This window comes from Siminovitchia acidinfaciens, assembly GCF_003605385.1.
Lineage (GTDB): Bacteria > Bacillota > Bacilli > Bacillales > Bacillaceae_C > Siminovitchia > Siminovitchia acidinfaciens.
In genome coordinates this window covers 115,344-346,029 of sequence record NZ_QYTV02000002.1, presented here as the reverse complement: position 1 = coordinate 346,029, position 230,686 = coordinate 115,344, and the positions used below count along the sequence as shown (strand labels likewise).

Annotated in this window: 203 protein-coding genes, 2 tRNA genes, 7 pseudogenes, 1 riboswitch and 2 other annotated features (1 of these 215 running past the window's edge); of the genes and pseudogenes, 159 read left to right on the top strand and 53 right to left on the bottom strand. The window is 38.6% G+C overall.

Annotated features, from left to right (window positions below):
• The 10 genes from D4T97_RS05895 to D4T97_RS05850 all read left to right on the top strand — a co-directional run.
• Positions 1-1,643, top strand: partial view of an endonuclease MutS2 gene (locus D4T97_RS05895; RefSeq protein WP_126048671.1) — the 3' portion only. 718 nt of this gene lie to the left of the window's left edge; the window shows 1,643 of its 2,361 coding nt (coding positions 719-2,361); the start codon falls outside the window, past its left edge; it ends in the stop codon at positions 1,641-1,643.
• Positions 1,644-1,680: 37 nt separating this feature from the next.
• Positions 1,681-2,088, top strand: coding sequence for a DUF350 domain-containing protein (locus tag D4T97_RS05890; protein WP_126048669.1), 408 nt, complete (start codon positions 1,681-1,683; stop codon positions 2,086-2,088).
• A gap of 680 nt (positions 2,089-2,768) precedes the next feature.
• Complete coding sequence (locus D4T97_RS05885) at positions 2,769-4,460, top strand: long-chain-fatty-acid--CoA ligase (protein WP_126048667.1); 1,692 nt, start codon at positions 2,769-2,771, stop codon at positions 4,458-4,460.
• A 223-nt stretch (positions 4,461-4,683) separates the two neighbouring features.
• Positions 4,684-5,265: a TetR/AcrR family transcriptional regulator gene (locus D4T97_RS05880; protein ID WP_126048664.1), complete on the top strand. Its 582-nt coding sequence runs from the start codon at positions 4,684-4,686 to the stop codon at positions 5,263-5,265.
• Positions 5,266-5,313: 48 nt separating this feature from the next.
• Positions 5,314-6,087 (top strand): enoyl-CoA hydratase, encoded by a 774-nt coding sequence (locus D4T97_RS05875; protein ID WP_126048662.1) that lies wholly within the window; start codon positions 5,314-5,316, stop codon positions 6,085-6,087.
• A 313-nt stretch (positions 6,088-6,400) separates the two neighbouring features.
• Positions 6,401-7,165, top strand: coding sequence for an electron transfer flavoprotein subunit beta/FixA family protein (locus D4T97_RS05870; protein WP_126048660.1), 765 nt, complete (start codon positions 6,401-6,403; stop codon positions 7,163-7,165).
• Between the two features lie 276 nt (positions 7,166-7,441).
• On the top strand, positions 7,442-8,419 hold the full coding sequence (locus tag D4T97_RS05865) for an electron transfer flavoprotein subunit alpha/FixB family protein (RefSeq protein WP_126048657.1): 978 nt from the start codon (positions 7,442-7,444) through the stop codon (positions 8,417-8,419).
• A 262-nt stretch (positions 8,420-8,681) separates the two neighbouring features.
• Complete coding sequence (gene trxA / locus D4T97_RS05860; protein ID WP_126048655.1) at positions 8,682-8,996, top strand: thioredoxin; 315 nt, start codon at positions 8,682-8,684, stop codon at positions 8,994-8,996.
• A 364-nt stretch (positions 8,997-9,360) separates the two neighbouring features.
• Positions 9,361-11,133 carry an excinuclease ABC subunit UvrC gene (gene uvrC / locus D4T97_RS05855; RefSeq protein ID WP_126048653.1) on the top strand — a complete coding sequence of 591 codons (1,773 nt, stop codon included), beginning with the start codon at positions 9,361-9,363 and terminating at the stop codon, positions 11,131-11,133.
• 43 nt (positions 11,134-11,176) lie between these two features.
• A riboswitch (Lysine riboswitch) is annotated at positions 11,177-11,367 on the top strand.
• Between the two features lie 322 nt (positions 11,368-11,689).
• Positions 11,690-12,925: an aspartate kinase gene (locus D4T97_RS05850; protein ID WP_126048651.1), complete on the top strand. Its 1,236-nt coding sequence runs from the start codon at positions 11,690-11,692 to the stop codon at positions 12,923-12,925.
• 81 nt (positions 12,926-13,006) lie between these two features.
• Here D4T97_RS05850 and D4T97_RS05845 read toward each other — a convergent pair whose 3' ends face one another.
• Positions 13,007-13,468: a YslB family protein gene (locus D4T97_RS05845; protein ID WP_126048649.1), complete on the bottom strand. Its 462-nt coding sequence runs from the start codon at positions 13,466-13,468 to the stop codon at positions 13,007-13,009.
• Positions 13,469-13,722: 254 nt separating this feature from the next.
• On the opposite strand from D4T97_RS05845, the gene D4T97_RS05840 reads away from it, so the two are divergent.
• From D4T97_RS05840 to D4T97_RS20750, 13 genes are all read left to right on the top strand, one after another.
• Positions 13,723-14,349 carry a succinate dehydrogenase cytochrome b558 subunit gene (locus tag D4T97_RS05840; RefSeq protein WP_126048646.1) on the top strand — a complete coding sequence of 209 codons (627 nt, stop codon included), beginning with the start codon at positions 13,723-13,725 and terminating at the stop codon, positions 14,347-14,349.
• 69 nt (positions 14,350-14,418) lie between these two features.
• The gene (sdhA, locus tag D4T97_RS05835; protein ID WP_126048644.1) at positions 14,419-16,179 is read left to right on the top strand and encodes a succinate dehydrogenase flavoprotein subunit; all 1,761 of its coding nucleotides are present in this window, start codon (positions 14,419-14,421) and stop codon (positions 16,177-16,179) included.
• A 2-nt stretch (positions 16,180-16,181) separates the two neighbouring features.
• The gene (gene sdhB / locus D4T97_RS05830) at positions 16,182-16,949 is read left to right on the top strand and encodes a succinate dehydrogenase iron-sulfur subunit (RefSeq protein WP_126048642.1); all 768 of its coding nucleotides are present in this window, start codon (positions 16,182-16,184) and stop codon (positions 16,947-16,949) included.
• Positions 16,950-17,320: 371 nt separating this feature from the next.
• Positions 17,321-17,773: an acyl-CoA thioesterase gene (locus D4T97_RS05825; RefSeq protein WP_126048640.1), complete on the top strand. Its 453-nt coding sequence runs from the start codon at positions 17,321-17,323 to the stop codon at positions 17,771-17,773.
• A 37-nt stretch (positions 17,774-17,810) separates the two neighbouring features.
• Complete coding sequence (locus tag D4T97_RS05820; RefSeq protein ID WP_126048638.1) at positions 17,811-18,023, top strand: hypothetical protein; 213 nt, start codon at positions 17,811-17,813, stop codon at positions 18,021-18,023.
• A 137-nt stretch (positions 18,024-18,160) separates the two neighbouring features.
• The gene (locus tag D4T97_RS05815; protein WP_120075451.1) at positions 18,161-18,385 is read left to right on the top strand and encodes a helix-turn-helix domain-containing protein; all 225 of its coding nucleotides are present in this window, start codon (positions 18,161-18,163) and stop codon (positions 18,383-18,385) included.
• Between the two features lie 547 nt (positions 18,386-18,932).
• Positions 18,933-19,079 (top strand): hypothetical protein, encoded by a 147-nt coding sequence (locus D4T97_RS05810; protein ID WP_235872170.1) that lies wholly within the window; start codon positions 18,933-18,935, stop codon positions 19,077-19,079.
• 198 nt (positions 19,080-19,277) lie between these two features.
• Positions 19,278-19,709 carry a GNAT family N-acetyltransferase gene (locus D4T97_RS05805; protein ID WP_126048636.1) on the top strand — a complete coding sequence of 144 codons (432 nt, stop codon included), beginning with the start codon at positions 19,278-19,280 and terminating at the stop codon, positions 19,707-19,709.
• Positions 19,710-20,656: 947 nt separating this feature from the next.
• Complete coding sequence (locus D4T97_RS05795; protein WP_126048634.1) at positions 20,657-20,839, top strand: hypothetical protein; 183 nt, start codon at positions 20,657-20,659, stop codon at positions 20,837-20,839.
• Between the two features lie 38 nt (positions 20,840-20,877).
• The gene (locus tag D4T97_RS20755; RefSeq protein ID WP_235872169.1) at positions 20,878-21,006 is read left to right on the top strand and encodes a DUF6254 family protein; all 129 of its coding nucleotides are present in this window, start codon (positions 20,878-20,880) and stop codon (positions 21,004-21,006) included.
• A 23-nt stretch (positions 21,007-21,029) separates the two neighbouring features.
• Positions 21,030-21,344 carry a DUF3892 domain-containing protein gene (locus tag D4T97_RS05790; RefSeq protein WP_126048632.1) on the top strand — a complete coding sequence of 105 codons (315 nt, stop codon included), beginning with the start codon at positions 21,030-21,032 and terminating at the stop codon, positions 21,342-21,344.
• 529 nt (positions 21,345-21,873) lie between these two features.
• Complete coding sequence (locus D4T97_RS05785; protein ID WP_126048630.1) at positions 21,874-22,797, top strand: S66 peptidase family protein; 924 nt, start codon at positions 21,874-21,876, stop codon at positions 22,795-22,797.
• Between the two features lie 222 nt (positions 22,798-23,019).
• Complete coding sequence (locus D4T97_RS20750) at positions 23,020-23,232, top strand: recombinase family protein (RefSeq protein ID WP_235872168.1); 213 nt, start codon at positions 23,020-23,022, stop codon at positions 23,230-23,232.
• Between the two features lie 171 nt (positions 23,233-23,403).
• Here the strand turns inward: D4T97_RS20750 and D4T97_RS05775 are convergent, their stop codons facing one another.
• A complete protein-coding gene (locus D4T97_RS05775) occupies positions 23,404-24,381 on the bottom strand; it encodes a DMT family transporter (protein WP_126048628.1) in 978 nt (325 codons plus the stop codon).
• 137 nt (positions 24,382-24,518) lie between these two features.
• Between D4T97_RS05775 and D4T97_RS05770 the strand changes: the two genes are divergently transcribed.
• A complete protein-coding gene (locus D4T97_RS05770) occupies positions 24,519-25,397 on the top strand; it encodes a LysR family transcriptional regulator (protein WP_126048627.1) in 879 nt (292 codons plus the stop codon).
• Positions 25,398-25,704: 307 nt separating this feature from the next.
• Positions 25,705-25,854: a hypothetical protein gene (locus D4T97_RS20445; protein ID WP_164525482.1), complete on the top strand. Its 150-nt coding sequence runs from the start codon at positions 25,705-25,707 to the stop codon at positions 25,852-25,854.
• A gap of 75 nt (positions 25,855-25,929) precedes the next feature.
• Here D4T97_RS20445 and D4T97_RS05765 read toward each other — a convergent pair whose 3' ends face one another.
• From D4T97_RS05765 to D4T97_RS05755, 3 genes are read right to left on the bottom strand one after another with little or no spacing between them, the layout of a single operon-like run.
• Positions 25,930-26,397, bottom strand: a complete 468-nt coding sequence (locus D4T97_RS05765; protein WP_126048625.1) for a tripartite tricarboxylate transporter TctB family protein — start codon at positions 26,395-26,397, stop codon at positions 25,930-25,932.
• Positions 26,394-27,932: a tripartite tricarboxylate transporter permease gene (locus tag D4T97_RS05760; protein ID WP_126048623.1), complete on the bottom strand. Its 1,539-nt coding sequence runs from the start codon at positions 27,930-27,932 to the stop codon at positions 26,394-26,396. The genes D4T97_RS05765 and D4T97_RS05760 overlap by 4 nt, the downstream gene beginning before the upstream one ends.
• 55 nt (positions 27,933-27,987) lie before the next feature.
• The gene (locus tag D4T97_RS05755; RefSeq protein ID WP_235872167.1) at positions 27,988-28,956 is read right to left on the bottom strand and encodes a tripartite tricarboxylate transporter substrate binding protein; all 969 of its coding nucleotides are present in this window, start codon (positions 28,954-28,956) and stop codon (positions 27,988-27,990) included.
• A gap of 829 nt (positions 28,957-29,785) precedes the next feature.
• Here D4T97_RS05755 and D4T97_RS05750 point away from each other — a divergent pair.
• From D4T97_RS05750 to D4T97_RS05735, 4 genes are all read left to right on the top strand, one after another.
• Positions 29,786-30,949: an alpha-hydroxy-acid oxidizing protein gene (locus D4T97_RS05750; RefSeq protein ID WP_235872166.1), complete on the top strand. Its 1,164-nt coding sequence runs from the start codon at positions 29,786-29,788 to the stop codon at positions 30,947-30,949.
• Between the two features lie 231 nt (positions 30,950-31,180).
• Positions 31,181-32,050: an endonuclease I family protein gene (locus D4T97_RS05745; RefSeq protein ID WP_126048621.1), complete on the top strand. Its 870-nt coding sequence runs from the start codon at positions 31,181-31,183 to the stop codon at positions 32,048-32,050.
• 506 nt (positions 32,051-32,556) lie between these two features.
• Entirely contained in the window at positions 32,557-33,774 is a 1,218-nt protein-coding gene (locus D4T97_RS05740) for a pyridoxal phosphate-dependent aminotransferase (RefSeq protein ID WP_126048619.1), read from the top strand.
• On the top strand, positions 33,771-34,205 hold the full coding sequence (locus D4T97_RS05735) for a RidA family protein (protein ID WP_126048617.1): 435 nt from the start codon (positions 33,771-33,773) through the stop codon (positions 34,203-34,205). Before D4T97_RS05740 ends, D4T97_RS05735 begins: the two co-directional genes overlap by 4 nt.
• Before the next feature lie 190 nt (positions 34,206-34,395).
• On the opposite strand, the gene D4T97_RS05730 is transcribed toward D4T97_RS05735, so the two are convergent.
• Together D4T97_RS05730 and D4T97_RS20740 are read right to left on the bottom strand one after the other, a co-directional pair.
• Positions 34,396-34,908, bottom strand: a complete 513-nt coding sequence (locus tag D4T97_RS05730) for a DUF3231 family protein (protein WP_126048615.1) — start codon at positions 34,906-34,908, stop codon at positions 34,396-34,398.
• Positions 34,909-35,138: 230 nt separating this feature from the next.
• A pseudogene (locus D4T97_RS20740) lies at positions 35,139-35,403 on the bottom strand (IS3 family transposase); the annotation flags it as partial.
• A gap of 339 nt (positions 35,404-35,742) precedes the next feature.
• On the opposite strand from D4T97_RS20740, the gene D4T97_RS05715 reads away from it, so the two are divergent.
• From D4T97_RS05715 to D4T97_RS05690, 6 genes are all read left to right on the top strand, one after another.
• Positions 35,743-37,191, top strand: a complete 1,449-nt coding sequence (locus D4T97_RS05715) for an alkaline phosphatase PhoX (RefSeq protein ID WP_235872165.1) — start codon at positions 35,743-35,745, stop codon at positions 37,189-37,191.
• A 547-nt stretch (positions 37,192-37,738) separates the two neighbouring features.
• On the top strand, positions 37,739-37,969 hold the full coding sequence (locus D4T97_RS05710; RefSeq protein WP_126048611.1) for a twin-arginine translocase TatA/TatE family subunit: 231 nt from the start codon (positions 37,739-37,741) through the stop codon (positions 37,967-37,969).
• Between the two features lie 65 nt (positions 37,970-38,034).
• On the top strand, positions 38,035-38,766 hold the full coding sequence (gene tatC / locus D4T97_RS05705; RefSeq protein ID WP_126048609.1) for a twin-arginine translocase subunit TatC: 732 nt from the start codon (positions 38,035-38,037) through the stop codon (positions 38,764-38,766).
• A 408-nt stretch (positions 38,767-39,174) separates the two neighbouring features.
• The gene (locus tag D4T97_RS05700) at positions 39,175-41,301 is read left to right on the top strand and encodes a type IA DNA topoisomerase (RefSeq protein WP_126048607.1); all 2,127 of its coding nucleotides are present in this window, start codon (positions 39,175-39,177) and stop codon (positions 41,299-41,301) included.
• A gap of 340 nt (positions 41,302-41,641) precedes the next feature.
• Positions 41,642-42,301: a DedA family protein gene (locus D4T97_RS05695; protein ID WP_126048605.1), complete on the top strand. Its 660-nt coding sequence runs from the start codon at positions 41,642-41,644 to the stop codon at positions 42,299-42,301.
• A gap of 383 nt (positions 42,302-42,684) precedes the next feature.
• Positions 42,685-43,395 (top strand): DUF421 domain-containing protein, encoded by a 711-nt coding sequence (locus D4T97_RS05690; RefSeq protein WP_126048603.1) that lies wholly within the window; start codon positions 42,685-42,687, stop codon positions 43,393-43,395.
• Positions 43,396-43,844: 449 nt separating this feature from the next.
• On the opposite strand, the gene D4T97_RS05685 is transcribed toward D4T97_RS05690, so the two are convergent.
• Positions 43,845-44,957 carry an MGDG synthase family glycosyltransferase gene (locus tag D4T97_RS05685; RefSeq protein WP_126048601.1) on the bottom strand — a complete coding sequence of 371 codons (1,113 nt, stop codon included), beginning with the start codon at positions 44,955-44,957 and terminating at the stop codon, positions 43,845-43,847.
• A gap of 137 nt (positions 44,958-45,094) precedes the next feature.
• Between D4T97_RS05685 and D4T97_RS05680 the strand changes: the two genes are divergently transcribed.
• Both D4T97_RS05680 and D4T97_RS05675 read left to right on the top strand, forming a co-directional pair.
• Positions 45,095-45,664 (top strand): YkoP family protein, encoded by a 570-nt coding sequence (locus D4T97_RS05680; protein ID WP_126048599.1) that lies wholly within the window; start codon positions 45,095-45,097, stop codon positions 45,662-45,664.
• A gap of 435 nt (positions 45,665-46,099) precedes the next feature.
• A complete protein-coding gene (locus D4T97_RS05675; RefSeq protein WP_408021594.1) occupies positions 46,100-46,951 on the top strand; it encodes a metallophosphoesterase in 852 nt (283 codons plus the stop codon).
• A 258-nt stretch (positions 46,952-47,209) separates the two neighbouring features.
• Here D4T97_RS05675 and D4T97_RS05670 read toward each other — a convergent pair whose 3' ends face one another.
• Entirely contained in the window at positions 47,210-47,911 is a 702-nt protein-coding gene (locus tag D4T97_RS05670; RefSeq protein ID WP_126048595.1) for a DUF421 domain-containing protein, read from the bottom strand.
• A 624-nt stretch (positions 47,912-48,535) separates the two neighbouring features.
• Here D4T97_RS05670 and D4T97_RS05665 point away from each other — a divergent pair.
• From D4T97_RS05665 to D4T97_RS05655, 3 genes are all read left to right on the top strand, one after another.
• Entirely contained in the window at positions 48,536-49,795 is a 1,260-nt protein-coding gene (locus D4T97_RS05665; protein ID WP_126048593.1) for a cytochrome P450, read from the top strand.
• Positions 49,796-49,895: 100 nt separating this feature from the next.
• Positions 49,896-50,420, top strand: a complete 525-nt coding sequence (locus D4T97_RS05660; RefSeq protein ID WP_126048591.1) for an STM3941 family protein — start codon at positions 49,896-49,898, stop codon at positions 50,418-50,420.
• A 125-nt stretch (positions 50,421-50,545) separates the two neighbouring features.
• Positions 50,546-51,424: a DUF6612 family protein gene (locus D4T97_RS05655; protein ID WP_126048589.1), complete on the top strand. Its 879-nt coding sequence runs from the start codon at positions 50,546-50,548 to the stop codon at positions 51,422-51,424.
• Between the two features lie 64 nt (positions 51,425-51,488).
• Here D4T97_RS05655 and D4T97_RS05650 read toward each other — a convergent pair whose 3' ends face one another.
• From D4T97_RS05650 to D4T97_RS05640, 3 genes are all read right to left on the bottom strand, one after another.
• Positions 51,489-52,478 carry a S8 family peptidase gene (locus tag D4T97_RS05650; RefSeq protein ID WP_126048587.1) on the bottom strand — a complete coding sequence of 330 codons (990 nt, stop codon included), beginning with the start codon at positions 52,476-52,478 and terminating at the stop codon, positions 51,489-51,491.
• Between the two features lie 628 nt (positions 52,479-53,106).
• Positions 53,107-53,376 (bottom strand): hypothetical protein, encoded by a 270-nt coding sequence (locus tag D4T97_RS05645; protein ID WP_126048585.1) that lies wholly within the window; start codon positions 53,374-53,376, stop codon positions 53,107-53,109.
• 671 nt (positions 53,377-54,047) lie between these two features.
• The gene (locus tag D4T97_RS05640; RefSeq protein ID WP_126049165.1) at positions 54,048-55,220 is read right to left on the bottom strand and encodes an MFS transporter; all 1,173 of its coding nucleotides are present in this window, start codon (positions 55,218-55,220) and stop codon (positions 54,048-54,050) included.
• Between the two features lie 203 nt (positions 55,221-55,423).
• On the opposite strand from D4T97_RS05640, the gene D4T97_RS05635 reads away from it, so the two are divergent.
• From D4T97_RS05635 to D4T97_RS05585, 11 genes are all read left to right on the top strand, one after another.
• The gene (locus D4T97_RS05635; RefSeq protein ID WP_126048583.1) at positions 55,424-55,936 is read left to right on the top strand and encodes a type 1 glutamine amidotransferase domain-containing protein; all 513 of its coding nucleotides are present in this window, start codon (positions 55,424-55,426) and stop codon (positions 55,934-55,936) included.
• A 99-nt stretch (positions 55,937-56,035) separates the two neighbouring features.
• Positions 56,036-56,491: a MarR family winged helix-turn-helix transcriptional regulator gene (locus tag D4T97_RS05630; RefSeq protein ID WP_126048581.1), complete on the top strand. Its 456-nt coding sequence runs from the start codon at positions 56,036-56,038 to the stop codon at positions 56,489-56,491.
• A 10-nt stretch (positions 56,492-56,501) separates the two neighbouring features.
• Complete coding sequence (gene racE, locus D4T97_RS05625) at positions 56,502-57,320, top strand: glutamate racemase (RefSeq protein WP_126048579.1); 819 nt, start codon at positions 56,502-56,504, stop codon at positions 57,318-57,320.
• 906 nt (positions 57,321-58,226) lie between these two features.
• On the top strand, positions 58,227-59,300 hold the full coding sequence (locus D4T97_RS05620) for a GerMN domain-containing protein (RefSeq protein WP_126048577.1): 1,074 nt from the start codon (positions 58,227-58,229) through the stop codon (positions 59,298-59,300).
• Between the two features lie 289 nt (positions 59,301-59,589).
• Positions 59,590-60,363: a ribonuclease PH gene (gene rph / locus D4T97_RS05615; protein ID WP_126048575.1), complete on the top strand. Its 774-nt coding sequence runs from the start codon at positions 59,590-59,592 to the stop codon at positions 60,361-60,363.
• Complete coding sequence (locus D4T97_RS05610) at positions 60,363-60,956, top strand: XTP/dITP diphosphatase (RefSeq protein WP_126048573.1); 594 nt, start codon at positions 60,363-60,365, stop codon at positions 60,954-60,956. The genes rph and D4T97_RS05610 overlap by 1 nt, the downstream gene beginning before the upstream one ends.
• A gap of 458 nt (positions 60,957-61,414) precedes the next feature.
• Positions 61,415-62,857 carry an MDR family MFS transporter gene (locus D4T97_RS05605; RefSeq protein WP_126048570.1) on the top strand — a complete coding sequence of 481 codons (1,443 nt, stop codon included), beginning with the start codon at positions 61,415-61,417 and terminating at the stop codon, positions 62,855-62,857.
• Between the two features lie 78 nt (positions 62,858-62,935).
• Positions 62,936-63,009 (top strand) — tRNA-Arg (locus D4T97_RS05600).
• Positions 63,010-63,201: 192 nt separating this feature from the next.
• Positions 63,202-63,423, top strand: a complete 222-nt coding sequence (locus D4T97_RS05595) for a hypothetical protein (RefSeq protein ID WP_164525481.1) — start codon at positions 63,202-63,204, stop codon at positions 63,421-63,423.
• 208 nt (positions 63,424-63,631) lie between these two features.
• Positions 63,632-64,210, top strand: a complete 579-nt coding sequence (locus tag D4T97_RS20735; RefSeq protein WP_235872164.1) for an excalibur calcium-binding domain-containing protein — start codon at positions 63,632-63,634, stop codon at positions 64,208-64,210.
• A gap of 32 nt (positions 64,211-64,242) precedes the next feature.
• Positions 64,243-64,449 carry a hypothetical protein gene (locus tag D4T97_RS05585; protein ID WP_164525480.1) on the top strand — a complete coding sequence of 69 codons (207 nt, stop codon included), beginning with the start codon at positions 64,243-64,245 and terminating at the stop codon, positions 64,447-64,449.
• Between the two features lie 256 nt (positions 64,450-64,705).
• Here the strand turns inward: D4T97_RS05585 and D4T97_RS20895 are convergent, their stop codons facing one another.
• Both D4T97_RS20895 and D4T97_RS05575 read right to left on the bottom strand, forming a co-directional pair.
• Entirely contained in the window at positions 64,706-64,927 is a 222-nt protein-coding gene (locus D4T97_RS20895) for a YjcZ family sporulation protein (protein ID WP_408021591.1), read from the bottom strand.
• A gap of 113 nt (positions 64,928-65,040) precedes the next feature.
• A complete protein-coding gene (locus tag D4T97_RS05575; RefSeq protein ID WP_126048565.1) occupies positions 65,041-65,871 on the bottom strand; it encodes a protein-glutamine gamma-glutamyltransferase in 831 nt (276 codons plus the stop codon).
• 397 nt (positions 65,872-66,268) lie between these two features.
• Between D4T97_RS05575 and D4T97_RS20440 the strand changes: the two genes are divergently transcribed.
• Positions 66,269-66,393, top strand: a tRNA-Arg gene (locus tag D4T97_RS20440).
• A 153-nt stretch (positions 66,394-66,546) separates the two neighbouring features.
• Here the strand turns inward: D4T97_RS20440 and D4T97_RS05570 are convergent.
• Entirely contained in the window at positions 66,547-66,810 is a 264-nt protein-coding gene (locus tag D4T97_RS05570; protein ID WP_126048563.1) for an excalibur calcium-binding domain-containing protein, read from the bottom strand.
• Between the two features lie 364 nt (positions 66,811-67,174).
• On the opposite strand from D4T97_RS05570, the gene D4T97_RS05565 reads away from it, so the two are divergent.
• Positions 67,175-67,822 (top strand): FusB/FusC family EF-G-binding protein, encoded by a 648-nt coding sequence (locus D4T97_RS05565; protein ID WP_126048561.1) that lies wholly within the window; start codon positions 67,175-67,177, stop codon positions 67,820-67,822.
• A gap of 362 nt (positions 67,823-68,184) precedes the next feature.
• Here D4T97_RS05565 and D4T97_RS05560 read toward each other — a convergent pair whose 3' ends face one another.
• Entirely contained in the window at positions 68,185-69,117 is a 933-nt protein-coding gene (locus D4T97_RS05560) for a thermonuclease family protein (RefSeq protein ID WP_126048559.1), read from the bottom strand.
• Positions 69,118-69,317: 200 nt separating this feature from the next.
• Here D4T97_RS05560 and D4T97_RS05555 point away from each other — a divergent pair, with 200 nt between their 5' ends.
• A complete protein-coding gene (locus D4T97_RS05555; protein WP_126048557.1) occupies positions 69,318-70,466 on the top strand; it encodes a saccharopine dehydrogenase family protein in 1,149 nt (382 codons plus the stop codon).
• Between the two features lie 90 nt (positions 70,467-70,556).
• On the opposite strand, the gene D4T97_RS05550 is transcribed toward D4T97_RS05555, so the two are convergent.
• Positions 70,557-71,750 carry an acyl-CoA dehydrogenase family protein gene (locus D4T97_RS05550; RefSeq protein ID WP_126048555.1) on the bottom strand — a complete coding sequence of 398 codons (1,194 nt, stop codon included), beginning with the start codon at positions 71,748-71,750 and terminating at the stop codon, positions 70,557-70,559.
• Between the two features lie 15 nt (positions 71,751-71,765).
• Complete coding sequence (locus tag D4T97_RS05545) at positions 71,766-72,953, bottom strand: CaiB/BaiF CoA transferase family protein (protein ID WP_126048553.1); 1,188 nt, start codon at positions 72,951-72,953, stop codon at positions 71,766-71,768.
• 277 nt (positions 72,954-73,230) lie between these two features.
• Between D4T97_RS05545 and D4T97_RS05540 the strand changes: the two genes are divergently transcribed.
• The 6 genes from D4T97_RS05540 to yihA all read left to right on the top strand — a co-directional run bounded on the left by D4T97_RS05540 (position 73,231) and on the right by yihA (position 82,652).
• Positions 73,231-74,220: a tetratricopeptide repeat protein gene (locus D4T97_RS05540; RefSeq protein ID WP_126048551.1), complete on the top strand. Its 990-nt coding sequence runs from the start codon at positions 73,231-73,233 to the stop codon at positions 74,218-74,220.
• A gap of 616 nt (positions 74,221-74,836) precedes the next feature.
• A complete protein-coding gene (gene tig, locus D4T97_RS05535; RefSeq protein WP_126048549.1) occupies positions 74,837-76,126 on the top strand; it encodes a trigger factor in 1,290 nt (429 codons plus the stop codon).
• Between the two features lie 263 nt (positions 76,127-76,389).
• Positions 76,390-77,640 carry an ATP-dependent protease ATP-binding subunit ClpX gene (gene clpX / locus D4T97_RS05530; protein ID WP_126048547.1) on the top strand — a complete coding sequence of 417 codons (1,251 nt, stop codon included), beginning with the start codon at positions 76,390-76,392 and terminating at the stop codon, positions 77,638-77,640.
• A gap of 310 nt (positions 77,641-77,950) precedes the next feature.
• Entirely contained in the window at positions 77,951-79,618 is a 1,668-nt protein-coding gene (lonB, locus tag D4T97_RS05525) for an ATP-dependent protease LonB (RefSeq protein WP_126048545.1), read from the top strand.
• 128 nt (positions 79,619-79,746) lie between these two features.
• On the top strand, positions 79,747-82,071 hold the full coding sequence (gene lon / locus D4T97_RS05520) for an endopeptidase La (RefSeq protein WP_126048543.1): 2,325 nt from the start codon (positions 79,747-79,749) through the stop codon (positions 82,069-82,071).
• Positions 82,068-82,652, top strand: a complete 585-nt coding sequence (gene yihA, locus D4T97_RS05515; RefSeq protein ID WP_126048541.1) for a ribosome biogenesis GTP-binding protein YihA/YsxC — start codon at positions 82,068-82,070, stop codon at positions 82,650-82,652. Before lon ends, yihA begins: the two co-directional genes overlap by 4 nt.
• A gap of 587 nt (positions 82,653-83,239) precedes the next feature.
• Here yihA and D4T97_RS05510 read toward each other — a convergent pair.
• Positions 83,240-83,713: a LiaI-LiaF-like domain-containing protein gene (locus tag D4T97_RS05510; protein ID WP_235872163.1), complete on the bottom strand. Its 474-nt coding sequence runs from the start codon at positions 83,711-83,713 to the stop codon at positions 83,240-83,242.
• A 406-nt stretch (positions 83,714-84,119) separates the two neighbouring features.
• Here D4T97_RS05510 and hemA point away from each other — a divergent pair, with 406 nt between their 5' ends.
• From hemA to ysxE, 8 genes are all read left to right on the top strand, one after another.
• Entirely contained in the window at positions 84,120-85,472 is a 1,353-nt protein-coding gene (gene hemA / locus D4T97_RS05505; protein WP_126048539.1) for a glutamyl-tRNA reductase, read from the top strand.
• Positions 85,473-85,485: 13 nt separating this feature from the next.
• A complete protein-coding gene (locus D4T97_RS05500) occupies positions 85,486-86,316 on the top strand; it encodes a cytochrome C assembly family protein (protein ID WP_126048537.1) in 831 nt (276 codons plus the stop codon).
• A 47-nt stretch (positions 86,317-86,363) separates the two neighbouring features.
• On the top strand, positions 86,364-87,296 hold the full coding sequence (hemC, locus tag D4T97_RS05495) for a hydroxymethylbilane synthase (protein WP_126048535.1): 933 nt from the start codon (positions 86,364-86,366) through the stop codon (positions 87,294-87,296).
• Positions 87,293-88,096, top strand: coding sequence for a uroporphyrinogen-III synthase (locus D4T97_RS05490; RefSeq protein ID WP_126048533.1), 804 nt, complete (start codon positions 87,293-87,295; stop codon positions 88,094-88,096). Before hemC ends, D4T97_RS05490 begins: the two co-directional genes overlap by 4 nt.
• A 2-nt stretch (positions 88,097-88,098) precedes the next feature.
• Complete coding sequence (gene hemB, locus D4T97_RS05485) at positions 88,099-89,079, top strand: porphobilinogen synthase (protein WP_126048531.1); 981 nt, start codon at positions 88,099-88,101, stop codon at positions 89,077-89,079.
• A gap of 33 nt (positions 89,080-89,112) precedes the next feature.
• Positions 89,113-90,405 (top strand): glutamate-1-semialdehyde 2,1-aminomutase, encoded by a 1,293-nt coding sequence (hemL, locus tag D4T97_RS05480; RefSeq protein WP_126048529.1) that lies wholly within the window; start codon positions 89,113-89,115, stop codon positions 90,403-90,405.
• Positions 90,406-91,221: 816 nt separating this feature from the next.
• A complete protein-coding gene (gene spoVID / locus D4T97_RS05475; RefSeq protein WP_164525479.1) occupies positions 91,222-92,349 on the top strand; it encodes a stage VI sporulation protein D in 1,128 nt (375 codons plus the stop codon).
• Between the two features lie 142 nt (positions 92,350-92,491).
• Positions 92,492-93,523, top strand: coding sequence for a spore coat protein YsxE (gene ysxE / locus D4T97_RS05470; protein ID WP_126048525.1), 1,032 nt, complete (start codon positions 92,492-92,494; stop codon positions 93,521-93,523).
• A gap of 14 nt (positions 93,524-93,537) precedes the next feature.
• On the opposite strand, the gene D4T97_RS05465 is transcribed toward ysxE, so the two are convergent.
• On the bottom strand, positions 93,538-93,729 hold the full coding sequence (locus D4T97_RS05465) for a hypothetical protein (RefSeq protein WP_126048523.1): 192 nt from the start codon (positions 93,727-93,729) through the stop codon (positions 93,538-93,540).
• A gap of 195 nt (positions 93,730-93,924) precedes the next feature.
• Positions 93,925-94,155: a binding site (T-box leader), on the top strand.
• 58 nt (positions 94,156-94,213) lie between these two features.
• On the opposite strand from D4T97_RS05465, the gene D4T97_RS05460 reads away from it, so the two are divergent.
• From D4T97_RS05460 to radC, 7 genes are all read left to right on the top strand, one after another.
• On the top strand, positions 94,214-96,862 hold the full coding sequence (locus tag D4T97_RS05460; protein ID WP_126048521.1) for a valine--tRNA ligase: 2,649 nt from the start codon (positions 94,214-94,216) through the stop codon (positions 96,860-96,862).
• A gap of 162 nt (positions 96,863-97,024) precedes the next feature.
• The gene (locus tag D4T97_RS05455) at positions 97,025-98,332 is read left to right on the top strand and encodes a bifunctional folylpolyglutamate synthase/dihydrofolate synthase (RefSeq protein ID WP_126048518.1); all 1,308 of its coding nucleotides are present in this window, start codon (positions 97,025-97,027) and stop codon (positions 98,330-98,332) included.
• Positions 98,333-98,429: 97 nt separating this feature from the next.
• Positions 98,430-100,136 (top strand): sensor domain-containing diguanylate cyclase, encoded by a 1,707-nt coding sequence (locus D4T97_RS05450; RefSeq protein WP_126048516.1) that lies wholly within the window; start codon positions 98,430-98,432, stop codon positions 100,134-100,136.
• A 186-nt stretch (positions 100,137-100,322) separates the two neighbouring features.
• The gene (locus D4T97_RS05445; protein ID WP_126048514.1) at positions 100,323-101,063 is read left to right on the top strand and encodes a prepilin peptidase; all 741 of its coding nucleotides are present in this window, start codon (positions 100,323-100,325) and stop codon (positions 101,061-101,063) included.
• Positions 101,064-101,424: 361 nt separating this feature from the next.
• Positions 101,425-102,453 carry a hypothetical protein gene (locus D4T97_RS05440; RefSeq protein ID WP_126048512.1) on the top strand — a complete coding sequence of 343 codons (1,029 nt, stop codon included), beginning with the start codon at positions 101,425-101,427 and terminating at the stop codon, positions 102,451-102,453.
• A gap of 171 nt (positions 102,454-102,624) precedes the next feature.
• Positions 102,625-103,191: a Maf family protein gene (locus D4T97_RS05435; RefSeq protein WP_126048510.1), complete on the top strand. Its 567-nt coding sequence runs from the start codon at positions 102,625-102,627 to the stop codon at positions 103,189-103,191.
• Between the two features lie 26 nt (positions 103,192-103,217).
• On the top strand, positions 103,218-103,802 hold the full coding sequence (gene radC, locus D4T97_RS05430) for a RadC family protein (RefSeq protein WP_328588761.1): 585 nt from the start codon (positions 103,218-103,220) through the stop codon (positions 103,800-103,802).
• 346 nt (positions 103,803-104,148) lie between these two features.
• Here radC and D4T97_RS05425 read toward each other — a convergent pair whose 3' ends face one another.
• Together D4T97_RS05425 and D4T97_RS05420 are read right to left on the bottom strand one after the other, a co-directional pair.
• Complete coding sequence (locus tag D4T97_RS05425) at positions 104,149-104,451, bottom strand: HNH endonuclease (RefSeq protein ID WP_126048508.1); 303 nt, start codon at positions 104,449-104,451, stop codon at positions 104,149-104,151.
• Positions 104,444-105,037: a hypothetical protein gene (locus D4T97_RS05420; RefSeq protein ID WP_126048506.1), complete on the bottom strand. Its 594-nt coding sequence runs from the start codon at positions 105,035-105,037 to the stop codon at positions 104,444-104,446. Before D4T97_RS05420 ends, D4T97_RS05425 begins: the two co-directional genes overlap by 8 nt.
• Positions 105,038-105,147: 110 nt before the next feature.
• Between D4T97_RS05420 and D4T97_RS05415 the strand changes: the two genes are divergently transcribed.
• Positions 105,148-105,507, top strand: coding sequence for a helix-turn-helix domain-containing protein (locus D4T97_RS05415; protein ID WP_126048503.1), 360 nt, complete (start codon positions 105,148-105,150; stop codon positions 105,505-105,507).
• 156 nt (positions 105,508-105,663) lie between these two features.
• Here D4T97_RS05415 and D4T97_RS05410 read toward each other — a convergent pair whose 3' ends face one another.
• Complete coding sequence (locus D4T97_RS05410) at positions 105,664-106,077, bottom strand: hypothetical protein (protein WP_126048501.1); 414 nt, start codon at positions 106,075-106,077, stop codon at positions 105,664-105,666.
• A 628-nt stretch (positions 106,078-106,705) separates the two neighbouring features.
• On the opposite strand from D4T97_RS05410, the gene D4T97_RS05405 reads away from it, so the two are divergent.
• On the top strand, positions 106,706-111,388 hold the full coding sequence (locus tag D4T97_RS05405; protein WP_126048499.1) for an ATP-binding protein: 4,683 nt from the start codon (positions 106,706-106,708) through the stop codon (positions 111,386-111,388).
• Between the two features lie 519 nt (positions 111,389-111,907).
• Here the strand turns inward: D4T97_RS05405 and D4T97_RS05400 are convergent.
• Positions 111,908-112,294 carry a hypothetical protein gene (locus D4T97_RS05400; protein WP_126048497.1) on the bottom strand — a complete coding sequence of 129 codons (387 nt, stop codon included), beginning with the start codon at positions 112,292-112,294 and terminating at the stop codon, positions 111,908-111,910.
• Positions 112,295-112,742: 448 nt separating this feature from the next.
• Here D4T97_RS05400 and D4T97_RS05395 point away from each other — a divergent pair, with 448 nt between their 5' ends.
• The 3 genes from D4T97_RS05395 (at position 112,743) to D4T97_RS05385 (ending at position 119,665) form a co-directional block, all read left to right on the top strand.
• On the top strand, positions 112,743-112,973 hold the full coding sequence (locus tag D4T97_RS05395) for a tyrosine-type recombinase/integrase (protein ID WP_126048495.1): 231 nt from the start codon (positions 112,743-112,745) through the stop codon (positions 112,971-112,973).
• A gap of 55 nt (positions 112,974-113,028) precedes the next feature.
• The gene (locus D4T97_RS05390; protein ID WP_126048493.1) at positions 113,029-117,579 is read left to right on the top strand and encodes a sacsin N-terminal ATP-binding-like domain-containing protein; all 4,551 of its coding nucleotides are present in this window, start codon (positions 113,029-113,031) and stop codon (positions 117,577-117,579) included.
• Between the two features lie 661 nt (positions 117,580-118,240).
• Positions 118,241-119,665 carry an ApeA N-terminal domain 1-containing protein gene (locus D4T97_RS05385; protein ID WP_126048491.1) on the top strand — a complete coding sequence of 475 codons (1,425 nt, stop codon included), beginning with the start codon at positions 118,241-118,243 and terminating at the stop codon, positions 119,663-119,665.
• A 566-nt stretch (positions 119,666-120,231) separates the two neighbouring features.
• Here the strand turns inward: D4T97_RS05385 and D4T97_RS05380 are convergent.
• The 4 genes from D4T97_RS05380 to D4T97_RS05365 are packed head-to-tail and all read right to left on the bottom strand — an operon-like array spanning position 120,232 to position 127,052.
• Positions 120,232-120,876, bottom strand: coding sequence for a hypothetical protein (locus tag D4T97_RS05380; protein WP_126048489.1), 645 nt, complete (start codon positions 120,874-120,876; stop codon positions 120,232-120,234).
• A 4-nt stretch (positions 120,877-120,880) separates the two neighbouring features.
• Positions 120,881-122,536 (bottom strand): site-specific integrase, encoded by a 1,656-nt coding sequence (locus tag D4T97_RS05375; RefSeq protein ID WP_126048487.1) that lies wholly within the window; start codon positions 122,534-122,536, stop codon positions 120,881-120,883.
• Positions 122,537-122,538: 2 nt separating this feature from the next.
• On the bottom strand, positions 122,539-125,769 hold the full coding sequence (locus D4T97_RS05370) for a hypothetical protein (RefSeq protein ID WP_126048485.1): 3,231 nt from the start codon (positions 125,767-125,769) through the stop codon (positions 122,539-122,541).
• 38 nt (positions 125,770-125,807) lie between these two features.
• Positions 125,808-127,052: a site-specific integrase gene (locus D4T97_RS05365; RefSeq protein WP_126048483.1), complete on the bottom strand. Its 1,245-nt coding sequence runs from the start codon at positions 127,050-127,052 to the stop codon at positions 125,808-125,810.
• 170 nt (positions 127,053-127,222) lie between these two features.
• Between D4T97_RS05365 and D4T97_RS05360 the strand changes: the two are divergent.
• From D4T97_RS05360 to D4T97_RS05295, 15 genes and pseudogenes are all read left to right on the top strand, one after another.
• Positions 127,223-127,390: pseudogene (locus D4T97_RS05360) on the top strand (JAB domain-containing protein); the annotation flags it as partial.
• 148 nt (positions 127,391-127,538) lie between these two features.
• Positions 127,539-128,549: a rod shape-determining protein gene (locus D4T97_RS05355; RefSeq protein ID WP_126048481.1), complete on the top strand. Its 1,011-nt coding sequence runs from the start codon at positions 127,539-127,541 to the stop codon at positions 128,547-128,549.
• A 251-nt stretch (positions 128,550-128,800) separates the two neighbouring features.
• Positions 128,801-129,670 (top strand): rod shape-determining protein MreC, encoded by an 870-nt coding sequence (mreC, locus tag D4T97_RS05350; protein WP_126048479.1) that lies wholly within the window; start codon positions 128,801-128,803, stop codon positions 129,668-129,670.
• Complete coding sequence (gene mreD, locus D4T97_RS05345; protein ID WP_126048477.1) at positions 129,670-130,188, top strand: rod shape-determining protein MreD; 519 nt, start codon at positions 129,670-129,672, stop codon at positions 130,186-130,188. The genes mreC and mreD overlap by 1 nt, the downstream gene beginning before the upstream one ends.
• A 515-nt stretch (positions 130,189-130,703) precedes the next feature.
• The gene (gene minC / locus D4T97_RS05340) at positions 130,704-131,387 is read left to right on the top strand and encodes a septum site-determining protein MinC (protein WP_126048475.1); all 684 of its coding nucleotides are present in this window, start codon (positions 130,704-130,706) and stop codon (positions 131,385-131,387) included.
• On the top strand, positions 131,380-132,186 hold the full coding sequence (minD, locus tag D4T97_RS05335; RefSeq protein ID WP_126048473.1) for a septum site-determining protein MinD: 807 nt from the start codon (positions 131,380-131,382) through the stop codon (positions 132,184-132,186). The genes minC and minD overlap by 8 nt, the downstream gene beginning before the upstream one ends.
• An 8-nt stretch (positions 132,187-132,194) precedes the next feature.
• Positions 132,195-132,371 carry a hypothetical protein gene (locus D4T97_RS20435; protein WP_164525478.1) on the top strand — a complete coding sequence of 59 codons (177 nt, stop codon included), beginning with the start codon at positions 132,195-132,197 and terminating at the stop codon, positions 132,369-132,371.
• Between the two features lie 555 nt (positions 132,372-132,926).
• Positions 132,927-133,691 carry a M23 family metallopeptidase gene (locus D4T97_RS05330; RefSeq protein ID WP_126048471.1) on the top strand — a complete coding sequence of 255 codons (765 nt, stop codon included), beginning with the start codon at positions 132,927-132,929 and terminating at the stop codon, positions 133,689-133,691.
• Entirely contained in the window at positions 133,684-134,535 is an 852-nt protein-coding gene (locus tag D4T97_RS05325; RefSeq protein WP_126048470.1) for a site-2 protease family protein, read from the top strand. Before D4T97_RS05330 ends, D4T97_RS05325 begins: the two co-directional genes overlap by 8 nt.
• 91 nt (positions 134,536-134,626) lie before the next feature.
• Positions 134,627-134,707, top strand: a sequence feature (ribosomal protein L21 leader region).
• Between the two features lie 14 nt (positions 134,708-134,721).
• Positions 134,722-135,030: a 50S ribosomal protein L21 gene (gene rplU / locus D4T97_RS05320; protein WP_126048468.1), complete on the top strand. Its 309-nt coding sequence runs from the start codon at positions 134,722-134,724 to the stop codon at positions 135,028-135,030.
• Between the two features lie 12 nt (positions 135,031-135,042).
• Positions 135,043-135,381 carry a ribosomal-processing cysteine protease Prp gene (locus tag D4T97_RS05315; RefSeq protein ID WP_126048466.1) on the top strand — a complete coding sequence of 113 codons (339 nt, stop codon included), beginning with the start codon at positions 135,043-135,045 and terminating at the stop codon, positions 135,379-135,381.
• 6 nt (positions 135,382-135,387) lie between these two features.
• Complete coding sequence (gene rpmA / locus D4T97_RS05310) at positions 135,388-135,678, top strand: 50S ribosomal protein L27 (protein WP_126048464.1); 291 nt, start codon at positions 135,388-135,390, stop codon at positions 135,676-135,678.
• Between the two features lie 134 nt (positions 135,679-135,812).
• Positions 135,813-136,355 carry a Spo0B C-terminal domain-containing protein gene (locus D4T97_RS05305; protein ID WP_126048462.1) on the top strand — a complete coding sequence of 181 codons (543 nt, stop codon included), beginning with the start codon at positions 135,813-135,815 and terminating at the stop codon, positions 136,353-136,355.
• Positions 136,356-136,376: 21 nt separating this feature from the next.
• On the top strand, positions 136,377-137,669 hold the full coding sequence (obgE, locus tag D4T97_RS05300; RefSeq protein ID WP_126048460.1) for a GTPase ObgE: 1,293 nt from the start codon (positions 136,377-136,379) through the stop codon (positions 137,667-137,669).
• Between the two features lie 26 nt (positions 137,670-137,695).
• Positions 137,696-138,151 carry an ACT domain-containing protein gene (locus D4T97_RS05295; RefSeq protein ID WP_126048458.1) on the top strand — a complete coding sequence of 152 codons (456 nt, stop codon included), beginning with the start codon at positions 137,696-137,698 and terminating at the stop codon, positions 138,149-138,151.
• A gap of 482 nt (positions 138,152-138,633) precedes the next feature.
• On the opposite strand, the gene D4T97_RS05290 is transcribed toward D4T97_RS05295, so the two are convergent.
• Entirely contained in the window at positions 138,634-139,179 is a 546-nt protein-coding gene (locus D4T97_RS05290) for a transcription repressor NadR (protein ID WP_126048456.1), read from the bottom strand.
• 158 nt (positions 139,180-139,337) lie between these two features.
• On the opposite strand from D4T97_RS05290, the pseudogene safA reads away from it, so the two are divergent.
• The 3 genes and pseudogenes from safA to D4T97_RS05270 form a co-directional block, all read left to right on the top strand.
• Positions 139,338-139,488: pseudogene (gene safA / locus D4T97_RS21065) on the top strand (SafA/ExsA family spore coat assembly protein); the annotation flags it as partial.
• A gap of 1,014 nt (positions 139,489-140,502) precedes the next feature.
• Entirely contained in the window at positions 140,503-141,507 is a 1,005-nt protein-coding gene (locus D4T97_RS05275) for a phosphotransferase (protein ID WP_126048454.1), read from the top strand.
• Positions 141,508-141,593: 86 nt separating this feature from the next.
• A complete protein-coding gene (locus D4T97_RS05270; protein ID WP_126048452.1) occupies positions 141,594-142,310 on the top strand; it encodes a YebC/PmpR family DNA-binding transcriptional regulator in 717 nt (238 codons plus the stop codon).
• Between the two features lie 170 nt (positions 142,311-142,480).
• On the opposite strand, the gene D4T97_RS05265 is transcribed toward D4T97_RS05270, so the two are convergent.
• On the bottom strand, positions 142,481-143,425 hold the full coding sequence (locus D4T97_RS05265) for an LCP family protein (RefSeq protein ID WP_235872177.1): 945 nt from the start codon (positions 143,423-143,425) through the stop codon (positions 142,481-142,483).
• A gap of 495 nt (positions 143,426-143,920) precedes the next feature.
• Between D4T97_RS05265 and D4T97_RS05260 the strand changes: the two genes are divergently transcribed.
• Complete coding sequence (locus D4T97_RS05260) at positions 143,921-144,466, top strand: BofC C-terminal domain-containing protein (RefSeq protein ID WP_126048450.1); 546 nt, start codon at positions 143,921-143,923, stop codon at positions 144,464-144,466.
• A 113-nt stretch (positions 144,467-144,579) separates the two neighbouring features.
• Positions 144,580-145,335: an exodeoxyribonuclease III gene (locus tag D4T97_RS05255; RefSeq protein WP_126048448.1), complete on the top strand. Its 756-nt coding sequence runs from the start codon at positions 144,580-144,582 to the stop codon at positions 145,333-145,335.
• A 262-nt stretch (positions 145,336-145,597) separates the two neighbouring features.
• Here the strand turns inward: D4T97_RS05255 and D4T97_RS05250 are convergent, their stop codons facing one another.
• Positions 145,598-145,819 carry a DUF5342 family protein gene (locus D4T97_RS05250; protein WP_126048446.1) on the bottom strand — a complete coding sequence of 74 codons (222 nt, stop codon included), beginning with the start codon at positions 145,817-145,819 and terminating at the stop codon, positions 145,598-145,600.
• Positions 145,820-146,713: 894 nt separating this feature from the next.
• Between D4T97_RS05250 and D4T97_RS05245 the strand changes: the two genes are divergently transcribed.
• The 3 genes from D4T97_RS05245 to D4T97_RS05235 all read left to right on the top strand — a co-directional run bounded on the left by D4T97_RS05245 (position 146,714) and on the right by D4T97_RS05235 (position 148,225).
• Positions 146,714-146,842: an FbpB family small basic protein gene (locus D4T97_RS05245; RefSeq protein WP_126048444.1), complete on the top strand. Its 129-nt coding sequence runs from the start codon at positions 146,714-146,716 to the stop codon at positions 146,840-146,842.
• Positions 146,843-146,858: 16 nt separating this feature from the next.
• Complete coding sequence (locus D4T97_RS05240) at positions 146,859-147,245, top strand: sporulation protein (RefSeq protein WP_126048442.1); 387 nt, start codon at positions 146,859-146,861, stop codon at positions 147,243-147,245.
• 299 nt (positions 147,246-147,544) lie between these two features.
• Positions 147,545-148,225, top strand: a complete 681-nt coding sequence (locus D4T97_RS05235) for a zinc metallopeptidase (protein WP_126048440.1) — start codon at positions 147,545-147,547, stop codon at positions 148,223-148,225.
• Between the two features lie 296 nt (positions 148,226-148,521).
• On the opposite strand, the gene D4T97_RS05230 is transcribed toward D4T97_RS05235, so the two are convergent.
• Entirely contained in the window at positions 148,522-149,424 is a 903-nt protein-coding gene (locus tag D4T97_RS05230) for a DMT family transporter (protein ID WP_126048438.1), read from the bottom strand.
• Between the two features lie 533 nt (positions 149,425-149,957).
• Between D4T97_RS05230 and glmS the strand changes: the two genes are divergently transcribed.
• The gene (glmS, locus tag D4T97_RS05225; RefSeq protein ID WP_126049155.1) at positions 149,958-151,757 is read left to right on the top strand and encodes a glutamine--fructose-6-phosphate transaminase (isomerizing); all 1,800 of its coding nucleotides are present in this window, start codon (positions 149,958-149,960) and stop codon (positions 151,755-151,757) included.
• A gap of 344 nt (positions 151,758-152,101) precedes the next feature.
• Positions 152,102-152,596 (top strand): hypothetical protein, encoded by a 495-nt coding sequence (locus D4T97_RS05220; protein ID WP_126048436.1) that lies wholly within the window; start codon positions 152,102-152,104, stop codon positions 152,594-152,596.
• A 426-nt stretch (positions 152,597-153,022) separates the two neighbouring features.
• Here the strand turns inward: D4T97_RS05220 and D4T97_RS05215 are convergent, their stop codons facing one another.
• The 3 genes from D4T97_RS05215 to D4T97_RS05205 form a co-directional block, all read right to left on the bottom strand.
• Complete coding sequence (locus D4T97_RS05215; protein WP_126048434.1) at positions 153,023-153,493, bottom strand: hypothetical protein; 471 nt, start codon at positions 153,491-153,493, stop codon at positions 153,023-153,025.
• An 84-nt stretch (positions 153,494-153,577) separates the two neighbouring features.
• A complete protein-coding gene (locus D4T97_RS05210; RefSeq protein WP_126048432.1) occupies positions 153,578-153,823 on the bottom strand; it encodes a hypothetical protein in 246 nt (81 codons plus the stop codon).
• A 2-nt stretch (positions 153,824-153,825) separates the two neighbouring features.
• Positions 153,826-154,044: a hypothetical protein gene (locus D4T97_RS05205; protein ID WP_126048430.1), complete on the bottom strand. Its 219-nt coding sequence runs from the start codon at positions 154,042-154,044 to the stop codon at positions 153,826-153,828.
• 966 nt (positions 154,045-155,010) lie between these two features.
• Here D4T97_RS05205 and D4T97_RS20430 point away from each other — a divergent pair.
• The 10 genes and pseudogenes from D4T97_RS20430 to D4T97_RS05165 all read left to right on the top strand — a co-directional run bounded on the left by D4T97_RS20430 (position 155,011) and on the right by D4T97_RS05165 (position 164,379).
• Complete coding sequence (locus tag D4T97_RS20430; RefSeq protein WP_164525477.1) at positions 155,011-155,193, top strand: hypothetical protein; 183 nt, start codon at positions 155,011-155,013, stop codon at positions 155,191-155,193.
• A 306-nt stretch (positions 155,194-155,499) separates the two neighbouring features.
• Complete coding sequence (locus D4T97_RS05200; protein ID WP_126048428.1) at positions 155,500-156,462, top strand: endonuclease NucS domain-containing protein; 963 nt, start codon at positions 155,500-155,502, stop codon at positions 156,460-156,462.
• Positions 156,463-156,700: 238 nt separating this feature from the next.
• Positions 156,701-157,112 (top strand): annotated as a pseudogene (locus tag D4T97_RS20720) (hypothetical protein).
• 198 nt (positions 157,113-157,310) lie between these two features.
• A complete protein-coding gene (locus tag D4T97_RS05190; protein ID WP_126048424.1) occupies positions 157,311-158,009 on the top strand; it encodes a hypothetical protein in 699 nt (232 codons plus the stop codon).
• A 159-nt stretch (positions 158,010-158,168) separates the two neighbouring features.
• Positions 158,169-158,615: a GIY-YIG nuclease family protein gene (locus tag D4T97_RS05185; RefSeq protein ID WP_126048421.1), complete on the top strand. Its 447-nt coding sequence runs from the start codon at positions 158,169-158,171 to the stop codon at positions 158,613-158,615.
• 282 nt (positions 158,616-158,897) lie between these two features.
• Positions 158,898-159,059 carry a hypothetical protein gene (locus D4T97_RS20425; protein WP_164525476.1) on the top strand — a complete coding sequence of 54 codons (162 nt, stop codon included), beginning with the start codon at positions 158,898-158,900 and terminating at the stop codon, positions 159,057-159,059.
• Positions 159,060-159,711: 652 nt separating this feature from the next.
• Positions 159,712-160,923, top strand: coding sequence for a protein kinase domain-containing protein (locus D4T97_RS05180; protein WP_126048418.1), 1,212 nt, complete (start codon positions 159,712-159,714; stop codon positions 160,921-160,923).
• 156 nt (positions 160,924-161,079) lie between these two features.
• The gene (locus D4T97_RS05175) at positions 161,080-161,367 is read left to right on the top strand and encodes a YjcQ family protein (protein WP_126048416.1); all 288 of its coding nucleotides are present in this window, start codon (positions 161,080-161,082) and stop codon (positions 161,365-161,367) included.
• A 114-nt stretch (positions 161,368-161,481) separates the two neighbouring features.
• On the top strand, positions 161,482-162,477 hold the full coding sequence (locus D4T97_RS05170; protein ID WP_126048414.1) for a DUF4365 domain-containing protein: 996 nt from the start codon (positions 161,482-161,484) through the stop codon (positions 162,475-162,477).
• Between the two features lie 966 nt (positions 162,478-163,443).
• Positions 163,444-164,379: an HIRAN domain-containing protein gene (locus tag D4T97_RS05165; protein WP_126048411.1), complete on the top strand. Its 936-nt coding sequence runs from the start codon at positions 163,444-163,446 to the stop codon at positions 164,377-164,379.
• Between the two features lie 231 nt (positions 164,380-164,610).
• On the opposite strand, the gene D4T97_RS05160 is transcribed toward D4T97_RS05165, so the two are convergent.
• Complete coding sequence (locus D4T97_RS05160; RefSeq protein ID WP_126048409.1) at positions 164,611-165,054, bottom strand: hypothetical protein; 444 nt, start codon at positions 165,052-165,054, stop codon at positions 164,611-164,613.
• Between the two features lie 273 nt (positions 165,055-165,327).
• Between D4T97_RS05160 and D4T97_RS05155 the strand changes: the two genes are divergently transcribed.
• From D4T97_RS05155 to D4T97_RS05140, 4 genes are all read left to right on the top strand, one after another.
• The gene (locus tag D4T97_RS05155; RefSeq protein WP_126048407.1) at positions 165,328-165,705 is read left to right on the top strand and encodes a hypothetical protein; all 378 of its coding nucleotides are present in this window, start codon (positions 165,328-165,330) and stop codon (positions 165,703-165,705) included.
• A 395-nt stretch (positions 165,706-166,100) separates the two neighbouring features.
• The gene (locus D4T97_RS05150) at positions 166,101-166,916 is read left to right on the top strand and encodes a lipid II flippase Amj family protein (protein WP_126048404.1); all 816 of its coding nucleotides are present in this window, start codon (positions 166,101-166,103) and stop codon (positions 166,914-166,916) included.
• A gap of 240 nt (positions 166,917-167,156) precedes the next feature.
• Entirely contained in the window at positions 167,157-168,476 is a 1,320-nt protein-coding gene (locus tag D4T97_RS05145) for a hypothetical protein (RefSeq protein ID WP_235872162.1), read from the top strand.
• A complete protein-coding gene (locus D4T97_RS05140) occupies positions 168,439-168,846 on the top strand; it encodes a hypothetical protein (protein WP_164525475.1) in 408 nt (135 codons plus the stop codon). Before D4T97_RS05145 ends, D4T97_RS05140 begins: the two co-directional genes overlap by 38 nt.
• A gap of 289 nt (positions 168,847-169,135) precedes the next feature.
• Here the strand turns inward: D4T97_RS05140 and D4T97_RS05135 are convergent, their stop codons facing one another.
• Positions 169,136-169,900 carry a hypothetical protein gene (locus D4T97_RS05135; protein WP_126048399.1) on the bottom strand — a complete coding sequence of 255 codons (765 nt, stop codon included), beginning with the start codon at positions 169,898-169,900 and terminating at the stop codon, positions 169,136-169,138.
• A 478-nt stretch (positions 169,901-170,378) separates the two neighbouring features.
• Between D4T97_RS05135 and D4T97_RS05130 the strand changes: the two genes are divergently transcribed.
• From D4T97_RS05130 to gerQ, 14 genes and pseudogenes are all read left to right on the top strand, one after another.
• Positions 170,379-170,705, top strand: a complete 327-nt coding sequence (locus D4T97_RS05130) for a hypothetical protein (protein ID WP_126048397.1) — start codon at positions 170,379-170,381, stop codon at positions 170,703-170,705.
• Positions 170,706-171,021: 316 nt separating this feature from the next.
• Complete coding sequence (locus tag D4T97_RS05125) at positions 171,022-171,648, top strand: JAB domain-containing protein (protein WP_126048394.1); 627 nt, start codon at positions 171,022-171,024, stop codon at positions 171,646-171,648.
• A 400-nt stretch (positions 171,649-172,048) separates the two neighbouring features.
• A complete protein-coding gene (locus D4T97_RS05120) occupies positions 172,049-172,708 on the top strand; it encodes a hypothetical protein (RefSeq protein WP_126048392.1) in 660 nt (219 codons plus the stop codon).
• Between the two features lie 135 nt (positions 172,709-172,843).
• Positions 172,844-174,703: a TnsD family Tn7-like transposition protein gene (locus D4T97_RS05115; RefSeq protein ID WP_164525474.1), complete on the top strand. Its 1,860-nt coding sequence runs from the start codon at positions 172,844-172,846 to the stop codon at positions 174,701-174,703.
• 316 nt (positions 174,704-175,019) lie between these two features.
• Entirely contained in the window at positions 175,020-175,871 is an 852-nt protein-coding gene (locus D4T97_RS05110) for a TnsA endonuclease N-terminal domain-containing protein (RefSeq protein ID WP_126048388.1), read from the top strand.
• Complete coding sequence (locus D4T97_RS05105; RefSeq protein WP_126048386.1) at positions 175,868-178,027, top strand: integrase catalytic domain-containing protein; 2,160 nt, start codon at positions 175,868-175,870, stop codon at positions 178,025-178,027. The genes D4T97_RS05110 and D4T97_RS05105 overlap by 4 nt, the downstream gene beginning before the upstream one ends.
• A complete protein-coding gene (locus D4T97_RS05100) occupies positions 178,020-179,663 on the top strand; it encodes an ATP-binding protein (RefSeq protein WP_126048384.1) in 1,644 nt (547 codons plus the stop codon). Before D4T97_RS05105 ends, D4T97_RS05100 begins: the two co-directional genes overlap by 8 nt.
• Position 179,664: 1 nt before the next feature.
• Positions 179,665-181,521, top strand: a complete 1,857-nt coding sequence (locus D4T97_RS05095; protein WP_126048382.1) for a TnsD family Tn7-like transposition protein — start codon at positions 179,665-179,667, stop codon at positions 181,519-181,521.
• A 241-nt stretch (positions 181,522-181,762) separates the two neighbouring features.
• Positions 181,763-182,860, top strand: coding sequence for a stage II sporulation protein P (gene spoIIP / locus D4T97_RS05090; protein WP_235872161.1), 1,098 nt, complete (start codon positions 181,763-181,765; stop codon positions 182,858-182,860).
• A gap of 964 nt (positions 182,861-183,824) precedes the next feature.
• Positions 183,825-184,532: a nucleotidyltransferase domain-containing protein gene (locus D4T97_RS05085; RefSeq protein WP_126048380.1), complete on the top strand. Its 708-nt coding sequence runs from the start codon at positions 183,825-183,827 to the stop codon at positions 184,530-184,532.
• Positions 184,533-184,634, top strand: a pseudogene (locus D4T97_RS21060) (tRNA-dihydrouridine synthase); the annotation flags it as partial.
• Between the two features lie 552 nt (positions 184,635-185,186).
• Positions 185,187-186,089, top strand: coding sequence for an endonuclease/exonuclease/phosphatase family protein (locus D4T97_RS05080; RefSeq protein ID WP_126048378.1), 903 nt, complete (start codon positions 185,187-185,189; stop codon positions 186,087-186,089).
• A 243-nt stretch (positions 186,090-186,332) separates the two neighbouring features.
• Entirely contained in the window at positions 186,333-186,809 is a 477-nt protein-coding gene (locus D4T97_RS05075; protein WP_126048376.1) for a cell wall hydrolase, read from the top strand.
• Between the two features lie 23 nt (positions 186,810-186,832).
• Positions 186,833-187,294 carry a spore coat protein GerQ gene (gerQ, locus tag D4T97_RS05070; RefSeq protein ID WP_126048374.1) on the top strand — a complete coding sequence of 154 codons (462 nt, stop codon included), beginning with the start codon at positions 186,833-186,835 and terminating at the stop codon, positions 187,292-187,294.
• 50 nt (positions 187,295-187,344) lie between these two features.
• On the opposite strand, the gene D4T97_RS05065 is transcribed toward gerQ, so the two are convergent.
• Together D4T97_RS05065 and D4T97_RS05060 are read right to left on the bottom strand one after the other, a co-directional pair.
• Positions 187,345-187,524, bottom strand: coding sequence for a hypothetical protein (locus D4T97_RS05065; protein ID WP_126048372.1), 180 nt, complete (start codon positions 187,522-187,524; stop codon positions 187,345-187,347).
• A 141-nt stretch (positions 187,525-187,665) separates the two neighbouring features.
• Positions 187,666-187,818: pseudogene (locus D4T97_RS05060) on the bottom strand (universal stress protein); the annotation flags it as partial.
• Positions 187,819-188,251: 433 nt separating this feature from the next.
• Here D4T97_RS05060 and D4T97_RS05055 point away from each other — a divergent pair.
• A complete protein-coding gene (locus D4T97_RS05055; protein ID WP_126048370.1) occupies positions 188,252-188,704 on the top strand; it encodes a hypothetical protein in 453 nt (150 codons plus the stop codon).
• A 406-nt stretch (positions 188,705-189,110) separates the two neighbouring features.
• Here D4T97_RS05055 and D4T97_RS20420 read toward each other — a convergent pair whose 3' ends face one another.
• The 4 genes from D4T97_RS20420 to D4T97_RS05040 form a co-directional block, all read right to left on the bottom strand.
• Positions 189,111-189,269 (bottom strand): hypothetical protein, encoded by a 159-nt coding sequence (locus tag D4T97_RS20420; RefSeq protein ID WP_164525473.1) that lies wholly within the window; start codon positions 189,267-189,269, stop codon positions 189,111-189,113.
• 323 nt (positions 189,270-189,592) lie between these two features.
• Complete coding sequence (locus D4T97_RS05050) at positions 189,593-190,003, bottom strand: carboxymuconolactone decarboxylase family protein (protein WP_126048368.1); 411 nt, start codon at positions 190,001-190,003, stop codon at positions 189,593-189,595.
• 444 nt (positions 190,004-190,447) lie between these two features.
• Positions 190,448-190,645 carry a hypothetical protein gene (locus D4T97_RS05045; protein WP_206435536.1) on the bottom strand — a complete coding sequence of 66 codons (198 nt, stop codon included), beginning with the start codon at positions 190,643-190,645 and terminating at the stop codon, positions 190,448-190,450.
• Between the two features lie 3 nt (positions 190,646-190,648).
• Positions 190,649-191,227 (bottom strand): DUF4256 domain-containing protein, encoded by a 579-nt coding sequence (locus tag D4T97_RS05040; protein ID WP_126048366.1) that lies wholly within the window; start codon positions 191,225-191,227, stop codon positions 190,649-190,651.
• Positions 191,228-191,486: 259 nt separating this feature from the next.
• On the opposite strand from D4T97_RS05040, the gene argH reads away from it, so the two are divergent.
• Positions 191,487-192,974, top strand: coding sequence for an argininosuccinate lyase (gene argH, locus D4T97_RS05035; RefSeq protein ID WP_126048364.1), 1,488 nt, complete (start codon positions 191,487-191,489; stop codon positions 192,972-192,974).
• Between the two features lie 373 nt (positions 192,975-193,347).
• On the opposite strand, the gene D4T97_RS05030 is transcribed toward argH, so the two are convergent.
• Positions 193,348-194,037, bottom strand: coding sequence for a transaldolase family protein (locus tag D4T97_RS05030; protein WP_126048362.1), 690 nt, complete (start codon positions 194,035-194,037; stop codon positions 193,348-193,350).
• A gap of 517 nt (positions 194,038-194,554) precedes the next feature.
• Between D4T97_RS05030 and D4T97_RS05025 the strand changes: the two genes are divergently transcribed.
• Positions 194,555-194,944 carry a VOC family protein gene (locus D4T97_RS05025; RefSeq protein ID WP_126048360.1) on the top strand — a complete coding sequence of 130 codons (390 nt, stop codon included), beginning with the start codon at positions 194,555-194,557 and terminating at the stop codon, positions 194,942-194,944.
• Positions 194,945-195,346: 402 nt separating this feature from the next.
• Complete coding sequence (locus tag D4T97_RS05020; RefSeq protein ID WP_126048358.1) at positions 195,347-195,679, top strand: cupin domain-containing protein; 333 nt, start codon at positions 195,347-195,349, stop codon at positions 195,677-195,679.
• Positions 195,680-195,751: 72 nt separating this feature from the next.
• Here the strand turns inward: D4T97_RS05020 and D4T97_RS05015 are convergent, their stop codons facing one another.
• Entirely contained in the window at positions 195,752-196,339 is a 588-nt protein-coding gene (locus tag D4T97_RS05015; RefSeq protein ID WP_126048356.1) for a YdeI/OmpD-associated family protein, read from the bottom strand.
• Between the two features lie 571 nt (positions 196,340-196,910).
• On the opposite strand from D4T97_RS05015, the gene D4T97_RS05010 reads away from it, so the two are divergent.
• The 3 genes from D4T97_RS05010 (at position 196,911) to D4T97_RS05000 (ending at position 199,382) form a co-directional block, all read left to right on the top strand.
• A complete protein-coding gene (locus tag D4T97_RS05010; RefSeq protein ID WP_126048354.1) occupies positions 196,911-198,305 on the top strand; it encodes an L-cystine transporter in 1,395 nt (464 codons plus the stop codon).
• A 397-nt stretch (positions 198,306-198,702) separates the two neighbouring features.
• A complete protein-coding gene (locus D4T97_RS05005; protein ID WP_126048352.1) occupies positions 198,703-199,047 on the top strand; it encodes a PadR family transcriptional regulator in 345 nt (114 codons plus the stop codon).
• A complete protein-coding gene (locus tag D4T97_RS05000) occupies positions 199,044-199,382 on the top strand; it encodes a DUF1048 domain-containing protein (RefSeq protein WP_126048350.1) in 339 nt (112 codons plus the stop codon). Before D4T97_RS05005 ends, D4T97_RS05000 begins: the two co-directional genes overlap by 4 nt.
• Positions 199,383-200,240: 858 nt before the next feature.
• Here D4T97_RS05000 and D4T97_RS04995 read toward each other — a convergent pair.
• On the bottom strand, positions 200,241-201,086 hold the full coding sequence (locus tag D4T97_RS04995; protein WP_126048348.1) for a DUF2935 domain-containing protein: 846 nt from the start codon (positions 201,084-201,086) through the stop codon (positions 200,241-200,243).
• 534 nt (positions 201,087-201,620) lie between these two features.
• Between D4T97_RS04995 and D4T97_RS04990 the strand changes: the two genes are divergently transcribed.
• The 3 genes from D4T97_RS04990 to D4T97_RS04980 all read left to right on the top strand — a co-directional run bounded on the left by D4T97_RS04990 (position 201,621) and on the right by D4T97_RS04980 (position 205,071).
• On the top strand, positions 201,621-202,490 hold the full coding sequence (locus D4T97_RS04990) for a protein-glutamine gamma-glutamyltransferase (protein ID WP_126048346.1): 870 nt from the start codon (positions 201,621-201,623) through the stop codon (positions 202,488-202,490).
• 413 nt (positions 202,491-202,903) lie between these two features.
• A complete protein-coding gene (locus tag D4T97_RS04985; protein ID WP_126048344.1) occupies positions 202,904-204,202 on the top strand; it encodes a phytoene desaturase family protein in 1,299 nt (432 codons plus the stop codon).
• A gap of 5 nt (positions 204,203-204,207) precedes the next feature.
• The gene (locus D4T97_RS04980) at positions 204,208-205,071 is read left to right on the top strand and encodes an RNA polymerase sigma-70 factor (protein ID WP_126048342.1); all 864 of its coding nucleotides are present in this window, start codon (positions 204,208-204,210) and stop codon (positions 205,069-205,071) included.
• Between the two features lie 898 nt (positions 205,072-205,969).
• On the opposite strand, the gene map is transcribed toward D4T97_RS04980, so the two are convergent.
• Complete coding sequence (map, locus tag D4T97_RS04975) at positions 205,970-206,722, bottom strand: type I methionyl aminopeptidase (RefSeq protein WP_126048340.1); 753 nt, start codon at positions 206,720-206,722, stop codon at positions 205,970-205,972.
• 556 nt (positions 206,723-207,278) lie between these two features.
• On the opposite strand from map, the gene D4T97_RS04970 reads away from it, so the two are divergent.
• From D4T97_RS04970 to D4T97_RS04945, 5 genes are all read left to right on the top strand, one after another.
• Positions 207,279-207,752 carry a DinB family protein gene (locus D4T97_RS04970; RefSeq protein ID WP_164525472.1) on the top strand — a complete coding sequence of 158 codons (474 nt, stop codon included), beginning with the start codon at positions 207,279-207,281 and terminating at the stop codon, positions 207,750-207,752.
• Between the two features lie 132 nt (positions 207,753-207,884).
• The gene (locus D4T97_RS04965; RefSeq protein WP_126048336.1) at positions 207,885-208,466 is read left to right on the top strand and encodes a DUF3995 domain-containing protein; all 582 of its coding nucleotides are present in this window, start codon (positions 207,885-207,887) and stop codon (positions 208,464-208,466) included.
• Between the two features lie 367 nt (positions 208,467-208,833).
• Positions 208,834-209,484, top strand: a complete 651-nt coding sequence (locus D4T97_RS04960) for a pyridoxine/pyridoxamine 5'-phosphate oxidase (protein ID WP_126048334.1) — start codon at positions 208,834-208,836, stop codon at positions 209,482-209,484.
• 207 nt (positions 209,485-209,691) lie between these two features.
• Positions 209,692-210,144, top strand: coding sequence for a GNAT family N-acetyltransferase (locus tag D4T97_RS04955; RefSeq protein ID WP_126048332.1), 453 nt, complete (start codon positions 209,692-209,694; stop codon positions 210,142-210,144).
• A 411-nt stretch (positions 210,145-210,555) separates the two neighbouring features.
• The gene (locus D4T97_RS04945; RefSeq protein WP_126048330.1) at positions 210,556-210,996 is read left to right on the top strand and encodes an NUDIX domain-containing protein; all 441 of its coding nucleotides are present in this window, start codon (positions 210,556-210,558) and stop codon (positions 210,994-210,996) included.
• Between the two features lie 761 nt (positions 210,997-211,757).
• Here the strand turns inward: D4T97_RS04945 and D4T97_RS04935 are convergent.
• On the bottom strand, positions 211,758-212,555 hold the full coding sequence (locus D4T97_RS04935; protein WP_126048328.1) for an HAD family hydrolase: 798 nt from the start codon (positions 212,553-212,555) through the stop codon (positions 211,758-211,760).
• 291 nt (positions 212,556-212,846) lie between these two features.
• Here D4T97_RS04935 and D4T97_RS04930 point away from each other — a divergent pair, with 291 nt between their 5' ends.
• Entirely contained in the window at positions 212,847-213,407 is a 561-nt protein-coding gene (locus tag D4T97_RS04930) for a cysteine hydrolase family protein (protein WP_126049149.1), read from the top strand.
• A 188-nt stretch (positions 213,408-213,595) separates the two neighbouring features.
• Here the strand turns inward: D4T97_RS04930 and D4T97_RS04925 are convergent, their stop codons facing one another.
• The gene (locus tag D4T97_RS04925; RefSeq protein ID WP_126048326.1) at positions 213,596-214,012 is read right to left on the bottom strand and encodes a DUF1284 domain-containing protein; all 417 of its coding nucleotides are present in this window, start codon (positions 214,010-214,012) and stop codon (positions 213,596-213,598) included.
• 524 nt (positions 214,013-214,536) lie between these two features.
• On the opposite strand from D4T97_RS04925, the gene D4T97_RS04920 reads away from it, so the two are divergent.
• The 7 genes from D4T97_RS04920 (at position 214,537) to queE (ending at position 222,509) form a co-directional block, all read left to right on the top strand.
• A complete protein-coding gene (locus tag D4T97_RS04920) occupies positions 214,537-215,943 on the top strand; it encodes a cytochrome ubiquinol oxidase subunit I (RefSeq protein WP_126048324.1) in 1,407 nt (468 codons plus the stop codon).
• On the top strand, positions 215,927-216,943 hold the full coding sequence (cydB, locus tag D4T97_RS04915; RefSeq protein ID WP_126048322.1) for a cytochrome d ubiquinol oxidase subunit II: 1,017 nt from the start codon (positions 215,927-215,929) through the stop codon (positions 216,941-216,943). The genes D4T97_RS04920 and cydB overlap by 17 nt, the downstream gene beginning before the upstream one ends.
• The gene (gene cydD, locus D4T97_RS04910) at positions 216,940-218,634 is read left to right on the top strand and encodes a thiol reductant ABC exporter subunit CydD (protein ID WP_126048320.1); all 1,695 of its coding nucleotides are present in this window, start codon (positions 216,940-216,942) and stop codon (positions 218,632-218,634) included. The genes cydB and cydD overlap by 4 nt, the downstream gene beginning before the upstream one ends.
• Positions 218,635-218,664: 30 nt before the next feature.
• Positions 218,665-220,380 carry a thiol reductant ABC exporter subunit CydC gene (gene cydC / locus D4T97_RS04905; RefSeq protein ID WP_126048318.1) on the top strand — a complete coding sequence of 572 codons (1,716 nt, stop codon included), beginning with the start codon at positions 218,665-218,667 and terminating at the stop codon, positions 220,378-220,380.
• A gap of 251 nt (positions 220,381-220,631) precedes the next feature.
• On the top strand, positions 220,632-221,300 hold the full coding sequence (queC, locus tag D4T97_RS04900) for a 7-cyano-7-deazaguanine synthase QueC (RefSeq protein ID WP_126048316.1): 669 nt from the start codon (positions 220,632-220,634) through the stop codon (positions 221,298-221,300).
• A complete protein-coding gene (gene queD, locus D4T97_RS04895) occupies positions 221,300-221,788 on the top strand; it encodes a 6-carboxytetrahydropterin synthase QueD (protein WP_126048314.1) in 489 nt (162 codons plus the stop codon). The genes queC and queD overlap by 1 nt, the downstream gene beginning before the upstream one ends.
• On the top strand, positions 221,781-222,509 hold the full coding sequence (gene queE, locus D4T97_RS04890; protein ID WP_126048312.1) for a 7-carboxy-7-deazaguanine synthase QueE: 729 nt from the start codon (positions 221,781-221,783) through the stop codon (positions 222,507-222,509). The genes queD and queE overlap by 8 nt, the downstream gene beginning before the upstream one ends.
• A 427-nt stretch (positions 222,510-222,936) precedes the next feature.
• On the opposite strand, the gene arr is transcribed toward queE, so the two are convergent.
• Complete coding sequence (gene arr / locus D4T97_RS04885) at positions 222,937-223,353, bottom strand: NAD(+)--rifampin ADP-ribosyltransferase (RefSeq protein ID WP_126048310.1); 417 nt, start codon at positions 223,351-223,353, stop codon at positions 222,937-222,939.
• A gap of 1,503 nt (positions 223,354-224,856) precedes the next feature.
• On the opposite strand from arr, the gene D4T97_RS04880 reads away from it, so the two are divergent.
• Positions 224,857-225,783, top strand: a complete 927-nt coding sequence (locus D4T97_RS04880; protein ID WP_126049147.1) for a DUF1259 domain-containing protein — start codon at positions 224,857-224,859, stop codon at positions 225,781-225,783.
• A 752-nt stretch (positions 225,784-226,535) separates the two neighbouring features.
• Here the strand turns inward: D4T97_RS04880 and D4T97_RS04875 are convergent.
• Together D4T97_RS04875 and D4T97_RS04870 are read right to left on the bottom strand one after the other, a co-directional pair.
• On the bottom strand, positions 226,536-227,114 hold the full coding sequence (locus tag D4T97_RS04875; protein ID WP_126048308.1) for a hypothetical protein: 579 nt from the start codon (positions 227,112-227,114) through the stop codon (positions 226,536-226,538).
• A 317-nt stretch (positions 227,115-227,431) separates the two neighbouring features.
• Positions 227,432-228,868, bottom strand: a complete 1,437-nt coding sequence (locus D4T97_RS04870; protein WP_126048306.1) for a PQQ-dependent sugar dehydrogenase — start codon at positions 228,866-228,868, stop codon at positions 227,432-227,434.
• A 252-nt stretch (positions 228,869-229,120) separates the two neighbouring features.
• Here D4T97_RS04870 and D4T97_RS04865 point away from each other — a divergent pair, with 252 nt between their 5' ends.
• Positions 229,121-229,471 (top strand): DUF2200 domain-containing protein, encoded by a 351-nt coding sequence (locus tag D4T97_RS04865; protein ID WP_126048304.1) that lies wholly within the window; start codon positions 229,121-229,123, stop codon positions 229,469-229,471.
• 201 nt (positions 229,472-229,672) lie between these two features.
• Here the strand turns inward: D4T97_RS04865 and D4T97_RS04860 are convergent, their stop codons facing one another.
• On the bottom strand, positions 229,673-230,206 hold the full coding sequence (locus tag D4T97_RS04860; protein WP_126048302.1) for a GNAT family N-acetyltransferase: 534 nt from the start codon (positions 230,204-230,206) through the stop codon (positions 229,673-229,675).
• A 184-nt stretch (positions 230,207-230,390) separates the two neighbouring features.
• On the opposite strand from D4T97_RS04860, the pseudogene D4T97_RS04855 reads away from it, so the two are divergent.
• Positions 230,391-230,627 (top strand): annotated as a pseudogene (locus D4T97_RS04855) (DnaB-like helicase C-terminal domain-containing protein); the annotation flags it as partial.
• Between the last annotated feature and the right edge of the window lie 59 nt (positions 230,628-230,686).

Below are 230,686 nucleotides of genomic sequence, written 5' to 3'. Positions count from 1 at the left end.
AGCTGCATGTGAAGGAAAATCGGGAAATTGAACGGATCCTTATTGAGCTGTCGGCAAAAGTGGCTGAATCCGCGGATGATTTGTTTGTTCTTGTGAAAGTCTTGGAGTCGCTTGATTTTATTTTTGCAAAGGCCCGCTTTGGAAAAGCGATGAAGGCTACCAGGCCCCGCATCAATAATGAAGGCCGGATCGAATTATTCAAAGCTCGGCATCCGCTGATTCCTCCTGAAGAGGTTGTGGCCAATGATATTACCCTTGGAACGGATTATTCCACTATCGTCATTACAGGTCCGAATACCGGAGGAAAGACCATTACGTTAAAAACTGTCGGGCTTCTTACCTTAATGGGGCAGGCCGGACTGCATATCCCTGCGTCCGAGGGGTCGGAGCTTGCGGTTTTCCAGGAAGTTTTTGCGGATATCGGCGATGAACAGTCTATTGAGCAGAGCTTAAGTACATTCTCCTCACATATGGTGAATATTGTTGATATTCTAAAACATGTAGACCATGAGAGTCTTGTACTTTTCGATGAGCTTGGCGCCGGTACGGATCCACAGGAGGGCTCGGCCCTAGCAATTTCTATTTTGGATAATGTATACAGCCGCGGAGCCCGTGTTATTGCGACCACACATTACCCGGAATTAAAAGCCTATGCCTATAACCGTGAAGGGGTCATCAACGCAAGCGTGGAGTTCAATGTAGAGACACTGCGTCCGACATACAGGCTGTTGATCGGTGTTCCAGGGCGAAGCAATGCATTCGAAATATCTAAACGACTCGGTCTTACGGAGGAAGTTATCACCGAGGCAAAGTCGCTTATCGATACGGAGAGCAACGAAGTCGAGAACATGATTGCATCATTGGAAAAGAGCCGCCGCGAGGCAGAGAAGGATTACGAAGATGCGCATTTTTATTTGAAAAATGCTGAAAAGCTTCATCAGGAATTGCAGAAGCAGATGGTTGAATTTTACGAGCGGAAGCAGGAGATGTATGAAAAGGCTGAACAGAAAGCAGCCGAAGTAGTTGAAAAAGCAAGGGCTGAATCCGAAGAAGTAATAAGTTCACTGCGGAAAATGAGACTGGAAAGCGGAGCGCAAGTAAAGGAACACGAACTAATCGAAGCCCGCCGAAGGCTCGATACCGCTGTACCCGAACTGGGTAAAGCTCCTGGAAAGCTTAAAAGCTCTAAACAGAAACGCAAGCTTGAGGCCGGCGATGAAGTCATGATCACTACGTTTGGACGAAAAGGCACTTTGCTTGAAAAAACGGGTGAGAACGAATGGCAGGTGCAGGCAGGCATTTTAAAAATGAAGGTGGCCGAAAAGGATATGGAGTTTATCAAATCCGAACCGAAACCAGAGCCAAAGCCGCTTGCCACCGTCAAAGGAAGGGACTATCATGTGGGCATCGAATTGGATATTCGCGGTGCGCGGTACGAAGATGCCTTGCGTGAGGTAGAGAAATATATTGATGATGCTCTCCTGGCCAATTATCCGCGAGTTTCCATCATCCATGGGAAAGGAACCGGTGCACTAAGAACGGGAGTTACGAAATATTTGAAACATCATAGGGCCGTGAAACGTATAAGATTAGGAGAAGCAGGAGAAGGCGGGAGCGGTGTGACAGTTGTTGAATTCAAGTAAGCGCCTGGACTTTCCTGTATAAAAGGGGATGTTTTTAATGGACTCTTTTTGGGAAAACTCTTTTGTTCAAACAGCCGGCTATTATAGCGTTACTGTGCTTTGTATCATTTTGTTCCTGTTTATCTTTGAGTTGGTAACCAAATACAATAATTGGGAAGAAATAAAAAAAGGAAATGTGGCAGTTGCAATGGCAACGGGAGGAAAGATCTTTGGTATTGCAAATATTTTCAGGCATTCCATCCTTCATCATGATACGTTATTTGTGATGATTGGATGGGGAATGTTTGGCTTTTTCCTTTTGTTGACAGGATACTTTATCTTTGAATTTCTGACCCCAAAGTTTAAAATTGATCAAGAGATAGAACAAGACAACCGCGCTGTTGGCTTTTTATCAATGGTCATATCCATTGGTCTGTCATATGTCATCGGCGCCGGTATCCATTAAGGAGGAAACGGTGGAGAAACTGGCAAAAGTGCTGTTCGTTGTTTGCAGCATCTTTATCATAGTTGGTATCATTTTTTTAATCCGCATTTAATAAAATTAGAATAAAACAGGCGAAGAAAATATTTTCATTTTCTTCGCCTGTTTCTTTGTGAGGGGGTATTCTTCAGAGAATGGCTCGCAAAGGAATTTGCGTTTTTCATGGTGATCGTGTAAGCCTGATTTCTTTATCTTTTGGGCTATTCAACAAGAGTCGTTCCCGTTAATGCGGTTCGGGCTCTCCTTCGGGAGGGAAAGAGCAGGAATCGTTCCCGTTAATGCGGTTCGGGCTCTCCTTCGGGAGGGAATCAGCAGGAATCGTTACCGTTTATGCAGTTAGGGTCCCGCTTCGGGAGGGAACCAGTCAGATACGTTACGTTTATTATGAAGTTGGTAATCATGCCTGCGGTAGGATACCCCAACCCGGAACACGGCAGGTAGCCGAACTTATTCTTTAAAGATTGTCCCAACCAAAAAGCCATGTTGGCTGCCCTAGCAACGTCGCCTGGGAGCGGTATAGTATTAATGATAAACACAATTCGGATAAATCACTCAATTAGTTGTACTGCTGCCTACCTATGTAATATAATATTTATAAGTTTAAATATTCTAATTTGTCCTTTAAAAAGGAGGAATGTAAATTTATGAAGCCATGGTTGGATCTTTATCCGGTTACAATCCCCAAAACATTGGAGTACGACCGAAAGCCGGTACAGCAATATTTGACGGATGCAGCCAAAAAATACCCCAACAAGACAGCCATTCATTTCATGGGCAAGGAATTGACTTATCAAGAGCTTTTTGAAAGTTCTCTCAAGATGGCCAATTATTTGCGCAGCCTGGACATCAAAAAAGGAGACCGGGTTGCTATCATGCTTCCGAATACACCTCAAGCGGTCATCAGCTATTATGGCATTCTTTATGCCGGAGCAATCGTTGTTCAGACTAATCCTCTTTACACAGAGAGGGAACTAGAATACCAAATGAAGGATTCCGGTGCAAAAGCCATTATCGGACTCGATTTATTATATCCCCGGATTACGAAAGTGATGGCAAATACTGACCTGGAACACATAATTGTAACCGCTATCAAAGATTACTTGCCATTTCCTAAAAATGTTATTTATCCATTCATCCAGAAACGGGATACCGGTATCGTTGTCAAGGTGAATCATGAAGGAAACCGGCACCTGTTTAAACACATCATGAATGTCTCTTCCCCTGATGAAGTGCCGACAGAGTTTAATTTCGATTCTGACTTGGCACTTTTACAATATACAGGAGGGACGACAGGAAATCCGAAAGGCGTCATGCTTACGCACAAAAACTTGATTGCCAATGCAACAGCTTGCGACGCCTGGCTTTATAAAATGAAAAAAGGTGAGGAAAGTATCCTCGGCCTGCTGCCGCTTTTTCATGTCTATGGAATGACCACCGTGCTTATTTTAGGGGTCATGGAAGGATATGAGATGATTCTACTACCTAAATTTGATGTAGAGACCACATTAAAAACAATCCATAAGCAACGGCCAACCCTTTTTCCGGGGGCACCGACGATCTATATCGGGTTGTTGAACCATCCTGATATTAAAAAGTATGATTTGTCTTCCATCGAATCATGCATCAGTGGTTCTGCACCTCTCCCAATTGAAGTCCAGGAAAAATTCGAGGAGGCAACAGGTGGAAAGCTTGTGGAGGGCTATGGATTGACAGAAACCTCTCCGGTGACACATGCCAACTTCCTATGGGACCAGGAGAGGATAAAAGGCAGCATTGGAGTTCCGTGGCCTGATACGGAGGCAAAGATTGTTTCCATGGAAAATGGAGAAGCACTGCCACCTGGAGAAGTCGGTGAAATTGCTGTCAAAGGACCTCAGGTGATGCAAGGATATTGGAACATGCCTGAGGAAACGGAAAACACATTGAAGGACGGCTGGTTATTGACAGGCGATTTAGGATATATGGATGAAAAAGGATATTTCTATGTTGTTGATCGAAAAAAGGATATGATTATAGCAGGGGGCTTTAATATATATCCTCGCGAAATCGAAGAAGTACTATATGAGCATCCTGCGGTCCAGGAAGTTGTTGCTGCCGGAGTGCCCGATGTTTACAGGGGCGAGACGGTCAAAGCCTATATCGTTTTAAAAGAAGGAAAAAACGTTACGGAAAAAGAGCTCGATGAGTTTGCCCGCAAGCATTTGGCTGCTTATAAAGTGCCAAAAATCTATGAGTTCAGAGATGAACTTCCAAAAACAGCTGTCGGTAAGGTTCTACGCCGTCATCTGGTTGACGAAGAGAGAAAGAAAATGGAGCAGGAAGAAAAGCTCGGATAGTCGAAAACTAGTGATATGTGATTTTTAGCGCCTATCGGCCAACAAATTTCTATCAAACTCACCATCTACTTACTTATATCATACGTCGATGATCAAGGCGCTTGTTTTTTCTTTTTTGACTGGCCTTGTGCGACGCCGGTATGCTTGACAGAATATTGGTGTAGATTTATGATATTTTTATGAATGAATAATCATTCATTTTATTTTACAGAAGGTGAAGGCAATGAGAAGAAATAAACCCAAGTATAAACAGATTATTGAAGCGGCAGTTGTTGTAATTGCTGAAAATGGCTATCATCAGGCACAAATTTCAAAAATAGCACGCCAGGCCGGCGTGGCGGACGGTACAATCTATCTTTACTTTAAAAACAAAGAAGATGTTCTTATTTCAGTTTTTCAAGAAAAGATGGCCATGTTTGTTGAAAAGATTAATGAAGTTATTGCAGGAAAAAAAACAGCGGCAGAGAAATTATTAGTGATGATTGAAGAACATTTCAAGATTTTATCCACAGACACGAAGTTAGCGATTGTCACTCAATTGGAGCTCAGACAGTCAAACAAAGATTTACGTTTTAAAATTAATGAGGTTTTAAAAGAATACTTGAGTGTCCTGGAGACCATTTTGGATTATGGCAAAGAACGTGGTGAATTCTCGGCTGATCTTGATGTCAGACTCGCAAGACAAATGATTTTCGGGACAATGGATGAAACAGCCACAACATGGGTTCTTAATGAACACAAGTATGATCTGGTCACACTCGCTCCGAAAGTGCACGAGTTGATATTAAATGGCTTTAAGTCTTAAGTTAAGGGTATCAATCAATAAGCGTCTAACATAAGGAGGCTTGATGGTGTGGGAGTTCTGTCGGTAACAAAGGAAGGAAATGCGGCTTTAATTAAAATGGAAAGGCCGCCTGCTAATGCCCTATCAACAGAGGTGATTAAAGAGCTTGAACAACTTTTTGATGAGCTGTCGAACGACAAGGATGTAAGGGCTATCCTATTATATGGCGAAGGTCGTTTTTTTTCCGCCGGAGCCGATATTAAAGAATTCACAGAGGTCCAAAGCGGTGAGGAGTTCTCAGAACTCGCTTCCAATGGACAACGGGTATTTGAGAAGATTGAAAGCTTTTCGAAACCTGTAGTCGCTGCGATTCATGGAGCGGCGCTCGGTGGTGGCCTTGAACTGGCCATGGCCTGTCATATCAGGCTTGTCAGCGAGAATGCCAAACTGGGTCTCCCGGAACTGCAGCTTGGATTGATTCCCGGCTTTGCAGGTACACAGCGTCTTCCCCGTTATGTGGGAGTAGCGAAGGCAGCGGAAATGCTTTTTACAAGCAAACCGATTACAGGAAAAGAAGCGGTTCAATGGGGATTGGCTAATCAATATTATTCTGAGGAAGAACTACTGGATAAAGCAAAAGAAATGGTTTTTGATATTGCGAAGAAGAGTCCAGCTTCGCTCAAGGCTGTCATTGAACTCCTTCAGTTTGGGAAAGACAGCCGTTTTTATGAAGGGGAAAAACTAGAAGCAGAAAAATTTGGAGAAGTCTTCACTACGAAGGATGGCCAGGAAGGCATCAGCGCTTTTATTGAAAAAAGAGAACCCAACTTCATTGGAGAGTAAAAGTTAATTAACGAAAGTATGAAACTATTAAAGTGATTACTTTAAAATAAGATAGCATGCCTTGGACAGGGGCATCTGCAATCTGAATAGCTGCAGGCCGGCTAATGCTGAGCGCCTGGCACTTTTCTAAAAAACAAAGAAAGTAATTTATTTTAAAAAAGCTTCTCTTTGTCCAGTTCCCGCGGACAGGATGTCCTAGTGCCGACGGCGCCACAGGACGTGGCGCTCTAAGTCGGCCAGCGACTAGCCCCTCGAGGTCACAAGCCGCTTGGACTTTTCTTTATACCAGTCTCGTACATTAGGAGGTCTATTTATGAACATTTACGTGCTTATGAAAAGAACATTTGATACGGAAGAGAAAATTTCCATTTCTAACGGGAAAATCGAAGAAGATGGGGCAGAATTCATCATTAACCCTTACGATGAATATGCGATTGAAGAAGCAATACGGGTCCGCGATGAACATGGAGGAGAAGTAACGATTGTTGCCGTTGGCGAGGAAGAGGCGGAAAAGCAGATTAGAACAGCTTTAGCCATGGGAGCTGATAAAGCGGCATTGATTAATGTTGAAGACGATTTGGATGATTACGATGAGTTTTCAGCTGCGACCATTTTGGCAGAATACTTAAAAGACAAAGACCCTGACCTGATCTTGGCAGGAAACGTTGCAATTGACGGCGGATCTGGCCAGGTTGGCCCGCGCGTAGCCGCTATTTTAGATATCCCTTATGTGACGACAATCACCAAGTTGGAAATTGAAGGTGAAACTATAAATATTGTCCGCGATGTCGAGGGGGATTCCGAAATCATAGAAACATCACTTCCATTGCTTGTCACAGCACAGCAAGGATTGAACGACCCGCGCTACCCATCGTTGCCGGGAATTATGAAAGCGAAGAAAAAGCCTTTGGAAGAGCTGGAATTGGATGATTTAGATCTCGATGAAGACGATGTCGAGCCTAAAACAACCACAGTTGAAATTTTCCTTCCTCCAGAAAAGGAAGCTGGCAGGATATTGGAAGGCGAGTTGGAAGACCAGGTAAAAGAACTTGCAGGCTTGCTCAGTAAGGTAATATAACATCCTTTTATAGAGATAAGAAAGTATAAATTTTGTCTAATAAGTTTTCATTCAGAAGAATATGCGCTCTGTCTAGCTCTGACGGACAGGAGGTCCTAGTGCCACCGACGTACAGGAAGTACTAGTGCAAGCGAAGCGACAGGATGTCGCGCCCTGAGCCTGCCGAAGCCACAGGATGTTACGTCCTGAGGCGGCCTGGCGCAATAGGCTCGGGGTCACAAGCCGATAGGCGGGCGCCTTGCGCTTTTCTTAATGAGAAACAGGAGGTATGAAGCAATGGCTAAAAAAGTATTGGTACTTGGGGAACTGCGGGATGGCAGCTTAAGGAACGTTTCATTCGAGGCAATTGCCGCAGGAAAAAAAGTTGCGGAAGGCGGGGAAGTGTCCGCAGTCCTAATCGGAGATTCAGTGAAAGATAAAGCAGAAGAGATGATTCACTACGGAGCAGACCGTGTGATTATAGTAGAAGATGAGCAATTGAAGAATTATACCTCAGACGGATTTTCACAAGCATTCATGGCGGTGACTGATCAAGAGAATCCAGATGTCATCGTCTTTGGACATACAGCTCTTGGAAAGGACTTGTCTCCGAAAGTCGCCAGCAAATTGAACACAGGTCTTGTTTCTGATGTTACTGCGATTGAAGAGGGCGATGACGGCTTTGTATTCACTCGTCCCATTTATTCCGGAAAGGCATTTGAAAAGAAAGCACTAACAAACGGCCTTACTTTTTTTACTATCCGTCCTAATAATATCGACCCATTGGAAAGGGACGAAGCCAGAAGTGGAGAGGTCTCATCGGTTGCTGTGGAGATCAAAGATTTACGTACTATCATAAAAGAGGTTATTACCAAAGCGAGTGAAGGTGTCGACTTATCAGAAGCAAAAGTCATCGTTGCCGGAGGGCGCGGAGTAAAAAGTGCCGAAGGCTTTGAACCGTTAAAGGAGCTTGCGGATGTTCTTGGCGGGGCAGTTGGAGCTTCACGTGGTGCCTGTGACGCAGATTACTGTGACTACTCGCTCCAAATCGGACAAACGGGAAAAGTGGTGACACCGGACCTTTATATTGCATGCGGAATTTCCGGCGCTATTCAGCACATGGCCGGTATGTCCAATTCCAAGGTGATCGTGGCCATAAACAAGGATCCGGAAGCTACCATCTTCAACGTGGCGGACTATGGAATTGTCGGCGACCTGTTTGAAGTGGTGCCTCTTTTGACTGAAGAGTTCCGTAAAATGAAGGCATCCTCTTAAGAAAAGCGGAAGCGCTCGTTTAGCCTCGTCCTCGTAAAAGCTAGCGCTTTTCTTTCGCGCGAGGTTATGCTGCCGTAACTATCCATGACCTGGCGCATCAACTCCACTAGGACATTCCTGTCCACCGGAGCAAGATTGTCCCAAAAACGAGGTGTAAACAATATTCTTTCGGGAATATTAATTACAGGCAAATTGTTAGCGCGTTTGAAAGCCTGATGATATACTTGCCTTAGTTTCGGATAGTATATTAGGAGGTAAAGAAATGGCTATTATTAATGCAACTGACCAAGATTTTAAAACTCAGACTGGCGAAGGTGTCGTACTTGTAGACTTTTGGGCGCCTTGGTGCGGTCCTTGTAAAATGATTGCTCCGGTTCTCGAAGAGTTGGATGGAGAGCTTGACGGCAAAGCGAAAATCGTCAAAGTGAACGTTGATGAAAACCAAGATACAGCTAGCCAATACGGAGTCATGAGCATTCCGACACTCTTTGTAATGAAAGACGGCGAAGTTGTTGATAAAACTGTAGGCTTCCAACCAAAAGAAGCATTGGCAGAATTAGTTAACAAGCATCTCTAAGTCACTAAAAAATCCGAGCAAATAGGCTCGGATTTTTTTTGGAAAAATAATATCTTTTGTCCAGCTCCGACGGACAGGATGTCCTAGTGCCGACGGCGCCACAGGACGTGGCGCTCTAAGTCGGCCAGCGCCTAGCCCCTCGAGGACACAAGCCTGCAAGAAAGATTGTGCTCCTGCGGCATAGCTTACTCGAAGATGTGATGGTTTACCTCGTCGCAAAGCTGCATGAAGCATATGCGAAGAGGCATTACATGAGGTATTCGAAGTCAGCGGCTTGGCTGAAAGGCTGCCTCCTCGGGAATCTTCTTGTGCTTGTATGGGCTGACCGAGGCGCTTACGCATTTCGAAATGGGAGGTCACTTCCTTGAACCAATTGATAAAACATAAACTAGAAATCCTGCCTGACCACCCCGGATGTTATTTGATGAAAGACAGGCAGGGAACAATCATCTATGTAGGTAAAGCGAAAAAATTGAAAAACCGTGTCCGGTCCTATTTTACTGGGTCACATGACACAAAAACGCAGCGACTTGTTTCTGAGATTCAAGATTTTGAGTACATTGTCACATCTTCAGATGTCGAAGCACTTATTTTAGAAATGAACCTGATCAAAAAACATTCTCCGAAATATAACGTTCTGCTCAAAGACGATAAGAGCTACCCATATATAAAGTTGACGAATGAACGTCATCCGCGATTAATTATCACAAGAAAAGTTAAAAAGGACAAAGCAAAATATTTCGGCCCCTATCCAAATGCCTGGGCGGCCCATGAAACGAAAAAGCTGCTTGACCGGCTTTATCCCCTGCGGAAATGTCAGTCCCTTCCCGACAGGGTCTGTCTATATTATCACCTCGACCAGTGTCTGGCTCCTTGTGTCACAGAGGTGGATGCGAATAAATACAAAGAAATAACAGATGAGATCACCCGTTTTCTAAATGGGGGCTATAAGGCTATCAAAAGAGACTTACAGCAAAAAATGATTGAAGCCTCCGATCAGCTTGAATTCGAGAGGGCTAAAGAATATCGCGACCAAATTTCCCATATAGAAACGACGATGGAAAAGCAGACAATCATTTCTTCAGACTTTATCGATCGAGATGTGTTCGGTTATTCAATTGATAAAGGGTGGATGTGTGTCCAGGTGTTTTTCATCCGGCAGGGAAAGTTGATTGAAAGGGATGTATCATTATTCCCGGTATACGGTGATCAGGAGGAAGAGTTTCTCACATTTTTAGGACAATTTTACCTTCAGCCCCAGCATTTCAAGCCCAGGGAAATCCTTTTGCCCGATTCCGTAGATGCATCAATGGCTGAACAGCTTGTTCAAACGAAAATACTCACGCCGAAAAGGGGACAAAAGAAGGACCTCGTACATTTGGCGGAAAAAAATGCAAAGGTTGCCCTTCATGATAAATTTGCCCTGATCGAAAGGGATGAAGAGCGTACCATCAGGGCTGTTGAGAAGCTTGGAGAAGTGATGGACATTTATACTCCTTATCGGATTGAGGCATTTGACAACTCCAACATCCAGGGAGCCGATCCTGTATCAGCGATGGTCGTTTTTATTAATGGAAAACCGGACAAGAAGGAATATCGTAAGTATAAAATAAAAACGGTGGAAGGCCCCGATGATTACGAATCTATGAGAGAAGTTGTCAGGAGAAGATATTCACGGGTGCTTAAAGACGGCCTTCCGTTGCCTGACCTTATCTTGATAGATGGTGGAAAAGGCCAAGTAGAGGCAGCGAAGGATATATTGGAAAATGAGCTTGGAATTGAAATCCCTGTGGCAGGTCTGGCAAAAGATGAAAAGCACAGGACGTCCCAGCTATTATTTGGTGATCCCCTGGACGTAGTACCGCTTGCCAGAAACAGTCAGGAATTCTACCTAATGCAAAGGATCCAGGATGAAGTGCACAGGTTTGCCATCACTTTTCACCGCCAGTTAAGGGGGAAATCGGCCTTTCAGTCCATTCTTGATGAAGTTCCAGGTATCGGCCCGGCACGAAAGCAGAGGTTACTTAAGCATTTTGGCTCATTGAAAAAAATGAAAGAAGCAGATATTGAGGAAATAACCGAACTGGGCATACCTTTGCCGATTGCCACCGATTTGAAAGAAAAGTTGAAAGAATAGTTGAATAGGAAAAGGCTGCGTGCTATAATGAATCGGAATCAAATAAATTGATAGAGGCGCAAACCTTAAAGAGTAGTAATCCGGAGAAGCTGGGGCTTTTAAGAAGGGTTATGAAAGGGAAGGATTGCCGAAGTGAAAATAATCCCCCATGGTTATTCTCGCTGGTTCTGTTATTTAATAAATGCAGAATTGTCAGTATGAAATCAACGTTCATGCTGGAGGGCTATCTCATGTTGTGGCTTTTTCACTTTTTTAAAACTGTGACTCACAAGCAATGAGAGAAGACTCTCATTGCTTTTTTTATGTCTAAAAGCGCCTAGTCCCTAGAGCTCACAAGCCTGTAAGGAAGCAATTGTGCTCCTGCGCTATAGTTTATTCGAAGGAGTCTTGTTCAGCTCGTCGCAAAGCTGTATGGAGTATCTTCTAAGAAGTTTTTTGAAATGCTTCAAGTATGCTGCTTGGCTGAAGACCTGCCTCCTCGGGGATCGTCTTGTGCTCGCCGGGACTAAGCAAGGCGCTTGCGCTTTTCTCAATTATTTAAGAAAGAAGGTAGATTATGGGTACCATAGTCATCAAATTCGGAGGATCGTCGTTAAGCACCACGGATAAAATTAAAAATGCCGCAAAAAGAATCATCGCGGAAAAAGAAAATGGAAAAAATGTTGTAGTTGTCGTTTCAGCTATGGGAAAGACCACTGACCAGCTTTTGACTCTGGCTGGCGAAATCACGGACCGTCCGGCCAAACGTGAAATGGACATGCTTCTTGCCACTGGCGAACAAGTATCCATCTCATTATTGTCAATGGCCTTGACAGAGATGGGGGCTCAGGCTGTCTCATTGACAGGCTGGCAGGCAGGAATTATCACGGAAAAAGTGCATAATAATGCAAGAATTGTTGATGTCAGGACGGATCATATAGAGGAAATTTTAAAAGATGGAAAAATCATCGTTGCGGCCGGATTCCAAGGCGTGACGGAAGATGGAGAAATCACAACACTTGGAAGAGGCGGTTCCGATACGACTGCGGTCGCTCTTGCAGCAGCACTCAAAGCTGAACGCTGCTCCATTTGCACTGATGTAACGGGGGTATTTACATCCGATCCGCGATCCGTTCCAAAGGCCCGTAAGCTGGCGTCCATCTCTTATGATGAAATGCTTGAGCTTGCAAACTTGGGTGCGGGCGTGCTGCATCCGCGTGCCGTTGAATTTGCGAAAAACCACTCCGTATCACTTGAAGTAAGGTCCAGCATCGAAGATGAAGAAGGAACAGTAATTGAGGAGGAAGCTTCCATGGAAAAGAACTTGATCGTGCGCGGTGTCGCTTTTGAAGACAATATTACTAGAATGACCGTATTTGGCTTGAAAAATGAAATAACTGGGTTACCATCAGTATTCTCAACATTGGCTGCGAATCAAATTGATGTGGATATCATCATTCAAAGCCAAACCGACAGCAACCAGACGAACCTATCATTTTCAATCAAAGATAAAGACCGTCAGGAAGCGGTTGACGTATTGGAAAAAGAAAAGGAAGCAATTGGATTTGATCATATTGAATGTGAAACAGGGCTTTCCAAAGTATCTATCGTCGGGTCAGGAATGGTTTCAAACCCTGGAGTTGCTGCAAAAATGTTTGCTGTACTGGCGGACAACGGAATTCAATCCAAAATGGTCAGCACATCTGAAATCAAAGTGTCAGTGCTGGTCGATTCCGTTCACATGAAGCCAGCTGCTCAGCATTTGCATGACGCGTTTGAACTGGGAGTTCTTGAAGAAACGGCGGCAAAATAAGAAATCAGCCTGCTCCGATTGGAGCAGGCTCTGCTTATGGAGTCTGACCCCCACTGCATTAACGCGTTACCGCGGCGGGGATCAGACCCCAAGGATGTCTTTGTTATCCCAGCGGATGGTGAATGAAACTGTGGACCGCTTTTTATTTATTTCTTCGTACGCCTCAGTCGTCACCTGTTTCATGGATTGGACCTGCTCGGCAAGAAATCCGGCTTCAAGGCGGAAGGAAGGATCTGGATTCATCAAGAGCCGTCTTTCGACAATGCTGCCGCTTAGTTCGAGCAGAAATTCATTTTTCTTTTCATGGACAATGTGCAAATGGCCCCAGCCCGCTTCCTTGAAGAACTCTATCGATTCATCAAGAGACAAGAGCGGAAATCTTCGGGCAACATGTTTTCCAGCCCAATAGGAAACTTCATGGATGTCGCCGCCAAGGAGTTCGGGGATAAGTACGTCTCTTAATAATTCATAAGCAAAGACGGGCACATCCGGCTGATCTTCATTTTTTAAATGAGGCTGTTCATAATTGGATAAAGATTTCACTATAATTCCTCACTTTCAAATATGACTATATTATAAACGAAAATAGCATTTAATTGAAAAAGAATCTTATTACGTATTGGATTAATTATTCAGATTAGAATAAATTAGAAACTCCTTGTCTTGACGAGTTATGACGAGGGGAGTAGAATGAAATATGGTCACAACTTTGTTACAAACATTTATGTTGTTCGACAAGCCTAATCGGACAAAAACTGTCAAATGAGCAGACGCTTAAATACTAAGGGGGGTAAATCGTGGCAGGAAAAAAAGAGTTTTATTTGCGCAGGCTGCACTCTTTACTTGGTGTCATTCCAGTAGGGATTTTTTTAGTGCAACATCTATTCATTAACCATTTCGCTACAATTGGCGAAGAGGCGTACAACAATGTGGCAGGATTTGTCGGGAATCTTCCTTTTGTGATAGTCCTTGAGTTTGTTGTAATCTATATACCTTTATTATTTCATGCCGTATTAGGGCTTTATATTGCATTCACGGCTGATAATAATCCGGTTAGATTAGGATTCTTCCGCAATTGGATGTTCACTTTGCAGCGAATTACAGGAGTTATCTTATTATTCTTTATTGCTTGGCACGTCTGGGAAACACGTATCCAAAAAGCTCTTGGAGCGGAAGTTGATTTCCAAATGATGGCGGATATTTTGACCAATCCGATCATGTTGTTCATTTATATCATCGGAATCTTGTCTGCTACATTCCACTTGTCAAACGGGCTGTGGGGCTTCCTTGTAAAATGGGGAATTACACAGTCACCAAGATCCCAATACATCTCTACTTGGGTAATGGGTATCTTCTTTGTGCTTATATCTATTATCGGAATTCGTGCAGCTTTTGCTTTTGCCTATCCTGAGTGGTTCATATAATAGGCCCAAGCTGACTTTGTTGCGAGAAAAACGATACAATTAGAAGTAAAAAAGGAGTGTAACCTTTCGATGAGCAAGGGCAAAATCATTGTCGTCGGCGGTGGATTAGCCGGTCTGATGGCAACAATCAAAATTGCAGAACAAGGAAATTCGGTGGATCTATTCTCCCTTGTGCCCGTAAAACGATCCCACTCTGTTTGTGCGCAGGGCGGAATTAATGGAGCGGTAAACACAAAAGGTGAAGGCGACTCGCCTATGATCCATTTTGACGATACAGTATACGGTGGAGACTTCTTAGCCAACCAACCGCCTGTAAAGGCTATGTGTGAGGCAGCTCCTTCTATTATTAATCTTTTGGACAGAATGGGTGTAATGTTCAACAGGACGCCTGAAGGATTACTTGATTTCCGCCGCTTCGGTGGTACGCAGCATCACCGTACAGCATTTGCGGGTGCTACAACTGGTCAGCAACTTTTATATGCACTTGATGAACAAGTTCGTCGTCACGAGGTGGCTGGACTTGTTAACAAGTATGAGGGCTGGGATTTCCTTGGTATCATCCAGGACGATAACGGCGTATGTCAAGGTATTGTAGCGCAAAACATGAACACAATGGAAATTCAATCGTTCCCTGCAGACGCTGTTATCATGGCGACTGGCGGACCTGGAATCATTTTTGGGAAATCTACTAACTCCGTCATTAACACTGGTTCAGCAGCATCTATTGTTTACCAGCAAGGGGCAACATATGCGAACGGTGAATTCATCCAAATTCACCCGACTGCCATTCCTGGTGATGACAAGCTGCGCCTAATGAGTGAGTCAGCTCGTGGTGAAGGCGGCCGTGTTTGGACGTATAAAGACGGAAAACCTTGGTACTTCCTCGAAGAAAAATATCCGGCATATGGAAACCTTGTTCCGCGTGACATTGCTACACGGGAAATTTTCGCTGTATGTGTGGATGAGAAGCTTGGAATTAACGGGGAAAACATGGTTTATCTTGATCTTTCACACAAAGATCCAAAAGAGCTTGATATCAAACTTGGCGGTATCATCGAGATTTACGAGAAGTTTACCGGTGATGACCCGCGCAAAGTTCCAATGAAGATATTCCCTGCAGTCCATTATTCTATGGGCGGCTTATGGGTTGACTATGAACAGCACACGAATATCGAAGGTTTATTTGCAGCTGGTGAATGTGATTACTCCCAGCATGGTGCGAACCGCTTAGGTGCGAACTCTTTGCTTTCAGCGATTTATGGGGGAATGGTTGCAGGACCTGAAGCTGTAAAATATGTAAGCGGACTTGAAAAGAGTGTTGAAGATCTTCCTTCTTCACTATTTGACGGCGCTGTTCAGAAGGAACAAGAGAAATGGGCAGATATCACATCACTCGATGGAACTGAAAATGCCTATGTCCTTCATAAAGAGCTTGGGGAATGGATGACGAACAACGTTACAGTTGTCCGCAATAATAAAAACTTGAAAGCAACTGACGATAAAATCCTTGAGTTGATGGATCGCTGGAAAAATATCAATATCAACGATACAGCGAGCTGGAGCAACCAGGGTGCGATGTTCACAAGACAATTGTGGAACATGATGCAGCTTGCTCGCGTCATCACAATCGGTGCTTTGAACCGTAATGAAAGCCGTGGTGCCCACTATAAACCTGAATTCCCTGATCGGAATGATGAAGAATGGCTGAAAACAACAATGGCTGACTTTAACACTGCCAAAAATCAGCCTGAATTCAGCTACGAGGATGTGGATGTTTCTCTTATTAAGCCTCGTAAAAGGGACTATTCTAAAAAGAAAGAGGAGAAATAAGGATGAGCGAAAATAGAACTGTCACATTCATAATAACTCGACAAGATCATCCTGATTCCCAGCCATATGATGAAGAGTTCAAACTGGATTATCGTCCAAACATGAACGTAATTTCAGCATTAATGGAAATCCGCCGTAATCCGGTGAATGCCAAAGGGGAAAAAACATCACCTATCGCATGGGATATGAACTGCTTGGAAGAAGTATGTGGAGCATGTTCTATGAAAATCAATGGCAAACCTCGCCAATCTTGTACGGCTTTGATTGATCAGTTGGAGCAGCCGATCAGATTGCAGCCGATGGATACATTCCCGGTTGTACGCGACTTGGTCATTGACAGAAGCAGAATGTTTGATTCCTTGAAACGGATCAAAGCTTGGATTCCAATTGACGGAACGTATGATCTTGGACCTGGCCCTCGCATGCCGGAAAAAAACCGCCAGTGGGCGTATGAACTTTCCAAATGCATGACTTGCGGCGTATGTTTGGAAGCATGTCCAAATGTAAACAGCAAATCCGATTTTATCGGACCTGCATTCCTATCGCTTCCTCGTCTATACAATGCGCATCCAACAGGCTCAATGAACAAGGACGAGCGTCTTGATGCATTAATGGACGACGGAGGAATTACAGGATGCGGAAACTCTCAAAACTGTGTTCAGGTTTGTCCAAAGGGTATTCCGTTGACAACATCAATCGCTGCAATGAACCGTGCTACAAGCATTCAAATGTTCAAGAAGTTCTTCGGGAGCGATCATATGGTGGATTAATCACTCAACCATTTTAAGAACAGCAGCTGTCCACATTAGGCAGCTGCTGTTTTTTATTAAAGAAAAACAAATGGTTTAATGACCGAGGAGCCGCCTTTTCAGAAGTCTTCTTGTGCTCGTCGTCGAAAAGGAGGCATCGTTTCGGAGAAGCAAGTTATAATGACTAAGAAGCTGCCTGTCACGCCTTTTCCAAAAGGACAGGAAAGCATATTGATCATATATTTTATACAAATTAGATTTGATGTGTCTAGCTCTAGGCGACATCGGTTTGAACTCACAAGCCAAGTGGCTATAGTGGCTGAAGAACTGGTCTTTTGTTTGTCGCCTAAGACTGCGAGCGCCTTGCACTTTTATAATAGAGGAGGATAACGATGTCCCGCATAGCCTATATAGATAACTTGGAAGAATGGAAAAGTGGTTTTTCTTTTTACCAGGAAGTAAAAGTGCGTTTTTCGGAAACGGATATGTTCGGACACTTGAATAACACAGTACCTTTGATATACTTCGAGCAGGCGCGGATCGGCTTTTTTAAAAAAACTGGGTTGATGAAGGAATGGCTGGACTCCAGTCAGGAAACGATTCCTGTAGTGGCTGATCTGCAATGCGATTTCCTCTCACAGGTGTATTTTGATGAACTGCTGAAGGTTTATGCGAAAGTCAATACAATGGGGAGATCTTCTGTCGACTTGCATTATATGGGAGAGCGGGAAAACGGATCTGTATGCTTCACTGGAAGAGGCACGATTGTGCAAATATCTAAAACGACCGGAAAAAGTGTCCCATGGTCTGAAGAATATAAAGAGAAGCTGTTGTCAAAAGTTTGAGTGACAAACAATAATTTTTCAAAAAGGAAGTTGAACTATGAAGAGAATCGTACTATTTCCTTTACCAATAGCGATTATCGTGTATCTGATGTCAAATTGGTGGCTAAATAAAAATTATACGGATATCGAACCAAATATCCGGACATACATAGCCATCGGAGCTGCCCTTGTTTCCGGAGTCATATCTTATTTTCTGTTCCAAGGTGATACGGAAAAAATTGATTCATCGGACGGACGCCGAAAAAAATAAAGTGAATTATTGCCTATTTATCTTTTTCTTGCCATTCCCATGTCACTCCCATTATTTGATTCACATATGATGGTGATGACAAAGTTAATACCCATCCCCACGGTTGAAGCTGGCGAAGGCAAGGAGGGTTACATTAGTTGAAGGAGAACGAATTCACTCATAAACCGCTGCTCACGAAAAGAGAAAAAGAAGTATTTGAGCTATTAGTTCAGGATAAGACAACAAAGGAAATCGCGAACGAACTGTTCATAAGCGAGAAAACGGTTCGCAATCATATATCCAACGCCATGCAAAAGCTTGGAGTTAAGGGGCGTTCTCAAGCTGTCGTCGAACTTTTGCGCATGGGAGAACTAAAGCTTTAACAAAAAACCGGCTACCCGAAAGGGGCCGGTTTTGTTGATTATACTATGCGTAAATGAAAATCAGCCAGAAGCTATAGGGGAGCTTCTGGCTGTTGTTTTTAACTTAAATTTATTTTTAAAATAAGATATCGAGCAATAGAATGACATGTTAGAGAGCTACATTACGCGCCAAGAAGTGGATGAAGACAAAATTTTAAAATTGGCCATTGACCAATTGGTTAGGCTCTTTGGAAACTCAGTCCAAAACGTAAGTGGCGTCCTATACAAGGATTGGTCAAGAGACTAAACGGGCTGTAGAGGGAGACTTGAAGCCGCTTAGAAATTACCCGCTCTATGGTCAACCACCAATAGCTGGAGTATGGGAAAAGAAAATCATTTTTGCTGGTACAGCTTGAAGGTGCCCTTCAGTCAGCTGCACACGCGGTTTTTGAAACCAATCATTTAAATAACAGGCCTTTATGACACAATATTTTGACTGAGTATCGTGCGTGAAAAGTAACAGAATTTTAAAATTTTTGAAATGTAAGGGGAGTACTTGGAGAAAATCATGAAAGCTATTCAAATTCCGTCTAAGGGAGAAAAGATGAAACTAGTAGAGACTCCGGTACCCCGGCCGGGAGAAGGGCAAGTGCTGCTCCGTGTAGAAGCTTGCGGAGTATGTAATGGAGATTCGAGGACCAATTCTGAGGTTTAGAAGCTGTATTCCCCAATGGATTGCAGGCTTACCTATTTAATCGAGGCATTCCTTTCTATTTCGACCTGGGAAAGTTGAGTGATAACTAACCTAATATGATATAATAATGAGATAATTCGACAACTTAACCTTTATCATTACATTAAGCAGATGGAAAATTCATAACTAGAGGGAATTTAATTAGAAAAGAGTGATGAAATGGAAATTAAGAATGCAACAATGGAAGAATTTGATATTGCATTTGATTATATTGAGAAGTTATGGACGTCTAATGAGTACGATAAAGAAACAATTAGAAAGGTATATCAAGAAGTTTTGGAAAATGAAAATGATTTCGCATTTTTCCTTTATGATGAAGGAAAAGTAAGAGGTTTTTGTCATGGAACTTATTTCAATACGTTCTGGCATTCGGGAAAATCTTGTTACGTATCTAGTATTATTTCTAACGAAGAAGATCGTGGAAAAGGATACGGGCGTATGTTGATGGATCATGCTAAAAAATTAGCTGAAGATATAGGGTGTGCTGCAATGTTCTTAGATTCTGGTCTTGCTAGAGAAGAGGCGCATCGTTTTTATGACATCTATGGTTTTGAAAAATGTGCATTTTGTTACCAACTAAAACTCGATTGATTATATTGTACTTACTTTATTTAAAACACAAATCACATGAAGTAAGTTAAGTTGTACCTTTATTGGGTACAGCTTTTTTGTTAATTGTAAAGGAAATAATAAAAAGTAATGAAAGTAGCATTTTCTGCAAATGCATTTGCTTTCAGCAGCTAACTCCTACAATTAAAATATTGAATATTCCGTTTCTAATACGATTCAAAATTGCTGTTTAATACCAGAAACACCCTAACATTGACCAAATCCTCTTTTTTGAGATTGTTACATTATCTTTATATTCAGCAATGTCATTATATAAGTAAAAAAAGATTTTTCAATAAAAAGCATTGCTTGACAAAATTTGAGGTGAAAATTAACAAAGAAGCCTCCATATACGGGGCTTGTTGATCTGTATCTGGTTGATATCCATTATTCTTTTTCCAAATAAGCATCGCCGAAAATAACATTCAATGGGTGGGTATCACAAAAGCCATGCAAAAGCTTAATGTTAAGGGACGGTCTAAGCAGTCGTCGAGTATTACGCATGGGAGAACTATAGCTTAAATTACAAAACCGGCTTTCCTTTATGGGGCCGGTTTTGTCATTTTGGATATCATTAATAAAATGACAAGTAAGCTAAGATTGCTTTTTTGCCAACCATATTTCAAAGGTGCCTTACTTTTCGGTGAAAGAAGAAATTGAAAACAATAAATAAAAAGGAGAAGAAGCAGCACCGGAACGTCCGGCTATTTCTACATTACTTGCGTACGATAAAGATAAATGGCATTCCCCGTCTATCAATAGCGTGACTCTTAAATAAGCCCATGCTAAAAAGTTGGGTTTGAAAGAGGAGATCAAGTTCTAAGGATTAACCGAGAATAATCCTTTAGGAATGTTTCAATCGCTTTTGTAGGCAAACGTATAAATCCACCGTCTATTCTCATACTAGAGAAAAAGAAGGAGGGATTGAAATGGCAAAGCGCACAAAGAAAAATGACGCAGAACAAAAGAATAAAAAAGGTTTTGATCCAAGTAAAACTGACTCGGAATTCTCTCAAGAATTTGGCAGCGCCAATGCCAATCGGGCACATAAAGCAAAGGCTAAAAATGAAAAAGTATCTAAAAACCAAGGTGAATGGAAAGGAATGCACTGATTTTATCTTGGCTATAAGTATAAAGGGGCATGAACAAAATGAGTCAATCTAAAAGACAAGCGGAACGGGAATGGAAAAGTCGCAAACAATCACAAAATCCTCATGGCAAGGTTCCTTCTAATGAACAACTTGCGGAAGATGCCGGAAAAAATGATATGAAGAAATAAGAATATGCAGGTAGGTGTAGACATTGGAGCCGGATCACTTTGAGAAAATCTACAATTCGTATCGCAATCAAAGCCAGCAACAGTTGGATCCTCAAGCAGTGCAAGCAGATGCAGAAGGAAAGGAAGAAATTGTTGCTGTCAGGAAAAATAATGACGGAGATATCATTGCTTTTAAAACGAAAACAGGTCGCGAGCTAGATTATATGACCGCATTGAACGAGGCAAAGGCCGGGAATATCGCACATGTTGATGTCTTTCATAAATACGGAAGAGATATCATTCGGAGTGAACCAGATGGAATAAAAGAGAATAATTTAAGTAATTTACCTTCATTTTAAATTAGAGTTGTCCGAAAAAATCCCTGTAATAAAATAAGGTGTGTTTAATAGGTAAGAAGTACGGAAGTAAAAAGAAACGCAAGCTCTTGCTACACACAGTTTTGAACAATATTGTCACTTAAAGAGGGACAGCTCGAGTAGTCATGTGAAATAGACCATCTTAGAACTCAGGTTGGTCTATTTCATTTTGGCTTTAAACAACATGGGCAGCAATTCGCTGGAAGCTGTCATTAGTGATAAAGATTCAAATACTGTCTAGGATAGTCATCAGCCCCTTTCACAGTGATGAGCCAGGTGAGAAAAAACTCATCTTCATTCTTGCAAAAGCCCCTATATTGATATTTGGTGGTGAATGCGCGTATCAGAAAAGACCGCTTTTCCGAGCGCTCTTTTTCAATATGGGCATTTTTGTTTCGGATAGGAATAGATGAAAGTAATCTGAAAGGAATTTATATGGGAAAACGGACTATATTGTTAAGTGACAATTAAAAACATCAGTAAAGTTAATCATTAAAGGGGGAGAACATTTATGATATTGAAACCACCTATTCTAAGACAAGGTGACACTATAGGGATTGTTACTCTTGGGAGTCCGTTAGATGCAAATGTTATTAATACTCGAATCAATATGCTAAAAAATATGGGGTTTGATGTAGTAGTAGGGGAACATGTATATTCCCAAAACGGGTTTCTTGCAGGAACCGACCAAGAGCGGGCTGCTGATTTGATGAATATGTTTCAAAATGAGCAAGTTAAAATGATATTACCCACAAGAGGAGGGGTAGGCGTAGCCGGAATACTTCCCTACCTTGATTATGATATCATCTGGCAAAATCCGAAAATTGTAATGGGTTATAGCGACATTACGATATTATTAAATGTACTCTTTCAATATGTAGATTTAATGACATTCCATAGTCTTATGCTTGTTGACTTTACTCCAGAAACCCCAGGGTATAATTTTAATCAGTTTTTTTCTATAACTTCTACCTTAACAGCACCTAAACTAATAATGAACCCACCAGGAACACCACTAGTTGGCAGAGTTCCTGGAAACGTTACGGGCCGCATTGTCGGAGGCAATCTCACGTCTTTTATCGGCTCTTTGGGAACAGATTTCGAGATAGATACAAAGGGGAAAATTTTGTTTCTGGAAGAAACACATGAACCTATTAATACGGTCTATAGGTATATGAATCATTTGAAAATGGCTGGAAAATTTGAGGATTGTATAGGAATTATCATGGGAGAGTGTACGGGCTGCCAAGTTGCTTACGGTAAATCCTATGAAGATTTAATCAGTGAGTTTGTTGTTTCTCTTGGAAAACCGCTAATGACCAATCTTACAACCGGACATGGCACTTATAAAACAGCAATTCCTATAGGGGCAATGGTTAATCTTAATACGATTAACCAAACACTCACGCTGCTTGAGCCAACAGTGTGCCTTTGATTGTACAGTTACTACTTGTACTATTATCTACTACAATTTTTTATCCAGTTTTTCTGTATATTGATCGTTTAATTTGCTAAACGGCTGAAGATGTGAATTGGCTCACAAGTGGTGAGCTTTTTGCATTTTTTAAAGTATATACACATTTAGATTTTATATGGGTTCACAAACAAATGTTCATATTAATCCTATTTATCAATTGAAGGAGAGGATGAGGATAATGTGTTGCTAAGAAATGATGAGGTTTCGGATGTCCAGATTTCATGGCAGGAAAGCCTCTATATGGTTTATGTCAAAGTATCAACCGATAATGATGAACAGTTTTCTTCACCTGAAAACCAAATTGAAATTTGCCAATATTGGCTTGAAAAAACAACTTTGAATGGGAAATTAGTTGTCTTTGAAAATGGAATTTCAGAATCAGTTTTTACTTGATCGTCCAGGAGTTCAGCTAGGGGATCCTAAGTGTAAAAGGCCCCCCCAACGTTTCCCTGGATGAATAGCTTCAGATTTTCTTATTCAGATCCACTCTCTTATCTACTAGTCCCCTACTTAAAGAGGCCCTCTAGTTTGTACGTCTGTAAACCATCGCTTCGGCTTTTCTTGTCAAGATACCACTTCCTGTAGTCTTTCTTTGTGTTTTTCCTTCGGCTCCGTTCTTCTTTGCTGCAACCTAAGAAAAATGTTGTTTGAGAGCAAGGATACAATAATAAAAATGGTACCAATAATATCGTAAATGGTGACGCCTGTACCTTGAAAAATTTGAATGACCAATGTTGTAACCGGTACAAGGTTAAGAAATAATAATCCATTTAAAGGTGTGATTACGCTCACCCCATAATTCCATCCTACCAAGGCAATAACGCCCGGGAAGATCACCATAAAAGCAATATGAGGGCTCGTAATGATCATCGTTTGAACGCTTGGAAAAGTGACATATCCCGAAAGCGTCGCACTCAAAACGAGAATAGCTGCGGTAGTCGTTCCAAGCAAACAGCTTAGCGTAGAATATCGCAATGCAGACCAGCCATCTTTATGAAATTGGTCTCCACCCATCGTGTAGATGACCCAACCGGTGACTGCAATGAGTATTAATAAAGATGGTACAATTTCATTTGTCGCTGAAAAAAAGGTACCAAAATCTCCTTTTGTCACGACCAACGATGCACCGATAAATCCAATAAACACACAAAATAAAGTAAATACATGAGGACGTTGTCTTACTAGTACCCATACAATGACAATCGAAATCATCGGCATTAAAGATTCCATAATTGAAGCTACCATTGTACCAGGGTTACCCAATAAGTCTTGTCCCCAGAAAATCAGCACATTATAAATCGCAAAGGCCATGGTGCCAAAAAACCAAAGCACCCAACCTTTCCCCTCCAAGTGAAATGCTTGTCTGCCTTCCTTCCATAACAGCCATACAATTAATATGATTGTTACAGAGCCATAACGAAAAATCGTAAAATAAAATGGATCGATATAGTGAAACGCATGATTCGCTACTGGAAACATGGCACCCCAGGATATTGCTGAGATTAAACATAAAAAAGCCCCGAGTAATACATTGTTGTTCAAGAATCCCTGTCTCCTTCTAATACCTTGTATGTTTCATTAAAGCACATGTTAGACATCTGTAAAAATGAATAATGTTGATGAGTGACATCTCAATTAGTGATACCATGGAAATAGAGTGAGTTGAAAGGAGTATTTATATGGAGTTTAAAGACTTAGAAATCTTTCAAATGGTTGCACAAAAAGGTACGATCAGTGAAGCTGCAAAAGAATTAAGTTACGTCCAATCGAATATTACATCAAGAATCCAGAAGCTTGAGGCTGAATTGAATACGCCGCTTTTTAACCGTCATAACCGCGGAATGCGGTTAACGCCCGAAGGAAAAAAGCTTCTAGTTTATTGTGAGAAAATCCTATCGCTAACAAATGAAATGAAAAAGGTTGTCCAAAGTAAAACTGAACCGGCAGGAAAACTGGAAATTGGATCAGTTGAAACAGTTATGAAACTACCGGTTATTTTATCTTCTTATAACAAAAAGTATAAAAACGTAGACTTATCACTTCTTACAGGCGTTACTGAACAACTCCAAGAAGATGTATTAAATTACCATCTGGACGGCGCTTTCGTGACAGAAGCCGATCCGCATCCTGAACTCGTTACCCATGAAGTTTTTCAAGAAGAGCTTGTCTTAATATCGGACAATTCGATATCAACATTTGAGCAATTAAAAAAAGAGCCGTTCTTATGCTTCAGCAAAGGATGCGGTTACCGGGCAAGACTGGAAGCATGGTATAAAGACCATAACATAATTCCGCTAAAAGTGATGGAGTTCGGGACATTAGAAACGATATTAGGAAGCGTTATTATGGGGCTTGGCATTACGTTTGTTCCAAAATCAACCGCTTCCCAATTAGAAGTAAGAGGACTCGTCCAATGCCATTATTTGCCCGAAAAGTATAGTAAAATCAACACTGTATTCATTAGGCGAAAAAACGCATATTTAACCTCAACACTCGAAAAGTTTATTGAAACGATTGAACAAAGTAAAGGCGAACCGGCTTATCCGCTTGCATTTTAATATAGCAGGGCTGGTTGCCTTGTTTCTAAGGCAGGGGTCACTTCAAACATTGTTAGGCCTGTTTATTCTGTAGGCAAGGTTCTGTACGGCCCACAGCACCTCAGTTAAAAATTTTATGTCAAGTATTCTCCTTTTAATGAAAAGTTATTCCAAGCTCAATACAGCTAACACTAAAAGCAATTTCATGAGGACGTATGCTTCAAAATTTTGCTTGGAGCCTGTGTCACGAATAAAGTGATAAATTAAGCGCAAAATGAAAAGGAAAATAAACACTTAATATAAATAAGTTAAATATAGGAGTGAAATTGTGGATAAGTACAAAGGAAAAACACCAAATGTGTCGGGAAGTTTTCAGGTGATTGAAGATGACCGAAAAGAGGGTATTGATGAATTGAGAAAAGACAACAAATTAGATGAAGAAAGCGAATACTATGCCCGTATTTATATGGAGGATTAGGCGTTTTTTAAATGTAAGTGTCCAATAATCCCCACCTATTTTCGGATGGGGATTATTGGAAAGCTTGCATGTAAGTTACTTCCATGTAAATAGTCCTTCTGGCAAAGGAACAATAAATACATATCGAAACAACAGGTAAAATGCAGTACTGAATAGGATGGAAAATAGTACGGACTTTAACAGGATGGAGAGCCCTCTTTGAGTCGTTTCCTCTTTCTGAAGGAGCCACATGACAGAGGAAAGATAAACGATACTCGCCAATAAGAAGCCAATCAAACTAATAAAAACAACATACCCAGCCATTCCTAAACTAATTAATATCACTTTCCTCCTATTTGTACTTTTGAAGTATGATTCAGAGGTTTTTTTTACTAAAGTTACAATCAGATAAATCAGGCTTAAAAGAAGTAGCAGAATTCCAATTGTACGGGGAAAGACCGAACTCATTTCAGACAATCCGCTTGTTTTCCAAAGTGTAATAAAAGAGATGGCAAGAAGGGTCAATGATGTAATTAGATCAACCCTTGATTTCTTACTGATCAATTGCCGCCACTCGCTTTCTTTGCAGGGATTGGATCAGGCTCAGGTTTGCTAGTCGTTTTTTTTACAATAAAAGATAGCAGGGGCCCAAGAATTGAAATTAAGCACAGAATAATCAAAACAACCGAAATGGGGCGGGAGAAGAAAAGAGCAAAGATATTCCCAGAAGCATGACCGAGAAGAATAGATTGGGCAAGGCCCCGTTCAGCAATGGGTCCAAGGATAAAGCCAAGCACAATAGGAGCTGGATGGAAACCGATATTTTTCAAGAAAAAGGCCAATACTCCGAATCCGATTAACATCGCTATGTCCAAAAGGCTGTTTCGGATTGTGTATGTTCCAATGATTGTCATAAATACAATGGAAGGAGCGAGGTAATAGCCAGGAATGGCTAGGATTTTCCCCACATACTTTGAACCAATTAATCCGAAGATCAGCATAATCACATTTGCAATAATAAAACCGATTAAAAATGTGTATACCAATCCTGCTTGTTCTTTCATCAAATTGGGTCCCGGCATAATTCCCTGCATTAACAGTGCGCCGAGTATAATGGCCGCAGGCGGCGATCCTGGAATTCCCAATGATAATAAAGGAACCAAAGAGCCACCGACTTCAGCATTATTGGATGTTTCCGCCGCCATCACCCCGTCTATATTGCCCTTGCCGAATGACTGTTTATCTTTGGAAAAACGGACAGCCGCATCATAGGACAAAAGGGCAGCAACATTTCCGCCCGCTCCTGGTACAATGCCTACGATAATTCCTATAATGGATGAGCGAATAATGAAAAATGGCTTTTTTACAATATAAAAGAAAATCTTTTTCAACAACCCTTTTTCGTTTTTGACCGCTTTCTGGGACTTCACACTATTCTCTATCATGGAGATAACTTCAGGGATACAAAAGAAGGCAATTAAAATAACCACCATATCCAAACCAGACTGTAAGCTGGAAAAACCGAAAGTAAAACGGGATTCTCCTCCTACAGGTGAAATGCCTACTGTTCCAAGAAGCAATCCAATACAGCCACCGATTAATCCTTTTAATAATGACCCGGAGGAAAGGGTGGCTATCATAGTTAACCCCAAGACTGCTACCCAAAAGTATTCTGGAGGACCAAAGCTTAGCGCCCACTTTGCTAATAAAGGAGTTAAAAACAATAGGGCAAATCCTCCAATAATACCTCCAATTCCCGAACTCATTGCCGCCATGATCAAGGCATGGGAAGCTTTTCCTTTTTGTGCTAAAGGGTACCCATCGAAGGTCGTCGCGATGGCGGAAGGAGTTCCTGGGGTATTAATAAGAATGGCAGAGATACAACCTCCATAAATCCCTCCAACGTATAATCCGCCCATCGTAATGAGGGAGGTCTCTGGCTGCATGGTGAAAGTGAAAGGCAAAAGCAAGGCTAGGGCCATGGTTGCAGTCAAGCCTGGCAATGCACCGACAATAATCCCTATTAATACACCAAGACACAGGAAAAGGATATTTATCGGATCTATTAGTGAATTGATAATATGAAGGGTAAGATCCATTATATTGCCTCCTTATTTAGGGGCGATGAACTCTTTAATTAAAAGATGATATGCTCTATTCATACATACTTTCGTATTCTTTTGTTTTCATTTCAATGTACTCCAATGACTCTTGGTGTCCGAGTGTCTTCGGTTCAAATCCTTCCTGATACATTTGGTCTTTTATTCCGGGCTCTTCCAAAATATCCAAAAAGGCTTTTTCCAATACATTTATCACCTCTGGATCTGTACCAGGGGGGACTCCTACTCCCCGGTCGATGGAGGCTGTCATATCATAGCCTGCTTCTTTAAAAGTAGGGATTTCAGGCATAGGCTCAAACGTTCCTTCCGAACCGATAGCCAGGATGTTCATTTCGTCCGTATACGTCAGCAAATCACTTGAATTTGCTAAAATGACATCTGTATTTCCACCAAGAAAAGCCTGCATGGAAGGGCCGGCACCATCAAAAGGCACATACTGCATTTCGATGCCGGCAAGATCCTGCAATTGCAGGAATGCCATGTGATGTCCGGAATGGTGTCCAGATCCTGAAACAGTAATCTTTCCAGGCGACTCTTTTGCTTTTTTCACCAAGTCATCCAATGTTTCAATCTCACTGTCTTTTGCAACAGCAATCGCGATAGGGGTTGCCTGGAAAATGGCCACAGGTACAATGTCCTCCGTTTTATAACCTGTATCATTATTTGCTAACGGTTGTAGAATAATATGTGGAATATTGATTCCCGCAATGAAATAGCCATCAGGTTTTTTGTTCGCCAATTCATTCCATCCAACCGATCCACCACCACCCGGTTTATATTGAATGACGATTTTTTGCCCAAGTGATTTTTCAAGAAAGGGTTGTTGTCTTCTCGCTTCTATGTCAGATTGTCCGCCTGGTTCAAATGGAATGCTGTAGGTAATTGACTTTTCCGGAAAACTGTTTTGTTTTTCTTTAGACTTTTCAGTTACGGATGATGAACAGGAGGTTAAAAGAACCAATAATCCAGCAACAGCCATTAACATATAAAAGGCTTTTCTCAATGATCTTCCCCCCAGTTTTCTAGCTTGAGAAAGTAGAACCAACCTACTATGAGGCTTATCTATATGTATTCGGGTTTGACTCCTGCCATTACATGAGAATGCACTTTTTTATGGAAAGGGGGAGGCCAAATGGAGATCTTTTTTACAATTGGTTTTTAGGGGGAATAGGGGATTAGGTGAATGGTTAAAGTCCTGAATTGAACGGCCGCAGTTACAGGTAAATACTTGCCAATCATGCGTTGCTCCTCCTCTATAGCAATTGACTCAAAGCTATGAAAGAAGAGCTAAAATATTATTCTATGCAAATTAAATCCATTCTCTTTGATTTGTTGGACAATATCATTATTGGATAATTAATTCCCGGTTATATGGATTTTTTTAGCCAATTTCTCCAGGTTCTTAGATAATTCTTCTCCTTGCATAGGTACTCTATGCCCTGTTATTGCCACTGCAGTTTCAAAACTTCAAGTTCTCCTCCCCGTGCGGAAGACCAGTCAGGATAAGGTGCCTAGGGGGGCCGCCGATTTCTTTCACTTGGGTGAAGACCCGGTATAAGAATTCCTGCTTTACTGCAACAAAGGCATCTTCAGCTATTAAGCGCCTGCATAATAAATACTAAGAGAGGGAGAAATAAGATGGATGGAAGGAATGTTCTATTGAATATTGTTCATTCTTTTTTTAGTTGTGTCGTTGTAGATGGTAAAAAATTATATACCTTCGGTTGAAAGTAATTAATCGCCTTTTTAGAAAGTTCGCTGTCCATTTTTTATGGACAACTAGGTAATACTTATATAGTAGACTTTTTACATTTAAGCTGGGAGGGAATTCATTGCCAAATGGTGAAGACATTCAAATGAAATTTTACGAAAGTGGGGACGAGGGGGTTGCACTCCTGCCGGTTTCGTATAAAGACTGGGAGGTCAAGGCCAAAGAGATACTTGCTGCTGGTCCCTTTGATTATGTGAATGGGGGCGCAGGGGCAGGGGATACGATGCGGGCTAACTTGGAGGCTTTTCAAAAGCACCATATCCATGCGAGGATCTGCTGTGATGTGAGTGAACGGGATTTGTCCATCGAGCTTTTCGGAAAAGAAATCCCTGTTCCCATAATGCTTGCACCAATTGGAGTTAACTCCATTCTTCATCCTGAAGCAGAAGTTGCTCCTGCCAAAGCGGCTGCCAAGTTGGGGGTTCCTTATATCCTCAGCAATGTATCAACGAAATCAATGGAAGAGGTCGCGGAAGCAATGGGTGACGCATTGCGATGGTTTCAACTTTATCCTCCCATGGATCAGGAACTAACGGATAGTTTTTTAAAGAGAGCGGAGGATGCCGGTTATTCAGCAATTGTTGTAACCATTGATTCCACTTTGCTCGGCTGGCGGGAGAAGGACTTGAACAATAAGTATCTCCCTTTTTTGTCCGGGGAAGGGATGGGCAATTATTTTTCTGATCCCGTCTTCCGTTCCAAGCTTGAAGTGCCGCCGGAGCAAGATGTAAAGGGCGCCAGTAAGAAGGCATTGGAAGAAGGGAACAATGTAACTTTTACTTGGAAGGATTTTGAGTATATCTGCAATAAAACATCCTTGCCTGTCCTTTTGAAGGGAGTGACTCATTCGGATGATGCACTGTTGGCATTTGAGCATGGAGCGGATGGAATCATCGTTTCCAACCACGGCGGTCGGCAATTGGATGGGGGGGTGGCTACACTTGATGTCCTGCCATCCATCTGCGAAGCTGTTGAGAATAGAATCCCGGTTTTGTTGGACAGCGGTATCAGAAGAGGAGCTGATATATTAAAAGCGATCGCTCTTGGGGCAACAGCTGTCTTGATCGGGCGTCCATTTGCATATGGCCTCGCAGTGGCGGGCCAAACGGGAGTGGCTAAAGTCCTTGAAAATCTCATTGCTGAGACGGAGTTGCAATTAGCTATATCAGGAAGAAGCTCAATTAAAGAGGTGGATGGTCTGTTCTTGAAGAGGGCCGATGAATAGAGGTAAGAAGAAAGCTCCGGGGTCTTGGTGCCCTGGAGTTTTCTTGAATGAGAGGAATCCTAGGCAATTAATTATTTATGTTACTGATACAACTATCCATGAAGTTCAAAACTCACGTCTTCATGGGATCTTTTAAACATAGTTTTGGAAGGAATTTCCGGGTCGAGAGGAGAAATAAGTAATATTCAAAGGTAGCAAAAGATCAAACTATAACGAGCGGAGGAGAAAAATATGCTCTCGATTACAAGCAATTTTGACCATCTGAAAGTGCTGCTCGCTAAGGTGAAGGAACGAAAGGCTAAAATACAGGAAGATGAAAAGGCCTATTATAATGAAGAAAAAGATAAGCAATCAATTAATCAGTATTACCTTGGAATTGATTTTGAAAATTCCAGTAGGGATAATATCATTCAGTCCTTAACGGAGTTGCTCAGGGATACTCATACCAATCACGTTGGGTATAATCCGAGCGAGTATGTTTATCCATGGGTGGACCTTCAGCCGGATGGCAAACTGATAAGTATTTACAATGGAAAAGAGCGGGAACCGGAAGAAGTGATGGAGGAGGACTATTATACGTCGTTAAAAAGGAAAAAAGAAATGAAAAAAGTTACGGCATCAGATTCTGAGCGGCTGGCAAAGATTGAAAGTGATTTTAAATTTAATTGTGAGCACGCTGTTCCGCAATCCTGGTTTGATAAACAGCAGCCGATGCGGGGCGATATCCACCATTTATTTACCTGTGAACCGAAATGCAATTCTCATCGGAGCAATTATCTGTATCATGATTTTGCCGATTACGAACCCGAGGTAGTTGCAAAACGTATCAAATCGGGCTGTGGCAAGGCAGAAGGGGAATTGTTTGAACCGGAATATGGGAAGGGAACAGTTGCCAGGGCAATGCTCTACTTTTTAATCCGGTATCCAAAACAGATTAAACCCGAATATTTAGAGAGAGTGGATACACAATTACTTATGGGATGGCATCGGCAATTTCCGCCTGATCTCTATGAGAAGCACCGCAATCAGGCGATTTATGAGATTCAGGGCAACCGGAATCCATTTATTGATTTTCCGGAAAGGATGCTTGGGCAGTTTTAAAAGGATAGGATATTATATTCAGTAAAACAAAAACATTAAACTATCGGGAGGCAATAATAATATTTAAGCGGGCAATGAACTCAAGTCCACACCATCAGAAAAAGTATCAATACCCGTGAAGCTTTAAAGAAAGGTAAACTTCAAAAAACTATTAATCATTGATATTACAAAGAACGCATTAGAATCCATTTGTAGATTCTAATGCGTTTCCGCTTGTATTTTATTTGTTTGAACCTCTATCGTGAACCAATTAATAGGTGATGATAACTAATATTGAACCAATTAATCAAGGAATGAGCGCCGATAAAAAGACCGCCTCTTGGGAGAGGCGCTTTTAATTGGTATGGTTACACCCCTTTTGAAGAAAATGGTTATATGGTAAGCTTGATATGTGAAAAGTTGGAAAATTGATACGCGCACTGAGTCACCATTTTTAAGGGGAGGCCTTCCAATATTATGTTCCTTTCAATACCGATTCGTATGGAAAGAGAAAAGAGGGAATGATCATGAATTATTTATTAGAAGAAAAGTTCTCAAAAATTGGTGCTGAGCATGCACCTGGACAAGAGGGCCGCCAGAATATAGACGAGATTCAGCTTCGCGGTGAGAAAATTGAAGGCAAACCGGTTGATTTTTCGCATGGTGATGTAGACGCTTTCGAACCTATTCCGGGTACTCTGGATATCTTTATTGAAGGCGTGCACGTCGGTGGTAAGCAGGCTTATACTGAGTATCGCGGGAGTGAAGCCATCCGGAAGAATGTAGCCAAAAAGCTCTCTAATTTTACGGGAACAACAATTGATCCAGAGCAAAATTTCATTATCACCCCAGGAACACAAGGAGCACTTTTCCTTGCAATGGGATCTTGGGTATATAGAGGCGACAAAGTTGCCATTGTTGCGCCGGATTATTTTGCTAATCGAAAGTTGGTTGAGTTTTTTGACGGTGAAGCCGTTCCTGTTCAGTTGGATTATTTACAAACCACTACTTGCGCCGGATTAGATTTAACTCAGTTGGAGGAAGCGTTTAATTCTGGTGTTAAACTTTTTTTATTTTCAAATCCGAATAATCCGACAGGGGTCATTTATTCACCAGATGAAATTCGGGAAATTGCGGAGCTTGCAGAAAAATATGGAGCAAAGGTCATTGTCGATCAACTGTACTCGCGTCAGATTTTTGAGGGACGGACTTATACGCACCTATGCGCACAGAATACTATAGACCCGGAAAATGTCATCACAATTATGGGACCATCGAAAACAGAATCGCTAAGTGGGTACAGGCTGGGAGTAGCATTTGGGTCTGCCAACATTATTGGCCGAATGGAAAAACTGCAGGCCATCGTATCTCTCCGGGCCGGGGGCTATAGTCAAGCCGTGTTGAAATCCTGGTTTGCCGAGCCAGAAGGGTGGATGACCAAACGGATTTCCGAGCACCAGGCAATTCGTGATAATTTGATTGACAAATTGCGGGCTAGTGGATATTTTCAATTAAGAACCACAGAGGCAGGCAGTTATCTTTTTCCGAGAATTCCAAAATTGGATGTGTCGATCAGCCAATTCGTGAAAATTCTTCGCCTTCAGGCAGCTGTTACCGTAACGCCTGGTACTGAATTTGGATCACAGTTCACCGACAGCTTTCGAATTAACTTCTCACAGGACCACGCAGCGGCAGAGGGTGCAATTGAACGTATTATCAAAGTAGTGGAGGAATATCGCAAATGAGTATTGAAGAAAAGAAGAATCCGATTCCGCAAGGAAAATATGTGCCGGCATCCCGTTTTGGAAACATAATCTATACTGCAGGGATGACTCCAAGAAACAATGGCGTATTGATACATAGTGGGAAAGTGAGTGCTGAGGAACCGATTGATAGTTATAAAGAGGCTGTCATACAGGCGGTTTCCAATGCGCTTACTGCAGCCCGAAATACACTTTCGGAGCAGGAACAATTGCAGCAGATACTTTCTCTCACCGTATACATTAACGCGGAAGAAGGATTTAAGGCGCACTCAGGTATAGCAGACATGGCTTCTGAATATTTATATGAAGCGCTGGGAGATGCGGGGATAGGGAGCAGGGCTGCGATAGGCGTTTCATCATTGCCAGGCGGCGCGCCGGTTGAGATTCAATTGATCGCTGCTGTTTCTTCTTAAAGACTAAGCAGTTAAGTTTTAATTATCCAATCAAAGGGCTCAATTTTGAGCACTTTGATTGGTTGAATATCCTACCATAATTCTGCCGTGATGTCCCCGATCTTTCCGTTTTCCAAGACTAAGTATAAAGCTACATGCTATCAGTATGCCACAGGCTCACAAATAGATGATTGTATTTTATTTTTTTTGCTTAACAATCTTCAGCTTTACTATGGTGCATTGGCGGTAGGACTAACCAGCCTTTTTCTTTGTTCAGGTTCAAAACCTTTGCTCCAAGCATGGTGATTTGAGCATGAAAGCTTCCGAACAAAAGTGTAATATCTTCACGAATAGACTGTCCCATTATTGTGCTGCATGCCATCAGGCCCGCCGCTACATTCATCCATAGGTAGGAAGCTATTTCAGGGTCTGGGAAACGGGCGCCAATAGGGATGTCTTCTGAGCAAGCTTTTGCACGCTCAGGCGGGGTTGGGGGTAGTCCAACTCCATTTTCTTTTAATAATTCCTCAATTTGGTTAATTTGCTGTTTTCCGCCTTCAATTGCTACTTTAAGCAACTTTTGCAAGTCCTCATCACCGGCATGATTTAGATGGGTTTGATAACCTGCATCTAATATCTTAGCTGTCGAAAGATATGACCATATATTAAATACTTCACCATAGTGCATCGGTTCATCTTTTGAATTGTCGTTAAAAAATCCCATCAAAACCCTCCTGTCTTTTTCTTAAATGCAGTTTTAAAAGTTCATATTTATAATCTCCACTATTTTTGTTTTTATTTCCTTTTTTCATTATTATTAAGTTAACTAAGCTATGAAGCGAAAGCCATACCCATGAGCATGGATATGTATACCTGAAGGACTTTCCAATAGTCTAACACTGGAATGTTATAGGGCTCCTATTGTATTGAACCCCAAAAAGTTAGAATTAAATATTAAGCAGCTGGTTGGCTGGTATGAAGACGGTATTTAACCGGGCTCATGCCAGTCAATTTTGCTTTTATCCGCTTATTGTTATAGAAAAAATATAATCGGTCACTGCTTGGCTCAACTCTTCAACGAGCGATTAAACTTTTCCATGGACGAATTATCAAGACAGTTTCCTTTTCGGGACATACTTTGGAATATGCCATGATCTTTTAGTTTCTTTACGTATGCATTCATTTGATAACCCCACCCCTTGTCAGAGTGTATGGTCGTTCGATAGGGCTATCACCGTCTTTCTAGCGAAAAGCATGTTATTTCAACGTGAGTTTTAACATTTTCATAATAATCTTTACGTTTTATTTATATATATAGGAAAGTTTATGAGTCTAATGAATTAGCTAATCCTCTTTGATGCACCACTTTTGTTCCGATATAGGTCAAAATATAGTTCTTTTCACTTACACATTTGATGAATCATACCAACTTTTGTTCCATTTTGAGCCGGTTTACCTTTTCATTACAAAAAATTAATCAAAGATTAAATATTATCTATTAGCTTTATATATGAAGATTGCTCTAGGCAGTCCAATATACATACAGGAGGTCAAGTGATTGAAACCTGGTAAAAGCGAACTTAACAGACGTGACTTTTTGAAGGTTGGGGGAATGAGTACATTGGCTGTGGCGCTGGGATCAGCCGGTATCTTTTCATTAAGCAATACGGCAACAACAGTAGCTGCAGCTGCAAAAAGCAAGCCTACAAGTGGCTTCGGCGGCTACGGTCCGCTTGTCAAGGATCCAAACGGAATCCTCGATCTTCCACGGGGTTTTCATTACAAAATAATCTCTAAAACAGGCGATAAAATGTCAAATGGCGATTTAGTTCCTGCCATGCTGGATGGAATGGCAGCTTATAATGGGGAAAGAAATACCACCATTCTCGTACGTAACCATGAAAACAGCACCAATTCCCAGTATCCCGTTAACGGGAAAAATCCTTGGAGCAAAGGCGCAGCAGGCGGAACAACAGCAATGATTGTCGGGCCTAACCGGGAAGTTATTAATGAATATGTCACCAGTTCCGGAACTATCCGAAACTGTGCAGGCGGTGCAACAACTTGGGGTACATGGTTAACCTGTGAAGAAACACGTGAGATGGGTCATGGATTTGTATTCGAAGTGAATCCATTAGATCCTGAAAATGAAATGTCAAGAACGCCGATTCGCGATATGGGGTATTTTTCACATGAAGCATGTGCCGTTGACCCCGCAACAGGCATTTGGTACTTAACGGAAGATGCGAGCCCAAGCTTCCTTTATCGCTTTACGCCAAATGATCGAAGCCAAACAATTGGGTCACTGCAAAAAGGCGGAAAGTTAGAAGCGGCTGCCATTGAAGAGCTTCCGGCGTCTAAAGCCAGCACTTTCCATACAGGGAAAAATTATGGGATTGTTTGGAAAGAAATAAAGCCTGAGCGTGCTCAGCAAGATGCGAAGGATAAAGGTTGTATTCAATTCAGCCGTCTGGAAGGAGCATTTTTCTCTGCGGGAGTGTTCTGGTTTGATGATACAAGTGCAGGCAGCGGTAATCTTGGACGAGTATACCGCTACCATCCATCTACGAATATATTAGAGCTCTTCTATGAATCTACAGATAAAAATGATCTAGAGATGCCTGACAATATTTGCATGACTCCTTGGGGAGATCTTTGGATTGCGGAAGATGGCGGCGGCAATGACCGAATCATTGGAATGACACCAGAAGGAAATGTCTATACATTTGCTGAAAATACGATGAACGGTTCAGAATTTGCCGGGCCAACGTTTTCACCTGATGGAAATACCTTCTTCGTAAATATTCAGACTCCTGGTATCACCTTTGCGATTTGGGGACCATTTGCACGGAGGAATTCAGCTCGTCAGCGTGCCATGGGCTTTTCAGCTCCTCCTGCAAATCTTGGGCCAGTTGTATCGGATAAGGTGGCTGGCGTCGCAGAAGAACAAGGGATGTCATTGCTGGAAGCTGCTGCTCTGGAACGCCATGGTGCACCGCTCGTTTAAAACTAAAGCGGAAGTGCCTGTTCATCGACATACAGACTGAGCTGAAATGCGGAAGCCGGCAGCTTAGGGGCGACAAGCGCTGGCAGGCTCAGAACGCGACATCCTGTCGCTTCGCTTGCACTAGCACATCCTGTGCGTCGGAGGGGAAGCCAGTGAAGTCGTTCTTTGACTTCATTGGCTTGACCGAAGCGACCTCGAGCCCCTGCCGGTTGCAGCTAGACAACTGAAATCCGGAAACGCCTTGCTCAGCGCGGCCAAATAAGACGCTTCCCGAGGAGGCAGTACTTCAGCCACCACGGGAAGCAACTTCAATTACATCATGTGAAGCTTCTAGAGTCTGCTTCGTGCGATACTTCCTGAATATGCTCCATGACTTTGCGACGAGATGAGCTATACTTCCTTGATTAAGCTTCGCCGAGAAGCACCGGAAGCGCTAAGTCTGCTAGTCGATAGGCGCAGGAGCTAGACCCATAGAATAATGTTATTAAATAAGTTTTTCACAAGTACAGAAGTTCATAATGACTATAATTTTCTAAGAGGTGAGAGTATGCTATCAAACATCGGAATCCCAGGACTGATCCTCATTCTTGTGATCGCGCTCATTATCTTTGGTCCCTCTAAATTACCGGAGATTGGACGAGCTGCTGGAAGTACATTGAAGGAGTTTAAGAAAGCGACCAACGATCTTGTAAATGGGGATGAAGAACAGAAACAAAAGTCTGAAGAAGGAAAAAAGCTGGCAGCTATTGATGATGCGCAAACCAAAATTGGCAGTTAAGAATAGAAATAACAGAAAGATGTAGGCCATGACTGCTTACATCTTCTCTTTAAAGGGGCTTCAAAATGGATCAGAAACAAATGAATTTGATCGGGCATTTAGATGAATTACGCAAGAGGATCATTATGACTTTGGTCGCTTTTGTCTTGGCCTTTGTTTTGTCATTTGCTTTTGCCAAAGATCTTTACCAATTTTTAGTTAAGGATCTGGAAGGGAAACTCGCTTTACTCGGGCCAGGCGATATCATTTGGATTTACATGATGATTTCTGGAGTAATGGCAATTGCCGTTACACTTCCTATTGCCGCTTTTGAGGTTTGGCAATTTGTTAAGCCGGCATTAACGAAAAAAGAACAAAAAATAACGATGCTGTACATCCCCAGCTTATTTTTCCTGTTTTCTGCTGGCTTGGCCTTCGGGTATTTTATCATATTCCCGCTTGTGCTCTCATTTTTAACCAATCTGAGCGGCGATTTATTTCAAACTTTTTTTACAGCCGAAAAATACTTTAGGTTCATGCTAAATTTGGTTGTACCGCTTGGCTTTTTATTTGAAATGCCGGCGGTGGTCATGTTCTTGACAAGGCTGGGGATTATTGACCCGCATAAACTTGCCAAAGCGAGAAAAGTGGCCTATTTTATTTTAATTGTCATTTCCATTTTAATTACACCGCCAGATTTTATTTCTGACGTGCTGGTGATTATTCCGTTGCTGCTTTTATATGAACTGAGCATCACTTTAAGTAAAATGGTCTTTCGCAAAGGCCTTTCCTCAACTGTTTCGGTAACCGCCAATTAGAGCGAGTCTGGAAAATAGTGAACAATCATAACGAAATGAAGTCAGTTTTTCATAAGTCCGCGAGTGTTGTAACCCATACGGTCATATACAATAGTCGCCGTACGAAGAGTGGTAGGCTCTATGGCTGAGAAATAGACCATCCCGGTAATATGTCAGATATCAAGGGAGGTCTGTTTTTTGTTTTGAGACAGTAGGGCGAGTGAAGTTCCCCCGTAAATCAAAGATTAGGCAGCGACTTCCGCTGGCGCGCACGACTGCAGTTTTCACCAGCGGCTCTGGATGAAATAGAAGACATTTAGGCTTATTTGATTAACTCTATTGATTTTTCGAACTAATGTTCTATAATGTAAAAAAGAACACTTTTATTGAACTATATAGAGCCTTAAATATCCAAAAGGGGAATGGTATATGTCCATCGTCATTTTAGCGGAAAAGCCCAGCCAAGGAAGGGCCTATGCTGATGCATTCAGAAATACGGTTAAAAAAGACGGATATATTGAAGTGAACGACGACCGCTTTTTTAATGGAAAAGCCATGATCACTTGGGGCTTCGGACACTTAGTCGAGTTGGTGGAGCCTGAACAGTACAAGGACGAATGGAAAAGCTGGTCACTTCAAACGCTGCCCATCTTCCCCGGGCAATTCAAATTCCAAGTGGCCAGAGATAAAAGGCAGCAGTTTAATATAGTGAAGAAGCTGCTTCAATCGGCATCGGAAATCGTCGTCGCCACTGACTGTGACCGCGAGGGAGAAAATATTGCAAGAAGCATCATCATGCTGGCGGGCGCTTTCAATAAGCCAACTAAAAGGCTTTGGATCAATTCGTTGGAGCTTGAAGAAGTGCAAAAAGGGTTCCGGTATTTGAAAGAAGGGAATTATTATATTCCGTTGTACCGCGAAGCGCAAACGAGACAATTCAGCGACTGGCTTGTCGGTATGAATGCGTCAAGGTTATACACGTTGTTGTTGCAGAAAAAAGGGTTGCGTGGGCCATTTAGTGTCGGCAGGGTACAGACGCCAACCCTTTATTTGATTTATAAGCGTCAAATGGAAATCGAAAACTTTCAGTCGGAGCCTTTTTTCGAATGGATTGGGGATACAACAATACAAAACGGTCAATTTGAAGCAAAGCATAAAGAGAGATTTAAATCGGAGGAAGAAGCACAGGCTGTTTTGAATAAGAACAATGTGGTACGCGGGGAAAATAAGGGAGTCATCGAACGGATACAAAAAGCGCTGAAGAGAACAAAGTCCCCCAGGCTGCACTCCCTCTCCTCTTTGCAGGCTAAAGCCAATAAAGTTTGGAAATACAGCCCTTCCGAAACCCTCAAAATTGCGCAAGGATTGTATGAGAAGAAACTGATCAGCTACCCCAGGACCGACACCCATTTCATTACAGAAAATGAATTTGCCTATTTGAAGAAACATCTTTCGGATTATCAAAATTTTGCCGAAGTCAGCATAGAGGTCGCCTACCCTCACCCGCAGAGGCGGTTTGTTGACGGAAGCAAAGTCCAGGAGCACTATGCTATCATTCCCACAAGGAAAACCCCAAGCTTACACACATTATCAACTAAGGAACGGAATATTTATCGGGAAGTGACCCTGACCACGCTTGCGATGTTTGCTCCGGACTATGAATACGAGGAAACGAAAGTGGCAGTAAATGTGAACGGCCTGTTTTTTGAAAAAACGGGAAAAGTTGAACGAAAAAAAGGTTGGAAAGCTTTGTTTTACAAGGAAGAATCAACAGCGGATGCAAAAAGAGAAGCAGATACCGTTCTCCCTGTAATGTCGGAAGGTGAGGCTTGTACTGTAGACGTAAAGTTGAAAGAAGGCATGACTCAGCCGCCGAAGCCGTTTACAGAGGGTAAATTGATCCAAGTGATGAAAAATGCCGGAAAAGATGTTGAGGACGAAGAAGCAAAGGAAATGCTGAGTAAAACGGAAGGGATCGGAACTGAAGCTACACGCGCTGCCATTATTGAAACATTGAAACACCAAAAGTATATTGAAGTGAAAAAGAACATCGTGCATGTTACACATAAAGGTGAAATACTGTGTCAAGCAGTAGAAGGAACGCTATTGTCCAGCCCGGAAATGACTGGGAAATGGGAGAAATACTTGCATAAAATTGGTCAAAGCAATGGAACGCAAGCTGCTTTTATCCAACAGATAGAAAGATTTATTCAATCCTTGTTGAAAAATGCTCCGGACAGTATTGGGCAATTACATGTTCAGAAAAAAGATGCGGAACAACAAACATTTATCGGAATTTGCCCTGTGTGTAGTAATGGGAAGGTTCAAGAAAAAGGGAAATTTTACGGATGTGCTGAATATCAAAATGGCTGCACGTTCACTTTGCCAAAGGTTTTTTGTGGAAAAAAATTAAGTGACGCGATGATCAGGAAAATATTGACCAGCGGAAGGACCGGATTACTGAAAGGTTTTAAAAGTAAAAAGGGGAAGTCCTTTCAAGCATACTTGCAGATTGAGAATGGGAAGTTGAAATTTGAGTTTCCTGTCAGGAATTGATCTTTTTATATCGCTTAAGAGATGTTAGTTTTGGTAGTAAACCACACTGAAAAAGCAATAATAAGTATGTCCAATAATAAATTTAAAAAAATAAACTATTCTTCAAACCCCAATTGTGGTTGTTAATTCACTAAGGGTACAAACCTCTGGTTAAATCTTTAGATAATACATTCCACTCCTTCTTCTTAGGATGGTAAGTAGGGAAATTAGTTCACATAATTGTTGCTCATAAGGTGAGGAATGGCTTGCAGTCCCAATATTAAAAGATAATAATTATTTTAGTAATAAAAAAAGCTTAGCATTAAGCTCATGTTATAGTCTAAATTAGAGGAGTATCTTTATGGACATTATTCAAGGACTCATTAGTTTTATTCTTCATATTGATGAACATCTTGTAGAGATTATTGATATATTTGGCGGTTGGTCATATGCCATATTATTTTTAATAGTCTTTGTGGAAACGGGAGTAGTCATATTTCCATTTTTACCCGGTGATTCTTTATTGTTTGCAAGTGGAGCCTTTGCTGCAGTAGAAGCGTTTCATTTTCCTTTATTGCTTATTGTCTTTTTTACTGCTGCAGTGATCGGTGATACGGTAAATTATCATATTGGGAAGAAGATCGGGACATCCATTCCTACTAATAGCTGGCTGGGTAAAATGATTAATCAGGAAAAAATGGAGAAAGCCGAGGCCTTCTTTAATAAGCATGGTGGGAAAACAATTGTGATAGCTCGTTTTATGCCTTTTGTTCGTACATTCGTACCATTTGTTGCTGGAGCCAGCCGTATGAATTATCGATATTTCTTCATTTACAATGTTGTTGGCGCTATTGTTTGGGTAGGTATTTGCACAACGTTGGGCTATTTATTCGGCAATATCCCGATTATTAAGGAAAACTTTTCGACTGTGATTTTATTAATTATTTTCCTCTCTGTTCTTCCAGCCATATTTGCTTTCATTAAGAATAAATTGGACTTCAGAGTAGGGCAGAAGCGATAAAATAGAATTTTAGAACATCAAAAAAATGATAAACGGTACAGTAAAACGAACATAAGCGACTTTCTTTCCTGATCGATTAACAACGCCGAAAGTTATCATTAGATAAAGCTTCAACTGTTTTGGCCAACTAACCAGGCAATGGTAGGAAATCATTTCATGTCAATTTTTGGGGTCTTGAGATATCAGTTAACATTTAGAATGGTAAAGCAGCGGGTTGAGGTTCCGCTTGATAAGGAGTAGTTAGAAGTGTGGATAGAATTTTTTAATGTTTATGACAGGGGAAACCTGTCTTTTTTTATATTGAGTAGGTGGTAATGTGAATTAATAAATAATACAAGTCAAGGCTATGATAGTACTGATAATAGATAAATTGGGGTGAGAAGGTGCCTGAACATATCGAAGTAATACTGAGATCAATTACTTCTTTCAGTTTATTACTAATTGGAGCAAGAATATTAGGTAAACAAACGATCTCGCAAATGACAATGTTTGATTTTGTTGCAGCGATATCGTTAGGTGCCATTTCAGCAAATTTAGCCTTTAATACATCTGTAAAGGTACATCATACAATAATTGCATTTGTAATATACGTAGCAGTTATTTTTTTGATAGCTATTATTTCATTGAAAAATAGAAAAGGAAGAAAATTTCTTGCCGGTGATCCCACAATTGTGATACAAAATGGAAAAATATTAGAAGGAAACATGAATAAAATGCGATATACATTGGATTATTTAAATCAGCAACTAAGGGAAAAAGATGTTTTTAACATTGAAGAAGTTCTTTTTGCAATCGTGGAAATCAATGGGACGTTAACAGTGTTAAAGAAGCCGCATTTTAGAAATGTAACAAGACAGGATTTGATGATTGCAGTAATGCCTGAACAAAAATTACCTATTGAACTTATAATGGATGGAGAAATAATTAAAGAAAACTTAGAACAAAATAATTTAACGTTTTCATGGCTGGAATCAGAGTTGAAAAAGCGTAATTTAACAAAACATGATGTTGTTTATGCAGTACTGGCTGCCAATGGTAATATGTATGTTGATACATTTAGGGATCATATTCATTCCCCAATTGATAAAGAATAACTCTTTTTTTATAGGAGCTTTATTAGTGCATCTCCCGTGAGGTGCTTTTTTATTTCCCCCAAGAGTAAGTATAATTACTTTTTTATTTGTCACAAAACTTCATGGTCCTCAGTTATATTTGTAAACGCAAATTGGAGTTGATTGTATTTCTATGATGGTTTCTTTCCCGATTAATATTAATAATGTCCATGCATACTCTATTCAAATTGAGCTCATGGGGCCACCTTCCAAAAGTTTGAGCTATTCGGGTAGTATAATAAAAAATGCGATTCTTAACATAGGAATTTCAGCAATCCGGATATCATTGAACTCACACTATGATAAACATATGAAATGGACAACTCATTACTATAGAGTTGTAAGAACGACAAGATGTTAAGTTGCTGTCGAGGTTGAAAAAAGTAACCCTGTGAGTTTTCCTGTTTTACCTGATGTAATTGAAATCAAGATTATTTTATCTTCGCCTCGAAAGTCTTCATGATAAATGAGACTGGGTCCTTCAGTTCAATCTCCGTTAAATAATTATTCATCGCTCTTATCATCTTCTGTTTTTTATGCCGCAGCACGGTCAATATTTCTTCTTCAATATTTACTTGGGTCTTCCACTCATCCAAATGATGAACCAAACCTTCGTTTTTTAAGAAAATTAAATTCTGCTCTTCTTGTCCAGGCAAAACATCATATACAAATATGGGAAGTTTTTTAGTCAGACTCTCGCTAATTGTCACTCCACCCGGCTTTGTAATAACCATATCAGTCATATTATATAATCGATTCATTTCTACTTTTGATGATATATAGGGAATCGGCTTGATGAGCGGATGGTTCAGACTCTTGACATGTTGGCGCAGTTTATCGTTTTTTCCGCATAATACTTTATAAATAATCTGTCCTGCAGGCTTTAGTCGGTTAAGTAGCTGAAGAATGGGGCCCGCTCCCATATTTCCGCCGCTGAGGAGAGCAGAAAATTCCGGGTCTTTTTTCATTATATCTTTTTCTGAATTGAATATTGGATGGATCGGAATACCTGTTATAAATATCTGCTCTGCCTTAACACCCTGTTTCAATAGTTGCACTTTGATACTCTTGCTCGGTACAAAGTGATAATCAACTTCTCCAATTCCCCATAAATTATTTATAAAATAATCAGTATAAACATTAATGATTATTCCTGTCCAAAACTTTAATTTTTTTAAGTGTGCCAGCATGTATGAAGGAAGAGCATGTGTACATATGACTACATCCGGTTTTTTTTCTTTTATTAACTTTCTTAACACTTTTAAAAACAATATTTCATAAGTTTGAAACCGTTTATTTTGCTTCGTACTTTCCACTGCAGCAACCCGATAAATTGTGCTATATAACTGGGGGAACTTGTGAATCCATTGCAAATAAATAAAGGAGATAAGATTTTCAATATTGCCGTAACCATAAGATAAAATATCAATTTTTTCACAATGAACATTCTCAGCCGTTTGTTCCAATTGGATCCTAATACTATCTGCTACATGGTGATGACCTGAAGGGATTTGTAGAAAGGGGAAAAATAAAATCTTATGCATGGGCCCTCCCTCCTTACCAATTAGTTTGCGAAATAAAAGTTAAATCATCCTTACGTCCTTGAATTACCAATAATATTTGCCGACGTAATTTAACAAAATAAAATGACTTTATAAAACCATCATTAAGGGGAAAAAAGATGAATAGAACAAAAATTATACAATTTTGTCTTTCGGGATGGAACATGTTAGATCCAATCTATTTTCGTTTCACACGCCTACACCATATTAAAAAGAACTGTGGAAACAAAACCATCATGCGGGTGCGCTTAACTAGATACAAGGGGAGAGATATTACTTTATGTGATGGAACAATCATTGGTAAGAATGATGTTCTTGTAAAAGTGCATTTACACAATGTCAAATTATTAAATGAGATTATGCAATATAAAAGTGACTTAAGAAAAGGAAAGGTTATTTATTCAAGAGTAAAGGATTCACTCCCTGGCGTTTTTGATTATATTCAATCGAGCAGCTTTAAAGATGAAATTAAAGGATTGATTGGGATTACTACACTTTATAAAGGTTGTAAAAGATTGGGGTTTGAATCGTATCCTATTAAAAATCCCGTATATAAAAAATTTAAAAAAACGGCTCTTATGCCGATTTATTTTCTTTCCTCAAGTAAGCAATGGAAACCGGAATCTCTCGAACCTATGTATTTATTTATGTCAAAAGCTACACTATTACAAAGATATGGCAGTCATTAAAACCTTACATTATGCTGGGAAATCAATAACAAGAGTCTACGACGGTTAGCTGAGAAATTACAATCATTCTTAGTTAACTGTCTTTTATTGAGCGTTTTTGCAGCTGTTTAGTATAAGTTTCTATCATTGTCGGCAATGGATGTTTTTGATAAATACTTTATTGCAAACGGGAATAAAATTTAGCAGAAAGCCAGAAATGTTTTTTGAAATTAGGGCTGGGAAAAAATGGTGGACATATGTTGACTGAACCTGACTACATTATAAGAATGTATAAGCCATATTTTCTAAAGCATGATAAATATTGGTAGTCAGTTTTCCGATTCTTTTTGATGTTTAATCAACGAAGGACGCCTGTACACCAATTGACATTCTATCCATATATTACAGGTTAAAATCCCTCTCTCCTCCACTTATAATTGGTAGAAGGAGGGGAAAATAGTGATTGTTGCATTGCTAATATTTATCGCTCTTTGTTTCTTTATATATATAGGCAACAAAAATACAAGATCCGTTGTAATTAATCATATAGATATAAAATGTAAGAATGGTTCAAAAGAGAAGGGCAAAGATCCCCTGCGGATATTGCAAGTTTCTGACTTGCATCTTGAAAATATTTCAATCTCCCCAGAGCAACTTTATGAAAAGGTGAAAATGCAGCCTATTGATCTAATTGCTTTGACTGGGGATTTTCTGGATAGAAAACGAAGCATCCCTAAGCTCTTGCCGTATTTGCAAGTTTTTAAAGCTCTAAACCCTACCAATGGTATTTACGCTGTATTTGGCAATCATGATTATGTTTTGCGTAAAGATGACTTAAAGCAGCTGAAGAACCTGTTGGTCCAGAATGATGTGAAACTATTGCAAAATGAAAATGACATGATTGACATAGGCGGAGTTCCATTAAATATTATTGGTATTGATGATTTCAGTACAAAACGAAGTAATTTGATGGCATCTTATGATGGTTTAGAGGAAGGCTATAATCTGGTAATTACTCACGATCCAAATGTTGTTTTGTCCATGAACAACCATCATTTTGATTATTTGCTTTCGGGCCATTTCCATGGCGGCCAAATTCACTGGCCAAAGCCGTATCATCTAGTAAAAATGGGCAAATTGGTTAAAATGAATATGGTAAAAGGTTTGCATTATTACAAAGAGAAACAATTTTATATAAGTGAGGGGCTTGGACAGACCGGCATAAATATTAGGATAGGCAGCCGGCCGGAATTAACGATTCACAACGTCCATTTACCTAACGCAGTAGAAAGTATAAAAGCCGGATAATTTGATCCGGCTTTTATATTTCATCTTAAATTTCTCTACAAGCAAGTGTTTTGGAAGAATGCAGCAATTAATGGAGAAATTTTACCCCGTAATACAACGAGCCGAGGCAGGCTCTCAACAAATGAAGAGTAGTCCATACACCTTTGGATTCCACATCTTCAGCATCTTCTATATTCGTCTTTTCAATTATTTTCACTCCACTGCATCTGATATTATCCCAAACAGAATTAGTTTGTTAGAAGAAGACAAGAATGAAGCCTAATAAAACAAAACCTTTAACTGCTCGTTTCTATCCATAGTTGCCAGTAATATGTCGGATATGTCCACTCGATAAGTGGATTCGATTTTATTTCTGAGCCACACTTCATCTTTATTTAACTGCTTTAATTCGTTGATATCAATTTTTCCCTCTTTGACGATTGTTCTAGAGAGGGAGAATTTGTCTCCTATGATTTGCATGTCCTCTTTTGTTACTGTTTGATATTTCTGTTCAAGAAAAAATGAAATCGTCCCATCAGGTTCCCAGAGAGCTAGGGCAACTTTTTGAACATCGTCAATTTTTTCTTTTCTTGTTTCACATAATAAATAATCGAGGGAAATCTTGGCCTTTTTTAAATTTTTATATTTGATCTGTCCATTTTCTATGAGAGGGAAGGAGGGAGGATCAATAAATTTGCGAAGTCGGTTTATTTTTAAACTGGTGAAAACACTTGTTGTATATAAAAGAACAAGTACACTCATTGTGATCATTGTTCCCTTCATGCCTAACTTTTCATCAGATAAAGGATGAGCAATGATGTTTCCGATAATTAAAGAAATGACGAAGTCCAGTAACCTTAGTTGAGAAATAGATCTCTGACCCATTGCTTTAGCAATGACTAGCATAAAGAGATATGCAAGTACAGCTCTTAAAACCCATTGAATAGCCGTTAAAGACTCCTGACTGTTAAAAAAGTCCATCCATACACTCTCCTCTATATATTAAAAAAATCATAAAAGAAGGTCGCCAAAATAAATAAATGATGAGGTGAATTTTTATATAACAACAAAATGACCACATAAGGGCTGCCAAAAAAGAACTTCCACTTGCTGGTATCGCTAAATTTTAGGTATGACTATGGTGTGAAAAATTATTCAGTTTCAACCAAAGCTAAAAAATCTATCAAATAATTCCGGTATCGACTTCTGACTTAGCCAATCTAGATGGTCATCGATTTTTTGTTTTCCTATTAAGTTTTTTATGGTTCAGCAAACTTACTACTTATATTTTTATAAATGAACTCAAATTATTTTTAACCAAATGATCACGATTATGCTAGGTCGACAATACACCGTTATAATAGCAAATTAATGGAACTGGAGTCCTGTGGCGGTACGCTGCCCGATTCTCTTTGATTCCCTCGGTGAAACCGGGATTGGTATGCATTTTAATGTCTAGGGACTAGCAAACAGCCTCTATGTTCTGTAGTTAACGTAAAGCTGTATGATCCCCAATTGTCTGTCTCCCCTTTAAAATTTAAGTTTTTAAAAGAGCATCATAGGGAACATTAGGTTAAGCCAATCTTTTAAAAGGAGACTGTACGTATGTCGGAATTAAATAAAATGCCTCGGGAAGAGGGGATGGATCACAGTGTAAGCTTGCTTAGGGAAGGATATATGTTTATCCCAAACAGGCGTCAAAGCCTTCAATCCGATGTGTTTGAAACTCGTCTGTTGGGACAAAAAGCAATTTGTATGGGCGGAAAGGAAGCAGCCGAGATATTTTATGATCATGATAAGTTCAAAAGGGCTGGTGCAGCCCCTAAACGTGTGCAGCAAACATTGTTCGGTGAAAAGGGAGTTCAATCGCTTGATGGCAAAGTCCATTTACATCGAAAAAATATGTTTATGTCACTCATGTCTGAGGTAGCAATAAAAAGATTTGTAGAAATGAACAGGGATGAGTGGAAAAAAGCAGTGGATACATGGCTGGGTATGGATGACGTCATTCTTTATGAGGAGGCAAAAAAACTTTTATGCAAAACTGCATGCAAATGGGCAGGCGTTCCACTAAGCAGTGAAGGTCTTGATAATAGAGTGGGTGAATTGGCTTCCCTTTTTGAATCACCCTCAGCTATAGGGCCAGAGCATTGGAAAGGAAGGCATAACCGGAATCAGGCAGAAAAATGGATAGGGGAACTAGTGGAGCAGGTTAGGGAAGGGGAGATATTACCCGATGAACAAGCGGCACTTTATGTAATATCCATGCACAAGGACTTGGAAGGGAAGCTCTTGAATACCGAAGTGGCTGCTGTTGAAGTCATCAACATATTAAGACCCATTGTAGCAATTGCCATATATATTAATTTTACGGCGTTGGCATTGCATCAGTTTCCAGAACAAAAAGAGAAGCTGGCATCGGCGGATGACGAATTTATGCAAATGTTTATACAGGAAGTGCGAAGGTTTTATCCATTTTTTCCGTTTGCGGCTGCACGGGTAAAAGAGGATTTCGAATGGAAGGATTATACTTTTAAAAAGGAAACTTTGACCTTGCTGGATTTATATGGGACAAACCATGATCCTGGATTATGGGACAACCCGAGTGTATTTAATCCAGAACGTTTTAAAGAGCAGGAAGACAGCCTGAAGTTTAGTTTGATACCACAGGGAGGCGGCAGTTACCATGACGGGCATCGCTGTCCCGGGGAGTGGATCACAATTGAGGCAATGAAAGTATGCGTGGACTTTTTGGTAAATCGAATATCGTACCAAATACCGGATCAGGATTTGAGCTACAGCCTTGTCAGCATTCCAAGCATACCTAAAAGTCAAATCAAGATTGAACGCATTAAAAGGAAATGAATCGGCATTTTCATCCTCCGCGGGTCATTCGGAGGATTTATTTTTTTCTTTATAACATTTACGCTTATGAGTATGAACTTTTGCTTATGGGGGATTGAATATGGATGCATATATTGTCATGCCAAAAATTAAAAGGACGATCATGCTGGCGTTTTTCTCTTTCGTTTTTGTTTCAATAGGAATCTTGATTTTGGCTTTATCCATTAACGGACAATTTGAAGGGATACTGCCGGCGTCGATTGGAATTATAACAATTACTGTGTTTGGACTCTGCTTCATTTATTACATCAATGTACTCATAAAACGTGAGCCGGCAGTCATTGTTACTAATGAAGGGATTATTGATCAGTCTAGTTATATCGGAGCCGGCCTGGTTAAGTGGAAGGAAATTGAGGCCATTGATTTGATAAATTTTTCAGGACAGGTTTATCTCGGAATTTTCACCTTCGATGGCGAGCTGATTATTAACCGTTCCAACGGGATGAAAAGAGTCCTTAACGTTTTGAATAAAGGTCTTTTGCCATCACAGGTCAACATACCTGTTAAAAATCTCGCATGTTCCATTGAAGATCTATTTGAAGCTATTGGCGAGCGTTGGGAAATGGCTTTAAAGGAAGAAGGGTAAAAACGCCAATGTTTTATTAGTACTTTAGAATCAAACTGTTAAACTTTGAAACTATCGTGCGATTGATTCGTAAACAATATAAAGCATCTAGACGCTTTACAAATTTCAGGGGAGTTGAATTTTTAATGAAGAGAACTATATCAATCTTTTTTGCTGCAATGCTTATGCTAATGATGGCGGCATGCAGCCAGACGGCTGAACCTGTGGAAAAGGATGCGGGAGAGGACAAGAAGGAAGAAACCGCAACAGATACAAAAAAAGAAAAGGAACTGACGCTTGAAGAAGTTTTTAAGAAAACGGAAGAAGTGAATAAGGACCTAAAAAGCTTCAAGAGTCAAATAAACATGAAGCAGACGGTCAATGCCGCTGGAGAAAAGCAAGAGATCAATTCGGATATCGATATGGAGTTCATCACGGAGCCAATGGCATTGCATCAAAAGATGACTATGGACATGGCTGGTGAAAAGCAGGAAATTGATGCGTATATGACAAAAGAAGGCTTTTACATGTATGAGCCAAATCAAAAGATGTGGATAAAGCTTCCGGAAGAATTTTCTGGCCAAATCTTGCAAATGTCTGAAGGACAATCAAATCCTTCAGGGCAATTGGAACAGTTAAATAAGTTTGTTGACGAATTTGATTTTAAACAAGACGACAAGAATTATATACTTACTTTAAAAGCTTCCGGTGAAAAATTTGATCAGTTTTTAAAAGATAACGTTAAGGAAACATTGCCGCCGGAAATGCAGGCTGAAGCGATGATGAGTGAAATGAAATTCAATAAGGTTGAATATGAACTCTTTATTGATAAAGAAACTTTCTATTTGAACGCTCTGAACATGGTGACCGATACCGACACTGAAATTGAAGGCCAGAAGATGAATATGCATTTGGATATGAAGTCTACTTACAGCGACTATAATGCAGTGAAAAACATTGAAATTCCAAAAGAAGCACTTGAAAATGCTCAGGAAATCAATTTGGATGAGATGGGCGGGCAATAATGATATAGGAGTTCAGGAATCAACAGGGAAGCCGCGGCTTCCCTGTTGATTTTTAATATGAAAATTATACCTTCAAAGGAGAATCTCCGATACAAGCATTTAAGATCGTAGCTGCAAATTCTTGGTCAAATATCTTGGCGATATGCTCTGGAACGGTTAAATAAACAATACCATTTCCTTCAAGTTTTGGAGAAAAACCGAGTGGAACAGTTCTCTTGATTAACTGGGCATAGAGCTCTGCTTCGGAAAGCTGTCTTCCAAAGCTCTTATTCGCTAAAACTTTTATAAGGGCAAGCGCCCCTGAAACATGCGGCGTAGCCATGGATGTACCACTTAAGGTGGCATATTGCCCATTTAAATATGTTGATAATATCTCCTCACCCGGTGCTACTAAATCAACCTCGTCATGGGAACTTGTAAAATCTGATGAAAGCCGCTCATGATTAACTGCTCCGACGCAAATGACCTCGTTATACCGTCCTGGATAAGCGAATTCATCAGTTAAATCACTCCCGTCCCCATCATTACCGGAAGCACAAACAACCAGTATATTATTGCAAACTGCTTGTTTGATTGCTTCGTGAAGTTTAGAATTGTCATCGGGCCCTCCCAGTGACATGGAAATGATATCTGCTTTCTGCTCAATCGCAAAGTTAATCCCCTTGATGATCCATTCATGCAAGCCGGAGCCTCTCCTGTTAAGGACCTTCACAATTAGCAAGCTTGCCTCTGGAGCCACCCCGACTACTCCCAAGTTGTTTTCGCTGGCCGCAATCGTTCCCGCTACATGTGTTCCATGACCATTATAATCTTGAAAAATTTCCGGGTTGCCTCTATCATCATCCGTAAAATTTCTTCCACCGATAATCCGGTCTTTTAAATCTGGATGGTCTGTATCACAGCCTGTATCCAAGACTGCAATCACTATACCTTTTCCCTTCGTATCTTGCCAAATTTTCGGAGCCTGAATCAGTTCAATCCCTTTCGGGACTTCTTTTACTGTGTCTAATTGCTGGACCACACGGAACGGAATTCCATGGACAAGTTGGTTCATTTCTTCTCCTCCTCTTAAGGTTTTTTTAAACAGGGGATGATCCTTGACACTCCCATGGCTAAAAGCGGCAAGCTGACTAATGTCAGTGGGATTCTGGTGCTTGAGCGTCCTAATTTATATCTGCTTCGGAACTGTCTTACAGTAAAAGAGTTTGTTTATAATTTTTTTGTTTTTCAATTTTGTTTTGATTGTTAAATGTGCACCAGAGCGCCTGAAATTATTTTTCTCTTTGATTTTTCTTGTGTGACTGTACTTCCTGTAGGCTTGGCTTACTATCGCTGATGGAAAATGGCTTATGTGGCGCCTGTTAAATGCCTGGATAAAAGCACCCAGTTTGAAAGCTTCGTATTTGTTTCTGACATCTGTTTGTATATTATTTTCTTCACTTCAGCGGGCTACAAGAGTTCCATTCCGATAGTGTTGGTATGCATAGTATCCTCCTTTCTTTTATAACCTAATGGGAACACATGTTCCCATTTCTGTATTTTCATTATATTTCAAACAAAAAAGAAAAACAAGGTGAATTTTCATAGACTCATCATCTCCGTGAAGTTAAGTTCTTTTGGCCTGCGGAATTGAGTGCAATACCATTTAAGAAACTATATCGATCGGTCAAATAAGCTTTTATTTAGCAAACTTTATTTTTTGTCTGCTTTTTACGAGTGTTTTTTCTTTTTTTTAGCCTTTGGATTTCAAAATGAAGATAAAAAACCCAAACGACCCAAACAACAATGAGCACATGAACCCAATACTGTAGCAAAGTCCGTAAAAGTTCTGTTAGAGTTTGGCCTGTTTTTATAAATGCATCAGGAAATATTAAACCAGAAATGGAAGCAGCAACTCCGACCCATGGCAACCACCAGCTATTACGATTTGCCCATTCTTTAAACCTCTTCAATAGCTTTCCCCCCTTCCTCCTAATGTGAATTAATGAGCATCTGTTGAAGCCGACATTTCAGACATTCCATTTGGTAAAAACTGCCGAGGGCGGATTATTTATAATAAATAAGGCTTCAATGAAACCTTATGGGAAACAGGTTAGGAAAAAGAGGCTTACGCAAAATATAAATAAGGATTGGGAGTAGATTATTTTCTTTAGGTGCCATTGGCACGAGGTCCCAACCCTCAAAGATGATTATTCGTGATGAGCGTACTCTTGGTCTTTACTTGGATAGAAAATATATTTAAAGAAGCAACGAAAGGAGAGAGAGTCGAATGTATGTGTAAAATCGTGGTGACGGGATAGTTGAATGTCTCAAAATCTACCGCTTTACATAGTGGAGCGTGGATTAGGAAACTTTGCAACAATTTGCCCATGCTTTTGAGGAAGACATGTGAAGTAGACTTGTTTTCTGAAGTGAGAGTAAATGGAAGTGAAAGTTATTTTTATGAAAAAATTGTTGACTGCATAGTTAGGCTTAACATTACTTTACCCTTCAAGTTAGTCAGTAAACCATAAAATGTAAAAATAGGTCTTTTTATCCAGTGTGATTGCAAAATAAAGCAAACTTGAAAATCTCAAGTTTGCTTAGAAAAAGTCTTGTATGTTTGATATTAATCTGGGTTCTTTCATGATGAAATAGAATGAACTTTAGTCGCTCTGGTTTTATATAGCTGATACATAAGAAAAGTAAAGACTGAAATGATCAACCCTGATATATAAGGAAACCCAATCGCGATTGAAAATAGCCAACCACCTAGGGGAGGCCCGATAATCCTTCCCAGCGAATCAAAAGATGACAATAGGCCAGTTGTGCTTCCATGTCCTGCCGTGGACGTCTTCGTTAATAAGGCGGAAACACTCGGACGTATGACCCCATTGCCAATTCCGAAAATCGTAAGGTAGACAGCAGCTGTTGCGAAGCTGTCGACGAGCAAGATCAAACCGAAGCCGATGGCAGAAACTACGATGCCAATTTGGATGACTGCTCCTTCTCCGTATTTTTTCGTCATTCTCCCAACCAATCCGCCTTGGACAATTGCACCTGCTACGCCCATGATCATAAAAAGATATCCTAATTGAACAGTGCCCAATCCGGCTTTTTTAGCAGCAAAGTAAGCGAACGTCGCTTCCAGTCCAGCTAAAGATAAGGAGGTGAACAACTGCAATATGTATAAAATAGAGATTGGGCCACGCAAAGCTTTGTGCAGCGGCATCTTTTTCACCAAGTGCTCTCCTCTTTTTTCAGGAGGTAACGATTCTTTCAAAAGCAGTAAAACGAAGATGAATGTAAGCAGGGAAGAGAAACCGGCTATAAAAAACGGCATGCTTAAACTTGTTTTTGAAAAGACTCCCCCTATGGCAGGACCCAGAATAAAGCCCAGGCCGATTGACGCCCCGATGATACCCATTCCTTTGCCGCGGTCTTCCTCGGAAGTGACGTCAGCAACATAGGCCATGACCGTAGGCATGTTGGCTGATGAAAGGAATCCGCCAATGACTCTTGCTGCAAAGAGCATCCACAATGCGGATGAAAGAGCCATCATGAAAAAGGAAATGGCCAAACCGAAAATTCCAATCATCATGACAGGCTTTCGGCCGATTCGGTCTGAAACCCTTCCCCACATCGGCGCGAAAAGTAATTGCATGAGGGAATAGACGGCCATCAACAGGCCAAGTTCTGCAGGTGATGCTCCCATTTCCTCAGCATAGAACGGCATGACAGGGATGATGATTCCAAATCCGACCATGACAAAAAACATGACAGCAAAAAGTATTGGTAATGATTTTTTCGTATCCAAACCAAGTCCACTCCAGTCTACAATTGAATCTCTCGTTGATAGGGCTTCGAATGATTCCCTAATTAACATTTCTCTCCATATTAACATGAAATGAAAAGGTGTGTTAGCATAAGCCTTTGTTTCATACATACGGCTTGGAATTTCACGTTTTTTTAAAAAGAATTAGGGAAAACAGACAAGTAGTAAAGGAAGGAGTGTTTGAATTGGGTAAAAAAATTGCCACATTAATAACTGATCTGTTCGAAGATGTAGAATACACGGAGCCGGCCAAAGCATTTGAGGAAGCTGGACATACTGTTGAGACCATTGAAAAAGATGCGGGAAAAACGGTCAAAGGAAAAAGGGGAGAAACGACCGTTACGATTAATAAAAGCATTGATGACGTAAAACCGGAAGATTATGATGCGTTGTTTCTTCCAGGAGGGTTCTCACCAGATCAACTTCGAGCAGATGAGCGCTTTGTCAATTTTACAAAATCATTCATGGACCAGAAAAAACCTGTTTTTTCCATCTGCCATGGACCTCAGCTCCTAATTACGGCAAAAGCACTTGAAGGAAGGCAAGCCACTGGCTATAAGTCTATCAAAGTTGATATGGAATATGCCGGAGCTGATTATAAGGATCAGGAAGTAGTCGTCTGTTCCGACCAGCTTGTGACAAGCCGGCAGCCTGATGATATTCCAGCGTTTATTAAAGAGTCATTAAAGTTGTTATAATCATATGAACATAAGAGGGAATTCATCAATTCCCTCTTGTTTTTTTGACGAAAAAGGGCGACAATGCATATAAAAGGGTACAGGGAGTTGCACTGGATAATGAACGATGAATCAGGCTTCCAGCATAATGAAAATGTCGTCGCTGAACTTGAAAAAGATTTAAGATACATATCTGCAATCGTAAAGCAAAAAGGCAGGGAACTGCTGGTGGATTATGCGATAACACCACCGCAATTCATCGGGCTTCAATATCTTTTTGAAGACGGCGATATGACGATTGGTGAATTATCCAATAAGATGTTTTTAGCTTGCAGTACAACGACAGATTTGATTGACAGGATGGAAAAAAAAGAACTCGTTGAACGGGTTAAAGACCCGAAAGACCGGCGTGTTGTTCGCATACACTTATTAAATAAGGGCGAAATCATCATCAATGAGGTCATTAAGAAAAGACAGGAATATTTACATGCTGTGCTTAATGATTTTTCCGAACAAGAAGTCATGATTTTAAAAGACAGCTTAGCAAAATTACATCGAGAAATGAAAAAAGAATGAGGCGTTTGTATTGAATGAGGCTATAGGAGTTATAGATTCAGGTATCGGCGGGCTGACAGTGGCGAAAGAGATCATGCGCCAGCTTCCAAATGAAGCGATATATTATGTCGGTGACACTGCACGTTGCCCTTATGGTCCGCGGCCTGAAGAGGAAGTAAAGGAATATACTTGGCAAATGACTTCCTTTTTAATGAAATTTGACATTAAAATGCTTGTGATTGCTTGCAATACCGCAACTGCAGCTGTATTGGAAGAAATTCGATCGCGGTTGCATATACCGGTCATCGGAGTGATTTCACCAGGTGCCCGCGCGGCGTTAAAGGCGACTGAAAATAGCCGGGTGGGAGTGCTTGGGACGGTTGGCACGGTCAAGAGCGAAGCTTATGTCCGTGAGCTGACATTAATCAATCATGATGTTGAAGTTACGCAACTTGTCTGTCCAAAATTTGTGCCTATTGTGGAAAGTTTTCAATATAACAGCGAAATTGCTAAAAAAGTGGTTAAAGAAACATTGAAGCCGCTAAAGGGAAGCGACATTGACACGCTTATTCTAGGCTGCACCCATTACCCTTTACTTGGCCCTCTGATTGAAGAGGAGATGGGTCCCAGAGTAAAAGTTATCAGTTCCGGTGATGAGACTGCCAGGGAAGTAAGCACCATCCTACACTATAATAATATTAGAAACACAGACCAAGAACCGGCAAACCACCGTTTTTATACAACAGGATCGAGAGAAATCTTTAAAAAGATAGCGTCAGATTGGTTAAAGGATCCGGAGCTTGAGATTCATACTGCAAAGCTTGGAAAATATTTGACTCAGCTAAGTTGAATTAAAAGCATCCGTGGAGAAAAAAGCAAAAATAAATCATATTAACTTTAGGAAGCTGTCTAAAAGTTCCTAATCTAAAAGGCAGATGGTAAACAAGTTGTTTGACCATCTGCTTTTTTGTATTTCGGAAATTATAAACGCTTAAGTTTGTTGATAACATACTATCTGTTTGTGCTACCTCCAGCTCTAGCGCCTATCGACTAGCAGACTTTGCGCCTCTAGAGCTACTGCGCCATAGTTGATTCGAAGAAGCTTTGTTCAGCTCGTCGCAAAGCGCACGAAGCTTTTTCGTAGGAGCAAACTCATGATGCTTGGACGTAAGCAGCTTGGCTCCGACGGACAGGACGTCCTAGTGCCACCGACGCACAGGAAGTGCTAGTGTAAGCGAAGCGACAGGATGTCGCGTTCTGAGCCTGCCGAAGCCACAGGATGTGGTTGTCTGAGGCGGCCTTCGTCGCCGTGTTGTCCGGCTGCGAGTGCCATCGGCTCGAGGTCATAAGCCAATCACTTCTGAAGGCAAAGAACGCCTTCGCCAGTGCTTGTCTTATGCTTGTCGCCGATAAGCAGGCACTCTCGCACTTCCTTATCCTTTATCTCGTTGGAGGCACTCTTGTCTAGTTACAACGCCTAGCCTCTCGAGGTCACAAGCCAATTCCTTGTGGTGGCTGAAGAACTGCCTCCTCGGGAATCGTCTTGTGCTTTTCTGGGCTGATCAAGGCGTTTCCGCGTTTTGGCTCAGTCTGTACGTCGATAAACAGGCGCTTGCGCTTTTGTGTATAGCGGATTATTCTGTCCTTCGCCGAATAGACTCTCGTCCTTTTTCTAATAAAAAGATAAGTCCAAGCGGTCTAAATGAAACAAATAGCTCGTATACATGAAGTACAAACTGTTCTAGGAGGGGTACAAATGTGCAAACGGGCGAAAATAGCCGCGGTTGCTGTGATTCTGGCAGCAAGTGCGTTTATATCGGGCTGCGGTCTTTTCGGTAAAGGGAAGGAGAAGCTGGATCCGCCTCAGGATGTAACATACTTAAAAGAAGGAGAAGGGTTGGAGACTGCGCCTGAAGAAACTGCTTCTGACAAGGAAACGGCTGGGGAGGAAAAGGCAGGCACTGTCATGCGAGATCTTTACCTGATTGATCGTAATGGTATGGTCGTATCCCAGACACTGCCCCTTCCAGCATCAGAAAGCGCAGCAAAACAGGCTTTGGAGTATCTTGTTGCAGATGGACCTGTCGCGGAAATCTTACCTAATGGCTTCAGAACCGTGCTGCCGGCTGATACAACGGTTGATGTCGATATTCAAGACGGCAAAGCGATCGTTGATTTCTCTGAAGAATTTGCAAGCTATGATGCAAAAGATGAGAAGAAAATATTGCAGGCAGTCACTTGGACATTAACTCAATTTGAATCCGTTAAAACTGTGGAATTACGAATGAATGGTCATCGATTAAATGAAATGCCGGTAAATGGGACGCCAATCAGTGAAGAAGGACTCTCAAGGCAGGATGGTATCAATATCGACGACTCAGAGGCTGTAGATATTACGAATACAAGGCCAATGACTGTTTATTACTTATCACAAGCGGATGATGAAATCTATTATGTGCCGGTGACACGCCGTATTTCCAATAATGAGCAGGACGATGTTGCGGCCGTAATCAAGGAATTGGCAGACGGACCAGGAATGCTGATGGGACTGGCAAGCGCACTGACCAGTGATGTAAAATTGATTGATGAGCCAAAAATAGAAGAAGGAGTTGTAACCTTAAACTTCAATGAATCCATCATGGGGAGTGAGGAGAAGAAAATCATCACAGACGTTGCCTTACAATCTCTCGTACTATCATTGACTGAACAGGAAGGCATTGAAAGCGTCTCGGTTTTGGTTGACGGCAAAGCGGAATTGGCAAATGAAAAGGGCGAACCATTGACTGAGCCTGTCATGCGCCCGGAAAAAGTTAATGCAGAAAGTAATTAATTAACCAATATTTGTTATACTATAGATGAGCTTGAAAGAGGCCGGCATAGAGGTCATGCCGGCTCTATTGTTTTTTTATAGGATATTGAAAAGTCACGAAATGATAAGCGGTGAACTGTCGGCTTGTTTCTGCACTGCTCATTGTCTAAAAGCATACATTGTGCTGCTCGAATCTGCGCCCGCGAAGCACACGACGTGCTAGTGTCGACGTTGCCACAGGACGTGGCGCCTTTAGTCGACCTTCTAAATTTGGCAACTTTTTAACACGAACTTTAAGGAGGATATATTATTGCGCGTTGATGGGAGAAACTCAGATGAACTAAGGAACATACATATTGAAACAGACTATTTAAAACATCCGGAAGGGTCAGTTTTGATCACAGTAGGAGACACGAAAGTGATCTGCACTGCGAGCATTGAAGAAAGAGTGCCACCTTTTTTAAGGGGTGAAGGAAAAGGGTGGATTTCGGCGGAATATTCCATGCTGCCAAGGGCAACACAAAACCGGAATATAAGAGAGTCTTCCAGAGGTAAAGTTTCAGGAAGAACGATGGAAATCCAGCGGCTTATAGGACGATCGCTTCGTGCAGTTGTGGATCTTGAAGCGATTGGTGAAAGGACAATTTGGGTTGATTGCGATGTTATCCAGGCTGATGGTGGAACGAGAACAGCTTCTATCACTGGGGCATTTGTTGCCTTGACGTTGGCAGTTGCCAAGTTGGTGGAGGAAAAAGAGTTGCCATCTTTTCCGGTAACCGACTTCCTAGCAGCAACAAGTGTTGGAATCATTGAAGAAGCCGGCGTTATTTTGGATCTTAATTACATAGAGGATAGTTCGGCATTGGTTGATATGAATATCGTTATGACAGGTTCGGGAGAGTTTGTCGAGTTGCAGGGGACGGGTGAAGAGTCCACGTTTACAGCGAGTCAGCTGCAGGAAATGCTTGCCGCTGCCGCAAAAGGGATGAAGGAATTATCCGCCATCCAGAAGGAAGCCCTCGGACAAGTTGCGGAAAAAATCGGTTCAACGTCCAGGAAAATCGATGGAAGTGAAGATCAGTAATGAAAACCGTCATAATTGCTACAAAAAATAAAGGCAAAGCGAAGGAATTTGAGCGGTTGTTTTCAAAATACGGTATCATAGTGAAAACACTTGTTGATGTACCGGAAATCCCTGACATCGAGGAAACAGGGAAAACTTTTGAAGAAAATGCCGTCATAAAAGCAGAAGCGATTGCCAAAATTTCAGATTCATATGTTGTGGCCGATGATTCCGGCTTGGTCATCGATGCGCTTGATGGAAGGCCAGGTGTATTTTCGGCCAGGTATGCCGGGGAAGAGAAAAGTGATGAAGCAAACATTGACAAGGTACTGAGTGAACTGGCCGGCGTGAGCGAAGAAGACAGGACAGCACGCTTTTACTGCGCCCTCGCAATTGCCGGTCCGGATATTGAAACTGTAACTGTCAACGGAACATGTGAAGGTTTAATTTTGAACGAGCGCCGCGGAGCCGGCGGCTTCGGGTATGATCCCATCTTTTCCGTGCCGTCCGAAGGAAAAACAATGGCTGAGATGAGCGCCGAAAGGAAAAATGAATTGAGCCATCGTGCGGCAGCCATGAAGAATCTGGAACCTTATATTGAAAAATTGTCCTAGTATAACTATATAAATTGAACTAAAGGTTGTGCACACTTAGAAGCCACCGCTGATTTCCGTTCCAGGCGGACGCTTTCCGCGGGTGGGGCTTGTCTAGCTGCAACGCCTAGCCCCTCGAGGTCACAAGCCAATCGCTTCTGAAGGCAAAGAACGCCTTCGTCAGCGCTCGTCTTGTGCTTGTCGGGGCTGAGCAAGGCGTTTCCGCTTTTCCAAGAGCCTCCTCGGTCGCTTCGCGTCCTGCGGGGTCTCAAGGCCCACGCTACTCCCGCAGGAGTCGCCACCTTCCACTGCAACCAATGAACCGAGGTTTTGTTGTTGTCCATTATACATTGCACCAAGCTTATACTTGACGAAAAAATTTATTCCAAACTATATAGTGAGAAAAATGCGAAATGATACACCTCTCCGTCATATAATGATAAAATGCAATTAGCTTGTAACTGAAATCAGGTGAAATAGTGGCAATTAAAGCAAGGGGCAGTGAAAAAGCATTTTGGTCAATCATATCTGCCGTTTTTTTTGGAAACTTTCTAGCGGTCATGAATACATCGACAGTCAATATTGCAGTGCCTGCAATCATGGGCGAATTTTCAACCCACCTTCCGACTGCTCAATGGACGGTTACCGGGTTTATGTTGGCAGCTGGTGCTGCTGCTCCTTCAGCGGGCTGGTTTGGTACGCGTTTTGGCTATAAACGGGTGTATATTGCCGCATTATCAGGTTTTTTTATTTTTTCGGTTATTTGTATTTTATCCAATTCAATAGAAATGTTGATCATAGCACGAATGATTCAAGGGGTTTTCAGCGGCATCATGATGCCAGCAACCATGACTCTTATATATCAAACAATTGATAAGAGCAGACAGGCGTATGGAATTAGCCTGTGGAGTCTGTCTGCGGCGTTGGCGCCTGCGGTCGGTCCTGTTTTGGCCGGATTCCTTATTGATCTGTTTGACTGGAGAGCGGTGTTTTATTTTAACCTTCCAGTGACAGCAGGGGCGATTGCAGCCGCAGTCAAATTCCTTCCGGATACTGATAAAGGAGGAAAAACACCGTTTGATTTCTGGGGACTGGTATTTTCCTTTGGGGGAAGCATCCTATTGTTGACTGCCTTTGCAGAAGCTGGAACATGGGGCTGGTCCAATGTCAAAACACTTTCTTTGATTGGTGCAGGGGCATTATTACTCTTTTTATTTGTAAAAAGAGAATTAAAGATAGAATTTCCGCTATTAAATTTTTCTGTCTTTAAACACCGCAGGTTTGCCTACGGGATTATTTTAAATGCGGTTTTGTCGATTGCATTATATGCAGGGGCTTTTCTTGTTCCAATCTTTTTGCAGACCTCCTTGGGTCTGGGGGCACTGCAAACAGGCCTTATTATGATGCCGGGGGCCTTTGTGATGGCGTTTTTTACACCAATTACTGGAAGGCTTTATACAAGGACGGGGCCATTGCCGTTAATCATGGCAGGATTGATTGTCATGGCCATTGGGACGTTCATGATGGGTGAATTAACCATTAAGACAACAGCTTTTTATGTGATCGTATGGACATCCATCAGATACTTGGGAATTGCTCTCTGCAACATGCCAATCATCAATGTAGGGATGTCAGCTGTACCTCTTGATGTTGCGGGATACGCATCGGCGTTGAATAACTGGACACGGCAGTGCATCGCTTCCTTGTCCATCGCATTATTTTCCGGTCTGTTGGCTTATCGGTCGAATATTCATTTGGCGAGTGGAATTGATACGAAAGCTGCTTCCGCTGCAGCTGCGGGAGATGTATTTCTAATTTCCCTCATACCGTTAATTATTGCTGTTCCGCTCACACTTTTGTTGAGGGAACGACGCCAAACCGGTAATAAAAAAGTGTTGGCTGGCGAAAAGGTAAAGAACTAATAAAAATTTATTAAAAAACTATTGACTTTATCGAGCGCCAGCCATATAATAAAAAATGTCTTCAAAAATAATCAATATGTCCCAGTAGCTCAGCTGGATAGAGCAACAGCCTTCTAAGCTGTGGGTCGGGCGTTCGAATCGCTCCTGGGACGCTACTGAATAAAACGCCAAATCCTTTCAACAAAAAGGATTTGGCGTTTTTTCTTATTCGATTTAAAAATAATAAACATGTCGAATTATAACATATGGGGTTGGATTGATTTTTGGGCTTAATTCGCAGGCTTTTAAAAAAGAGTTCATCAAAGTGTACTGCGGCTTCCTGATCCTCTTCAATTAGGGTAGGATTGGATGAAGTTGATATCAAGATTTTGAAGACAACTCAGGAAGGCAGAAAATATATAGAGTATCACGAGAAATTCAATAATATACCTTTTGCCTACGGTGTAGGCATGCCTAACATTGATGAAATGTACTGCGGCGTCATCGGTCTATATGATGAATGCATAAAACAGAATACAACCTGGCAGGAGTTAGTTGGCAGCGGCTGGGATGAAAAACCTTCCTAGAAAGCATGTATCTGATAAATAGATATGTGCTTTTTTGTTTTGTTAAGGTGGTGTGAAAATAATACCTTCTTAAAAAAAGTATGTGAAGGATGTGCTAGATTAAGTGTTTCACTTATGTTATCTCTACCAAAATTTTAATTTACTTATCAGGCATTTATAACTAAAATTGATTAGTACAAATCGACTAGAAATTATTCGGAGGAACAGAATGAAAGACCATGATTTTATAAAAGTAGTAAAATTGTTGCTTATACTAGTATTTCTTTACTTATTGATGCTTGCAATAGAATGTATTGTAGGTTCATTTTGGAAACTCTTTTTATTTCTTGGAATCCTCCTCATTGTCCTATGGTGCTTTTATAGAAAGAAAAAAGCAAAATCGATTGCCAAAGGAGTCCTTTTGTTAATTATTTTATTATTATTTTTAGTATGGTCTATTGGTCCATGTGTTTATGAACGGCATTTTGCTGAACTTGAGAAGACAGAGTTAGAAGAAAAACAAAGGGCAATTCAGGCTGAAAAGTGGGAAAAAGAGTTCGAGGAGGATATGAAGAAGGCACAGGAAAAAGATAAGGAAGAGTATGACAAAAGAAAAGTTGTGAAAGAATCTAACGAAGCTGAAAAAGCCAATGGCATTTCTACTCCAGTTTATAATTTTAAAGAAGACCAGGATTGTTCGGACTTTAGCAACTCCACTGAAGCAACCGAATTTATGAAACAATCAATGAAAGCTGGCTTTGGAGATCACCGTTTGGACCGAAATAAAGATGGAATTGCATGTAACTAAACAGAAAAATGGTAGAAGATACTGCTTTAATAATGATACCTTCTTTTCCTGTTTTCATCGATGAATTCATGCAGCTACTTCCGGTTGTCATGTCCCTGGTTGATACCATCGCCGGAATTATCACGTACAAAAAATTGACTATGAATCAATTGTCGAAGTTGAATATAAAAATGGATAATCGGATTGTCGTGTGGCTTGTTGAATATCTTATTCAACAAATGGACCTTATTCTTGAATAACACTTGGTAGTTGATTTAGATATTCATATGAATAAGTAGAGATTGCGAAGGAATGTACTTAAAGTAACGAGCAGGTTTGCTCAATAAGAAGTTTATAGTTGTGTTGAGTTGTTCTAGAGTAATCGAATTTTAAGCACAAATACTACTTGGTTTTTTAAAAATAAAGATCAAGGCTTGAGGAGAGTTCCCCTAGCCCTTAGATTGTTTATTATATTAAATATAAAAATAAACTCTTTTTTACTTCTAAGCATTGAAGTTACCATTTGCTAAAGCCATAACAACTTGCACCTACAATGATAAGTAAAATAAACAATACTACAATAAGAACAAAATTATTCTGGTAAATAGGACAGCCATAACTATAAACAGGAGTTGGATGTCCATAATCATAAACAGGAGCCGTATAAGTAGGCATTGGTGCAACATTTGGAGGAACATTAACACCAAGAGTCGGTGGTGCGTTAAGGTTTGGATACATTATCACACTTCCCTTCATGTAAGGAATTTCTCTATATATTACTCTCGGAGGTGGGTTTTGAGCCCGTCTATAAAAAAATGGGTAAATGTCAGGGGTTGTGAAATGACCAGGTATTACAATGAATAATAAAGATAGTGAGCATATGAAATGGAGTTTTTGCTATGGTGCACAATCGGACGCTGCATTTTGTTTGCACTACCGTTTCTAGACCAGCTTGCCACTCTGAATAAATCCTTAAAAGAAGGTCTTGTCACCAATTTTGTTATATAAGCTGATTGATGACTGTCCGGTTTTCTTTTTTTATTAAGTATTTGAATCATTTCTTGTGATGTCCTTATATTAAAACCATGTCCAAACAATCTACCATCATTAAGGAGAACAGCATTAATACCTCTGAACTGTGGTGTTTTTCGATCAAAGTCAGGATTATTAACGTACAGGACATCTCCAGGTAGAAAATAATTAGAATAAAAGGTAATGATACCTACATCTGTATCTGTATGCCAACTGTAAAGGTATAGATTCAGAAACAGTGAATTAAATGAATTGCTACCAATACTATTCAATATGGCATGATAATAGATGATTGGAATAGCTGTTGCACATTCAAATGCATAGAGTGAACTGTTCCGATAAATATCCAGAACCGCATCAGCAGGCCGCACATCGGGTCTTAAAAGGAAGCCGCCTGCCCTAGTTAATTGCCAGTACCTGGGGTTGCAGCGGGCATATACAAAGGTTGTAAACTCTGCTTGACTTTTGTTCATTTCTTTCGCACTTTGAATAATGTTCTTTCGCACTTTAAGTTCAAACAATAATTCATGCTCGGAATAATAAGAATAAAAAACGGGAGCATTCTGCATCTGTTTAATAATTGTTTTCTCAATACTCCCAAGCTGCCAATTTTCATTCTGTTGAAACAGGACCCCTGATATTTGGATCATACAATCCCCCATTCCTATACGGCATTTCATCTGCATTCATATCTAACATATTCTCATTTTTATTAAGCATGTTAATTATTATTGTGAGTCAAGGGTAAGTGTAAATAGACCACAGGCTAGTTAAAAATGGAGCTGTGATTTAGGCAGCTTTTTTATCACTAAAGTTAGTGCAGAATTAGAGTTTGTTATGGATTGTACTTAAACCAACGGGTGCTTTAGTTCAATAACAATCTTCAACAATCGGGCGCGATTGTTGAAGAAGAGTATTTCAAAAAACAATTCAAACTATTTTCCGATTGCCTATAAAAAATAAAACTCCTCTCAAAAGACTGGGGTTTTAATATGGGGTTGAAATGGGGTTTTAATTCATCATTTGGGGTTGGGAATGGTCGGGACCGGTCCTATAGTCTGTTCAAGGAACGTGATTAAATCAATGTTTGTCCTAATTGTTTCATATGGTTCCGGGAAGCGGCAACAGCCTTCTAAGCTGTGGGTCGGGCGTTCGAACCGCTCCTGGGACCTACTGAAATGAAACGCCAAATCCTTTCAACACATAGGATTTGGCGTTTTTTCTTGTGTTCTATGGATATCTTGGAATCCGGATTTTAACAAAAGGGGCTTTGGAAAAAACGATGGATTTCGTTTACCGAAATTATTAGTATATCCCCGCAGGGCCTATTTTTCACACGCAATTCCGTCTTTATCTCTGTCCATTTTCTTATTTGCTTTATATAGAGAGGCAGAAACGTATGGCTTGTACTTTGTTTTGCCGCCTTTATTTTTAGTTTTTGAAGATTTAGCCACGCCTCCTTTGTAATCCTTATTCAAAGCTGTACAATTTTTATAGGTTTTCACTTTTGTTTTTGCTTCTGCTGAATCGATTGAACTAAATCCAAAAATGAGTCCTACGCCTAAAATAGTTGCCAATATTTTCTTCATAAAATTTCACTCCTTTTGACATATAGATCCTGCTATAAAACAACTTCAATTAGCTAATATTTTACTATCTTTTCAGATGAATGTATATTTAAAATTTTCACGAATTAGCGAGGGTATTTGCTTTTTTATAGAATTTGAGGTTTTTTGTTTACGCGACAACCCTATTTTCATGTACAATATGAGTGTTCTCTTGGAGGTGATATAAGATGGCGAAAATAACTCCGCCAGAATTAGCGGCGTCTCATGCAAAGCCTCTTATAAAACAGGCGATACTTTGCATGAGGTAGACATATCGAATCATCGCCTAATTTTTATAAATGGCTTTGTCTCCTATACAATTTTTACAAAAAAGGAGTTTATTAATATGACAAGCCATATTGAAGTACAGCCATTTATCAGATGTTACCAGTATAATTTTATAAGATTTCAAGTAGAAAATTTGGTGAATGCCCATTCTGCAGTTAAAGATCCGGCGGTTTTGAAGGCAGTTAAATATGGGGCACTGGATAAAATCATCGCTCTTTTTCCCGAGTTGCATGAGTATCATCAAATTTTTAATAAGGTTACTGAAATTGAAGACGGCATTCATGCAAAGCATTTTCTTACAGGCCTAAAGCCATACATTATTCCGTTTAAGCCAGTTACTGAAAAAACAGTGGGCAAATTATTCCCTAAAGCAGGGAAGTTGAAGCTGCAGTTTTTAAAGGAGATTGATTTTACAGAAGTTTCTTATTTGGGCTGGTATGATATCCGCTCAGATAAAAAATTCCTTATCTTCGATTACAAAGAGAAATTAATGGGGATTCAAGGGACGTTCAGGCATAAAGCTAAAGGGATTTGTTCTTTATGCAACCGTCATGGAGAAGTCGGCATGTTTATGGCAAATGTAAAAAGCGGAAAAGAAACATATACGAACCGTGGAAATTATATTTGTGATGACAGTCATGAATGTAACCAGAATATACAAAGCTTAAATAAGCTTGAAAGTTTCATTGAAGTGCTAAAAAACTGAGGGAATCTCCCCCTCAGTTTTTTTGTGCCGGCTTTCTTTTATTTTATTATTGTGTTAAGATGTACTGAATGCTTATCGAATGAACTTGAAATAACATAGATGAAATAAATTATTTGGCGTTCTTACATTAAGGACTTATTCACACTGGATCGGCTTCGGAGCCGTAAGGATGTTTGAGAGGTAGGGCTAACGTCGTTTAGGTTTAAAGAATATAACCGCGGCAATTTATTAGTATTTAAAAAATAACAAGTTACTTAATATATTCGTGAAGTATTAGACAAGTCATCATTTTATATGATGGCTTTTTTTTATGTAGTTGGCCAAAGATGTAAAAGAGGAATAGCCCTGTGTTGGGCTATTCCTCATCTTTCGCACGCATATCCATCTTTATCCCTGTCCATTTTTGGCTGATAGGCCGGATGTCCTTCAGGGACTCCATTTGGGTAAACCTTTCTTAGTTCTGTACAGTTTTGAAAGTATTCCGTGCCGCTTGCTGGCTCAGAAGCTGGAGCATTTGCAGGCTGACTGTTTGTCGAAGGCTGCTGGGAACCTCCAGAATTACTCGTTGATCCGGATGATGATTCCTTAAAGCCTGAATCTGTAGCATAGTTTTCGATGGACCATATGCCGATTGCTTTCGCTTTGGCTCGTTCCTGTGCTTTCTCATAAGGGGATAAGTGTCTTGTGTTTGGAGGGTAAACATAGGCAACCCGTGCCAAACCTTCTTCCAACAACGTCTCTTGCACACTTTTTCCGTCGACATACACATATGCTAGCAGGCGGCCGTATTTATCCACCCGTTCCCCGATATCGAACTCCAACGTTAAATCTCCACTGTTGAGTAATTGTCTGTTTCTCTCTTTTGCTTCTTCCCCAAAAGGCTGCTTGCCTAAGCGTGGATGGTTTGTTTCAGGGGTATCTATCAAAAGGTATCGGACATTCTGCTCCTTACCATTATATATAACCTTGATTGTGTCGCCGTCTATCGTTTTAACAAGCGTTACAGGAATCTGGTCCGTTGCACCGGCAGTGTCAGTGGACTTTTCTTTTACAGTTTCTTTTTTTGTCGAGGAAGGCGATTCTTCAACTTCTTCCTTATGTACTTCTGTATCGACTGCTTCTTCCTTATCTTTTTTCTGCTCCTGATTTAGAGAACCACTGTCTATGTCGGAGCAGCCGGCTAAAGCCATCAGGCTGACCGCAAAGACAGATGCAGTGACTTTCGGCTTAACTTTAGTGTTGGTGAATGTAGCTATTAAAAATAAGATGAAAGTGATTCCTAAGATGCTGTACATATGATTAAAATACCTCCATTGAACCTTAATAGTAACCTATTAGCAAGGTCTATTTTATCATCGGAAATTGTTTATTCAAGAAGAAACTGGAAAAGGTGCAGCACTTTACAATTTGGCGGCAAATCATTTCCGTGATTTGAACTCAATAATTCTACTATGCTATTAAGCATAAAATAATTAATGGAAAGGGAGTGATTCGAATGAAAATAGCTGTATTGGGTGCCGGGTTGATGGGGAAGGAAGCGGCGCGCGATCTCGTGGGTTCGAAGAATGTTACAGACGTTGCTGTGGCAGATATAAACTTTGATCAGGCGAAGGCTGTTTGCGAGACAATAGGTTCGCCAAAAGTAAAAGCGTATCAACTGGATGCTGGAAATTTCCAGGCGCTTGTTCAATTCCTTCGCGATTATGATGTTGCGATTAACGCTTTGTTTTATTCTTTTAATGAGCAGGTAGCAAAAGCTGCTATTCAGGCGGGGACAAATTCTGTCGACTTGGGAGGGCATATTGGGCATATGACGGATAAGGTTCTCGCCCTGCACGAGGAGGCAGTGTCTTCCGGCATCACATTAATCCCGGACCTTGGGGTAGCTCCGGGCATGATCAATATTTTATCTGGATATGGTGCCGGCAAACTAAGCAAAGTGAACTCTATTAAACTATATGTAGGGGGAATCCCCCTGCGTCCTGGACCTCCCCTGGAATATAATCATGTTTTTTCCATGGAAGGCGTGTTCGATCACTACACAGATCCATCCTTAGTGATTCGTGATGGAAAGATTCAGGAAATCCCGTCATTAACTGAAGTGGAAAGAGTGCACTTTGAAAAATTCAGCCCCTTGGAGGCATTTCATACATCAGGAGGGACTTCAACTCTTTCGCAGTCATATCCGAATCTTGAAACCTTGGAGTATAAAACAATCAGGTATCCCGGACATTGTGAAAAGTTCAAACTGCTTGTCGACCTGAACCTGACGCGCAGTGATTATTGCGTAGAAGTGGGGGGGCAGCAGATAAAACCGCGTGATGTTTTATTAAAAGTTTTACAGCCGATTGTTGATCTTAAAGATAAAGATGATGTCGTCCTGCTCAGAGTCATAGTAGAGGGGAATGCTGCCAAGGAGAATAGGACGTATGAATACGAAATGGTCACTTATAAGGATCGCTCCCATCAAGTTACAGCGATGGCAAGGGCGACGGCCAACACGATTTCTGTTGTGGCGCAGATGATTGGTGATGGAATAATAACTAAGAAGGGTGTATATCCACCGGAGCAAATTGTACCTGGGGAGATTTATATAGAAGAGATGGCCAAAAGGGGAGTCCAGATAGTTGAGAAGAGGCGTTAGGGGAGTGCTTATTTAAGGCTGAATTGCGAATAGCTGAGGGAATAAGAAGGCCTTCCAGAAAACACTATCTGGAAGGCGTTTTCATGTTTTTTATTCTTCGAACGGCCACGCCGGCAGCATCCTGTTAAGCTGCTTATCTTGACGGTAGCCTAGTACATAATCTGCCTGCATAACCGTATGGATTTCGCGTGTTCCTTCATATATTACAGGAGCTTTAGAATTCCTCAAATACCGTTCCACCGGATATTCGTTCGAGTATCCATACGCACCGTGAATTTGAACGGCGTCATCTGCCGCTTTATTGGCAAAGTCGCATGCTTGCCACTTGGCAAGGGATGTTTCCCGCGTGTTCCGCACTCCTTTGTTCTTCAATTCACCGGCACGGTATACGAGCAGGCGGCTCATTTGCAGTCCCGCTTCCATGTTTGCAATCATTTGCTTGACGAGCTGATGCTCGCCGATTTTTTTTCCGAAGGTTTCCCGCTCATGGCAGTATTTGACACTTGCCTCCAGGCAGGCCATGATTTGGCCGCAGGCTCCCGCTGCAACTGTGAAGCGGCCGCTGTCCAAGGCAGACATGGCAATTTTAAAACCTTCTCCTTCTTCCCCGAGCAGGTTCTCTTTTGGAACTTTCATATTTTCAAAGAAAATTTCTCCCGTATTACCGGCGCGGATTCCTAATTTTCCTTTGATTGCCTTGGAGGAAAAACCATCCATTGTTCTTTCTACGATGAAAGCGGAAATCCCATGGTGCTTTTTACTTTTATCCGTATAAGCGAATACGAGGAAGTGATCTGCTACGTCACAGAGGGAAATCCATGTTTTCTGCCCATTCAAAATATAATGGTCGCCTTCCCTGACAGCGGTGGATTGCATCGCGGCAACATCCGATCCCGCATTCGGCTCCGTCAATCCAAAAGCACCAATTTTTTCACCTTTCGCCTGAGGGGCAAGGTATTTCTGTTTCTGCTCTTCTGTACCCCACTGCAAGAGTGTCATGCTATTTAATCCGGTATGTACAGACACGGCTGTACGAAAAGCTGTGTCACCTCGTTCCAGCTCTTCGCACACAATCGCGAGTGAATTGTAATCCATTCCGGCTCCGCCATATTCCTCCGGAATGCAAACGCCCATCAGACCTAGTCTTGCCAAGTCCGTAATGATCTCGGAATGAAACTCGCCTTTTTCATCCCACTCAGCGATATGGGGCATGATTTCTTTATCTACAAAGTTCCGTACAGTTTTTCGTAACATCATCTGTTCATCGCTAAAATCAAAGTTCAATTACAGCACCCCTTATTAAATGATATTATTTTTCTTTAAAAATCCGATTAAATCTTCATCGTAACCTAGTTCCATCAAAACTTCATTTGTGTGTTCTCCAGCATCCGGAGGATAATAACGGACAGCAGCCGGTGTGCGAGAAAGTTTCAACGGACTTCCAATCATTCTGACCTTCCCTGCTGTAGGGTGGTCGATGGAATGGAAGATATCCCTTGCTTGAAGCTGCGGGTCGTTTTCCAGCTTGTTAATCGTCTGTATCGGACCGCATGGAATGTTATTTTCACGGAAAGCACCGATCCATTCATCGGAGCTGGCTTCCATCAGCCGCTTTTGTAAAATGGGTACCAGCACCTCTCTGTTTTCCACTCTTTTTGGATTAGTAGAAAACCTAGTATCTTCCGCTAGTTCCGCCATTCCCATTAGCTTGCATAAAGCCGTGAATTGCCGGTCGTTTCCGACAGCAATTACAATTTCGCTATCCTTCGTCTGAAAGGTTTGATAGGGAACGATGTTCGGATGGCTATTCCCTAGAGGCTCTGGGGTTTGTCCGGACATTAAAAAGTTGCTTGCGACGTTGATCAGCGCGCTGACTGCACTGTCATAAAGGGCAATGTCCAATTTTTGACCAATCCCCGACTGCTGCCTTTCAAATAAAGCCGCTTGAATGCCGATGCAGGCATATAAGCCGGTCAGGACATCTGTAATGGCCAGCCCGGTCTTTTGTGGACCCGTATCTTTATCGCCGGTTATGCTCATAAATCCGCTCATGGCCTGAATGATAAAATCATAGCCTGGTAAATTTTTATAAGGGCCTGTTTCCCCAAACCCTGTGATTGAACAGAAAATAATGCCGGGATGTATGTCTTTCAGCGTTTCATAACATAACCCGAGCCGTTCCATCGTCCCGGTTTTAAAGTTGTGGATGATGACGTCGCTTTCTTTAACCAGTTTCTTGATGATGTCTTTTCCTTCAGGGGATTTCAAATTCACTGTAATACTTTTCTTGTTCCGGTTCGCACATAAGTAATAGGCGCTTACTCCCTTTTGAAAAGGCGGTCCCCATGTTCTTGTGTCATCTCCTCCGTCAGGGGTTTCCACCTTTACCACTTCTGCTCCCAGGTCACCTAAAATCATTGAACAATAGGGTCCTGCAAGTACTCTTGACAAATCCAACACCTTGACACCTTTCAGTGCACCACCCAGTTAGTACCACTCCTTTCCCTTGTATATTACAAGTGTGCTTTGCCAAATGAATCAACATGGTGTCTGGAGGATTAAACGCTGGACAAAAGGGTATAGGTAAGATAATAAAAATATTGTGCTATTTTGTCCTATGCATTATATACATATATTCTATAAAAATTTGAAATATTCCTTCTTATAAAGAGCGCTTTTTCCCTCATGTTTGTTTTTCGAAGTCCTGCATGCTACACTAATCTACATTAAAAGTGATCTTGTTCTGCAACAGGAAGGGTTATATATGAAAAAGGACAATGTGATTTTATTTCCGGGATTAAAAACACGGCTCTTTCAATTCGGAATGGAGTGTTTAAAGGAACGTCAATTTGAAGAAGCGGCGAAGCTGTTCGAACAAGCCAGGGAAATCGACCGTGAGGATGAGGAAATTGAAATGGCTCTCGCGGTGGCCTATTATGAAAGTGCTGACTATCAAAAGGCGAAAGACATGACGGAGGACATGCTCCATAAAGGCATCGGTGATTATTTTGAAATCAACGATCTCTATTTAATGATACTGATGCAATTAAATATGCATGATCGCGTGGTCCATACACTTGAAACCCTTTTTGAGGAGCAGCATGTCCCATTGGAAAAGCGGGAGCACTATCAGACGCTGTTAAAGTTCAGCAAAAGGGCCATGAATAATAAACAGGAATCCAATAAACCTCCGAAGGATTCAGAGCCCTCCATCCTTGGCAAGGGAGACTTTCGTGAGCAATTGGTCCGCATCAGTGCATTGGTGGATAAAAATATTCAGCCATATAAGGATTCATTGATCGAACTCTTGAACGATAGCCAGGCGCATCCTTTTTTGAAGACGGTGGCACTAAATGTGTTAATGGAGCATCGGATACAAACGCCGGTGCAAGTGACAAAGTTCGATTATGACGGTGAATTCGTTCCTGCCGAGCTTTCGGATGTAATGGACATGCCGATTTACCAAGCGGTTGTTTCAAAGCTGAATGAAGAGCTTGAACATGAAAATCCTGTTTTGCTTGAACAGTTGAAGGAAATGATACGCCGTCATCAGTTTCTACTATTTCCATTTGACTTCGATCCGGACAACGGATCGTTATGGGCAGCAGCCTACAGGGGATTCGGCCACGAGATGTATGGAGAAAGTTGGAGCTATGAAAAAACAGCAGGAAAGTTCAATGTAGATCCCGAAGAATTAGAAAATGCAATTTCTCTCATCTTTGATTTGGAACAACATTCGCCTGCAACTGTATAAAGTACCTTCCCTTATCTAGGATGTTTAAAAATTGTCTAATGACAAACGGTGACTCTCTTCGTTGTATGGGAAATTATTAAGTGATTAAGTTTGTAGATAACATATTATCTATTGGTGCTAAGTTCAGGTCCGACGGACAGGATGTCCTAGTGCCGCCGGCGCCCTAGCCCTTGAGGTCAAAAGCATGCTAGGAAGAGTGTGCTCCAGCGCCAAAGCATATCGTGGAAGTCTTGTCAGCTCGTCGCAAAGCCGCATAAAGCATTTTCAGAGAAGTTTCACATGATGTGGTGGAAATCAGCAGCTTAGCTAAAGAACTGCCTTCTCGGGGATCGTCTTGTGCTTGTTGGGGTAGGGCAAGTCGCTTGCGCTTTTGTACTTGGCCTGTTTCTACGGTAAAAGCATATACAGCGATGCGTAAACTAGCAGCCTCAACCTTCTTGCGACGCACAGGACATGGCCCTTTAGTCGACCTTTTGATTTGACAACTTTTGAACACGCACTTTAAATAGTTGAAATGCTATGTTATAATATAATGGTTATGCCACCCGTAGTTAGATTGAAAAAATAATATTTACATAAGAGATTTCTCGAAGATATGTAGTTGGAGGTAATGAATATGTCAGCAAAATGGGAAAAATTAGAGGGCAATAAAGGTGTCCTTACAGTAGAAGTAGATCAAGAAACCGTTGATAAAGGTCTTGATACAGCATTTAAAAAGGTTGTAAAACAAGTACACATCCCAGGTTTCCGTAAAGGAAGAATTCCACGCCCGATTTTTGAAAAACGTTTTGGCGTAGAATCTCTTTATCAGGATGCACTTGATGCAATTCTTCCGGAAGCTTATACTTCAGCTGTTGAAGAAACTGGAATCGAACCTGTTGATCAGCCTGAAATTGACATCGAACAGATGGAAAAAGGCAAAGAATTGATTTTTAAAGCTACTGTTGTAGTAAAGCCGGAAGTTAAACTTGGTGAATATAAAGGACTTGAAGGCGAAGATGTTGATACAGAAGTAACAGACGAAGATGTAGACAATGAATTGAAAACTCTTCAAGAGCGCCAAGCTGAGCTTGTAGTCAAGGAAGAAGGCGAAGCTGCAGAAGGCGACACAGTTACTATCGATTTCGAAGGATTCGTTGACGATGAGCCGTTTGAGGGCGGGAAAGCTGAAAACTATACGCTAGAACTTGGTTCCGGAAGCTTCATTCCAGGATTTGAAGAGCAACTCGTAGGTGTAGAAGCTGGAGCGGAAAAAGACGTATCCGTTACTTTCCCTGAAGAATATCATGCAGAAGAATTAGCTGGAAAACCTGCGGTTTTCAAAGTCAAAGTTCACGAAATCAAAACAAAAGAACTTCCTGAGCTTGACGATGAGTTTGCAAAGGACGTTGACGAAGAAGCAGAAACACTTGATGCATTGAAAGCTTCAATCAAAGAACGCCTGACAAAAGACAAAGAACATGAAGCTGACCACAAACTCCGTGATTCACTGGTTGAAAAGGCTACTGAAAATGCTGAAATCGAGCTCCCTGAAGTCATGGTTGAAAACGAATTGAAAAACATGATGAAAGAGTTCGAACAGCGCCTTCAAATGCAAGGTATGAATTTGGATCTTTATTTCCAATTCTCCGGGCAGGACGAAGATGCTCTTAAGAGCCAAATGAAAGAAGATGCTGAAAAACGTGTCCGCATGAACTTGACGCTTGAGGCGATTGCAAAAGCTGAAAACCTTGAGCCAAGCGAAGAAGATGTGAATAAGGAACTTCAAAAGATGGCCGACATGTACAGCATGGCTGTTGAAGATATCAAAAAAGCATTTGGCGGAAATACCGATCAAATCGAAGCTGATCTTAAAATCCAAAAAGCAGTCGATTTCCTTGTTGAAAACAGAGCTGCTGGTGCATAATATAAATAAACATAACGTTGAAGCAGTCAACATATGATAAAACAAGGCGCGGGTCAAATCGTGCCTTGTTTTACAATAAAAAGAAGTACATGCTCTATACATAACAATAACTACTACAATTCAATAAAATAATTAATCACCTATACTGAGCGAATTAGTGTATATTTATTTACAAAATATGCTACAATGCAATACATAACTATTTAACACCTGCAACTCTGTGACGAAGCTAAGGTATAGTTATCAAAAGGGGTGAGAGTTCATTGTTTAAATTTAACGAAGAAAAAGGACAACTGAAGTGTTCTTTTTGCGGAAAAACTCAGGAACAGGTTCGTAAACTGGTCGCTGGACCAGGTGTATATATATGTGACGAGTGTATTGAACTCTGTACAGAAATCGTTGAAGAAGAGCTGGGTACAGAGGAAGAATTTGAATTCAAAGACATTCCTAAACCTCGTGAAATCCGAGAGATACTTAAGGATTACGTTATCGGGCAGGAGCAGGCAAAGAAGGCGCTCGCTGTTGCGGTATATAACCACTATAAACGGATCAATTCCAATAGCAAGATTGATGATGTGGAATTGTCCAAGAGTAATATCTGCTTAATCGGGCCGACTGGTAGCGGTAAGACACTTCTTGCGCAAACGCTTGCCCGTATTTTGAACGTCCCATTTGCCATTGCTGATGCCACTTCCTTAACCGAAGCCGGTTATGTGGGTGAGGACGTTGAAAACATTCTTTTAAAATTAATCCAGGCAGCGGACTATGATGTTGAAAAAGCGGAAAGAGGCATCATTTATATTGATGAAATCGATAAAGTGGCGCGGAAATCCGAAAACCCTTCAATTACTCGTGATGTTTCGGGTGAAGGGGTTCAGCAGGCATTACTGAAAATCCTTGAAGGAACAACGGCAAGTGTTCCGCCACAAGGTGGACGCAAGCATCCTCATCAGGAATTCATCCAGGTTGATACGACGAATATTCTCTTCATTTGCGGAGGTGCCTTTGACGGCATTGAGCAAATTATCAAGCGCCGTCTGGGACAAAAAGTGATCGGATTTGGTTCAGATAATAAACAGGCAGATGAAGATAAGGGACTGTTATCGAAGGTTCTTCCTGAAGACCTTTTGCAGTTTGGACTAATCCCTGAATTTATCGGTCGTCTTCCGGTTATTTCAAGTCTGGAGCAGCTTGATGAAGATGCGCTGGTCGAGATTCTGACAGCGCCGAAAAATGCGCTTGTCAAGCAATACCAGAAGATGCTCGAACTTGATAATGTCGAATTGGAATTTGAAGAAGACGCTTTGCGGGAAATTGCCAAAAAGGCAATCGAGCGTAAGACAGGTGCGCGTGGCCTTCGTTCCATCATCGAAAGTATCATGCTCGACATCATGTATGATCTTCCATCGCGTGAAGACATCAAACAATGTATCATAACTAAAGAATCAGTCCTCGACGAGAAGCCGCCAAAGCTTGTTCTTGAAGACGGAACTGTTTTAAAAGGAACTGCATAATAGAAAAGCGCAAGGCGCCCGCCCATCGGCGACAAGCACAAGACGAATTGCGAGGAGGCAGCTCTTCAGCCACCACAGCAATTTGGCTTGTGACCTCGAGCCGATGGCGCCTGAAGCTAGACATATCACAACATTATTCTAATAAAGAAAATGAGTATACATTTTAAACATGTAAGTCCAGGAGGTATTTTGCTCCCTGGACTTTTTGCGTCTTTTATTAGTATGGCGTCGATAGAAATATTTCGTTTATTCCTGATCTTGTACGGAGATACTACCCATATGCGAAAAAGTGTGATCAGGAGGGAATATGATGAATTGGACTGTCATCGTCTTGCTCATTCAGTTGTTTTTCGGAACAGTCATCGGACTGTATTTTTTTAACCTGCTAAAGAATCAAAGATCGCAGAGAGTTACGATTGACAGGGAATCGAAAAAGGAAATGGAACAACTGAGAAGAATGCGTGCCATTAAGCTGACTGAGCCGTTATCCGAAAGGGTCCGTCCTTCGAGTTTTAATGATATTGTTGGTCAGGAAGACGGAATAAAAGCCTTGAGAGCAGCATTATGCGGCCCTAATCCGCAACATGTGATTATATATGGACCCCCTGGAGTGGGGAAAACAGCGGCTGCGAGGCTTGTTCTTGAAGAAGCAAAGAAATATGAGAGATCTCCGTTTCGTCGGTCAGCCGTCTTTGTTGAGTTGGATGCAACGACTGCCCGCTTTGATGAACGGGGGATTGCAGATCCGCTGATTGGATCGGTTCATGACCCGATTTATCAGGGAGCTGGCGCCATGGGTCAGGCGGGAATTCCTCAGCCGAAACAAGGAGCTGTCTCTAATGCCCATGGAGGCGTCCTGTTCATTGATGAAATTGGTGAACTTCACCCAATCCAGATGAATAAGCTTCTTAAAGTTTTGGAAGACAGGAAAGTTTTTCTGGAAAGTGCCTATTATAACGAAGAAAACAACCAAATCCCAACCCATATCCACGATATTTTTCAAAAAGGTCTTCCTGCAGACTTTAGGCTTGTTGGAGCAACTACTAGAACCCCCAGCGAAATCCCACCGGCGATCAGGTCGCGCTGCATGGAAGTATTCTTCCGGGAACTGGAGAGGGAAGAAATTAAAAGTGTAGCTGAAAAGGCGGCAGACAAAGTAGAACTATCAATCAGCGAAACCGGCCTAACAACATTGGCTTCCTATGCCTCAAGTGGAAGAGAAGCAGTGAACATGATACAAATTGCTGCAGGTCTTGCGATTACAGAAAAAAGAAAACAAATACTTGATGCCGATATCGAATGGATTGTGGAAGCGAGCCAACTCGTACCGAAGTATGAAAAGAAGATCGCTGAACAGCCCTCCGTAGGCATTGTTAACGGATTGGCCGTTACGGGGCCAAACAGTGGGGCGCTTCTGGAAATAGAAATGATGGTGATTCCCGCTCAAGAAAAAGGGTCGATCAACATCACAGGTATCGTTGAGGAAGAAAGTATTAATGGACAGGGCAAATCGATCAGAAGGAAGAGTCTTGCAAAGGGCTCGTTGGAAAATGTCCTCACTGTATTGAGGTCTATGGGAGTTCCGGCGCATCAATATGATATACATGTAAATTTCCCTGGAGGCGTGCCGATTGATGGCCCTTCTGCCGGAGTCGCAATGGCAGTAGGAATTTATTCGGCCATCTATAAAATTCCGGTCGAGAATACGATCGCGATGACAGGAGAGATTGGAATTCAAGGTGATGTTAAACCGGTCGGAGGGGTCTTAGCCAAGGTGAAGGCGGCAAAGCTTGCTGGTGCCCGGACAGTTTTCATTCCTGAGGATAATATGGGGTCAATATTGGGCAGCATTGACGACGTTGACATCATCCCGGTAAAAAGAATTGAAGATGTGCTAAAAAGAGCACTTAAAAGCAATAATGACCATGATTTTGTTTTTACGGATTTCATTCAGGGAATGAGTAAAAGGAGTGTTTAGAAGAGGGATGAAAGTCATGGACGCCTGTTCCTCGACATTAACCGTCCATATAAGCTAAAATTGTATTAATACGCTTTTTTACGTCCTTCTATTCATAATGGAAGGGAATTACTGGGAGGTGTACGAATGTGACGAAACAAAAAGAGGCGTTCGTTCCCCTGCTGCCATTGCGCGGGATGCTTGTTTTTCCGACGATGGTTTTGCATCTTGACGTTGGAAGGGAGCAATCTGTCCAGGCATTAGAGCAGGCGATGCTCACCGACCATCTTATTTTTTTGACGACTCAAAAAGATACTGCGATTGATGAGCCTGGTGAGGACGACATTTATAAAGTTGGAACATTAACAAAAGTCAAGCAAATGCTTAAGCTTCCAAACGGTACGATTCGTGTATTGGTAGAGGGGCTGGCACGGGCGCACATGAAAGAGTATATTGTTAAAGATGATTTCGCCGCAGCCACATTGGATCTGTATGAGGACGATACGGACAAGGATGTGGAGACCCAGGCTTTAATGAGGACAATGCTTGAGTATTTTGAGCAATACATTAAGCTGTCCAAGAAAATATCAGCGGAAACGTTTGCGACTGTGGCTGATATGGAAGAGCCTGGGCGAATGGCGGATATCATTGCATCGCATTTGCCATTGAAATTGCAGGATAAACAAGAGATCCTGGAAACATTTGATGTGAAAAAAAGACTCGGCAATGTGATTGAAATCATCCATAATGAGAAAGAAGTCCTTAATCTTGAGAAAAAGATCGGCCAAAGAATCAAACAGTCGATGGAGAGAACTCAAAAGGAATATTATTTGCGAGAGCAAATGAAAGCCATTCAAAAAGAACTCGGGGAAAAGGAAGGCAAGGTTGGAGAGGTTGCCGAACTAACCGAAAAAATAGAAAATGCCGGCATGACAGAACATGCCAAGATGACCGCTTTCAGGGAGCTTGACAGATATGAAAAGGTACCCGCCACATCTGCGGAAAGTGCAGTAATCCGAAACTACCTTGATTGGCTGGTTGCCCTTCCGTGGAAGAAGTCAACAAAAGATGATCTGAACATCCATAAAGCGGAAAAGATTTTGGAACGGGATCATTATGGACTCAAGCATGTCAAGGAGAGGGTACTTGAATTCCTGGCAGTGAAACAGTTGACCAAATCATTAAGGAGTCCCATACTTTGCCTTGCTGGCCCTCCAGGTGTTGGAAAGACAAGCTTGGCACGATCAATTGCCGAGTCGATGGGAAGAAATTTTGTCCGGATCTCGCTCGGTGGAGTAAGGGATGAATCCGAAATCAGAGGACACCGGCGTACATATGTCGGGGCGATGCCCGGCCGGATCATTCAGGGAATGAAGAAGGCGGGTACGATTAACCCAGTATTTTTATTGGATGAAATTGACAAAATGTCCAATGATTTTCGTGGTGACCCTTCTTCCGCGATGCTCGAAGTGTTGGATCCTGAGCAGAACAGGACGTTTAGTGATCACTATATAGAAGAGACATATGACCTTTCAAAAGTCATGTTTGTAGCTACTGCCAATGATTTGGCGACCATTCCAGGACCTCTTCGGGACAGGATGGAAATTATTACGATTTCCGGTTACACCGAATTGGAAAAAATCCATATTGCCAAGGATCATCTGCTATCAAAGCAGGTTGAGGAACATGGGTTAACGAAAAGCCAGCTTCAGGTCAAAGAAGATGCCATCAGGGCAATTGTCCGCTATTACACGAGAGAAGCGGGGGTCAGAGAGCTGGAGCGCCAGCTCGCATCCATCTGCAGGAAAGCGGCGAAAATCATCGTTGCCGGTGACCGCAAAAGGGTCATTGTGACGGAAAAAAATTTAGAAGAACTCCTTGGTAAGAAAAAATACCGCTATGGCCAGGCAGAGCTTGAAGACCAAGTAGGTGTTGCTACAGGACTTGCTTATACGACAGTAGGAGGAGACACCCTCCAAATTGAAGTATCGCTAACTCCGGGGAAAGGGAAACTGATTTTAACCGGAAAATTGGGCGATGTAATGAAAGAATCCGCTCAAGCTGCCTTCAGCTACGTACGTTCCAAAGCGGAAGAATTGAAACTGTCGGATGATTTTTATGAAACGTGCGATGTCCATATTCACGTGCCGGAAGGTGCGGTTCCTAAAGATGGGCCGTCCGCGGGAATTACGATAGCAACGGCACTTGTATCTGCTTTGACCGGAAGCCCAATCAGAAAAGAAATCGGCATGACCGGAGAAATTACTCTGCGGGGAAGGGTCCTCCCTATTGGTGGAGTGAAGGAGAAGTCGATGAGCGCCCATCGGGCCGGATTGACGACAATTATATTACCAAAAGATAATGAAAAGGATATCGATGAGATTCCTGACAGTGTAAAACAAGACCTGACCTTCATTCCTGTGACACATATGGATGAAGTGCTTGAGAAAGCATTAGTGGGAGAGAAGCAATGAAAGTTAATAATGTAGAAATGGTAATCAGTGCTGTCAAGCCTGAACAATATCCCGATGAAGGACTGCCGGAATTTGCACTTGCCGGCAGATCCAACGTCGGAAAGTCTTCTTTTATCAATAAAATGATTAATCGCAAAAGTTTGGCCAGAACATCATCAAAACCTGGTAAAACGCAAACGTTGAACTTTTATAGGATTGAGGACATGATCTACTTCGTGGACGTTCCGGGATACGGATTTGCAAAAGTGTCCAAAAGGGAACGCGAAGCGTGGGGACAGATGATTGAAACGTACCTGACAACTAGGAAAGAGCTCCGTGCGGTCATGTTAATCGTCGATCTGCGCCATCCTCCGACGGAAGATGATGTTATGATGTATGACTTCCTTAAATACTACGAAATCCCGTGTATTGTCATCGCTACAAAGGCGGATAAAATCCCTAAGGGTAAGTGGTCCAAGCATTTGAAAATAGCCAAAGAAAAGCTAAATATGGTACCCGAAGATGAAATCGTAACATTCTCTTCGGAAACTGGTGAAGGCAAGGACATCGTGTGGAAAATATTAACGAAGAGATTCAAATAAATAGGCCGTTCGGAAAGTCAGTGAAAATTGATTTTCTGGGCGGTTTTTATTGATGGATTGGGAGATTTTTTGCAATGAGTGCGTTATGAGGGCCTGTGGCAGCGGAAAAAACGTTGGCACGGAAACTAAAAGGAGCTCTAAGTCACCGAAGCAGCGAAAAAACTGCTGACTAGGTCACCAAGAGCACTGGGGATGCCCGTTTTCCCTGGAAATACAGTCGCTACTCGCTTTAATAAAATATGCTAAATAAGTTTAATTTTAAGAAATTCCATTGACGCAGCCAGGCAAAGATTGCCATGGGCCCTTCATCTTGCCAATGTTTGCTATTTTTCTGCTGAGACGGGCGATTATCCTTCAATGTTGCCCGCGTTTGCTGTTTTTCTGCTGAGACGGGCATGATTATCCTTCGATGTTACCCGTTTTTGCTATTTTTCCGCCGGCACGGGCAACATTTGCCCTCAATGTTGCCCATGTTTGCTTTTATCCATGGCTAGGGACTAAAAAGATCAAGACTGTTCCTTCAAATGATTTTAAGTCTCCAGGTTTGGTGAAAATATAATTCAACTTATATTTAAATGGCGGCAACTTTATTTTTTTCTTTGTAAAAATATAAAGTAGGCACCGGCTGCTATGAAGAAGATAGGCCAGAAATTACTGATAAGTGAAATGTCGTGACCGCGCTCGACAGCCCAGTTTGCAAGCCGGTCGAAGAACAACAGCAATGAAGCTGCCGCCAAAAAGAGAAGGCCCATCATAAGTCCGGCCCCTGTTTTTACATATGTAAGTAGAATGCCGACTGCAGCCAACAGGAGAAATACTCCCGCATGATCCTGCCACATATCAAGCTTATTGACAACATGGAAGTGTATCCCCATGCCCGTTATTATAGCACCCGGTAAAATCGCCTCATTGTCTTTTGCTAAATACCCTTGGGCAAGAAATCCCAGTCCCACGATAATAATCAAAGTTGGCCAGGAATACAGATCATCAAATATTTGTATGTTGTATTGCTGTAAAAGAAAATAAAGGCCAAATCCTAAGAATATAACTCCGGTAAACATTCCCTTTTTCACCAAAAAAATCACATCCAACGTGTTTGCTTGTATTTCAACAGTATATTTGCTATGTTACAAAAGGATTCAAAAATAGTTTTACTATAAGAAATTAAGGCTGAACAGGCGTTTTGTACTTCCTTTAGCGTCGTTTTTAGCCCCTCGAGGTCACAAGTTTGCTTGGAAGACTGTGCTCCTGCGCCATAGTTTATTCGGAGAAGTCTTGTTCAGCTCGTCGCAAAGCTGCATGGAGCATTTTCAATGATGCTTCACACGATGTGATTGAAGTCAGCAGCTTGCCTCGCACTTAAATATAACACAGGTTTCGCTTTCTGTTCACATCTTTTTAGAATTCTTCTAATGTGAAGTGATATACTAAAGATAGTGAGTATCATATGGAGGTGCCTATTTTAATATGCACATCATCGTTGTCGGTTTAAATTATCAAACAGCGCCCGTCGAGGTCAGGGAGCGGCTTGCTTTCGCGGAAGGTGATCTGGCTTCAGCGATGACGACGCTGAAAAATAAAAAAAGCATATTGGAAAATATCATTGTTTCTACTTGCAACCGGACGGAAGTATATGCGGTGGTGGATCAGATTCACACTGGCCGCTATTATATTAAAGAATTTCTGGCTGAATGGTTTCAAATAGATCAAAAAGATTTTTCCGATCATTTATTTATTCATGAGCATGAACGTGCGGTTGAACATTTGTACAAAGTTACATGCGGACTTGATTCCATGATTCTTGGAGAGACGCAAATACTTGGTCAAATAAGGGACAGCTTTTTGCTAGGCCAAGAAAAGGGAACAACAGGAACAGTCTTTAACCATTTAATGAGACAGGCTGTTACATTGGCTAAGCGGGCTCATTCGGAAACCGAAATCGGAGCAAACGCTGTTTCAGTCAGCTATGCGGCAGTCGAGCTTGCCAAAAAAGTTTTCGGTCAATTGACGGACAAGCATGTGCTCATCATTGGAGCGGGAAAGATGAGCGAGTTGGCTATCAAGAACCTTTATTCCAATGGAGCTACGAAAGTGACTGTCGTCAATCGTACATTTGAAAGAGCGGAGAATTTAGCAAGCCAGTTTAATGGACAGGCTAAGCCGCTAAGTGAACTGCAGTGCGCAGTCATGGAAGCTGATATTGTCATCAGCTCCACTGGGTCGCAGGAATATGTGTTGACAAAAGATATGATGACACAGGTTGAAAAAATGAGGAGAGGGCGCTCACTTTTCCTTGTGGATATTGCCGTGCCGAGGGATTTGGATCCCGGCATTTCGGAAATCGAAAGCTTTTTCCTCTATGATATAGATGATCTCGAAGGCATTGTACAGGCGAATTTGGCCGAAAGGAAAAATGCCGCTGAAGAGATCATGGGCATGATCGAGAAAGAGATTGTAGAGTTTAATGAATGGCTGAATATGCTAGGTGTCGTTCCAGTCATTACTGCTTTACGAGAAAAGGCTTTGTCGATTCAAGCTCAAACGATGAAAAGTATTGAACGGAAAATCCCGGATTTGACAGAACGGGAAAGAAAAGTGATTAGCAAGCATACGAAAAGCATCATTAATCAGATGTTGAAAGATCCGATTTTGCAAGTGAAGGAATTTTCGGGTGAGGCGAATGCTGCAGAAAAAATTGCTATCTTCAAGCAAATTTTTGATTTGGAAGTTGCAGTAAATCAAGCAGAACCAGTACGTGAGAAGGCTTCTGCCAAAAAGAAAATAAAGCTTGCGGCACCGCTGCATTCTTTCCAATCATAAGAGGAATGAGTCCATGTTCGATCTTGTATTGGCAAGACTTCCAGAATTGGTAATCGTTATTTACGCCTTATCTATTCTGCTTTATTTTATCGATTTCGTTGACCACAATCGGAAAGCAAACACCCTTGCTTTCCGGTTGCTTTTGATTGTTTGGACACTTCAAACAATCTTTTTGTTTATGTACATGACTAGTACTGGTAGATTCCCAGTATTGACTATTTTTGAAGGGCTTTATTTTTACACCTGGGTACTTATTACAATATCTTTAGTTCTTCATCATATTTTTAAAGTTGATTTTACAGTGTTCTTTACAAATCTGATTGGATTCAGCTTTATGGCCATTCATGCTTTTGCCCCGATTCAGCGCTCGTCTGTATCGGCTGAGCAGTTAATGTCGGAATTGCTATTGATTCATATTACGATGGCCATTCTTTCATACGGAGCGTTTTCGGTGTCATTCGTATTTTCCGGCCTTTACCTGCTTCAATTTAAGCTGCTTAAAGAGAAAAGGTGGAAGAAGAAGTTATGGCGCCTGGCTGATTTGGCGAAACTGGAAAAAGCATCCTTTATTTTAAATACAGTCGGTGTTCCCATGCTTTTGTTAAGTCTCATTTTGGGTCTTAGATGGGCGCTGATCAAACTCCCGCATTTTCATTGGTATGATCCCAAAATTATCGGGTCCTTTTTTTTGTTGATAGTATATGGATTCTTGCTATATGCTTATGCTAAACGGGTCATGTTCGGACGAAAATTGGCTTTATGGAATGCAGTTGCTTTCTTATGTGTATTAATCAACTTTTTTCTGATCAGCGGATTATCAAAGTTTCATTTTTGGTTTTCATAAATTATCAATCGGACATTTAAGTGCAGTATTCACAGGAGGCATTTTATATGAGAAAAATTGTAATCGGTTCGAGGACAAGCAACCTGGCGATCACTCAAACGAACTGGGTTCGGAAACAGCTGGAAAAGCTTGGTGTTCCCTTTGAATTCGAGATAAAAGAGATTATGACAAAAGGAGACCGTATTTTGGATGTCACTTTATCCAAAATTGGCGGAAAAGGGCTGTTCATCAAGGAAATAGAGCAGGCAATGTATGACGGTGAGATCGACATGGCTGTCCATAGCATGAAAGATATGCCGTCGGAACTTCCTGAAGGCTTGGTGATCGGATGCATACCTCCACGTGAAGATCATCGGGATGCATTAATTTCAAAAAATGGCTTGAAGCTGAAAGAGCTTCCTGCAGGCTCCATTGTCGGAACCAGCAGTCTTCGGAGAAGCGCTCAAATTTTAGCCCAGAGACCTGATTTGGAAATCAAATGGATTCGCGGAAATATTGATACGAGGCTTTCAAAGCTAAAAAATGAAGATTATGATGCCATCATTCTAGCAGCAGCCGGTCTAATCCGTATGGGGTGGGATGACGAAATCGTCACGGAATATTTAGATCCCGACTTTTGTTTGCCGGCGATCGGCCAAGGAGCGCTTGCCATTGAATGCCGCGAGGATGATAAAGAGCTGTTGGATGAACTGGCAAAGCTCACATGTGTAAAAACGGCGAGATCTGTTGAGGCCGAACGTGTATTCCTGCATAAAATGGATGGCAGCTGTCAGGTTCCGATTGCCGGATATGGAGAGATATTGCCGAATGATGAAATTCAACTTACAGTTCTTGTTGCCTCTCCTGACGGAAAAATCGTCTATTCGGATATGATCAAAGGGACAGATCCGAAGGAAATCGGGGAAAAGGCTGCAGCAAGCCTGATTGAACAAGGAGCCAAAACACTAATAGAAAAGGTAAAAGAGGAGCTGGACCAATGACAATGGACCGGCTTCCTTTACGAGGCAAGCATGTGATGATCACGAGAGGCGGAGAGCAAGGCGAGAAGTTTTGTAATGATGTTGCTTCCGCTGGCGGAATTCCATATATGATTCCGCTCATTGATTTTCGTTCGCATGAAGATTTGAACGCCGTACACTTTATTCAATCACTGAATAAGTATGACTGGATCATTTTTACAAGCAGAAACGGCGTGAATTATTTTTTCCAGCATATCGACTCTCAGCGTGAACAATTTGAAATGATCAAAGATCGGATAAACTTTGCGGCTGTGGGAGAGAAGACAAGGGCGGAATTAAGCAAATACCGAGTGGATTCGCATTTTATGCCCAACATTTATACAGCTGAAGACTTTTCAAGGGAGTTTTTTGAAAAAGGCCTTACTGCGAAAAGGGCACTGATTCCGAAGGGGAATTTGGCAAGCACTACGATTGCCGAAAGCTTTCGCCAACACCGGATTATTGCTGATGAGTGGATTGTCTACGAAACTTATTATCCTACTAAGGATATTGGCCGGCTTGTTGAGATTGTCAAGGAAGATCGGCTGGATGCTGCCTGTTTTACAAGTCCCTCCACTTTTCATCACTTCAAAAAAGTCGTTAAGCAATATCACTTGCAGGGACACGTCGATTCCATTACATATGTCAGCATCGGAAGGGTAACTAAAAAAGCAATGGAAGCAGAAGGATATGCTATCAAAGTTTGCCCGGAAAAATACACGATTGATTCTATGTTCCAAGAACTGTGCCGATACTTTGGCCAGGAAAGAAAGGAAGATTAGCATTGGACCAAATTCAATTTAAACGCCATCGCCGACTACGGAAGTCCGCCGCAATGCGGGCCATGGTAAGGGAGACACATCTGCATGCGGAAGATTTCATCTATCCTCTTTTTATTGTAGAGGGAGAAAACAAACGCAATGAAATTTCATCCATGCCCGGAGCTTTTCAAATTTCCTTGGATCTTTTAAAGGATGAGATTGATGAGATCAAAAATCTTGGCCTTAAAGCAGTCATTCTTTTTGGAGTGCCGGATGAAAAAGACAGCTGTGGTACAGGTGCTTATATAGATGAGGGAATCGTACAACAAGCTACACGCCTGATCAAGGAGCAAGCGCCGGAGTTGTTGGTCATTGCGGATACATGTCTCTGTGAGTATACGGACCATGGTCATTGTGGCGTGGTTGAGGAAGGGTATGTGCAGAACGACCCTAGTCTCGAACTGCTTGTAAAAACAGCTGTCAGCCAAGCTGAGGCAGGAGCGGATATCATAGCACCATCCAATATGATGGATGGATTTGTAGCTGCGATCCGAAAAGGTTTGGATGAAGCGGGATTCTTGGAAGTTCCAATCATGTCTTATGCAGTTAAATATTCTTCCGCTTTTTACGGGCCTTTCCGTGAGGCAGCGAACAGTGCTCCTCAATTTGGAGACCGCAAAACATATCAAATGGATCCAGCCAATCGTCTGGAAGCCCTTCGGGAAGCGCAGTCCGATATGGAAGAAGGAGCGGACATGCTGATTGTCAAGCCAGCTCTTTCCTATTTGGACATCATTCGCGATGTAAGGAACGAATTCAATGCTCCGGTTATTGCTTACAATGTGAGCGGAGAATATTCCCTTATTAAAGCAGCGTCTATAAACGGCTGGATAGATGAAAAAGCAACCGCCATGGAGATGCTGACAAGCATCAAACGTGCGGGTGCAGACATGATTATCACTTATTATGCCAAAGATGCGGCAAGGTGGTTGCAAGAAACTTAAGATACGTAAATATACATTGCGGAGGTTATGTTCATGCGTTCTTTTGAAAAATCTAAACAAGCATATCAAGAAGCTGTAAAACTTATGCCAGGCGGTGTTAACAGCCCTGTGCGTGCATTCAAATCCGTTAACATGGATCCGATCTTTATGGAAAAAGGGAAAGGCTCCCGCGTTCATGATATTGACGGAAATGAATATATTGACTATGTCCTTTCTTGGGGACCGCTCATTTTGGGCCATTCAAATGACCGTGTGGTCGAAGTGATCAAAAAAGTTGCGGAAAGCGGGACAACCTTTGGTGCTCCCAGCTTAATGGAAAATAAACTGGCCAAGCTTGTGACCGAGCGCGTTCCTTCCATTGAAATCGTGCGGATGGTCTCCTCAGGCACTGAAGCAACGATGAGTGCACTCCGTTTGGCGAGGGGCTATACGGGCCGCAATAAAATCATAAAGTTTGAAGGTTGCTATCATGGCCACGGCGATTCCCTTCTTATCAAGGCGGGATCCGGTGTCGCTACGCTAGGTTTGCCGGACAGCCCTGGAGTTCCTGAAGGTGTTGCGAAAAATACAATTACTGTTCCGTACAACAATCTTGACAGCGTACGCTATGCTTTTGAACAGTATGGCGATGACATTGCAGGTGTCATTGTTGAACCTGTTGCCGGAAATATGGGAGTTGTTCCTCCACAGCCAGGATTCCTTGAAGGTCTCCGTGAGTTGACTACTGAATATGGTGCATTGTTGATCTTTGATGAGGTTATGACTGGATTCCGTGTCGGATACAACTGTGCTCAAGGCCATTTCGGGATTACACCTGATCTTACTTGTCTTGGTAAAGTGATTGGCGGCGGGCTTCCAGTTGGAGCGTTCGGCGGCAAGGCTGAAATCATGGAACAGATTGCTCCAAGCGGTCCAATCTATCAAGCTGGTACTTTGTCAGGCAACCCGCTTGCAATGGCAGCAGGCTACGAAACATTGATTCAGCTGACACCTGAAACATATGAAGAGTTTAATCGCAAGGCCGAGAAGTTGGAGGAAGGACTGAAAGCAGCAGCGGCTAAATATGAAATTCCTCATACCGTTAATCGTGCCGGATCCATGGTTGGATTCTTCTTTACAAATGAAGATGTCCATAATTACGATCAAGCGAAAACGAGTGACTTGTCCATGTTTGCTGCATATTTCAAAGAAATGGCAAACAATGGCATATTCTTACCTCCGTCTCAATTTGAAGGATTGTTCTTATCAACAGAGCACTCTGATGAGGATATTGACGCTACAATCCAGGCAGCTGAAAAAGCATTTGCTGCAATTACAAATAAATAATCCTTACAGCATGGAACCGATGACTTCGGTTCCTTTTTTAATTGGCTTGCGGACTATGTGATGACAAAGGGGAGTCTGAACACTATGCAAATTTTCCGGAGCAGCGTTAAAAATTCTTACAGGCTGAGAGTAGGCTCTAAGTGACCGAAGCGGCTGGAGAAAGGCCGACATGGTAACTAAGCCGTGCTGTAAGTGCCTGAGGCGGTAGAAAAAATGCTGTTACGGTAACTAAGGTGTGCTCTAAGTGACTGAAGCCGCAGAAAAAACACACGTAGTAACTAAAGACCTTTTCCGTCTTCATGGTTCCCTTCAAGTGAAAATTTTCATCCTCCCGGTCACTATGAGCTGTTCATGGCTCCCCTCAAGTGGATAATTTCGTTCTCCCGGTCACTATGCCCGAGTCCATGGTTCCCCCTCAAGAGGTTAGTTCACTCCACTATGGCAAAATCCTATCAGCGATTTACTTTCCGTTTGCGACCATAGTGGGTGTAAAAATGCTAACGCGGTCACTAAGAGAAGCCCAAGCTCCGCTGATTAAAATGAAAGTCCTTAATTACTCGTTTTCGATGAGGCAATCAGGCCGTAATCCCTCTCTACTATCAACTGTAGCCCGCCAACCAAGAAGAATATCCGCTCTTTCACTATCCTAATCTGGACAGCAACATCCGAAGTCCATTACATGAATCTATTGTGCACACATTTCCTCATCAACTCTGCATAGCGCACTTTCGCTTTTCTTTTCATAAACGCATCCTCCCCGGCATAGGATTTAATTGACCCATATATTTTGTGTTCGGAGTGAAAGGAGGAACCGTCTTGTCTGACAGCAGACATTCATCTATCAAGTTTTCACTGGAAGAATCCGTTTTGTTTAAAAGCGGACAGGAAGTCGATGAGCTAATTTCAATATCATTAGATCCGAATATATCGATAGTTGAAGAGGAAGGGTTTGTCATGTTGAGGGGGAGCCTGGATCTTACGGGGGAGTACAAGTGTTTAGATTCAGACGAAGAAGTTGAGGAAGACACTTCTGTAAAAGGCAGGTATGTTCACCAAGTGGAGGTCAGGGATGAGGGAGAGTGCGAGTTTTTCCACCAATTCCCTGTAGACATAACTATTCCCAAAGATAGGGTTCATCACTCGAATGAAGTTTTTGTAGAAGTGGAATCATTCGATTACGTCATGCCTGAAAACTCCCGGTTAAACATTCAGGCGGAAGTTCACGTGTTTGGTTTGCAGGGAGAAGAGCAGGATGAACAACATACAGACGTTCCATTCCCTATGATGGATGAACGGGACGATGAGATGGACGCCGAGGAAGAAAGTACTGTAGAGGTGGAATTGGAAGAGTATGAGCAGGAAAATCAGCCTGAATTAGTCGAAGCCGTGGAAGATGAGGAGGCAGAAGAAGATCTGTATGCTCCTTTTACAGCTGAGGCCCGAAACTCGGGAGACAATGAACAAAGGCCGCCTAGGAATGACCACCATAATCCATTTCCGTTTCCATTTCCAATGATTCCAGAAATGGATATGGATGAAGTGGCGGATCGGCTGAAGGGGTTCTTTCAAAAACATAGCTTAGAGTCCCCTTCAACTTCGTCCGGTGAATCTTCCTCATCCTCAAGCATTGTTGAAGAGTCGCACGAATCAAGCAGTCATGAGAGTGCTATGATGGAAGAAAGCTCTGAAGTGAAACCGAAGAAGAAGAAAAAAGATAAATATCACTCAATGTCCTTTGCCGACTTTTTTGCAAGGAAAGAAGAGGACACACCTGCCAAACTAACTGTCCGGCTTGTTCAGCATGGCGATTCATTGGAAAGGCTGGCAGATAAATACGGTGTGAGCGTCCAGCAAATATTAAGAGCCAACCAATTGGACGCCAGCCATGAAGTTTCTGAAGGCCAGGTGCTTTACATCCCCGGCAAGACGGCCTATAGAAAATAATTGCCAGAAAAAATTTATGTATGGGAGGAGGGGATAAGCCGGAATCCTCCTCTTCTCAATTTACAAGAACGGTGTAAAAAAATGGACAATTGCCTATCTGCAGTTTCAAACAGGTCTTATCAAGTTCTAAGCGGGTGGTTATATGACAGATTATCATGAAAAGAATATTAATCACATTGTTGAACTATATGGCTTACGATTAAAATTTGCAGAGAAATATGGGCGTGTCCATAAACTATACACTGATAAGGGAACTTTTGCCCTTAAGAAAATAAATGCAAAACATGGTGTTGACTTTTTGCAGTATATTCAGTTGCTATATCAACGGGGGTATCACCGGATAGTGCCGATCTACCCGACGATGGATGGCCGTTACGGAGTATTGGTGATTGATAAATTATATTATTTAATGCCTTGGCTGGAGAACAGGGAGAGAGAAGGACAGATAAAAAAAAGCCAGGAACTTTTTCGTGAACTGGCCCGGCTTCATACCATATCAGCCAGAGAAGTGGATGTAGCCGAAAATGATCGGAAAGAACACTTTGATTTGACGTCAACCCGTTGGGAAAAAGAAAAAGAAGCTCTAGAGCAGTATGTTGAGCGTGCCGAGCAGGCCTGGTATATGTCGCCATTCCAATTGCTATTTTGCACGTTTTATCATGAAGTTACGATGGCTCAAAACTATTCGATTCGCAAATTCAACGAGTGGTATGATGTTTCCAAAGAGCAGACGAAAGCAAGAAGCGTCATCGTCCACGGTAAAATTTCACCGGAACATTTTTTATATAATGAACAAGGGACCGGGTATTTTACAAATTTCGAATCAGCCATGACTGCTTCGCCCATCCACGATTTGTTGCCCTTTCTGTCAAGGTCATTGAAAACCTACCCAAAACGTTTTGATGACGGCTTGGAGTGGTTATCAATTTATTTCAGGCATTTTCCTTTTAGGAAAGATGAGATGCTTCTCTTTTTAAGTTACCTGGCATATCCGGAACGGATTTTCCAAGTGGTTGATAGGTATTTTGCTGCAGGGAAAGAGAGAAATGAATATAAGTTTGTCCGTCAATTGCAGAAGCAGTATTGGTATATGAAAAACACAGAGTATATCGTGATGAGTCTTGAGGAAATGGAGCAGCGGAAAAATGAAGCAGGTGATCCCCCTCCCAGTTAATATGGCAGGGGTATTCATATTAGCTCGTAATGGTACGAAAGAGCAACTATGATAAAAATGGTCAACAGCAATACATCAAATGTGGAAGGGAATAGAATGGTTCGGATTGCTTGAAAAATGGTGAATGGGATAATCAGTTGTTTACATACATCTTTAAATGTCCTGATCCATGACCGGAATGTGTGCTGGTTCAGCTTTCTTTTCATTTCCATACCTCCCCAAAATACTTCTTTGATAAAATATGTGACAATAGCTGGTTTCGTGCCTAAATCAATTTATTGCTGTTGACAAAAATTTTTTATGCAATATAAAGCCTTGTCAAAAATGTTTAAGACTATTTTGCTTCGAAAATTTGACTTCACACGAATCTTTTCATACTATAATAAATATATGAATGATGAATACATGCTTTGACAGGGAAAAGTACATTGACACCCGCTTTCAGAGAGGGAAATCATCGCTGAGAGATTTCCTAAGTAGGAACAATGGAAAAGTCACCCTTGAGCAGCTTTCGTGAACCATTCAGTAGCGAAAGCCGGAGAAAATCCGTTAAGTTTTTGAGTGCCGGGCTTATGCTTATTAAAGCCTGCGAAAAAAGGTGGTACCGCGAATCCGCTCCCTTCGTCCTTTTACGAAGGGGGCTTTTTATTTTGATTTTTGAAGGCTTATGCCTTCGAGGAGGAAAGATTGATGGAAAACAACAATATTGACATGCCAACGAAGTATGATCCGTTGAACATTGAAAGAAACAGATATGAATGGTGGCTTGAAGGGAAATTTTTTGAAGCGGAAAATAATCCTGAAAAAGACCCTTACACAATTGTGATCCCGCCTCCAAATGTAACTGGAAGACTGCATTTAGGCCATGCTTGGGACACCACTCTCCAAGACATCTTAACGCGCATGAAACGTATGCAGGGGTATGATGTATTATGGCTGCCGGGTATGGACCATGCGGGGATTGCTACGCAGGCGAAGGTGGAAGAACAGCTCCGCAGCGAAGGAAAGAGCCGCTATGATCTCGGCCGTGAAAAGTTCTTGGAAGAGACATGGAAATGGAAGGAAGAATATGCGGATTTTATCCGTCAGCAATGGGCGAAGCTTGGTCTAGGCCTGGATTATACCCGTGAGCGTTTCACACTGGATAAGGGACTTTCCAAAGCTGTCCGTGAAGTATTTGTCCGTTTATATAACGAGGGTCTCATTTATCGGGGAGAATATATCATCAACTGGGATCCTGCGACGAAGACTGCACTTTCGGACATTGAGGTCATTTACAAAGATGTTCAGGGTGCCTTCTACCATATGCGCTACCCATTGGCAGACGGAAGCGGCTCGATTGAAATCGCCACAACTCGTCCGGAAACGATGCTTGGTGATACTGCTGTTGCCGTTCATCCTGAGGACGAACGCTATAAGCACTTGATCGGTAAAACTGTCATTTTGCCAATCGTTGGCAGGGAGATACCAATTGTCGCCGATGATTATGTGGATATGGAATTTGGTTCAGGTGCAGTTAAAATAACGCCGGCCCACGATCCGAACGACTTTGAAATTGGAAACAGGCACGATCTTGAACGTGTGCTAATCATGAATGAAGATGGCACGATGAATGAAAGAGCAGGTAAATATAACGGTATGGACCGTTTTGCCTGCAGAAAACAAATCGTTAAGGATCTTCAGGATGAAGGCGTGCTGTTCAAGATTGAAGAACATATGCATTCTGTCGGCCACTCTGAGCGGAGCGGCGCTGTCGTCGAACCGTATTTAAGCACTCAATGGTTTGTAAAAATGCAGCCTTTGGCTGATGAAGCGATCAAGCTTCAACAATCCGACGAGAAAGTTCAATTCGTTCCTGACCGGTTTGAAAAGACTTATTTGCATTGGATGGAAAATATCCGTGACTGGTGTATTTCCCGTCAGCTTTGGTGGGGACACCGGATTCCGGCCTGGTACCATAAAGAAACCGGTGAATTGTATGTAGGGCAGGAAGCTCCTGAAGACGAAGAAAATTGGGAACAGGACAATGACGTCCTTGATACTTGGTTCAGCTCGGCGTTATGGCCATTCTCTACGATGGGCTGGCCTGATGCTGAAGCAGAGGACTTTAAGCGTTATTACCCGACGGATTGCCTTGTTACAGGCTATGACATCATCTTCTTCTGGGTATCAAGGATGATTTTCCAAGGCTTGAAATTTACAGGCAAGCGGCCATTTGATGATGTTCTGATCCATGGCCTCGTCCGGGATGCAGAAGGTCGCAAAATGAGTAAATCCCTTGGTAACGGTGTAGATCCGATGGATGTCATCGACAAGTATGGTGCGGATTCACTTCGCTACTTCCTTGCAACAGGAAGTTCACCGGGGCATGATCTCAGATTCAGCATAGAAAAAGTGGAGTCTGTCTGGAATTTCGCCAATAAAATTTGGAATGCATCACGCTTTGCGTTAATGAATATGGATGGCTTCACTTATGATGAGATTGATTTATCCGCTGAGAAATCAGTTGCTGACAAATGGATCTTGACGCGCTTAAACGATACGATTGAAACAGTTACGAAGCTTTCAGACAAATACGAGTTCGGTGAAGTCGGAAGAGTTCTTTATCACTTTATTTGGGACGATCTCTGCGATTGGTATATTGAAATGGCGAAGCTTCCGCTTTACGGCGAGGACGAAGCAGCGAAGAAAATGACACGTTCTGTCTTGGCCCATGTCCTTGACCAGACAATGAGGCTCCTGCACCCATTCATGCCATTCATCACTGAAGAGATTTGGCAGAACTTGCCTCATGAAGGAGAGTCCATTACGGTTGCTTCATGGCCGCAGGCAAAAGAAGAATTGACTGACCGCGAAGCTGCCAATGAAATGAAAATTTTGATGGATATCATCCGTTCTGTCCGTAACATTCGCGCTGAAGTAAACACTCCAATGAGCAAAAAGATTACGCTTATGCTGAAAGCGCAGGATGAAAAAGTCCTTGAAATTTTACAAAAGAACAAAAGCTACCTTGAAAGATTCTGTAATCCTCAAGAACTCATCATGGAAGTTGGCTTGAAGTCTCCTGAAAAAGCGATGACTGCTGTAGTAACAGGAGTTGAGCTATTCCTTCCATTAGCCGGTCTTTTGAATATCGAGGAAGAGATTGCACGATTGGAAAAAGAGTGGGCGAAGTGGAATAGTGAAGTGGAGAGAGTCCAGAAGAAATTAGGCAACGAAAAATTCGTCAATAAAGCTCCACAGGCGGTAGTTGACGAAGAGCGGGCAAAAGAAAAAGATTACATGGCTAAACGTGCCACAGTAGAAGAACGCATTAAGGAATTGAAGACTGCTAACTAAGCAGAAGAGAAAAAGGGGAAGTGAGTCCGAAAAGGATTTGCTTCCCTTATTTAACAGTTAAAGAAAGTATAAAGTTAGACAGAAATTTCTATTCGAACGATGAATTGTTATGTCTAGCTCCAGGCGCCTTGCGCTTTTCTTTACGAATTGGGGGGATAATTTTTGAATACATACACTGAGGCCATATCATGGATTCACTCGCGGTTGAAGCATGGAATCAACCTGGGGCTGGCAAGAATGGAGTGGCTGCTCGAAAAAATGGGAAACCCGGAAAAGGAGCTGAAGGTCATCCATGTGGCCGGGACAAACGGAAAGGGGTCAACTGTCACATTCTTACGATCCATTTTAAATGAGGCTGGCTACGAAGTTGGAACATTTACGTCTCCTTATATCGAGACGTTCAATGAAAGGATCAGCATCAACGGTAATCCCGTTTCAGATGCCGACCTGGTCAAATTGGTCCGCATCGTCAAGCCGTTGACGGAGGAGTTGGAAGCCGGAGAGTTGGGACCGCCAACAGAATTTGAAATTATTACTGCCATGGCCATGTATTATTTTGCAAACATCCGATCAGTCGATTTCACGATATTGGAAGTGGGTCTTGGAGGACGCTTTGATTCCACGAATACGGTTCACCCGCTGATGACGATCATTACAAATATAGGGATGGATCATATCAATATTTTGGGAGATACCGTTGAAAAAATTGCCTTTGAAAAAGCGGGGATTATTAAAGAAGGAGTGCCGCTGTTTACTGGTGCGAAACAGCAAGAAGCCCATTCAGTTATCCGGGCGGAGGCGGAAAAAAAGCATGCAGAAGTATATCAGCTTGGAATTGACTTTTCTGTTGAAAACCATGAATCAGTCCCTGGTGGCGAAAAGTTTACATATCTATCGAGGGAAACGCAGTATGAAAACATGAAGCTTTCGCTTTTGGGACGCCACCAGACTGAAAATGCTGCGATCGCGGTTGCGAGTCTGATGTATATGAAAGAAAATGGGCTCCTTAAATTGTCCGAAAAAGAAATCAGGGCAGGATTGGAGAAAGCGTATTGGCCTGGCAGGATGGAAGTTTTACAACAAAGACCTGTTGTCATTTTAGATGGTGCCCATAATACTGAAGGTCTGAAAGCATTCGCTGCCACGATGAACAATAGATACGAGGGAAAAAATATTAAAATGATCTTTGCAGCCCTTGAGGATAAAGACCTATCTCATATGCTCCCGCTGCTTAAAACTATGAATGCAGAAGTCTACTTTACTCAGTTCGATTTTCCAAGAGCAGCTTCAGCCTCAAAATTAAAGGAGATCGGGAAAATGGAGGATGCTTCGGTCGAAGAAGACTGGCGTGCGCTTCTGAGAAGAATGGTGAATGAATTGGATGTTGAAGACGTTCTAGCAGTTACAGGGTCACTCTATTTTATATCCGAGGCAAAACAATTTCTTGTGAATTTATTAGAGGAAATATAATTTCAAATTTTCGGATAACCGATGACAAGAAGTTAATTATTTGGTAATATGACTATTAATATGAGTCAAATTAACCATTGAAAGGGAGGGGGAAGTTATGAACAAAGTAAAAAAGATAACATTGTGGGTCTTTTGGCTTACCTCGGTTCCTGTGGGCCACTGGTTCGCTTTCAAACTTTCTCCTCCCCATTCATTAGGTGTATGGGATGCCGCAGCTTATACAGCTATAGTCATGATCGTCGCTACCTTGCCGATCACCGTAAACGGTACCTCTTTGTTTTTAATCCAATGGATTACAATTCCAGCGTTTCTATCTCATGGGCTATTTTTTGAGATGTTTTTATTACAGGTTGCTACTGTTACGCTTGCCTTTACCGCCAAATTAAAAAAACAGCAGCCCTATCGTTTTATAATTCACTCCTCTAAGTTTTTTCTCATATCCCTTATATCAGGTGTAGGATTTTTTTTCGCGGGGGGAAAAGTCGGACAAGTCAGTTTGGAAGGTTTCGTTTTCCCCGTTGGCGTGTTTATTGTTCTTTATTTTTTAACTGCGATGTTTCTGCAACCTGCCGCTGCTTTTATCCTTGGAGATCAAAAAAAATTCTCTATCAAGGGAATTGCTTGGAATGCAGTGATCCGTCTGGTTATTTATCCGCTGGGAATTGCTTTGTTTTACTTGAAGGGATTATTAGGTGGAATTGCCTTTCTGCTTGTTGGAATCCCCTTTGTTGGTTCTTTGATTATTTTAAAAATGAACCGGTATTCCCGGAATATCAATAGACATTTAAAAAATGCCGTAACGATCGGCCGTCAATTGACAGAGCGCCTGGAGGAAGAAGAAATCCTTCATTTGTTCCTTAATAAAATTACTAAAACCTTTCCGGTCAATTGGGCATACATATTTGCATTGAAGGGAAATGATCTTGTTATTATAAAGCAGATGGAGCAGGGGACGGATGCATCACCTCGGTGGAACTATACAATGAGCCGGGATAGGGGTATTTGTGGGTACGTTCTTGAAAATAGAAAAGGAATCGTTTATAACGATAAATCGGAATGGGAAAAATTTTCATATGGATATACACCTGAAAGTGCAGAAAGCATCATGTGTGTTCCGATTATGCGGGAAAAAAATGTTGAGGGCGTGCTCTTTTTAGCCTCAGCAAATGAAAAGGCATACAAAAAATATCAACTGATGATTGCTGATATTTTGTGCTCTTATTTGGCTGTTGCTCTGAGTAATGCTCGTCATTATGAAGAGACAAAGAGGAATAGTGAAATTTGTACAATGACGAATATACCGAATTACAGGTTTTTTGACCAGCATTTAAATGATCGGATGGTAGATCTTGAGATCGGAAATCTTCAAAAGCTATCCCTAATCATGGTGGATATCGACCATTTTAAAAGAATAAACGATACATATGGGCATCAATCAGGGGATCAGGCATTGTACCAGTTGGCAGCTTTATTGAACACAACCATTTCGGACCGAGGGATGGTTGCCAGATACGGCGGAGAGGAGTTTGTCATCCTGTTGCCCGATGTGGATCAAGGAGGGGCCCGGCAGTTGGCGGAGACAATTCGTAAAAGGATTGCCGATCATATTTTTACAGTACGGGATGCATTGGGCCAATCAGGTGAATCAAAACAGATCCATATGACTGCAAGTATTGGAGTGGCCACCGCTCCTGACCATGCCCAAGATGCGGTTTCTTTGATCAAGTTTGCGGACCGTGCACTTTATATTGGTGCGAAGCGGGCTGGTAGAAATAGGGTAGCAGAGTTTGTAGCTAACTCTTAAAGAAATATGGTGTCCTGAATATATACCATGGTACCAATTGAAGGAAAATGTCATTGGCCAGGCAGGAAATGGCTACTTTAAGTTTCCAGCCAGTCTGGAAACGATTATTCTAATTTTAATGGTGGTGTAATATATTAGTATAGATGGTAATATATTGTTTCTTATATTGAAAGGGTTCACTAAACTATGATATTTATCATTTTTATCTATGGCCTTCTTTTTGGCTCCTTCTTTAATGTTGCCGGGTTAAGAATCCCATTAAAACAATCCATCGTCAGACCAGGGTCTGCCTGTCCGCATTGTGGAAAAAAGCTTTCAATTATTGAATTGATGCCGGTCGTTTCCTATTTGATACTAGGAGGCAAATGCCGTTTTTGCAAAGGGCGGATATCTGCTATTTATCCTGCAATGGAGTTTTTAACAGGATGTTTATTCGTATTCGCATTTATTCACTACGGATGGACGTTTGAATTGGTCATTGCCTGCACGCTCATCTCGCTTTTCATCATTATCACTGTATCTGACATCACCTATATGCTAATCCCTAATAAAGTGCTACTGACTTTCACCTTCATTTTTCTGTTTGAAAGATTGATAGAGCCGCTTCATCCCTGGTGGGACTCCCTGATAGGAGCAACAGTGGGCTTTGGTCTGTTACTCTTGATTGCCATCGTCAGCAAAGGGGCGATGGGAGGCGGGGATATTAAGCTGTTTGCTGTATTGGGCTTGGCACTTGGAACAAAGGTTGTTTTATTATCTTTTTTCCTGGCAACATTGATCGGAGCTATTGCTGGAGGGATCGGAATGATGCTTGGGACGGTCAAGAAAGGGGAAGCTATCCCATTCGGTCCTTTTATCGCTGCGGGTACCTTGTTGGCTTATTTCTATCATGAAGAAATTCTGCAGTGGTATTTTAGTTTCCTATGAACCTCTCACGACTGAAGTTACTTAGACTATTGGAACAGAGCATACTTGATGACAAGTCTTTTCAACTATTTAATAAAACATGAATGATAGAATATAGATAATCCAGGCTTCCATTTCATAACCAGCACGCAAAAGCTGTAGGAACATTAAAGTTTTTCAAGAAGTGCAAGACGCCATTTCGTGATAGTATTCCAATAAAAAAACAACTACTGTGCTGAAATTCAAAAGAATTTTTCATATTACGAATAACCGAAGGAGAAATTGGCGAAATCCTTTAAGGGCGAGACGACAAAAGTCTTGTCCTTTTTTTATTTCTGCGTGCTAGCATATGAACAAATCTGAGAGCGGGAGGATTGATTATATGGGCCGCAAGAAAAGACAGGTAAAAAAAGAAATGAAGCTCAAGATCAATGGCGAAGAACAGTCATTAAAAGAGGATGTTGTGATCAAAGACTGGAGTAAAGCGCAAAAGGAGAGCGCGGCAGCAGAGGAAAAAATTGATAGTGACGAGTTTGAGTGGATATTGCCGGAAAAGAGTGTCAAGGATATTCCCGAGTTTCAAGCTGCACCTAGTATGACGGAATCTATTGGCCCGGAAAAAAATTCAAAGATCAACTTTCCGAAGTCATTGCGAAATAGATTTTCTCCGAATAAAAAGGGGCTTTTTATATCGACAATTCTGGCGGTAGCCATTGGCCTTGGGTTTGGATTATTCATTTTAAAGCTTGTCGTGAATCCGGAAAGCGGCATTTCATTGACCGATGCAGCCCCTACAGTCGCACCTAATGACGGAAAAGGGCAAGAGGCGGCAATGGCAGCGACAATGCCCGGATTATCGGCAGCAGTCGTTCAGGGTGGAGTGTTTTCTACCGAAGATGCGGCCAAGAGTATTTCCGACGAGTTTTCAAGCCAGGGATTTCCAACAGTTTCTGTGAATGTAGATGAACAAAGCTTCTTATTCATTGGTATTGCAGATGAGCTTGCAATGGCTAAGACATGGGCAGATGATTATGAGACCCGGGGAATGGACGTTTATGCGAAAGAATTTATCATTCCGGAAAATCAAATACAAGTTGACTCCAAAGCAGAAGCTGAGTGGTTGAAGGAAGTGCCGGCACTTTTCGGAACACTTGCGAAAGAAGCGGCAAATGCCCGGGGCAGCGGCACGATAAACGAGCAGGCATTGGCTGATGCGGAAAAAACTCTCAATAAATACGAAGGAAGCGGGAAAGAAGTTAGCGTGGATTTAAAGAAACAATTAAATGATGCACTTAAGCAGTTAAGTACTTTCTCCAGTTCGGGCGACCAGGCAAGCTTGACAGAGGCCCAGCAATCTTTATTAAACTTTTTAAAATCATACCATGACGCCTCCAAAGGGTCCTCTGTATAACGGGGGGCTTTTTTCTTTTTGCCGATGAAGGCTGGAGATGGCAAAAGAAAGGCTATCCTTTCGTGGCGGAGCACCATATGACGAGCGCCTTTTCTCTATTGTTTCTTTCCATTTGTTTTGATACGATGGAATTGTATCTCCCATTCGACTTAGAAAGGCAGGATTTGTTACATGCCCAACCTCGTTTTGGCTTCTTCATCTCCCCGTCGCAAAGAGCTTCTGGAAAGGTTATCCATCCCTTTTACAATTTTTTCACCAAATGTCGATGAAACTGTCAATGAACACCTTGCGCCAGGTGATATTGTTATTACATTGGCTTCAAGAAAAGCAAGAAAAGTCGCAGAAAATTACCCCCATTCATATATCATCGGTTCGGATACTGTCGTAGTCAACGAGGGGAAAGTGCTTGGAAAGCCCACTGACAGAGAATCTGCGAGACAAATGCTTTTGGGTCTGTCAGGGACGACGCATTCGGTCTATACGGGGGTTGCTGTAACTTTTAAAGATTCAATCAATACATTTTATGAAAAGACGGATGTTACATTCTGGGAATTGTCCGATGAAGAGATTGAACAATATTTGGACAGCGGCGAACCCTTTGATAAAGCAGGAGCATATGGCATCCAAGGAAAGGGCGGTCTTCTGGTGAAATCAATACATGGAGACTACTATTCAGTTGTCGGACTTCCCATTGGCAAGCTGTCCCGCGAATTAAAAAACATGGGTTTTTCGCTGTAAAAGGTAATTTTAAAAGGGAGGAAGTAATGGGTAAATCAGATGCGTTGATGATAAGGGATTTCCCGGCCGAGGAACGGCCCAGGGAAAGGCTGGTCAATCACGGAGCTGTCAGTCTCTCCAACCACGAGCTGCTCGCTATACTGCTGAGGACGGGAACGAAATCCGAGTCAGCCCTCCAGTTGGCTAACAGCCTGCTGACACAATTTGGCGGATTGCTATGGCTAAAAGAAGCAGCGTTGGAAGAAATCATGAGTCTAAAAGGAATCGGAAAGGCCAAAGCAGTCCAAATTGCGGCTGCTGTTGAGCTCGGAAGGCGGATCAGCAATTTATCGTATGATGACCGCTATATTATCCGAAGTCCCGAAGACGGGGCCAACTATGTAATGAACGATATGAGATTTTTAACTCAGGAACACTTCGTATGCCTCTATCTGAACACCAAGAACCAAGTTCTCCACAGACAAACCATTTTCATCGGAAGCTTGAATGCTTCCATCGTCCATCCTAGGGAAGTATTCAAGGAAGCTTTTCGCAGGTCCGCTGCATCTATCATCTTTGCTCTTATAGGTATGATTATTTTAGGGCGAAATAATAATTTGTTGTGCTTTTAATATTATATTAATTTCGCCAGTTTTTTTGGGGCGGATCGGATTAATTTTAAGAGCAGGTAGCAAACGATTAAACTTTTTTATAAAACAATGTAAATTTAATGAACTTGAATCCATTTTGATTAAACTTTTTTCAAAATGGATTTTTTAATTTAGCTTAAAGAATGGGCATGTAAAGGTGTGTTAAGCAAGCTTTCTTACAATGTAATACCTCACCGTACCGTATCTTACCGAGCCATAACGTACCCTACCATTCCGAACTGCACCGGACGAGACCCAGCATTACCTGATTGACCTATATCATCAGCAATAAGGAGGTCATCCCTTATTGGACGGCTTTACTGCCGTTTCAAATTTCTTCTTCATCCCATACCAAACTTCTCCAGTGTGGTGGTATAATACCTTTTGTTATCGCTCCTTGGATCAAAGTTCTATGATTGAAATCTAATCTCAGAGTATGGCATCTCCGACAAAGGGTTCTAAGATTTTTAAATTCATTACTACCCATTATACCGCTTATTATATGATCTATATGACATTGACTTAAAGAAACCTTAATACCACATTTCTTACACTTACCTTTGTCTCTTTCCCAAATTATTGGGCGTATATTCTTATACCAAGTTGAATAAGGGGGTCTTATCTTAGGCATTTTTCTTTTCTTCCAAAATATTGAAGTTAAATATTTCAAAACGACCAAAACCTATCTTCCTACCATCTCCTATACCAGCATATGCGCCTGCATCGATACAAATAGCTTCCATTTGATATCGACTAATTAATGTATTCTCCCACATTATTATAAATTTCGCTTCCCAACCGGATGCGGTTGCCAGACGATAACGAATATTCTTTACACCCCTTCTTGAAACAGGCCTGACGTCTATATAGACCTCCTTTGAATTATCTCTTGTTATTTCATTTTCATTCGGTAAAAATCTGTTTAACATAACTTTGTCATTTAATACTTGTAATGTTGCGGAGACGATAGGCTCCATTGTTCCTCTTCCTTTTGGAGTGTATTTTGCTCCTGCTCTAATACATGCGAAAAAATAGTCAGCGTTCAAATATAATTGTCCCTTAGAGGTTACTTGAAAGGTTTTTTTCCATTCCTCTGGGTTATTTCCTGCAACCCCTGCTTTTTCTTCTTTTACAAGTGGAATTGAGTCAATAGTAAAATTATTAAATATTAATGGTCTATTTCCTCTTATTTCCACTTCAGCTTTTATAAGTGTCATGATTAACCTCCAGTAATAGTACTTATAAGTACAATTTTTACTAATTCATACATTTTATGCATCTTAATTTGTAAATTACTCTCTTCTACTCTAAAGAAGAGGTGAATAAAATGTCAGATTTTTTAAAGTTGGTAGGAAATAATATTCGTTTAATCAGAAAACAACGTGGTTTGACACAGGAGGAACTAGCTGAGATAGCAGATCTACAATACTCCTATATAGGTGGTGTAGAACGTGGGGAAAGAAACATTTCTTTGCTAACATTGGAAAAAATTGTGACATCATTAAATATTTCCCCATCAGAGATCTTTAACTTTAAGGACATTGATATTGTTAATATTAATTCTATAAATGAGGTTTTGGAAATACACATAAATTTACTTAGAGAAAGGAAAATAGAAGAAATAAAGTCTGTTCATAAAATCTCTAAAGAAGTATTATCATTAATTGATATACAGGAGAAGTTATAGATATATTTATATTTTCAAGAACTATAAGGTAAGAACGTTTAGAAATATAAAAGATCATATATCCTATACTGATAAGGGTGTCTAATTAGTCGTTTTATCCCTATAAGACACCCCTTGTTATCATTAAGAATATACTAGTTTTTATGATTTACCGGCTTATCCCTTTGGACGGTCCTTTGTTAATACAAAGTTAGCAGTTTTATCGTAATTATCAAGAGAATTGTTCCCTAGAAAATTAAAAAATGAATAATAAACACTTTCTAATTTTTTATATTCTGAACTTGATAGAAAACGGCAATGTGCAATTTTATTTCGAATTGGAATTATAGAAACCATGTCAGTAAGAAGCTTTTGAGGAAAGATAGAATCTAAAGGTGGGTAAACACGATACCAAGCAATTAGATCGTGAAAGTGGAGGCTATGAAAAGTTCGTCTAGGTCGTTTATTTATTAGTGGAGAAATATTTTCCCAATTTGGGCCCCATGCTTGTTGCATTTGTTCTTTTACAATAGATCGCAGAGTGTTTTCAATCTCGAATAAGTATTGATATGCTGAGATCATTATTTTCAATTTTATCCCTCCAATATAATTATAATGGCAGTATTCGACAAAATATTCAAAATCCCTTCTTAAATTGATTACAGCTATTAAAATCTACCACTTCTGACATAGTATTTACTGCTAAATGACAAAAAGTGTACCAAAGAATCATAGACTGTTTACCATTAAAAAATCGATTGAATCTCAATAAGTTGAGTCTTTTCCAAACAGTCCAGATTTATTCTTGTATTACGTGGTAGACTCTTACTGTGCAGTAAATATCTCCCTACTTCCAGGATCTTTGTGAAGGACACTAACTCCCACTCGTATATTACTGTCAATCCATCATATAGAAAGATATGTGGTAACGACTAACCCTCATAAGGAAATTGTTGAAATGTCTAATAGAGAGTGGAGTGATCCACAGTATAAATAGTCTAGGACGTGCAATTATTCCTTCAAAAGAAATTAAGACCGGAAAGATGTATCCAAATGGACGCGTCTGGTGTCATTTGGATACATTAACATTACATACTTGCGATACTATTTCAGATGCTAGAAATCTTACAAAGAAAAGAATGGAGTAAAAAATAGTAACATAGGTAGAACGATTGATTTATTAAAAACTTACTTTTTGTTAATAGTGAGGGGAATTACAATGATTAAAAAAGAGAATTTAACTGCAGGGATTGCAGATCCTTATTGGTACGAATGGTCTGTAGGGTTATTGTATGCTCTTGATTTACTTTGTCCCGATAAAGATATAAGGTCAATAGTTCTTCAAGCTTCGAAGCTCCAAGGGCTAGATGATGTAGTAGTAAATTTTCATAGTGGTGAAGCAGAATGTATCCAAATAAAGCATACAAGGGAAAATGACTCTTTAACTTTCTCGGACATGATAAGAAAAAAGGATGACAAGGATAATAAAGGTTCATATCTACACCAATTTTCCTCTGATTGGCAGAAAGCTTCAAAAGAATATAAAAGGTGTAATGCTATACTATTTACCAATAGACACATGGGTGTAAAAAAATACAACGTTAAAGAATCAGATTCGGTTACTTATGAGAGGCCCGCATTAGAAACATTTTGGCCATATATTAAGGATAAAATAAAAAATGCATCTAAACTAGAAGAGATTTGCGTAAAAAAAGAATGGGAGACAGCATGGAAAGAATGGTTAGATGAACTTAATGATCTTGATAATGTTCAAAAGCTAGACTTTCTCAAGAGTTTTGACATTAAGGCTACTCAAGAAGATTTAAATGAGATAATTAATTCAATTGGAGAAAAAATCTCTTCTTACTTTAAAGTTGATACACGTATAGCTGTTCAGCTTCATAAAAGTCTATGTTATGCCTTAATGAAGTGGACAACCACTTTAAGGAAGAAAGAGGATATAACTAAGGAGGATTTACTTGAGGCACTTTCTTTAAGTTCAGATAGTTTTAAAGGTATACATGATATACCAACTACTGAACCGTTTTTCGAATCAAGGGCAGATTTCTCGGGAAAATTGGAAGATACTCTAAAAAAGAGAGACTATCCGGTTGTTTTTTTATCAGGAGAGCCAGGTTCAGGTAAAACAAATATAGTAAGTTATCTAACCAATAAAATTGATTCGGTTATTACAATTAGATTTTATGCTTTTAAACCTCTAACTTCAGATGACTTATACTTATCTGCTGACAAGGGGGTAAGTGATCCACGAGCTTTATGGGGAGATTTGCTTATTCAATTAAGAGAACTTCTTAAAGGTAAACTAGCAAAATACCAAGTACCAATTTCCAATGAATTATTATCAACCACAGATGAATTGAGAAATGAAGTACTGAGACTTTCAGCTGCACTCGCAAATGAAACGGGTAACACAACTGTGATATGTATCGATGGAATAGATCATGCGGCACGAGCAGGAGGTGAAAACACTTTTTTAGGAACACTTATTCCACCCGAAGGAGTTCCTAAAGATGTTTGTTTTTTGATTGCTGGCCAACCAATACATGAATATAAATTATATCCAGATTGGTTAAGTGATGAGAAAGTACTTAAAATTAATGTACCGAAAATAGAAGAACAGGACATTAGACAATTATATAGAGAGATAGATACAAACATACCTGAGGAGTATACAGAGTTTGCAATAAAGATTATTAATGAAAAGGCAAAAGGCAATACCTTATCTGTAATATTCGCTATGTATGAAGCTAAGCGCTGTGATAGTATTGAACAACTTGATGAGTGTTTAAATGATAAAAAATTATCTAGTGGAATAAATAATTATTATGAATATATATGGAAGTCAGCTTTAGAAAATATACCAAGTAATTTTTTCTATGTAGATGGGGTAGTCGCAGGAGTTCTTTCTCTAATAAATAAAAAAATAAAAACAGAGATTATTTGTGATATTTATGGAGATCCCTCAATAAATGAAAATGCATGGAAAAGGATCCTTCAAAAACTATATCCTGTGGTAATAGAAGAGGATGGAGCTTTTCGAGTATTTCATAATGATGTAAGGATTTATTTGGAAAGATATTTAAGGAAAAACTTATCTACTTTTACCGAGGTGGCTAGTAAAATAGCTGATTACTATTTAAATAAAAGTACAGATTCTATTACTAAACACGAATTAGTATTCGAACTATTAAAATTCGCAGGCAGAACTAATGATTATATTGAAGTTTACACAAAGGAATATGTTATTGAAGCACTTAATATATTCAGACCTATGAATGAGCTTGTAGAACAACTTGAGGAAACATTGAGATCACTTGTTGATATTGAAGATTATAGAAAAATTATAAGTTTTAGCTGTGCTGTCTCAACACTGTATCAGTTCAAGCAGTCTTTGCAATGGGCAGACAGAGTATATAAGGCTAACATTCAGCTTCCTACTGTTTTATTTAGTGAGAAAAAGGTAATGCATAGGAAGTTGTTAACGATTGAAGCTCTGTTACGTATGTTTGGAGATGTTGAATTATTAATCGAACATGAAAAAGTAGACAGAGCAAGATATGTTTTAGATAAGTGGTTAAGTAACTTAACACCAGAAGAAATTATTGAAATTTTGATTGAAAATCACCAATTACATGATGAAATTAAGGATGAAGGAATTAATGATCGCTTTCAACATATGCTGGAAGAATGGGGGATGTTCTGCCAATATACTGGTATTAATTTCGGGCCATTATTAGAAAAGGGCGAAACTCCAGAATATTATAAAGCTGCAAGAGCGTATTTTGCAAAAGGTTGGTTAGCTGAAGGAAAAAATTTCACTAAGAATGAAGAAGTTATTCAAACAGTAGAAGCTTTAAGCTATCATTTTAAAGATGATTTAGAAGCATTTATAGTTTCGCTAATGGAAGATAATAATGATATGGTATTGAAATTAACACAGGAATATTGGCAAGAAAATTTTTCTAATTCATTCAAACTAAAGGTAGCAACTTGGGCAATAACAAACTCTAAGGAAGCAAATTATAGGGAATTAATTAATAATATAGCAGTTAAAGAATTTTCTTATGTAGAAGATTTACACTATATGAGTGACAGAGATAATTTTCCGATTTATGCGCTTGTATCAATAATACTTTCTTATAGAGATTTCAGCTTTGATAAGATTATTAATTCTTTTATAAATACCTATAGGCAAGGAGAGTTTAAGAAAGAAGGTAGAAGGTACCATGCTGTCTATTATTTGCTTTCAGTAAGCTCATATTTAGGTTACATGCATAAATGTATTAATGAAAAACAATTGAATAAAAAGATATTTATAGAAGATTTCAAGATGAATGTTAGGTTCTTATTAAGTGATGATAACTTGATAGGAAGATATGAAATTGGTGGTATTGAAATTGAAAGATATTTATTAACTCAATACATAGATATAACTAATAAAACTGGTAGTGAGTTTTCCAATGCATTGCAAGGTTTAATGATAGAAAGAGCTGGAAACTTTAATAACATTCGGCATATTGACATATACTGGTCGTTTCTAAAAGATTTAGGAGAAAATATCATCCTGGAGGATTTATTTGATTATTGGATGTCTGAGAATGGAATAGTATGGGAAGAAGAAATTGCTGATATGATTGAAATTGCTGAGAACTTTATTAATAATGCTTTTGAAATGGGATGGATTGAAAAAGCGGAAAATGCTCAAGATATCTTAAAACTTAAATCTATTGGCTATGTGGGCAGAAAGGAGTATTCTTTATTCACCCCACTTCAATGGTACAAAAGGCTAGATAAATTAAATAATAGTATTTGGGGTAATCTGGGTTTAGAATTACTAAATATATCAAAAAATGCATCTGAATTAGGAGATAACAGGGCTGCGGTTTTTATTGATTCAGCTGTTGCAACATCTGCTGGAAGAGAAGGGTATCAGTCTCTATGGAAGTTTGCAAATTTAAATCACAAATGGAATAAACAATGGTTACAAACGATATTTGATGGTGTAATAAGTTCTTTTGAAGCGGGGCATTTTGCAGAAGAAGAGTTAATCGCAATTTGGGAATTATCTACGAACATATTTTTTGTATATGATTCGGCTGATAGGTATGATACTGATAATACACTCGGAAAAATTTATATTGCAGACATCAAAGAGGGTATTTTACTAGCGGCAAATAGACTTGGATATTCAAATATTAAACCTAAACTAAAACAAATAGCAAAATATGAATTCGGATTGGAAAGGACAACTAGGGAAATTCATAGTTTTATAATCCCTAATCGTTGGTTTGATTGTAACGATAAAGACAATAAAATAGTGGAAAGTTTCATTAATGATATAAAATCGATATCATGTGAAGAAGCAATGAATAGAACAATTGAGCAGTACACAACTAATAAAAATTTGTTTAGATGGGATTTTGTTGTTGAATTAATTCAAAAATATAAAAAGGAACATAATCACAAAATTGAGGAATGTTCTATTGCTATGTACAATTTGCTAATGGAAAGAGAAAGTGGATATTACTGGGAATATGATGGTGCGAATCGTGCATTTGAAGCTATTTTTCCATACCTTGATAAAGATAAGATTAGGGCCATTCTAGATAATTTAATTTCAAACTACTTCAGCTCAGAAACAAGTAGTGATGAGGTGAAATTATTTTCAATTAATAGTGATTTAGAGAACTTTTCATACTGTTATTACGAAACCTTGGCAATACAAGAAGGTGAAACTGCATTAAATCTAATCCTAGAAATGCATAATGTTTGGTTAACTGGTAATGGTATTTTGCCTTTAAAGACTTATTATACAATTAATGAAGCTCTCGATATGCCAGAAAATTGGCTTGATTTCTGTAATAAATTAAATGAAAGATAATTAAGAGAGGTTATGATGAGATCTATTATTAACTTAGAAGTAATCCCTGAATATCGCCATAAGGAAAAAACGACATCTGCATAAGAATAGAAAGTATTGTGCCCCCTGATTGAGGGGGTACCTTTACGCAAAATCAATATTTGCGATTAAGTATCATGGGTACGCACACAACACATATGGATGAGGAAACATAGTCTACCCTTAACATAATTAACGTTTTGAAATGACTTCTTCTTTTCATATTTAACAACTACTGCACAGTACAAGGATACTGGTAGTAGATTAGCCAAGAGACAATTGCATATAAAATAAACGTCTTTTCATATTTGACCATTGGTACAGAACTATGTGGTGAGATTATACAATTTATTAAAAATTTATTTATAGTTCTTCTTTGTTCTTAACTATAGTGTTGGTGAGGGGGGCGTATTTTACTTTGCGTTTGATTGCTTTGAATTTCCCCTCTTTGTTTGTATTACATTCCCAAATTACTTCTCTTCAAGATACTTGGATAAGCTGTTACTTAACAGCTCCCCTCCATTCCAAGATCATATATATTATTTCAATAGAACCTTGAACAAGAGCTGTTATAACTCCAAGAGCAAATAAACTTATAACAACTGTAAATACAGTCGTTGTGATAATCCCATTCGATGATTTGTTTTTAAATATTTCTGTTATTAATATATAAGGCCAACCTATTAGTAATGACAACACTGCTATGAGGAGAGCGCCAAAAATTAGTAAGATGGAAACCGTATATAGATCGAACTCAACTTTTTGGTAAAAACTTAATAATAGATTAACTAAAACACTAGTTACTGTAACAATACTTGCTATAAAGTTAAATCGCTCTATCGGGGTTATTTCCTTAAATATTTCTTGTATTGTTTTATTTTTGGTCATAACATCACCTCATAATTTTTAATTCACCTTAAAAAAGCTGAAAATTCTACTAGCTTCAAATATATTATCATATAGTTTTTGTAATTTATTGTCTACAAATCTAACAGTCAATCCAATAAATAGGGTGTTAGTTAATGAATATTTAGATTGGAAAATAAATTATTTAACACTTTTTCCTTGAAGATTGTATTAAGTGGTAAGGGCATATAGATCTAAATGGGTGCTTATGGTGAACAAGAAGGATGACAAAAAACAGAGTCATTTGCTGCACAGTACAAGGATACTGGTAATACACAATCATTAAGAGACGATTACGCTAACAATTAATTTTATAGAGTTTTTCTAGTTAGTTTTAGAAGAATATTTAATCGTGATCCAACTGCCAAATTAAAAAGTTCCAAAATATGAATACCGCCTACCCAGATCCTTATCAATCGAAGAACTTGAAATGTCAAGAGAATCCTGTGATACAGTTAGACAGCGTGCTTTTCTAGAAGTGTTGTATGCAACGGGCTGTCGTATATCTGAAATTAATGAATTAAATAAAGCTGATATTAATAAACAGAATATGAGGACCTTGGTTATTGGTAATGGTGATAAACAAAGGGAAGTCTATTTTTCAATTAGAGCTATGTATCATTTAAAGAAATACTTAATACAACGCGGAGATGACTCGTGATATTCATTGAAAATGATATAATAGACTGAAGATTTGTTCTGGAGGGTATGTTTGGATGACTTTAGTTGAGGAAATAAGAAAACGATATATTGATAAATACAAAACGTTTCAATATGAATTAGAATCAGATTATAAAGAAGATGAGCAAAGAATAACGGATTATCATGGTAGAGAGTTACTTGAGTTGTTGCAAAACGTAGATGATGCTGCAGTTAATACTACTTTGATTGATGTTGATGTTCTACTCGAATACAAAGATAATGTTTTTACAGTGGCAAATAACGGGACAGTATTTACACAAGAAACTATCGAAAGATTGTGTCATGGTTCTGCTAGTAATAAATCTGATGATTTTATTGGAAATAAGGGAACAGGTTTCCGATCATTATTAAATTGGGGGAAACAAATTGAAATTCACTCTGGAGGGTTCCACGTTGGTTTTTCTCAAGAATTTGCTGACAAAGAATTCAGTAAATTACTTGAAGAATCTGAAATTATCAAAGAACAGCAGAACAACGTTCCCAATCTTTCTATCCCTGTTCTCCATTGCCCATTTGAAGCAGAAAGTATTGAAACAAGTTATGACACTGTAATAAGAATCATAACCGATGAATCTTTTCAAAATGACCAACAGAATATATTGAATCAGATTAATAGTTTTGACTATAAAACCTTGATTTTCCTTCCGAATATTACAAAGATAACTATTAAAACAGACGAGTTTGATAAGGTCGTGGAAAAGGTTAGTAAAGAAAACGGAAAAATAGAGATACATGTAGGAGAAACCGTTGAAAAATACATATTCTATCAAAATCCAAATGAGCCATATATCAATGTAGGAAAAAACGAGAAAAGAAAAATCAGATCTTCGGTCGCAATTTCCTTAGACAAAGAAGCTGACTACTCTGAAGATAAATTGTATTGCTTTTTTCCAATTAGAAACTTTTCTACACAATTGAATTGTTTGATGCATGCTACTTTTGATTTAAATACAAGTAGGGATGACGTTCCCTTGAATGATATTAATAAGGCGGTATTTGAGCATTTATTAAAGTTTGTTAAAACAATAAGCGAGAAGGAACTCATACTTCGAAATGATAGACTATTGGCCATCAAGACTTTGACGCCTACTGATAAGAAAAGCAAATTGTGGAACGAGAATGGCTTTGATTTATTCAAGTATTACTTGGAACTACTTAAGGTTTGTAAAGTTATTCCAACTGTAAATGGAAATTTTGTTTCAATAGCTGATAAGCCCAAATTGATAACTTCAGAGTTTCCTGATTGTTTTATTGGTGAAGAATTTGGAAATTTATTGGAATATATGCCAACCATAGATAATGATGATTTATTAAAAGTCCTTGCTGATAAAAATGATGTTGAATTGAAATATAGTGATGTAGAATTGTGCAAAATAATTAATCAGGCTGCAAGTAGTTGGGATATACCAGAAAAAATTAAAACATTTATCTGGTGGGGGAAAGAATATAAGGATTCTAAGCTGTTGCCATATTTATTAAGGAATACACAAAAAAGTTTTATAAAACCAAATGACACAGTGTACTTTGTGCGTGGTAGGAAGCTCGATATTCCTGAGTGGGCCAGTATAACTCAACTGGATAAAGAATTTGAAGAAGAGTTAAAAAGACAATTACAAGAAATCGAAAAGATAAAAAAGGACTTAGAAGATGAAGATATTCTCGAGAGGGTAATCGCACGAAATTCAGGAAGCAGTTGGAATAGTTTAATGCCACAGTTGAAATTTAGAGATGCTGATTCATCAACTGTTTTATCTCCAGTGAATAGTTCAGTTGATGATTATGAGAAGGCTAAGAAATTTACTAAATGGTTGTGGGATAATTATTCTTCAAATCCAAACTGGCAACCTCCTGAAGATATTAGATTCAATTTACCTAGTCAAAAAGAAACTGTTGAACGTTCAAATAATTTATATTTTGATAAACATTATGGCAATGAGATTGGTGAAAAATTATTTATTGACGACAAATATAAAGCGTTTGAGAAAATTAATGAAATCGGAATCGATGAGGATAGCAAGGTTGATTTGAAATTATTTGTTGAAAAACTTGGCGTACTCAAATTTCCTGAAATTAGCAAAAGAACCATCAGTGACAATAGATTTAAAAGAATATTTACTAAAGAGTACTTGTCTGAAAAGCTACCAGGAAATGATGTGGATGAAAGAGCTCCAAGGCTTAGAAGCATTGAGTTCAATACCATAGACAATCTAAAAGAAATATTGGAAAAAATGTCTATTAGTGATATTGTGATTTGGATAAAATCAGACACTGAATTGCAAGATGAGCTAAATCAGAAGCATTCAGGAATTGTTTTATTTCATTTTACAGCAAGAATACAAGCGGAAAGACATCAACAGTATTCGGATTATATGCAAAGCTATATTAAATTCATTTTTGAGAATACTAAGTGGTTTGAAATTTCCGGAGAGAAATTTGCTCCAAATCAATGTGTATTTGATTATCCAGGTTTAGACATTTCAAGTGTTTCACCAACAATTACGAACCAACTTATCAAAGACATTGCTGATGAGTTAGGAATAAAATCAAAAGAATTGAAAGAGTTCTTGGTAACAGTAGGTGTAAAGGAAAAAATAACAGAACTGCAATCAAATGATTTCTATAGCGTATTATTAAAGCTGCCACAATTAGATCAGAGTGGGCAAATATCTGAGAAAATATACCGTGAAATTGTAGAGTTTGATGGGAAACCGTTTGAAAATTCCAAGCAATATCAGAAGTTTGTCAATCAAGGAATGGTGTTTACACAAAACCGCGATGGAAAAGGTTATCATTTAGCGAAAGAATCTTATTTTAGCAACAGTATTCAAGTTAATGTTGGGAATTATCACATTATGAGAACTCCTTTGAGAAACGGTAGTTTTGAAGTATTCAATAGCATCTTTGGGGTTAATGAGTTTAAGGAGCGTTATCACGTCGTTCAAGAAAGTATAAAACTTCATGATGATAATGCTTTATTTCAAAGAGATTTTAATGACTTTATTGTTTACGCTAGAGCGTGGGGCGAAAAAAATGCGAATTTAAAAATGCGGATCGATAGTATTCAAGTGAGTTTAGTTTCCCACGTTGTGTTAGTGGATAATGGTGCTGAACAATCCGTATCAACTAATTACTTACTCATTAAAGGCAAGAAAAACTGGTTGATTTATTTAGATTCTTACCAAACGATAGATTGGCGACAAATTTCAAAATGTATAGAAGAACTATTTGCCCAAGTAGCAAACACGACAAGTAATGAAATTACTAATCAATTAGGGGAATTGTATCGAGATAGCAAAGGTCGAAAATTCTTAGTAGAAAAGCACTTTGGTTCTGTTGATGTAATAAATCAAATATCAAAAAATTCAATACGCACAAATTTATCTGAAGTGCTTAATTTGAATTATGACTCAGAAGAACTAGACAATATTGATTACAACCAGTTCAATATTATCGATAATTCTGAGCAGTTTATTGTATTGTTAAAAAATTATAATTTAGATATTGATACCTTAAAAAAAAGGGGCTTTGAATACGATATTGATTTAAGAGCTTATTGGGCAAAAGAGATAAAATTATTTGTTGGAAATAACTTCAAAATCTATAAAGCCAACTTATTTGTAAAATACACTGGTTATAGTCAAAGCGAACAGAAAAACTTCGTAAGGGATATTAACAAGTTTATAAACTTTAGTCCAAAAAGGGATGAAATATCAAATTCAGTTGACTTTGATGTGCAACAATTCATAAAATGTAAATTCCCTGCGATCACAATGGTTAATGCTGGAATAGATATAGATGAAGTGTATAACAAAAACTTTGGTCTATTGAGTTGTAAGATTCATGATTCAAATTTCAATGACTTTATTGATGAACATTTTGAGTTGAAATCGTTAGTTTATTTCCTGAATGATGAGTACGTGAACTACATCAAAAAACAATTTGAAAAAAATCAATATATAAATAAAACGGACAATTCAATAACTACATTGGTAACACCTACTTCAGATAGTGAACCAACTCTGTCGAAAGCGGTTGTACATCCAATCCAGCCTAAAGAAAAAACGAATCAACCTACCCATATTAGACCGCAAACAAGTTCCTCGATAGACAGAAGCGAGGTTACAAAGAGTAAAAATGGTAAAGCTGCTGAAAGGTTAGTGCGTAACAAACTAAAAGGCATATACGATACATTAAGATGGACATCGGAAAATTCGGATATTCCAGCGGAGAGGAATCAATCTTCTATATATGATATGGAATATCAAAGAGATGGAAAGACTGTATACGTTGAAGTAAAAGCTGCGGTTAATAATTTCTATATGTCATCTGCTGAGTACCATTTTGCACACGAACACGCGGAATCCTATGAGATATATTTAGTTGATTTGGAAAAAGAGCATATTGACGGACCACATAGTATTGACGAATTTGAAGCGTCAAAAACGGTAACACAGTATAAATTCCGATACACTGTCACAATCACGCATGACTCTACCTCGAGTAAAGGGGGGATAAACTCGAATACCAATACATCATCAACAGAATCGTTTTGCTATATAGTATAAAGTAGACGTTTTCACGCTTGTGGTTTGCGGAAACATAGTCTACGCTTAACATAATTAACATTTTGAAAAATAACGGAAGTTTGAAATGACTTCGGCTTCTTTCTTTGTTTAACAATTACTGCACAGTACAACGATAATATGTCAATATTAGTGAATATTGCGATTGAATTGAGTCACTAGTGCTTAGTTTTGAGCCATTCATTGCGCATGAAAGAGCCACCCTTTGCGGAGAATGACCTCTTGTATAATAAAGTTGCATGCAAACAAGCATGGCGCTCTTCTACAAGAGGTTTTTCGTGAGGGGTATCTGAGCCAGACTCTATTCAGCCAATACACCACAATTTTATAAAATAAAAAGATAAAATCCTTAACCCATTCAAAGCGATTCCTTTTTGTTTTTTCAAAAACATGAATTGTCATAATTGGGTCTCACACAGGCATGTTCCAACACAGACATGAAGACGTAATTTTTTATAATCGAGCTTTTTTGTTAAAGTAATTTTGATATAGGTATTATTTACGCTTACAGTTGTTTTAACCATTAGATTTTGTATCCCTTAAACATGCTAAACTAGATTTATTGAGTTCCTATATTATATTTTGCTAATTATAGATAGAATTGAAATAGTTAATCAATGCTATTTGTGGTGGTGGTGAAAAAATGAAAGTAAATTTATCGGCAACGGGTTTTTGGAAGATTAACAATATAGGAAAGAAATATACAGGGGACTTATATTTAAATGAAGATGAAGGTGGCATAGTATTATATATTCGTATACCTAATAATGGTCCTATCATGAGTTACTTAGAACTTCCTCTAGAAATTCCTTTTATTACTGGTTCTACAATTAATGGTGCTAAAATTACCATTGTCAATTGCTCAAGGATAAGTACTAATAGTAGGGTAGGATCAGAAGAAGTATTTGGATATAAAGCTCATTTCATGTTTAATGGCGTAAATTTCAAAGAAATAAAAGATATCAAATTTTCTAAAATGACAATAAGCATACCAGGGATAATTCAATGGGGTGATGTTTCAAACTATGTAAGACCTGATTTGGACAAAAAAAAAGATTCTCTTATTGATTTAAAGATTGTAAAGCCGATTGAAATATACTCAAATGAAACCTACAGTATATCCTACTATTTGGACTATAGTGATCCATTTCATCTCATGAAAGAGGAGATAATATTAAAGCAAACGCCTAATCTTATAATTGAAGCTCAATCAATACAAACAATTGAATGGTTTATACAAATAGCCAACCAAATGAAAAGACTTATAGAGATAGCTATAGGTGCCCCTTTAAGCTATAGTTCGATGATTGTTGAAAGTTCCGAAATTTATTATGAATTTGAAGATAATGAGAAACATATTCGACCGTTAGAAGTTATTCACGCTTATAAACACGCTGTAAACAGTGAAAACAGCACTAAGCGGTTAATGAAACATGATTACCTTTTTAGCCTGAGTGAACTAAGACAAGCAAATTTCTCACAATGGCAAGAAGTAGCAACTATAATGGAACCCATAATAGAACTCTATATTGACAGTTTATACAATCAAAATTTGTCAGTTAGTCGGCATTTTTTGAACATGGTACAAGCATTGGAAACCTACCATTCTCGAAGAATTGCTTATTCTCTTCATGATTATAAAAAAAGAGTAGAAAAGTTATTAGAAGTGAGACCTGAGGCCCTTCGCGAACAAGATAGGGAGTTCTTATTGGATGGTTGCAGAGACTTTGTTATATTAAAAAGTCGTCTGGCCGATTTATTACTAGCAGACCATAGATTCATCTTTCATACCGGAGACTTCAAATTAGTAGAATTCCCTAAGTTAATTGCTAAAACAAGGAATTACTACACACACTATAATCAAAAACAAGAAGATAAAGCTCTTAACGGTGATGATTTAATAACTGCTTTCCATATCCTGCAGAACATATTAGAATTCTATTTACTTAAAGAATTAGGATTTAATGAAGTTTTTATTCATGAAAGAACAAGAGAAAGGATAAAGCCAATTATGACTAGTAATGCTATAAGAAAAGCCGATAAGAGAAAAATAATAAATAGTCCCTAACGCCCTTTTCCATGTATTGATCTAGAGAAGTAATGATAAATTAGAAGTTAGACTATTAAACCTTTGTTAATGGGTCGCGGAAGAGAATTTAAATCATGATGAACTCGTTCGCTGGGCCATTGATATTATTGATAAGCATATTAGAAGGTAAAAGAATAAGTTAAAACAAATAGCCATTGGATTCGCAACGTCCCAATGGCTATTTATTGTTTTGCGCTTTACTAATTAGTGGCTCTCTTGCCGCGCATTTACTGGCTTAAACGTCCGCGAACTGTAGCTCGCTACCTGAGCTATAGACGCTGCTGTTAGAGTTCCATATAATTTTACCATCCATAATAAACAACACCTCAACTCTTACGTATATCTTACCATGGAAATTATCCAACGTTCTAAGTAATCTTCTATTAAAAATTGCATTATATACATCTAGAACTTCTATCTCTCTTCTCTATATTTGATAACAACAAGTGGTAAGCCTTGTTGTAGCAATCACTATAAAAAGATAACAGAGAGAAGGGTATATTCTTATGGCCGTAATTAGATAATTGATTACAACTATCCACTTTTTAATTTTTTTTCAGTCTGTTTTTAAAAAAGTCAGCTATATTATTTTGGTGAATTTCTTTCTCTTTAAATACCGATAGGTAATCTAATGGGTTTGAAAATATACTTTTTAGAGCAGAATCAAAAAAAATTAAATTTCCGTGTGATGATTTGTTTAGAAAATAATGAAAAACTTGTGATATTAATTCTTGTTGCTGTTTATTCAATGTTTGTAAATTTTCATGTGATTTTTTTAATGATAATATACTTTCTTCTTTTATATTAAGCTCTTTTTCAAGTTGTTCTATTTTATTTTGCTTAGATTCTAATTCTTTGAAAAGAATTGTTTTTAGTTCTTTATTTGTGATTTTATTCTCTATCAAGTTTAATAAATTTTGTAGCTCATATTTTTTTTCATTTCTTTCGAGTTTGTGTGATAAAGCTGAATTTACTTCATCTATTAATTTTCGACCAGTTCGATCCATTTTCCTCCAAAATGATTCTGAAGGTAATTTAGATATTTCTTTATTTTGATATAGTTCGATACAATAATTGTGTAAATCAATATATTTAATCTCTTTGGATACACCATGCTTAAGAACGTAATTGTTTACTATTTCTTTGGCTTCATTTTCGGTGAGTATTGGTTTTCGACCTTTTTTAGTCATATAGTTAATATATACTCCTTTCAATTTCGATTAGTTTTGATAAATTTTGGAGTTCTGACTTAACTTTTTGGAATGTTTGCTGTAAGTCTTTCTCGTTTCCTAGGTGTTCGGATGTCGTGATATTTAGTACTGTATTCGTATGAACTTTATAAATAAAATTCATGAGTTCAATTAGATTGTTTCTGTTTTTATTAACTTTTTCGATAATGAGGTCATGTCTTAATTTTAAATCATCTAAATCAATTCGCCAGTGGCTACAATTCATACATTCCTTAGCTTCACAACGTATAAGAGAGTCGCTGCAATAGCCGATTTCTAATTCGCCTCTAAAACTTGATGTAGGTGATTCAAAAGCCTTTAATTTAACGTTTTCTGGAATATATCTAATATTATTGTTATCGAAATTAGATATGTTTTTATAGTTTTTAATTAACTTAAATACCTCGTTATCAATCCAGTATTCTTTGTGAAAACTGTAATGATACTGCGCTGCTATGCTTTTATGACCACCCAAACGTGCTATTTCAACAGGTGAAATCCCTTGCATCATAAGTGAAACAAAAGCTATGTGACGAGTGTCATTTGGACTTAATCTTTGATTTAGAGATACTTCAATTTGATAATATTTGTTAATAACTTCTTTATAGAAACGTTTAAGTAACTTTTCTAAATTATTTGTATTGAAAGAGTTAAGGTTTCTTTTTTGAAGTTTTCTACGTCCTGTGTTATCGACGTAAATTAAAGATCTATAAGAGATAAGTGTTTCACTTTCTCCATATTCTTCAGTAATCTCAATATAATTATTTAATAAATGATAGATACTGTCATTGATTTCAATTTTAGAATAAAAATTAACTATATCTTTCTGGTCTAATGGTTTTTTAATTCTAGTTATTGTAATAAAATATTTACTATTTTCTTTTTCTTCCGAAAGACAATCCCTTTTTATTAAACAAAATTCAGTAGATCTCATCGGAATAATTGTAGTTAAATTCCACCAAATTAAGATTGGATAGAAAAGGATTTTCTTTTTTATAATTTCTTCATCATCAAACGATTCATCTTTTTCGATGTCAGTAAAATATTTCTCTAAATAATATGAGAATAATAAGATATATTTTGATGAAGGTAGTTCAATAGGGTTTTTAGTAAATTTAATTTTATTTCGTATATCGTATAATTTAGCAAGATAATTACTTGAATTGATAATTTCACTAAAATCAAAAAAACTAAAAACAGTGGACAGAACGTAAGTTTTTTCATTATTAGTGATATGATCTTCATGAAGCCATTCTACAAAATGATCTATACGATCTAAAGAGAAAAAGTTTGTAATATTAATCGCCATACAAAAATGATGGAAATAGTGAATACACGTAGATGGTCGGTATTTATCAAGTAATGAACCTATCCAACATTTTATTAGTAATTGATCGTCTTGCTTTAAACCTTTGTCAATTTTTCCGAAATCGAGTTTAATAGTTCTTCCTGGGCTATATTCATGTGAGAATAGCCAAATGTCATCGTGAAGTGAATTCGATAGAAAAGTACCTTTTGATTTAAGTTCAGATAATAAATTGATAACGTAAGTAATTTCATACTCAGATAAATAGGGCGTATCAAAAGAAGCATCAGTTTTTGTAAATGTATTATCACTCACAATTATTCAACTCCTTTTGGTGTATAAGTAGCGTATTCATGTATAGGTTTTTCTGAATCAATATCACTTAATAAATCTAGTAACTTTAAATAGCCTTGTTTACTTCCCTCAAAAAATCCTAACACCACATCTTCGCCAAACTTATTAACCGCATCATCTAAAATATCTAATTCCATAAACAATAGATTAACTTGTTTTATCTTTTCAATTTCCAAATTAGTATTGCTGAAGTAGTTTTTAAACTGTTCGAGTGTGATTGTAACACTAGAGACTATGTTAGCAGTAGCATAAAAATTTGGTACAGAATAAACACAATTCTTACAATCTAAACCAGTATTAATACAACCTTTTTCTGAAACAATACATTGAAAGTTTTCGTCTTTGCCCGGTAAGAAATTCTTTTGAAGTTTGTTTAACGTTTCAAACGCTTTTTTTGAGCCTTGATTAATAAATAATTGGATTATAGATTCTTTTTGTTTGATTACACTGTTTAAAAAACCTGCAGTGGCTTCAATGTTATAAACATCTTTGAATACTGATTTTAACCTTAGTATATTGTTTGTTTCTTTCGGGAGATCGTTTGTGCTTCCAAAAAATATTTCACTAAGTATTTTTGGTATATAACCAAATATTCCACGATTAAATAAGTTTATCGAAAGTTTATTAATATCTTCGTCTGGGATTTTAATATATTTATTGGTTGATTCCTTATTTCTATGGGAACGAAGTCGCTGAGCAATGTTAAGTGCTGCACCACTATGTTTTTCCTTTTTCAATAGTGTATACATGATAGTAAGTAATGTTCTATTCATCTTTCTGTTTTTAAACTTGAATTCTTTAGGAAATTCCTTGAAAAAACTATTATTATGGTTGTCGAGAAAGTTATTTTGTTTATTATTAAAATTTATAATATTTTCTAAAGTAGGATAGCAATGTTGATTTATTAAATGACAAATTACATAGGCGTTAGCAACAGCGACTTTTATGTCATCGGAAATGAAAAAGTTATTGGTAGACTTAGTTTTAGACACAATGTATTCTTTTGTTAAAAGTAAATTAATGATTTTATTGACTTCATCGTTGGTAAGATCTTTATTAAAAAACTCTGCTAATGAATTTATGTTTAGGAAAGAAATATTAATCATTTTTATATTACATATATCTCTATGTCTCCAAGCGTTGTTTAGGTGTAATAATATATAAAGCCAAGAATAAGCATACTCGTTTGATTGTTTTGTTGACGGAGAGTTTATTCTATGTAAACCGTCATTTATTGCAGTTTCTCTGTGATTTAAGTTATTTGCGTATGAATAGACTTGTTTAAAAGTAATGTAGTCGTATATACTCATATCTTGATTTAAAGTTCTAGTGTTATTTAATGAATTTTTAATTTTATTTACTTGGAATGAGCTTTTAATATTATCTTTAATTAATAGGTAATAAAGTTTATTAATAAAAGGTATCATAATATTTCGATGATTAATTGGAATGTATGAGTTTAATAAACCAAAATTTATTTCATTGCTCGATTTTAGATGTAATTCTGAGTCTGCAATAAACTCTGATAACAGTTTAGTGCATTTTACTATGCTATTTATAAAGTAAGAGATAGTTTCTTTCGCTTTATTGTTATATAGAATAGAATCCGTACAATAATCAAACCAATATCGTTGTGTAATAGGTGATTTTTCATGAAATTTAATGTTATTTATTTTTAGTAGTTCATAATAAGCTGAAAGTGGATCATTGTATGATATGGAATCTAATAGCTCTTGATGTTGTTTCTGTTTTAATAGTTTTTCGTACTCGGATTTAGGAAAAAGTAAGAATGTTGGAGAGTCTGTATTGAACGCGTATCTTTCAATACCTGTTGGTTTTTTTCTATTTTTAAAGTATCTAAAGTAGTGTTCTCCAAGTGTTTCAAAAACTAAGGACGAAGGAACATAATTCTCTGTAATATACTGTTTGAGTTTTAATAAATTAATGATTTCTTCTTTGTAGTAATACGTTGTATTGTGGAAATAATAAAAAGATAATTTAGTCTCTTTTCTAATAGTGATTAGTTCACTATCTGATATTTGCAATAATTTAAAGGTTTGTTTTAGAGAATAGAATTTGTCTTTTTTTCCAAGAAATAGCCAGGTTTCGTCTTTGTTAAACATTTCAATAATGTCTTTTTGTTTATACAACCTAAGTCTTTTGTGTAAATCAATCTGATCAATATTGTGGTGATTGATCAAGAAATTTAATTGATGAAAAGTAATGTTATATTGATTAACTACCTCTTTATTGGAAATATAATTAATTAGAAAATCATTGATATGTTCTTTTTTGAAATAAGTTTTATCCCCTAAAAGTTGCTGACCTGTTTTAAAATATTTAATATCTAATTTTTCGCACATAATAAATAAATTAGCAACAAAAGTAGATTTTAAATTAGTAAGTGAAGATTTGTGCATGCCAAACAATTTTCTAATCTCAGTTAATGTGTAGTAGTTATTAGATAAATTTTGATGTTTCCTGTAAAACGATGAAAGAGAATGATAATCTACATATAAAACTTTTTCATGATTTTTAAAGTGGTTTATTGAATTTTCGAGACATAGTTTATATAAAGTTTCGTTACTCTTAACTAATTTAGAAAAAATACTACTTTTGATTATGCTTGTCCCTTTGACCCATTTAGCTTTCCATTCTCTTGAAGAAAAGCATTTTGATAAATCTTCTAATTTGGTTAAGTCAGATTTAGGAATGTACTCAGTGTTTTTTGAGAATCTGATTACTTTTATTTTCTTTGTATTTACAATGTTTTCGTAGATATAAATGTTGATGCTTAATTTATTTATAAGTTCATTCTTGGTATATACATTATCAAGAAATTTTTCTACATCTGACTTAGCGAAATATAATGAATTTCTGTAATTAGTAGTTTTTATTTTATATACTTTATTACATTTAGATAGTATTTCGCTTAAATGTTTTCTATAGGAGGTGGTACTAGACGATTTACAAACTATTTGTAGAAAGTTATCAGTACTTAAGTAATTTTCTGATAATTCTTTTTCGATATGTACAATTTTCATTACTTCATCACGATTAAAATAGACATCATTGTTAATCTGAAAGATTTTAAGATAGCCTTCCTGAATAAGAAGTTTTACTTTATTTTTAGTTACAGGGATATTTTGTTTATTGTAAAAAAATGAGGATAACTTAATGAGATTACCATCCAAATTATTTTCCTCCTTTAGTTGTGATATTGGACCTTTATTTAGTTATTGAAATATTTTTCACTTAACTTTGTAATTCGGGGCAAATTGTCTTTGATTGCATTTATAGTTGTTTTTTCGTCTACATATTCCATAGATGAATTAATATTGGTATCACCTCTAGCAATAGCTATTTGAGTAGGTGTAAGTTTCATATCAAACAGGATATTACTGTAAATTCCTCGACCAATATGCGTCGACCAATAACTTTCATTTAATAATGTATAATCTTCATATCTGCCTTGCTTTAATAATTCCTTTAAAAAACGTTTTTTTACTTTATTAAATCTTCGATCATAAACCTTACCAGACATTGCATTGCCATCTTTATTTAAGAATATTGCCTGTTTATTTTTAGGTTTCATAGTTTGCAGGTAATTCATATGCTCAAAATAAATTTCCCACACTAAAGGTATATCCATTATGATTTGCTTACACAGCCTAGGGCTGAGATAATTTGTTCTTTTTGGAAACTCGTTTGATGTATCTTCTAAATGTGGAAATAAGATATGTCTATTATCTTTTATGCTAACTATCATAGATTCATAGGGGATTACCTCTAAATCTAATTTGGTAACATTTACAACCTCGCCTCTACGTAATCCACCGTAAAACTGAAAACAAATACCTAATGCAATATCTGGTGAAATAGCTCTAGCAACCTGTATGAATAAAATCATAAGCTCATAACGATTCTTACCGAAATCTTTTAGTTTTAATATAGTACTTGATTTTCTTGAAGTAGGATATTTAGTTTGAAGATGACTTTTTTCAAATAACGATTTAACCGTTCTTCGATCTTTGTAAAAGTTATATTCAATCTCTATCTTTTCATGTATATATTTATTTTCGTTTAAAAATACAAAAAAGTTAGTGAGTATGGCTTCATTCAATTTTATCGTGTTCCTTGATAAACCATTTCTTGTTAGGTGAGAAATATAATTACTACCATGATATAGATTCAAAGACTTTAAACCTGTAATTGATAACTGCATAAACAGTTTGTCTTTTTTATCTATTGATTTAAGAATATAGTTTAGAAAACGACATAATATTCTTGCTGGTAATAATTGTGAATTTAATGATTTACCATGGTATGCATATTTTACAGTTATAAATTCTGTAATTGGGTGAGGTACTTGAATGTTTGTTCTTAGGTCATGTAACATAATAGATACAACTTTATTATTACCATCGACCTCTCTAATCTCTTTTACAATAAACCTGTAAGATTCACTTAACTCCATATGATCGACCTACCTCAAATGTTATTATTAATATTTTAACTTTTTGCAATATTTATTGCTACATTTAGCCTTAATAATTTTGATATTGGCGCAATTGAAAAATCCTTTATTATCAATGGATATATCATGATAAATGTGGCATATGATAGTTAACGCCTAAAAGTGTACCTATAAGTTTCCACAATCATCCATCCGGAGATCCATCACCATCCAGAGAAGATATAGAAGTGACAAAAAGACTTGTTGAGTGTGGGAAAATCATGGGGATAGAAGTCCTCGATCACTTGATCATCGGCGATAATAAATATGTTAGCATGAAAGAAAAAGGATTTATGTGACACTATGATTTTTAGAAGTGATACGATATAATAAGTCTTGTGATTTTTTGTCGATTAAAATGGATATTACCAATATTTCCAGGCTTATGTCTTAAAATATACGCTTAAAATAGAAATGCAATTGGGGTTAGAAAGGGAGATACATATCATGTTTGGATTCGGTACGAAAGATTTAGGAATTGACCTGGGTACAGCCAATACTCTTGTTTTTGTAAAAGGAAAAGGGATCGTTTTGCGTGAACCATCTGTCGTGGCCATCAACACAGAAACAAAGAAAATAGTGGCGGTCGGAAATGACGCCAAAAATATGATTGGGCGGACACCGGGGAATATTGTGGCGATGAGACCAATGAGGGACGGAGTTATCGCTGATTATGAAACAACTGCTACAATGATGAAGTATTTCATTAAAGAAGCCGCAAAAGCAAAAGGGGTCTTCAGCGGAAAGCCTTACGTCATGGTTTGCGTACCTTCCGGCATTACAGCCGTTGAACAAAGGGCTGTTCTGGATGCCACTAGAGAAGCAGGTGCACGTGATGCTTACCCTATTGAAGAGCCATTTGCTGCAGCTATCGGAGCAAATCTCCCAGTCTGGGAACCGACAGGAAGCATGGTTGTTGATATTGGAGGCGGAACGACGGAAGTGGCGGTTATCTCACTCGGAGGAATTGTCGCAAGCAATTCCATCAGAACTGCAGGAGATAACTTTGACGAGGCCATCGTCAACTATATTCGTAAGACATACAACTTGCTAATCGGAGAAAGAACAGCTGAAACAATCAAAGTAGAGATTGGATCAGCGGGTGGGACTGAAGATATCGATAACATGGAAATCCGTGGACGCGACCTGTTAACAGGACTTCCTAAAACAATTGAAATCACTGCCGAAGAAATTTCCAGTGCATTGCACGACACTGTCTACTCAATCATAGATGCTGTTAAAAGCACATTGGAAAACACACCTCCGGAACTGGCGGCAGATATTATGGACCGAGGTATCGTCCTGACAGGCGGAGGGGCGTTGCTGCGAAACCTTGATAAAGTGATCAGTGATGAAACCAAAATGCCGGTACTTATTGCGGAAGAGCCGCTTGATTGTGTAGCCATCGGCACAGGAAAAGCGTTGGACCATATCGACCTGTTCAAAGAACGGGCGTAAAGGCCAAAATGTAAATATAAAAGCCGGAGACCGCTGAAAAGCGGTACTCTGCTTTTGCATGCAAATATTGCCTGCCCATACTTGACGGGCAGGAATGATAAAGAAATAAATACTGTTTAGCAAAGCGCCCAGTCCTATAGGGTCAAAAGACAATTCCCTGCTAGCTAACGGGGTGTCTTCCATGGAGTCATTTTGTTTGTCTTCGTAAAGCTGGACGCTTTTGCTTTTCTTTTAAGTTAGAGGTGGATATGATGCCGAACTTTTTTCTAAATAAGCGTCTCATCATCTTGCTGATCGCAATTATAGTTCTCGTTTCATTGATCGGTTTTTCTTTGAGAGAGAGGGAAAACATTTCGCGCCCTGAACAGTTTGTCAAGGATATCGTTGGTTTCGGACAATCTCTTGTGGCAAAACCAGCTCACAAATTTGCGGCGTTCTTCGAGAATATAAATGATTTGCAAAATACATATACGGAAAACAAAAAATTAAAAGCCCGTCTTGAGGGGCTTGCAAAGCTTGAAAAGGAAATTGCGGATTTAAAAAAGGATAATAAAGAGCTTAGGGAAGTTTTAGATAAAAAAGAGGACTTAAGAAGCTTCACGCCTATCCAGGCGACAGTCATCGGCAGGACACCAGATCGTTGGTATGAGCAGATCATCATAGATCGAGGCAAAAAGAGCGGAATTAAACCTGATATGGCTGTCATCACGTCCAAAGGGTTAATTGGAAAAGTTGTAAGTACATCAGAGATGACCTCCACGATCGAATTGCTAAGTTCCGATAATGTGAGATACCGTGTTGCAGCTGAAATTCAAGTTAAAGGGAAGAAATCAGTTTACGGGTTGATTGATGGATATGATAAAGAAAAGAAGATGCTGTTAATGAAGGATCTTCCTATTGATCAGGAGAAATTAAAGCCCGGACAAAGTGTCGTTACATCAGGTTTGGGAGGGATTTTTCCCAAGGGGATGGATGTTGGGACAGTCAAGGAGCTAACCCTCGACCAGTTTGGATTAACGCAAACAGCCTATGTGAAGCCGTCAGCCGATTTTTATGATTTTGAGCATGTCATGGTAGTGGCACGTTCGATGCCGAGTGCGGAAGAGAAGGGTGAAGAGTGATGAAACGGTTTATCCTTCCTCTTATTACAATTATTTGCTTTTATGCCGAGAGCTTATTTGTAGAGTTTTTTCCGGCTTTTTCTTTTTTAGGAGACCGAATTGTAATTCCACGTTTTCTATTAGTCGTTCTAACGATGATGGGGATCTATTATTTTCGCAACGTTACATTGATTTATGCGGCGATTTTCGGATTGTTATTCGATATTTACTATACGGGGGTAATTGGAGCCTATTTGTTTTTGCTCCCTATAGCTGTCTATGCTGCATCCAAAATGATGAAAGTGCTCCAAATTAATGTCCTTACATCAGGATTGGTTGTACTGATTATTATCGCTCTAGTAGAGATACTTGTTTATAGCCTGAATATTTTATTGTTTGACGTCAACATGACAACGGCTCAATTTTTAACTAACAGGCTGATTCCAACGTTGACTTTAAATCTTGTTATCTACCTGGTGATTTACTTTCCATTTTCCAGGTGGCTGCAAAATAGAAAAAAAGAAATACTTTCCGAATAAGCAGCTAAAAGTAATATTATTAACGGAATAGAGGAAAGCTGCTATCGTTTGTCGAAAATAGAAAAAACGAATCAACTTTTTTCAAAAAAATAAGGAAGTATAACTTGCTGTGGAAAATATTAATTTGAAAGATACTTTTCTTTGTCCAGAGAGGCACAGGATGTGCTAGTGCAGGTGAAGCGACAGGACAAGGAAAACTTCGAGGGCGTCGCTGACTGAACCTGCCTTAAGCGCTTAGCCACTCGAGGTCACCAGCCTGCATGGAAGATTGTACTTCTGCGGCACAGCCTAATCGGAGATGCCTATGTTCACCCGTCGTAAAGCTGCATGAGGCAAGTTCGATGACGCAATTGAGTCAGGAGCTTGGCTGAAGAACTGCCTCCTCGGGAATCGTCTTGTTTGCCCGTGCTAAGCAAGGCGCTTACGCCTTTCTTAATTGCCGCAAGTAGTGATGTTTTTCTTTGAAAGGAGAAGTAAGGGTATTCTTACATAAACAGTTATGATGCCCGCTTAACATGAAAACACAAAATGTGATGATTAAAGGCACGAAAAGCGGCCTATCACTTCAATTGAATGATCGCTGCTCATATGAGGATATTTTGCTTGAGCTGGAGGAAAAGCTTTCGGAGCTGAAAGGCACTGAGGAAAACCAGCTTATTTCGGTCCGTATCCTTACGGGGAATCGCTATTTGACTACTGATCAACAGGAAGAGTTAAAAAAAATTATACGCCTGAAGCAGAATTTGATTGTTGAGGATATTGAAAGTGATGTCGTCACTAAGCAAGAAGCTCAGGCGATAGTGGAAAGCCAAGAGGTGACTTCGGTTGCTGCCATTGTAAGATCGGGCCAGGTTCTGGAAGTTCCGGGAGACTTGCTGCTAGTCGGTGATGTAAATCCTGGTGGAACTGTAAGAGCGGGTGGAAATATTTTTATCATGGGGGCGCTTAAGGGAGTTGCCCACGCGGGATACTCGGGGCGGAATGATGCTGTTATTGTCGCATCCTTCATGACCCCGTCACAGCTTAGGATCTCTGATTGCATCAGCCGTGCACCTGATAATTATGAGCATGAAGAACACCATCAAATGGAATGTGCCTACATTGATAAAAATCATCAGATAACTATTGATAGACTTCAAGTGCTCAAGCATTTGAGACCTAATATTACTAGATTCAAAGGGGGACATTATTATGGGTGAGGCGATCGTTATTACTTCCGGCAAGGGAGGCGTCGGAAAAACCACCACCTCTGCAAATCTGGGCACCGCGCTTGCCTTACAGGGAAAAAAGGTTTGCCTGATAGATACAGATATCGGACTCCGTAATCTGGATGTCGTGCTGGGCTTGGAAAATAGAATCATATATGACCTTGTTGATGTTGTAGATGGAAGATGTAAACCACATCAAGCAATCGTCAAGGATAAAAGGTTTGAAGATAAGCTTTTTCTGCTCCCGGCAGCTCAGACAAGCGATAAAACAGCTGTAACCCCTGAACAAATGAAAACCCTTGTTGGTGATTTGAAACAAGATTACGATTATGTATTAATAGATTGCCCGGCAGGTATCGAACAGGGGTTTAAAAATGCCGTGGCTGGAGCTGACAAGGCAGTTGTTGTAACAACACCTGAAATTTCCGCCGTTCGGGATGCCGACAGAATCATCGGCCTCCTTGAAAAAGAGGAAAACATCGAACCGCCAAAATTGATCATCAATCGTATTAGAAACAGAATGATGAAAGAAGGAGAAGTGCTGGATGTGGACGAAATTACCCAGCATTTGTCTATCGATTTACTGGGAATTGTACAAGATGATGAAGAAGTCATCAAATCTTCCAATCAGGGGGAACCCATTGCCCTTAATCCCAACAGCAAAGCATCTATTGCGTATAGAAACATAGCGAGAAGGATCCTCGGTGAATCCGTGCCACTTCAATCGTTGGAGGATGACAAGCAGGGAATGCTTGCGCGCATTAAACAATTCTTTGGTGTCCGGTCCTAGGGAAGTGGATGCGTCCGTTATACGGCGTTGAACTCCTAGGAAATGAGATAAAAAAAGAAGCTTTTGCATCAGGTGCAGAAGCTTCTTTTTTGTGGGAATTGGAACGTGAGGGGAATTTGGCAAAGTTGATTCAAGGGGCGATGGCAGCAGCAGAGCATTTGAGAGGAAACTGCTTTTTTAGGTAGGGGATGTATTTCGAGGTCTTAGAATACGTAATATTCATGGTTTCCCCACCGTCCGGTTTTTCCACTTGTAAGGCCACTATGAGGGCATTAAGGTTATCCAACCGTCGAAAATTACTCCTATCCGGTCACTATGATCTAAATGACCGAAGCTGCTGAAAAAACTCAAGCCCGGTAACCAAGGACTGCTTTAAGTGACCGAGGCGGCATAAAAATCGCTGAGCCGGTAATCAAGGAGTGTTCTAAGTTACCGAAATGGTGTTAAAATCACTGAGTCGGTAACTAAAGGGGTTCTTAGTTACCGAACTGCTGAAAAAAGCAAACGCGGTAACTAAGCAAGTTTTATGTTTACTAATGGTTGTTTTTTACCTTATCCGGTCTGTACCTGCTCATTCCAAAAATCCCCTGGTTATCGTTTATTCCGCTTATTCTGTTAGCAACGAACTCTTTCCCGCCGGCTCGAACTAACTAAACAGTCCGCAACCTTCCGCTTTTCGCCGAATATTAACCGGGGACAAGTCATACGTTAGTAGAAACTTAAATCAAGGGAGATGGTGGATGATGAGCCATCGGGTAAATAAAATAAGAAAGCGGATTGCGAAAAGAAGACGGGAAAACAATCGAATCATGGAAAAGCCGAATGAATATATGTACGATATGCCCGCCCATTATTCTGAAGATGACCAGAATATTTTTGAACCTAAGACAACAATACACCCTTTATGGAAAAAGGAAATTTTCATGTTGAAGCTGCTCTCGTCTATTGCGCTCGTTTTGGTCATCGGCATACTTTTCCAATCACCGTCCCCTGCATTTGAGGATGCGAGGTCCATCGTAAAAAATGCGATGGGAAAAGAGTTTCAGTTTGCTGCTGTCGCCGATTGGTATGAAAATCAATTTGGCAAACCGCTTGTCTTGATTCCAGAGAACAAAAAAGATAAGACTATCCAACTTGCCAAAGAGACTGATTATGCCCTGCCTGTCGGAGCCAAAATTTCTGAAGGCTTCTCGCAAGATGGAAGAGGTGTGATGATCGAGACTGAGAGTGAGGCTGAGGTGAAGGCAGCCGCTGATGGTGTGGTCATTTTTTCAGGGATGAAGAATGATATCGGGCAAGCTGTCATCATTCAACATAAGGATCATTCGGAGTCCTGGTATGGAAAGCTGGATAAAGCGGCTGTAAAGCCACACGAGCATGTTAAAGGAGGCCAGGTGATTGGCACTGTCTCTTCCAAAGAAGATGAAACCCATGGTGAATATTATTTTGCAATAAAAAAAGAAGATGAATTTATAGATCCAATACAGGTGATGAATCTTGATTAAATATGGCCAGCTTTTGGGAAAAGTCAGGATCCATCCCCTTTTTTGGCTAGTTGCAGGAATTGCTATGTTGACCGGCTATTTTTGGGAGCTTTCCATTTTATTTATGATTGTCATGATACATGAGCTGGGACACGCAGCAGCTGCACATTTTTTTTCATGGAAAATAAAAAGAATCCTGATCCTTCCATTTGGCGGTACTTGTGAAGTGGACGAACACGGAAACCGTCCGATATTTGAGGAGCTCGTCATCGTAGCAGCCGGACCGCTTCAGCATATATGGTTGGCAGCTGCCGCAGCTGCTTTGGCATCAACTGGTTTAATTACGAAGGATTCTGCTCTGCTTTTTCATAAATTCAATTTAATGATTTTTTTATTTAATCTTCTGCCTGTTTGGCCGTTAGACGGCGGCAAGCTTCTTTATCTCACCTTATCAGTAAAAAAACCATTTTTGAATGCAATGAAGGAGACAATCATCATCTCACTCATTATGCTAACTATCCTTCTTTTGATATTAATTGGCGTTTCGCCGTTCAATCTGCACTTATGGATTGTCCTGCTATATTTATACACCGGTCTTTGGTTTGGCTGGAAGCAGGTCAGATATGCATTCATGAGGTTTTTGCTTGAAAGATATTACGGCAAACAATCGGGTATAAAGAGACTGGAGGTCATTGAAGCGAAAGGGAATGACTATATATATCAGGCGATGGAAAAGTTTCAGCGTGACTGCAAACATTTAATCCACGTGGACAGCGGCCGGTCAATGGATGAAAACGAAATGCTTCATGTATACTTTGCAAAAAAACAAGTAAACATCCGTTTAAAAGAAATTGATGGGCTTTGACCCCTGGCGCGTTAAAGTGCCAAAAGACATAAAAATCATACGTTGACATGCCATAGTCCATATGATAAAATTTCAATGTTAGTCTGTAGCACCCGTGCTACAACCGCACGGACCGGGTTATCAAGCTCTGTCATTGACGGACACCTGTCTTCCGGCGAGTCTTAGTAAATAAGGAGGTGCGGCATAATGTACGCAATCATTGAAACTGGTGGAAAGCAAGTCAAAGTTGAAGAAGGTCAAGCGATCTATGTGGAAAAAGTCGATGCGACTGAAGGAGATACTTTCACATTTGACAAAGTTCTTTTTGTTGGCGGTGAAGATGTAAAAGTAGGCAGCCCGTTTGTCGAGGGTGCTACGGTTACAGCTAAAGTTGAAAAACAAGGTCGTCAAAAGAAACTTGTTGTTTTCAAATACAAGGCTAAAAAGAACTATCGCAGAAAGCAAGGGCATCGTCAGCCTTTCACAAAGCTTGTTATCGAAAAAATTAACGCTTAATGGGTTGAATTTATGATTTTTGTTGAGATTTGCCAAGATGATCAAGGGAACATTACATCATTTTCGATGAGCGGCCATGCAGAGTATGCTGAAAAAGGCCAGGATATTGTATGTGCCGGGGCATCGGCGGTTGCTTTTGGAACAGTCAATGCAGTGATTGCTTTAACAGGAATCACCCCAGACATTGAACAGACGGAGAGCGGTTTTCTTTCCTGTACAGTTCCATCGGATCTGCCGGTAGATGCATCTGAGCGGATTCAATTGCTCCTTGAAGGCATGGCGGTTTCTTTGCAAACCATTGAACGTGACTATGAAGAGTATATTAATATAACTTTTACAAACAGGGGGTGAATCAATATGTTAAGATTGGATCTTCAATTTTTCGCATCCAAAAAAGGAGCGGGTTCCACTAAAAACGGCAGGGATTCTCAAGCGCAGCGACTAGGTGCGAAACGTGCGGATGGTCAATTTGTTTCCGGCGGTTCTATCCTTTATCGTCAACGCGGAACTAAGATTCATCCTGGAGAAAATGTGGGCATTGGTAAAGACGACACACTTTTTGCCAAAGTTGACGGCGTTGTTCGTTTCGAACGATTTGGCCGCAGCAAGAAAAAAGTGAGTGTTTACCCAGAAGCTCAAGAAGCATAACAAACAAAGCTCTAACCGAAATAACGGTTGGAGCTTTTTTGTTCACTTTACATATTTAGTAAAAACCAATTCCATACAGACGTATTAATTTTGTTATAATATATAGTTAATAAGTCTAATTGAGGAGAACAGGAATGAGTAAAGACTGGACGGTTCTTGAAACGTTAAAGTATACACGCCACGATTGGTTAAACAGACTTCAGCTAATCAAGGGAAATCTTTCACTGGGGAAAACAGAACAAGCTGAACGGATTATGGATGAAATAGTAATGGAAATGCAGCAAGAAGCTATGCTGTCTAACATAAAGCTTCCTCGATTCGCGGAAGTATTGTTGACACACAATTGGGAAGGGCATAATTTCAAAGTCGAATACGAACTTGTCACATTGCCAGAAGCTCCGCCTTTGAATGACGAGCTCCTAGCGGAATGGACTAAAAGTTTTTTTGAACAATTGAATAAAACGGCTTTACCCTTCTACGAAAATTGCTTATATTTAAAAATTGAATCAACCGATGATACGATACGGTTTCTTTTTGAGTTCAACGGTATAATAGAAAATGAACCAAAATTGAAAAGGTGGCTGCTAGAAAATGACAGCTATCCTGACCGGGTCAGCTTCGAGCATACAGGAGAAAATGATTGGCTTATACAGGCCATATTTGATTTGAACGGATAGTGGAAGATTGGAGTGTCTAATATGTTTGTGGATCGAGTAAAAGTATATGTAAAAGGCGGCGACGGCGGTAACGGTATGGTAGCGTTCCGGCGTGAGAAATACGAACCGATGGGCGGCCCTGCCGGTGGCGACGGGGGAAAAGGCGCCAGTGTTATTTTTATTGTGGATGAAGGCCAGCGGACGTTGATGGACTTTCGGTATCAGCGCCATTTCAAGGCTCAGCGCGGGGAAAACGGCATGTCCAAAAGCCAACACGGAAGAGGAGCAGATGATCTCATCATCAAGGTTCCGCCGGGAACGGTTGTCTCTGATGAACAAACAGGCGAAGTCATTGCTGATCTCGTACAACATGGACAGAAGGCCGTCATCGCCAAAGGCGGACGAGGTGGAAGAGGGAATATCCGTTTTGCCACACCAGCAAACCCGGCACCGGAAATTGCTGAAAATGGAGAGCCGGGTCAAGAGAGGGATGTCATCCTTGAACTGAAGCTACTGGCGGATGTAGGTTTAGTTGGGTTTCCTAATGTTGGAAAGTCTACTCTGCTTTCTGTCGTATCTGCGGCCAAACCCAAAATTGCAGATTATCACTTTACAACTATCAAGCCTAACCTTGGTGTTGTACAGACGGATGACGATCGAAGTTTTGTCATTGCTGATTTACCGGGACTTATTGAAGGAGCACACGAAGGTGTCGGCTTGGGACACCAATTCCTTCGCCATGTGGAGAGAACAAGGGTTATCGTGCATGTGATCGATATGTCAGCAGTTGAAGGCCGAGACCCGTATGAAGACTTCGTTAAAATCAATGAAGAGCTGAAAGAATATAACCTTCGTCTTCTGGAGCGTCCCCAAATCATAGTAGCCAATAAAATGGATATGCCGGAGGCGAAAGCCAACCTGGAGGAATTCAGGTCGAAACTTCAGGAAGATTACCCAGTCTTCCCTATCTCTGCCTTGACGAGACAGGGGCTGAGAGAATTATTATTTGCAGTTGCGGATAAACTGGAGGTAACTCCGGAATTTCCACTTTACGAAGAAGTTGACCCTGAAAAAGAGGTTAACCGTGTGATTTATAGGCATGAAGATGAACAGGATCCATTCACTATTACGCGTGATCCGGATGGAAGCTACTTAGTCGGCGGTGCGAGAGTGGAGCGCTTATTTAAAATGACAGACTTTTCACGTGAAGAGTCCGTACGCCGTTTTGCGCGCCAACTGAGGTCTTTGGGCGTAGATGATGCCCTTCGGAAAAGAGGGGCGAAAGACGGCGACACAGTCCGTTTGCTTGACTATGAATTCGAGTTTGTTGATTAGGTCTTCTTTGCTTGGAGGGGGATTCCTTGGGTAAAAGGGAAAAAGATCAAAAGTTTTTTTTAGTGAGGGAAGACGTGCTGCCTGAAGCAATGAAAAAAACTTTGGAAGCAAAGGCATTGCTTGAAAGAGGTTCAGCAGAATCCATTTGGGATGCGGTCCAGCAAGTGGATTTGAGCAGAAGCGCTTTTTATAAATACAGAGATACGGTTTTTCCTTTCCATACAGTTGTTAAAGAAAAAATCATTTCGCTGTTTTTCTTTCTGGAAGATAAGCCGGGAGCACTCTCTAAGTTGCTTGGGATTGTCGCCTCATCCAAATGTAACGTTTTGACGATTCACCAGACGATCCCTTTGCAGGGAAGGGCTAACGTGACATTGTCATTGGATGTTACAGAAATGGATGTGGATATGGATGAGTTCCTTGCGAGCTTCCGGAAGCTTGAGTTTGTTGCCAAGGTAGATGTATTGAGTTCCGGGGGTTAATCTTTTGGAGGGTGTTTCCGTCCAACTCTGCTGTGTGGCCTCACCTATATTCGCGGGCTCGGTGGCGACCTCTGTCGTTGTTAAAGCCTGCTCGGGGATTTTTTCCTTTTGGAAACTTGCACATCTATACGAAAAATCGGGGCTGTATTAACAGCCCTTTTATTAATCAGAGCAGGTGAAGGTTAAGTGTGATCAGTGGTAAGAGCTCCACTTCCATCGGCCTGGCTTAGAAAAATTCATAGCGCTCGCGAAGGCAGTTTTTCTCCGTACGGTCACTAAGCGCTTCTCATAGTTACCGTGACACCATTTTTTCCTCATCTTCGGCTGCTTAGCATCCTGCCTTAACCAGATGAGATTAGTGCTTTATATTCTGCGGTTCCAACAGAGAGGCATATTTTAATTTAAGCCAATTCCGATTTAACTTCAATAAAGGCCGTCCAGAAAATCATTTTTTACTGATTCTCTGGACGGCCTTTATTTTTTTAATTCTCTTCTACTAGTATACCAGCTTCTTTTAAAGCTTGTTCGGCTTTTAAAATCATTTGCTCATCAGGAGCGGACAATGTATGCAGGTGCATCCCGGAGGTCAATTCTGACAGCAAGGAAGCATTTGTGCTATGGATATGCTTTAAAAAAGCCTGTACATCCTTCCTAGTGGAAACCATGATAGAAGCGGTTAAATCACCATAAACTGGATGCTCCACTTTTACATCCTTCACTGTCACTCCGTGATCGACAATAATATTCATCTCTTGTTCGGTCTGGCTGCGGTCATGCCTGCAAGCAATGATCTTTTCCGCGTGAATTCCGCTTCCAACCTGCATATATAAATAACCTTGGCTTGTAGCGATAATAGGCTCATTCCGCGCCTTTAATAAAGTGATGTCTCCCACAATAACCTGGCGGCTTACATTCGATTTCCTGGCCAGTACGGTTCCTGTAACCGGACCGGAACTGTTTTTCAAATAGTTAAGAAGCCAGTCCCTTCTTTCTTCACCGAGCAATTTTTTTTCTCTGTCTTTACTCAAGAGTCCATCCTCCGTTCAAATTCCTTATATAAATATTAACATATATGCTGGGCCGCATAAATAATCTAATTGTTTCATATGTATTTTTGAGAAGATGAATAACAATTTGCCCAATGAATCATACACTGTATGGACTTATGCCTGAGGAGGGGAAACAAGTGAAGATCCATATCGTGCAAAAGGGGGATACTCTGTGGAAAATCGCCAAAAAGTATGGCGTTGATTTCGAAGAGTTAAAAAAGATGAACGCGCAATTGTCGAATCCGGATATGATCATGCCCGGTATGAAAATAAAAGTTCCGGCAGGTGGGACACATGTAAAAAAAGAAAAGCCCCATGTGCCGCACGGAGGTCATAAAGAAATGCCAAAAGAACACCATCTTCCCCCTAAGAAAGAAGTTCCAAAGGTGATGAAAAAAGAAGTTCCTAAGGTAGTGAAAAAAGAAGTTATAAAAGAGGTTCCGCAAAAAATTTACCAGCCAGTGATGCCGCAGCCGCTCCCTGAAATTGACATCAGCAACTATTACATGATGAATATGAGTCAGATGCAAGCCCAAGTACAGCAGCAGCCAACAGCGCCACCGCCACCCCCTAAGGAAGTGAAGGCAGTAATGGAAGAGTCACCTGAAATGGCTGTGATGCCTATACAAGGAGGTTGTCCGCCTGTGTTTCCACAATACTACTGTCCACCGCCAGTCATGCCAATATGTGATCCATGCTATCCGTACCCAATGATGCCGCAAGTACATGGTATGATGGGCTATCCGCATATGCCAATGGGTGGATATATGCCGATGCAGGGCCAAATGCCGATGCAAGGTCAGATGCCTATGTATGGCCAAATGCCAGCAGTAATGCCGGCTGCTGAATATGGAGTGATGCCTCAGCACTGGGGCGATGAATCATCCAGTTCATCATCAATAGAGTATCACCACCATCACCATGGGCACCATCATCATGGGCACCACCATCATGGGCATCATCACGGACACGGGCATCATCACAGCAACAACCCGCATATGATGGAGGAAATGGGAGATCCGCCGCCAAATCCGGGGATGCCGATGCAAGGGATGCCGATGCAAGGGATGCCGATGCAAGGGATGCCGATGCAAGGGATGCCGATGCAGGGGATGCCGATGCAAGAAATGCCGATGCAAGGAATGGCCCAGCCTTATGGAGGTTTTCCGATGATGCCATCATATCCGCAAGGCATGCAGCAAATGGGGATGCCATCTGGAACCATGCCATCTGGCCAACCAGGCATCTTTGAGCAGCCTATGCCGGGAGCTGGAGAGCCTTATCCAATGATGCCAAGAGTTGATGAAGACGAAGATGACTAATATTTTTAATCAAAGAGACGGTTTTAATTCCCGTCTCCTTCTTTATGTAAAAAGCACAACAGGAATTAATTTTAATAAGATTTCTGAAATAAAAAAAGGGGTTTGGATCGTATTCGCCAAAAATGAAAGGTGGGTCATTAAAGAATTTCCCAACCCTGATAAATTAAAGAATCAAATGTTATTGACGAACCTTTTATGGAAACACGGCTTTAAAAATACCTATAGATTTCATCGCATCCATGATTCGGGACCGTGCTATTTTGAAAAACGGTGTCTCGGATTTTTACAATACGTAGAGCCAAACAATGGAAAATCATTTCAATTTGACACTGCCAAAAACCGCTCAGAGGCTATTGAGCTTCTTTGTCATTTCCATTTAGTCTCCGCAAAATGTATATTCGCTTTAAAAGATAAGTTGCCTACATTTAATCTATTGGAAAAATGGGAGAAAAGACTTGAAACCTTTAAAAGAAACTGCCAGGATATCAAAGAATCATCTATTTATCCATACTTGGAAAAATATATTCAAGTGGGTGAACTGTCACTCAATGTAATGAAAGCCCATGAAACTTACTTTATTAAAAAGCCGCATTGTATATTGCATGGAGACCTGGCACATCACAACTTCCTACGGAAAAATAATGGAAGTCTATACTTGATTGATTTCGATTTGATCAGCATTGGGCCAAAGCATATAGATATCCTCCAATATTGCAACCGCATCTTACCTTCCATCGGTTGGTCGCCCGAAAGGCTGTTTGCTGAAGGAGACGCCATCAGTCAATACGGAAAGGATACCCCATTCTTGGCTGCACTATTATATCCGGCAGATATTTTCAGGGAATGGAATTACTTTTTCAGTTATGATAAAAAGAAGCAGCAAAAACACTGGAAACATTTAAAAGAAATTACCTTCCGGCAATTTGAAAAAAGAATGCTATTTTCCAACTGGATGATTAAGCGAATGGATAGTGATTTGTTGTAGTCCCGCTTGAAAAATTCCCATTTGCTAATCGATGCCTTTTCAATATATGATATTATAGAAAGGCATGTTAGAGGGAGGATTTTCAGATGGCTGGACATTCCAAGTGGAAAAATATTCAAAGAAGAAAAAATGCCCAAGATTCAAAACGGGGAAAAATATTCCAAAAGCTTGCCAGGGAAATATATGTGGCTGCAAAAAGTGGTGGCGGAGATCCTGATACGAATCCCGCACTTCGTCTGGTAGTGGATAAAGCAAAGTCGGAAAATATGCCTAACGATAATATCAAACGGGCAATCGACAAAGCAGCCGGTAACCAAGACGGCGAAAGTTATGAGGAGATTGTATATGAAGGTTATGGACCTGGCGGAGCTGCCGTTATGGTAACGTGCCTGACTGATAATAAAAACAGAACCGCATCCAACGTCCGTCACGCTTTTACAAAAAACGGTGGGAACCTGGGTGAATCCGGTTGTGTTTCCTATATGTTTGATAGGAAAGGTTATCTTGCTATCGAGCGAAGCGGCTTGGAAATCGATGAAGATGAACTGATGCTACAAGCCATTGAGGCCGGTGCCGAAGATATGGAATCAAGCGAAGATGTTTTCGAGATTTATACGGAGCCGGAAAACTTCATGTCTGTAAAAGAAAGTCTTGAAGCTGAAGGTTTCGAGCTTGCAACGGCAGAAATTACGATGGTGCCGCAAACTGAAGCAGAGTTAAATGATGAGCAGCAAGAGAAAATGGAGAAACTGATCGATATGCTTGAAGACGATGACGATGTTCAGGAAGTTTACCATAATTAAAAAAGACTATCCAAAAGACTTGTTCTCTTTTGGATAGTCTTTTTTCGGATATTGGAAAATACGAAGCCAATTCACACTATGAAAAGTGTTTTTTCAATAAACGTGTTTAAGGTTAAGGGGAGACTGAGCACATTTATAGACTTTGCTTTTATTCTTTATTTTGACCAACTTTATTCTCCTCCTAAAAACTGTTTAAGAGCTTCTTTATTTTGATGTAAGTCCACTTCTAATACTTCACCAACCTCTTCATAACGTTGATTTTGAAAGCTGCCATCTTCAGGGATTCGTATTGTTTCTATATCTTCATTTTTATTAGTTAAAATGTCTTTTCCGATCGTCAAAAGTGTGGGAGTATCGATATTTGTATCGATATATGTATTTAAAAGATCCAATAGTTCAGGAATTTTTCCCACACTATGTAGACTTACAGCTTCTTCCTTTAGTTTTGAGATCACTTCTTGCTGTCTTTGTACCCGTCCAAAATCACTTAAACGATCCTGACGAAAACGGACATACCCTAACAGCTCTTTACCGTGCAGTTGTTGCTTCCCTTTTTCTAACGTCATTCCTATACCTTCAGACATCTCATTTGGTATGTCTACTTCAATTCCATTTGGAACGAGCAGATCCACCGTTTTTTCAAATCCTTTAAAGTCGACAATCGCATAATAATGAATATCTAGCCCGAAACTTTCTTTAATGGTTTCCCTTAGTAATTCTGGACCTCCATATGTATAAGCTGCATTTAATTTTTGCTGTCCATAATTAGGCACAGAGACAAATATATCACGCATGAGTGAAATAAGTTTTACCTTATGAGTTTGTGGATTATAATGTGCAACCATAATCGTATCCGTTCGAGCATGTTTTTCTCCGCGAGAGTCACTTCCTAATAAAAGAACATTGACTGCATCTATTTTATTTTTCTCTCCTTGAAACGAGTGATTTGCTTCCACGTTTTTTAGTGGTTGATTGATGGCTTTTATCGTTCCTTCTATGTACTGAAATACATTAAAAAGACCAACCATAAATATACCTATGAGAAGAAGGAAGCCAAATACTCTACCCCATTTTACTCTTGTTCTTTTCTTTTTCGTCCGAGCCAAACTTTGCACCACCTAGCTGAATAGTAAAACGGTATTCAAATCCTATTAGATTTTGTACGCATCTTCAATTTCTGAAAAACTTAAACAGAAATTGAAGGAGTTTCCATCTTTTTTAACAAATGCTTTAATTAGTGATTATCTCATAATTAGTTTTCATCATTATGATTATTAGGTTACAGTTTGTTGGAATTTTGATTACATTGCGAGAGGAGATAACGTCAGAAATAGCTGATGTAATTTAGGTGCTTTTTGCAATAGCGAAAACTAATGGGATTAATAATGATGAAATTGTATGCTTTAGAAAACAATAGCGACTACAAAAAGGGGATTCAATGATAGTATCTTGTGAAAGTCAGTGAGTGAAAGGAATCGTCCAATTAAGAAAATTAAAAATGAAATTCCTGTATTTATATAAGGATGGAAAAACTCTTTTTTTATGGATATTCATGTAAAAGAAAGGTCACACTATAGCTATGTAAGATATGGTTGTAGGGGTGATCCGAAATGAAAGCTGTATTACCGATGATTCTTTTAAGCAGCAGCTTATTCATTAGCAATATCGATCAGCAATCTGCTCAAATTCGTGCAGAAGAAAAGGAAGAGTCTTCATATCAGGAACCTGTCATACAAGAGCAGCCGCTGGAACTGACCATTCATTTAAAAAGGGTTTATTTGGATGGTGAGGCAAGTGAAGAGGTTGTAAAAGAAGTGATTTTTGCTTTGGAGGATTTTTGGGCAAAGTATGAATCGTGGCAGCTAGTAGATATGGATGAGGACCGCCTTTTATTTGAGAAGAAAATCGATGATATTTCCCCTTTATTAAAAATGAACGGTTACTTTGGTATTACAGAAGACGGGACATTATCCATCTTTAACGGCAAACCGGAAGAATCGGATGTCATCCAGTCTTTTTTTCAAATCGATGTAGACAAGCTGGAGAGCAGTCAACATATGAGGCTGATGCAGGGAATCCCGGTCAAATCCAAAGAGGAATATGCGGAAGTCGTCGAAAGTATGAAAAAGTACTCACTCAAAAAAGAAGCTAAATAAAATAAAGGGCCGGGAACCTGACATGATCCCGGCCCTGAATTCATTCCCTTGTTTGCCGACACAAAGAGTGGCACAATAGGTGAGAGAATAATAGGCAGAGGGAGTAACATCAAATGAAATTTGTATCATGGAATGTCAATGGCCTCAGGGCTTGCGTGCGAAAGGGGTTCCTAGATTATTTTAATCAAGTGGATGCAGATATTTTTTGTATACAGGAAACGAAGCTTCAAGAAGGGCAAATAGACCTGGAGCTGGAAGGATATCACCAGTATTGGAACTATGCGGTGAAGAAAGGCTACTCCGGAACGGCTGTTTTTACGAAACATGAACCGCTTTCTGTCAGGTATGGCGTTGGTGAAGCCGTGTCAGAAGACGAGGGGCGGATCATCACATTGGAATTCGAGCAATTTTATCTTGTCAATGTGTATACGCCGAATGCCCAAAGGGACTTGGCGCGATTAAGCTACAGGTTGGAATGGGAAGACCGCATGCTTTCATATTTGAAAGAATTGGACCAGAATAAACCTGTTATTTTTTGCGGGGACCTTAATGTCGCTCATCAAGACATCGATTTGAAAAATTACAAATCAAACAGAGGAAATTCCGGATTTACCGACGAGGAGCGAGGTAAGTTTTCAACCTTTCTGGAGCATGGCTTCATTGATTCATACCGCCATTTTTACCCGAACCAAGAAGGGGCCTATACATGGTGGTCATATATGAACAAGGTCAGGGAAAGAAATATCGGCTGGCGGATCGATTATTTTGTTGTTTCCGAGAGGTTAAAAGATCAGCTGATAGACTCGCATATTCATTGCAATGTAATGGGCAGCGACCACTGTCCGGTTGCGTTGGAAGTCCAATTTTAATTGAAAAAGGTCGTAAAAACAGTTCTTTCATCAGGTAATTGTTTTTTTGACACTTATTAACGGACTTGGTGCAGGTTTATTAGGATAATTAATGAATCGATTTTCAAACCCTGATATTTATATGGGAAGGTAATAAGTTTAAATAATTACCTCTATACGTACACTTAGAAATAAACCCCTGTTTTTCTACGCCAAGGAGAAAAACAGGGGTTTTAACTTTTAATATCTACGTTTTGCCGGTTGGAGCTCATATAGTTGTCAATTAATGTAATAAATGTTTTCTCATCTTTTTATGAACTTTAGTTTCGACTTTATCTAAACGTTTTTCCTTAAGGTAATTTAAAGGTTGAGGATTAAACCATGTGATCTCTCCATTATGATAAAGCCCTTTGAAATCATTTCCTTTATATTTTAGTACAAACTGATATCTTTCATGGTATTGGTTTTTAAATAACGTTTTTTCTATAATAATATTAGTCAACAAAGTAAACTACCTCCCACATTTTTGATGTTTATTATCTTGTTTCTTGTTTTAAATGATAGATTTCTTAACTGAAACAAATATGATTAGAAGATTAAAATTTGATGAGATGCTAAGTTAATGCGGAAAGTTAGACAAAGATTTTAGGCCTTCATCTGAGAAAAAAGACATCTGCTTACAGCCTGGAGGATGGGTGTACGTGTTGTCCCGTGCGTACATCCGGTTTACAGATTTCTCCATTCTATGACTCAATAATTGCAAAATCATCATCTAGACTCTTTTTTGACGAAGGAGCCATGGCCATAATGACGTGACCACTCAGAGAGCTCTGCATCGAGGGGATTCAGATGACACTACCTTTACGCTAAAACAAAATTGAATAAAAAATAAACATTGTATAGATATATATAATTGGGAAGATAAAGAATCAATGTTTAACCGCGTTCAGCGTAACTATTCGCGGTTTATTAAGTTAATTGAAAGGATGGTCACCGGTTGAATAGCAAAGCATCGGTATGGCCGCACGAATTAATAGATGATAAAAAATTAGAGGGCTAGAATTAATTTGACAAATCAATAAAGGTTAATTATTATTAATTAATAAAGTTAAATAGTTCTCCTAAAGGGGAGTAGCTTTTATAACAAAGTCGTCATTACGGAGTTTACTCTCGGCTTTGTTAGCAACATTTTGTTGTTAGCGAGACCTTTACCTGCTGGTAAAGGTCTTTATATATATGGAAAAACCTTTACCAGAAGTCTGGTAAAGGTTTTTTTGTTGGAAATAATCAGGGCGTACTGGAAGTTCCGGATTAAAAGCGTTGCTATACTCTTGTACGGTAAAAAACTATAAGACTTTATTTAACATGAAAATCTACTTAAGAGAGGTGACATGCGACCATGAAAAAAAGAAAAGTACCTTTGTCTGAGTTAATAAGAAGAAATAAAGAAGAACTTCTTAAAGATAAGGAAGTAATTAAAAATATTGAAAAGCGATTGGACGAAAAACACTTGAATCTAAATAAATGATGCAGGAGGATATTTATTGATACTGAGGAAATATATGTCTCTTATTGGAGTAGGTTCTGCGACAATAGATCTTATTTTGCCTAAGGAAGCTTATAGCGCAGGTGAACATATTAGAGGGTGCTTCTTAATCAAAGGCGGTATCATCGACCAAAAAGCTAAACGCATTGATTGTGATTTCATCATGGCAGACCAATCAACAGGTGAAGAAAAAGTAATTGATACAACAACCATATTAACAACAAGACATATTCAAGCTGAAGAAATGCACAAAATATCATTTTTCTTTGAAATACCGTCTTCAATTCGAACTTCGACAAAAGAAATATCTTATAGTTTTGCAACAAAGCTTATTTTTAATGAAGGGGCACCAAGCAAGGACCAGGATAACATCCACATTATATAGTTAATGTCCTTACAAACGTGGCTTTCTTTCAGTTTGCAAAAGCCGAAGGTATGACTCTTGTTGAACAGGATTGCCAAAGAAGTGTTGAAACTAATGCTTGAAACTACTGAACATTGAAAGGTGTGGGGACTAAGAAAAAGTACAGTTTTGGGAAAACTTGGCCGCCTTTCCTTTAAGTGGTTGAACAATCCATGCACTTTGCCTTATTACAAAATACTTGGGCGGAAATCTAGATAAGAAAATATAAGCTTGGACAGCAGCACGAAGAATAATCTTAAAAGACATGGAGGGTCTAGTTTATGGGTTTTATTATTTACTTCATTATCATTATGCTCATACCATTAATGGTTCAAATGTATTTAAAACGAACTTATGCGAAAAATATGGAAATTGATGCTTCATCTGGGCTTACAGGAGCTGAAGCCGCCAGAAAAGTCCTTGATGAAAATGGTTTATTTAATGTAAATATTGAGGAAGTATCGGGTAATTTAACCGACCACTATGACCCGAGGGATAAGGTGGTCAGGTTATCAAGCAATAATTTTCACGGAACATCAATTGCTGCTATTTCTGTTGGTATACATGAGGTTGGACATGCAATACAAGATAAAGTGGGGTATGCACCATTAAGGTTTAGACATGCTCTCGTTCCGGTAGCCAATATCGGGTCGAATTTTTCCTGGATATTAATTTTGATAGGGGTCATATTATCATCAGCCAACATGTTGCTCCTAGGAATTGTAGCGATGGCTGCTGCAGTCTTATTCCAAGTTGTAACCTTGCCTGTTGAATTCAACGCCTCGTCCAGGGCTCTTACCGCAATGGTTAATTCAGGTTTGATAAGAAATGATGAAGAGGGCAATGCACGTAAAGTTTTAAACGCGGCTGCATTAACTTATGTAGCTGGAACTGTTATAGCTGTAATAGAACTTCTTCGCTTTGTGCTAATGTTTGTTGGTATGAATAACAATGAAGATTGATTTTGTCCATATCTCTTGTATCTCGATCTAGGTCCACTTAAAACATGAATAAAACCCTGATTTTCCTACGCTAAGGAAAATCAGGGTTTTAACTTTACATTTAAAGAAAGTATCAAATTAAACCAAGTTTTTTATTTAAACAAGTATTAGTTATGATCAGCTCCAGCGCCTAGCCCCTTGAGGTCACAAGCCGCTTCCCTGTTCGCTTACGAACTGCCTACTCGGGAATCGTCTTGTGCTTGACGGGGCTAAGCAAGGCGCTTGGGCTTTTCTTATTAAGGGCATACTTTGGCCAGTCACCCATCCAATTGATGCTTCTTGATGTATCTCTTTTTACCGACAAGGTTAACAACAAACACACTAGAGATGGCAACTGCTCCCCCGATCAACGACAGGGTACTTGGCCATTCACCCAGCCAGAACCAGGCAATGATAATCGCGAGTGCCGGCTCAAGGTAAAGCATGCTTGAGAGTGCTGTTGTGTTCCCAGCGGACAGTGCAATGGCCCAAGTGGCGTAGGCGATGGCAGCCGGAAAAATTCCTACGTATAAGGCAGAAATATGTGCCTCTGTTGTGGCGCCTTGAATATTTTCCCATAACCCGGGAAAAAACATGAGCAGCGGCAACGTTCCGGCCCATGTAAAATAGGCCGTCAAATCAATTGGGTGATAGCGTTCCAATAGCGGTTTTTGAAAAACAAAAAAGATAGAAGTCGCAATGGTTGCTATGATAATATAAACGGTTCCTTTGGAAACTGTAAATGAAGCTCCTGTCGATCCGATTGTAATTAACACAATACCAATGAAACCAATGCCGAGTCCAATCCACCCCAACATGTCCATTCTCTCTTTCAGAACAAGCACTGCAATAATGGTGGTGAATACCGGAGCGGATCCTACAATCATGCTTGCGGTTCCAGCTGACACGGTTTGAACACCAAAGGTCAACCCGATTTGATACACACTGATTCCCATAAAGCCAAGAAACATAATGCGTAAAATATCTTTTTTGCGGGGGATTTTTATATGTACTCCCGGCCACAGAGCATATATTAAGAAAACTCCAGAAGCAATTAAAAACCGAAGAAGAACGAGATGCGCGGAAGAATATCCTCCAATTAAACTGGCTCGTACTCCCGCGAATCCCGATGACCAGATAATGATGGTGAAAATAGCCATCCAAAAAGCTTTTCTATTCATTCAAGCCCCCCTCTTACTTTAGTCCCGATTATTCCACTATGACAGTAAAAAAAGGACATGAAGTCCTTTGGTCTCGTACATGTGTTATCAGCCTATTTATATCACAAAATCACTGTAAATCATAATGAAAGTGGCTTATTATCAATACTTTGCATTGACTTTCATATTTTTTGTGTCAACCTACATTTCGTTCATACATATATTGACCTTGAAAAAAGGAATATAGTATGATATTTATGTTTCTTTTTTATTCAAAATAGAAAGGAGCATCGCAGGAAAGATTTTAAAAGCGCCAGAACTAGCGGATGGTGTCGTCTTTTGAAAAGACTGGACAGATCGCTAGTTGACGAGGAGGAGGTTTATCGAATGTTCGGCGGATACCTCCCGGCTGCGGCACACAGTCGAATTTTCTTTCGTAAATCATACGAGGCGACTCGATGGACAAAGGGAAGAAATTGTGATCATTAAAATGGATGATGAAGAGGGCAAGTATGCCCTCGGCTGCTTGCCTTCCTCATACAGGGGGAATGGTTATGTGCGGAATTACCGGTTATATAGGAACGAATGATGCAAAAGAAATCTTGTTGAAGGGCTTGGAGAAGCTGGAGTACCGTGGGTATGATTCAGCTGGAATCGCTCTTGAAAATCGTGACGGCATTCACATTTTTAAAGAAAAAGGACGGATAGCTGATTTGCGTTCTGCTGTGGATTCAAACGTCGTTGCCCAGGCGGGAATCGGCCATACACGCTGGGCTACGCACGGAGCGCCCAGTAAAGCGAATGCCCATCCCCACCAGAGTGGAGCAGGGCGGTTCACACTGGTCCATAACGGGGTCATTGAAAATGAATCGGAGCTAAGAGCAGAGTTTTTGCAAGATGTCTCGTTTAAAAGTGATACAGACACAGAAGTGATCGTTCAGCTGATTGAGAAGTTTTCAAAAGATATGGGAACAGAAGAAGCCTTCATGAAAACTCTCCGCCTGCTAAAAGGATCCTATGCAATTGCGATGCTGGATACACAAACGCCTGACACAATCTTTGTTGCTAAAAATAAAAGTCCTTTGCTTGTCGGAGTGGGAGAAGACTTTCATGTCGTTGCCAGCGATGCCATGGCGATGATCCAAATCACGGATCAATTCATCGAGCTGATGGATAAAGAGATTGTCATTGTTAAAAAAGACCGGGCGGACATTTACAATTTGCAAGGCGAAGTCATCATTAGGAAGCCTTACCGCGCCGAGCTGGACGTTACAGATATCGAAAAAGGAACGTATCCTCATTTCATGCTGAAAGAAATTGATGAGCAGCCGCTTGTCATGAGGAAGATTATCCAGGCATATCAGAATGAAGATGGCAACCTTGAGATTGACAGCGACATAAAACAAGCCATGGGTGCCACAGACCGAATTTATATCATTGCGTGCGGAACGAGCTATCATGCAGGATTGGTTGGAAAGCAACTAATTGAAAAGCTTGCGAAAATACCGGTGGAAGTGCATCTCGCGAGTGAATTCGGCTATAATATGCCTTTGCTTTCAGCAAAACCAATATTCATTTTCATTTCGCAGAGTGGGGAAACAGCAGATAGCAGAGCTGTATTGGTGAAAGTGAAGGAAATGGGGCATTGTGCTATAACGATTACGAATGTTCCCGGCTCAACGCTTTCAAGAGAAGCAGACTACACGATGCTGCTGCATGCAGGACCGGAAATTGCTGTCGCTTCAACAAAGGCATATACGGCTCAGGTCGCTGTATTGGCGATCTTGGCATCTGATGCGGGCGCTGCAACAGGCGCTAAGGCCGAACTTGATGTAGTAAAAGAACTCGGAATCGTCGCCAGTGCAATGGAAACATTATGTAACAGCAAAGAGGAATTCGAAAAAATCGCGACTGAATATCTGGCTGTGGCTTTTGACTGCTTTTTCATCGGCCGCTCTGTCGACTATTACGTTGGCTTGGAAGGTGCGTTGAAACTAAAAGAAATATCTTATATCCAGGCGGAAGGATTCGCAGGCGGAGAACTAAAACACGGCACTATCGCCTTGATTGAAAGGCACACACCAGTCATAGCCCTTGCCACGCAGTTCGGTGTCAACGGAGCGATCAGGGCAAACGTGAGGGAAGTGGCTGCCCGTGGAGCCAGCACCTGCATCATTTCGATGAAAGGCCTGGAAACAGAGGGAGACCGCTTCGTATTGCCGGCAGTTCATGAGTTGCTCACACCACTGGTCTCAGTCATACCACTGCAGTTGATCTCCTACTATGCGGCATTGCACCGGGGGTGTGATGTTGATAAGCCGAGGAATTTGGCGAAGAGCGTGACGGTGGAGTGATGGGCGGCATGATGTAATAGCGCAATTGATGAATGACAAGAAAGTCTAGAAATGACAAGAAAGTCTAGAAATGACAAGAAAGTCTACTAAAACAAATTATAAAACCAAGGCACCTAGTTTAAAGGCAATGTGAATACCTGTGATTCACTTTTACCAAGTAAGAGATTGAAGAATAGAAAATTAGATTTATTAAGAAGTCGGGAGCGTACGGTTAGTACGCATCTCGACTCTTTTTTTATTTAATCAAAAAGCATATAATAAATGTACTTGTTAGGGATTAAGGAATTCGAAAAAGTGAATAACGAATAAATGAAGAGGCTTCTTATAAAAGGAGAGATATTCGAATGGATTTTATTGAAAATTTAATTAAAGAAATTAATAATTTGGATGAAAAAAACTATAATTCTTTTATATTATATGCATTTGATTATCATAGACGATACTTAAAAAGGAATAAATTAAGAATGCGCGATTTTAAAGACCAAATAGAACTTTTTTTAAGTTCCACATCGAAAAAAATATCTAAAGCAAATATTAATTCCTTTCTTTATGCTTTAGCAAAAATAAATTCTCAAGAAGGATTAAATTCCATTTCAGGAGAAAAAATCCAATGGAGGAGTAAAACAGAGGAGTTATTAAGTTTTAGTTTAGAAACGGATTTACCGTTATATGTAGATTTATCTCATTTAGATAAGGAAAATATAAAAAAGATTGAACGAATTTTAACTAAACTAGTAATAGCTTCAATAGGAACAACAAAAGAAGAAACAAATGAAAGATTAAATATTATGGATGAATTTATAAAAAATTATATAGGTTATAATGATTTGAATAATTAATTTCGATTACGTTTTTTCAATCACAGAACTTTTTTTCTATAAAGTATATCCGGACTTTCCAGAAAAAAGATTTAAAATTTAATAAAAAACTTTAACCACGAGAGTAGATATAAAAGTAAAAGGCTAACAATGAAATTCCTAAATCAACCCAAGTTCATTCAACAGCTTTGCTAAACATAGCAAGTTATGACCAGCACCAATCATTTTTAAATGAATATGTATACAATTACAATGGCTTTTCCGATTAGTATAAACGAAAGGAAAATCAATATTTTTAATAGGGCAAGCAGTGGAAAAAAATTTATAACAAAAGGCAAACAAAAATTGTCTTGTTAGCACTTTGATATAACTTATATTTTAGGAGGCTATACATACAGTACCCTTGTCTTTAGGAAAAAATATACGCTTGACCAATCCAGTATTTTTTCAAATAAAAAAAACCGAAAAAAACGAGTTCACTCCTCTAGTTCTTTCTTTTTTTTTAACCTTTATAGGTTTTTCATAAGCTTCGCGCTGTATTTCTTCTAGGGTTTTCCCATAAATCTCATTTAGTGAATCGTTAAACAATTTGCCAATCAAGTTATTTTCAACCCTCATATCTAAAGTAATCATTAACTCACCAGATGCGACCTTGTCCAAATGCCACCACCATTCTTTTAATGGCTTATTTGTTGAAAAATCATAAACGTTTTCAAGTTGTTCCTTGAACTTATCTGCATTTAAAATAACTTGAAGATCGTAATAATGGAGTCTCAATCGTTCCTTATGTGTCATTAGACTGATTTTATCTTCTAAAGTATTACGAATATAGAGATCTTGCAGCGTTTCAAAAGGGCTTAACTCTAAATTTCCGATCATCATTCTGTATTGCCTAAGCTCTTTAGTTAAATCATCCACGACAACTACCCTCCTTATCGGATTTCTTGCTTTCTTTGAGGGCCTCATTCATTGCTAATTCTCCAGCCGATCTTATATATTTTCTTAGAATTTCATCATCCAATCAAAAAACAGCCTCCCCTTGATATCAATTGAAAAAATAGTACCACTCGTTTTTACTAAATCGTTTAATTTTCCCGGTTCTCTCCGAATCCCTCCAGCTGTCAATGATCTGCCGAGCAATTCTTCTGGATTCTTTGGCCGTGGATTCTGCCTTCTGACTCTAAGCGTCCTGTACTGCCCGCGGGTGATCCTCATTGTCGTCACCTTTGTCCTTTTAAACTTACTCATATCTAAATCCTTCGAATCAAACTTTTTATATCATCCGTATACGCAGCAATTACAGCAATGATCATCAGTCTTTTTTCATCTTCCACGTTGTCCAGTTTACTCCTAACTTCTTTTTCGTCGATGGCCCAGCCACCGTGCAACATATTGAAAATCACACAGTCCTTAACCATCTCCAACCTGCATTTTTTAATGAATTCCGGATCCGTTAGCTGGCTTTCCATAACAGCCACCCTTTACTAATTATTTGTAACACTGCGGGAAATACTCTCTTAATAAAATAAGAAGAGGATCATTCTGCGATAAAGAAACCGTGGTCATTTGAAAATCATCGTGTTTCGAATCCTGGAGTTTTTGAAGCAAAATCTTCCTATACTTCGCCTTAGAAATTCTGGATTTCATCTCCATATTCAATTCAGGTGGCTGTCTTTACTATATCGCAATGATTTCTTTAATATTATGTCCCGAGTGTAATTTTTCCTCCTAAGGGATTTTATAATTTTGATTGGATAGATAGCAGGAATAATATTTGCAAAAAAATTTTATGGTAGGATACAAATTATGCGGTTTACTCATAGGTGAAATTCAATTATTATGCAACTTTATCCGATAGTATATTTCAAATATGTATTTGTTTTACTGGATAAATTGGAGACTGGTTGCGTTTTCTTTTAAAAGAACACTATACTGAAGAAGTTGAGATATTTATACTCAACTGTGGTTCAAACGAGATCCGCTTGCTTTTACCTCTTCCACAAGCTTAGCAAGCGGATTACCCCTTGGAATAAAAACGATAATGAGTATTGTAGGGGAGGAGAATCTCTCTGTAATATTGAAAAACTTCCGTATTTACCGAGACATAAGTAAACCTCCACCTTGGGGGATTTAAATCTTTTAAAGAATTTAAGCAGATGAACGTCACTTTTGTCCCTTTATAAGACAATATTAATTAGCAAGGGCTTCAGAAGAAAATCCAATGGGTGAGGTGCTTTCTAACTTGAAAAGATTTAAGCTTAAGCTTCAAACGCAGCATTCTGAAAGAATAATCAAAATCATTCGTGGCCAGTAAAGAACTCTTCGAACCCGCCGGAATAATCCTCGACCTGGCGATTCAGAGGAATTTACTCGAAAGGTTGTCGAGAGTTGGAAAGAAGCTGTAAGGTCTGGGAAAGTTAAAAAGTTCGGAAGGAATGAATGAAACTATGACCCAAGTAAATGACTTTATGAATGAGTATGAATATAGCAACGATAAAACGATTCAAAAAGCAATTGAATCAATTAAAAACGGAAGAACAGAAGAAGAAGTTCAAAAGGAATTTAATCTAACAAACGATGATATGGATTTAATTGATTTTGTCGTTAATGAGTTTTAACTTTATTAAATGGGTGCCTGAGATCCGGCGGGAGTTTTATTTTATAGTGGCTTACTATTTTAAGTGAAAACTCTATTTTTGCACTAACTGGTGCGTTAATCGAAGAAGGATTAACGCTTTTTTGTTGAAGTTATTGAGCTAACGGGCAGGATAGTTGAAGAAAGACTTAAAGAAGGGTGAGCTTTACTAAGGTGGAAAAAATATGAATACATATAATTGATCATAAGAATTGGAGATTTTTTCCAAGATAGAGAAATTTCGGCTATTTTTTCTCCGAATTGGTCAAACTATCCTTGAGGTGAAAAAATGAACGATAATAAAATAGAAATACTCAAAAAAATCTATGGTGCCCTAAAAATTGATTATCGGTACAATGAAGGAAAAAGATACTTCGTTTACGGATTTAAAAATGAACAAGAGGAATGGAACTACAATGAGGGTGAGTTACTGTTTGTAACGGAAAATCAAAAGGAAGTAGATGATTTAAAGAATCATTTGTTTAGCATAGAAACAGGCGAATTGTATTGCACTAGCTGTTTTAAAGAAAAGAAAATAGGACAGCTAAAAGCGAAAGATACAAAGTATTGGGGATATTGTGTTTGGGATGGATTGCCATTTAAGACGTTAAAAGAACTTCAGAATAAACTTATTTCTTCTGTTGAAGAATTCAATTGGAGCAATGTAAGGGGATTAACCGACAGGGAAGACCCGCTTGTGTTTTTCGGGATTTGTTCTACATATTGTATGACAAACGAAGAAGAATATGATCATTCTGAAGCCTTCTGTGAATACGAAAAAATTATTCAAAATTATGAGCAGAAACTAGCTGCTCAATATTTAATGGATAGCTCCGAATCAGCATTAGAACATTATATTGCGGATCATATTGAGATTATAGAAGAAGGTTTGACGCTTATCGAACGTCAAAAGAAAGTGGATGGAGGAGCAGGGGTTATCGATATCTTAGCAAAAGACTTAAACAATAATATCTGTGTGATTGAGCTGAAAATTGTAGATAATGATAAATCAATCGTTTGGCAGTCCGCTTTTTATCAGTCTGAATTCGGACCAAATGTAAGAGTTATAACGATTGCACCAAATTATTCCCCGAACATCGTTAAAGCTCTTAGTAATGTAAGGAATACTGAATTAAAGTTCTATTTTATTAATGAGGATGGCCACCTCCAAATTAAAGATTATCCAGAAACCAAACAACCAGCTACAATTGTAGACATAGAATTGTTAATGGAAGAAGATGAAGCTAGTTGATTAGTATAAAAAAGAACTGAGGCAACATCTAAAGGTTTTGGATTAGAAGTAGAAAAATTAAATTACGGTACAATTAGCAGTCCAATTCGTATATGAATTGGACTGCTTTTGTTTATTGATATGCTTAGTTTAAGAACGACTTTTTATATGTTTACAAATAATTAGGAGAAATTAAGGGGAGCGAATTACTAGATGTGAAATATGAAACCATTTTTTTGGTGTTTTTATCATTCCAGCTATTTGTATTTACCCTTACAATCCAAGGCAGACAGACTTTCCTTGTAGTATTTGTCTTGGAACCAGTTGATAAAAACTTTAAAATGCAAAGGGTATCGCATTAATTTATTAAATGTGGTTGAATATGCCCAACTTTGCACGAACAAATATAAGCATTCTTGGAGTTCACCTTCCTGGACCATAGCTTTTGGGAATTATGATGGTAATGAAGAATTTGCTTTTAAACCCAATGAAATATATTGGCGTTTCAGACTTTATCCTACTCCAGAAATAGATAGCCCAACTTGGGCAGCCGGTTTTGATGAAATAACAGCAGAAATGATAATGTAGAAGTACCAGTGCGACTTTCTAGCTCGAAAAATGAAAAATTAGGACCAACGATATTAAGAAGTAGTATAAATCAATGTAAGTAGTCTATCGCTGCGGCGATCTTTGTTTATTAAGCTAACGGGGCAGGTTTGATGAAGAACGCTTTGTTAATGGAAACTTTTTCAAGCACATTTTCGTAGTTTTAAGAAGGCTTAGTCTCCAAACAAAATTAGATTAATATCCTTAATTAACTAAAAAGACTTGAAACATAGTAACGAGAGAAAATATAGAGGGTGATTTCATTGGAAATTTTGAAACAAGAGGAATTAATAAAAAAAGCGAAAGAATACAATTTAATTCCAATAGAAGTGAGAAGCATTGATACAACGAATAAAGTAATTTTAAATGTTCAAGGAATAGAGGATTTTTTAGAGATGGCAAATAGCCTAGATTCCGTATACATATATTATCTTTATAATTATTATAATAAGGCCAGTTTTATTGTTCCTGAAGAAGAATATAAATATGAAGAAAAATTACAGAAAGAAATTAAGCGTTATAACAAAGAAATAGAATGTATTGATTTTAATGTACCTTATCGTTTAATTCTTTTTATGATCCAAAACGGTACTTTTATAGGGATAGAATTGTTCCACTATTGGACAGAAGAAATGGATTTACAAACGGCTGAAATAGTTATGGATACACTAGAAAGTGAGTTTTATTCAGAAGTTAAATCAGCGAAATCTAAGAAAAGGGAACAAAGGAAGGAAGACGAAGAAAAATTAAGAGAATTCATTTTGAATGATCCTGAATTCCCAATGCAAAGTAAAAATCAAGATCTCAGATACTGGTACTTAGCAGACCTTCTGGACCAGGAAGAAATGAAACCTTATCGATACTTGGTAGAACCCTTCGGTATACCTCACACAGGAAAAGCAAAAGTATTTATGGATATTACTTTTATGCTTTATAAAGAAAAAATGAAAAACAAATCCTAATTAACTGCGGAAAAATGTGAAGTTATACACTTAAAGTTTCGGGGGCGATATTCCAAGAAGGATTATCGCTGATTTTTGTTGAAGTTATTGTACTAACGGGCAGTTTAGTGCAAGAAAAGCTTTAATAGTATTAAAAGGTTAGAAAAAGGAGTGAGCAAAATGGGGATGAAAACAACAAGGGAAAATTTTACTGGATGGGAAATAAAGCATTTAAACCAACCTTTATCGTTTGATGATGTATGGGAGTTAGGAAAAGAAAAATATAGATTTGATACGCAAGATTTAATAGGTATATATGTATTTCAGAATATTATAACCAATCGATTTTATGTAGGTAGTTCACATCACATCTTTGGCAGGTTAAAATCCCACGCTTCCTCTATGAAATCAGGAAAACACAGTTATCAGCAGATAAATGAGGATTTTAAGAAATATGGAAAGGATAGCTTTGTTTTTAAAATATTAACTTATTGTAATAATTCACAATTACATAGGTTTGAAAAAAGTTGGCTCCAAACTTATAGTGAAAAAGAAAAGCTATACAATCAAGTTGAAATTGATAATTGGGATAAGGCAAAAGGTAGATGGGTTAGAAATAGATGGTGAAAAAAATAATGTAATGGGTGTTTTACGAAGATCTTCTTTAACTAACGGGTGCATTACTTCAGGAAGGAGTAGTGCAAAAAATAGAGTCGGAGGTGTTGTATGACATTCAGGATGACGAAGTCTGAGTATCGGGAAATTTTGCTTCAAAGACTCCGAGATTCGAAACACGAAGATTTTAAAATAAATAAGGTTTCATTATCGGAGAATGATCCTGTTCTTATTTTATTAAGAAAGTATTTTGTACATTGTTCCAAGATAAGTTAGCAGGAGGGTGATCTAGGTTTGGATAGACAAAAATTAAAGGGAATTTTAAATCGATATGAAAATTTAATTCTTACTCCTCCAAAACCTGAGGATGATATTCAATATCCTGGGAGATCAAGTTCTCTAGAATCGCGCTTGGATCAATGGCGAAGAGCTTTAAAAGCAACTAAAAAATTTTAGTTATGCTAAAGAAATTTAAAATGAATATTTAATAGCACAGTATTGGGAAAGTCTGCCTAGATTGGATGAGTATTTTAAACACAAGCATTTAAGAACCCTGAAATATTAATTTTTGAAACAGTCCCAGGGAAGTTAATTGAGGTATATAGAGTAAACCCATCTTCAACTAAAGGGCGCGATTATGGAAGACCGAAGCAAAATATAACATATAACTATTAAAAAGCACAGAATTAATGCTGTGCTTTTTGCTAACTTTTTGAACTGTTATTTTATTATCAGGTTTGCGCTAATTGGCGTGTTACTCCTGTTGTTATTATCATTTTTCTGCCCCCTAACTGAACCCGTATATTCGTTTTCTTTTTTAGCATTTATTCAGAAAGATGGGCAACATTAGAGTACGACGAACTATGATATACTTAAATTAAGAGAGTGATAATTCCGAAAAATAATTTGGTATTTATAGATATTCTATTATTGCTTTATATGCTATTCCAAATAGTATCAGGTATGATTTTAACCGCCTTTTTTACACTCCAGATTTTATGCGATTGGACGTAATCTCAGTCAATAGTTAGAGTGCGTAAGATTTTCCTATTCATTACTAGTGTTCTTAGTTATTTGGGCGATTATATTAATATTAAGGGGTGACGTTGTGTCGGATTTGGATAACTTTATAAAAATAAAGTACAACCAGATATCAAGCCAATTTAACACTGAAAAATCGGTCTTATTTGAGCATTATTATACCGTGTTTAACAATATTTATTTAATAAAAATATTCGCAACAATACACAGTAATTTAAATGAACTTTTCTTTTTTATGAATAGTAAAAACGGCACCTATGGAGGCCATTACAATGCAGCAGAGAGCAGGGAATTAATAGATCTCATTGACCAAACTAGAGTACTTAAAGCTAAATTGACAGGAAGTTATAATTTTGAAGTTGACAAGTACTACCAGGAAATTATTGACTTATGTAGAACGTTCTTATCACAAAGCGGTGGAAGTAAAATACCAGAAGGATTTCCAATTATCAATCTAATAGAGGAAAAACCTATCTTTACTAAAGTCAATGGGGTAGAAATCATAAATCACAACAGTAAGACCTATACAGAAATTAAGCAAATTGGAGGAGGCTCCTATGCAAAGGTATTTAGATATCAAGACCCATATTATGGTATTGATTTTGCTTTAAAACGTGCAAATAAGGACCTGCGTGCTGATGAATTAGAGAGGTTTAAAAATGAGTTTAACGACTTAAAAGTATTAGATTCTCCCTTTATTATAAAGGCTTATACATATAACTCTGAAAAAAATGAGTATACAATGGAATTAGCAGACCAAACCTTGGAAAGATTTATGAGACATAATAATAATTCATTGTCTTTCGATTCAAGAAGAGCATTAATAATCCAGCTGCTTAATGCTTTTAGTTATATTCACAACAAGGGGCTTTTACATAGGGATATTAGTTATCAGAATATCTTGGTTAAAAAGTTTGAAGACGGAAGCTTTTTAATCAAGGTCTCAGATTTTGGATTAGTTAAGCGCCCTGAGAGTTCATTGACAAGACAAGGGACTGAAATTAAAGGGGCGATAAATGATTATTCAAATCTTGAATTAGTTGGATTTGAAAATTATGAAATAAGACACGAAACATACGCACTTGCCAAGGTAATCTATTATATATTAACAGGTAGAGAAACAAACTACCACAAGGAAGAAATAGAGCCCTTAAAGAAATTTATTTTAAAAGCTATTGGGGATATGGAAAGTCGTTTTAACGATATTGATGATTTGAAAGGTGCACTACTTACAGAGGTATTCCCAGCTGTCCGTAGAGAAAACACAAAAGAGAGGTAAAGGTAGATAGTTTTATTTATTAGGACATACCTTTATGAAAAATATAATTCTCAAAGCTAGGGAGCTTATCTATATATTGAGATTAGAATAAATATATTTAAACAATCGGGGCTATTCCCTTATACAAATACTGCAAATATAATCAGGAGGTAATTTATGAATAAAAAGAAACTAAGGTATGCTATATTGGAGGAAATTTACAATGGTAATAAAGCTCTTACGGAAGATGATTTTGCGGTTACCGCAGATCAATTCGACAATGCTGTTAGGTTTCTAAACAGAGAAAATTATTTAAAGGGTATTTTCTATGCTGATGATAGGCCTAGGCTATTTGAGGGGACTGCTTATTTATCAGAATGTGGTGAAAAATACTTAGAAGAAAACAGCTCATTAGCAAAGACATATAGGGGCTTAAAAGAAATAAGAAATTGGTTAAAACTATAGCCATTCATTGTAACGATGTTTAATCGCCTTTCTGCAATTGAGATTGTGGAATGAATTTTGTTAAAAAGGTAGTTTAACATTGGTATGCTGACTTTTCACTAAGGAGATAGTGTTATGAAATTACCAAAAGCAATAAGTCAAACTGAAAGAATAGGCGTTAATATGGTAAATGAAATAATTACCAGGGATTTGGGATGGATATTTAGGGAACAACCGACAGATGATTATGGAATTGATGCTCAAATAGAAATTGTCGATGAAAACTTGGTAACTGGAAAGCTGATTGCTGTACAAATTAAAACCGGTGAAAGTTATTTTACAAGCTCAAATGAACAAGAATTCACCTTTAGAGGAAAGATTGAGCACTTAAATTATTGGTCAAATCATTCCCTCCCCGTTGTTTTAATATTGTGTGATCCTAACGAGAATATTTGCTATTGGACTCAGGTTTCTGAGGGAAGTGTTGAAAAAACCTCTATTAATTACTGGAAAACACCTGTCCCCAAACGAAATATTTTAGGAACAAAGGCCTCTGAAAGTTTAAGGCGAATCGCTGAGAATAAAACAGTGTATGAACAGAGGTTAAATTCCTTGGGACTAGACCGAGCTTGGATGAAGGAAATAGAAGCTGGAAATAAGCTGATTTTAGAATCAGAAGAATGGGTTAATAAATCATCAGGAAGAGGATCTATATCCTTAAAAGTGATTGATCCCTGGACAGAAATTGAAAAAATAATTGTCGATTGGCCAATTGCTTTTTTTCCAATGCAGTCATATGAGGATGTGTTTGTGAAATTATTTCCTTGGGCCGACATTTCTGTTGATGATGAATTTTATGAGGAATATGATGAACAAGAGTTCCTGCTAGATTATGGAGTTTGGGATAAGGAAGACGGTAAATATTATACCTTTGGTGATTGGGACGAATGGAAAAACAGTTTACCTAAAATACGCCCCTTTAAAGTGGTTAGTGGAGAGGTTGCTGCATATAGATTGGTTTTAAATCTCAATGACATAGGCAAGGCTTTTCTGAAATTAGATAGTTATCTGAGGAAGGGAATTGAGCCATTAACTGAGAAACCTGATGAGCCAGACATATCAATTTTTTAATACCTCATACATTTTTAGATCTTGGTCGATTTTTATTGATTTAACTGATTAAAGTTCTTTTCTAAAGTACTTTTTGATCTCCCACAATCGGACGCAATTCTTGTATAAGGAATTGGTCTTTTGTCATCGGCGTGTCTTAATAATTTAGTTATGCATAATTGATACATACTACGAAGGAACACTTCGGAATTTACATATTACTTTATAAAGTAAACGAAAAAGGAGAAAATGATTTTGATAAAACTCCGAAGACCTTTTTCAATATTAGGTTTCTTTTTTTTATTTTTATATTTTATATATGTGGGAGGATACTCAACAGCTAAGTTTTTTAAGTATTCATTGGTTATGGGTTTTCTATTTTTAACCATAGATTTAATTATTATTTTATTTATCAAACTAAAAGCTAAAAATAAAAAACAATAATGGATATATTCATTTGATGGGTGAAATTGATTAATAGATATATGCACATTTCGATTACAATATGCAGTAGCTTATTTAAGAATCGGGCGCCATTATAGAGAAATCTAGCTTACTTTATAATCGGGCCATCTTTTTAGATAATTCTTTAGGAGTGATGACTATAAACCAAATGCCTTATTTTTATTTATTGTCAGCTGGCACCATAGTATTCTTGTTTATTTTGGTATCTGAGTTTTCTTACAATATAGGGTTTATACTAATCATTCTGTTACGATGTTTTTGTCCTTTTTATCGATACTTTTAGTCGTATTAATCTTTTTCTCAGTCCGCTATGTAAAACACTTTAAGGATAAAAAGGGTAAGACGTTATTATGTATATTAATATTTTTAGGAGCATTTTTTCTTTTTTTCTTTATCGTTAATTTGCTTGTTATGGTATAGAAATAATAAAAGGATGCAATCATTTGTTTTTTTAATTTTCCCATATACTCCACAATCGGACCGAGAAATAAGGGCAAAAATAAAAGGAGAGGTGTAAATCCTATGCTGCAGTTTTTCAAAAGATTATTTGGCGAAAAAAAGACTTCTGTACAATCAGATGAACCATCAGAAAAACCGAAAGGGCTCGAGAAACCTACTTCTGCAAAGCCCGTACAAACAGAACAATTAGATGAGGAATATCCTGACAAACAAGACCACAATAAGGCGAACATTCCTGTTATCGATGACCCCTCATTAAGGGTTTATAATAAACCATTCAGACAAAGTGATGATGCGGAAAATGTTGTTCGTATAATACAAAGACCGCCTGAAGGAACTCCCAAAAAAGTGGCTGAATTTGTGCCTATAGCAGGGATAAAAAAGCAAGAGAGAAATGCTCTCAGGGTTATTACGAGTAAAAGTTTCGCAATTAGACTAGAAAAAGAACCAAATAATCCCTACGATAAAAACGCTATTAGGGTGTTCGGTGATTGTGAAGTTGATGAAGAAGAAACTTCTTTTTCTTTAGGGTATATACCGAAAGATGTAGCTAAAAAACTTGCCGAATTTAATAAGTTAAAAGCGACTGTTCGAGTTATATATTTACCTACTTCTTCAAAATCTATTGGTTTACGATTGGATATTTGGAGTGAAAGAGCGAAGAGAAAAAAGATAGAAGAAAATCCATATGATAAAAATATTGAAGTTCCTGCTCGAGCCGTGGATAAAAATTTAAAGGGCGAAGAACTAGAACGCGAAGGTTATATAGAAAACGCAATTCAAATATATGAAGCGAGTTTAAGAGATCAACCTGATAATAATTATCCCTATAGGCGCTTAGTTGTTATTTATCGAAGAAGGAAAGAATATGATAAGGAAATAAAAGTAATAGAACAAGCTATTTCTAATTTTGAAGATGATAATCCGCTTCTCGAGAATTTTAAGAAGCGTTTGGAACGGGCAAAAGAATTAGCTGATAAGGTAAAAGAGAAGGAATAATTTAGGGATTTGTGTAACAAATAGTACGAAAAACCGCACTAATTCGTTTACGGTATTGAATATTTTCTTTAAACTTATGGAGATAAGCTTTTGTAAACTACCTTCACGTATTTATAAACAAACGGGCGCAACAACAGAATAAGCATTGTGTCTTATCTTGAACAACAGGAACAGATTGTGGAGTAACGAAAATTTAAAGGAGAGCGAGTATCCCGCTCTCCAAACCACTTCTTATTGTTTAAAAATAAATACCTCTTTGAATTTACGCGAATTATCCCCTTTATTGGCCCAAGTAACAATAACTTTTAAATCAGTTGCTTTTACAGAGATAGGAAAGTTCTGATGATGAAAAGTTTGTTGGTCGACATTCCTTTCCATTCCTAAATTAGAAGTAAATAATTCAAAGTCCACTGAGGAACCTGGATCATCTCTGTATGCTTCTATTCTTTCCATTTTTATAGCTTCATCGCCAATGTACTTAATATCCAGACTATATATATTGTAGACGTCTGGTTTTGGTTTAAGTTCATTACTTTTAGGTTTATCAATAACTACCTCCCAGTCTTTTGACAGTTTTGATGATGGTAACTGGTCAAGTGATGAAGCTGTACTACTTAAGGGGAATAAAAGTATTGATAAAATTGTACTTAGAATAACCACTTTATTAAATTTCATTTGCCAAACACCTTCCTTTTTCTTTATCTTGCCAAGTGTTTAGTAGGATATTCAACAAAGACAGTCTTTCGTTTAGATTCATTGATATAACTTCATTAAGACGGCTTTCCATTAAAGGACGCTTTAGCCAAATAACGCATTCACTTATGGGGCCAGACAATTGAATGAGTATTGTCTAATTATAGAGGTTGTGAAATGGAGAGGTTAGTTCAAGAAGGATAATGCTCTCCAATATTAGAATAAGTAAGGAAGAAAGTTCAATTGGAGGCTATTATGAAAAAACGTTTGCTGTTTTTGGTGCCTTTTATATTATTGTCTGTAGCGTGTAATCAAAAGACCATTTCTTTTTCAGGAGAAAGTGATTACTGGAAAGGGGAATACTCAGCAAATATTTCAGATAAAGGTACGAGGGAAGATGGAAAGTATATCTTTGGCTATAAGAATGCGACAAGCGATACATCATTTGATTGGGTAGAAATTGAAATAAACGATGGAGAAACAGGTAGGAAAGAAGAGAATTTTAAAGGGGCAACTATTATTATACCAAGATCTTGTTCGGGGTGTTCAGTAACTCGGGAAGACACAGCAATTAAAGTTAGAATAAAGTGGGACGGTGAAATGGAAGAATCATTCGTGTTAGAGCCTATGTAAGTAAATAATAATTGCTTTAAGCTCAAAAATAAAGAGAATATTAAAGTAACTGGATTGTTTGTTGTTATTAGATACTTTTTTCTAAAAGTAAATAAGGTAATTTCTGTGTTTCCTGACCCCCATTTTATTAAAGATGCTCTATTTAAATAAATGTATTAGCGGATTTAATAGGACCTCAAGTAAAACCGATATTTCGTTTAGACCATACTACAGGTAGAGGGCAATATTCCACAATCGGGCCAGATTGTTTAGTAATCTTTGGTAAGTTAAATGGCCATTTATGTTAAAATAAAATAAATTGAGAATAATTAAGTATGTAGGTTAGTGTAAAAGGAATTATACGCACCTCAAAAAACCCAAAATTTAATGAGAAAATCTTTTAAAGGGGTTTGCAAATGGAATTAATAACGAGTAAAGTTGTTGTCATTTCTATATTCTTACTAGTCATAACTATGGTTGAGACTTTGGCATATTCGACGAGAATTTCAGGGGCAAGAGTAAAATTAATTGCAACAGCCTTATCACTGTTTAGTACATTAGTTATTGTTTCAAGATTCTCAACAATGATTCAACAACCTTTAACAGCTAAACTTATAGCAGAGGCTCCCGATGCAAATAAATTAGGCTTTATAGAAGACCAATACAGGATTTTAATTGGGGTAACATCTTTTGGAGTCTTGCTTGGAATACTTCTATTTCCAACTTTTATTAACATTTTTTCAAGAGCTATTATTCAATTATCAAATGAAAGAGGTTCAGTAGTTTCAACTTTTTTTAAGCAACTAAATCCCAAAAGCCTTAAAAAGATAATTATGTGTTTCAGATTGCCAAAGATTACATACTTAAAAGGCATTACATTAAAGACAATACCGAAAAGGCTATTTGTAATTAATGTTATTGTTTCAGCCATATTTACAATAGGAGTTTTATCCTCTTTATATGCATCTATGTTAGTTCCAAAAGATTATGCACAGGCTGCATTAATGTCATCAGGAATTATTAATGGTGTAGCAACTATCCTATTGACATTATTTATAGACCCTAAAGCATCCGTATTAGCAGATAGAGTAATGAAAAATCAATGTGATTATGTATTTTTAAAGAGTTATTCATTAACGATGATTAGCTCCAAATTTATGGGAACGATTTTAGCACAATTATTATTCATTCCTGCTGCGTATTACGTAGCTTGGTTTGCTAAGTGGATTTAATTGTTATTCAATTAACGGGCGCGTTTCTACAATAGGAGGAGACGCTTTTTCACTAACGGGCAGGTTAATTGAAGACCAGTAGTGGGGGTGTGGTAATACATAGAAAAAGGATAGGGGAAATGAAACCTGAGTAAAAGTTTTCGGCATTCCGACTAACTTTATGTTGATTTTTTTTCTTTAGCAATTTGAGGAAGCATATCAGAATAGAACTATCAATTATATAGGAAGTGAAGAAGAAGGATGGAACGGGATCTAGCTGAACTAGCTGAAGGTATTTATCATCAAAAAACAAAAGAATACTTTGAAGAAGTTCTCAGCTCCTATGAGCATAGAAATTATAGATCAGCAGTAGTGATGTTATACACCGTAGTGATTTGTGATTTAGTTTTTAAATTGAACGATTTAAAGGATATTCACAATGACGACAAGGCAAAGAAAATTTTAGAGGACTTAGAAGCAGATAAAGAAGAGAATCCTGTTTCACCGGATTGGGAAAATAATCTTATTGAAAAAGCATTTAAGGAAGCAAAGTTACTAGAAAATGATGTATATACTCATATCACTACGTTGAAAAGATACCGTAACCTTTCTGGACACCCGGTTTTAAATTCATTAGAGATTTTATATAGACCTAATAAGGAAATAGTACAATCTCTTATGATTAATATGTTAGAAGGATTATTGACGAAACATCCACTGTTTACCAAAAATGTATTTGTTCCTTTTATGGTTGAAATTGAAAGAATCAAAAACGATTTCTCTACAGAAGAAAGATTGGAAATCTATTTAGAATCTAAATTCCTTGTGCATTTTAATAAAGAATTGGTTGAATATATTTTCAAACATTTATGGAAATCTGTCTTTAAAAGCAATGGAGAAAAAGAGACCAAAAATAGAAATGTTAATTACAAGGTGCTTTTAATCATCTATAGAAGATATGAAGAAATACTTTTCGAATTTATAAAGAAAGAAACTGCCCATTTTAGCGATTTTTTGGATGAAAATAGCCATATTTTAGATAAGTTTGTGGATTTCTTATCTAAGTATCCTAATGTTTATCCATTTTTAAAGGAACATACTAGACAAATATTAACCAATCGCATCAAAGATAAAAAGCAGTTGACTGTTAAAAGTTACTTTTTAACTGATTCCATAAAAACCCATTTAAAGAGATTAGATGATGAATTTCATACAACGGGCGAATATTACTATTACAATCAGCCTTATGAACACTATCATATTTTAGAAAAGGACAATATTGAGTTTCTATTCAATATTTGCCAAAAATATGATGCACTACCTGAGTTTTATGATTTAATGATTAGTCATTATTATCACAGTGGCCATTACAATACGGCAGATTACACGTTTGGTTATTGTATTAGCCCATATTTCAAAGGATTTAGTAAGGAGCAGTTGGAGTTACTATTCAAAGAAGCAAATTCCAACCCACAATGTTATGCAGGTCGTTATGCAAAAGGAAATCATAAAAAGTTATTAGAGACGGCCAAAAGTTTGTTAGGTGATGATGTGGAAGAAAAATATAAAAATTTATTTTAACGATAAAAAGGTTGTCCAGATGGAGCAGCCTTTTTATTTAGTACAAAATCAATTATTTAGAAAATCTGCCCCTGCTTTATTAGAAGCGGCTACCAAATTCATTCAAGAAGGTAGCAAAGTACAGGAAAAAGTATTAAGCATTATTGATAAAGCAATGGATACTTATGCAGACCAATTAAAAAATCAAAATTTGACTCCAGAAGAAAGAGAAAATTTGAATGATCGAATCGAACGAATGGTTGAGTTATCTTTGAAAAAAGATACGGAGTACAAACAGTGGATGGGTTACATAGTGGTTGCAACAGTAGGTGGAGTAGGTCTATTTTGGAAAGCAAAGAATTCTAACTTACTCAGAAACGTTAGATCCTAACTAATAATAATCTTTATTTTGACCCGTTAATTATTATTATTTATCCAACTACTTTAACAACGGGTTCTTTACTGTAATAACGATATTCCGTAAGGCGCTATAGTTGAATAAACATATGTGAATTTGTTGTGGTAAAATTTTTGGGTTGTTGTAGTAATAGCGGTCATTGTAGTACAAATAAGGATAGGTTGAAGCCCTTTTTACTATGCTCAGCTATCCTTCATTTTTTAACCCACTTAATGGTTAACATTAAATTTAGATGTGTTATTTTATTTTCAATAAAACTAATTCAGCTTTTTTCAACCAGTACATATCTTCTCTTCAATTGCATTTTTATCTCCCGAGCTATTTTTTTAATGAAATAATAAGGTGCGCATTCTATTAAAGTATCTAATTGATCGGTAATATCTTTTAGCATATCTTTTATTTCTATACGTTTGTCATAATTGCTATTTAATGCATAAGTTTCTTTGAAAGTTTCCACCGATCTTATATCTTTTAAAATCAATTCAAGCTGTTGGATCTTCGCAAACTCTTCAGCCATCTCTTCTTTTAATAATTCAAGGCGCCTGTTTAATTGATGTGTATTTAACCACGGAAAATTTTCATCATCTTTCATCCAATCAAATTCTTCGTGTTTTTCTAAGAAATATGAACATTTAGGGCATCTCTGTTCCGTTTTATTTCTAAACAACCAAAGATTTTGGTCCTTCGTAAAAAAATTATTATTAAAATCTATCGTAGTAATTCCGTCTATCTTTTCTGTTGGAAAATCATTCTTTTTTATTTCTTCTTCTAGCAGCTGATGGTATCGAATGAATTTCACATCGCATTTCGACTTCACACATTTAAATATTAAATTCGCCTTCTCAACTCTAGTATCATCATAAAAATCAACCGCTTTATTGTAAAGAATTTTATACTTACTAAAGTCAAAATAAGGAGGTTTAAATCCATTATCATCGACTTCAACTTCGTCATCGTCAAACATTACTTTTTTAATTGCTATGAAGGCAGAAAATAAAATTATAATGCTTATTATAAAGAATTCCATAGCGTTCTCCCTTTATTCAGTGTTTTATATCTATTATATAGTAAGGTGAGTCTGAACATTTAATTTGATCACTGAAAAACCTACCTTTTTTTATGACATAAATAAGAACTAGTAAAACGGGGTCTGTATTTTTTATAGTAGTCAAAATTTTTTCTTCGTAAATAATAAAAATGAGAATTCCATTAACGGGCGCAATTCAGTAGCAAGGATTAGTGCTCATTTCGTAATTACACTCAGATAGATGTGTTAGATCTATAACGATATCAGAAAATTGGCAGACGGCTGATGACTCTTATCCTTTTTTAATGGCAATACTATGCCCAATAATTAAAGGAGGATTAATAGAAGTGAGTTATCAGATAAACTACAATATGGTTTTCTACATCCAACTATTTATTAGGCATTTAAGAATCCAAACTTTTTTTAGGGTAATTGAACTGGATTGCAATCGGGTAGATATAGACGGAAGACTGGCAAAATGGAGAATAATATGCATTGGATAGACAGTTTTGAAGTCGCGGCTTATAACCACTTAAAGGAAGAAGATGATGTTAAAGCAATACGGTTAGCTGAAGACAATTGTATTGATCTTACCAGAGTAAAAATAAAGCACATTGACTTAATCAAAAAAACAGTCCAATATCCCTCCTTAAAAACAGAGGGGAAATTAATAACTATTACAGTAAAAAATCAACGCATTATTAGCTATTTAAAAATTGTTTTCGAATACAGAAAAAACCCGGAAAATTTTGCTTTTCGAAGGAGACACATAGTAAGTACCTATACCCACCAGAGTAGATTTTAACTAACTCGAACGAAATCCGCTAGCTATTTTTTCATCCAAAAGATTAGCAGGCGGATTTTTCTGTGTTTATATTTAGAAAGCTACTTGATTTAAAGACCTGTCAGCTGAAGAAAAGTATTAGTTGGTGGTTAATCAAATGTCTGCTTTGTGGGCTGGTACGTTATATTGTTACTAATAAATAAAATTAGAAGGTTTTCACAAACGGGCACGTTTGCGGAAAACCAAAAATTTTTATAGAATTGACTAAACATTTAGTGATTTTACCCGAATGAGTAGGTAGATATATCTTTTAAAAAAGTCAAAGGAGATGAAGTAAATGTTCTCGTTAGACCAGATTAGGAAGCGGGTGGAATTTTATGCAGAAGGAGCGGAGACATCTGAACTGTTGCGTTTGATTTTTCCTAGAACTGAAATGGAAAAACTCAGGCTACTGGACAATCTGACCTACCTGGAATTGGTTAACTTGAAGAAGAAGGATTTTATGTCAATGGGCTTTTCAATAGTGACAGCCGACAAGCTCGAGAAAATGATGTTGTTTTTTAAAAGGCTCCGATACAGTGAGGCCAGAATGGAATATATACGGTCTCCGGAAGAGGCTTACCATTTCTTTTCGTTTTTAGATACACGCCTTGTGGAAGAATTTTGGGTTTGTTTCTTGAACACCAATGGAAAAGTGGTTAAAAAGAAACAACTCTTTATTGGATGCTTGAATAGTACGGTTGTGCATCCTAGGGAAGTCTTTAGAGAGGCCGTCAAGCTTCCCTGTTCTAGTATCCTTGTAGTTCATAATCATCCCAGCGGAAGCCCAGTTCCTTCTGAAGAAGACATTGAAATTACCAATAGATTGAAAGAGGGAGGGAGAATACTTGGAATCGAGTGTGCAGATCATATTATCATTGGGAGAAATGAATATACCAGTATGAAAGAGCTAGGATACCTTTGAAACATAGTAAAAAAGAATAATGTGCTTATGGAGTTATTTTACCTACTATTTATAATTTTTTATGGGTTTAAATACATAGAAGAAGCTAACGATAATTCTACTATAAACTATTACAAAAAATGAAGATGAAGCTTTGGTACATTTTGATGATCCAGCATTTAAGAAGAATATGAAAAGGAAATGTACAAAGTTGATAAACTTTAGCGAGGGTACATCGATTTTAAGCGTCAAGATGTTATTGTGATGCTATTTAAAGTGATAATTACAGTGTAGATGTGTTTTATAACATAGCATTGTGACTATTTTTAGATATATTTTTATCCATTGAATATGCAGAGAATAATTCTGTTAAAAAAATATAAAGTATCAGTTAGGCTATAATTTAACTTGGTGATGTGAAGTGATTAAATTAGGAAAGAAACAGCAAAAAAAAGGAAGAAAAAAACTAATAGAACAAAAATGGTATAGAGACTGGTCCGTCCACTTTAGTTATATTTTTGGGGTATTAACTATTATTGGATTAGTTTATGGAATTGTATCTTATCATCAAACTGTGAAGCCCCTTGTGGATGAGAAGAAACTAAAAGGGCAAGTTGCAAGGTTAGAAGAACAAAACAACGAATTAAATAATCATAATGATTTTTTACTTGGAGAAAAATCTAATTTAGAAAAAGACCTTTCTAAATTAGAGAAAAGAAAAATTGCTCTTGAAAATGAACTACAAAACAAGGAAGAACATTTGTTAGAGATGCAGGATGAAATAATTATTGCAAATGCAGATGCTTATATGTCCCCGATTTTTCATAATTTATTATACAATTCAGTTACTTCAGGTGATATTAATCAAAATGTAAAAGATATAACTTTAGAAAAACTAAATGAATTATCAAGTAGTTTGGATATTACTAAAACACAAAGAGCCACTTTAGATACTCTAACTAAATTTGTCAATGAAGAATTAGACCAAAATTCAGATTACAATGACCTTCTTGGTTATAGAGTTTATATTTATGAGCAAAAATTAAAAGATATGGGTTTTGTTGAGGACAAAGAAAAATAAATAAACAATTTCGGGCAGTATTGATATCATTTTAATGCCTAAACAGAGGGACGAAGTCCCAGCTAAAAAGAATAGAATGAGTATAAATAAAAAACATATGGAAATCTTGGTTAGTAAAATTCAAAGGTGAGATTAATGCTACCATTCTTTCCATATCCATATCCCGATGAAACCTTTTATAGTTTATTAGCTCGTTATAACATCAATTCTGGAAATCTAAAAAGCAAACATACAATAGAAGATTTATATGGTGTTAAAACAAGAAGAGCTGTTTCAGACTTTGCAATCTGTTTAGAGGTGTTATTACGAAAGATTCCTGGATTCCCTCTTGACGCCGAGGAGATTATACAAAAACATACTTTATATCCTTATTATTCAGCATTTATTCCTTTTGATAGAGTAAGGAAAATAAAGAGTAAAATAATAAACGGGGAATCAGACGTCCATACATTAATGGGGATATCGGCCGGTTCGATTACGAATAGTAAGTCTTTAAAACATTGCCTAAAGTGTATTGAAGACGATATGAATAAGTATGGAGAGACGTACTGGCACCGGATTCATCAAATACCGGAGGTTTTTATCTGTCCTATACACAATGTACCTTTATTAAAGACAAAAAATCAGCTTTATGAATTTAATCAACACGAATTTGTTCCGGCATCGGTAGAATTTCTTGATTTTAATAGTGAACTCACTTTTGATAAAGAAATGATCGAAATGCTGATTATGATTTCACACGAGGTTCATTGGTTACTAAACAATGAGGTAATTATGCCAAATTACAGTTTTTATAAGGAAAGATATATATCAATTCTTCAAGCAAAAGAACTAGCAACGGCTAATCAAACGATCAATCAACAAAAATGGGTACAATTATTTACAAACCATTATGGTGAATCATTACTGAGATTATTTCAGTCTGAAATTGATAAAAAGGATTATTATAACTGGCTAAGTTCAATTGTAAGGAAGCATAGATCAGTATTTCATCCTATTAGGCACATTTTAGTAATAAAAATATTGTGTAATTCCTTACAAGAATTTTATTCTACTGATCACAAATATTCACCCTTTGGAAGAGGTCCTTGGCCTTGTTTAAATCCTGCTCATAAAAATTACCGAAGAAAAATTATCAGAAGTTATGAATTGTCGACTTGTATCAATTCTAAGAGGCCACTTGGTAAATTTAAGTGTAGTTGCGGTTTCATTTACACAAGAAGAGGGCCAGATACTGATATAAAAGATCAATATAAAAAGGACAGGATTATTAATTTTGGAGAAGTTTGGAAAGAACATCTATTGTTTTTACACAGTCAAGAGCTACCAATTGGAAGAATTGCTATGGAGTTAGGGGTAGATTCAAAAACCGTAATAAAGCAATTATCTTTATTAAAGGATATTGAAATAAGTCCAGTTAAAAAAGCTAAGGGACAAAATAAATGTATCTGCAACAGGGAAAAGTGGGATTCACTAATAAAACGATATCCGAATTATTCAGTTACACAAATTAGAAGGTTAAATCCTGGTTTATTTATGTGGCTTTACAAATATGATAGGCAATGGCTCTCAAAACATTCGCCCAAAGTGAATGGAATTTTAGTTGCGAAAGAAAGGGTTAGTTGGGCTAAAAGGGATGAGGAGCTATTTACTGAAGTCCAAGAAATTATAAAAAAATGGAGCAGTTATGAAGAAGAGAAAGGTAAATTAATAAGGAAAACCTATAGTAGTATTGCTAATAGAACCCAAAGGCCACATTTTATTTTAAAAAAGACAGAAAAGTTGCCTAAAACCTTAAATTTACTGCAAAAAATATGCGAGTCTAATGAAGGGTTTAGGTTAAGAAGAATTGATTGGGCTGCTGGGCAATTAATTGAAGAAGGTAAAATTATAAAAAGCTGGTCGTTGCTTAAAAAGTCATCAATTCGATCTGAGTATGTTAATAGTACTATCATTCAATATATGGAAAAGTATTGTCACAGTGTTATTCGGTAATTAAAAGGGCAGCTTGGAGCTTAAGCTTCAGGCTGCCCTTTTTAAATTAGATATATAGAATCGGTTTAAAAAATGGAGAGATTGTTAACAATGACGTTTATAAACAACGAATTTTGAGTTTATAAACTACAGAAAGGAAAATAAAGAAATACTAAAGTGCAAAATTATATGAAAGGCCTGTAGGAAAGAGACTAATTTCATTAAAATTTTTTAGGTTTTCATATAAAAAAATTTATTAGTCGAAATACAAAAATGTTTTTCTGCAGTTGATTTAATTTAACGAATTGGTAACTTAATACAAAAAGGAGGTGTAAAAGTGGCAAAGATTAAATGGTCAGATGAAAAAGTGGTTGAAAGGATAAAGCAAGGTTATGGATCAGGGAGCGGAATGGATTATAAACCTTGGATTCACGTAGTTAATGGGCCAACCAGTAAAAGTTTTGCCCAAAGGCCAAAGGGGTGGAAGACAAATAGAAAACATCAATTATTGTCGATATTAGAATTTCACACGTTTTTGTTTTTTGAATGGGAAGAAGCGGTAATTGATATACGTGAACAATATCCGTTGAATCGAACTAAAACAGAAGTCATCGCTGAAAAGTTAGGTATAAAACATCCAAATTTTGATAGAAGAAATACCAAAGATAAACAACAAGTACTTTCTGTAATGACAACAGACTTTTTATTATCAGTAAAAAACAATGACGAGATAGGTTATATAGCTATTGCTGTAAAGCCATCAGAAGAACTAGATAAAAAAAGGACCATAGAGAAGTTGGAAATTGAAAAGACTTACTGGGAAGAAAAAAATATTAAGTGGGGAATTTTTACAGAAAAGGATCTAAACGATAATTTTATTAATAACCTTAAATTTATTCATAATCATAAAGGGCCTTTACCTCAATTTGAAAGAAAATATTTTGATAATTTGTCTGCTAAGTTAGTAAAAGGAATTCACGAAAATAGTGATCAAGTTTTCCAGTACTTTTTTGACAATTTTGACGGCACTTTTAATTTAGAAGAAGGAACAGCAATATCTTTATTTAGATATTGTCTAGCAAATAAATTCATAATGACCGATATGTTAAAACCCATAGATTTTAGTAGCAAAATTAAAGACCTCATTGTTGCTAACGAAGGGAATAAAAAGGAGGGTGTATTGGTATGATATTGGCTAAAAACCAATTATTAGAGATAAATCTTTCAAATAATAAAATCGTTGAAAGAATACTATGGATTGATAAAAATTATAGCTATTGTTTTACGATTGATATTGAAAAAAATAACACCAATGCTTTACCTCTTATTAAGGAATTGGAAACCCTGCATCGATTGGTTGAACTTGGAGATGTTAAACCATTATTAAATGATCCCTATAAGATATTTTATGACGAAAGTGCGATAACTACTGCTGAAAAAAATACACGAGATAACCGTTGGGATCAGATTAAAGAATTAGTAAAAATGGAACCTGATATATATTTAGAAAGTATAAACAGTATGATTAAACGAGTCTATAAGGATAGTAAAGTTTCAAGAAGCTCTATTTATAAATATTTGCGCTTATATTGGCAAAGAGGTATGGTGAAAAACTCTTTGATTCCCGATTTCAGAGACTGCGGCGGAAGGGGAAAAAGGAAAAAGCTAGGTGATAAAAAAACAGGAAGACCCAAGACTTATATAAAAGATAAACCAGGGATTAACGTAACTAGTATGGTGGATTATTATTTCGAACAAGGATTAAAGGAGTGCAAAGAGAGTAACGTTAGAGGAATTAAAGATATTTATAACCATATTCTATACAGATTTTTCTTAGAAGGTTATAGATATGAGAACAACAAAAAAACTGTTCAATTGGAAGATAATATCCCTACGTTACGGCAGTTTAGATATTGGTATGAAAATCACTCCGGTAAAAGTTTAGCCCAAAAGCAGATAGATAGAAAGGGTCAACGGGAATACAATCTTAATTACAGACCTGTAACAGGAAAGTCAGATTTAAATATAAATGGCCCTGGGGCGCAATATCAAATAGATTCAACTCCGTCGGATATATACCTTATATCAGAGGTTAATCCTAAATTAAGTATTGGAAAGCCTACAACGTACTTTGTTATTGACGTTTTCAGTAGGATGATAACCGGAATGTATGTGGGAATTAAGGAGGCCTCCTGGGTTGCTGCGAGGTTAGCAATTGCAAATACAGCGGAGGATAAAGTAAACTTTTGCAAGTCAAATGGTATTGATATATCAGAAAGTGATTGGCCAGTACAACATTTACCTGAAAGCATCCTCGCGGATCGAGGAACTGAATTTAGTGGATATAAAATTGAGACACTTATAGATAGCTTTGGTATTAGGGTTGAAAATACACCTTCGTACAGGGCTGACTTAAAAGGAATAATTGAAAAAAACTTCGACAACGTGAATAACAAATTAAAGCCTTTTATGCCGGGAAGTATCACTAAAGATTCAGGTAAGCGAGGTGAGGCAGACCCTCGTTTAGAAGCTAAGATGACTTTAAAAGAATATAGGAGAGGAGTTATTAACGCGGTTTTATCTTATAATAACTTCCACTGGCTAAAACATTACACTCCAGATAGGGAGATGTTAAAGGAGAATGTACGATTAGTACCGATTGAAATATGGAAATGGGGAATCAAACATAGATCTGGTCAATTAAAAAAAATACCTGAGGATATTGTAAAGCTTCGATTAATGGAAAAAGCTAAAGGTAGAGTCCAAATGTATGGAATACATTTTAAAGGAGACCTTTATTATACCTGCCACAGAGCCAAAACTGAGGGATGGTTTGAAGATGCTGCTATAAAAGGTAGTTGGGAAGTAGAATTAGCCTATGATCCTTCGAGTACTGACGAGGTTTATATTGTAAATAGTGATGGGACTTATGAAGTTTGTTATTTGTTGCCGAAAAGTAAGGCGTATAACGGTATTCATTTTGCTGACTATGATGAGGTAATTTTCAATCTGAAAGAGATGGAAAAAGGCCACGAGCATAAGGAAATCGAGGCTGAAATAAATTTAAATAATGATCTTATGGAAATTAAAAAGCAGGCTGAAGAAAGTTTCAAGGAATATAAACAAGATTTAAATAAATCAAATAGAACTAAAAATATAAGAGAAAACAAGATAATGGAACGAGAGTTATTAAGTGAGGAAGAATCTTTAAGGCTAAGTGAAGTATTATCCAAAAATGCGATGAGGGACAATAAAAATAATAAAAGTGAAGAATATTTAGATGAAATGGATGATGAATTCAATTTCATAAAAAATTTTCAAAAGGAGAGGCTAAATAATGAATAATTATACATTCGCTGAAGCTATCTATAGTGATTCTCCTGTAAAAGAATATGCAAATAATCCACTGATTGAAGCGTTGCCTCCAATACTTACAAGCCAAAAGGTTATTCACCTGATGTCTGTTTTTCCACACTTTGATATAAATGAAAGATTTGATTCGGACGAAATTCGCTTTCATTATATTCAAAGGCTTTATGATTATTTTCACCCTTTAACACGTCATATTGCCTTAGAAAGAAGATTCTCCACTGTAATTAGAAAAGGATATGTCAATAGAAATCCTATAAGTAAAGATACTGTTAAATATATGAATGATAGTTACAAGTCGTTGAAGGAAGGAAAGTTACCTGAACCCGACCAAATTAATACGGAAAATACAGTACAGGGGTTCTCTTTAATAGGTGTATCAGGCACTGGTAAGTCAACAACTTATAAAAGGATTATCAAAAGCTATCCAAAGTATATAAAACATACAAATCATAAGGGAAACCATATGAACATAGCTCAAATACCTTTTCTTAATCTGGAGTGCCCTTCGGACGGCTCATTAGGAGGTTTATGTCATAAGTTTTTTGAAGAAGTGGACCTGAGGATTGGGTCAAAATATAAAGAAAGATTTAAGAATTATAGGGTGCAGTATATGTTAACTGAAATGGTACACCTTACTAGATTACATAATGTAGGGGTATTAATTATTGATGAGATTCAGCATTTAAGCGTACAAAAGGTACAAGGGGTAAACAAGATGTTGAATTTCTTTGTAGGGTTAGTCAATCAAATTGGTGTACCAGTTATATTAATTGGGACTAATAAAGCATTCGATATGCTGAATAAAGAATTTAGACAGGCCTTAAGGTCAGATGGGCAAGGAAGTAATAAGGAAGACTGGGAAAGAATGAAAAATGATAGGAATTGGCAATTGGTTATGGATGGATTACTTCATTACCAATGGACTAGAACTCCAGTTGAAAATGAAGAAGATTTATTGAAAATCAAAAATGCTCTCTATGTGGAAAGTCAAGGAATTATTGGTATTGCTGTAAAACTTTTTGCAGCTACTCAAATGGAAGCTATTTTAAATAGAAAGGAAACGATTACAGAAGAATTAATTCAAAGTACTTTTAAAAGGTGTTTTGGATCGTTACAACCGATGATCGATGCGTTGAAGAGTGGAAATCAAGAGGAGATTAATAAATACGATGATTTAAAAGAAAGACTTAAAGAGATAATGAATCAAATAGAAGATGATTATAAAACTAATATCCTGGTGCAAGCTATAGAGGAGGCGAAGAGTAAAGGGGGAAATGATGGATATTATCAATTATTGACAGTTAGGTTAGCTAATAAAATTACTGACAGTAAGATTGTACAATCTTCTGTAAAAGAAGTATTGAGTAAATTTAATTATCATCAATATAGTATAGATGAATTGTTTCAAATGGCATTAACAATCGCTGAGGGAAAAATTACAAGGAAAAAGGGGAGAAAAAATAAAAATAACTCCACTGAAGCCCTCAAAGAAAATGACTTGAGGAAACTTAGATTAGAAGCATTAGATCGGAAAATCTCAACGTATGAAATGCTAAAGGAAAAAAATATTATATTAGATTATAACCTGTTTGAGAAGGGTGTAATATAAAATGATTCCTTTTTTTCCAATGCCCTATCCCGACGAAAATTTTCATAGCATAGTTGCAAGATATCATATGTATTCTGGTAATTTGGCTGCTTCACACACTTATGAGGATCTCTTTGGTATTAAGTTAAGGGGTTTGAAAATAGAATTCCCCACACATATTAACACTCTTGTCAACCGTATATCCAAGCAAAGTTTAACCGTCGATAACTTAATTAATAATCATACACTTTATTCTTTCTACACAATTTTTGAGGGATTAAAAAGCAGAACTTTAGCTAGGGAATATATGGAGAAAGGCAATAAGAAAGAATTGTCACTCATTGGTGGGATTAACAAAGGTCATATAAAAACAAATTTAACGTTTAAACATTGTTACCATTGTATAGAAGATGATATAGAAAATTACGGTGAAACATACTGGCATAGAGTGCACCAAATTCCAGGTGTATTAGTTTGCCCATCGCATAATGTACCGCTTATCAGTGTTAGAAAAAATGTAATGAATAATATAGATAAAAATTTAATATTAGCAAATGATAAAAAGATATATGAACTAAACCCTTTACATACATTGGTAAAAAGAAATATCCAGCAGCTAAGTAAATATGCTATAGAAGCAGCTAAATGTTTAAAGTACTACAGTGAACTAAATAAAATACCAGATTTCCCCTCCTGTTATAAAAAAGGGCTTCAAATAAATGGCTTCAAATTAGGAATTAGTTATGTTGATAGACAAAAGTGGTATAGTCAATTTCGAAGGTTTTACGGCGATAGCTTTCTAAATGTAATGGAATCAGAACTTATTAACGGCAATCAAAATTGGCTATTTAAGCTTCTGAATAAAAAATTGTTCTCACATCCTTTAAGGCATTTACTGCTTATCATCTTTTTATTTGGAACAATTGAGGATCTTATTAAATTTTCAAAGGATAATAAAGAAGCTAATACTGAAAAGGTATTTGGCCAAGGGCCTTGGCCCTGTTTAAATCCAGCTCATATCGATTATAAGAAAAATGTTATTTCTGACCTCAAAATTAATGTAAAGAAAGATCGACTAATCGGGGTTTTTAAATGTACCTGTGGATTTGTTTACTCTAGAAATTCCATTGATTTGAAAAATGGTTTAGATAAAATAACGAAGCATAGCTTTGGACCGGTATGGGAAGATAAATTTAGAGAGTTGTTACAGAGAGGATCTAAAACTGGAGAAATAGGAAAATTATTACAAATTGCACCATCAACTGTTCGAAAATATAAAGAGATAATGGAATCCAATAATAGCTCCAAGAGGGTTGAAAATTTAAAAAAACTACAGATTGAAAATAGGAGGCTTTGGTTGGAGTTACTCCAAAAAGAAAATGTTTCTGCTACCACAAATTATAAGTTATATGAATGGTTACTTAGAAATGACAGAGAATGGTTAACAAAACATCCTTTGCCAAGTAAAAATAATCGAGGTTATGGTAAGAAGATAAATTGGGCAGAAAAAGACAAAGAAATTCTTACTGAAATAAAGAACATTGTTAATAATTGGCATCTAATAGAGGAAAGTGGATTTGTGAGAAAAACTAAGAGCTCAATTGCCAAACAAACTAAGGCTTCCTTCGAAACTGTTATTAGAGGAAATTATGATAATATACCTAACACTATTAAATATATTGATTCAGTTGTTGAAAGTTCTTATGAGTATAATTTAAGGAAAATTGAAACTGCGTATAATTATTTACTTGATAGAAATGAGTATATAACAACGCAAAAACTTCATACTAGTTCTGGTTCAAGTAAGTATGAATTTACTAAGAATTTTTTAAGTGATTTTTTAAGCGATAAAGAAGAGTTAATAAAGAGAAAAAAATAGAATACCTTAAAAAAGGGAAGCTAATATTTTCTAAACGCTTCTCTATTTAATTTGTAATTTAACATTGATCAAATTGTGGTCAGAAAAAATGCCAGCTACCGTCTTCCGCGTCGTTGCTAGGGTATGGTGGATATATTAAACCTTGACTCTGGGAAGTCGCTACTAATAGCAAAGTAAACCGAATAGCTCTCCTCTCTCTCGCATAAATATGAATATGGTAGTATTTGAGGAGGGGAATCAATTGTATAAGTCTAACAATCCAACCTTTTACTTTATAAGATTGTTGGTTGGATTATTCACATTAACTATTTTTACATTTTTCATCGCCGTCCTTCTTTCGTTTACATCTGCTTTCTCTTCGGCTTCCATCAAATCCATATTAGGTAAAGTTAATATAGAGAGTGTGCTGGTGGAGATAATGAGGTCTGAGGTTCACGCCTTGCCTCCGTCAGAGGATCTTCCATCTATAACTGAACTTTCATTGGACCTATTAATAAATATTAAACCTAAGGATGTGAGAACCTTTCTAGGAAATGAAATTCCGGGTTTGGCCCTTTATCATACGGAAATTGCGGTTGCCGGGAAAGGAACGAACATCACAAACCTCCCTATTGAGTCTCCTCCTCCGCAATTTGAATTGTTGGAGGATACTAATGAAACGGAAGACAATAAAACTGAAGAGCAAAAAGGACCAAAGAGCAAAAACAAGACCGTTTTCATTTATCATTCACATAGTTGGGAAGCCTATAAACCATTGTTAAAAAATGCAAATCAGACCTCAAGTAACAATGAAAAAACGAATGTCATTGCAGTAGGAGAAAAATTAAAAAGCGAATTGGAGGATAAGGGAATTGGTGTAGAGCATTCAAAAAAGAATGTTCCCCAAGCGTTAACATCCCGTAATTGGAATTACTATCAATCATATGCACTTTCAAGAGAAACTGTTCAAGAAGCGATGGCTAATAATGACAAACTCAAATTCTTTATAGATATACACAGAGACGCCCAGCCGAAAAAAGTTACAACTGCTGTCATTAACCAAAAAAAATATGCTAAATTGTTTTTTGTCGTTGGAAAAGAACACAAAGGTTATGAAATGAACCGTACCTTGGCTGAAAAATTACATTCGGAAATTGAGAAAAAATATCCTGGTATTAGCCGCGGAGTCTTTATTAAAGGGAAAAGCCAGGGTGATGGAGTTTATAACCAAGATTTATCTGGCCGTGCCCTACTAATTGAATTTGGCGGAGTTGATAATGATCTTACAGAGTTATATAACTCAACGGAAGCACTTGCTGATATTTTTAGTGAATTTTATTGGGGGGACTCAGAAATCTAGTGCCACTAATCGTTTTGCAAAGATATACAATCCTTGGGTGTATTTAACGAGGTGATACTTATTCCAAATCATCAACTAAAACGAAAATTCTTTACAATTTCGTAACACCGCAATTTGGTCCGTTTATGTAAAACCGATTTTATTGAAGGTCATCAAAATTGAAAACATTTTTGATTCCAAAAGTATGATTTTTTTATCTTTTCAAAAGGTATAATTGGTAAACGGGGTAAACAGTCGATTATTCATTGGTACACTTTTTGTCATTCAATAATGAAAATTATATTGGATGGAGTTTCATAAGCTATAATTATTAATACTTGTATCAGACTTTCTTGTTAAAGGTAATAAATATTCCGACAAATTTGTATCAGAGTTTCTTGTTGCTTTGCCATAATCACACACTTAGACTGGACCTAATTGAGGAACCTGAAATTTATTGTAAATAAAGGTTTTATGGTACTTTTTCCAAAAAAAAACTTTGTATCGGACTTTCTTGGAAACATACAGCAATGAAGGTTTTTAAATAGAAGTGTCAGCGTCATGCTAACATTTTGCTGACAATATAAGAGGCTTCTCATTAATCAATGAATTTTTGAGAAGCCTCTTTTTTTCATTTCTTTCCGTATCATATAGACGTTTTTAGTCGTGGTATAGTCGGTGTGTCCCAACCTCACCTGGATTAACAGTGGGAGTATTATTAACTCCAAGACCACCCCATATCTGTATCTTATAATAAAGTAAGTATTAAATAGTCCTAACCTATAAATAGATGGGGATTTTGTTTTGATGTATTCAATTACCCTTTTATTCGAGTGTCAAGTGTTAGGAGGCTTCTTAATATATAAAGGCGTTAGAAGGTGAAAACTTTTTGTCGCTCACAAAATCTATAGCTTTCCAGATAGCTCCTACGTTCTAGAACACTAATCATTTACTTGAATATCCTAATGTGGGAGGTGTGTTTCATATGAGAGACTCGATCAAGCGAATAGCTCAACAGTTTATTGTTTCCCACTATCCTGAATCAGATATAGTCTTGGTAGGTGGAAGTGCTGTTTATGGAAATTTAACAACAGAATCTGATATTGACCTAATTATAATTGACGAAACAGAAACACCAAGAATTGAATGTTATCACTTTCTTGGATGGAAAATAGAGGCATTTATTTATACGGCTTTATCCCTGGAGTTCGAATTTCATACAGCTAGATATACAGGGATGCCCACCATCATTAAAATGTGTGCCGAAGGTCTACTTATAGAAGATAAACATGGGAATGGAAAGGAACTCCAAAGAGAGGCAAAAATACTTTATGAACAGGGTCCACAAGTTTGGGATGAGGACACAATAAATAAAACAAGGTATCAAATTACAGATTTTTTGTCAGACTTTAAGAGTTCAGAAGATTTTGGAGAAAGTTTATTTATTTTAACTAAGTTAATAAATACGTTAACTGAACTTATTTTAAGGGCAGATGGCAATTGGATTGGTGAAGGAAAATGGGTTGCCAGGAACTTGAAATCATATGATGAAGATATGTGTGATAAACTAGCTAAATATACAAAAGCATACATGAATACAAATGATAAAACTGAACTAATCTCATTCATTCAATCTACCCTTGATAATTATGGTGGAGAACTGTTTGTTGGTTATAAAGAATTCTTTTTGTAAGGTTTTTTAGGGGCGAGTGAATTGAGAAATCAATTGATAAGATTAGAGTCAACAGAAGAAGTGTGTGTATTGCTTGATAACTTTGTGTTAGAGAATGAGTAATAATATGTAAGTTAACACTACCATATAAACCTGATTTGACGCACTTGTGGTAATTGTTGTGAACGATGTTACAGTGTACAGCTTTATGGGCGGTATGAAGTAAAAAACACCTTAAACCCTTTAAAGTAAGGGTTTAAGGTGTTTTTATGTTTTTGTGAACATATTATTTAGTCGGGCAAAAAGATACTGTTCATTAAGTTGCTAAATTTCTTAGAATTCTTCTTATGGCCTCTATTGTATATAAATAGATATTTTTTGTAATGTTATCTTCGGATGACCTTAACTTTCATAATCCATTATAGACTAGCCCCTGCTTAAGTCAAAGCGGTCCTTTATTACTGTTGGGTGTTAAGATGGAAAAGCCAATTTAATTGAATAAGACTTTTAAAAAAAGAAATGATAAATTGTACCACGTGGGGGTTCTGATGATGGATGAAAGAAAGGTTTTATCATGTAGTTGATTAGTTATTCCTGGTTAAAAACCCCCATTGATGAGGAAAAATTCTATTGTTTGCTTTCTTCCATCACATCATATAACGAGGAGGATTTAGATTGAAGAGAGTATTGAAGTCCCTATTGTTAGTGATAGCCGGATTCTTGATTATACTAAGTGGTTTATTTCCGGGAACTTCAGCTGCGTTTGCTGCAGAAAACAAAAAACAATGGACGTCGGTAGATGTAAAAGCGATGACGTTTAATCTAAGAAACAAAAATAACAATGATTCCTCGCCACATACTTGGGATGAAAGAGTCCCTGCCATTAGAAGAATGGTTAACATGAAGAGACCTGATATCATTGGAACACAAGAAGTGCTAAATACGCAACTGCAAGATCTAAAGAAAAATTTACCTGATTATAAATGGATTGGCGGACATCGCGGAGAATACTCTGCTATTTTTTATAAAGAAAAAGATTACAGAGTACTCAAGTATGACCATTTTTGGTTATCCGACACACCAAAAGTAATTGGTTCAAAAACATGGGGAAACAATGTTCCAAGAAAGGTTGCTTGGGCAAAGTTTCTTGATGTACACAGCAACAAACAGTTCTATTTCGTCAATACACACTTTGATCATCAATCCGCCAATGCTAGAGAAAAAAGTGCAGAGTTTATTCTAAAAGTAACAAAAGAATTTGATCCTGAGTTACCAGTTATTTTAACAGGTGATTTCAATGCTAAACCAGGCAGTCTTCCACACCAAATATTAACCAGTGATGGAGAATTTGATGATTTATGGGAAACAGCAAAGAAAAGAATGAATGAAGATTTAGGAACATTTAATGGTTTTGATGACCCTGCTGGTAAAGGACCTGACAAGCGTATTGACTGGATTCTCGGTAAAGGAAACCTTACAACCAATAAAATTGAAATCGTTAACTATCAGAAGAATGGCCAATTTCCAAGTGATCATTTCCCGGTGTTTGCTGACATCTCCTTAAATTATTACAAGTAATAGAAAAAATGAGCCAAGACCATGAAAAGATGAATGGTCTTGGCTCTTTTGAGTTACAGGGTAGTGTGTAATAAAGCAGGCGCTTCCGCTTTTGTTCTGCAATGTTCGGCTTTTCGGGAAAACGGGCAAACGTATGTCCTAATATCATGAAATTTCAGAAGCAAAGTATTTGGGCTTATAGGCAAGTTACCAAAACCAGCTTCAGGTAATAAGTTACTTGTATAAGCCGAAGGTGGTGAGAAAATGGGCAGACGAATAAAACATACTTCACGTGACGTCGAGGAGTTAGCGAGGCTCATGCTGGCGGAAGCAATCGGTGAAGGCCCTCAAGGGATGAACATGGTAGGATCGGTTGTGGCTAATCGAGTCGAGGCAGACTGTGCTCCTGACTTCAAAGGGTTGCGCAATATCAGACATGCGATCTATCAAACCATACCTGGAACCAATGTTCCTCACTTCGAGCCTGTCTTAAATGGATCATTGTATACACAACGTCCCACAGAAGCTGACCTCCAGAGGGCCAGGAATTTGTTACACGGTGATAGGGAACCTCGTGCAAGGATGAATTTGTGGTTTTTTAACCCTAGTCCAGGGAAAAAGTACCGAGCTCCTTGTACCGAAACGATGCCAAGATCCCCCTCGACGAAGTTCGATTTTGCGTACAGGAACCATTGCTTCTATGTCGGCGTACCGGGCTATTGCCCAGAGTTTTATAGATAAATTAATAAGGAGCTGATCTTCCCATGACTTGTGGAGACTCTGGTTATTATCCAATGAATTATTATCCTGGTTTTTATCCAGCAACTATGATGCAGAGCAGTCGAACACAACCTGCTGGCTCTCCGATGGCTATGCCTTCTGGCCCCACGTTTGCCGCCCCAGTGGTCCCGCTGGGGACCACGCAGCAACTTCTGGCAGGCGCGACGGAAGAATCATTTATAGAAAATATCATACGGATCAACAAAGGTAAGGTAGGTACATTCTACTTTACTTATCAAGGTAACAAAAGATGGAATGCAATGGTTTACCACGGGCGCGTAGAAACGGCTGGTCGTGACCACCTCATCATCAGCGACCCGTCCAGCGGTAAACGCTACTTGTTAATGATGGCAAATCTCGACTGGGTGGAATTTGATGAAAAAATTAACTATCCTTTCCCGAAAATCAGTCCGGAAGTCCAGGCGTCTCTGACGACATCGGAATGAGTTAAAGAACTCTTAAAACCCGCTTACTTCTTTTTGAGGATGAGCGGCTTTTACTTCTGATCACATATAGAATGCAAATATGGCAATGGCCGATTTCTAATTTCTTTGCCTGCAAGCGGAAACGGCAGTCCGATGAGTATTGCCCGAACATAGCTGCTAATACCATCTAAAAAAAGGCCATGCAATTCTTCGCGAAAGACTATCGGTATTTTTCTCCTCTGTACTTTCATGAAGAGGCCACCAAGAGGATAGGGCGGTAGTAGAAAAAACTAAAAAGAATGTGTCTACCATATTGACCTACTACGTTTACCAAATAAAAATGCTGACCAAAAAGGATTTAAGCCTTGGTCAGTATTTTTTGTCAACTTTGCTTATTTTACAATAAGTACCGGACAATTTACTCTTTTTACTACTCTATGACTAACACTCCCTAAAACCATCTCTTGAAATTTGTTTAGTCCACGACTTCCGATAACGACTAAATCAAATTTATTATTATTAGCATGCTCTACAATGGCGGGTCCGGCGAAAAGAAAGGGGAGTAAATACCGGGCGCCCCAGAAAGCCGGATAAAAATGTCTAAAGGGCGATCGAGATGCACCAAAGCAAAAGATATAGTTTGAATAAAATTAGAAACGGGGATCAGTAAGTTCACATTATATCGTTATTTAGAGTGCAGAACATGGTATTCAAATTCGCACTGATTTTATTATTAATATTGTGGAGGCATCTCATAAGCCCACTGGCCTGTGCGACGCCACTTAACTTCCTTTTGTATGGTAAAATAAAGTTAGTAGTTTTCCCGAATGAATATGAGGAGGCCGAAAAGACTGGCACCTGTGTACATAAGAATTGGAGAAGGAGCGGTCGCTATTGACGATAAAAACCTGAATAGGGTTTATTTTATTTTGGTTAATTTTGCTGTTTAATGTATTAGTAAGAGAAGGGGGCGAAAAAATGTATATTGGACTTACGTATCTTGTTACGTTTTTCGTCATTGTGATTTCCGCTTTTGTGACCCTTTTTATTAAGTATGAATTGGAGCAGATGTTTCGAGAGAAAAAAGATGTGCCTGCCTTTCATATATGTAATCTGATTATCGTCTTAATGGTTTCTGTGGGGGCGTATGCTGTCATGACTCTGTATGTGGCAGGCAGTGACTTCAAGCTATTCCCAAACACAGCTATCCTCTTGGCCGTAATTTTGCCGATTTATCTTATAGGTCACTTGGCATTTGAAAAGTATAAATCGGTCTATGAAAAATACAGGATTTCTGAGGACGAGAAGGTGATTGTGCTCAACGAGAAATACCTAAAGAAAAAAAGGTCTGCCAGATTCAAAGAATACAATGCCATGGGTAAGGAAGATAGAACCAAGAGAGCTGGCGCATCCAGACGCCGGTATTATTGAATGATAAGGCAAAGCCTGCAGGTGCCTGTTAAAAGATTTTTCATGTATAGTCCAACCCTCGTGACTTGAAATAAAGTTCCGGGGGTTTTTCGTTTGTGTAATGTAAAAGCAGTTAAATAAGCGGGAGCTGTCCCGAACCAAGGATAATCGCTTATTTGGCAAAAGCTTGACTTATCCCCAATATAAGAGTTTTAAAAATAGTAAACGGCAACATTGCCTATAAGCTTGTCTTCAAGTAGGCAACCTGTTAGTTTCCCTGCTTACCTCCAAAAAGTACTGCAATCCAAAAGAAAATGGAGAAGTATAAGATTCCAAAGGATTGATAAGGCCGTTGCTCTGGCAAGACTTTATCAATCCCTGTTTGGTCTTTCAATTTACGGTATTAAAATGATAGGCATACTGGTGTTTAATCCCGCATTGCTCCTGCCTCTCGGGAAGTCATTGCACCTTGTCCTTCGCTAATATCCTTCTGAATCTCCTGTTTTACTTTTTTAACATTGGTTCCAGCAAATCCAGGTTTCATACTAGATGTCACATTCTTGTTAGCTTGTTGATCTTGTCGCATACATGTCCTCCTTGATGTATTATTTAACAATCTTATTGTTAACAAAAGCCCCTAGTATATCCCGAGGATTGAGCGAATTCTGCTTAAACATAGAGGTCATTAGTATAATAAATTGAAAATATTCAGCTGCCACAAGATTTGCCACATGTACCAACACGCTTACCAGTGGATGTAAGAAGAGCAAATAAGCCTGATTCCCTCTTATAGTGAGAAATCAGGCTTATGATCATCAACAATTGTGTCTTGAGGAATGAATGGAAGCTATTCCCCAGGTAATTCATCTCAAATGATTAATTGTGTCTGTGCCAGGCACCCAACCATCTTCAATCATCAGACGTTGTAACTTTTACACCAAGTTCTGCAAACACTTTTTTAGCAGCTGTTAAAGCATTCAAAACACTCGGGAATCCTGTATACGGGATGAGATGCATGATGCAACCTACAATCTCCTCTGGTGTTAAACCAACGGAAAGCCCAGTTTTGATATGCATCTCAATCTGGGGTTTTCCTTGAGCAACAAGAGCTGTAATGGTTGTAAGCACTTTTTGCTTGTTATCCAATCCCGGACGCGAATAAATATCTCCAAATGCAAATTCAACAACATATTTGCTTAAATCTGGAGCAATATCTTTAAACCCTTCACCAATGTCCATAAAGCCAGTTGGATTTTCATCACCTGATGATGTAAGTTCCTTTATCTTCTCTATACCTTGTTGATAACGATCCTTAGCCATTTAAAAATCCCCCTTGGTGTAATTACCCGTCATATTATTCCATAATTAACGCTTAAGGATTTTCTGGAAATGTCGGTAATTAGAAATGATTATAACTTCTATAAAATTTAAACTAAATAAAATTCCATTATTTTCTTAACAATGCTAGTATATAGCCTTTAGAAATATAAGTAAAATGAATATGATTGATTTCATAATCGCAACTTCATATCCCATTATATAAAAATACTTTTCTCACAATCTAGCCCTTTCATAGAATAAAGGAATGATGATTTGTTCCTTTGTGACCTTTTCTTCAGTATGAATTAGATTAGATTTATTGAGAGAAAAAGAGGAGTTTGCATGTTTTTTATTTTTTTCCTTCTACTATCAATAAAGTAGAGTCAAAATAACTATAATTATTTTAAAAAAGCCCATTTCCTAAGAAATTGGGCTTTTTACGTTTTAATTAATAAGCATAACGCCATCAATGATAATGTTCTGCCCGAAATTAGATGAGGCTAGAAAGGAAACGAGGTCTGCAACATCTTCAGGAGTTTGAGAACCGTCAAGCGCAATCCCTTCTGAGAATTTGGCATAGGCTTCTCCTTTTTCGGCTCCCATATGATCCTCATCTTTTCGTCCTATCAGCTGACTGTACAAAATTCAGACCCTTAGCGAACCACGGAAACCCCTGGCAGCATAGTAGGATTCTGCTCCATTGTGATACGTGAAGACGTGTCCGTAGCGAAAGTCGCAAAAAATAGCTCCACCAAGTTCTCTAATATCAGTTGGTGTTTGCACCCAGCTTGACGATTTCTTATCGACATTTTCCAACTCCTGCAACGCTCGATATTGTTCTTCCGTTAACATTTCAATGCCCATGTCAGCCGCCATATCCATAGCGTTATTTTCCGGCTTATGTTTTTTCCTTGATTCCAGCGCTTCACGGTCGTAACAAACACTTCTGCGGCCTTTTGGACTTTCTGGTGAACAATCACAAAATATGTATTCGTCCTTGTCTTCATCATATCCAATGGCGTCCGGTTCACCGCCGGTTCTTTCCATTTCATTGAGCGACCACAGTTTTTCTATATTAGCTTCCAGCTTTGCTTGGACTTTAGCCCATTCAATGCCTTGATGGCGATGCATGTTTTTCTCAAAGCGGGCTTTCAATACTGTGAGCAATTCTGCACGTTGTTCTGATGACAAATTCTTATCGCTGACTATATTTTCTTTTGACATATTCATTTCCTCCTTATTTCTTTTTAATGGTTTAATCAATCGCATTTTAAAGCTGAATGTAGAAATTATAATAGTATCCTTGGTTAGCCTATCATAATTTTACCTTAAGACAAATACTTTTTGCATGAAGTGTTAAGTGCCAGACACCAAGGCTATTCTCAATGGTTAGTAAATGGTGTCGGAGCCAGGCACTCAACCATATACATATTGCATAAACCAACCGATTTCCCCAACCTTAAGTAATGCGGAGATGAGATAAATGAGTGTGTTTGATGAGTTTATAAAAAATGAAGGGAATTCGTTTCCCGGAAAAACGTATGAGGAAGAATTATTAGTTCCAGTTTTTAATGATCAGAAAATTTATTTATTCGACGTCATGTTTGATATTCACCGAGCTCATGTCATTATGCTTGCAGAACAAAATATTATTCAAATAGAAGCGGCGAAAAAGATGTTGGCCGGGATTAATAAGGTAGCTGCATTGGATAAGGATACTTTTACTTATCAACCCGAATTCGAGGATTTATTCTTTTTGGTAGAGGCTAAAATCAGTGAAGAAATTGGAGCTGATTTAGCCGGAAACATTCATATTGGCCGCAGCAGGAACGATATGGGGATCGCTATGTATCGCTTAGTTTTAAGAAAATATTTATTAGATTTTTTAAAGGAAAGTTATCGATTAAGTGAGATTCTATTAACACAAGCCCAACAACATGCGAGGACATATATAACCGGATTTACCCACACACAACCCGCTCAACCAACGACATTAGGTCATTATTTTTTAGCCATTTATGATGTGCTGCAGAGAGATATTAATAGAATGTGGGCTTCCTATGCTACAGTGAATCAATCTCCGATGGGGGCGGCCGCACTCACGACTACTGGATTTCCCATTAATCGGCAGCGCATGTGTGAACTTTTAGGCTTTGACAAAATCATCGAAAATTCCTATGACTGTATTGGCGGTGCGGACTATTTACTCGACGCTTCAACGGCAATCATGACGTGCATGGTGAATACAGGCAGATGGATTCAAGATTTTCTCCGTTATGTGACGAGAGAAGCTGGCTATTTTAAAGTGGCCGATACTTACGTTCAGGTGAGTAGTATTATGCCGCAAAAGAGAAATCCAGTCTCAATCGAACATTCCCGTTCCCTCGCGAGCAGCGCGTATGGTGATGCATTAGCCGCGATAAACATGATCCATAACACTCCCTTTGGTGACATCGTTGATACGGAAGATGATCTTCAACCGCACTTGTATCGCGCCTTTGAGAAGGCAAACCGTGTAATGAAGCTGATGTATGCGGTAATCGCTACGTTAGAAGTAGACAAAGAAATGACTATGAAAATGGCCAGGAAGTCGAGCATTACGATTACGGAACTAGCTGATACTTTAACGAGGGAGCATCATGTCTCGTTCCGAAAAGCCCACACGATCGCCAGTCATATCGCTCAAAAAACGTCGGAAGAGAAAAAAGAACTTTACGATTGGGCTGTTTCGGAAATCAATGCAATGATTCCTATTGATCATGTCTCGCTCTCCGAAGAGGAATGGAAAAAGATTATTTCACCAGAGCATTTTGTTGAAATTAGAAGCAGGCAAGGAGGACCAAATCCATTAGAAGTTACAAAAATGATTCAGGATAGAAAACAACAATTAGATGCTCAGCTAAAGGAATATGAAAAAACTGTTGATGAATTAAATTGTCGGCGTTCGAAATTATTGGCATATACGTTTTGACACTTCCATTCCTAAAGGGGCCTATACGACTCGGTGTAAGGAGAATAATTAAGGGAGAGAGAAGCAATCAAGCCCGTGCATCCAGATTAAAACACTTGGAATATAGTTTTAATGGTTCAGGGGCTTCGGTCTCTTTTTTTCATGGGGTGACGGGGATGAAGAATATCAAGGAAACGAAAGGAAAAGGGTAGCCAACCGCCAGAGTAACTACCTTGTAAAGTACCCCAAAAATTAGGGTCTAAATCTAATTTTTTGGGGTGTTTTAATAAGTTTAAATACAATGAGTCTTTTAAACTCATAGTCGCATGATTATGTTCTTGATTAGACATTTGAATAGGTTATATGTAGAGTCTGTTTGCTGTATGACAATCTATTATATTTTTGCACCGCTTAGATCGATCAGGGTCCTTTCACCAAATGCTTTATGCCAGTCATCACTGAACGCGCCGACATTCGCTTCAGTGGAAGGGTGTAAAAGTAATTGTTTTATTAGATCTGGTGCAAGTGTGACACCATGTGCTCCATCAACACAAACATCAAGAACTTGTTGGATGTTCTTGAAACTTGCGGCGAGCACCTGACTGTCAAACTGATGTTTTTCCACGATTTGTATCAGATCTCTCACAACTTGCACTCCGTCGCCCGGAAGGTTGTCAATTCTGTTCACATAGGGAGTCAGATAACTTGCCCCTGCCTTTGCAGCAATATATCCCTGCAACGGTGTATATATGGTTGTCGCCATTGTCCGGATGCCCAATGAGGTCATTTCTTTGATTGCTTTTACTCCTTCGGTTGTAGCGGGGATCTTTATGACCGTTTTACCCGGAACTTTTTCGATCACATACATGGCTTCTTCCACGATATCTTCCGCTTTCATTGCTAATGTCTGTACGAATAACTCTCTGTCATTTCCTATGGCCACCCTGATGTCTTCTAGCACATCCAAGAAGTTCTTTTTTTCTTTCACAATTATGCTTGGATTCGTCGTGACACCGTCAATTGGAAAATAATCAACAAGTTCTTTAATATCTTCAGCGTTGGCTGTATCAATTACCAATAACATCAATTTATCATCCCTTCGTTTTAGAAAAGACCATACTGCCTGACAGCCTCGGAAATGCGGACAGTACGGTGATTGTTTATTATTAGTAGTATGGTCGTTTTCACTCTAGTCTGTCAATTTATTTCCTTCAGCATACTTGATGTGGGCTGCTGTTCAAGCGCTCATCCGGTGCCAAAACAATTCGTGTTTCCATGGCAGCTTGCCTTTTATAAAGAAACAGGTCTCTATAAGAAGTCGAAAAGCGGAGTATCCATGTTTTTCCAGATGGTTATTGATGTGGAGCAACATAATGAGGTTGTTTTGCGCAACATAAACATTTGTGCGCATCTTGAAGGATGTTTAGAAAGTCTTGAGGTACAATAAAGTTGTTTAACTAATGTATTATGGAAGACCTAATTTCGAACACTGATTAAGTGTTATGTTAAATTCGGAATGGAACTTCATGGCGAAATGTGGATTGTTCTGTATAGCAATATTCCCGCAGTGCCAAACAAACATCAAAGGAGGCAAAAACAGTATGAAAATCATTGTTACCAGTATATTCGTACAAGATCAAGACAAGGCACTTGAGTTTTATTCAGAAATCCTGGGTTTTGAAAAAAAGCATGACGTTCCCGCAGGAGAATATAGGTGGATTACGCTTGTTTCTCCCGAAGATCAGGAAGGTACCGAGCTGTTGCTCGAACCGAATAACCATCCAGCTGCCAAAGAGTACCAACAGAAGATATATGGCGACGGTATCCCTGCAACGATGTTTGGGGTTTCAGATGTTCACAAAGAGTACGAACGATTAATGAATCTGGGTGTGAAATTTACGATGGAGCCGAAAGATGTAGGGCCAGTCACAATAGCGGTCTTCGACGATACATGCGGCAACCTGATTCAGATCGCTCAACAAAACTCATGACGAAATAAAGTTCCGTAATGCTCCTTTTTCAAAATGAACCAATATCATGTTAACCCTGTCCTAAGTTTAGGACAGGGTTAATTAAGATTTATAACCATGAATATCAATATGGAAGGCGACAACGGGAGTTTGATGATTCGCTGGTTGAAGTATTTGCCCAGTATTCCCGAAAAATTTGATTGGGACCGAAGCGAAGGAGCTTTAAAAAATGCCGCGTTTTTAATTCGAGTATCAGGTTCTAAACAAATCAAAAGGTACCAAGGCACCTATTCCTGTTGATTGCTCTCGCAGCGTTGATTACAATAGTAGAAATGAAAATATTTAGAAGATAATTAAAATGCGATGTTTGAAAAGTTGTAAAGCAGCTTGTTCAAATAAATCTTATATGGGAGTGGACAGGGTATGGCTAATTCGAATCTATCAAAAGTAAAAATCGCAAAGACGGAAGAGGAATTCACACCTGACAAGGCGTCGACCGGAGCTTTTTCAAAATGGCTGGAAACTGACAAACAGCGGTTGCGCTTGGTGAAGTACCCGTCTGGTTATGAAGCAGATCATGTTTGTTTTGACGGGCATGCGTTCTATGTCATCTCTGGAAGCATCAAGGTAGAAATGGGAGAAGAGCTTGCTGAATGGCAAGCGGGTGATGCTTTTATCATTCCAGACGAAGTGCCGCATCGGGTAATCAATCCGTTTGATGACGACGCACAGGTTGTTGTGGTTGATCACGGTTGATCATGATGGGTTTTCTGAAATTAGAAGAGATGGGTCGGACAGGGCATGCCTTGTCCGACTTAATTTCTTCAATTAATCATTTAATCCCTTGCCATCGAGAATTTGTTGCGTATATTTTTCGATCCTTGACACCTTGGTTTTTGATTGTTTGGGGGCGGAAAAATAGAGGCAGTATGCTCTTTGCCGTCCAGGCGTCAATGCTTCAAAAGCAGTTTTCAAGGCAGGGTTTTCTTCAAATTTATTTTGAAGTTCTTCAGGAATGGTGAGGTCTGTCTTCTTTTCCACTTTCAATCCGGCTTTTTCAACTTCAACGGCTTCTAGAATATAAGCTCTCAAGAAAGCTTCCAATTCCACTATATCCTCGACATTGGTGAATCGGATCTGGCGCGCCGCCTGTACATTCTCCGTTTGCTGGATGAGAATTCCATGAGGGTCCTTCAACAAGGCTCCTTTGGGAAACAGAAGCGCACAATATTCTTTAAAACCTTGTATTAACACAATGTTTTTTCCCTCAAAAGTGTAACAAGGATTCCTCCACTTAAAATCTTCATCCAACGCACAGTTAAGGGAGATATTTCTCAACTGCTCAAATTCATCTTTCCACTTTTTTGCTTTATTTAAAAATTCATCAACCTTGGGATTCGTTTCACTATTTGTCATCAAGGAACACCCCTCTTAAATTTCACAATCAGCTGCCTGTCAGGAATGCTCTTTCCATCCCATACGATTGTTATCCGGTATATAATAGAATATTGATCGGTGTGGTGTCAAAACTAATCCAGATTGTGACGAAATATTGCTATCTTAAAAACTGGAACGGCTTAATTAAATAACAGTTTCATTCCATTTTTCAATGTGCCACACCCTTGCAATTAATAAGGACGCGTTCAGAAAAGAGGGGTTGGAATAAAAGTGAAATTAACTGAAATTCCTATTTAGAAAAAAAGCCCCTCACAAATTAATAAACTCATTGAAATCTATTTTACTGGATTTGTTTTACGGAGAAGTCAATTTATCAAGTTCAGTATCTCTATACAACCTCTTCTAAAATAGGGACTCATGAAAATGGTTCGTTAAACCAAAATATTGACAGAATCACTTGTGGCATGTATATTATTATTTTATTAAACATACTAATTAGATAGGAATTATTCTTTTATTCTGTGGCACAGTAAACAGTGATGCATATCATAAAAAAACATACTGAGCCAAATAGAGAAAGGGGGACATCATGGATATACTATTAATTAGCGTGAATATCGTTGCTTTACTTGCGATTATTGGACTTCTTATTTTTATGCAAAAGAAACATGTGTCGTTTACAAAACGCGTATTTACGGGTTTAGGTGCTGGCATTATACTTGGTGCACTTTTACAGGCCATCTATGGAGTAGATTCAGAAATTTTAACGACTACAGCAGATTGGTATAGTATTGTCGGAAGCGGATATATCAAACTGTTGATGATGATTGTCGTACCACTTGTCATGGTGTCTATCATTCAATCCATCATTAACTTGGAAAAATCAGCAGACCTTGGAAAAATGTCTGCCTGGATTATTGGTTTCTTAGTTTCGACGGCTATGGTGGCCGCTTTGATTGGAATTGGATCTGCTGCACTATTTGATTTGAATGCAGATCAAATTGAAGCGGGACAGGCTGAAATAGATCGAGGGGATATGCTTTTAGAAAAACTTGGAGAAGTAGAGGATTTAACAACGCCGCAGAAAATCCTTAGTTTTATTCCATCCAATATCTTTCTAGATATGACAGGAGAGCGCTCAACTTCGGTCATTGCAGTGGTCATTTTCTCCATCATCGTTGGGATTGCTGTCCTTGGGTTACGGAGAAAAAATCCGGAACAAGCCGAAATGTTTACGAAAATCGTGAATGCATTTTATGCAGTTGTTATGCGGATCGTAACATTGATTTTGCGCCTGACACCATTTGGAATTCTGGCTTTGATGGCAAATACGGTGGCTAAAACAGATGTGGCTGGTATTGTTCAGCTTGGAAAATTCGTGATTGCCTCTTATGTCGGTTTATTCGTCATTATGATTTTCCATCTTTTATTAGTGGGGATTTTTGGTTTAAATCCAATCACGTACCTAAGAAAGGTCATGCCTGTGCTAGGGTTTGCTTTTACATCCCGCTCGAGTGCAGGTACGATTCCACTGAACATCCAAGCACAGAAAAACTCACTTGGTGTTGATACAGGAATCGCTAACATGTCAGCTTCGTTTGGAGCAACCATTGGGCAAAACGGCTGTGCGGGATTGTATCCTGCCATGCTGGCAGTCATGATTGCTCCAACAGTAGGGATTGATCCACTTACACCAGCATTTATCATCAAATTGGTGTTAATTATCGGAATCAGTTCATTTGGCGTTGCCGGTGTGGGCGGAGGGGCAACCTTCGCAGCATTAATCGTGTTATCTTCCATGGGTCTTCCAGTCGCATTGGCAGGGTTGCTGATATCAATTGAGGCACTAATCGATATGGGGCGTACAGCTGTAAATGTAAATGACAGCATGGTTTCCGGAACATTGACAGCACGAATCTTGGGGAAACTGAATTTGAAAACATTTAATGATAAAACAGCAATTGAAGATAGCTCATCATTTTAAGCAAAAAAACTAACCGTCATTATGTTGGCGGTTAGTTTTTTTGCATTTATATCATATTCTGATTAATTCAAGACACTTTTAAAATAAGAAGGTTCTACGAATCAAAGTTTGGCGATAGTGAATCATTGGTGATCTTACAAATTAAGAAAGTTTTGTTGGAGTGGAACAGGGAGGAAATGTCCAGTTATAGTTAAATTTAGAAAGATACTGTGAAGAAATGTACCTAAAGTAACGGGACAATAACGGTATTTTTTGACGAAAATATTTATTCTTGACAAGTGACACTAATATGTATTACTATATACCCGCAGTAAGTAATACTGAATACCAGTATCACAGAACACCTATGTTACAGAGTACTCAAAAAATATTAAAGAAATACAAACGGAGGAAAAAAGTGGAGAATATAACAGAAATGTTGAAAGGAGTGCTTGAGGGTTGTGTGCTTGAGATCATCAGCTGTGGCGAAACTTACGGCTATGAAATCACGCAACAACTGAGAGAACTCGGCTTCACAGAAGTAGTTGAAGGCACAGTTTATACGATTACTATGCGCCTTGAGAAAAACAACCTGGTGGACATCGAGAAAAAGCCATCCAATATGGGACCGCCAAGAAAATTTTACACACTCAACGCAGCAGGTCGAGAGCAACTTAAAATTTTTTGGAAGAAATGGGAATTCATCTCAAGTAAAATTAACGATCTTAAAACTAAAACAAAATCAAAAGGAGAGATAATATGAGTATTTTTGAAAAAATTATCGGAAGTCTAGATGACAAGCGAGAATGGAAGGCGATGGAAGCACGTGCGAAGGTACTTCCAAGTGAGTACCACAACGCTTACCAAGCTATCAAAAAATATATGTGGACCTCTGGTGGTCCCTCTGACTGGAACGACATCAACCGTATCTTTGGTGGCATTCTCGACCTCTTCGAGGAAGGTGCAGCAGAAAGCAAGAAAGTCACTGACCTCACGGGTGAGGACGTGGCCGCTTTCTGCGCCGAACTAGTGAAGGATGCGAAAACTTGGAGGGACAAATATCGCACGAAGCTGAACGATACGATTGGTCGTGGTTAACGTTACTATTTCATAAACGGGCGCGCTTATTGAATAAGTCAGTGTGCCTTTTCCTTTATCGGGTCATTTTGTTGGCTAATATCGTTAAAATAATTTTTAACGGAGGAGAAGTAATTTGATATTCAAAAAAATTTCGGTGGCATTCTGTACTTCTTTTTTAAAATTAAATTAAAAAGGAGAAAATGATTTTGATAAAACTCCAAAGACTTTTCCTAATGTTAGGATTCTTTTTTTTATTTTTATATTTTTTTTATGTGGGAGGATATTCAACAGCTAAGCTTTTTAAGTATTCATTGGTTATTGGTTTCCTATTTTTAACCATAGATTTATTAATTATTTTATTTACCAAATTAAAAGGTAAAAATATAGATCAATAATGGATATATTCATTGAATGGGTAAGGTCAATTATGAGGTCAATTAATAGATATAGGCACATTTCGAATATATTGCGACATATCAAATTCAGTGGGTGTTAAACCATATAATCCGAATACCCAGTATTTATTAAGCTAAAGGAGTGCGATACTTCAATAACGATCTTCAACAATCAGGCCCGATTATTAAAGAAGTTAATATTTTTAAAAGGCTGTATTGCTAAGGCATCCTTATTAAAAAGTTTAACAACTTTATAATACCCCCATCCAAAACAGGAAGGGGGTGTGCGTGGTAGAAGTATTAAATTTAAATAACTTATTGTAATGCGGATGCTGACAGCTTCGCTGGTAGTATCCCTAAGGGACTGTTTAAGGTGGTGTGCAAAAGTTAACGGTGTTAAATCAGCCTAAGCAATGGAAGAATTTCAAAACAACTATTCTCTGAATTAGAACAGTTTAATAATGCCAAAATGCTTGATACACTATCTAGATTGATTAATATTACTTGTAAGATGAGCATCAAACATATCAATTATTTCAAGGAATCTATCAGCTTCACGGAAAACATGATCTGCTAATAACGGATGAATAATGCTCTTTATTTTACATTGTTCTATTAGATCACGTGCTGTTTTCTTGAAGTCCCGAAGGGATGCGACGGACACACGATTTTGGTCCAGAAATTGATCTAGAAGCGGAACAGTTTGAGATTGTGGCTTCATAGATTCTATATCTATTGCTTGATACATTAATTGATCAAAATCATTACTAAAATTTCGGGCGATATCAATTAACTTCCTTTCGGATGGATCCAACAAATGGCCAATAAATTTTGCATGGTCAGCCATAATCCTTAAGAAGAAGACATTTTCTTTAATAATAGCATCAGGAAGTGGTTTTAGTTTACCTTCATTTAATTCAATTAAACGCTTCCTAAAATAATTTGCTTCCCTACTTATATGATCAACCAAAAGGGGGAAGTTGTTTGCACCGGGCAATTGGCAAGATAGAATTAGTCCCAATACTTTTCGTTTAAATGCAAATATGCTAGTTGCGGCTTGTTGTACTTCCGAATTAAATTTTTTTATTTGTTCAGGGTCTGTTTGATTCGAAAGAGAATGCGCCGTTTGTTCAATGCGTTCAAATAATCGAAAAAATTGATTAGCTTCTTGGATTAATTTAGTGTCCTCTGCTCTAAAACCTAATCGGAGAAAAAAAGAATGTTCTTTCATGATCCTAGACCAAAAACGGATTTCATTTAACGATCGCTCGACGAAGACTCTTGATGTTACACCTGTATCAGCATGCAAATGTTCATTTCCATTCATTCCAATCCCCCCAATAATCACAACCATTTACCCTATTCATATTATTTAATAAATGGGAATATGCTGACGAAGACTGTTTAGGATACAATAGCTATTCTGTTCTTCGATTAACGGATGCACTAATCGAATAGTGTGTCCTTTGTTTGTTCATGTTTTATGCTTTTCTCGGTATCAAAAGACAAACGAGTATGTAAAATAACTTTAAGAATTGATAACTTTATTGTTGATATGATTGAAATGCCTGAAAAAACATTAGTACGAATTGAGAAATAACAACTTGTTCAACAATCGGGCCCCGATTGTTGAATTAAACTCTCAGATTTAAACGACATTATTGTTACTTACTTAAAGAGTTATTCGATGATTAATTCAAAAGTTAAATAAATTCATTTCTACCCCGTCCATTTATATGGACGGGGAAATGTGTAGTTTTGGATTAAAATTAAACAACTTTATTTTAATTTAACAACAAATTTAAAAAGGTTGAATACGCTGGTAATACTACAAATGATATTTAGATTGGAGTAAGGATTGTTGATACAACTAGCAGGGGTCCAATTTCAACAAAGTGGCATGTGGCCATCTGATAGTATTGAGCGCGTAATCATTCAACGAATGCATGAAGATCCAATCGTTTATTCGTATCAATCCATGGATGAATTAACGTTTGAACTCAAGTTACGAAAAAACATCATAGTAAGTGCAAGATCCATGAATCAAGGCCATTCACAGTTTGCAATCTTAGCAAAATCTCGTTGTAATCCCCAATATTGGCTTTTGACAAATGCCGGCGGATTCCAGTTAAGGTATGGTGTAAAACCATCTGACGCGATTCGAGACATTTACAAAAATAGTTCATTGTATGCGTTTGAATGTGCTACTGCAAAGATGATTATCTATTACCATGCCGTTCTAAACAGTATTGATGAACACTTATATAATCGATTATTCCAAAAAATCTATTTATATAGCTGGCATTCTGATCCTGAACTCGGAATACACACCATTAAAACGAATCATTTCTTACCAGGAGATGTCATCTACTTTAATAATCCAGATTTTAATCCAAAAACCCCTTGGTGGAGAGGAGAAAATGCCGTTGTTCTCGAAGATGGCACATATTTTGGACATGGATTAGGAATAAGGAGCGCTGAACAAATGATTCAAGCTCTAAATAAGACAAGAAGGCCTGGGAGTAATCAATCAGCCTATCTGGAAAATTTAGTCACAAGACCATTGTTTAAACATTTGGCAAAATATTCGATGCTGCCACGCGGTTATATAACTAATAAAATGCAACATATCATAATCCTCCATAACGAAAGTTCAATTTCATATAATCGATACCTATCTTATTTAAATAAGGTTTATAATCAGATGAACCATATAAACCTATTCCCATGAAAGATAATGTTAGTGACAAAAAAGATGTATAACTACAATAAATATGTTTAACAACTTCAAGCAACTTTTTATTCCGTTAAAGGCGCGATTCAAATAAGGATCTGCGTCTTCCTTTAGTTAAAGGGGGATAATTATTGGTAATGGAGAAAAATAAGAGACTAGAGAATTGAATCAAAGATTTAGAAAATAAAAGTTGAATTTTAGTTCAAACATACAGAATGCTTACTTAATTATTATTGAAGTGAAAGTTAGCTCAACAAGCTAAAAATAGCAATCACTATCTTAATCTTTCCGCAATCGGGCTTGATGTGAAGTACTAATTCTCCTCAATATAAAATATTTCCTATTCGCTGTCACAAAATCCTCTCCTCAATCGTTTTGATTACAGAACGATATCTAGGAGGGATTTTTTTATGTTTAAATATGATGTTGCGATCATTGGTGGAGGATTGGCTGGATTGACTGCAGCTAATTTCTTGGCAAGAGAAGGAAAGAAAATCGTTGTTTTGGAAAAATCCAATCGTCTTGGTGGCAGGGCGATGACGAATGATAAAAATGGAGTTCTAATGAATTTAGGACCGCATGGATTGTATCTTTCAAGTGATGCCATGACGATTCTAACTGAACTTGGATTATCCATTCCAGGTGGAAATGCTTCAAAGTCCGTTCACATTCATGGGATTTTAGATCATTCAGTTCAAGTCATACCAACAGATTTTTCGTCGATCATGTCGTCCACCCTTTTAACATGGAAAGCTAAGTTTGTGTTCGGAAAGTTAATGTTAAAGGTGATGAAGTTAAATATTGATTCTATTCCAGAAATTAGTCTCACAGAATGGGCTGATACGGAAATAACCGATCCAATGGTAAGGCATATTTTTTATTCGATCTGTCGATTGACGACGTATACCAATGCACCGACCTTACAGTTTGCAAAGCCGGTATTGAAGCAAGTACAACGTTCTTTGAAAGGTGGAGTTTTGTATGTTGATGGAGGTTGGGGAACGATTGTTGCGAAACTTAGGCAGCAGGCAATAGCAGGAGGAGTTGAAATATTTACGAATAAAAATGTCACAAATATTGAGCATCATGGGGAATATCAAAGCATACTATGTTCGGATGGGACGGTCATTGGCGTTGCTGATTGTATTGTTGCATCCCCTCCGAAAGAAGCTGTAAAAATGATTAAAGGTGCAGAACAAACCTCTCTGCATCGCTGGAATGAACAAGCAATTCCGATTACGGCAAGCTGCATTGATGTAGGGTTGAAGAAGTTACCTTGCCCACAACGTCAATTTGCAATCGGTCTTGATCAACCTTTTCTTTTTACAAATCAATCGCGAGCAGCAAAATTAAGTAATGATGGAACAATCGTTGTTAGTCTCGCAAAATACCATCATCCTATGGAAGAATTGAACGTACATGCAGATAAGCGACAATTAGAAACAGTCATGGATTTGCTTCATCCAGGATGGAGGAAAGAAGTGGTTGTACAACAATTTTTACCGAAACTAACAGTATCTTATGATTTTCCGCATATGAAGCGAAAAGAAAATCCAGGGCCAAGTATACCAGAAATGAGCGGAATTTATATTGCAGGAGATTGGGCGGGGCATGAAGAAGTATTAGCAGACGCTGCTGTAGCAAGTGGGAAGCGTGCAGCACAAGAAATTTTAAAAACAAGTGAAATGATTTTGGTAAAGGAAGGTTAATCATTTTGGAAACAGAACAACTGTATCAGACGTATAAATCTTTGTTATTTTCAATCGCTTATCGAATGACGGGAAGTGTTGTCGATGCAGAAGATCTTGTGCAAGAAGCGTTCCTAACTTATAACAGGGTAAGCGGCGAAAAAGTCATTGAAAACGAGAAAGCTTATTTATGTAGGATCGTGATGAATAGCTCTATAGACAAATTGCGTTCCGCTGTTAGTAACCGCGAGGTTTATATTGGAGAGTGGCTACCGGAACCATTGGTAGATGAAGGAAATGACCCTTCTCAAACTTATTTAATGAAGGAATCTATCTCGACAGCTTATCTCTTGCTTTTGCAACAGTTATCTGAGGATGAACGAGCAGTCTTCATATTACGAGAAGTTTTTCAGTATAGCTATGAAGAAATTGCAGCTATTATTGGAAAAACATCCACTAATTGCAGACAGATTTTTCATAGAGCTAAAAAAAGCATGGAAAACCGTCCGAAAGCTTCTTCATTGGATTTCCAATCTATGAGGAGCAGGGTAGAACAATTTACGATGGCACTTCAAAAAGGTAATATTCATAAAATGCTAGAATTATTGAAGACAGATTCTGTATTTATTTCTGACGGGGGCGGCAAAGTAAAAGCTGCGCTAAATCCCATCTATACATCAGAACGAATTGTCTTTTTGTTTACAAGCATAATGAAAAAATTACCTGAAAACTCGATAATGGAATTCAAAGATGTGAATGGATATCCAGGCGTTGTCATATCAATCGACGGCTATGTCGCCTATGTGGTGTCAATACAGTTCCTGGGCGATAAGATTTCCCACGTTTATATGGTGGCAAATCCAGATAAATTGGCACACTTACAAAAATGAAAATCACGGTCAAGTGCGGGGAGGGTGCCGGCATATTCCGGCTGGCGTTCCTCTCATCCCTGATGATGAGACACAAGTGCCGATTATCCGAAAGAGGTTATCCAGTTAGCGGACGGTTGCTTAGTGGATGGGTCAGTACTTATTTTAAGAAATTCCTTTTTTGTATGGAAAAAATATAATGTTTGAGACAGTTAAAGTAACCATCGTGGGAGAACGCTTGACTTGCAGTCAGCGGTGTACCATTTCTAGGCATTGTTTTTACTACTGTTCTCAAACGGGCTAATATCCGGAATAAGGTGTTGCCTCCTTTTTTCATAATAGGGACAGATTGTTGTGCAATACCTAGATATTTAAGATAAGAATCTGTCTGTTAGAGGGGTGAGAAAAAAATGACGTATTATTATTATCTGGCATCAGACAAAAAGATGGGACTAGGGATTACATAGAGACAGACATTATTATTCCGGAATTTGATTTTCCGGTTCAATTGGAAACAATCAGTCTTGAAAAGGAATGGGAGTTACGGGAATTATTACAGTATATTCATAATCACACTGCACCTTATAAAGTTTGTACAGTACAAATAATCAATTTATTAAATTCAAGCCGAGTTGAAATGAAGATACGAAAAAAGTCCAAAGTATTATTGCATGAGATTGTTAGTCCAAAACAACTTTTGTTAGAAGAGGGACATTTGTTGACCATTAAAAAGGTCCCTATTTTTAAGTAAATGCTCATCAAAATTTTTATGCTGCTATCGGATACGATTCAATAGCAAGAATTACTGCCCATTTATATATTAGGGCCAGATTATTAAAATATATCTTCAAGAAAACAAAAAAGTAGCCTTGCTCAAGAAAGCAAAAGCTACTCAATGGGAATGGTTAATACTGGATATTTAATCTTCTTGTAAAGTAATAATAATAATCTCATCTTTTGTAACTGCTATGGTATGTTCATATTGAGCAGAGAGAGAACCATCCATCGTGCGGGCAGTCCAGCCGTTATTATCCATTTTTGTTTCGTAGCCTCCCAAATTGACCATTGGTTCAATGGTGAAAACCATTCCTTCCTTTATACGAGGTCCTTTTCCGGGCAGACCATAATGTGGGACTTGAGGATCTTCATGCATAGTAGGTCCGATGCCATGACCTATGAAATCGCGAACTACAGAAAATCCTTGAGCTTCAACATACGTTTGTATAGCATGACCAATATCACCGATTCGATTTCCTATTTTGACTTGTTCGATACCCTTATATAAAGATTCTTTAGTGACATCTAATAGTTTTTGCGTTAGATTGTTAATTTTTCCGACTGGATAGCTCCATGCTGAATCAGCTAAGTATCCATTTAAATTTACAACAGTATCAATGGTGACAATATCTCCTTCTTTTAGCGAAACCTTTCGTGGGAATCCGTGGCAAACTTCATCATTGATACTCGCACAAATTGCGTATTTGTAGCCGTTGTAACCTATTTGTTCTGAAATGGCCCCATGTTTGCGTAAATAACGATCTACGAATTCTTCAATTTCCCAAGTTGTGACACCTGGCTGTATCATCTTAGCTACTTGTTTATGTGTGTCAGCAAGTAATCGGCCTGCCTTTTTCATCATATCAATTTCACGCTGTGACTTTAAAGTAATCATATTTATCTTCCTTCCTTGGCTGCAATTACAATATTCCTGATTTTATATATTGTTCAAAGAAACGCCTTTGTTCCCCTTGAGAAATACCAAGCATAGCACTACATTCAATTTCGTCAACAATTATACGATCTAAAACTTTCTAATAGCTTTATTAGTATGACGAAATTTGGAGGCAAAGTCATAATTATTATTGTAAGGTTTTAATAAGAGCATTTTCAAATATAAAAAGATTATTCGAATGTTCCACATTGTCGAGTTATCTAGTCCCTGTTAGTTCTTACCGGGTTAAAAAATAACAATAGATTTAAGTATCAATTTATTCGTATGAGGTTTGCGAACTTATTAATCGCTGTTATTTTTTCATCCTAGAATAAGGATAGCGATCATTTTTTATTTTAGGTCCAGATTGTGAAAGAATGCATATGAATAAATATATCGTTTTTTTAAACAAACATCCTCATTTTTTTAAATACTCTCCGTAACCTTATAGAAAGGAAAAACATTATATATAACGAATGTATTTAATAGGCTATTAAAAGGGGAGAGGTTAAAAACATTGAATGTAATCGATCTGTTACTTTATGAAATAGAACATACTTATAATAAAGATGATTGGTACTCACCAGTAGAGCTAGTAATAAATGATCTGACTGTTCAGCAGGCAGTATGGAAACCTGAAAACAAGACAATAAATTCAATTTGGGAAATTACTGCTCACTTGCTATTTTACAAAGAACGCTTGTTATTGCGGTTACGAGGAAAAACTGCAGTGTATGCATCAAATAACCAAGATACATTTGCATATGAAGGAGATTCACAAGAAGATTGGGATGCTATAGTCAAAAGGATGCATCGAGTTAATGGGGAAATATATGGGCAAATCCAAAAGTTGAGCGCAATAGATTTAGGAAATGATACATCCAAACTTCCACTGTGTAAACATATTAATGGTGTAATCCGTCATGATGCCCACCATGCTGGACAAATCATAGTAATGAGAAAATTACAAGATGCATGGCCGGTTGATTAAAGATAAGAACTGATAGTTGCGGAATTTTACGTGCTGTTGTTCATTTAAAGGGCGCATGCCCCGAATAAGAATTAACGGCTTAAGTAAAAGTCTTGCACAATGGTTTCAAGGACATTGCCGAGGTGATCGTTAATGAATTCAAATCTGTCGTCGAAACCACTGCAATTAAAATCAACCAACTGGGCAGGCGGCGCTGTTTTTGTATGGTCCATTGCCTATATGCTGCCACATCTATATTGGGCTTTAGGTGGAAGAATGGGGCTGTTCCTACTAAAACCCGGCGTGGCTGCATCTTCCCAGTTTGAACTGATTAATTGGATTTCATTACCATTCTTTATTGTTGCAGGATTCGTAGGTCTTGGTTTCATTTATTTAAGCAAAAATAAAATTTTGCACTTATTGTTGCTTTCCATATCTGTATTTGGATGTTCGATAGCCACTTCTCATGGCATTTTTGGCATTATCTATCGTGGCTTGCAAATCGCAGGTGTGATTGGTTTGGAGAATAGGACATTTGATATTCATGATGATATGTACGTGGTGTGGGATATGGTCATTTTCGAACCGTGGTTTTTGATTGAAGGCATTTTACTTGCCACTGCAGGATGGTTTTCTTTGAAAGAAGCACGGAGCAGGAAGGTTTGGCTTGCAGTGTGTATGCTTGGCACGATTGTTGGGTTAGTCACTGGGATGCTGGGTGTGCGATTTGCATAATTAATGTGTCACAGGCTTCGGGTGATGAGTTACTGGGATTGTTATACCAAGGGGAAATTTGTACTAGGGATCAATATGTCGGTTTTCAAGTTCTTCATCGTCCGAATCAGTTATTGAACAACGGAGACTAGAATTAAATTAGTAAGATCTGGCTTCAATAGCCTTTGATCTTCAATAATAAGGGCGCCATAATTGAATTGGCGCTTATTTTATTATAGGGCTGAATGGTTGAGGATCGATTAAAAGACAATGAGATATTTATATCAAAAAATCTCCACCTTAAACTAACAAGTCAGGTGTGATGAAGAAGGATTAGTCATTAGTTTATAGAATTGTAATTGAGTATGAAAGGAAAAGGAGTATACATATGAAGGATACCCATAAGTTAAAAAACCTCAAATCTTTGGAAGGACCATTTCCAAAATTTGACCCTACTAATGTTCCTTCAAATCCAAACGAGCTCTTTCAAGAATGGTTTTATACTGTTATAGAAAAGGGTGTTCATGAACCTCACTCCATGACACTCTCAACCATCAACAGTTTTGGGTATCCTGATGCAAGGGTACTTATTTTAAAAGATATGGATGAAGATGGATGGTACTTTGCATCTGGCTCAAACAGTGTGAAGGGACAACAATTGAAGATGAATCCAAATGTTTCTTTAACCTTTTATTGGTCCTTGATTGGCAGGCAAGTTCGAATACGAGGAACCTCGTGCAAGGTAGGAAAAGAGCGAAGTGCAAAGGATTTTTTAGAAAGAGGTGAGGTTGCACGTGCCCTTGCACTTCTGGGGAAACAAAGTAAAGTTTTACCAGATAGTAAAATCTTAGAAGAATCAATATTAGAGCAAATTGAGCGACTGAAAAGTAAACCTAATACAGTAGACGCTCATTGGTGTTTATACAAAGTAACAGCAAGTGAAGTGGAATTTTGGCAAGGAGATAGAGAAAGGAAGCATATACGCTTATTGTATCGAATGGAAAATAATAAATGGATCAAAGAACTTCTGTGGCCATAGTTTAGAATCATTTATGAAGCAAATCGGAGAATAATATTCTGAATATTTTTTCTGGAAAAGCGCGTTTCAATAATAAGAATCGTGCCCCTTAACTTTGTTAAGGGCAAGACAGATTAGTAAGATTATTAAACTAAAAGAAGGTTAATGGGATCCATGAACTTAACTAATAACAAAAATCTATAAAAAAAGAATGGGGAATAGTTGTAAATGGAGTTTAGAATGGCGAAGAAAAGTGATTTAAAAGAGATTGTGCGCTTACTAGCAGATGATGAACTAGGGTCCAAACGGGAGAAATATGAAGACCCTTTACCAGAGGCTTATTATGATGCTTTCTCAGCTATTGAAAATCAAAGTGGTAATCAAATCTTATTAGTTATTCAAGATGAAATTATAATTGGTTGCTTACAATTAACAATTATCCCTGGCCTAGCTAGGCTAGGAATGAAACGGGCGCAAATTGAGGGAGTGCGTGTTGATAAAAATTACAGGGGTCAAAAGGTTGGTGCAGCTTTGTTTCGTGAAGCGATTACAATAGCAAAATCCAAAGGTTGCGGTCTTATACAATTAACTACTGATAAAGACCGTAAAGATGCACTCCGATTTTATGAAAAGTTGGGCTTTACCTCCAGTCATGAAGGCATGAAGTTAATTATAGATTAATTCATCTGTCCAACGATTGTGCGCCATTCCGAAATAGGAATTAGCCTTCTTTACATTATTGAGGTGGTATGATGTTAAGATATTATATTGCGGCTACGTAAGATGTCTGAGAACACAATAACTTATATGAAGAGATAAACGAGTATGCTGTAGATTCCTCTGCTGACATGGAAAAGCGAATAAGAGAATTTGCAAAAAAACACATCGTTCCATTAAAGAGGTAGTTTTGATATTGATGATTTTATCCTTAATATGATTGGTGCTTTGATAGGATATCGAATTTGGAAAACAAAATTCGTTCAGAAAAAAATACAAAACAGAACCATATTATCTAATTTCAACTTACGGGCCCAGTAATGGAATATATGTACACTTCAATCGGGCTATTTTCTTGAAGAAAGGAGTTTTGATTTGAAAAAAATTGATGATTTAAAAGCTGGAGTTGCTGTAATTATTTTGAACCAAGCGAATCAAGTTCTATTGCAAAAAAGAGCTGATGTTGGCTTGTGGGGAATTCCTTCAGGACATGTGGAAATTGGTGAAACAGTGTCTGAAGCAGTTATGAGAGCAGTAAAAGAAGAGACTAATTTAGATATAAGAATTAAAAAGCTGATTGGTGTTTATTCCGATCCTGATTCACAAGTTTTCAATTATCCGAATGGCAGGGCAGTGCATTTTATAACGACTTGTTTTCTTGCTGAAATTACAGGTGGGGAACTTAAGTGTAATTCAGATGAATCGCTTGAAATTAAATTTTTTAGTCAGGACAACTTACCAGAAGACTTGTTAACAATGCACCCTCAATGGTTAGAGGATGCTCTTTCAAAAAAAGAAGCGGCATTTATTCGCTGACCCATATTCTAGAATCGGGCGCTTTTCCGGAATAAGATTGCACTCTTATTATGTATCGAGACAGATTGTTCACTAAAGCAATTATTGGAAGTGAAAAATTCTTAAATCTTATTTCGGGTGTTTTCTTAAAGGGAGGGTGTCAATTGGAAAAATAACAGAATGACCAGAATGTGGTGTAAAGAATTGGGGAAAGGCAAGCATAGCGGATATAGAGTTATTACCCAGTTAACAAGATGAGCTTATGTTCAGAGATATAGAATACATTATTTGTACCAATTGTAGATTAATAGTCGCAGGCTGTGTAAAAAAACCAGAGAAATTTAAGGGCACACTTTTTTAATAGGTATAAGATGTTACTCAACAATCGGGCGCGCTAATCGAATAGTGCGTCCATCTTTAATTTTGACCTTAGGTCCATCAGAAAGCTTTTTTCAATGCGGTAATCCCACTATTGTAGGTTACGATTGTTGAATAAAGAATTCAACATACGACGAGACTGGAATCAAATAACAGATTACTAGTATGGGAGAGTGGGAAGTATGTTGCTTATATAAGCATGGAGTAAGTACAGGTCTGATACATTAATTTAGAAAGGGAGCTTATCTACAGTAAGAAGGAAGGTATTTTTTTAAGGGTGAGAATATTGAAAGTTGGAGGTGATTGGTAGTGGCAAAGCCGATGATATTGTTAAATAACCAACACATGAATATAAATGTTCTAATAAAGAGATTTTCGAATTGAAAATATTTCCAATAAAAAACTTAAATCGCATATGTTGCATGTGATTTAAGGAGATAACATTCTATAAACTCAGCTAATCCATCATTTTCGTGGTGTCCTGTAACAAAATCAGCTGCTGCTTTAACCTTTTCGCTAGCGTTCCCCATTGCCACACCAAAACTGACATGACGAAGCATCTCTATGTCATTGGGTCCGTCTCCGATGGCTACAACATCATCTGGACTAATACGAAATTCGGTAAGTAAGCTTTTTATAGCGGACCATTTGGAAGTGTTAGGAGCAACCATCTCAAAACCGTCATTCCAATCGATGACTTCTGCTTCTTTTTTAAACAAAGCGGAAATTTTCGGACTTGGTGTACCTGTACGAACACTATATTTTAGAACATCTTGATAATTTGCCTGTCTTAAATCACCAATATACCGTGGCGGAAGTTGCCCAACTTTTGTCCAATAATCGATTTCTTCATTTGTTTCCTTACAATAAAGCCCATTTGCTGTATGGATAATAACATTACATGGATCATCACCGGTCAGATGGTGAAATCGTTCTTCGTTCACTCGGACGGTTTTCATTTGCATAACTTTTCCTGTCTCTGCCGCGTGAATAGTGGCCCCATTCAAACAGATCATGGGAGTCTGTAATCCAATTTTTTTATGGTAGGGAGCGGTTATTTCATAGTGTCGACCGGTGGCAAGAAACACCTTTACTCCCTGATGAATGAGCCTATTAATGGCCTCTATATTCCGGCGGGAAATATCGTTTGAAGATTTTAGTAGTGTACCATCCATATCAATAAACATTGCACGCACATTCATTTACTCTGCCTCCTTATTCGTTATTAACCCAATAATATCACCTGAATATTAAATCCCAGTAAACTCGGTGTTTAGATTAAGTAAAGTTTATTGGTAAGCAAGAGACGTTTATCTGCAAGATAAAAATGTTATTCCATTAACGGACGCGATTATTGACTATGATTGCCTCAATTTCAAGTTATAGGAGCAGATATAGTAAAACTAAGGTATTATATAGAAAATGAAAAGATGCAATTAAATCTGGATGAAAAAGTGGCTTTAGTTATCAACTGGAAATTAAGGAGGGAACTTATGAATAAGAAGAAAAAAGCGTTAATTATAGTTGACGTACAAAAGGCTTTCGATGATAAAAAATGGGGAGAACGTAATAACTTGGATGCAGAAGAAAATATTAGCAAGATACTACAATTATTTAGGAGGGAGGGGTGGTCAGTAATACACATACAACACACTTCCGATGATCCGAATTCAGTATTTCATCCGACGAATGAGGGCTTTGCTATTAAAGGAATAGTGGAGCCTATTGATGATGAATTAATTATCACAAAGAAAGTAAATAGTAGCTTTATTGGGACCAATTTAGAAGAGCATTTAAAAACAAATGAGATATCAACAGTTGTAATAACTGGTTTAACTACCCCTCATTGTGTATCAACAACTACAAGAATGAGTGGAAATTTAGGTTTCAATACATACCTGATTTCTGATGCTACAGCAGCCTTTGGTTTGAAGGACCAAAATGGTAGATATTATGATGCAGAAACTATACACAATATATCTCTAGCAACATTGCATGATGAATTTGCCACAATACTTACGACAGAGCAACTAATTAACGATTTTATAAAATAGCTTATCCAATATACTATTCATCATTATAATAATTGTTTGGAATATAGCATTATATGACATTCGATTTACTATTCTAGTGAATGATTATCTGTCCATTAAAAATGCTAAGTCGTTTGTAGAAAAGCTTATATATCAGCCGCCTTTTTGAAAAATGCACTATAGTGGAACGATGAAATATAAGGGAAGGGTTATTTAACTTCCCTTAAGCCTTTCCCTTCAAGAATCTCTTGGACACCTTCCTCACAAACGCCATATAAACGCCAGGAACAAGTTTCACACACAGCATGGATATCGGAAGGTAAGACATATTTTCGGATGCGCGCCTCAATTTCCTCCCAATGAAGGAGTTGGCCGACTTTGAGTCCTAACTTCTCTAAAAAAACGGAATCTCTTTCGTAAATACTGTTGTCTAGGCAGTGGTATTCACCCGAGTTAGGGTACTTTTCACACAACTGATCAGGACCCTTTACGATCTGAATCAACGTCTTAGGGTTGACTCTCAAGGTTTGATGTAAACGTGTCATATTATTAACGTATTCTTTAGAATAACCCATTCCCCGATAGCCCAGCAGGCAAAAAATATGATGACCTCGCAGCTTAAACATAAAATTCCCCCAATCTGACAGAACGACTAAACTCAAATGTTAACCAAAATAAAAAAGTAGTTAACATGTATTTCATCATAACATATCGGACCTGATATTTTAGGAACTTTTATTTCAACGAAGGAGGATTTCCAGGAATAAAAATCCAGAAAACCGGGCTTGCGGATTCCTTTACACTTTTACACTTCATTTTACTTGAAACTGGATGAAATAGGTGATTGACACAATTCCGACCAACTTCGGACAAAAACTATTGACTGTTTGGTCATTGGTTAGTCAAGGGTTCACGCGTTATTCCACTGTCATTATAGTAGAATAGTAGTAGAGAAAGAATCGGAAGGTTTAGCGTTTTTTTAGTAATAATGTAAGGAGTAGATTTGTTTCAATCAAATGTGTGTTATCTAGTTATTCGTCAGCAAATTATATGCTCACTAATTCACAAGCGAGCCCTCAAAATTATATCCCTCATTTGATTATTTTCAGAGGACTGCTTTTCAGTCATGTAAAAGGAGGAGTTTGAAAATATGGATCCACTAGTATTAGCACGTATCCAATTTGCATCAACAACTATTTTTCATTATATTTTTGTTCCTTTATCCATTGGCCTTGCCCTGATCATTGCTATTTTACAAACGATGTATTACGTAAAAGGGCAAGAGGACTATAAAAGGTTGACGAAGTTTTTCGGAAAACTGTTCCTGATTAACTTTGCCGTTGGTGTCGTGACAGGAATTTTACAAGAGTTCCAATTCGGGATGAATTGGTCTTCTTATTCCCGTTTTGTCGGAGATGTTTTTGGTCCGTCTCTTGCCGTTGAGGGACTGCTTGCTTTCTTTATGGAGTCCACATTTATTGGACTGTGGGTATTTGGGTGGGACCGTTTATCAAAGCGTGTCCACTTGTTATCCATCTGGCTCGTCTCCATCGGTACCATGTTATCTGCTTTTTGGATTTTAACGGCCAGCTCCTTTATGCATCATCCTGTTGGGTATGAGCTTGTGGATGGACGCGCACAAATGACAGACTTTTTCGCGATATTGAAAAATCCACATTTATGGGTGCAATTCCCGCACACATTATTTGCAGCGTTTTCGACTGGGGCCTTTTTCGTTGCTGGAGTCAGCATTTGGAAAATAGCCAGAAAGCATGAAGCACCCATGTTCAAGAATTCTTTTCACGTTGCCATTATCATCGCAATAATCTCCACGTTTATTACTACGGTCGTTGGACATGAACAAATGCAGCACCTTTTTAAGTCTCAGCCAATGAAACTGGCTGCAGCGGAAGCGCTGTGGGATACGAGTCCAGACCCGGCCCCATTGACGCTCATTGCTAAAATTGACCCGGAAGAAGGTGTGAATTCCTCTGAAATTCAATTGCCGAAAATGCTCAGCTTTTTAACATTTAACAAGTTCAGTGGTCAAATTGAAGGAATGAATCAAATTCAGAAGGAGTATGAAGCCAAGTATGGACCTGGAAATTATATACCCCCTGTCCGAACGGTATTTTGGAGCTTTCGAGTCATGGTTTTTAGCGGGATGGCTATGCTTTTACTCGGTATAGTCGGCTGGATCTTATCAAGGAAAGATCAATTGGCAGAAAAAGGGTGGTTCTCTAAATTAATGGTGGGTGCTATATCATTACCATTTATCGCCAACTCAGTCGGTTGGATTATGACCGAGATCGGACGTCAACCGTGGGTTGTCTTTGGTGTCATGAAAACGGAAGACGCCGTTTCACCACATGTAACAGCAAAAGAAGTTCTATTTTCACTTATTTCCTTTTCAACTCTTTACGCGGTTTTAGCCGGCGTGTGTGTCTATTTATTCATTCGTGTCATCCGGAATGAAGAAACAGGTGTGAAGGTGGTCGAACCTTACAGCACTGATCCGTTTGATCGGGAGGAGGATGCCTATGCTGTCTCTCAATGAGCTTTGGTTTTTGTTGATCGCTATTTTATTTGTTGGTTTTTTTGTATTAGAGGGCTTTGATTTCGGGGTAGGATCTGTTGCGAAGTTTCTTGGACGGGATGATCATGAACGCCGCGTATATATTAATACCATTGGCCCGTTTTGGGATGCCAATGAAGTGTGGCTTATTACAGCAGGGGGTGCCATGTTCGCGGCATTCCCGCATTGGTACGCCACGTTGTTCAGCGGGTTTTATATCCCGTTTGTGTTTATGTTGTTGGCTTTGATTTTACGAGGAGTGGCTTTTGAATTCAGGGGTAGGATCGAACATCAAATGTGGCGTAATACGTGGGATTGGGCCATCTTTATTGGAAGTTTCCTGCCGGCTCTTCTTTGGGGGATAGCATTGACAAACTTCATGGTAGGGATTCCGATTGACCAGAATAAAGAAGTGGTCGGCGGCTTTATGCAGCTTCTTCATCCATATGCCTTATTAGGTGGGGCCATGTTCACGTTATTATGTATCGCTCACGGCCTGCAGTTTATTACATTGAGAACGATGGGAGTACTTCAAGAACGAGCGCGAGTCGCTGCTAAGAAGTTAGCTCCTTATACCCTTATCTTATTCTCACTCTTTGTCATAGGCGGACTATTGAAGACGGATATTTTTACTAGTCATGGAGCGGGGTGGGTGGCACTTCCGATTTTGGCATGGGTGGCATTAGTTGCCTCAAGTTTATTGAATCGTTATAAACAAGATCGTTTGGCATTTGCGCTGACGAGCTTGACGATCATTCTGCTTACAGCAAGTATTTTTATCGGGATGTTTCCACGTGTGATGATCAGTACACTGGGGGCAGCAAATGATCTCACGATAATTAATGCGGCATCGGGGGCGTATACTTTAAAAGTGATGAGCTATGCCTCATTAACTTTAATCCCATTCGTTCTCGGCTATCAAGGGTGGAGTTATTACGTCTTTCGGAAACGCATTAAAAGTCAAGAGGACCTAGAATATTGAAGAAACGGAAAAGGGGTCTTCCATCCTTCCCTGGCAGTCGAAAACTTTATGGGATTTTAAGTGTAACTATCTTATTCGAGGCTATATGTATTGTTGCCCAAGCTGTTTTTCTTGCACGGGCTATTACTTATCTATTTCAAGGGAATGATGTAAGGACAGTAGCGATCGATATTTGCTTATTTCTGGTTGCCTTCCTCATCCGCCAAGCCCTTTCTCATAGCCAACAGCTTGCGGCAGAACGTTTTTCGGAGAAAAACGGAAAAGCGTTACGAAAACAGTTGATAGAGTCGTACTTTGATTTAGGCCCGAGGTTTGTGCAAACAAATGGAACGGGACAGCTCGTTACCCTGGCCATGGAAGGGATAGAGAAAGTGAAAACCTTCCTTGAGATCGCTATTCCTCGAATGATTCGGACGTTTTTGATTCCGGCAATCACGGTATTATATGTGTTTACCCTGGATGTAACCTCGGCTGTGATACTGACTGTGACAGTGCCTATCGTCATTATCTTCATGATTTTGCTTGGGTTGGCTGCCCAAGCGATGGCAGATAAGCAATATGAAACGTATCGGATTTTATCGAACCACTTTGTTGATACGTTAAAAGGGTTAGAAACGTTAGCCTATTTGGGGCAAAGTAAAGACCACGGTAAACAAATGTCCCATGTCAATCGCGATTATCGCAAGGCAACGATACGGACACTGAGAGTCGCGTTTCTTTCTTCTTTTGCCCTCGACTTTTTTACAAGTTTGTCGATTGCATTTGTCGCCGTCGGATTGGGATTTCGGCTGATTGATGGCTCTATCAATCTTTTACCGGCGCTGACGGTGCTCATTTTAGCTCCCGAATACTTCTTACCTATTCGTCAAGTTGGGACGGATTATCACGCCACGTTAGACGGACAAGTGGCTATGGAACAAGTGGAAACGATTATCGGAAAAAATGAACGTACACATGAAACCTCCCTGAATGAGGGGATGGAATGGACGGCCACAAGTTCACTCCAAATAAATAATCTATCCGTTGCTCATGAACCAACTGCTTCGTCTGTTCTCAAAAATGTTCATTTTTCATGGAAAGGGTATGGAGTCATTGGCCTTCTGGGTGCAAGCGGAGCCGGAAAATCGACGTTCATCGATGTGCTTGCTGGTTTCCTTCAGCCCAATCAAGGGGAGATCACGGTGAATGGGGAACGATTAGACTCTTTCGCACATGAAAGGTGGCAAAAGAATATCGCGTATATTCCTCAACAGCCGTATATTTTCCCTGCCTCAATAGCTGATAATATACGCTTATATGTACCGGATGCAACGGATGAAGCAGTGGAGAATATTATTGTGGAAATAGGTCTACATCCGCTTGTTGAACAACTACCGAATGGAATTCATGAACGGATTGGAGAGGGTGGTCGTACGTTGAGCGGGGGACAAGAACAGCGGGTAGCCATGGCGCGTGCACTATTAAGTCAGCGCCCCATCATTTTATTGGATGAACCGACTGCCCATCTTGATATTGAAACGGAGTATGAGAATAAGCAAGTTTTGCTCCGACTGTTTCATAAAAAGCTAGTTTTTCTTGCCACGCACCGACTCCATTGGGTAAAGGAGATGGAGCATATACTTGTTGTGGAACAAGGCGGCATACGAGAATACAAATCACACGAAGAATGGAGAAAACAATATCAACCATGACACAACCTTTTTTCGACCGGAGGGAGCTTCATGAGGAGGAATGAATGGATTCGCTCTTATTTAAAAGAGAATCGAGCGCTTATGCTTTTAACGATCGTGCTTGGGGCACTCGGCATTTGCTCCGGAGCCGCACTTTTATTTATTTCAGGCTATTTAATATCTACTTCCTCGCTTCAGCCGGAAAGTATAATGATAGTTTACGTTCCCATTGTAGCAGTAAGAGCGTTTAGTATCTGCAGACCCTCCTTTCACTATGTGGAACGTTTAGTTGGACACGATGTAGTTCTGCGGATTGTAGAAAAGATGCGAATGAATTTATATCGCCTGTTAGAGCCTCAAGCATTATTATTACGCTCGCGGCATAGGACGGGTGATCTATTAGCTGTGCTATCTGATGACATTGACCATTTACAGAATTTATATTTACGTACCATTTTTCCAAGTATAGTGGCACTGGTAATCTATGGAGGATTAATCTTTGCTTTGGGCTTAGTAGATTGGACGTTTGCCATGTTAATGGCATTGATGGTTGCCGTTATAGTCTTTCTGATCCCATACGTTTCTTTCGTCATGAGCCGGCGAGAGCATCTCTTCTTGAAGCAGGAACGGAATCAATTATATCAACAACTAACTGATGCCGTTTTAGGTTTGACAGATTGGAAAGCAAGTGGTCGTACGGATGATTTTCTTCGTTCCTATAGTGAACAAGAGGAACGGCTAGTACAAACGGAACGAACGATGAAAAGAAAACGCCATATCCGGGATTTCATCCTTCAATTCATCTTTGGCATGGTTGTGATGGCGATGATTATTTGGTCAGGTATTCAAGCGGAGAGCGGAACGATGACACCAACATTCATCGCTGCTTTTGTTTTAATGACTGTATCTCTTGCGGACGCTCTATTGCCTGTTTCAGCAGCGGTCGAGCAAATCCCCGCTTATGATGATTCAGTCAAAAGAATTTCATCCATTCAGGATCTTCAGGTGGTCGAGGATGAAGATGTGCAACCAATCACCTTGGTGCAGAATGAACCTGTTCATATAGAGATAGACTCCCTTTCCTACCGATATAGCGATCAGTCTGACTGGGTGTTCCGTAATTTTTCTCTTACTATTCCAGCCGGGAGAAAAATCGCCATTCTAGGAAGAAGTGGGACTGGAAAATCAACATTAATAAAGCTTTTATCGGGTGCTTTGCAACCAACTGAAGGTACAATTCGAATGAATAATAGTGCTTGTGTACCGGAAATGATTTCAGTGTTAAACCAACAGCCGCATTTATTTGATACGACTGTAGGAAACAATATTCGAATCGGCCGCCCCGATGCAAGTGATGAGGAAATATGGCAAGTGGCTGAACAGGCACAACTTACACCCTTGCTTGCCTCCTTGCCGTTAGGGCTTCAAACCCCGATGCATGAAATGGGAAAGCGATTTTCAGGCGGGGAGCGGCAACGCATTGCCTTTGCCAGGGTGCTCTTGCAGCAAAGGCCGGTTGTCCTGCTTGACGAGCCGGCCAACGGATTGGATCCGGAAACGGAATCTGCCTTAATTCATACAATGTTATCCGCAGCAGACAACAAAACCATTCTGTTTGTGACCCATCACCTCATCGGCATGGAGCAGATGGATGAGATCATCTTTCTGGAAGAAGGAAAGATCTCCATGCAAGGAAGTCATAAACAACTGATGGATACGAGTGAGAAATACCGTCTATTGTACAAAATGGATCGAGGATATGTATGAAAACCTGGCATATTATGACCATTATATGGAAAAGACACCATCCGATATTTGGCAGTCATCACATACCCACATAAGTGGCGGAAATATAGGAGAGATCTCAATCTGAAAAACGAACTGGGATTATGCTATAATCAGTTGATAGTTGAATAATATGTGATAGAGGTTCTAGCCCCCCTCGTTAAAAAAACTAAGGAGAAGCAATACTTCTATTTTAGGGGTATTGCTTTTTCTTTTGTAAAGGAGTTTTCTACATGTTAAAGGATGAAAAAGCCATTGTTGTCTTTAGTGGTGGACAAGACAGTACGACGTGCTTATTTTGGGCGTTAAAAACGTTTAAGGAAGTAGAAGTTGTCACTTTTAATTATAATCAAAGGCATAAAAGTGAAATTGAGTGTGCAAAAGTAATAGCACAAGAGTTAGATATTAGACATCACTTGTTAGATATGGGGCTGCTGAATCAATTAGCTCCGAACGCATTAACAAGAAGTGATATAGAAATAACAGATGGAGAAGAAGGGGAACTGCCATCAACTTTCGTTCCAGGACGCAACTTGATCTTCCTTTCATTCGCGGCTGTTTTGGCAAGCCAAGTGAATGCCAAGCATATCATCACTGGTGTGAGTGAAACAGATTTTAGCGGATATCCCGATTGCAGGGATGCTTTTATCAAATCTCTGAATGTGTCTATTAATTTATCGATGGACCAACAGTTTGTTATTCATACACCGCTCATGTGGTTGGATAAGGAAGAGACTTGGAAGCTTGCAGATGACCTGAATGTACTGGATTATGTCCGGGAGAAGACATTGACCTGTTATGAAGGAGTAATAGGTGATGGCTGTGGAGCGTGCCCAGCATGTAAGTTAAGGAAGAATGGGCTAGAAAAGTATCTCACGTCAAGAAAAGGAGGGAAGGTATAATGGGGAAGGACTTTTTTGGTTTTCGAATTGTAGAAGATTTACAAAAGATGGATCGGGATATTAAAAAAGACGAACTGAAATATCATAAAAAACGAGTACTTGTCAGTAAGGAGTTTACGTTTGATGCAGCCCATCATCTTCACTGTTATGAAGGGAAATGTAAGAATCTGCACGGGCATACGTATAAAGTCATTTTTGGCATCAGCGGGTTTGTAGATGAAATAGGCCTCGTAATAGATTTTGGGGATATCAAGGAGATCTGGAAACAGGAAATAGAAATTGACCTTGATCACCGCTATTTAAATGAAACCTTGCCAAAGATGAATACAACTGCTGAGAATATGGTTGTTTGGATTTATGAAAAAATGAGGGAGTCACTGAACAACAGGCAGGATCAATATGATGGTGTTCAGGTTGAATTTGTCCGTTTATATGAAACACCTACCAGTTATGCAGAGGCAAGGCGGGAGTGGATGGAAATTGAGTAAAGTACCTGTAATTGAAATATTTGGTCCAACCATTCAAGGAGAAGGGATGGTGATCGGCCAAAAGACAATGTTTGTCCGAACAGCCGGTTGTGACTACTCCTGTACATGGTGTGATTCTGCTTTTACATGGGACGGTTCAGCAAAAGATTTAATCAAGCAAATGGACGCGGAAGAGATTTGGCATGAACTTAAGTTACTTGGGGGTAACGGCTTTTCTTTCGTAACCATATCCGGTGGAAATCCTGCATTATTGAAAAACCTCAGCTACTTAATCAATCTATTAAAAAAGAACAAGATACAAGTCGGGTTAGAAACACAAGGTAGCAAGTGGCAGGATTGGTTTTTAGACATTGATGAATTAACCATTTCTCCAAAGCCGCCAAGTTCTGGAATGGTAACTGACTTTGATACTCTTGACATGATTATTGAAAAACTAAAGGGAGCAAATTCAACACATAGTTGCAGTTTAAAAGTGGTGATTTTTGATGACCAGGATTTCGACTATGCCAAAAAAGTGCATTTTAGATATCCGGAAATCACGTTTTACCTGCAGGTAGGTAACGATGATCATAGGACATCTGAGAATGAACGGTTAATTAATCAGTTATTACATAAATATGAGTGGCTGGTAAATAAAGTAGTAGAAGATAACGATTTGAGAAACGTGAAAGTCCTGCCCCAGCTTCATACCTTGATTTGGGGAAATAAACGTGGCGTTTAGGGTCAATAGGAAGATGTACTAATCACCGGTATCTATGATTTATTTAGTAACAAGCAATACATGGATCGGTTCACAGATAAGTAATCCAACAAGTAAAATCATGATCATTTTGGTCCGTTTATTTTATCGTAAGTAAAATGTGTTAGAAAAACCGTAAGAAGTACTTAAGTAAAATTGAATATCCAAATAAAATCACCTGTCAGGAACTTGTAAAGCTAGGCCGTTTCTTATATACATCAGGGTGCTATCCTAGAACAAGGATAAGCGCCCCCTGGGTATATCTGTTTTTGATTTGGCGTTCGCCAAAAGTAAGAATGAAGAATAACACGTTATTCCGCTAACGGGCGCAATTGCTTGATAAGCAGTTGTGCCCGGTTTCTTAACTTAAACAACCGGGCCATTAAGTTGAAAGGAATCCCCTTAAGTATTAATCGTATATTATATCTTTTCCTTGTTCACGTAACTTTTTTAAAGATGTAAGCATATGGTTTATTTCTTCATCGGAATGTCTTTCCCATGAACCTAATTCTGCTACTATTTTCAAAGGAGATTTAGACCTATAAGATCGTGTTGGGTTTCCAGGAAATCTTTTGTCAGTTAAGTTCGGATCATTTTCAAAATCACCTAATGGTTCTACAATATAGATTCTTTCCTTTGATTCAGATTTTGCTAATTCAGCACCCCATTTAGCAGCATCTAATGTCGCAGTAAAATATATATAGTTGGATTTTTTATCTTGGTAATTTGATAAGTGTTGGGGTTCCAAGAAATCTCCAATTTTCAGTTCAGCTTTAGTCCCATGAAAGAAAGGACCATTATCTAAGATATCTTTTTTGTCGTTCATACTGATACACCCCTTATACTTTAGATTTGTATATAACAGTATAGTAGTGGGATTACAGAAAGAATAGTCTATAAATAATTTAAAAATAATAGTATAATGTAAGTAGAGAGAATGATAACGAATGACCATTACCTATCTTTACGTTTTAATTATCAATCAACATTTTAATGCTAGGGGATTTATGGACCGGCTTATTATATTTAAACAGTTATATTTATCAATCGGGCGCTATCCTGGAACAAGGATAACGCCCATTTTTCATTTTAGAGCCATTTTCTAGAATGAAGTGAATTCTTAGACACTAAACATATAGAACAACCTCTTTGTCAACATCTTCAATATGCATTTCAGCCTAAATCCGTATTTTTGTCGGTTGTCCTTAGAAGGGAAAAGTGGACGGCTAAATTTGATTTGCAGGTGCGCTCGTAAAAGACGAAGAAGTAGATTAAAGAAGATGATTAATAAGAAACAATTACTCGGCTTGGAAAAATCAGGCTTTTCCTTTCAAATTGATGATTGGATTCGAATACAAAGACTAATTAAGCTTTCGACATTTAGAATTTAACATAAAACTGTTACTCAATAAAAGTAAAGAAAGAGATTTAAAATTAATAATAATAAAGGAGGCGAAGCAAAAAGACATAAAAAACGATTGCTCCAAAAGGAATGTATTATCTCCCAAACGGACGGTTACTTTCCTTTTATGGTTTACCCTATTTAAGCTTATTAAGAAAACACTTAAGAAAAAGCCCGGTCTACGCCGGGCCTATGACTATAGAAATCTCTACGACTATCACCTCTGAGACTTCTCTTTTTCATGAAGTTATCTAGAAATCAAATTCCTCATGTCTACGTCTACGTTCTCTGCATATGCACTCAAATTCCCGCCTGCGCTCTCTTTCGCGTTCTTCACGGCATTCACAAATTAATCTTCTTCTCCGTCTTTCCCTTTCTCCACCAACAAAATCATCTTCAAAAAGGAACATACTCTGGACACCTCCTTTACATCAATTAAAGCCGGCTTCAATATTAATATATTGAAAATTGTCGAATTAGATTGGACAGACCTTCTGATAAAAATGAGGATTTTTTATTGTATAGATAGGTTACAGGTTCTTATTTAAATCTTGGCACTTCATCTTAATGGTGTTTATTTACCGGTTGTCAATCCATTACAGGAAAAGGTTGGACTAAAAGCTGTCCCGTGATAATCCAGATTTTATCAGGATAGGAGCTGGCATATTTCTTTGGACAAATCAGAGTCTCTAATTGGACCGCCGGAACTATTGCTATGAGAAGCCCGGGTTAATGCCGGAATGGCCATAACGTCTGTTTTGTTCCATTAATTTTCTCTAATCAATTGAGCATACTCCGGCTTTTATTGTCCGACCAAACCCAATTTAATACGGATAGGTATTTAACACTTGCGGAAAATTGGATGGGGCATATCCTTCCATAGGTTATATTAATATCATTCATTTGGAGGGGTTATTTGTGAGAGGTATGGATACGAATCCATCAAAGCTTTGCCGAGAGTTTGCAAGAATACTAGGCTCCACACCTAGCGTCGTCAATGGCGTGTGTACCGCAACCCGGTCCAGAACGAATCTTCATCCTATCGTATTGGGTAGACCTGCAGAATCTTTTATGTTTGTTCCCCAGGCTTTTTCATTTGAAAATATGAATAAAAATGGGCAAGCCTTGTGCCTTGGAGAAACGGTTCTTCTCCAAGAGGAAGTTAACCCTTTTATGAGCAAGCTTCGTCAGCACGACATTATTGTAACAGCTACACACAATCACTGGCTTTTCGATAAGCCTCGGCTTATGTATATGCACTTTGAGTCGATCGACGAGCCACTTGCCTTTGCCAGAAAAGTCCGGGACGCTATGCGGGTATTAACTACTCGTCCAGTCCGGGTGGAGGCCAGCTCAAAAAGCCTGGAAAGCCTGGATGAACAAAGTATGGACGTATCTGCTGGACGGCATGACGATGGAAGCAGCCTTTGTGATCAGTTCAGCCGAATTCTTGGAGGAGAAATGCACACGTTTGAAGATGATATATGCATTGTGATGAGATCACGACATAACATCCGACCGGTCGTTCTAGGCAGACAAGGCCGCTCCTTCCTGTTGATTCCGCAGATGTTTACCTTTGAGTCTCTGTCCCCGGACGGACGTGCACTTTGCGCCGGTGAAACTGTTATTTTACAGGAGGAGCTCAATCCTTTTATAAGTAGGCTCCGGGAACAAGGAATATTTGTAACAGCGTTTCATAACCACTGGTTATTTGAACATCCGAGGCTCATGTATATACACTGGTTATCGATCGACCAGCCGCTGGATTTTGCAAGAAAAACTCGTAAAGCATTAAGTGTGCTGAATAATCGGCCAGTAAGGTTCAGAAGTAAAACATCTATAAGGAGAAAATAAGATACCCAAAAGAAAACCAGAAGGAAATTCATATTCCGTTGTTTTTTTATGTAAAGGGCAGTGGTTACTAAGAATATAGCTAGCGGAGATGTTTTTTTGATCTCTTTCCACACCTGAAATCTTATTATTTTCATTTCCCCTTATTACATTTTTTGTTCGAAGTGCAATAAGGGGACAATGCTGATTGAACCCTGTTATATCATATGAAGCGCCAGGTAAGTAAAGTCCTTAACCATACAGTGAAAGAGCATAACCACTTCCCCTTTTATTTCTACCACAATGATTAAAGGTGATCTTTTTCGAAAGAAAATATCACCCCCCATAGAAATGGGTTGATTGAATTGGCTGTCAGGCTTTAATGCCCAATCGCTCGATTCCAAAAGAAATCACTTACACTGATTCTCTATTACAGCTTTATGAACTTCAGCATCGAGGGGGTGACACACTACATGCAACAATACTCCTGATTCCAATAATATGATGGGGTCCGAAGTGCAATTGTTATGCAGAACCAATTGGAAGTATTATAGTGGCAATATTGATTACTTTTAGCGGATGGCATGTCCATAAAAAATTCAAACCATTTATAAATGGAAGAAACACATACGGATCTTGGTGTACTTGAAACAAGTTAGCCCGTATCAGACATGGGATGGTAGATCGGTTTGACAAGTTAACATGAAATTCTTATTTGACCAACATCTTATTAACTATTTAGACCTAAACATGAGAAGGAGCATAGATTCTGCGCCCTAAACTTGTTTACTTATTTTTTCAATCAATTTATACCATTTCTTAAAAATAAACCTGCTTAATTCAACCCATAGCCAGCTATATACAAAAGTAAAAATGTAAATAAAACCTATAACCTTTAATGAAAGTGATGTACCGGCGGTGGGTCCTAAAACAGGGAATTGAACTATATATAAAAGGAAACAAATTCCACCTGACAATAATAAAGATGTAAAGACGATAATGCTGATTCGTCTTTTTAAAATGGGAAGTGCTATCCCGATTCCTAAACCTATAAGCCCAGTTGTAAATGGGAAAACAAAAAATTCGGCGGGTTGTATAAGAATAAGTAAAAGTAACGTTAGAACGTAACACTGAAGCACATTTGAAATGGATATAATACAACAAACCAAGATAGGGAGAGTGGCAAAAGGGCTAATTAAATACCCGACTCCCGGCAGAAGGTTACCGGTTGACTGCAGGATAGCTGCAATTGCCGAAAGTAGGGCGGTTAATACGAGCTTTTTAGAATACGAAAACGTTTTTAAATAATTATGAAGCTTGTATGGTTCATGTGATAAAATGCTAAACCAATACATAGGTTTCTCCTTCTAGACATACCTTTTTTATATGTCCATCTTTTTTCTTAGCATAAGAACTTCACATAAAAACGCATATATCCATTTGATTACAATCAATTACTACACTTATTCCAGCTAACATCCGTAGTAGTCAGAATCTGTATAAGAATTCACAGGATATATCAAAGATGGCTAGTTATCTCACGAGAACAAGAATCGTTCCTTCGCAAGAGAAGATGTACGGAACATGCATATCAGAAAAAATAACCAACCGCGGGAGCATGATTTCTCTCTTGATTTTTTCGATGCATTCCAATAGGAATTTAATTTTATAGTTATGAACCTGGAACAATTTCAAAAACAGTACCTTGGTTAAAATCAGTCACTTTCATAGAGCCATATACTCCTAAATATAGTCTGGTCTGATCCAGATTCGTTCCTAGACTGACATAATAAGCTGATTGAGACCCAAAATCATAATTGGTTTTAATAACACTAAAATCATTTAGTTTACAATCTGTTCTTACCCGGGTATAAGCTAAAACCCCTCTAACCGGAGATTGAGATTCTTCGCGCCTCGCAAGATCGGTAAACACAACGTTTCCCATTAAATCTGGGATTCCATTCCCCATATAGGCTTGCACACCTGTAAGTGCAGTTCCTCCAAATTTATCGGAGCGGGGATCATCGTGGTAATAACTAGTTAACGGCTGAAGACGCTTTACAGAAGTTTTTATTGCTTCATTGAAATATGCAATTGTTTTCTCATCCAAAGTGGGATTTTCAGAACAGCTCTTTTTAGTTGAAGTAGGAAAAGCACCTTCCCACCCTCGCCAGCCAAAGTTAATAAATCCTTCTTGGTCAGGTATAGAATTCATTATAGAAGCTTGAATAAGCTGAGTAACCGGTACTGGTTTATATTGAACGAATGAAAAAATCGACTCTACCAAATCTTGTCCGACATTTCCCACATATTTGATATATCGATTATTCGCCTTTTGAAATGAAATGCCTGGTATATTGCGAACTCCTTTAGCAATGACCGTAAGTGTTTCCTGAACAGTTACGGGAAGTTCATTAAAACGTGTGACGACGGGTGGATTATTGATAAATGTATTCTTAGCCACATCAATTTCAATTATTTTACCTGCTATTTCCATATCATCTTGGCTTAAATTAAATGGGTCATAGCCTGCTCCACCATCTCCAGTTGTTAAAACAAGTTTTCCTGTTTCAGGTGAAAAGTTTAAACTATTGACACCATTATGGTTAAAGAATGGTCTTCTTAAGTTAAGTAATGTCCGTCTTTTTTGAGGTTGACCATTCGATAGTAACATCCATTCTTCAACTGTATCGATATGATCGTATTGAGTTTCTCTATTGGTCCATCTTAGATTTAACGTATCGGGATCGCACGGGTTAGGCTTAAACCGTTTAGAAAGAGCGCCTGGTCCTTGTGTTCCAGCTACTGAATAATGAAGATAAAACAGACCGTTATAATAAAAACGGGGATGAAACGCCAGCCCTATCAATCCCCGTTCATCATATCCACCACGAGAAACACCTGGTTCAGAAGTACCCAGTTTTAAGATTCGCGGGCGAATATCTAAAAAAGTCCTCAAACTTCCGTTTCCTATGTAAAAGATTTCTCCTACCTGGGTTGCAATAAATAATCTTTCAATTGAGTCACCTGGAAGTATAGTTGTTTTCAAAACAGTGGGTAAATTTAACTTACTTACAAGGGGGCGTAAGTTTACCTTAACGTTTATCACCTAACTTTCCACTCCTTCTTATTGTGTTCTTTTATAAGAATATGATTAGAGCGGTTCTATTAGTACGAAATTAGGCCGAGGAAACTGACAAGGAATCTGCATCTACGCACACAACAGCTTACCTGAGTTAAAGGAGAATCATTTTATTATTATATCGGAGGTGTTGTAATGATTGCGGAGAAGGGGGACAATCTGGAAGAAAATCTTAGGGGTCTTATGTGATAAACTTAAGAAAACGAGGGAGGATGTATCATGACCAAACATAAGATCTATACAATGAGTTTCGCAAGTGTCTATCCCCATTATGTTAAGAAGGCGGAGAAAAAAGGACGCACGAAAACAGAAGTCGATGAAATCATCAGTTGGTTGACAGGGTATAGCCAGGAGGAGTTAGAAGCGCAACTGGAAAAACAGACAGACTTTGAGACCTTCTTTGCGAAAGCCCCCCAACTGAATCCTTCCCGGACTTTGATCAAAGGTGTGGTCTGCGGTGTCCGAGTGGAAGACATTGAAGAACCAACTATGCAGGAAATTCGCTATTTGGATAAGCTGATTGATGAGTTGGCAAAAGGAAAAGCGATGGAGAAGATTTTGCGTAAATAATAATTAGTATTCCGATTACCTTAAAATAGCCGTCTATTCGGGCGCACTTATTGAATAAGTCAGTATGCCCTTGCTTTAATCGGGACATGTTCTTGAGTTGCAATATAAAAAATGGGTTGTCCTGATAAATGTTGAAAAACAATTTCAGGAACAACCCCTTTCAAAATCTCAAGTTTTAGAGGCTGGTGAATTAGCCCAAATTCATTCTAAAAAAGCGTTTGAATAGTGAACGACCCCTTCTACATTTTCAAGGGAATTCTCAGTTAATTCCAGGGCCATAAATACATCATCAGGCACATCAAATGGAGATTGTATATTCCATAAACGAGCTTGTTGAAAGCCAAATTTTGGATAATAGTCACTATGACCTAAAACGATAACTGAATGATAACCAATCTCTTTTGCTCTATTTAATGCAGCATGAATTAATTGACTTCCTATACCTCTCTTCTGATGCTCTGGTGTAACAGATACTGGGGCAAGTGCCAAAGAATCCACGGTTTTATCATCATTTACGATTGTAACTTTAGACAAAAGAATATAACCAACAATTTCCTTATCCTTGTCTATTGCAACCAATGAAAGTTCGGGAATAAATGCATCTGATTTTCGGATTCGATTAACAAGTAGATGCTCTTTCTTATCACTATATTCTTCGTATAAAAAGGCTTTTTTAACAACCTTTTCAGTCATGTTATATTCTTCTGGGAGCTCTTCTCTGATTAAGATTTCCATTTATAGTCTCCTGTTCTTTTAATTAATTAGACCAAGGTTTATTATTCTTTCTATAAACGGTACTCTCTTAATGACTATGGGCATTAAGAAAGTTTACTTAACCAGCACTAAACATAAGTTAAACAAACAAAAACCTCCAAATCGGTATGAAAATTTATTTTATGAAGTTATATCGTAGATGTCAAGCAGGGGAGTGGAGAGCTGGCAGGATAAACGGCCGATCCTTTCTGATCTGCGGGAAAGCGGGAAAATCTAATAGGATGCCGACGTAATCGCCTTCCTGTACCGCGATGATTATTATGAGAAGGAGACGAAACACCCGAATATTGCGGAGGTGATTCTAGCGAAACAGTGGAACGGTCCCATTGGTACCATACGGCTTATCTTTGAGAAAGAATATGGTAAGTTCGGAGATGCGTGATGGGGAGAAGATGCAATGATTTCGAGGGTCTTGGTTTATGGTAAGGTTCATGATGCTTT

Coding starts and splice junctions, on each gene's coding strand:
- D4T97_RS05890 (WP_126048669.1), top strand. CDS start 1,681: ATGGACTCTTTTTGGGAAAACTCTTTTGTTCAAACAGCCGGCTATTAT.
- D4T97_RS05885 (WP_126048667.1), top strand. CDS start 2,769: ATGAAGCCATGGTTGGATCTTTATCCGGTTACAATCCCCAAAACATTG.
- D4T97_RS05880 (WP_126048664.1), top strand. CDS start 4,684: ATGAGAAGAAATAAACCCAAGTATAAACAGATTATTGAAGCGGCAGTT.
- D4T97_RS05870 (WP_126048660.1), top strand. CDS start 6,401: ATGAACATTTACGTGCTTATGAAAAGAACATTTGATACGGAAGAGAAA.
- D4T97_RS05865 (WP_126048657.1), top strand. CDS start 7,442: ATGGCTAAAAAAGTATTGGTACTTGGGGAACTGCGGGATGGCAGCTTA.
- trxA (WP_126048655.1), top strand. CDS start 8,682: ATGGCTATTATTAATGCAACTGACCAAGATTTTAAAACTCAGACTGGC.
- D4T97_RS05850 (WP_126048651.1), top strand. CDS start 11,690: ATGGGTACCATAGTCATCAAATTCGGAGGATCGTCGTTAAGCACCACG.
- sdhA (WP_126048644.1), top strand. CDS start 14,419: ATGAGCAAGGGCAAAATCATTGTCGTCGGCGGTGGATTAGCCGGTCTG.
- sdhB (WP_126048642.1), top strand. CDS start 16,182: ATGAGCGAAAATAGAACTGTCACATTCATAATAACTCGACAAGATCAT.
- D4T97_RS05825 (WP_126048640.1), top strand. CDS start 17,321: ATGTCCCGCATAGCCTATATAGATAACTTGGAAGAATGGAAAAGTGGT.
- D4T97_RS05820 (WP_126048638.1), top strand. CDS start 17,811: ATGAAGAGAATCGTACTATTTCCTTTACCAATAGCGATTATCGTGTAT.
- D4T97_RS05810 (WP_235872170.1), top strand. CDS start 18,933: ATGAAAGCTATTCAAATTCCGTCTAAGGGAGAAAAGATGAAACTAGTA.
- D4T97_RS05805 (WP_126048636.1), top strand. CDS start 19,278: ATGGAAATTAAGAATGCAACAATGGAAGAATTTGATATTGCATTTGAT.
- D4T97_RS05795 (WP_126048634.1), top strand. CDS start 20,657: ATGGCAAAGCGCACAAAGAAAAATGACGCAGAACAAAAGAATAAAAAA.
- D4T97_RS20755 (WP_235872169.1), top strand. CDS start 20,878: ATGAGTCAATCTAAAAGACAAGCGGAACGGGAATGGAAAAGTCGCAAA.
- D4T97_RS05785 (WP_126048630.1), top strand. CDS start 21,874: ATGATATTGAAACCACCTATTCTAAGACAAGGTGACACTATAGGGATT.
- D4T97_RS05770 (WP_126048627.1), top strand. CDS start 24,519: ATGGAGTTTAAAGACTTAGAAATCTTTCAAATGGTTGCACAAAAAGGT.
- D4T97_RS05760 (WP_126048623.1), bottom strand. CDS start 27,932: ATGGATCTTACCCTTCATATTATCAATTCACTAATAGATCCGATAAAT.
- D4T97_RS05745 (WP_126048621.1), top strand. CDS start 31,181: ATGCTCTCGATTACAAGCAATTTTGACCATCTGAAAGTGCTGCTCGCT.
- D4T97_RS05740 (WP_126048619.1), top strand. CDS start 32,557: ATGAATTATTTATTAGAAGAAAAGTTCTCAAAAATTGGTGCTGAGCAT.
- D4T97_RS05735 (WP_126048617.1), top strand. CDS start 33,771: ATGAGTATTGAAGAAAAGAAGAATCCGATTCCGCAAGGAAAATATGTG.
- D4T97_RS05730 (WP_126048615.1), bottom strand. CDS start 34,908: ATGGGATTTTTTAACGACAATTCAAAAGATGAACCGATGCACTATGGT.
- D4T97_RS05710 (WP_126048611.1), top strand. CDS start 37,739: ATGCTATCAAACATCGGAATCCCAGGACTGATCCTCATTCTTGTGATC.
- tatC (WP_126048609.1), top strand. CDS start 38,035: ATGGATCAGAAACAAATGAATTTGATCGGGCATTTAGATGAATTACGC.
- D4T97_RS05700 (WP_126048607.1), top strand. CDS start 39,175: ATGTCCATCGTCATTTTAGCGGAAAAGCCCAGCCAAGGAAGGGCCTAT.
- D4T97_RS05695 (WP_126048605.1), top strand. CDS start 41,642: ATGGACATTATTCAAGGACTCATTAGTTTTATTCTTCATATTGATGAA.
- D4T97_RS05685 (WP_126048601.1), bottom strand. CDS start 44,957: ATGCATAAGATTTTATTTTTCCCCTTTCTACAAATCCCTTCAGGTCAT.
- D4T97_RS05680 (WP_126048599.1), top strand. CDS start 45,095: ATGAATAGAACAAAAATTATACAATTTTGTCTTTCGGGATGGAACATG.
- D4T97_RS05670 (WP_126048595.1), bottom strand. CDS start 47,911: ATGGACTTTTTTAACAGTCAGGAGTCTTTAACGGCTATTCAATGGGTT.
- D4T97_RS05665 (WP_126048593.1), top strand. CDS start 48,536: ATGTCGGAATTAAATAAAATGCCTCGGGAAGAGGGGATGGATCACAGT.
- D4T97_RS05660 (WP_126048591.1), top strand. CDS start 49,896: ATGGATGCATATATTGTCATGCCAAAAATTAAAAGGACGATCATGCTG.
- D4T97_RS05655 (WP_126048589.1), top strand. CDS start 50,546: ATGAAGAGAACTATATCAATCTTTTTTGCTGCAATGCTTATGCTAATG.
- D4T97_RS05650 (WP_126048587.1), bottom strand. CDS start 52,478: ATGAACCAACTTGTCCATGGAATTCCGTTCCGTGTGGTCCAGCAATTA.
- D4T97_RS05630 (WP_126048581.1), top strand. CDS start 56,036: ATGAACGATGAATCAGGCTTCCAGCATAATGAAAATGTCGTCGCTGAA.
- D4T97_RS05620 (WP_126048577.1), top strand. CDS start 58,227: ATGTGCAAACGGGCGAAAATAGCCGCGGTTGCTGTGATTCTGGCAGCA.
- D4T97_RS05610 (WP_126048573.1), top strand. CDS start 60,363: ATGAAAACCGTCATAATTGCTACAAAAAATAAAGGCAAAGCGAAGGAA.
- D4T97_RS20735 (WP_235872164.1), top strand. CDS start 63,632: ATGAAAGACCATGATTTTATAAAAGTAGTAAAATTGTTGCTTATACTA.
- D4T97_RS05585 (WP_164525480.1), top strand. CDS start 64,243: ATGATACCTTCTTTTCCTGTTTTCATCGATGAATTCATGCAGCTACTT.
- D4T97_RS20895 (WP_408021591.1), bottom strand. CDS start 64,927: ATGTATCCAAACCTTAACGCACCACCGACTCTTGGTGTTAATGTTCCT.
- D4T97_RS05575 (WP_126048565.1), bottom strand. CDS start 65,871: ATGATCCAAATATCAGGGGTCCTGTTTCAACAGAATGAAAATTGGCAG.
- D4T97_RS05570 (WP_126048563.1), bottom strand. CDS start 66,810: ATGAAGAAAATATTGGCAACTATTTTAGGCGTAGGACTCATTTTTGGA.
- D4T97_RS05565 (WP_126048561.1), top strand. CDS start 67,175: ATGACAAGCCATATTGAAGTACAGCCATTTATCAGATGTTACCAGTAT.
- D4T97_RS05560 (WP_126048559.1), bottom strand. CDS start 69,117: ATGTACAGCATCTTAGGAATCACTTTCATCTTATTTTTAATAGCTACA.
- D4T97_RS05555 (WP_126048557.1), top strand. CDS start 69,318: ATGAAAATAGCTGTATTGGGTGCCGGGTTGATGGGGAAGGAAGCGGCG.
- D4T97_RS05540 (WP_126048551.1), top strand. CDS start 73,231: ATGAAAAAGGACAATGTGATTTTATTTCCGGGATTAAAAACACGGCTC.
- tig (WP_126048549.1), top strand. CDS start 74,837: ATGTCAGCAAAATGGGAAAAATTAGAGGGCAATAAAGGTGTCCTTACA.
- lonB (WP_126048545.1), top strand. CDS start 77,951: ATGAATTGGACTGTCATCGTCTTGCTCATTCAGTTGTTTTTCGGAACA.
- yihA (WP_126048541.1), top strand. CDS start 82,068: ATGAAAGTTAATAATGTAGAAATGGTAATCAGTGCTGTCAAGCCTGAA.
- D4T97_RS05510 (WP_235872163.1), bottom strand. CDS start 83,713: ATGTTTACCGGAGTTATATTCTTAGGATTTGGCCTTTATTTTCTTTTA.
- hemA (WP_126048539.1), top strand. CDS start 84,120: ATGCACATCATCGTTGTCGGTTTAAATTATCAAACAGCGCCCGTCGAG.
- D4T97_RS05500 (WP_126048537.1), top strand. CDS start 85,486: ATGTTCGATCTTGTATTGGCAAGACTTCCAGAATTGGTAATCGTTATT.
- hemC (WP_126048535.1), top strand. CDS start 86,364: ATGAGAAAAATTGTAATCGGTTCGAGGACAAGCAACCTGGCGATCACT.
- D4T97_RS05490 (WP_126048533.1), top strand. CDS start 87,293: ATGACAATGGACCGGCTTCCTTTACGAGGCAAGCATGTGATGATCACG.
- hemL (WP_126048529.1), top strand. CDS start 89,113: ATGCGTTCTTTTGAAAAATCTAAACAAGCATATCAAGAAGCTGTAAAA.
- ysxE (WP_126048525.1), top strand. CDS start 92,492: ATGACAGATTATCATGAAAAGAATATTAATCACATTGTTGAACTATAT.
- D4T97_RS05465 (WP_126048523.1), bottom strand. CDS start 93,729: ATGAAAAGAAAGCTGAACCAGCACACATTCCGGTCATGGATCAGGACA.
- D4T97_RS05460 (WP_126048521.1), top strand. CDS start 94,214: ATGGAAAACAACAATATTGACATGCCAACGAAGTATGATCCGTTGAAC.
- D4T97_RS05450 (WP_126048516.1), top strand. CDS start 98,430: ATGAACAAAGTAAAAAAGATAACATTGTGGGTCTTTTGGCTTACCTCG.
- D4T97_RS05445 (WP_126048514.1), top strand. CDS start 100,323: ATGATATTTATCATTTTTATCTATGGCCTTCTTTTTGGCTCCTTCTTT.
- D4T97_RS05440 (WP_126048512.1), top strand. CDS start 101,425: ATGGGCCGCAAGAAAAGACAGGTAAAAAAAGAAATGAAGCTCAAGATC.
- D4T97_RS05435 (WP_126048510.1), top strand. CDS start 102,625: ATGCCCAACCTCGTTTTGGCTTCTTCATCTCCCCGTCGCAAAGAGCTT.
- radC (WP_328588761.1), top strand. CDS start 103,218: ATGGGTAAATCAGATGCGTTGATGATAAGGGATTTCCCGGCCGAGGAA.
- D4T97_RS05425 (WP_126048508.1), bottom strand. CDS start 104,451: ATGCCTAAGATAAGACCCCCTTATTCAACTTGGTATAAGAATATACGC.
- D4T97_RS05420 (WP_126048506.1), bottom strand. CDS start 105,037: ATGACACTTATAAAAGCTGAAGTGGAAATAAGAGGAAATAGACCATTA.
- D4T97_RS05415 (WP_126048503.1), top strand. CDS start 105,148: ATGTCAGATTTTTTAAAGTTGGTAGGAAATAATATTCGTTTAATCAGA.
- D4T97_RS05405 (WP_126048499.1), top strand. CDS start 106,706: ATGATTAAAAAAGAGAATTTAACTGCAGGGATTGCAGATCCTTATTGG.
- D4T97_RS05400 (WP_126048497.1), bottom strand. CDS start 112,294: ATGACCAAAAATAAAACAATACAAGAAATATTTAAGGAAATAACCCCG.
- D4T97_RS05395 (WP_126048495.1), top strand. CDS start 112,743: ATGTCAAGAGAATCCTGTGATACAGTTAGACAGCGTGCTTTTCTAGAA.
- D4T97_RS05390 (WP_126048493.1), top strand. CDS start 113,029: ATGACTTTAGTTGAGGAAATAAGAAAACGATATATTGATAAATACAAA.
- D4T97_RS05385 (WP_126048491.1), top strand. CDS start 118,241: ATGAAAGTAAATTTATCGGCAACGGGTTTTTGGAAGATTAACAATATA.
- D4T97_RS05380 (WP_126048489.1), bottom strand. CDS start 120,876: ATGACTAAAAAAGGTCGAAAACCAATACTCACCGAAAATGAAGCCAAA.
- D4T97_RS05365 (WP_126048483.1), bottom strand. CDS start 127,052: ATGGAGTTAAGTGAATCTTACAGGTTTATTGTAAAAGAGATTAGAGAG.
- D4T97_RS05355 (WP_126048481.1), top strand. CDS start 127,539: ATGTTTGGATTCGGTACGAAAGATTTAGGAATTGACCTGGGTACAGCC.
- mreC (WP_126048479.1), top strand. CDS start 128,801: ATGCCGAACTTTTTTCTAAATAAGCGTCTCATCATCTTGCTGATCGCA.
- mreD (WP_126048477.1), top strand. CDS start 129,670: ATGAAACGGTTTATCCTTCCTCTTATTACAATTATTTGCTTTTATGCC.
- minC (WP_126048475.1), top strand. CDS start 130,704: ATGAAAACACAAAATGTGATGATTAAAGGCACGAAAAGCGGCCTATCA.
- minD (WP_126048473.1), top strand. CDS start 131,380: ATGGGTGAGGCGATCGTTATTACTTCCGGCAAGGGAGGCGTCGGAAAA.
- D4T97_RS20435 (WP_164525478.1), top strand. CDS start 132,195: ATGCGTCCGTTATACGGCGTTGAACTCCTAGGAAATGAGATAAAAAAA.
- D4T97_RS05330 (WP_126048471.1), top strand. CDS start 132,927: ATGATGAGCCATCGGGTAAATAAAATAAGAAAGCGGATTGCGAAAAGA.
- rplU (WP_126048468.1), top strand. CDS start 134,722: ATGTACGCAATCATTGAAACTGGTGGAAAGCAAGTCAAAGTTGAAGAA.
- D4T97_RS05315 (WP_126048466.1), top strand. CDS start 135,043: ATGATTTTTGTTGAGATTTGCCAAGATGATCAAGGGAACATTACATCA.
- rpmA (WP_126048464.1), top strand. CDS start 135,388: ATGTTAAGATTGGATCTTCAATTTTTCGCATCCAAAAAAGGAGCGGGT.
- D4T97_RS05305 (WP_126048462.1), top strand. CDS start 135,813: ATGAGTAAAGACTGGACGGTTCTTGAAACGTTAAAGTATACACGCCAC.
- obgE (WP_126048460.1), top strand. CDS start 136,377: ATGTTTGTGGATCGAGTAAAAGTATATGTAAAAGGCGGCGACGGCGGT.
- D4T97_RS05275 (WP_126048454.1), top strand. CDS start 140,503: ATGAAGACGAAGATGACTAATATTTTTAATCAAAGAGACGGTTTTAAT.
- D4T97_RS05270 (WP_126048452.1), top strand. CDS start 141,594: ATGGCTGGACATTCCAAGTGGAAAAATATTCAAAGAAGAAAAAATGCC.
- D4T97_RS05260 (WP_126048450.1), top strand. CDS start 143,921: ATGAAAGCTGTATTACCGATGATTCTTTTAAGCAGCAGCTTATTCATT.
- D4T97_RS05255 (WP_126048448.1), top strand. CDS start 144,580: ATGAAATTTGTATCATGGAATGTCAATGGCCTCAGGGCTTGCGTGCGA.
- D4T97_RS05245 (WP_126048444.1), top strand. CDS start 146,714: ATGAAAAAAAGAAAAGTACCTTTGTCTGAGTTAATAAGAAGAAATAAA.
- D4T97_RS05235 (WP_126048440.1), top strand. CDS start 147,545: ATGGGTTTTATTATTTACTTCATTATCATTATGCTCATACCATTAATG.
- D4T97_RS05230 (WP_126048438.1), bottom strand. CDS start 149,424: ATGAATAGAAAAGCTTTTTGGATGGCTATTTTCACCATCATTATCTGG.
- glmS (WP_126049155.1), top strand. CDS start 149,958: ATGTGCGGAATTACCGGTTATATAGGAACGAATGATGCAAAAGAAATC.
- D4T97_RS05220 (WP_126048436.1), top strand. CDS start 152,102: ATGGATTTTATTGAAAATTTAATTAAAGAAATTAATAATTTGGATGAA.
- D4T97_RS05210 (WP_126048432.1), bottom strand. CDS start 153,823: ATGAGTAAGTTTAAAAGGACAAAGGTGACGACAATGAGGATCACCCGC.
- D4T97_RS05205 (WP_126048430.1), bottom strand. CDS start 154,044: ATGGAAAGCCAGCTAACGGATCCGGAATTCATTAAAAAATGCAGGTTG.
- D4T97_RS20430 (WP_164525477.1), top strand. CDS start 155,011: ATGAATGAAACTATGACCCAAGTAAATGACTTTATGAATGAGTATGAA.
- D4T97_RS05200 (WP_126048428.1), top strand. CDS start 155,500: ATGAACGATAATAAAATAGAAATACTCAAAAAAATCTATGGTGCCCTA.
- D4T97_RS05185 (WP_126048421.1), top strand. CDS start 158,169: ATGGGGATGAAAACAACAAGGGAAAATTTTACTGGATGGGAAATAAAG.
- D4T97_RS05175 (WP_126048416.1), top strand. CDS start 161,080: ATGAATAAAAAGAAACTAAGGTATGCTATATTGGAGGAAATTTACAAT.
- D4T97_RS05170 (WP_126048414.1), top strand. CDS start 161,482: ATGAAATTACCAAAAGCAATAAGTCAAACTGAAAGAATAGGCGTTAAT.
- D4T97_RS05165 (WP_126048411.1), top strand. CDS start 163,444: ATGCTGCAGTTTTTCAAAAGATTATTTGGCGAAAAAAAGACTTCTGTA.
- D4T97_RS05160 (WP_126048409.1), bottom strand. CDS start 165,054: ATGAAATTTAATAAAGTGGTTATTCTAAGTACAATTTTATCAATACTT.
- D4T97_RS05155 (WP_126048407.1), top strand. CDS start 165,328: ATGAAAAAACGTTTGCTGTTTTTGGTGCCTTTTATATTATTGTCTGTA.
- D4T97_RS05150 (WP_126048404.1), top strand. CDS start 166,101: ATGGAATTAATAACGAGTAAAGTTGTTGTCATTTCTATATTCTTACTA.
- D4T97_RS05145 (WP_235872162.1), top strand. CDS start 167,157: ATGGAACGGGATCTAGCTGAACTAGCTGAAGGTATTTATCATCAAAAA.
- D4T97_RS05135 (WP_126048399.1), bottom strand. CDS start 169,900: ATGGAATTCTTTATAATAAGCATTATAATTTTATTTTCTGCCTTCATA.
- D4T97_RS05130 (WP_126048397.1), top strand. CDS start 170,379: ATGGAGAATAATATGCATTGGATAGACAGTTTTGAAGTCGCGGCTTAT.
- D4T97_RS05125 (WP_126048394.1), top strand. CDS start 171,022: ATGTTCTCGTTAGACCAGATTAGGAAGCGGGTGGAATTTTATGCAGAA.
- D4T97_RS05115 (WP_164525474.1), top strand. CDS start 172,844: ATGCTACCATTCTTTCCATATCCATATCCCGATGAAACCTTTTATAGT.
- D4T97_RS05105 (WP_126048386.1), top strand. CDS start 175,868: ATGATATTGGCTAAAAACCAATTATTAGAGATAAATCTTTCAAATAAT.
- D4T97_RS05100 (WP_126048384.1), top strand. CDS start 178,020: ATGAATAATTATACATTCGCTGAAGCTATCTATAGTGATTCTCCTGTA.
- D4T97_RS05095 (WP_126048382.1), top strand. CDS start 179,665: ATGATTCCTTTTTTTCCAATGCCCTATCCCGACGAAAATTTTCATAGC.
- D4T97_RS05085 (WP_126048380.1), top strand. CDS start 183,825: ATGAGAGACTCGATCAAGCGAATAGCTCAACAGTTTATTGTTTCCCAC.
- D4T97_RS05075 (WP_126048376.1), top strand. CDS start 186,333: ATGGGCAGACGAATAAAACATACTTCACGTGACGTCGAGGAGTTAGCG.
- gerQ (WP_126048374.1), top strand. CDS start 186,833: ATGACTTGTGGAGACTCTGGTTATTATCCAATGAATTATTATCCTGGT.
- D4T97_RS05065 (WP_126048372.1), bottom strand. CDS start 187,524: ATGAAAGTACAGAGGAGAAAAATACCGATAGTCTTTCGCGAAGAATTG.
- D4T97_RS05055 (WP_126048370.1), top strand. CDS start 188,252: ATGTATATTGGACTTACGTATCTTGTTACGTTTTTCGTCATTGTGATT.
- D4T97_RS20420 (WP_164525473.1), bottom strand. CDS start 189,269: ATGCGACAAGATCAACAAGCTAACAAGAATGTGACATCTAGTATGAAA.
- D4T97_RS05050 (WP_126048368.1), bottom strand. CDS start 190,003: ATGGCTAAGGATCGTTATCAACAAGGTATAGAGAAGATAAAGGAACTT.
- D4T97_RS05040 (WP_126048366.1), bottom strand. CDS start 191,227: ATGTCAAAAGAAAATATAGTCAGCGATAAGAATTTGTCATCAGAACAA.
- argH (WP_126048364.1), top strand. CDS start 191,487: ATGAGTGTGTTTGATGAGTTTATAAAAAATGAAGGGAATTCGTTTCCC.
- D4T97_RS05030 (WP_126048362.1), bottom strand. CDS start 194,037: ATGTTATTGGTAATTGATACAGCCAACGCTGAAGATATTAAAGAACTT.
- D4T97_RS05025 (WP_126048360.1), top strand. CDS start 194,555: ATGAAAATCATTGTTACCAGTATATTCGTACAAGATCAAGACAAGGCA.
- D4T97_RS05020 (WP_126048358.1), top strand. CDS start 195,347: ATGGCTAATTCGAATCTATCAAAAGTAAAAATCGCAAAGACGGAAGAG.
- D4T97_RS05015 (WP_126048356.1), bottom strand. CDS start 196,339: ATGACAAATAGTGAAACGAATCCCAAGGTTGATGAATTTTTAAATAAA.
- D4T97_RS05010 (WP_126048354.1), top strand. CDS start 196,911: ATGGATATACTATTAATTAGCGTGAATATCGTTGCTTTACTTGCGATT.
- D4T97_RS05000 (WP_126048350.1), top strand. CDS start 199,044: ATGAGTATTTTTGAAAAAATTATCGGAAGTCTAGATGACAAGCGAGAA.
- D4T97_RS04995 (WP_126048348.1), bottom strand. CDS start 201,086: ATGAATGGAAATGAACATTTGCATGCTGATACAGGTGTAACATCAAGA.
- D4T97_RS04985 (WP_126048344.1), top strand. CDS start 202,904: ATGTTTAAATATGATGTTGCGATCATTGGTGGAGGATTGGCTGGATTG.
- map (WP_126048340.1), bottom strand. CDS start 206,722: ATGATTACTTTAAAGTCACAGCGTGAAATTGATATGATGAAAAAGGCA.
- D4T97_RS04965 (WP_126048336.1), top strand. CDS start 207,885: ATGAATTCAAATCTGTCGTCGAAACCACTGCAATTAAAATCAACCAAC.
- D4T97_RS04960 (WP_126048334.1), top strand. CDS start 208,834: ATGAAGGATACCCATAAGTTAAAAAACCTCAAATCTTTGGAAGGACCA.
- D4T97_RS04955 (WP_126048332.1), top strand. CDS start 209,692: ATGGAGTTTAGAATGGCGAAGAAAAGTGATTTAAAAGAGATTGTGCGC.
- D4T97_RS04935 (WP_126048328.1), bottom strand. CDS start 212,555: ATGAATGTGCGTGCAATGTTTATTGATATGGATGGTACACTACTAAAA.
- D4T97_RS04930 (WP_126049149.1), top strand. CDS start 212,847: ATGAATAAGAAGAAAAAAGCGTTAATTATAGTTGACGTACAAAAGGCT.
- D4T97_RS04925 (WP_126048326.1), bottom strand. CDS start 214,012: ATGTTTAAGCTGCGAGGTCATCATATTTTTTGCCTGCTGGGCTATCGG.
- D4T97_RS04920 (WP_126048324.1), top strand. CDS start 214,537: ATGGATCCACTAGTATTAGCACGTATCCAATTTGCATCAACAACTATT.
- cydB (WP_126048322.1), top strand. CDS start 215,927: ATGCTGTCTCTCAATGAGCTTTGGTTTTTGTTGATCGCTATTTTATTT.
- cydC (WP_126048318.1), top strand. CDS start 218,665: ATGAGGAGGAATGAATGGATTCGCTCTTATTTAAAAGAGAATCGAGCG.
- queC (WP_126048316.1), top strand. CDS start 220,632: ATGTTAAAGGATGAAAAAGCCATTGTTGTCTTTAGTGGTGGACAAGAC.
- queD (WP_126048314.1), top strand. CDS start 221,300: ATGGGGAAGGACTTTTTTGGTTTTCGAATTGTAGAAGATTTACAAAAG.
- arr (WP_126048310.1), bottom strand. CDS start 223,353: ATGAACGACAAAAAAGATATCTTAGATAATGGTCCTTTCTTTCATGGG.
- D4T97_RS04880 (WP_126049147.1), top strand. CDS start 224,857: ATGGATACGAATCCATCAAAGCTTTGCCGAGAGTTTGCAAGAATACTA.
- D4T97_RS04875 (WP_126048308.1), bottom strand. CDS start 227,114: ATGTATTGGTTTAGCATTTTATCACATGAACCATACAAGCTTCATAAT.
- D4T97_RS04865 (WP_126048304.1), top strand. CDS start 229,121: ATGACCAAACATAAGATCTATACAATGAGTTTCGCAAGTGTCTATCCC.
- D4T97_RS04860 (WP_126048302.1), bottom strand. CDS start 230,206: ATGGAAATCTTAATCAGAGAAGAGCTCCCAGAAGAATATAACATGACT.